We start from the raw sequence: 230,686 nt of genomic DNA, 5'->3' as shown, positions 1-230,686 counted from the left end.
CCTGGATTTTTATCACTATCGTGGTGCTCTTCGTATGCGGCATGGCGTTCACTTTTATTTACGATTTCCTCGGCTCAGCGCGACATGTCATTTCACAGTTTCGGCGCATCTCTTTCATTCCCGTCTTCCCTTTACTGATCATCCTGATCATCGTGGGGATTGGCTTGCGACGCGTGGCCATGAAAGTCAGTCGTTCTCGGCGTCTGCGCACTGCATGGCGCAACGGCTGGGTAGAATACCGTCCTGCTCTCATCGGTAAGTTGGTGTACCTACGCAGCAAAACCGTAGGCCCCGACGACCGTGAACGAACCTATTTTTATTACTCGGCGCCCCTTCTGCTCCTCCAGCCAGACGGCACACTAGCTAGAGCCATGTCCGGTGAGTTCCGCGCTGGCAATCCGAACTGGCTGAGATCGCGGGGCACTGCTATTGCCGAAGGATCCCGCTTAGCAACCGTGGACTCCACGAATAACAATGGATGGACCGTCGCTGCTTACCGTACCGACGGGACGAGTTCAGAAGCAGAACTTTCGTGTGGCCTCACCGGGCGCCAGGTAGAAGCCATTCTCTCCTTCGCCGAACAGCGCTGGGTGCGCTAAGGCCGCTCTTTCATTGGGGTCGGCCCGCCGCTCCACACGGGTCCTGCTCCCCGTTGGGTGTTGAAGCGACGAGAAAGGCGGCTCCAAGCCCTTTACACTGTGATCCATGACGCAATCTTCTATTCAATTGCCTCGGTCACCGCTGAAATTTGATGCAGCCAGCGCCGGCTCCCTCGCGCCTAAGGAGCTAAAGGAGCACGATCAGCAGCCCAACCCCAACGTAGATCGCAGCGGCATACGCGAAGCTATCGATAGCGTCGGGTCACCGATCGGCCAAACGAATCTCGGCATGACCATCGCTGGATTCATTGTCATCTCCATGGGAGTTATGTCCCTGTTCTTCTCAGTGACGCATGCGCTTTTCCTCTTCGTCCTTTTTCCCGGCGCAGATGGAACCATCGGCGGGATACCGATAGCCAGCATTATCATCGCGCTCACCGCACTGGTATTCATCCTTATCGGAGTTATGGTCATGCGAGGGCGCTGGGGATCCACGACGCGGCTGTGCACTGCGTGGGCGAATGGATGGATTGAGTACCGCCCCGCATTGATCGGTGAGCTGGTTTATAAGCGTCGCGTCGATTACAACGACACCACCGATTACTACTACACCGCCCCGATACTGATTTTGCAGCCGGACGGCTCATTGACAAAGAGCCGGACAGCGGAGTTCATTGCTCCGAATCCGAACTGGCTGAAGCTGCGTGGCCGGTTGCTCGCCGACGGTCCCCTCGTCGCCACCGTCGACTTCAACCACAATAACGGCTGGAGTGTGGTGGGATACCGCGCCGACTCGGATAATCCGCGACTAGAACTCCAGCATGGTCTGCGCAAGAAGAACATCGAGGCGGCGCTGTCTTTTGCCGAGCAAAACTGGATAAAAGGTTAATGCTCAAGGATTTACAGTCTAGACTGGCCGCCTTCTAGGAGCCGATAAGAATGCCTCAACACTACATAGCCCCTTTTGACTTTCCCGACCATGAATACAATGAAAGGCTGATTCTTCAAAGTCATCGGTCAGTTTCTTCTCCCAACCCCTCGCCAGCAACTAGCGCCATCACGTGTGCAATCGCAACAGCAGGTCCACTTCTTGGCGGGAAAACGCTTGAAACTAAAGAACTTCGCACGCGCATTGTGGTGGCAGTAATACTCTGCGCCATGGCGGTTCCAATCCTTATTTTTGAAGATCTGTCCTTCAGCTCCGGATGGCAGGGATTGGCCGCGGCATTCTTCGCTGTCTTGTTCGTGGTTACAGCAGCTAGAAATCTTTGGTCAATACGCAGCTCGACATGGGGTGCGCGCCGGATACGTACCGCCGCAGAAAATGGATGGATAGAGTATTATCCCGCATTGCTCAGCGAGATCTGGCAGACCGGCCAATACGTCCCAGAATATGAACCCACCCAGTACTATTACAAAGCGAAAGTGCGCCTTTTCCTTCCCGATGGCACTATTCACGACATCATCAGCGATGAGTTTGCGTCTCTCACTTCTCCACGTGCCTTCCGCGAACAGGGCATCGGCGTGGTGCGTTTTCAAAGCAAGGCCATCTTTGAGCGCACCACGGGGTGGTACATTGCCGCTCACTTATCCACAAAGCCACTACGCGTTGCAAGCCTGCGTCATGGACTCAGCCGCGAGCAAGTAATAGCCGGGCTTAACGCCGCCGCATCCTCTGCTTCCTAGATGTCCTTAACGCTGCCTTCACCATCGATGAATTCCAGAGGCGAGGCCGGGAAGCTATCGCGGCGAGCCACCTCAGCGACAACCTCGGCCACAAGCTCCCGGGAAGTCGTCATATCGCTCGTGCGCTCAGCATCGCTATCGAGCACGGTGATGCCATGAGAAGGCTCTTCCGTGAGTGCCGCGGGACCCAGAATAAGGTAATTGAGATCGGTCGAATTCAGCTTATTATCTACTGCCTTCTTGGACTCCACGTAGGCATACCACTTCTCGTCCGCGGGATCGGTGGTATTGGTCGTGGCACCCATGTAGGAAATCATGATGTAGGCCGGAGTGTTCTTACCGTCAGCAGCTAGCTTCTCCAGACCCGCAATCGATGCGAGCGCGGCATCGCGGTCCACCGCCCAGGTTACGTCAGCGCCAGCGCGGCCACCGTTTCCGGCACCCCACACGACGACGTCATAGTCAGCCAAAAGCTCTACCCAGTCTTCAACAGAAAGCTCGGTGAGATCGCGCACCACTGCAGTGGCGCCGAGGGCTTCAACATCAGCGACCTGGTCGGGGTTACGGATAAGGGAATGGACGGTAAGATTGGCGTCGACAAGCTTGGGCGCCGCTAAAAGCCCAACCTTGCCATGGCCGCCGATGTACAGAACCTTCTTGCGTGCAGTTGTTGTCGTATCAGTCATGAGCGCCACCGTACGCGCTGTCTGATATCTCTGCAGGACCCCAGGACAGCTGGAAAAACCTACAGGCTACAATCTAGTCATGATCGCCATCATGACTGTTACCGGTGTCGATAACACCGGCATTATCTCCGCCGTGTCCACCGCCCTCGCAGAGCTTAACGTCAATATCGTAGATGTCTCCCAGACCCTCATGTCTGAGTACTTCACCATGATCTTGCGCGTCGAATTCGATGAGAACGAGGTCAGCATCCAGCAGCTCCAGGAGCGGATGAACACCGTCGGTGAGTCCATCAAACAATCCATTCGCGTGCAGTCGGAAGCGCTGTTCACCGCAATGAACGAGATTTAGGGGCGATAACCAGTCATGCTTAACCGCTTCAATACCGCCAGCATTCTCGACACCATCGAGATGATCGAGAAATACCGTCTCGATATCCGCACCGTCACCATGGGCATTTCGCTGCTCGGCTGCACGCGCTCCACCATGGAAGCCACCGCTGAGGCTGTCTACGACCTCGTGACCACCCGCGCCGCACAGCTGGTTGAGGTGTGCGAGGGAATCGAGGCCGAGCTCGGCATCCCGATCGTCAACAAGCGCATCTCCGTCACCCCAATCGCGCTCATCGTGGCCGGCGTCGAAGGAAACCCCGTAGACGTCGCCCGCGCGCTCGACCGTGCAGCAGCCGCCACAGGCGTCGACTTCGTTGGCGGCTACTCCGCGCTCGTTGAAAAGGGCGCTACCACTGCTGAAAAGGCCCTGATCCGCTCCATCCCGGAGGCCCTCGCAGAAACGAACCTCGTCTGCTCCTCGGTCAACATCGCCTCCTCCCGCGCCGGCATCAACATGAATGCCGCGGCCCAGATGGGACGCATCATCAAGGAAGCAGCCGAGCTGACCAAGGACCGCAGCGCTATCGGTTGCGCCAAGCTCGTGATCTTCTCCAACTCCGTGGGCGATAACCCCTTCATGGCCGGCGCTTTCCACGGTATTGAGGAGCCGGACTGCGTGGTTTCTGTTGGCGTATCCGGACCCGGTGTCGTCGATCGCGCGCTCGGCTCCCTTGAGGGAGCCACCCTCAATGAGGTCGCCGAGGAAGTCAAGAAGGCAGCCTTCAAGGTAACACGCGCCGGCCAGCTCGTGGGTTCCATGGCTTCTCAGCGCCTCGGTGTCCCCTTTGGCATCATTGACCTCTCGCTTGCTCCCACCGCGGAACTGGGTGACTCCGTCGCACACATCCTGGAGCACATGGGGCTGGATCAGGTGGGCACGCACGGGACCACGGCAGCGCTCGCGTTGCTTAACGACGCCGTCAAGAAGGGCGGCATGATGGCCTGCTCCCGCGTGGGTGGTCTGTCCGGTTCCTTCATCCCGGTCTCTGAAGACAAGGGCATGATCGATGCGGTGCGCTCTGGCACTATCTCCATCGACAAGCTGGAGGCCATGACCTCGATCTGCTCTGTGGGCTTGGACATGATCGCCATTCCGGGCGATACCTCTGCGGAGACCATCGCCGGCATGATCGCGGACGAAGCCGCCATTGGCGTGATGAACCATAAGACAACCGCCGTGCGCGTCATCCCTGCTCCAGGCACCAAGGCTGGCGACGAGGTCAACTTTGGTGGCCTCCTGGGCTACGCCCCGGTCATCCCGGTTAATGACGTGGGCAACTCCACCTTCATCAACCGCGGTGGCTTCATCCCGGCGCCGGTACACGGTTTCCGCAACTAAGGCAAACGCCACACGGAGCAATGCGCACCGAGCACTCGACCCTCACACAATGTGAGGGTTTAGCTTTATCCTATGAAGATATCGGACGTCGCCGCGGTCGCTGGTTGCTCAGTGCGCTCCGTGCGCCATTTGCACGAAACGGGCGCGGTTCCTGAACCCGCACGCACCAGCGGAAACTATCGCGACTATTCTGTGTCTGACCTGGCTTCGGTGCTGCGAGCGCGTGTGCTTATCGACGCCGGCGTTCCCGTCGCTGATGTCTCATCTCCTGATGCGGTCGAGCGCTCGTTTAACATGCTGGATGAGCGCATTGCTCGGCTGCAACAGCAGCGAGAACGTTTGCGTGCCCTTTCTCAAGCCCCCAAAGGGACACCAGAGGATATCCGTGACTCCCTCAGCCAGGTCATCGAGGATCCGGCAATGCTTCAACTCGAACTGGATTCCTGGGATCTCATTGCACTTACCGGAGTCGCTACATCAGCCACCTGGAAACAGCTACGACAGAACCTCGCCGACGACCATTGCCTTGCAGCTCTCCGCGAGGCTGAAATGTTGTGGCGAGAGCTTGGCTCGCTGTCTCCGCATGATTGTGAGGTCGCGCGTATCATCGAGAAGATGCGCTACCTGGGGGAACACGGGTTGATGCGAGGAATCTATCCCACCTTGCGACCTGGTAACGCTCCGCTGACCGTGGCTGATGCTCCGACTACTGGTGCGCAAGGTGTAGCGCTCAAAGCTTTGGTAGGTGGCTCAGGTGGCTAGTATCTGGCGATTTGTGGAGAAACATCCTGGATTTCGCCTAGCCAAATATGAATTGGGCCTCTACCACGATCTGTGGCGCTGGATGCGGGGCCAGACGTTGGTCCCCGCCGGAGCGGTGGCACTTCCCCACCCTCCGGGCAGGCTACAGATGCTCGGCTTCGTCACTGCGGTGCTGGTGGTTGAAATGGTGGCCGTTCACTTTCTACTCCCTGTGGGCGTTCTACGAATTCTGGCGTTAGTGTTGTCGCTGTGGGCCATTATTTTTGTGTGGGGCTTGATCGCTGCCGAACGTATTCGACCTAGCTATGTCACCGACGAACTCACGGTTTTGCGGCGCGGAAAAACTGTCTTCGTTAAGGTACCGATGGTTCTTGTCCGTAGCAGGCGGGCAGACCGAACATTCGAATCAGCGGTTGTTATAAACAAAGGTGAACTAACTGTAGGTGGCCCAGCTGGTACCGATACCATCCTTGACCTCAGTGAACCCGTCCAGGCATCACCGGACCGCTACCCATGGCAGTGCGCTCACCCAAAGGAGGTAACGAAGGTGCGCTTTTATGGTGCTATTTCTTGCTAATTACTGGCGTTGCGAAGTTCTTCTTCAATCTCCGCAATCATCGGCAACACGAGATCCGCACGTTCAGCGTCAATTCCCCACTTCTCCGGTTCACTGCGGACCATGTCAGCTGTGGCCGTAAGAAAGTGGGCGAAATTTTCGACTACGGCACGGTTATTGTTGCGAATGCCTTCGGTGAGCACGGTAGTGCTCAGCCGTTCGGTCCAAATTTCGAGGATATGCGGCGAGGTACTCTTGGCAATCGTGGTGCAGGCCGCACGCGCTAAGCGGATGCTCTCATCGTCATGCCACACTCCTCCGGGCGCGCGAAGGCGGCACGAGATGATCGCCGCACCTTCGACAGCCGGGATCATTCCTATGCGAACACAGGTTTCTACGTAGTCAGCGCCGTAGCCGACGGCCATGATAGGACCAATGTCTTTGACGATGCCGCGTGTGTCCTCCTCTGTGACATACCACGCGCGGAAGGTGAGGTAGTCCTCGTAGTGGAAGTGGCCTGCTTCCGCGAGCACATTCAGCAACTGAGCGGACAAAGCCTTGGTCCACACCTTGCCTGTACGCAGGTAACCGGTGAGGCGCTCCCGAATCTGGCCGAGATGGCTGTTCCACTGGCCTGACTCAATGCCTTCTTTCAATTCGGTATAGGCCCAGTCCACTCGTACTTCAGGGCGCTTGCTCACCAATCCGGTGAGCAAAGGTTCGATGACGGAATCTAGGGTCGCGGCGGTGCTCATGGTCTCTTCCTCTCCAGCGGCGGCGCGAAGGGGTCTTACCACTTCTAGACCCTGTGCGTGGGAAGCGGAAGGACCCAAGAGAAGAGTCTTGAGCGGTGTGGTTGTGAGCCCGAGTCTAGCGCAGGAAGCAGAATCAGGACAGAGCTATATTTGGGAAATAGTCTTTAGGCTAGCTCCACGATTTCCATGTACTCGTCGTTCCACAAATCCTCATCGCCGTCCGGCATGATGATGACGCGTTCCGGGTTGAGCGCCTTGACCGCACCCGGGTCGTGGGTAACCAAGACCACGGCGCCGGTGTAGGTGCCTAGGGCATCGAGCACCTGCTCGCGGGACTGTGGGTCGAGGTTGTTTGTAGGCTCGTCGAGAAGCAGCACGTTGGCACGCGAGGACACCAGCGTTGCCAGCGACAGTCGGGTTTTCTCACCACCGGAGAGCGTTCCGGCGGGTTGCTCCAACTTGTCACCGGAGAACATGAAGGCACCCAGCAGTCCACGCAAATCCTGCTGGCCAGCATCAGGACAGGCCTCGATGGTATTTTCCCACACGGTCTTGTCTGGGTCGATGTTGTCATGCTCCTGCGCAAAGTAGCCGATGCGCAGGCCGTGGCCGGAGACGATGCCGCCCTCGCCATCGGTGCGCTCCACGCCCGCCAGAAGCTTAAGCAGAGTCGTCTTGCCGGCACCGTTATAGCCCAGCACAACCACGCGGGAGCCCTTGTCGATGGCCAAATCGACGCCGGCAAAAACCTCCAGCGAACCGTACATCTTGGTCAGGCCCTTGGCGTTCATCGGAGTCTTGCCGCAGGGAGCTGGTTCCGGGAACTTAATGTGGGCTACCTTATCGGCCACGCGAACATCATCCAGCTCGTTCATCATGCGCTCAGCACGGTGCAGCATCTGCTTGGCGGCGGCGGCCTTCGTGGCCTTCGCTCCCAACTTGGCGGCTTGCTTGTGTAGTGCTGCGGCTTTCTTCTCCGCGTTGGCGCGCTCGCGGCGGCGGCGTGCCTCATCGGTGGCGCGAGCATCAAGGTACTTCTTAAAGCCCATGTTGTAGACGTCTGCTTCGGCGCGCACGGCATCAAGGAACCAGACCTTGTTGCAGACGGCTTCCAGCAGGTCGACGTCGTGGGAAATCATCACGAGGCCACCCTCGTGCTTGGATAAGAAGCCGCGCAACCACGTAATCGAATCCGCGTCGAGGTGGTTCGTGGGCTCGTCGAGAAGCAGCGTGGTCTGGGACTTGCCTGACCCAGCCGAAGCTGCGAAGAGAATCTGCGCCAGCTCCACTCGGCGGCGCTGACCGCCGGACAGCGTCTTAAGCTGCTGGTCGAGCACGCGCTGCGGCAGGCCCAAGTTGTCGCAGATCTGGGCGCACTCGGAGTCTGCCTCGTAGCCACCTAACGTGTGGTACTCCTCCTCCAGACGGGAGAACTTACGAATGGCCTTGTCGCGGAACCTATCGTCCGTGGCGGTTTCCATCAGCTCTTGCTGCTTGGCCATGCGGCGCTTGATCTCATCTAAGCCGCGAGCAGAGAGCACGCGCTCACGAGCGGTCTGCTCGATATTGCCCTCACGGGAATCCTGCGGCAGGTAACCAATAGGACCTGAGCGCGTCACCGAGCCGCCATAGGGCTCGGTCTCCCCCGCCAGGATGCGCATCGTCGTCGTCTTGCCCGCGCCATTGCGGCCGACCAAGCCGATACGATCCCCCGGTTGCACTCGAAGGTGCTGGCCGGGGGCGTCGAGAAGCGTGCGTGCGCCCACGCGCACCTCGAAATCATTGGTCACAATCACGTCGAAACAGTCTAGCAACCAGGGCAGTTAAACCCGAACTGCACGGCGCCCAGGCACAGCATCGCTTGCGAACCACCACTGACGAATAGATCCCCAGACCTCGATCCCGCAACCTCCTGTTCGCCTCTACTGAGTGAGCCAGTGCTTGGCGACGCCCACCTGGGCGGAATCAAGCGGTGGATGCGCCACGCTTGAATAGTTCGTTAAGTATTTCACGTGGGGTTGCGCCGCCGAGGATTTGTCGGGGTGTTTCGTTGAGCTCATTTTGTACCCACGCGACATGTTCGGGTGTGACGGTGGCAAAGTCGGTGCCTTTTTTGTAGAACCGGCGCCTGATCTCGCCGTTGGTGTTCTCGTTGGTTGGTCTCTGCCACGGTGAGTGCGGGTCGCAGAAAAACACCTGGCAGCCGTCTTTGATCTGGACCTGTGCTGTGACAGCCATTTCTGCCCCTTGGTCCCATGTGATGGTTTTTAGCTGCTCGATGTTGAGGTCTTTGACCATGTCCTGCAAGGTTGCGACCACGGTTTGTGAACTGTGCTCATCGGGGAGGTGTCCAAGCAGGGTGTAGCGGCTGGTGCGCTCTACTAGGGTAATCAGTGCGCTTTTGCCGCCTTTACCAATGACAAGGTCGCCCTCCCAGTGCCCGGGGATAGCCCTGTCATCAGCTTCCGGGTTGCGGTGGGTGATCTCAGCACCTTTGATCCAAGGGCGACCGGTTAACACGCCAGCGTTTCGGGCACGACTCTTGCGTGTTGCGCCGCCGCGGATAAGTACGTCTTTAGTCTTCATGACTTCTTCAAGCTCGGCTCGCAGGCTGCCTTTACCTTGAATGTATAAGGCACTGTAGATCGCTTCGTGGGAAATACGCATGCTTTCATCATCGCTGAAAGCATGCTCAAGCCATGCACTAATGCGCCCAGGTGACCACCTGCGGGCAAGGCAATCGATCACTACACCCCGAAGCGTTGGGCTTTCATCGAGCTTGCGTAGTTTTGGCCGCACCATCCGACCAGCAGTAGAAACAGCAGCGTTGTGGGCGTTATACCGCAGCTGCTCTGTGCCGTCCTCATCGATAATCTTCCAACCATTACGGGTGATTTCACGGGCGACGACACTGTGGTGCCTATTTATTTTCTGTGCGATAGCACGTGCCGAATCACCGACACGACATCCCGCTTCAATAGCAACACGGTCTTCAACAGTAAGCCTGCGACCACGCCCTACTAAGGCGTGTTTGTCGAATACGCCGCTAGGAAATCCATCAATGGCTTGAGCTTTCATCGGTGCTGGCATAACAGTATCTTTACCCAGCTTCTTGCCGGTATCTGGCATAGACACCACCGCCTCATCAGGCGTTCGACGGTGTCGCTGCCGGCGTAATTCCGCATACCGTTGCTTCCTTATCCACTGATACACCGTGGAAGGATGCACACCGACCGCATCAGCCACCGTCTGACAGCTCTCACCAGCAAGCACTCGCTCCACGGCCTGGACACGTTCATCAGGTGACAAGCGGGCGCGTCTAGGCCGTACTTCGATTACACCAGCTTTCTTTAACCTACTGTGAAGCACGCCAGTCGATAATCCAACAGTCTGTGCTGCTTGATTGATCGACATACCTGCACACACCAACCCAACGGCCTCACGGACAAACGGATCACGCAGACGACTCGCACGCCTGCCAGGAGGTTCGACACCTCTTACCCTCAACCATCCGTAAACAGTTTCAGGGCCCACACCGACATCACGCGCGACCAGGCTAACTGCCTCGCCCGCAGCCACTCGCTCAACAGCAGCATCCTTAACATCCTTCGGAGTCCAACGCGTCACAACTACCTCCCGGTCGAAGTGGCGCATTCACCCCTTGACAGCACGCTGCGTCTTTCGGGATCGAGGTCTGGGGCTTTGCTTTTGGTTGAGGAGACCGCGTTGACAGTGGCGAGGGATGCTCACATATACGCAGAACACCGCCGGTTCGTGTGGACACAAGGAGAATGTGCACTCTCGAACCGGCGGTGGGACTAGCCGCGACGTCTCGCAGACTCTATACGGCGAAGCCGAGGGCCTGGAGCATCTCGCGGCCCTCCTCAGTAATCATGTTCGGGCCCCACGGTGGCATCCAGACCCAGTTGAGCTGGACTGCCTCGGCGAGCTTGTTGCCCACGATGACATCCTCGATCTGCTCGCCGATGACATCAGTGAGCGGACAAGCCGGGGAGGTCAGAGTCATGTTAATGACGCAGGTGTTCTTGCCGTCGATCTCGTCGAGCCAGACGTCATAAACCAAACCCAGATCAACGATGTTGATGCCAAGCTCCGGGTCGATGACATCGCGAAGATACTCGGTGATATCGAAGACCTTGGAAATCTGCTCTTCGGTTTGTTCAGGCTTGACAGCAGCGCCATCAAAGGAAGCATTCTGATCCTGGTAAGGATCAGTGCTGCCACCAGTGGTTTCAGTGTTATCAGCCATCTACTTCTCCAATTCATTCAGCGCTTCGACGGTGGCGGCTTGGAAAGCTTTCCAACCGAGGAGAGCGCACTTTACACGGGCTGGGAACTTAGCCACGCCGGCGAAGGCGATGCCATCCCCAATAATCTCGTCATCACCCTCAACCTCCCCGCGGGAGGTCACCATCCTCTCGAACTCGGCTAGCTTGGCGTTCGCCTCCTCGAGGGGAATGCCGACGATTTCCTCTGCCATGACAGAAGTCGAAGCCTGCGAGATGGAGCATCCCTCGGTGTCGTAGGACACGTCCTCGACGGTGGAACCATCAGGAGACAACTTCACGCGCAGGGTGAGCTCATCGCCGCAGGAAGGGTTGACGTGGTGAACCTCTGCTTGGCCTTCGCGCAGGCCAGAGAATTTCGGGTTCTTGTAGTGGTCCAGGATGACGTCCTGGTACATGGAATCTAGGTTCATGCGCTCACTCCAAAGAAGGTACGGGCTGCCCGCACTGCCTCTATGAGGGCGTCGACCTCGTCCTCAGTGTTGTACAGGTAAAAGCTAGCGCGTGCGGTCGAATTAGCCTGGCACGCGCGGTGCAGCGGCCACGCACAATGGTGGCCGGTGCGGATGGACACACCATGGGAATCAAGAACCTGGCCCAAATCATGTGGGTGGATCCCATCGACAATGAAGGAGACCGCTCCCCCACGATCCTCGGTGTTCTCAGGCCCGATGATGCGCACGCCGGGGATCTCAGCAAGCTTCTCCAAGGCCAATGCAGTGAGTTTTTGCTCATGAGCGTGGATGGCGTCCATGCCCACCTCGCTCAAGAACTTCACTGCTGCACCAAGGCCCACAACCTGGCTGGTCATCTGGGTACCAGCCTCAAAGCGGGTGGGTGGCTCGGCGAACGTCGAACCCTCCATCTTGACTACCTCGATCATGGAGCCGCCAGTGAGGAAAGGCGGCAGCTGCGCCAACAGCTGTTGCTTGCCGTAGAGAACGCCCACGCCGGTCGGCCCACACATCTTGTGCCCAGAGAACGCGGCGAAATCGACGTCGAGTTCGTGGAAATCCACGGGCATGTGGGGCACCGACTGGCAGGCGTCGAGGACGACCATGGCGCCCACGGCACGAGCACGACGCACCAACTCTGCGACGGGCGCCACGGCCCCGGTCACGTTGGATTGGTGGGTAAAAGCCACGACCTTGACAGAGTCATCGAGCTCGAGCGAATCGAGATCAATGCGGCCGTCCTCAGTCATGGAGTACCACTTCAGCGTCGCGCCGGTGCGCTGGCACAGCTCTTGCCACGGCACCAAGTTCGCGTGGTGCTCCAGTTCGGTGACCACGACGGTATCGCCCTCACCAACATAAAGCTCGCCCGCGCGCTCGTCACTGAGCACATAGGCAACTTCATTCAACGCCTCCGTGGCGTTCTTGGTGAAGGAAATCTCATCGCGATCAGCTCCAACGAAGGCGGCAATGGCCTGGCGAGCGGACTCATAGGCGTCATCAGCCTCCTCCGCCAGCTGGTAAGAGCCACGGTGTACCGGCGCGTTGGTGCCGAGCACGAACTCCTCCTCGGCCTTCCATACCGGCAGGGGACGTTGCGAGGTCGCTCCCGAATCCAGGTACACCAGTGGTTTACCGTCGCGCACGGTGCGCGAGAGGATAGGGAATTGTTCCCGAATCGCAGTAACGTCTAGTTCAGACATAGGTCCTTGTGCTCGGTTCTTCTTCTCTAGCGTGTCGTGGTGTGGTCGTGATCGGCGCTACTGCCTACTTGAGGAACTGCTCGTAGCCGTCTGCCTCAAGCTGGTCAGCCAGTTCAGCGCCGCCGGTCTTGATGATCTGTCCGTCGGCGAAGACGTGGACAAAGTCCGGGACAACGTAGTTGAGGATGCGCTTGTAGTGCGTGATGAGGAGGATGCCACCCTTGGTCTCCTCCTGGTAGCTGTTGATGCCATCGGAAACGACGCGCAGGGCGTCGACGTCCAGGCCGGAGTCGGTCTCATCCATGACGGCGAACTTCGGCTTGAGGATGTCCAGCTGCATAACCTCGTGGCGCTTCTTCTCACCACCGGAGAAGCCCTCGTTCACGGAGCGGTGTGCAAAGGACTTATCGATGGCCAGCTTCTCACGAGCCTCAGTGAGCTCCTTGTTCCACTCACGCAGCTTCGGAGCCTCACCGCGGATAGCGGTCACGGCGGAACGCATGAACTGCGACATCTTCACGCCCGGCACCTCAGTCGGGTACTGCATAGCCAGGAAGAGACCAGCGCGGGCGCGCTCATCGACTTCCATCTCGAGGATATTCTCGCCGTCGAGGAGCACCTCACCCTCGGTCACCTCGTACTTGGGGTGACCAGCGATAACGTAGGACAGAGTGGACTTGCCGGAGCCGTTCGGCCCCATGACAGCGTGGGTCTCACCGGAATTGATGGTGAGGTTTACGCCCTTGAGGATCGGCGTGGGCTCACCGTCCTCCTCATGTGGGAGCACCTGCGCGTGGAGATTCTTGATTTCCAGGGTAGACATTGAGTTGGTACCTGCTTTCGGAAAGATTTAAGCGTTGATCTTGGCGAGCTCGTCGACGACGCGGGATTCCAGATCCTCGCGCAGGGACTCGACCGGGATGCGGGAAATGACTTCAGAGAAGAAGCCGCGGATGATGAGGCGACGTGCCTCGGCGGCAGGGATACCGCGGGACATGAGGTAGAACAGCTCGAGGTCGTCGAAGCGGCCCACCGTTGCGGCGTGGCCAGCACCGACGATCTCACCGGTCTGGATCTCCAGGTTCGGGATGGCATCAGCGCGCGCACCCTCGGTGAGGATCAGGTTGTTGTTCGTCTCATAGGTGTCCGTGTTGTTCGCATTCTTGCGGATGAGCACGTCACCGACCCAGCAGGTGCGGGCCTCCGGGGTACGGGAAGCAGAGCCGGCTTCGGCCTTCTGCGCAGCCGTAGCTCCCTGTAGAGCGCCCTTGTAGAAGACGCGGGAGCGGCAGTTTGGCACGTCGTGGTCCACCAGCAGGCGGTTCTCAAAGTACTGGCCGGCATCAGCAAAGTAGACACCGAGCAGCTCGGCATCGCCACCGGGGCCATCGAAAATTACGCGTGGAACGAGGCGCACGATCTCGCCGCCAAAGATAGCGGTGTTGTGGCGCAGTACGGCGTCGCGGCCCACCTTCGCAATCTGGTGGGACAGGTGCACTGCGTCGTCCTCCCAGTCAGCGTCGACGACGACGGTGACCTGGGAGCCGTCGCCCAGCACGAACTCCACGTTGTCTGCGTGAGTGCCGGAACCGACGTACTTAAGAACGATGGTGACCTCCGCGTGATTGCCCACGTGAATGGAGGTCGCGCCAAAGGACGTCACGCCCTCACCTGCGCCGGTGATGGTGATCTCCACCGGCTTGTCGGGACGTGCATCAGCGGCAACACTGACAATCTGGGCCTCCGGCATGGAGCACCACGCCTGAGCTGCAACGCGGTCAGCAGGTGCGCCAGCGGTTCCCAGGCGGTCGTCGTCAGGCGCAACCGTCTCAGAGGTCACGCCTTCCGGAGCCACCACGTCGATCTGCTGCGCCGTAGCCGGTGCGAACTCACCATTATGCAGGCCACGCAGGTTACGCAAGGAAATGAAACGCCAGACCTCATCGCGGCCGTGCGGCACTGGGAAGTCCTCTACGTTGAAGGACGTGAATTGGTCTCCCTTAGTGACGTCAGCAGGATTAAATTCATTGGAAGCTACCACTTAGCCCACCGATCCTTCCATCTGCAGCTCGATAAGACGGTTGAGCTCCAGCGCGTATTCCATCGGGAGCTCCTTAGCAATCGGCTCGACGAAGCCGCGCACAATCATCGCCATGGCCTCTTCCTCAGCGATACCGCGGGACATGAGGTAGAACAGCTGCTCCTCAGAAACCTGGGAGACCGTTGCCTCGTGGCCAAGGGTGACGTGATCATTACGGATGTCATTGTACGGATACGTATCCGACCTCGAGTCATTGTCCACAAGCAAGGCATCACACTCAACGTTGGCAGCGGAGTTCGTAGCGTTAGCGTTGACCTGCACCAAGCCGCGGTAGGCCGCGCGGCCGCCGTTGCGGGCCACGGACTTCGAGACGATGTTGGAGGACGTGTTCGGCGCCATGTGGATCATCTTGGAGCCGGTGTCCTGGACCTGGTTATCGCCAGCAAAGGCCAGGGAGAGGACCTCACCCTTGGCGTGCTCGCCGGTCAGCCAGCAGGACGGGTACTTCATGGTCACCTTGGAGCCGATGTTGCCATCGACCCATTCCATGGTGCCGCCCTCCTCGACCTTGGCGCGCTGAGTCACCAGGTTGTAGACGTTGGTGGACCAGTTCTGAATGGTGGTGTAGCGGCAGCGGCCGCCCTTCTTCACGACGATCTCGATAACACCGGTGTGCAGCGAATCCGAGTTGTAGATCGGCGCGGTACAGCCCTCGATGTAGTGAACGTAGGCGCCCTCTTCCACGATGATGAGGGTGCGCTCGAACTGGCCCATGTTCTCGGTGTTAATGCGGAAGTAGGCCTGCAGCGGGATATCCACGTGGACGCCCTTCGGGACGTACACGAAGGAACCACCGGACCAGCACGCGTTATTCAGCGCGGAGAACTTGTTGTCGCCGGCCGGAATAACAGTGCCGAAGTATTCCTGGAGGATCTCCGGGTATTCGCGCACTGCGGTGTCGGTATCAACGAAGATAACGCCTTGGGCCTCAAGGTCCTCACGGATCTTGTGGTAAACCACCTCGGACTCATATTGCGCGGCAACACCAGAGACAAGTCGCTTCTTTTCGGCGTCCGGAATACCTAGCTTGTCGTAGGTTTCCTTAATGTCATCCGGCAGGTCATCCCAGGTCTGGGCCTGCTTCTCGGTGGAGCGGACAAAGTACTTAATGTTGTCGAAGTCGATTCCGGAAAGATCCGGGCCCCACGTCGGAACCGGCTTCTTGTTGAATACACGCAGCGCCTTAAGGCGGGACTCGAGCATCCATTCCGGCTCGTTCTTCTTCTTCGAGATATCGCGGACGACATCCTCGCTCAAACCGCGGTGTGCAGCCTGGCCGGCTTCGTCGGAATCACGCCAGCCGTACTCATAGCCACCGATGGAAGAGATGATCTCGTCATCGCTCATCTTGGTCTCAAGCCCTGGTGCTGGTTGTGCCTGTGTCAAAGCCCGCTCCTTTCTAGTTCGATTAGTTTTCTTCCCGCTCCGCCGAAGCTGGTGGAACGGGAGTTAAGGGGATATTCGTGGTGCAGATTCCATGGCCATCCGCGATGGAGGCTAAGGGCTGCACATGTTTGCCTAATAGCGCGGAGAAGACTTCCTGTTCAGCTTCACACAACTCCGGGTGCTCGGTGGCCACGTGGGCAACCGGGCAGTGGTGCTGGCAAATCTGTACTCCGTTGCCCACCGACGTCACCGTGGCCGCGTAGCCATGCGCATCGAGCACCTCAGCTAGCTGACGAGCCACCTCCGGAACAGATTCCTCATCCTGTACCAAAGGTGTCACGTCCTCTACGAGGCGTTCGAATCGCGCCTTGGCAAAGCGGCGGACTGCTTCCGGACCACCCGCTTCTCGCAGCGCTGTGAGTGCTTCCGCCGCCAACTGGTCATAGGCGTGACCAAATTGGGCGCGCCCTTGATCCGTAAGGCGGAAATGCTTGGCGGGGCGACCGCGGCCTACTGTTTGCCCGGGACGGGCTGGCGGGCGGCGGTGCACCACCTCGGTGAGTCCTTCCTCCACCAGAATGTCTAAGTGCCGACGGATGCCGGCCGCAGAGAGACCGAGACGTTCACCCAAATACGACGCCGTTACCGGACCGTCCTTGAGAAGCAACAGCATGACGTGTCGGCGGGTATCGCCCTCTGTAGAGCGAGTTTCCCTTGGCAACTCCTTCGTCACGGTGTACACCTCCTTGAATGAAACACTCTCCCTTTAGACAACACTAGTGTTCCTTAATTCATTCCCGATTTCCACTCTTTCATTCGTGTCGCGGGCACCTAGTCGCTTCTCCCCACCGAGCGACTAAGGTAAACAGGCATGAATATGGAGCGCGGCTACACCCAATCGGGGCGATTGCACCGAGTCATCTGGGGTGTGCGCGATGAACTCCCCCGCATGGGAGTCCCGGGATCCCGCTCTGCGCTCCTTCACCAGGATTTTCCCGACTCCCCCGAAGATGCAGATCACGCCGCGCTTGGCGACGTTCACCGCCGCACCATAGCCCAGCTGCGCACACTTTTTAGCCTGAGATGGCTCGGAACCATTGGAGCCTTACTCATTGCGCTTGGCGGCCTAGGTGCCGGTGCCCTGCCCGTCGTGGGTAACCCTTATGAGTCATTGCCCTTTGGCTCGCTCATGACGCGAATGCTGCAATCAGCATCCGCCCTTGTCTTCATTGGTGTCGGATTCATGGTGACGGCCTGGGTATGCATGGCCCCGTTGGTGGGTGCACCGCTGCGCTTGGGCAAGAACTCGGCGAGCGCAAGTACAGGCTCAACACCTAGCGCAGATCCGCGGTTTAGCCACTCCCCGCGAGTAGTCACGCAAAGTCAGATGTGGCGAACATGGTTGGGATGGGTTCTCCCCTTGCTCGTCACCGCGCCGCTGTTTACCCAAGACATCTACTCTTATCTCGCCAACGGCTCCATCGTGCTTCAAGGGCTCGATCCCTATTCCGCGGGCCCCGTGGAACTTTTGGGCGCAGATAATGATCTTGCCCGGTCCGTCCCCTTCATTTGGGCAAACTCCCCTTCCCCCTACGGCCCCGTAGCCTTGGGCTTGGCAGCTGTCGTGAGCTGGCTGACCAACGATTCCATCATTTGGGGTGTGGTGCTGCACCGCGTGTTTTCTCTTTTCGGCATCATCGCTGCCGGCTGGGCCAGTGCACGGCTTGCTACCCGATGCCGTGTATCCCCCGAGGCGGCGCTGTGGCTGGGCATCCTTAACCCCTTGACCATCCTTCACCTCGTCGGCGGAATCCACAATGAATCCTTCATGTTGGGGTTGGCTCTCGTCGGTGTAGAGCTGGGCCTGCGGGCGGTCAATGACGAGCACAACGCCCGATGGCGAGTGTCGGGGTTGTTTCTAGCCTCGGGTGTCCTTATTTCTTGCGCGGGCATGGTCAAGGTCACCGGCTTCATTGGCCTAGGCTTTGTTGGCATGGCGGCGGCTCGCGGGCTCGTCGACAAGCTCGGCATCCCCCCAGTGCGGGCGGTGCTTGGCGCTGGCGTGACCCAATTGCTGGTGCTCGCAGCGTCCATCGCCGCTGTCACTGTCATTACGGGGATCGACATAGGTTGGATTTTCGGTCAGGGCGGCGCAGCAACTATCCGTTCCTGGCTGTCTGCGACAACCTCCGTGGGTGTCGGCGCCGGCTCCCTGGGGATGCTGCTAGGTTTAGGCGATCACACCGAAGCCATCCTCAGCGTCACCCGTACCGTGGGCGTCATTATCGCCGCCGGTTTCATGATCCGCATGCTGTTTGCCACCTACCGCGGCGCAATCCACCCAGTGGGTGGTCTGGGAGTGTCCACCTTTGTGCTCGTGGTGTTTTTCCCCGTTGTCCAACCCTGGTACATCCTGTGGGCCGTGTTGCCGCTCGCCGCGTGGGCTAACCGCCGCTTTTTCCGCTTGGCCGTCATGATCTATTCCGGATTGATGAGCTTCATCGTCCTGCCCCGCGGACTCGGGCTTCCTCCCGGGACGGTATTCATCATCTACCTCGCCGCCCTGGTGACCTTCCTCGCGCTCGCCGCTGCGGGGTGGGTTGTATTGCGACGCTCAGGCGTCCGTGTCCTAGACTAAGGCTCCGTGACTACATCAGCTCTTGTATTGGATAACGTCATTAAGACCTATGGCGACGTCAACGCAGTTAACGGGCTGAGTTTCCGCGCCAAACATGGCGAGATCCTGTGTTTGCTGGGCCCTAACGGTGCCGGAAAGACAACCACCATCGAGATGTGTGAAGGCTTCAAAAAGCCCACTTCTGGCCACATTGAAGTCTTAGGCCTTGACCCCGCTCGCAACCCTGATGCAGTGCGCTCCCGCATCGGCATCATGCTCCAAGGCGGGGGCTCCTACTCCGGCATCAAGGTCAAGGAGATGCTGAAACTCAGCGCCTCCTATAACGAAAATCCTTTGGACCCGGAGTGGCTTCTGGATACCCTCGGGCTGCGCGGGGTGGCAAAGAATAGCTACCGCCGTTTGTCCGGTGGGCAACAACAACGTCTCTCTCTCGCTCTGGCCATCATTGGTCGCCCCGAATTGGTCTTCCTCGATGAGCCCACCGCAGGCATGGATGCCCAATCGCGTCTTGCCGTCTGGGACCTTATCCGCTCTTTGCGGGCCGACGGCGTCACCGTCATCTTGACTACTCATCTCATGGACGAGGCGGAAGCGCTCAGCGACCATGTCGTCATCATCGACCACGGCCGGCTCGTAGCCAGCGGCACCGCAGCTTCCCTCACGGAGACAACCGACATCCCGCAGCTGAACTTTGATACCGCAACCCCGGTGGATCTGGAGGCCTTGCGTGAGGTCGGGATCTCCGCCGAGGCCCTTCGCCCCTTGCACTACCGACTCACCTCTACGGTCAGCCCAGCCGTTATCGCGGATCTCGCCACGGGTTTGGCCGCACAAAACGTTGTCCTCCGCAACCTGCATACCTCGCACCGCAACCTCGAAGAGGTCTTCTTGGACCTCACCGGTCGCGAGATGCGCAGCTAGAACCGCTGCTGATTTCCTCTACTGTTTTTCACCACTTTCTTTGATCAAGGAGACGCTCCATGAGCACCTTCGCACCCGGCACTTTTAGCCCGCACCCGCAGCGCGTCGGCGTAGCGGCCATGGCGCGTGCCCAAGGGGCTATCGAATCCAAACTGATGCTGCGGCACGGCGAGCAACAGTTACTGAGCATCATTATCCCGCTCGCTATCCTGATCGGCGCCGCGAAGCTGAAGGACACTACCGGGCATGGTGTGGATGAGGTTTTCCCCATGGTGCTGGCCGTTGCAGCGACCTCCTCCGGTTTCACAGGTCAGGCCATCTCCTTGGCCTTCGACCGTCGCTATGGTGCACTGAAGCGCACCGGCGCATCGGGCGTTCCTGCCTGGGCCATCGTGGTGGGAAAGATTCTCGGCGTGCTCTCCATGGTGGTGCTCCAGGTCCTTGTGCTCGGCACTGTCGCAGCTATCCTCGGCTTGCGAGTTTCTGCTGGGGGCGCTGCCATCGGCGTGCTGACCTTGGCGTTAGGAGTGGCCACGTTTACAGCCTTGGGACTGCTGCTGGGCGGAACCTTTAGCTCTGAGGTAGTCCTGGCAGTGGCCAACCTGATTTGGTTTCTCCTTCTCGGGGCCGTCGGGTGGGCGATGTTTTCCCAGGGTCTCGGCGACAACGGGGTGCTCACGCTGGTGCCCACGGTGGCCATGGCTGCTGGTCTGGATACCGCCCTCAACGGTTCTTTCCCGGGCATTGAGCTCCTTGTCCTCGTGGTGTGGGCAGCAGTGGCGTCGTTTGCCGCGGTGCGTTGGTTCCGCTTCGAGGGCTAAAAGTGATTCTTCTCCCTTGCGTGGTGTGACCCACCCGTCGATATTGGTTCCGGGGCAGGGCCGAGCGGTAGGCTGAATAGCCGTGAGTACCGCAAATGTTTCTTCTCAACGTCCCCTCGCGCCTGCCGGCGTGGCCTCTGGCCCGTCGCTGAAGATGCAGCGCACTATCGCCCTCATCCTTCTGTTCTGTCAGGGCGGCATTACGGTATCGGGCTCCATTGTGCGCGTCACCGGCTCCGGCCTTGGTTGCGTTACCTGGCCCAACTGCCACCCCGGTTCCTTGGTGCCCATTGAGGGTGCGGCCCCCATGCTCCACCAAGCCATTGAGTTTGGAAACCGCCTGCTGACCTTCGTTGTCGCGGCGGCTGCCATCGCCAGCATCGTGGTCGTTCACAAGGCGCAGCGCCGCAAGGAGCTCAAGGTCTATGCCTGGGCGGGGCTCGCCGGCATCGTGGTGCAGGCACTCATTGGCGCTCTGTCAGTCGTGCTGAAGCTTTCTTGGTGGAGTGTGGCTGTGCATTTCCTCCCGTCGATGGTCTTGGTGTGGATCGCGGCCATGCTGTTCTCCCGCATTAATGAACCCGATGACGGCACTCCCACTCGCCTCTTCCCCGCCGCGGTGCGCACCCTCGCGGTGGTGGCCACTGTGGCCCTGTCCATCGTTCTGCTGACGGGCACCTTTGTCACTGGCTCGGGTACCCACTCCGGTGATGCCGGTGTGGGCATGGAGGGCCGCCTCGGCGTGGACACCTATGGCATGGCCATCATTCACGCGGTCTGCATGTACGTCTACTTAGCGCTGACGCTCATCGTGGTCTTCCTCTTGCACCGCACCGGCGCTCCCAAGGTGGCGAAGAAGGCCGGCTGGGTGCTCATTGCCTGCATCGTCATACAGTGGGCTATCGGTGTCACCCAGTTCTACCTCCACATCCCCCGCTGGACCGTTCCCTTCCACGTGGGCATGTCCTCAGTGGTCACGGCCTTCACCGCCTTGCTGTGGGCGCATGGCTTGCGCCGCGTCGGCAACGAGGATGGCACAACTGCCAGCACCTCCCAGCGCGGTGGCGAGAACGTCCCCGCCGCCCACAGCTAAGCAGAGCCAACGGAGCCGGTAAAACAGGTACTCGAAGCGCCGCCGTTCTCATCAGGAAGTGAGGATGGCGGCGCTTTTTGCTGCGCGGAGCCCTCGGCTTCGTTTAGCCTAGACACCATGCATGCTATTCAGGTGACCACGACCGGAGGGCCCGAGGTCCTCACCTACGCCGAGGTAGAATCCCCCACGCCGACGAAGGAGCAGCTGCTTGTCGACGTCTCCGTGGCCGGTGTCAACTACATCGACACCTACTACCGCGAAGGCATCTACAACGCCTCCGTGCCGTTCATCATCGGGCTCGAGGGAACCGGACGCGTTGTGCACGACCCCCAGGGGGAAATCGCCCCGGGCACGATGGTGGCCTGGGATCACGCTTTCGGCTCCTATGCGGAGCAAGTCTGCGTGCCGCGCGACCGCGTGGTGGCCGTCCCCGACGAGATTCCTTCCGCCGTCGCAGGTTCCATGCTCCTCCAGGGCATGACGGCGCACTACCTCACCCACGGTGTCTATCAGCTGGGGGAAGGTGCGTCCTGCCTCATTACCGCCGGTGCGGGCGGCGTGGGCTTAATCCTCACCCAGATGGCCAAGGCCCTGGGCGCCACCGTCTATTCCGTGGTTTCCACCGATGAGAAGGAAGAGCTGGCCTACGGCGCGGGTGCAGACCACGTGTTCCGCTACAGCAGTGGCTTGGCAGAGCAGGTACGTCGTCACAATGGCGGGCGCGGCGTCGACGTGGTCTACGATGGCGTCGGCAAAGCCACCTTCGGTGAATCCCTTGAGGTTGTGCGGCCGCGCGGCACGGTAGCGCTCTTCGGCGCCGCGTCGGGCCCCGTCCCGCCGATGGACCCGCAGCTGCTGAACAAGCACGGCTCCATCTTCCTCACCCGCCCCTCGCTCGGTGCTTGGACCTCCCAGGAAGGCGAGTTCCAGATGCGCGCCCAGGCAGTGGTGCAGGCGGTCATCGATGGCGACCTCGACTTCCGCATCTCGGCGGAATATCCGCTCGCCGAAGCCGCTCAGGCCCACCGCGACCTCCAAGAGCGCAAAACCACCGGCTCCATCGTTCTGCGCGTAAGAGAAGACTAGTCCAAGGAGTAGCTCCCTGGACTAGTTCGAGATAATTGGAGGTTCGCTGATCTGGTTGGCAGGCCGCCTCGTTAGAAGAGGGCGGCCGACCAGCCCAGCATGCGACCGATGGGTTCCCAGCCCACGACGGCGTCGATAGACAGCCCAATGAAGAGGACTGAGAGATAGTTATTGGAGTAGATGAATAGGCGCATGGGCTTGACCTTTGCGCCCTTCTTCACGCCTTGGTGGAGGCGGATTGCCATCCATAAGAAGACCGCACCGGAGGCCACCGCGGCCACCAAGTAGATCCAGGAGGCTGCCGGGATAATAAGGAAGGTCACGATAACCGTGCCGATGGTGTACCACACAATCTGGCGGGTAACTTCCACCTCCCCGGCAACGACGGGCAGCATCGGCACCCCGGCCTTGCGGTAGTCCTCCTTGTATTTCATCGCCAGCGCCCACGTATGAGGCGGGGTCCAGAAGAAGATGATGAGGAACAAGACTACGGCTTGCCACCAACGGTCAGGCTCCCCCGCCGGTGCGTTATCCCGGATCACCGCCCAGCCCACCATGGCGGGCATACAGCCTGCTAGGCCACCCCAGACAATGTTCTGGGAGTTTCGCATCTTAAGGAACTTCGTGTAGACGATGACATAGAAGAAGTTAGTCAGCAGCACGAAGAACGCCGCCAGCCAGGAATGCGCCAGCACGCCCAGCCAGAAGACGGATAGTGCGAGCATGACCCAAGCAAAAATGGCGGCATTGCGACGCGAAATAGTCTTGCGCACCAGCGGCCGAGCACGAGTGCGCTGCATCTTCTGGTCAATCTCATAGTCCACGACGTTGTTGAACGTGTGGGCCGCAGCGGCACCCATCCATCCGCCAAAGATGGTGGATACGATGAGCCAGAAGTTTGAGGACACCGCCTCGAATCCACGCTGGGCCTGGAGCATAGCCGGGATTGCTGCCACGAGGAGGAGTTCAATGATCCTCGGTTTCGTTAGCGCAAAATAGGCCTTGATGGTCTCCAAGGAATAGTCCTCCGTATATCCGGCACGTGGGTGTATGGCTTATAGGTCTGAAGTAGTGGTCGTCTGCTCGCGCTAAAAAGTTCCCGAGATATCCCGAGAGCTGTGTGGCACGGTCGAGGTTTCCTCTTCGAAGCACTCGCCAGCCAGATCCGAAAGCGGGGAGCAACGGCGTCAACCATGCCAGACTACCGCCCGAAACCTGGTTTATATAATCCCCCGCCGAAGATCGAAAAACCTTTACACTGATTAACGGTATATCTGTTTCCAGAAGCGAAGTGAGGTTTTCGCCGTGTCGCACGAAAAGTTGTCCCCGGAACTGCAGGCTATGGTTCAACGCCGTTATCCTTCGGACTGGAGTGACCTCGACACCCGCGCCGTGGATACCGTCCGCGTGCTCGCTGCCGATGCCGTTCAGAACTGCGGCTCCGGCCACCCCGGTACCGCCATGTCCTTGGCGCCTCTGGCCTACACGCTCTACCAGCGCGTGCTCAACCATGACCCAGCAGATGTTCACTGGGCGGGGCGCGACCGCTTTGTCCTCTCCGTGGGGCACTCTTCTCTGACGCAGTATATCCAGCTCTTCCTCGGCGGCTTCGGCCTCGAGATGGAGGATCTCAAGTCTTTGCGCACGTGGGGGTCTAAGACTCCCGGCCACCCGGAGGTTCACCACACCGACGGCGTAGAAATCACCACCGGCCCGCTGGGCCAGGGCCTGGCTTCCGCGGTTGGTATGGCCATGGCCGCGCGCAAGGAGCGTGGATTGTTCGACGCTTCCGCCCCGGCTGGCGAATCTCCTTTCGATCACTATGTCTATGTCATCGCCTCTGACGGTGACCTGCAGGAGGGCGTGACTGCTGAGGCCTCCTCCTTGGCAGGTACTCAGAAGCTGGGCAACCTTATCGTCTTCTGGGATGACAACCGCATCTCCATCGAGGATGACACCAACATTGCCTTCAACGAGGACGTCGCCAAGCGCTACGAGGCTTATGGCTGGCACGTGCAGACCGTGGAGTCCGGTGAGGACGTCGAAGCCATCGAAGCGGCCGCTGCTGCTGCCCGCGCCGAAACCTCCCGCCCTTCCTTCATCCGTGTAAAGACGGTCATCGGTTACCCAGCACCGAACAAGATGAACACCGGTGGCGTCCACGGCGCCGCCCTCGGTGAAGACGAGGTGGCCGCGACCAAGGAAGTCCTCGGCTTCGATCCTGCGCAGTCCTTCCACATCGACGAGAAAGTTCTCGCTCATACCCGCGAGCTGGCTGCCCGCGGTGCACAGAAACATGCTGAGTGGCAGGAGAAATTCGACGCGTGGGCCGCAGCCAACCCGGAAGAGAAGAAGCTCTTCGACCGCCTCCAGGCACGCGAACTTCCTGCTGACTTCGCCGCCGAGCTTCCCACGTGGGAAGCGGGCGAGTCTCTGGCTACCAGAAAGGCTTCTGAAGCCGCTATTCAAACACTTGCGGCCTCCCTGCCGGAGATGTGGGGCGGTTCCGCCGACCTGGCAGGCTCCAATAACACGGTGATCAAGGGCGCGGAGTCCTTTGGCCCCGAGTCCATCACTACGGATGCCTGGACTGCCACACCTTATGGCCGCAACCTGCACTTCGGTATTCGTGAACACGCCATGTCCGCCATCATGAACGGCATTGCGTTGCACGGCAATACCCGCGTCTATGGCGGTACCTTCCTTATCTTCTCTGAGTACCAGTACCCCGCCGTGCGCCTCGGTGCGCTCATGTCCACCGATACCTACTACGTGTGGACTCACGATTCCATTGGCTTGGGCGAAGACGGCCCCACCCACCAGCCGGTGGAAACGCTCGCTGCCCTGCGCGCCATCCCCAACCTTTCCGTCATCCGCCCGGCCGATGCTAACGAGACGGCCCAGGCGTGGGCGGCAGCACTCGAGTACAAGGCCGCGCCGAAGGGCCTAGCGCTGTCCCGTCAGAATCTTCCAGTGCTTGAGGGCACCAAGGAAAAGGCGACCGAAGGCGTCCGCCGCGGCGCCTACATCCTTGTTGAGGCATCGAAGGAAACTCCAGATGTCATCCTCCTTGCCACCGGCTCCGAGGTGCAGCTCGCTGTGGAAGCCGCCAAGCAGCTCGAGGCTGAAGGTACTGCCACCCGGGTCGTTTCCGCACCGTGCCTGGAGTGGTTCGATGAGCAGGATGCTTCCTACCGCGAATCCGTCCTTCCCTCCTCGGTCCGCGCGCGCGTCTCCGTCGAAGCTGGTATCTCTATGCCGTGGCACAAGTACACCGGTTCCTTCGGCCGCACCGTGTCTCTGGAGCACTTTGGTGCCTCTGCACCTGCCGCAGAGCTCTTTGAGAACTTCGGTTTCACCGCCGAGGCCGTTGCTGATGCCGCGCGCGAAGCACTGAGCGCGGCGCAGGCAGACTAGTCTCCCGTTCCGAGTTCCCCTCACGAAAGGACCTACACCACACCATGACGCATATTGATGATCTGGCTCACCTCGGGACGTCAACCTGGCTCGATGATCTTTCCCGCGAACGCCTAGACTCCGGCAACCTCCGTGAGCTCTTGGACACTAAGTCCATCGTGGGTGTCACCACGAACCCCGCGATCTTTGCTGCCGCAATGTCATCCGGCACCTCCTATGATTCCGATATCGCAGCACTGAAGGAAAAGTCCGCTAACGCGGACGAAGCTGTGTACGCACTGGCTATCGACGATGTCCGTAACGCGTGCGACGTCTTTACCGAGATCTACGAGAAGTCGGGTGGCCGGGATGGCCGCGTCTCCATCGAGGTAGATCCCCGCATCTCCGCAGATGCGGAAGCAACCCTGGAGCAGGCACGTGAGCTGTGGGCGAAGGTTGAGCGCCCCAACCTCATGATCAAGATCCCAGCTACCGATGGCTCCCTTCCTGCTATCTCCGACGCCCTCGCCGAGGGCATCTCCGTCAATGTCACCCTTATCTTCTCCGTCGAACGCTACGCCCAAGTCATTGCAGCTTATAAGGAAGGAATCAAGCGCGCGGCTGCGGCGGGCAAGGACGTTTCTAGGATTCACTCCGTAGCATCCTTCTTTGTCTCCCGTCTGGATACCGAAGTAGACAAGCGCTTGGAATTGAACGGCGCTGACGAGGCTCTTGCCTTGCGCGGAAAAGCTGGCGTGGCTAACGCTCAGCGGGCCTACGCCCTGTTCCGCAAAGAGTTCACGGCGGGCGGCGAAGACCTTCCAACTGGCGCTAACCCGCAACGCCCCTTGTGGGCGTCGACGGGAGTTAAGAACCCCGACTACCCTGCCACGCTCTATGTTTCTGAGCTAGCTGGACCGGATACCGTTAACACGATGCCGGAGAAGACCATCGATGCCGTACTCGAGCAGGGCAACCTGCACGGCGATACTCTCAGTGGCTCTGCGGAGCAGGCAGAGCGGGTGTGGTCACAGCTGGAGGCAGTTGGCATTGACTTCGCGGATGTCTTCGCAGTGCTGGAGAAGGAGGGCGTCGACAAGTTCGTCGATGCATGGGAAGCTTTGCTTGCTTCAATGACGGACCGCCTCGCTTAGACAACGGCGAACAGTGATTGCTCAACAGCGACTCACGCACCGTCTATGGCCACGCAACTATGGCCTACGCGGCGCGGGTCGCTATGCTGAGCAGTTGGACTTAACTCACACAGACCGAAAGGACACTTAGTGAGCACTACCAGCGCGTGGGTCAACCCGTTGCGCAACGCGAAGGACAAGCGCCTGCCACGCATCGCCGGCCCCTCTGGCATGGTGATTTTTGGCGTCACGGGTGACTTGGCGCGCAAGAAGCTCCTGCCTGCAATCTATGACCTGGCCAATCGCGGATTGCTTCCGGCAGGCTTCACTTTGGTCGGCTACGGCCGCCGCGACTGGGATAAACAGGCCTTCTGCGACTACGTACGCGAAGCCGCCGAGGCAGGAGCACGAACCACTTTCAGTGAGCATGTGTGGGAGCACCTCGCCAAGGGAATCGAGTTTGTACAAGGCAGCTTCGATGACGAAGGCTTTGACAAGCTGTCTGCCCGACTCGCTGAGCTCAACGCTTCCCGCGGCACGGGCGGTAACTGGGCCTACTACCTTTCCGTGCCCCCGGAGTTCTTCTCCGATATTTGCCATCAGTTGGAGCGCGTCGGCATGGCAGATAGCACGGATAATTCCTGGCGCCGCGTCATCATTGAGAAACCTTTCGGCCACGATCAGAATTCCGCACGCCAGCTCAACGAGATTGTCAACGCCGTTTTCCCAGAGTCCTCGGTCTTCCGCATCGACCACTACCTGGGTAAAGAAACGGTGCAGAACATCATGGCTTTGCGCTTTGCCAACCAGATCTTCGAACCCATGTGGAATGCGCACTATATCGACCATGTGCAAATCACCATGGCCGAAGACATCGGGCTCGGAGGCCGTGCTGGCTACTATGACGGCATCGGCGCTGCCCGCGATGTCATCCAAAACCATCTCCTGCAGCTGCTAGCCCTCGTCGCCATGGAGGAGCCTTCCTCCTTTGCCCCTGAGGCGCTCCAAGCCGAAAAGATCAAGGTGCTGCGTGCCACCAACGCGGTGCACCCGCTTAACAAGACCACAGCCCGCGGCCAGTACTCCGCTGGCTGGCAGGGCTCAGAGTATGTTAATGGCCTCCGGGAAGAAGAAGGCTTCGATCCCGAATCCACGACGGAAACCTATGCAGCCTGCACCCTTGAGGTCAATTCCCGTCGCTGGGCGGGCGTTCCTTTCTACCTGCGCACCGGCAAGCGCCTCGGCCGCCGCGTGACGGAGATTGCACTCGTCTTTAAGACCGCCCCACACCAGCCTTTTGACCAAGGTCAAGCTGATTCACTGGGCCAGAATGCCGTGGTGATCCGCGTCCAGCCAGATGAAGGCGTCACCATGCGCTTCGGATCCAAAGTTCCCGGCTCCACCATGGAGGTGCGCGACGTCAACATGGACTTCGCCTACGCCGAGGCCTTCACCGAGGAATCACCGGAAGCCTACGAGCGCCTGATTCTCGACGCCCTCTTAGACGAGTCCTCCCTCTTCCCCACCAACGAGGAAGTGGAGCTGTCCTGGTCCATCCTCGACCCCATCATTGAATACTGGTCCAACATCGGTCAGCCAGAGCAGTACCGCGCTGGCACATGGGGGCCGGAGTCTGCCGATAGAATGCTGCGCCGCCGGGGTCATTCCTGGCGCCGTCCGTAGGGCCCCTAGGAGGAATGGCTTTATGATTATCCCCTTGCCAGATACGACCACGCGCAAAATCTCTAAAAAGCTCGTGGAGATGCAGGAGCATTACACGCTCACGACCGGCCGCGTTCTTACGCTCATCGTTATGACCGAAGAAGGCGATGACCTTGACAACCTGCTCACTTCAGTACGCGATGCCTCCCACGAGCACCCCTCCCGCGTCATCGTGATCGCCTCGGGCTCCCTCGAAGAGGAAACCCGCCTCGATGCTGAGCTGCGCGTCGGCGGCGAGGCTGGTGCCTCGGAAATCGTCGTTATGCACCTCCATGGCGCCCTCGCCGACCAAGCAGAAGCAGTGGTTACTCCCCTTCTTCTTCCGGATACACCGATTGTTGCTTGGTGGCCTACTGCCTGCCCGCCTGCGCCCGCAGCCGTGCCCATCGGTGCTCTAGCCCAACGCCGCATCACTAACGTGGCTTTCGGCAGCGGTGTTGATCAATACGACCTTCACGTGCTGTCCTCCGGCTATAAGCCGGGTGATTCCGACATGTCCTGGGGCGCCATTACCCTGTGGCGTGGCATCATCGCCTCTGCTCTTGACCGCCATCCACACGAGCCTGTCAATTCGGTGGAGATTTCCGGAGCCGAGCACCATGCCGCCGTCGATTTTGCGGCCGGCTGGCTGCTCGACGCCCTTTCCGTCCCCGTCACCCGTAGAATCTCGGAATGCGAGGCAGGCGCCTTCCCGATTACCTCCTTAGTTTTCCGGCGCCCCACCGCGGATATCACTGTCACGGCCGTCGACGCCACGACGGTTAAGGTCAGCGTCCCCGGTTCGCCGGAATCGCTCGTGAGCCTCGCTGTGCGTTCCGAAGCGGAGGTGCTCTCGGAAGAGCTGCGCCACCTTGATTCGGATAGGACATACGCCCATGCTCTCCGCGCCTTAGCGCGCGTGCACTACAGTGTGTAGGCGTAACTATTCCATCGTTTCCCCAGTCCCATCATTCAGAAGGATCTTTCTTCACCATGGTCACGCTTCGCCGCGTTAGCGACATCGACGAGCTCATATCCTCCGCCGCACTCGCCTTTATTGAAACGATTGCAGCGATTCAAGCCCCGGGCGGTGGCCTGCACAAGGACGGAGTAGCACGCGTAGTCCTCACCGGTGGTGGTGCTGGAATCGGTGTCCTCCGCGAATTGGCGCGCCTCCACGAAGCTGCCGAGCAGCAAGGCGGCGACTATCCCGCATTGGCCGTGGACTGGACGCGGGTCCATGTCTTCTTCGGGGATGAGCGCAATGTTCCGGTCAGCGATTCGGATTCCAACGAGGGACAAGCTCGCGAGGCTCTTCTCAGCAAGGTCGGTATTCCAGAACCGCACATTCATGGCTATGACTTGGGTGCGGTATCCATGGAGCACGCCGCCCAAGCCTATGAAGGCGAGATTCGTGATTTTGCGCCGGAGGGCTTCGACATTCACCTCTTGGGCATGGGACATGAGGGCCACATCAACTCTCTTTTCCCGCGCTCGGAGGCAGTCTATGAGGATACGGACTATGCATTTGCTGTCCATGATTCCCCTAAGCCCCCGTCGGAGCGTGTCACGCTGACCTACCCCGCTATCAATCGCTCTCAACGTATTTGGTTCCTTGTCTCCGGTGAGGAGAAGGCCGAAGCTGCGTCCCATCTCGTAGCCGGGGCCGCGGCTGAGGATTGGCCTGCCGCAGGTGCGCGGGGCACCGAAGAGACTCTACTTTTCGTAAGTGAAGACGCCGCACAGCAGCTTTAGCGCCACGGTTCCCCGGTCGCTTGAAGCCTAGGAAAAAAGAACGCCGCGTTCCCTCCTCCATGAGAGGAAGCACGCGGCGTTCTGCGTTGTTGTGGCCGTAGACCAGCTGGCGGTTTTAGCTGCTATATGCCTGCAGCAGGTTTAGGGCTACGATGCAAGCGAGCCAGATGACCACCATGACCACGGTATAACGGTCGAGGTTCTTTTCAACCACGGTGGAACCAGACAAGTTGGACTGCACACCGCCACCAAAGAGACTGGAAAGACCGCCGCCCTTACCTTTGTGCAGCAGCACGAAGACAGACATCAGGATTGCGGCAATCACGAGGATGATTTCCAGTGCCAAGATCATGAAATAGTTCCTTGTTTTACGCGTTCGTTCATTTTATGTGGTGGTGACAGCCTATGCCGTCAGCCCACGGAGAAGAGGGCGCCAAAAGCGGGCGCAATAATCCCCGATAATACACCACGTGGCGGGCCAGCAACCATTCCGACCCGCCACGGCTCATGAGCGTGATGCTAGCTGGTATGAGGGCTATGCACCCTGGGCAGCGTTAGCCGCCAGCTTGGCAAACTCCTCGCCCTTGAGAGAAGCACCGCCAACCAGGCCGCCGTCGACGTCCGGCTTGCCTACGATCTCCGCGATGGAATCCACCTTGACGGAGCCACCGTAGAGAATGCGGATCCCCTCGGCCACCTCATCGCCGCCCAGTTCACGGACGAGCTCGCGAATGGCTGCGCACACTTCCTGCGCGTCCTCAGCGGAAGCAACCTTACCAGTACCGATTGCCCAGACCGGTTCATACGCGATGACGGTCTTGGAGAGGTCCTCGGCAGAAAGACCTTGCAGGGAGTTGCGGGTTTGGGTGACCACGTAATCCACGTGAGTGCCTGCCTCGCGCACGTTGAGCGGCTCGCCCACGCAGACAATAGGGCTGATGCCGTTAGTCAGAGCTGCAGCGGCCTTCTCAGCAACCAGCTGGTCGGTCTCACCGTGGTACTGACGGCGCTCGGAGTGGCCAACGACTGCCCAGGAGCATCCCAGGGCGGAGAGCATTTTGCCGGACACCTCACCGGTGTATGCGCCGGACTCATGCTTGGAGATGTCCTGTGCGCCGTAGGTGAACTGCAAGTCGTCGCCGTCGACCAGCGTTTGCACAGTGCGGATGTCGGTGAACGGGACCATGAAAGCCACGTCAACCTTCTCGTAGTATTCCTTCGGCAGAGAGAATGCGAACTTCTGCAAGGAACCAATAGCTTCCTTGTGGTCGAGGTTCATCTTCCAGTTACCTGCGATAAGCGGGGTACGTGCCATGATTAGCCTTTCTAAATCAGACTGAGTTGACGGTTTAAGTGCTTAGGCTTCCAGGACCTTGACGCCCGGCAGCTCCTTGCCTTCAAGGAACTCGAGGGAAGCGCCACCACCGGTAGAGATGTGAGAGAAGCCATCTTCATCGAGGCCGAGCAGGCGGACGGAAGCTGCGGAGTCACCGCCGCCAACGACGGTGAAGGAACCGTTCTTAGCGGTGGCGTCGATGATCGACTGTGCCACACCGGCGGTGCCCTTGGAGAAGGCCTCCATCTCAAAGACACCCATTGGGCCGTTCCAGAAGACGGTCTTGGAAGAAGCGATGACCTCGTCGAACTCCTTCACCGACTCCGGGCCGATGTCGAGAGACTGCCAACCCTCCGGAATACCGTCCAGGGCGACGACCTTGTTCTCTGCCTGAGCATCGAACTCGGTTGCAGCAACGAGGTCGACCGGCAGGACAATCTTTTCACCGAAGCGCTCGAGCAGCTCCTTGCAGTTGTCAATCTGGTCTTCTTGCAGCAAAGAGTTCTGGACGTTGTAGCCCTGCGCAGCCAAAAGGGTGTAGCACATGCCGCCGCCAATGATCACCTTGTCGGCCTTGCCGGCAAGCGCTTCGATCACACCGAGCTTGTCGGAAACCTTGGCGCCGCCCAGAACGACCACGTACGGGTGCTCTGGCTTCTCTGCTACCGCAGCCAGGGTTTCCACTTCCTTCTGCACCAGCTTGCCGGCGTATGCTGGCAGGCGCTTGGCGACGTCGTACACAGAGGCCTGTGCGCGGTGAACAACACCGAAACCATCGGAGACGAAGGCACCGTTGTCCGCAGCCAGGGCGACGAGTTCATCGGCGAAGGCGCCGCGCTCAGCCTCATCCTTGGAGGTCTCGCGCGGATCGAAGCGAACATTCTCCAGGAGGAGAACATCGCCATCGTTGAGGCCGTTGGCGCGCTCGTGAGCGTCTTCACCGCTGACGTCGCCGGCAAGGGCAACGTACTGATCCAGCGCCTCGGAGAGAGCCTCTGCGACTGGCGCGAGGGAGTACTTCGGGTTTACTTCGCCCTTCGGACGCCCCAAGTGTGCCGACAGAATGACCTTCGCTCCCCCCTCAATGAGCGCCTTGATAGTCGGCAGCGAGGCGGTGATGCGGCCAGAGTCGGTGATGTTTCCTTCATCATCAAGCGGGACATTGAAGTCAGAACGAACAAGGACGTGGCGGCCGGAAACGCCTTCTGCGAGCAGATCGTCCAAAGTCTTGAAAGCCATTGTGTTCTCCTTAAAGGTGGGTACTCAAGCTAAAGGTTAATGCTATTCAATTAGAAAGTGTGCCGGAACCTGATTCGCGATGTGCGTGAAAGCGCGTACTCGTTCCTTAAAGACGACTACCGGCCCAGCGCACGCCACATATTCAGAGATAGTAGGCGCGGCGCGTGGGCCGGTATCTAGCCCGCGGTGCTTCCGCAGGCAATCACAGCTTGCTTCACTGTGCTCATTTCAGAGGGCGAAGCTTTAGAGCTTAGAGGCAACCAGGGAGGTGGTGCGCACAAGCTGGCTGGTGTAGCCCCACTCGTTGTCGTACCAGCCGAGGACCTTGACGAAGTTTCCGTTGGAAACCTTGGTCATGCCAGCATCGAAGATGCAGCCGTGGGAATCGGTGATGATGTCGGTGGAGACGATCGGGTCCTCGGTGTAGCCCAGGGTCTCGCCGAACTCGCCAGTGGCGGCTTCCTTGATAGCAGCGTTGATTTCCTCAGCGGTGACGTCGCGGGATGCCTGGAAGGTCAGGTCGGTAGCGGAACCGGTGATGGTAGGAACGCGCATTGCGTAACCGTCCAGCTTGCCCTCCAGCTCCGGCAGAACCAGGGAGACAGCCTTTGCTGCACCAGTGGAAGTCGGAACCATGTTGACGGCTGCGGCGCGGGCGCGGCGCAGGTCGCGGTGCGGAGCATCCTGGATGCGCTGGTCACCGGTGTAGGCGTGGATGGTGGTCATCAGGCCCTTCTCGATGCCGAACTTCTCGTGCAGGACCTTGGCCATCGGTGCCAGGCAGTTGGTGGTGCAGGATGCGGCGGAGATGACATTGTGCTTCTCAGCGTCGTACTCATCGGAGTTAACGCCGTAGACGAAGGTTGCGTCAACGTTCTTGCCCGGTGCAGAGATGATGACCTTCTTGGCGCCGGCCTCGATGTGAGCCTTGGCAGCCTCACCATCGGTGAAGAAACCGGTGGACTCGATGACGATGTCGACGTTGTACTCGCCCCAGTTCAGGCTCTTCGGATCGCGCTCTGCGGAGACTGCAATCTTGTGACCGTTGACGGTGATGGACTCGTCGTCATGCTCGATCTCACCGTCGAAGCGGCCCAGAACCGAGTCGTACTTGAGCAGGTTGGCCAGGGTTGCGTTGTCCGTCAGGTCGTTAACTGCGACGACCTCGAGGTCATTGTTGCCCTGTGCGACTGCACGGAAGAAGTTGCGGCCGATGCGGCCAAATCCGTTGATACCTACGCGAATGGTCACTGTAATGTCTCCTCAAATAATCGAGTGAAGTTCAATTGTGGGGGCTTCCGAGACTTTGTCTTTATAGGCAGTGCGGTGGACCGTTCTTGCGGCACCGTTGCCCTGCCACTTCCGTGACGTGCTCGGTGGTTTTCCCAACACGGGCGATAGTACCCACGGATTTTGCATCCTGCAGTGCGCGTTCAGGTTCCCAACCAAGATGCTCGCACGAAAGGGAAAAGGGGCGTACACTAGATGGACCGCTAGTTACTTAATTCAATCCCCCAAACGCACACACCTGCAGATATGCCCGTTTATGTGGGATTGTGTTGGCCCTAAAGAGGGCAAGGTGGGATATCTCACTAAAGCAAAAAAGAGCGGGTGAATCCAAAAATAAACCGGTTATCGCCGGTCATAAATTCACCATCGATAGTCAAAAAATTGCCCCAGACGGTCGCGATGGTGCCCGAACGGGCACAACATTCGACTGCGTCTGGGGCTAAGACGAGAGACTAGGATTCCTCAAAAAGTTCCTCTGTCACTGCCTTCGTCGTATCCGGCACACCAAGTTCCTTCGCGCGCTTATCTGCCATAGAAAGCAGGCGGCGAATACGCCCAGCCACCGCGTCCTTGGTCATCGGCGGATCAGCCAAGCGTCCGAGCTCTTCCAAGGAAGCTTCGCGGTGCTGCACGCGTAGGCGGCCGGCGTCCGCGAGATGTTCCGGGACGTCATCGCCCAAGATAACCATGGCGCGTTCGACGCGAGCCGCAGCTGTAACTGCCGCACGGGCAGAACGGCGTAAGTTGGCGTCATCGAAGTTGTCTAGGCGGCGGGAGGTGTCATGGGCTTCGCGTTGGATACGTTTCTTCTCCCACGTCAGTCGAGTCTCTTGGGCCCCCATTCTGGTCAGCAACGCACCAATGGCATCGCCATCACGCACCACGACGCGATCGGCCCCGCGGGTCTCCTTAGTTTTCGCCGCTACACCCAAACGACGCGCGCAGCCTACGAGAGCGAGTGCTGCCTCCTGGCAAGGACAGGTCACCTCCAGCGCTGAAGACCGGCCCGGCTCGGTTAGCGAACCTTGCGCCAAAAACGCGCCGCGCCAAGCTGCTTCATTATCCGCAACAGAGCCGGAGATTACTTGCGGTGGCAGGCCCACGACTGGGTGACCCGAGCGGGTCACCAACCCCAGGCGCCTAGTCAACTCCTTGGCCCCGGTAGTGATTCGCACCTGCACTCTGCTCTTTTTAGAGGATGCGGCGAGGCCGGCTACGTGGGTGCTCGCAGAAATCGAATACAACTCGTCGAGTGCGGTGACCAAGCGAGTGGCTACGCTCTTCGATTCCAATTCGACCTCGTACATCACCCTATCTCCGGTGATGTGGAGCTCGCCGGCGAACCTGAGGATCGCGGCAACCTCCGCCGCACGAGCGGACTGGCGCGGTACGGACACCGCCGTAAGTTCCTCCTTGACCTGATCGGTCAATGACGCAGACACCTCGTGCCTCCCCTTTCAACTCTTGATGTAACTCACCGCAGAAAGCAGCAGTGGTGCAACTGGCCCTAGAAGGGCCTTGAGCTCGTGCATACACAGTACGCACCACCGCGCCTGTGAAGCGCAGCGACGCTGCGGTGAGCGATGAATGCCACTTAGTCTATCGTGCACTTAGCCGCGGTGAGTGCCCGGGGCACCCGCTGAAGAATCGCGCTGAGCGGCATAGTCGGTATAAAGCTCAGTCAGTACCTGCGCGAGCTTGTCTGGGCAATGCTTGTTGAGAGAATGTCCGTTCTCATCGCTCTGGCACACATCGCGGAAGACCGCCGTAGCACCGAGCACGCTGGCCGCACGCTGCACGAAAACTCGCTCCGACTCATTCGGAAGACCAGAACCATCGACGATTACTTTGTCTACCCGCAGGTTTGGCGCATGCTGCGCTAAGACGTGCAGGTGGCGCTCAGCTGAAAAGCCCTGGGTCTCCCCTGGTTCCGCGGAAAGGTTAAGTACCACAACGCGAAGCGCATCCGAGGACGTAATTGCGTTGACAATCTCCGGTACGAGGACGTGTGGAAGCACCGAGCTAAACCACGATCCCGGGCCCAAGGTGATGAGGTCCGCATCGCGCAGGGCCGCGATGGTTTCCGGATTGGCCTGTGGCTTCTCCGGGATGATCCGGACGCGGCGAACCTGCCCCACGGTGGACGCCACGGCGACTTGGCCGCGGACAGAGCGCATGATGCGGGGATCGTCGTCAAGCCCGGCCACGTCCGCTTCGATATCGAGCGGCAGATTCACAGCCGGCAGCACGCGGCCCGCAGACTGCGTTAGCCGTCCCACCGCGTCAAGCGCCGCTTGGAAGTCCCCCAAGACCTCAGTGAGTCCGGCAATGAGGAGATTACCCACCGCGTGGCCGGCCATGGCGCCGGTGCTTTGGAAGCGGTACTGCAGCGTTGAGGCCCACATCTGGCCCTCCTCTGAGTCACTCGACAACGCGGCGAGCGCCATGCGCAAATCACCCGGCGGAATAATGTCCATCTCGCGGCGCAGCCGTCCGGAAGAACCGCCGTCATCAGCCACAGTGACGATGGCAGAGATCGCCTCCGCGCCGGTGCGGCGCGCAGCCAAAAGGGTTTGATAAAGACCATGGCCACCGCCCAGGCTAGCCATGTGGGTAGGGAGAGACGTCACGGAAATATTAGCTTTCGGTCATCCAAGGGTAGGGAATGATTTTTTATCTTATCGCACCTAATCCCGGGCGATGTCACGGTGCAGTGTGCTCACATCCAGATCCCCGCGCTCCCTGAGACGGCGAGCAATCTCCTCCGTAACGGCCACAGATCGGTGATGCCCACCGGTGCACCCGATGCCTACGGTAATGAAGTTCTTGCCCTCGTGCCGGTAGCCGGAAAGCATCGAGTCAAGCATGGTGATGAAGTGATCAATGAAGGGTTCAGCGGCGTCCTGGGAGAGGACGTAGTCTGCGACCGGTTCATCAGTACCGCGGTATCCCCGCAATTCAGGCACCCAATAAGGATTGGGAAGGAAGCGGACATCGACGACAAGATCTGCGTCACGCGGGGAGCCATGCTTGAAGCCGAAGGACTCTAACGTGACGTGCTGTAGCTCATGACCCATCTCGCCGAAAGAGGCCTCGATCGCGCGGCGCAGGTCGTGGACAGACAGATTGGTCGTATCAATGATGATATCCGCGCGGTCACGGATGGACTGTACTGCTGCGCGCTCGCGCTGAATGCCCGCCTTGAGGGTTTCCCCGTCTTGCAGCGGGTGCGTACGACGAACTGAATCGAAGCGGCGAATGAGCACATCATCCCGCGCGTCGAGGAAAAGCAGTGTCGGTTTCATGTCTAACTGCTCGAGTTCATCAAGAGTTTCTGCCAAGGAACCCGGGAACAAGCGGGAGCGCACATCGGTCACCGCGGCAATTTTAGAAACCGGGGATTCCGGGCTCGCGCACAACTTGAGTAGGTCAACGATTGCCTTGGGGGGAATGTTGTGGGCTACGTAATAGCCTTTATCCTCCAGCACTTTAGCCGCCGACGTCAGGCCACCGCCTGACATGCCGGTGATCAAAATGGGTGGGGAATCAAACAGCGTCATGGCTTCCATTCTTACCACCTATTCAGAGTCCTCGGTGGGAACTATCTCGAGAGCCAAGCCTTCTTATGAGGCGTGAAGATGATCAAATACTGTTTGCGCTAACTTCGGGCCGAAACCCTTGACTTCAGCAATCTCTTTCACGCTGGCTTCTTTGAGCTTCTTCACCGAGCCGAAGTGCTTGACCAGGTCCGTACGACGCTGGGGCCCCAAGCCCGGAACGGCATCAAGAACCGATGAGCGCATACGCTTCGAGCGCTGCTGGCGGTGATAGGAAATGGCGACACGGTGGGCTTCATCACGGAGGTGCTGGAGCAAGAAGAGCGCTTGCGAGTTGCGCGGCAAAATCACCGGTTCATCATCACCCGGAACCCACACTTCTTCTAGGCGCTTCGCCAGACCGATGAGGGTTACGTCCACGATGCCGAGTTCGTCGAAAACCGCCTGCGCCGCAGCCACCTGCGGTGCGCCTCCATCCACAATGAAAAGCTGCGGTGGGTAGGAGCTACGTTTGGTCTGGCTCGCCGCCTCTTCGTGCACCATCTCTTCGGCGAAGGTAGTGTTCTCCAGTTCCTCGTCCGGAACCGCTCGCTTGTCATCGTGGTGATGCTTGAAGCGGCGGCGAGTCACCTCAGCGATGGAACCGACATCGTTGGAGCGTCCATCACCCGCAGCCTCCTTGATGCGGTATCGGCGGTAATCAGACTTGCGTGGCAGGCCATCTTCGAAGACCACCAAGGAAGCCACGACATCGGTACCTTGAATGTGCGAGATATCCGTACACTCAATGCGCAGCGGCGCGGAATCCATGCCTAGCGCCTCCTGCAGCTCCTGAAGTGCTGCGGACCGGGCAGTCAGATCGCCCACGCGCTTGAGCTTGTGCTGTTTCAGCTGCTCCTTGGCATTCCTCTCGACGGTCTCCATCAGTGCGCGCTTGTCGCCGCGCTGCGGGACGCGCAAGTCAATCTGGGCGCCTCGCAACTCCTCGAGAACAATCTTGACTTCGTCAGCTTCATCTGGAAGGGCTTGGACCAGAATCTCGCGAGGAATGGCGTTACCCTGCCGTGTGTCGGCATGGGATTCTTGGTCCACTCCCCTGCGCTCCAACTTGGCGTCCTCGGCAGCCTCTTGGCGCTGACGCTCGACGGCATCCGAATAGAACTGGATGAGGAAGTTCTGGATCAGTGCCGGCAGACCCGGATCTGCTTGGCCCTCCTCCACCACGTCTGTCGTTGCCTGATCACCAGAGCGCTCGACCACCCAACCACGCTGACCGCGGATGCGGCCCGAACGCACGTGGAAAATCTGCACCGCCGCTTCAAGTTCATCGGAGCTAAACGCGATGAGGTCTGCATCCGTTCCATCGGACAGAACCACGGCTTGCTGCTCCATCAATTTGTCTATCGCGCTGAGGTCATCGCGCAGGCGTGCTGCCAACTCGAACTCTAGGTTCTCCGCCGCCTCCTCCATGCGCTGAGTTATCCTCTTGCGCACCGGAGCGGTATTGCCATTCATGAAGCTGATGAGCTGGTTGACCGTCTCGCGGTGTTCCTCGGGGCTGACGCGGCCAATGCAGGGAGCATCGCACTTGCCGATGTAGCCCAAAAGACACGGCCGTCCTAAGCGCTCGTGACGGTTATACACACCCTTGGCGCACGTGCGCATGGGAAAGATTCGAGTCAGAAGATCGAGGGATTCGCGCACCGCCCAGGCATGGGAATAAGGGCCGAAATAACGCACTCCTTTGCGGCGTGGGCCGCGATAGAAGAACGCACGCGGGACGGTCTCCCCCACAGATACCGCGAGCATAGGGTAGGTTTTATCGTCGCGGTACATGACGTTGAAACGTGGATCGAAGCGCTTGATCCACGTGTACTCCAGCTGCAGTGCTTCCACCTCGCTGGCCACCACAGTCCATTCGACTGAGGCCGCAGTCAGAACCATCTGGCGGGTTCGCGGGTGCAGTTGGGTGATGTCCTGGAAGTAGTTTGATAGCCGCGCGCGCAGGTTCTTCGCCTTGCCCACATAGATGACGCGGCGGTTCTCATCGCGGAACTTATAAACGCCCGGATCCGTGGGGATGCTTCCGGGCGCGGGGCGGTACTCAGAGGGATCAGCCACTAGTCATCCTGCGGCATGTAGCGGGCTTCCAGGTCACGGAAAGAGCGGACCTTGGTGATGACGTTCTGCTTATCACCTGACTGCAGGGCCCACACCGGCACGTATTCGAAGTCAGGCAGCTCAATACGCGCCATGCGTGATCCCTCAGGGAAAGATAGGCCGTAGATGACCTGCCACGGGTAGAAGCGGGTTCCTAGAATGTTGCGGATCTCTACCCCATCAGAGTTCGCGCGGAGTCGCGGCCGAGTCAATGCCAACCACGACAGGATCGAAATCACCACGCCCACCCCGGGGAAAGCGAACTTATCAATAGTCGTCACCGTTGCGCCGGTAAAAGACAAGCCCACAGTGAAGCCCATAAATAAGTGCGCTGCCATGACGAGGATGATCCAGATGATCGCCACCTTGCGCAGGTAAGGCGACGTCGCTTCATATTCCCAAGGCTTGGATGAGGTCTGGGCAAAAGGATCAGCGCTGGTATAGGCCAACAACTGCTCCTCGCTCATGCGCGGTGCGCCCCCCGCAGAGCTCGATGCGGCTGGCCGCAAGGATTGCGAGGACGAATTGGCGTGAGCTGACTGTTCCCGCTCTTCATGGCCCAAGGGCACCTGTGGGTCCGTCATCGAGTTTTCCATCTCCTCATCACTCCGCTGAGGCAGGCCACGGCTCTGTGCTGATATGCAGGGCGCCGTGGTTGCGCGTGGCAGCCTACTTTAGGTTTGACTCGTCCAGTGTACGCAAGGTGTGCACGGTTTCTAAAGCTGCCTGCATGGCCTCTGCACCTTTATCTTCCGCGGAGTCTGCAAAGCCAGCGCGATCAACTGCTTGATCATAGTCGTTGACGGTGAGCACACCATTAGTCACCGGAGTGGATTCATCGAGCGCGATGCGGGTCAGCCCCTGGGTGACGGAATCACACACATAATCAAAGTGCGGAGTACCGCCACGGACAACACAGCCCAGTGCCACCACGGCGTCATGCGTGCGCGCCGCGGCCTGGACCACTACGGGGAGCTCCAAAGCGCCCACAACGCGCAGCGGGGTCACAACGGCACCGGCTGCTTCAGCGGTCTCCAGTGCGCGACGATGCAGCTGATCACAAATCTCGGCGTTCCACGTGGCGGTGACAACCGCGACGCGGAGTCCTTCACCCGAGACATTCTTCGGGGTTGGCAAGCCTTCCTTGCTCATTGGGTGCTCCTTTGTTTTAGTTTTCAGCTCGATTTTCCGGCTTAATGCCTTACGAGTGCTTCTGGTCCCATTCAGCGACCTGTGGCAGATCATGCCCCATCCGGTCGCGCTTCGTGCGCAGATAGCTGATGTTCTCCGCCGTCGCGGGGGTAGCCAACGCGGTGCGTGCGGTGGCATCAATGCCAAAGCCCTGTAGACCCTCGCCCTTGTGCGGGTTATTGGTCAAGAGGTTCACGGACTTCACGCCTACATCCCGCAGGATTTGGCCGGCCACGGAATACTCGCGGGCATCTTCGGGCAGGCCCTGTTCCACGTTGGCATCAACGGTGTCCATTCCCTTGTCCTGCAGGCGATAGGCTTTGAGTTTATTCACTAAACCGATGCCGCGGCCTTCCTGTCCGCGCAGGTAGATGACGATCCCGCGTCCTGCTTCTTGCACCGCACGAAGGGATTCCTGCAGCTGCGGCCCACAGTCACAGCGCTGAGAGGCAAAGACGTCCCCTGTAAGGCACTCAGAGTGGACACGAACGGGCACATCCTCCGCACCGCTATAACTCTCCACGTCACCGACGAAGAGGGCGATGTGCTCGCGCTTGTCGACGTCACTCGAATAGCCCACCGCGCGGAACTCGCCGTACTCGGTGGGCAGGCGGGTTTCTACCTCGCGGCGGACCTGTTGTTCGTTGTGACGACGCCACTCGATGAGCTGCTCGATGGAAATCATCGTCAGCCCGTGAGCGTCGGCAAAGCGACGCAGCTCCGGCGAGCGGGCCATGTCCGTGGGGTCCTCTTCGGAGACGATTTCACACAGCACGCCGGCAGGGCGCAGACCGGCCAGCCGGGCCAGGTCGATGGCAGCTTCCGTATGCCCATCGCGTTCGAGCACACCATTCGGGCGGGCAGCGAGCGGGACCACGTGGCCAGGGCGTGTGAACTCCGACGGTTCAGAGGAAGGATCAGCCAAGCGCCGAATGGTGTCGCAGCGCGAGGTGGCGGAGATACCCGTCGAGCCGTTAGCCAAGTCCACCGTCACGGTGTAGGCGGTCTGGCGCACGTCCTGGTTCACCGCCAGCATTGGAGGTAGGTTCAACCGCTCACAGTCTTCCGGGAGCAGCGGCGCGCAAATGTAGCCGGAGCTATAGCGCACCATAAAGGCCACAAGCTCCGGGGTGGCGAGCTCAGCGGCGAAGATGAGGTCGCCTTCGTTCTCACGGTCCTCATTATCTATGACGACGACTGCCTTGCCGGCCGCGATGTCGGCGATGGCTTGGTCGACGCTATCTAAACTAAAAGCTGAATCTGCAGCGCTCATAAGGACTAACTCTATCCCTCTGTTCCCGCGCCGTGGGCGTTAGGGTGAACCATTTTCTCCACATACTTGGCAACCACGTCTACCTCGAGATTTACTCGGGCGCCTGGCTTCATGGAACCAAAGACGGTATCGCGCAGGGTGGTGGGAATGAGTGAGACTTCAAAGAAGGCTTCCGCACCGGGCTCTTCCTGCCCATCTGACAAGGCCGATACCGTCAGGGAGGTCCCCTGCACCGCGATGGAGCCCTTTTCCACCACGTAGCGCGCCAGCTCAGCCGGCAGACTAAAGCGCAATACCTCCCAGTGCTCTGAAGGCGTGCGGGACAGCAAGGTCCCGGTGCCATCGACGTGCCCCTGCACAATATGGCCGCCCAAACGCGTCGTCGGGAGCACCGCACGCTCGAGGTTAACCGGCGAGCCCTCCGCGAGCTCGCCGAGAGAGCTACGGTTTAAGGATTCCTTCATGACATCGGCGATGAAGGTCCCTTCTCCTAACTCAGCCACGGTCAGGCACACGCCGTTGACCGCGATGGAATCACCTAGCTGCGCGTCACTCAATACTGTAGATGCCGCAATACCCAACCGCACGGCATCACCCTGCGGTTCGACGCTATCGACGTGACCGATCTCCTCAACGAGTCCGGTAAACATAGACCGCACTTCCCTTTCTTTTTAACACTCTAAATCTTCTAGTCCTTGAATCTTCTACCCATTGAAAGCTTGCCAGCTTTCAATGTTTCCCAGCTTTCAAAGCTTTTCATCCTTGCGATATTCCACAAGCAGGTCCTCGCCGAGCTCGGTAACCGCGCAACGCCGCCATCTTTGGGCGCGGGCCAAGTTCGACGACACAGCACTGGTGAGAACACCCCTGCCTTCACCGAGGATGACATTTCCTATATAAGCCTGGATCCGGTCGACACAACCTAGCTCCATGAAGCTTGTTGCGAGCCCCGCGCCGCCTTCGACGAGAATATCTCGGGCACCCGTGGCATATAGCTCATCTAGGGCCTCCTGTGGAGAGGCATAGTGCTCAAAACCTAGTCTCTCAAGGTTGGTTTGTCCTCCTTGAGACACATCCCGGGAGCCGATGACAACACGCCGCGGTTGCTGCGGGCGCAAGGAACCATCCGCACAGCGCGCCGTCAAAGACGGGTTATCCGCTAAGGCTGTGCCAGTTCCGATAAGGATGGCATCGCGCTGAGCTCGGTCACGGTGCACATGCTCGCGGGCCTGCTCCCCCGTGATCCACTGGCTGCTGCCATCCACTGCGGCGGTGAAACCATCCAGGCTCTGTGCGAACTTCAACGTGACGTGCGGGCGACCGAGTGCAACGGCGCACAGCCACGGCTCCAGCGCATCTGCTCCTTCTGCCGGTTCCGAGAGCTGTCCCACGGTGATGCCGGCGCGACGCAGAGTGGTTGACCCTCCCCCAGCTTGCGGGGTGGGGTCCGGGTGGAGGTAGTAGACAGCGGATACGGAGGCATCGATAAGCGCCTGCGCGCAGGGACCAGTACGGCCCGTGTGATTGCAGGGCTCCAAGGTGACCACCGCGGTTCCACCGCGTGCCTTGTCCCCCGCATCGCGCAGCGCCATGACTTCAGCATGCGGTCCGCCCGGGGGCTGGGTTGCGCCGACGCCAACCACCTGCCCAGCGGAATCAAGGATGACTGCTCCCACCGGTGGGTTTGGGCTCGTTGTACCGCGCACCTGCTCGCCGGCCTCCATGGCTAGGCGCAACGCTTGCGCAAGGACAGCAGAATCGTGACGTGGGTTCACAGCGTAGCCAGTCGGCGCAGCTCCTCGATGGCCGCCGCCTTATCCGCCTGCTTGTAAATGGCTGATCCCGCCACGAAGGCATCGCAGCCCGCCTCGGCGGCGGAGCGGATCGTCTCGGCAGAAATGCCGCCATCGATTTCGATGAGGACGTCGAGGCCGCGCTCGTCAATGGCCGCACGCAAGGTGCGAACCTTGTCCAACTGATCCGGCATGAAGCTCTGACCACCAAAGCCGGGCTCAACAGACATGACGAGAACCTCGTCGAAGTGCTCCAAGGCATCCAGCCAGGGCTCAATCGGGGTGCCTGGCTTGATGGAGAAGCCCGCGCGCACCCCTAGGTCACGGATCTTGCGGGCCAAGGCGATGGCCGCTTCCTTATCGGCCACGGCCTCGACGTGGAAGATGATGCAATCAGCCCCGGCCTTGGCGTAGGTTTCCACCCACTTCTCCGGCTCCTCGATCATGAGGTGAACGTCGAGGGTCTGCGAGGTAATCCCGTCCACCGTCGCCGTAATATCCGGGCCGAAGGACAAGTTGGGCACAAAGTGACCATCCATGATGTCAACGTGGATCCAATCCGCGTTGGCCACGGCCTGAACCTCCTCACCCAAGCGGGTGAAATCAGCGGCCAGAATGGATGGGGAAATGATGGGACCAGACGAGTGTGCAGACATGACACTCAGCCTAGTCCCTCACGGGGCGCTAGTCCGCTACTCGGCGGAGGACGGCGAAAAACATTGCATCTGTTCCGTGGCGGTGCGGCCACATTTGGGCGGAGAGCTCGCTGCCGAGGTCTCCCATTTCCGGCAGCACCTCCCGCGCATCCAGCTCCTCGATACGCGCCTCTGTCCCAGCTCCATGGCGCTCCAAGGCCGCATCCACAATGCCTCGGGTCTCTCGCAGATCGGGCGAGCAGGTGGAGTACACCACAACACCACCGGGACGAACGAGCTCTAATGCGGATTCGAGGAGCTCGCTCTGGAGTTTGTTGAGCTCCGCAATATCGGACTCGGCCTTGCGCCAGCGAGCCTCTGGGCGGCGACGGAGCGCACCCAGGCCGGAACAGGGGGCGTCGACAAGCACGCGGTCGAAGCCTGCACCGAGACCCGGCGCACGACCATCCGCCCGATGCACGCGGACAGGTAGGTCTCCCACGGTCTTTTCCACCAAGGTAGCGCGGTGCGGAGAGACTTCTACGGCATCGACTTCCGCCCCCTCAATGCGGGCGATGGCACCCATCAAGGCAGCCTTGCCACCGGGGCCCGCACACAGGTCCAACCAGCGTCCGGTGTCGTCGCCGATGAGTTCAGCTTCCGTCACTGCGCGTGCGATCAGCTGTGATCCTTCGTCCTGGACCGCTGCCAACTTCTGACGGACGGGCTCTAGCGAGCCCGGGTCACCCTGCTCAAGATACACCGCATAAGGCGAATAACGCCCTTCCTCACAACCGGTAATGAGCGCAAGCTCTTCCGCAGAGATTTCGCCGGGCCGCGCTACCAAATGCACCAGAGGCCGCTCAGAATCCGCTTCGAGTGCGCGTTCCAACTCCGCTGTCTGTTCGGCGTTGAGCTTGCTCTCACCAGCGGCGTCCAGCAGGCCCAAGGCGCGTCCGAAAGAGCGGGCAATCCACTCCGGGTGGGCATGGCGGAAGGCCACAGCCGCGACCTCTTCCTTTGGAGCAAGCTTGTCTAGCCACCCTTGCGCAGGTGTGCGGGTGATGGTGCGCATAATGCCGTTGGCAAAGCCCTTGGCCTTTTCGTGGCCAGCTGCCTCCACGAGGCGGACGGTGGTATCGACCGCAGCATGCGCTTCAACGCGGGTGTACAGCACTTGGTAGGTGCCCATTCGCAAGGCGGTGAGAACGTCAGGTGCAATGGCCTCTAGGCCGCGCGAAGCACACTCGGCAATAACCGCATCAAGCACGCCTTCGCTGCGCAGCGTGCCGTAGGTGAGTTCCGTAGAGAAGGCTGCATCACGGCCGCTAAGGTTGTTCGCACTTACTACCTTTGGCAGCGTGAGGTTGGCAAAAGCATCGTCGGCCTCCACACGCTGCAACACCTCGAAAGCCACCGCGCGTGGGACATCGACTCCGCAGCGCCGCGCTGCGGACATGAAGGACGCTGGCTGTCGGTCTCGGCGGCTGTGCTGGCGCTGTCCGCCTCGATTCTCTCGCTTTCCTTTAGTCTGGCGGTTAGTACCGCCACGTGCGGTTCTGCGTCCACCGCTGCGTTGCTGTTCGGCGCGCTCGGTGCGAGCTGCCGGATCACCGGACTTGCTGCGGGATCGGAAACCTCCACTCATGAAAACTTCACCTCATCCTGGCCGCCCTCTGCTGCTTGGGAAGCCTGGCTAGAAAGCCCGCGGCCCCAGTCGGCGGCATTCATCATCTTTTTGCCGGGCGGTTGGATCTGGCCTAGGCGCACCGGGGCGCTTCCGGTACCGACCATTACCTCCTTCTTCGCCACGTGTACTTCGCCCGGTTGCAGCGAAGTCAACGCGGTAGTGTCTGGCAACTCCTCTAGTTCTGCTGGCTCCACGACGCTGACCGGGCCTACCTTTAAGCGCGACTCCCCCAATAGGGTCCACGCGCCCGGCCCTGGAGTATGCGCACGGATATGGCGATCGACAACATCGGCCTGCGCGGTCCAATCGATTCGGGCGTCTTCCGTGGAAATCTTGTGCGCGTAGGTGACCTCACCCGCCTGCGGCTGCGGGGTGATGCTGCCATCTTCCAAACCATTCATCGTCTCGACGAGCAGATCACCGCCGGCATACGCCAAGCGCGTCAGCAGGTCATCCGCGGTATCAGTGGGCCGGATTGTCTCTTCCATGGTGGCCAAGATATCCCCGGTGTCCAGGCCTCGATCAATACGGAAAGTTGTAGCACCCGTTCGCTCATCTCCCGCAGCAATAGCAGCCTGCACTGGGGCAGCGCCACGCCACGCTGGGAGAAGGGAAAAGTGCAGGTTGACCCAGCCGTGCTTGGGAAGGCTCAAGAGGTCCTCGGTGATCAGGTTTCCGTAGGCGACCACTGGAATGGCCTCGGGGGCGATCTCTGCTAGCCGTGCACGCAATGCATCGCCGTCCTCGGTGCCCTGCTTGAGGGTGGTCGGCGTGAGCACCTCGATGCCGTGTTCCTCAGCTAGGACTTTCACGGGGCTCGGATGCACGCTGCGTCCGCGACCACGGCGGGCGTCGGGCCGAGTGATGACTGCAGCTACCTCATGATGGGACTCGATAAGCTTCTGCAAAGCCACAACAGCGGGCTCGGGGGTTCCGGCGAAAATAATGCGCACTGTGAAGGCAGGCCTTTCTTAGTTCACGTTGTTGGGGTTCTAATTTTTAATCGATGTGGGGCCGCGCTGGCGTCAGAGCGTGCGCGCGGCTATGAGTTAAACCACTCCGCTTGGCGGATGGTCTTCATAGATTCCTTGCGCAGTTCGTCGCTCAGGCGCTGGAGGAACAAGACACCATCCAGGTGATCTGTTTCGTGCTGTATGCAACGCGCCATAAGCCCCGAAGCCAGCATCGATACAGGTCGGCCCTGCGGGTCGTAGCCGCGCAGACGCACCGTGGAGAATCTTTCGGTGGGCTGCGAAATACCTGGGATGGACAGGCAGCCCTCAGTTCCTAACTGCATGTCCTCCCCTACCGCTTCCCACTCTGGGTTGATTACCGCACCGCGCAGGCCGCTTTGAAAGTGTGAGCAATCGAAGACGAAGATGCGCTTGGTCACACCAATCTGGTTGGCGGCTAATCCGACTCCCCCAGCATCTTCCATGGTTTCCAGCATGTCCTGGGCCAAGCGTTCCAGTGACGGCCCGAACTCGGTGATTTCCTCGGCACGGGTGGTCAGGACCGGATCGCCATAAAGGCGAACCTCGCGCACAGTCATAGTGGTACTCCTCGAGGGCTAAACAGTGTGTAGGCTACCGAGAATAGTTCACCTCCAGCAGCGCGCGCCCGCCAGGGGTGAAAAGAACGCAGCCCTTAACCGATGTTGATTGGGTCCACGGTGATGCGCAGTGGCAACACATCCTTGCGTGCACTGCGCACGGAATTAGCCTTTCTCAAAGCCTGACCGAGCTCTGAACGCGGACCTAGTGGGGTACGAATCAATAGCCGCTGCGGCTCACCGCCGCGCTCATGGTCATAGTCACCTGGCAGGCTCACTCCCGGCGGCAACGGGACGGGCCCGAGAAGCTCCGCATGTTCCGGCAGTTCCGCCAACTCCAAAAACGCATCGAGGGAAGCATCGGCGCCATCGACGGCCGCCATATGCACAGCAGGTGGAAAGCGTACCTCGCGGCGTGCCTGCAATTCCGCTGCTGCAGCTCCCACCATGTCCCAGCGGCTCAAGAAGCCCACGAGTGGCAGTTGCTCATCGGCGGCAACGATCACCGCACCGCCGTCGCGTGCCGGCGCGACGAGAGTCGCAGCAGCCGCCCACTTGGCCAAAGTGTCCTCCGTGGCTCGCAGATCCTGGCGGCCCAGCAGCGCCCCGGTTTCCACCAAGAGGGCGGCGCCGTAGTGCCCACCCTCCGCGATGCGCGGTTCCGCGCCCGGTGTAGCGATAACCAGCGAGGGACCCGTAGGGATCTCATCGAGGACTGTGGAGCCGCCCGACTGAATCACCCTGGTATTGGGAAAAGCGCGGCCCATCTCTTCCGCCGTGCGTTCGGAACCCAGCACGATGGCGCGCAGCCGCGGCGAGCCGCAGTCGGAGCACCGATAATGAGCGTCAACGCGCCCACACCACCGGCACGTCGGCAGCGCAGCCGAATCTGTCGATTCATCCCTCGAAGCACCAGCGGAAGGCAGACCCAAGGGGCCATTGCAATGACGGCAACGCGCCGGGGACGCGCAGTGCCCACAAGCCAAAATCGGCGCATAACCCTTACGCGGGACCTGTACGAGAACAGGCTCACCGCGGTCGAGCGCCGCACGTGTGGCCTGAAATGCCGGGCCGCTGACAGCCGTCGTCCCGCCCTGCATGTGGCGGGCCAGATTAATCCCGTACGCACCCACCGCAAGGATGTTGGGGCGTCTCTTCTCCAGCGCTGTGTCGCTAGGTAAAAGATCGTGGGCCCACCCCGATTCAACAAGCAACTGGGCTTCTGCGGTGCGCGCATGGCCGGCGAGGACAAGGCTGCAGCCTTCCTGTGCCGAGCGGGTGCTAAGCACCTCCCTCGAATGGGCATAGGGCTTGAGGTTATCCACCAAATTATCGTCGCCGTCATTGAGGACAACGGCCAGCTTGAGGCCCTTGACTGGGGCAAAGGCTGCGGAGCGAGTACCGATGACGATCCGTGCTTGACCAGTTAAGGCGGAAAGATAGCGACGATAACGGGCCTGGGGCCCAGTACTGTGCGCGAGGACAGTGATTTGTTTGGCAGAAACGTGACGGCGAAACGCCGCCTCTAGGCAATTCAAGTCACGCTGATCGGGGACGACCATGAGCACGCCCCCGCCCTGCAGGGCCACGCTGGTTCCAAGGGCTGCCAAAGCACCGGCCCAGTCTTCCCCGGGTGCTATCTGCCAGGCTGCCCGGGCAATGTGCCCGGACAAGATCGAATCTACGAAGGACTCCCCGTGCTGGTAGCCCGACCACGCGGAAAGATCCGGATACTCGGCAGTGCCAAGTTCCTCCCACGGCGTATCCACGTCTGCTTCTTCGGCCTTGGCGTGGCGCGCCGGGATCGCGGTGCGAATGATGTCGGAGCGCACGCCGCCATAACGAGCCGCGAGGGATTCGATGAGCGCTGACATTGTCGGGGTGTACACCGCATAAGGAGAAATGACGCGATCAATATAACGAAGCGAACCCGCATAGTCGGAATCGCTAGCCCGCGACAACAAGATGGCGTCAACCAGACGACCATTGAAGCGGATGCGCACCCGCACTCCGGGCTGAGCAGCCTGTGAATCCGATTCATCAATGAGGTAGTCGAATTCTCGGTCCAAGTGGGCCACCCCTAACAAAGGCAACACCCGCGCGACCGGTTGTTGGGCGGCGGGTGTCTTCTTGGGCATAGGGCCCGATTCTACAGGCCGGCGGCGCGACGCAGGCCGTCGGCTCGCGAGGTGTCCTCCCACGGCAGATCGACATCGGTACGCCCGAAGTGTCCATAGGCTGCAGTCTGACGATAGATTGGACGCTGCAGGTCGAGCTCGCGAATAATCGCGGCCGGGCGCAGGTCGAAGACCTTATTCACCGCTGCCTGAATGTCAGCGTCGCTCAAGCCCTCGTGGGCAGTGCCGAAGGTCTCCACATACAGACCGACCGGCTTTGCACGTCCAATGGCGTAGGCAACCTGCACCTCGGCACGGTCAGCCAGGCCAGCGGCCACGATATTCTTAGCCACCCAGCGCATAGCATAAGCCGCGGAACGGTCCACCTTGCTTGGGTCCTTACCGGAGAACGCACCGCCACCGTGGCGGGCCATGCCACCGTAGGTGTCCACGATGATCTTGCGGCCGGTCAAGCCCGCATCACCCATGGGCCCGCCCAGAATGAAGGAGCCGGATGGGTTGATGAGAAGCTCAGTATCTTCGGTGTAGTACTGGCCCAAGTCAGCATCGTTCACGACCCACTCAACGACATGGGTGCGAAGTTGCTCGGCCAACCACTCCTGGGTCACATCCGGATCATGCTGCGTGGAGATCACGACCGTCTCCAAGCGCGTCGGCACATCATTTTCGTCGTAAGCGAAGGTGACCTGAGTCTTTCCGTCGGGACGGAGCGAAGGCACGATACCTTCCTTGCGGACGTGGGTAAGACGGCGCGAAAGGTGGTGGGCCGTCGAAATCGGCAGCGGCATAAACTCTGGAGTTTCATTCGTTGCGTAGCCAAACATGAGGCCCTGATCACCAGCGCCATACTGGTCATCATCCTCAAACGTCCCCGAACGCACCTCTGTGGAGGCGTCGACGCCGGCCCCGATCTCCTGGGACTGTTCACCAATGGCCACGTTGACGCCACAGGTGTGGCCATCAAAGCCCACATCGGAAGAGGTAAAACCGATCTCTACAAGGGTCTTGCGGACGATCTGCGGGATTTCAACATAACCGGAGGTGCGCACCTCGCCCACGACGTGGACTTGGCCCGTCGTCACGAGAGTCTCCACAGCGACGTGGGCGTCAGGATCTTCCTCCAGGAGGGCGTCAAGAATGGCGTCTGAGATCGCGTCACAAATCTTATCCGGATGACCTTCTGTCACGGATTCGCTAGTAAAAAGGCGCACCGCCTGAGCAGCTTTATCAGTCACAAATCTTCCTTAAACTAATTCCGCGCGCCGTGGGCAGGACTTCGCCTCACCCACGCCTCGGCTGTTAACACCGCCCCATCGTAGACCAAGCGGTCTACAACTGCAAGAACGAGCGCTACTTTTCCAACATTTCATTCACCACATCAAGAATCTGTGCGGCCACAACTTGCTTTGAGCCCGGGGCAACCACCACTGGGTCGGAAGAGCGACGAAGGATCCACCCGGCACTCGTGGCTTGGCCAAAGACCTTGCCCTCTCCGACCTCATTAGCCATGAGCACATCGCAGCCCTTCTTCACAAACTTCTGGTGGGCATACTCGAGCACGCTAGTAGTCTCATCACCAGTCTCCGCAGCAAAGCCAACGATGATTGCCTCGCGCTTAACTTCACCATTCTCACGCCGCTGCACCAGACCCTTGAGTATGTCCGGGTTCTCCACGAGCTCAAGGCTGGCCAAGTCCTCGTCTGCTGCGCCCTTCTTCATCTTCGAATCCGCCACGGACGCGGGACGGTAGTCGGCAACAGCCGCGGCCATGATAATGATGTCGGCATCGGCAGCTTCGCTATTCATCGCCTCCTGCATATCCCGCGTCGATGTCACGCGCACCACGGAAGCGCCTGCAGGGATGGGAAGCGCTTCAGTGTTTCCAGCAACAATAGTGACATCCGCCCCGCGTTGCGCAGCGATCTCCGCCAAGGCAAAACCCTGGCGTCCAGAAGAACGGTTGCCAAGGTACCGCACTGGATCGAGGTTCTCTTGGGTACCTCCGGCAGAGATCACAACCTTCCGGCCCTGCCAATCATGCTTCACGCGATGCCCCGCGATAATCGTACGAGCAAACTCCGCTATCTGCTCTGGATCCGGCAGGCGGCCAGCACCCGTATCGGTGCCGGTGAGTCGGCCATGCGCCGGCTCCATCACGGTGATACCGCGCCGGCGGAGCGTTGCCACATTGTCCTGGGTTGCCGGGTTCAGCCACATCTCCGTGTGCATGGCGGGGGCAATGATGACGGGGCACGTAGCAACCAGCACGGAAGCGCTCAAAAGATCATCGGCGCGGCCACAGGCCAACCGGGCGATAAGATCCGCGGTGGCAGGAGCGATGACGACTGCATCAGCCTGCTGCCCCAAGGAAACGTGTTGGACCTCATCCACGGCATCAAAGACGGTTGTGGAGACCGGGTGTCCTGACAAAGCTTCGAAGGTGGCCGCCCCAACGAAGTTCAATGCGGCCTCCGTGGGAACGACGCGGACATCATCGCCCTGTTCTTTAAAATCCCGAATAAGGTGACACGCCTTATAGGCAGCAATGCCGCCTGCCACGCCGATAAGGATTCGGCGGCCCCCTGCGGGCTTGGTCGACGCAGGTCTCAACTCTGAACTATCTGGGGTTTTCTGTACGTCCTTCACTCGGCCGATAGTACCCAAGACACAGCAAACCCACCGAAGCGCCTAGAGAGACACTTGGGTGGGTTTAGATTCAGAATGGCGCTAAGGCACTTTAAGAAGCTGCCTTTTTGACTTCACGATGAGCAGGCTAGTTGCCTTCCTCGTGGTCCAGCAGGCCAGCGTCAATCTCGCGGAGGGCGATGGACAGCGGCTTCTCACCCGGTTCCGGGGTTACCAGTGGTCCGACGAACTCGAAGACGCCTTCATCCTGTTCCTGGTAATAGCTGTTGATCTGGCGTGCGCGCTTCGCAGCGAAAATCACCAGAGCGTACTTGGACGAGACCTTGCCCAGCAGTTCATCAATCGGCGGATCGGTAATACCCGTCGGCGGATCGAATACTGGCTCCGGCTTCACGGCCTCAGAATTGGCAGGTGTGGTCACGTTGGTCACATGCACCTTTACTGTTGGTAGATGGTCAAAATCGTGGTCTATCCACGCAGGATAGCACTAATTGCAGCAACGGCCTCATCGAGATCTTCATTCACAACGATGTGGTCGAATTCCTTTTGCGCGGCAAGTTCCGTCTCTGCAGTATGCAGTCTGCGGTCAATGACATCCTGCGGTTCGGTCCCGCGCCCAGTTAGGCGCTCAACCAGAACTTCCCAGGACGGTGGGGCGAGAAACACGGTTTCCGCCTCCGGCATCGCCGCCTTCACGTTGCGGGCGCCTGCAAGATCAACCTCCACCAACACCGGACGGCCGGCCACCATCGCTTCCTGCACCGGCTGAGCCGGCGTCCCGGAGCGCTGCAAACCACCGTGGATCTCAGCCCATTCGAGCATGTCACCGGCGTCAATGTGTTCTTGGAAAGCCTCCGGGGAGACAAAGAAGTAATCCACCCCATCAGTCTCGCCGGGGCGGGGTTGGCGCGTCGTCATTGAGACGCTGAAGTAGAGGTTGTCAACATCATCACGCAGGCGCGAAACCACAGTGGACTTACCCACAGCGGACGGCCCGGCCAGAACGACCAGGCGCCCGCGTGCAGTTTCGTCAGCCATTGTGCTAATTACTCGCCGTAGCCGAAACGCTCGAGCAGGGCGCGGCGCTGACGGTCACCCAGGCCGCGCAGGCGACGGGTCTGAGCAATCTCCAGGTCCTCCATGATTTCCTTGGCCTTGACCTTGCCAACCTTCGGCAGAGCCTCGAGGAGAGCGGAGACCTTGGTCTTGCCGATGATCTCGTCGGTCTCGGCCTTCTCCAGAACTTCCTGCAGGTTGGTCTCGCCGCGCTTCAACGCCGCCTTGAGCTCAGCGCGAGCCTTGCGGGCCTCAGCGGCCTTTGCGAGAGCTTCTTTGCGCTGCTCATCTGTCAACTTGGGAAGGGCCACGGGTTTCCTCCGATTTCATTAGTACGAACATTGTCATCTGATGGCTAGCACCAGAATCTCGGCTCACGGTGGGAAGATTTCCCCAGCGCGGGATAGCTTTTGCTACCTCCACGAACCGACTTCTGGCAATCCTAGCACTGGTCTGTACGCGGTGACGCAACGCGGCCCCTTTCACTTAAAGGTTCCTGCACGTCAACGCACATGCCTTAAACAAAATACCAGGTAAACGGCGCTCCTGTTAATCCAGCACGCCGCTACCTGGTCTGAGTATTAGTCCCGGAACTCCGCCGCCGTATCCACTACGGCTTTCCGCAGTTCAGAGGCATTAGGCCCCTGCGAAAGAATAGCCCTGGAGACGTTAGCAAAGCCCAGTTTAGGTGCCGCTGCGGTGAGTTGCCTTACATCCGCGGGCGTTGCGCCCTGGGCGCCGACTCCCGGAAGCAGCACTGGACCGTTTAATTGGTCTAATGCAGGCGGAGCCTCCAACGTCGCGCCCACGACCACGCCGAGAGCACCCACGGTGTTGTCTGGCCCAGCCGCAGACGCATTGCGCTGCGCAAGCTCATCGACGACTCGTTGCGCCACGCTGCGGCCGTCGACGCTCAACGACTGCAACGCCACGGCCTCCGGGTTGGAGGTCGCCGCAAGGACAAAGACCCCTCGTCCAGTGTCCTCCGCTAGGTCGAAGACTGGGCTCAAAGCGCCCACACCAAGGTAGGGCGAGACCGTCACAGCATCGGACCGCAGCGGCGAGTCCTCCCCCAGCCAGGCCTGTGCGTAGCCCGCCATGGTAGAACCGATGTCACCGCGCTTCGCGTCCGCTAGGCTCAAACAGCCCTGCTCTCGAAGGCCCGCCAGGGCCTCCTCGAGTACAGCGAAACCGCGAGAGCCGAAACGCTCAAAGAAGGCCACCTGCGGCTTCACCACCGCCGCGGTCTCCGCGAAAGCCTCTACACAGCGCAGCGTAAACGTGCGCAGACCATCCACATCAACCGACAGGCCCCAGGCCTCCAGCAAGTGCGGGTGGGGGTCGATGCCCACGCACAGGCGCCCGCGCTCCGCACCGGCTGCCACGAGGCGCTCGCCGAAAGACGGCGTCTTCCTAGTTGGCTGGGTCATGCTTAAGCTCCTGCAGCGCGCGTACCTTGAGGTCTCCGCGGCGCAGGGCTTCGATGCCCTGCACGGCTGCGGTCACGCCTTGGACGGTGGTCACCAGTGGAACACCCACGGATACCGCAGCGGCGCGGATGTCATAGCCATCGTGACGGGCGCCGGCGGAGCCTGCCGGGGTGTTGAGGATGAGGTCGACCTTGCCGCCGAGGATCTGGTCCACGATGGACTCCTCACCCTCCCCAGCTTCCGAGACCTTCCGGGCCACCTCGCACTCGACGCCGTTGCGGCGCAACATCTGCGCGGTACCGGCAGTGGCCACGATGGTGTAGCCCATGTAGGCCAGGCGCTGAATCGGGAAGATAAGGGTGCGCTTATCGCGGTTGGCCACGGAGACGAACACGGTGCCCTCGGTGGGCAGCTCACCGAAGGCGGCCATCTCACCCTTGGCATAGGCGGCACCGAAGTTATCAGCCAAGCCCATCACCTCGCCGGTGGACTTCATCTCTGGAGAAAGCAAGGTATCCAGCAGCTGGCCGTCGGGGCGACGGAAGCGGTTAAACGGCAGCACGGCTTCCTTGACCGCAATCGGGTGCTCCAGCGGCAGGGAACCACCGTCGTAAGTGGACGGAATGATGCCTTCCTCGCGCAGCTCCGCAATGGACGCACCCAGCATGACGCGTGCGGCAGCCTTAGCCAGCGGCACGCCGGTGGCCTTGGAGACGAAGGGCACGGTACGGGAGGCACGCGGGTTGGCCTCGATGACATAGAGAGTGTCATCCTTCAGGGCGTACTGAACGTTCATCAGGCCCTTGACGCCGATGCCGTGCGCTAGGCGACGCGTCGACTCCCGCACCTTCTCAATATCCTCCGGCCCCAGCGTCATCGGTGGCAGCGCACAGGAGGAGTCACCGGAGTGGATACCTGCTTCCTCGATGTGCTCCATGACTCCGCCGAGGTAGACCTCCTCGCCGTCACACAGCGCGTCGACGTCGATCTCAATGGCGTTATCTAGGAAACGGTCGACCAAGACTGGGTGATCCGAGGTGATCTCGGTAGCGCGCTCGATGTAATCGCGCAGCGAATCCTCGTCGTAGACGATCTCCATGCCGCGGCCACCCAGCACGTAGGACGGGCGGACCAGCACCGGATAGCCGATATTCGAAGCGACCTGGCGGGCCTCCTCAAAGGAGGTAGCGGTGCCGAAGGCCGGTGCAGGCAGCTCGGCTTCGGCAAGCACCTTGCCGAATTCACCGCGGTCCTCGGCCAAGTCGATGGCAGCGGCCGAGGTTCCCACGACCGGAACGCCGGCAGCCGTTAGGCGCTCAGCCAGGCCCAGCGGGGTTTGGCCACCCAGCTGAACGATGACGCCGGCAACTTCACCACAAGCGGCCTCCGCGTAGTAAACCTCCATGACATCCTCGAAGGTCAGCGGCTCGAAGTAGAGACGGTCGGCGGTGTCATAGTCAGTCGACACCGTCTCCGGGTTGCAGTTAACCATGACCGTCTCGTAGCCCTCACGGGAAAGCTCCAGGGCGGCGTGCACGCAGGAGTAATCAAACTCGATGCCCTGGCCAATACGGTTCGGGCCGGAGCCTAAGATGATGACCTTGCCCTTGGTCTTCTCGCTGCTCTCGCGCACCTCGGTCTCAGCGTTCGGGTCCATTTCATAAGAGCTGTAGTGGTACGGGGTCTGGGCTTCAAACTCACCCGCACAAGTATCAACGGTCTTGTACACCGGGCGAATGCCCAAAGACCAGCGCAAGGAGCGCACGCCATCCTCACCGGCGAACTCTGGGCGAAGAGCCGCGATCTGGGCGTCGGACAGGCCAAAGACCTTAGCGCGGCGCAGTAATTCAGCGTCCAGGACTGGCGCGCTCACGAGCTCCTCGCGGAACTCAACAAGCGCCTCAAGCTCGGCGAGGAACCACGGGTCGATGTGCGAGTGCTCGTGCAACTGCTCCACCGTGGCACCGAGGCGCAGAGCCAGCTCGACATCGTAGATGCGGCCCTCGGTCGGACGCTCCAGGTCCTTGAGAACGGCCTCCACGTCCGTTGCGCGCTCCCCAGCGAAGTACTCATCCGGCTTGGTCCAGAAACCAGAAGGCTTGCCCTCCAGCGAGCGCATGACCTTGTTCAGGCCGGAAATATAGTTGCGGCCGATACCCATGGCCTCGCCCACAGACTTCATCGTGGTGGTCAGAGTGTCATCGGCGCCCGGGAACTTCTCAAAAGCAAAGCGCGGGGCCTTGACGATGACGTAGTCCAGAGTCGGCTCGAAGGCCGCCGGGGTCACGCCAGTGATGTCGTTGCGTACCTCATCCAGGGTGTAGCCAATCGCCAGCTTGGCTGCCAGCTTGGCAATCGGGAAACCGGTGGCCTTAGAGGCCAGCGCGGAGGAGCGGGACACGCGCGGGTTCATCTCAATGGTGATGATGCGGCCGTCATCCGGGTTTACAGCGAACTGGATATTGCAGCCGCCGGTGTCGACGCCGACCTCGCGGATGATGGCGATACCCTGGTCGCGCATCTTCTGGTACTCGCGGTCCGTGAGGGTCAATGCCGGGGCCACGGTCACGGAGTCACCGGTGTGGACGCCGAGGGCGTCGACGTTCTCGATGGAAGCGATGACCACAACGTTATCGTCGCCGTCACGCATGAGCTCGAGCTCGAACTCCTTCCAGCCCAGGATGGACTCCTCGATGAGAACGTTCGCCTCCGGCGAGGCAGCCAAGCCGCCGCCGGCAATGCGCTCAAGGTCCTCTTCGTTAAAGGCCAAGCCGGAGCCCAGGCCGCCCATGGTAAACGATGGGCGTACAACGACTGGGAGGCCAAGCTCGGAAACGGTCTCGTGGACCTCCTCCATCGTGTGGCAAACACGGGAGCGCGCGGATTCGCCACCGATGGAGGCCACGATGTCCTTGAATTTCTGACGATCCTCGCCGCGCTCAATGGCGTCGATATCAGCACCGATGAGCTCGATATCGTACTTCTTGAGGATGCCCAGGCGGTCCAACTGTACCGCGGCGTTCAGAGCGGTCTGGCCGCCCAGGGTTGCCAGCACGGCGTCGATGGGGTTGCCCTCTTCCTTTTCCTTCTGGAAGATCTTCTCGATGAACTCGGGCTCGATGGGCTCCACATAGGTGTGGTCGGCGAACTCCGGGTCCGTCATGATCGTTGCCGGGTTGGAGTTAACCAGCGTGACGCGCAGGCCTTCCTCCTTGAGCACGCGGCAGGCTTGGGTGCCGGAGTAGTCGAACTCGCAGGCCTGACCAATAACAATCGGACCGGAGCCGATAACCAGGACGTGATTGATGTCGTTGCGCTTTGGCATGTGTTTCTTCTTCCTTTTCCTGGTTGCGTTCTACTTGTTCGGGGACTTTTCAGTCATGAGCTCGATGAACTGGTCAAAGAGCGGGTTGGCATCGTGTGGGCCGGCGGCGGACTCAGGGTGGTACTGCACGGAGTACGCCATGCCATCCTTGAGCGCAACACCTTCGATGGTGTTGTCGTTGAGGCAGGTGTGGGAGACCACTGCCGGGCCGAAGTCGGTATCGAATTCCTCGCCGGCCGGGTCTTCCTTGCCCGAGGGGCTGGCCAAAGCAAAGCCGTGGTTCTGGGAGGTGATATCGATCTTTCCGGTCAGCTGGTTGCGCACCGGAACGTTGATGCCGCGGTGGCCGAACTTCAGCTTGTAGGTGTCCATACCCAGCGCACGGCCGAGGATCTGGTTGCCAAAGCAGATGCCGAAGAAGGGGTACTTAGCAGCAAGGATGTCGCGCACGATGCCGACCATGGTGTCAGCGGTAGCCGGGTCGCCCGGACCGTTGGAGACAAACACGCCGTCTGGGTTGTACTGCTTGATCTTCTCGAACGGGGTGTTGGCGGGAACCACGATGGTCTCGATGCCGCGCTCGGCAAAGTGCTTCGGGGTGGCGGTCTTGACTCCCATGTCATAGGCCACGACGGTAAAGCGCTTCTCCCCTACGGCTGGGAAGGTATAGACCTCATCGGTCGAGACTTCTTCGGACAGGTCAAGGCCGGCCATCGAAGGTTGGTTCTTGACCTCAGAGACGAGCTCCTCGACGTCCCGCTCAGCGGCCTCTCCGGAAAAGATACCTGCCTTGATGGAGCCGTGATTGCGCAGGTGGCGCACCAAAGTGCGGGTATCGATTCCCCCAATACCAATGATTCCCTGCTTCTCCATCTCCTCCGGCAGGGAGCGGGCGGCACGCCAGTTGGAGACGCGGCGGGCCAGATCACGGATAACTAGACCGGCAACCCAGATCTTGTCGTCATGGGACTCGTTGTCCTCATCGTTCCAGCCCGTATTGCCAATCTGCGGCGCAGAGGCGACGACGATCTGGCGGTGGTAAGACGGGTCCGTCATAGTCTCCTGGTAACCCGTCATGGCGGTGGTGAAGACGGCCTCGCCCAGAGTCGTACCGGTGGCACCGAAGCCGAAGCCTCGGAAGGTGCGGCCATCAGCGAGGACCAGGATGGCGGGGGTGGTGGTAGTGGAAGTCACTGTGTGTTGAACCTTTCAGTGAATTTTCTCGGTGAAGGGTTGGTTGTGTTGGGGACGTGCGTTGGTTACTTAAGTGTCGAGCAACTCTGATTGTCGATTATCCCGATCACTCGGCCGCCTCGCTGGCGCTTTCAGCCGCTAGGTCGTAGGTCACCGCGCCACGCAGGATGGTGTAGGCCACGCGTGCACCGAATTCCTCCCCCTCATAGGGGTTGTTCTCCGACTTCGAAGCCAGACGCGTGGAATCCGATACCCACTTGTGCTTGGGATCGACGATGGTGAGGTTGGCTGGCTCGCCCACCGCAATCGGGCGGCCATGACCAGGCAGGCGAGTAATCTCTGCCGGACGCTCCGACATGACGCGGGCGACGAAGCGCCAGTCGGCCAGGCCGGTGGCGACGAAGAGCTTGGCGATGACCGCCAGGGAGGATTCCAGTCCCAGCATGCCCGGCTTAGCGTGCTCGAACTCGACACACTTGTCTTCGCTGCCGTGCGGAGCGTGGTCTGTGGCCACGACGTCGATAAGCCCGTCAAGCAAGGCCTGGCGTAGGGCCAGGGCGTCGGATTCCTCGCGCAACGGTGGGTTGACGCGGTAGACGCCGTCGTAGGTCACCAGCTTGTCATCGGTCAGCAGCAGGTGGTGCGGGGTCACCTCGGCGGTCAGCGGAATGCCCTGTTCCTTGGCCCACTTGAGCAGCTCCACGGTGCCCTTCGTCGAAGCGTGGCAGATGTGCATGCGGTTGCCGTAATCACGCGCGAGTAGGGCGTCGCGGGCGACGATGGATTCCTCAGCGACGCGCGGCCAGCCGCGCAAGCCCAGGCGGGCCGCAACCTCGCCCTCGTGGGCGCTAGCGCCTTCGGTCATGCGGTGGTCGTCTGCGTGCTGCGCCAGCAGGACGTCAAGTCCCTTCGCATATTCCAGGGCACGGCGCATGAGCTGTGGGTCCTGGACGCACTTGCCGTCGTCGGAGAACATACGCACCTTGGCGTCCGAGCGGGCCATCATGCCAAACTCGGTCAGGGTCTTGCCCTCGAGGCCCTTCGTGATGGAGCCGACCGGATGGACGTCGCACAGGCCACGTGCCTGGCCCTTGGCCCAGACGGACTCGGCGATGATGGGCTGGTCCGTCACCGGGGAGGTGTTGGCCATGGTGAACACGGCGGTAAAGCCGCCCTTGGCGGCAGCGCGCGAGCCGGTTTCGATGGTCTCGGTGTCCTCGCGGCCCGGCTCACGCAGGTGAACGTGCATGTCCACTAACCCCGGCAGCAGCACGTTGCCGCCACCGTCGATAGTGCGGTCCACCTCAACTGCCGGGGTCACGGCCCCGGCGTCCCTGGCGTCCCCGGCATCGGCGGCGGTGCCGATGGCCTCGATGACGCCATCCTTGATCAGGATGCTGGTGGGTTCGCCCTCGCCATAAGGGCGGACGTTGGTGATGAGCAAGGTGCCCGCCGCAGGAGCCGAGAGCACGCCGGTGTCTGGATAAATAGTCATGGTTTCTGAAAAGCTCTCCTCGTTGGTATGTGAGATAACTCGATTTAGATACCGGCGTTCTCGCCGTTCGTCAGCAGCGTAAAGAGGGTGGCCATGCGCACATGGACACCGTTGTTGACCTGCTGGAGCACTGCGGTGTTGTCAAAGTCGGCCACGGCATAGTTGATCTCCATGCCACGAACCATGGGGCCCGGGTGCATGATGATGGCATCCTTCTTCATGGCCGCGGCGCGGTCCTTGGACAGCCCGTAGAGGGAGGCGTATTCGCGGTGCGAGGGGAAAAAGCCACCATTCATGCGCTCTGCCTGAACGCGCAGCATCATGACGACGTCCGCCTCCGGCACCTCGGCGTCGAAGTCATGGGAGACCCGCACCGGCCAAGTGTCCACGCCGAAGGGCAACAGTGTCGGCGGAGCGACGAGCGTGACCTCGGCTCCCAGGGTGGACAACAGGTCCACGTTGGAGCGCACGACGCGGGAGTGCAGGCAATCACCAACGATGGTGACTTTCAGTCCCTCGAAGCCGGTGCCTGCGGCGGAGCGATCCGCTCCTAGGTGCAGGCGCTGGCGCATCGTGACGGCGTCGAGAAGCGCCTGCGTGGGGTGCTGGTGAGAGCCATCGCCGGCGTTGATGACGCTCGGCCCCTGCCCTTCAGGTGCCACCCAGCCGGCGAGCTGCTGCGCAGCACCCGAGGAAGGGTGGCGCATGATGATGGCATCTGCGCCGATCGACGTCAAAGTCAACCCGGTGTCCTTGAGGGACTCGCCCTTCTTGACCGAAGACGTCGACGCGGAGAGGTTGATGACATCAGCCGACATCCACTTACCCGCCGTTTCGAAAGAAGAACGGGTGCGGGTGGAGTTTTCATAGAACAAGGTGAAAACGGTGCGCCCGCGCAGCGTGGGCAGCTTCTTGACTTCGCGGCCTTCGAGGGCTTCCCGGAAACGGTCAGCCTCATCCATCAGCCCAAGGATCTCCTCGGCGCTGTGGTCGGCGATATTAATGAGGTGCTTCATTTATGCCTCCTTGCCGGGCTGTGCAGTGAAGCGGGTAAGAACGACGGCATCGCGGCCATCGATATCAGCGTTGTACACGGTGACGTCCTCGTCGCGCGCGGTGGGAATGTTCTTGCCCACGTAATCAGCACGGATGGGGACCTGGCGGTGTCCACGGTCCACGAGGACTGCGAGTTGGATGATGTCGGGACGGCCGATGTCCGCGAGGGCATCGAGTGCGGCACGGATAGTGCGGCCGGAGTATAAGACGTCGTCGACAAGAATGACGGTGGCGCCGTCGATGCCGCCGTCGGGCACCGTCGTAGGCTGCAATGCACGGTGCGGGCGGGCATAGAGATCATCGCGGTACAGCGTGATGTCTAGGGAGCCCCAAGGAACCTCCACCCCGGAGAATTCCTCAATTTTTTCGGCAAGGCGCTGCGCCAACGGCACGCCACCAGAGGGAATGCCTAAGAGCAGGACTCGAGCGGAATCACTCGAATCTAGCGCCGTCTTTTCAATGATCTGGTGCGCGATGCGTGCGACAGTGCGCGCGACGTCTTTCGAGCTCAACAGCTCGTTGGACTCCGCGTGGGTGCCGGTTTCACTCATCGTGACCTCCTTCCCCGCCTCACGGTGCGGTCTTTAAAGGATGTCGGACAATGGTTAAAAGGACTTGTCTATGCTTGAAAGCCAGCACTAACCATAGCACTCTTCAGGCGTGCTGTGTACGCCCTCGCACCCCGAATCTTTTGAGGCAGGTCCCTAGACAGTGAGTTTTACTACCCAGCACGTTGTTCCAGCCCCGCGCGAAGAGGTTTGGCAATGGCACACCCGCCCGGGAGCGCTCGCGCGCCTCACCGCGCCTTTCGGTTTCATGACTCCCCTGCAGCAGGCCGAGTCATTAGCTGATGGGACTTCTATCTTGGGGTTTCCTGGTGGTTTGAAATGGGTCGCCCGGCATGATTTGAGTAGGTACCAGCCGCGGCGTTCTTTCGCTGATGTCTGCATCAACGCCCCCTTCCGTTCGCTGGCCAATTGGCGCCACGAACACGTCTTTGAAGACCACCCAGAGGGCACACTCATCACCGACAAGGTGGACACCCGCATCCCCACGGGGGCAGTGGAATCGATTTTTGCCTACCGGCAGCAGCAGCTCATTGAGGACTTTCGCTTTGCTCAGCGGCTGGGTGCTCTCAACGCCGAGCCCCGCACAATAGCAATAACTGGTACGCACGGCACGGTAGGCACTGCTGTGGCCGCACAGCTCGGCACCTTGGGCCACACCGTCATTCCGCTCGTGCGCTCTAAACCAGGTGCCGGCGAGCGCCTGTGGCGGCCTACTGTGCCCGCCAAAGATTTGCTGGACGGCGTTGATATCCTCATCCACCTGGCCGGCGAGCCGATTTTCGGGCGCTTTAATACCGCGCACAAGGAAGCTATTCGGGATTCACGTGTAGGCCCTACTCACCTGCTGGCGCAGCTGGCGGCCGAGACTCCCTCCGTGACTGCGATGGTCTGTTCTTCCGCTATCGGTATCTACGGCCCGGACCGGGGCGATGAAGAACTAACCGAAGGCTCGGAGCGCGGTGAGGGCTTTCTGGCCGATGTCGTGACGGCGTGGGAGGATGCTTGCGCGCCGGCACGTGAGGCCGGGAAACGAGTGGTGAACCTGCGCACCGGCATCGTGCAATCTGCCAACGCGGGAATCCTGCCGCTGCTGCGGGCGCTGTTTTCTACTGGACTGGGCGGCTCATTTGGCAAGGGCAGCATGTGGAATAGCTGGGTTGCGCAGGATGATCTCTCAGATATGTTTGCCCGCGCCGCCCTCGACCCTGCCTGGAGCGGTGCCATCAACGCAGTCTCCCCCACCCCGGTGCTCAATCGCGACTATGTAGATACCCTCGGCTCACTCCTTCACCGGCCGACCGTCATCCCCATTCCCAGCGTCGGTCCGGCGCTACTGCTGGGTAAGGAAGGTGCGCGGGAGCTGGCACTGGCCAACCAAAAGGTCCTTCCCACGCGCGCGGAAGCGCTGGGCCACACCTTCCGCTACCCCGACATCGCTCCAGCGCTCGCCCACGAGCTCGGTGGCGAAAAACTCGTCGAGGCCCCCACCTGCGCACCCGGGGAAGACGGCTCCGGTAGTGTCGGGGCCGGAAAAGATTAAGAAAAATGTAGCGAAGTGAGTAGAAGAATTGACGGACACCACTAACCATGACCACGCGCAGCAGCGCCAGCTGCAGCCTGACACACCCATCGAAGAAGTCAGCCTCGAGCGCATAGCGGAAATCTTTGAGTCAGAAGGCTTGGAATACCGCATCGAAGAGCAGAAGACTCAAGACGGCCAAACGGTCAACCTCTTGCGCACCGGCTTCTCCAACGCCGCCATCGCCTTCCAGCTCGTTGGCTCCTCTCTCATCGTCGATTCCGTATGGCGCGGCTCTGTCCCCGCCTCCGAAGGCCCTGCGTTGCTCATGCACATCAACGCATGGAACCAGGACCACTTCACGCCGACGTTCCGCTTCTTCGAAGCGCCAGACAACGCTTTGGCGGTCTCCGGTGCACGCGATCTGGACGTGACCCATGGTGCATCCCGCAACCAGCTCGGCGCGTTCGTCATGTCCACCCTGGATGCTGTGTTGCAATCCTTCGAGTGGATGGAACAGCAGTACCCGCAGCTTGTCACCTGGAAGGAGCACAACCATGACTAATCCGACAACGCCTACCGCCGAGGATCCGCACGCACTGCCGGAGGTCACCCTTGACCGCATTATCGAGGCGATGAAGACCTTCGACATCGAACTCGAGCCGGTCACCGGTCGCGACGACGCCGCGACCGCTAATCTCAACGGTCTGCCGTGCATGTTCGCCGTCCTGGAGAGCGTTGCTATCGTGCGCTGCGATGTTCCGACGGACGTCAACTATGCCAAGGCAGACGCAGGTCTTTTCTTGGCCGCTAACCAGATCAACTCCGTGGCTATGGGGGCACGCGCCGTCATTGCTGACTTCGATGGCATGCTGCTCGTACGCACCGAGGCTGACATTCCTTGCGCGGCCGGAATGACCGATGAACAACTCGCGGCCGCACTGCGCGCCTCTGTGGACGGCGTCATCAACGCCCAGAACGCCATGGTCGCCGCTGCCGAAGAAATGGCCAAGCTCGGTTCCGAGTCAGCCGCGCAGGCGGGCGAGGGGGCCGAGGGTGCTCAGGGTGAGCAGCAGTGACCGATCTCCACGTGGTTGAGCCGGTCACCATCGACCGGTTGGCGCAGTTGTGCGAGCTTATCGCCGCCGACTATGCACTCATCGAGGCAACCCCAGAGCCAGAAGACGACGCTGACACTGGCGCCGACAGTGCCGATTCCGCGCGCCGCGTGCTGCAGACCGGTGTCCCCCATATCGCAGTGCACTGTGAGCTCGACGCTGAAGGCGAGGTACTCAGTGCCTTCGCCTCGTGGGAGGGCACTCTTCCAGCACACCTCGAACCGGAGGTAGCCGCCGTGGTGGCGGAGCTGAACTGGGCCAGCGTTGCGCCCACCCTGAACTTCCTCGTAGAAGAGGATGCGAAGGGTAACGCGGAGATCCACCTAGGCGCCAACCGCGCCATGGGCGTGGGCGAAGGCCTCTCCTTGGCTCAGCTCGGCCATTTCCTGCTGAGTTCACTGGCCAGCTTCGCTGAGATCTTCGACGTCGTGGCACAGCGCTTCCCGCAGGCTGTCACCTGGGATAAGGAGGAGCAAGCATGAGCCAGGACCCACATCAGAACCAGAATGCATCCGGCAGTTCCGATCCTTTCGACATTCTCTCCGGATCACCGCTGGCCGCCGTCGGCCGGGACCGCGTGTTGAGCGTGCTCAACGGCGCCGAGCTGGATATGGCAGCCACCGCGCACCCTGAAGATGCGACAACCGCAGTTGCCCGCCTCAACGACCTTGACTGGGTCATCACCGTGGAAGAGGGCCTCGTGCGCATCGAGAGCGTGCTGTCCACACAGCTCAATGCGGAGATGCTCCCCATCTTCCATGTGCTCTGCAACGAGTTCAATTCCGGTGCTTTCGATGGGCGCGCGCTCGTTGGTTTAGCTGAGGATGAGGTTGAGCTGCGCGGTGATGCGTGCTTCGTCACCACCGCTGGTCTGAACGAGGACCAGCTCTTTCACGCGCTCAACCTCGGCATCATCAATGCGCAAGAAGCGCTGCTGTCTGTTCTGGATGCGTTTAACGCCGCCGCCCGCGAGCTGGCCAGCGACGTCGATGGCACAGAAAGCGACTAGCTCTTAGTCAGCGTCCTTAATACGCTGGCGCTCGACTTCCGGATCAAAGTCGGGCGCCGGCCATTCCAGATCTAGGTGGCGCAGGAGATCCACGATGAGAAACTTCAGCGCCATCCGGGCATACTTCTTGTTATCGGTAGGAATGACGTACCAGGGCGCGTAGTTTTCATCCGTGCGCTGAATAGCATCCTCGTAGGCCGACATGTACTCATCCCAATAGGCGCGCTCCTCAACATCAGCCGGGTCGTATTTCCAGAACTTGTCTTCCCGCTCCGTGCGCTCCAGCAGATTCTCCTTCTGGGCTTCCTTGGACAAGTGAAGGAAGATTTTGATGACCTTGACTCCCCTGGCCGTTAATTCCAGCTCATAGTCACGGATGGCCTCGATGCGCCGATCCACCTCTTCTTCATCCACCCACTCGTGCACGCGCTGAATGAGGACATCCTCGTAGTGGGAGCGGTCGAAGGCCACGATTTGTCCCGGCTGCGGGTCGTGTTTGCGGATGCGCCACAGGAAGTCATGCTCTAGCTCCTCTTCGGTGGGTTTACCGAAGCCGACGGTCGTGGTTCCTTGCGGGTCGAAGGTGCTCAACACGTGGCGGATAGCACCGCCCTTGCCCGAGGTATCCATGCCCTGCAGGACGATGAGCACCGCCGGGGCGTCCTCACCGTAGCTGCGGCCGTTGGCAAAAAGCCGCTCCTGCAGCTCATAGAGCTCATCGTCATACTTGGAGAAGCGGGCGTCGAGCGCCGCTTTATCGCCGTCGAAGCCAGGCGTTGCCGAGGCATCAACCGAGTCAATCTGAAAATTTTTGCCAGCTCGCAGGGCGAGCGCGTCCTCAATCTTGAATTTCGCCATGGACTCCACCATACCGAGACGCTGTTTAAGCACCCAGAGTAAAAAGGCCTCGCAGCAATGCGCTGAGCGCTCCTAGGCTGGCCAGCCACAGTGATAGCTTATGGGCCTTGTCCCGAGAGACGCGCCCAGCAATCTTCTTTCCTAAGAGAATGCCAACGCACATTCCAATTACCCCGCAGGGCCACACCAGCCAGTGCAAACCGTCAAAGCCGCCGGAGCCCAAGAAGTACTTCGTCAGAACAGAGGACAATCCGCCGATGACAAAGCAGGGCTGCAGGGTCGGCGCGAGAACCTCCTTGGGCCACCGCGCGGCCTGGGCATAGACCGTGATGACCGGGCCAGCCACGCCGGCCAGGGTATTGGTGAACCCGCCCAAAATACCCGCGGAGATGGCCGGGCCCGTGCCACTCATCTCCGGGACGAACTTGCGCCCAAAGACCACCACGGCCAGCGCAATCAATAAGGCGGCACCAACCAGAACCAACAACGCCGCAGTATCAATACGGGCGATGAGCAGCGCCGCCGGAATTGAGCCGAGGACCATGAAAGGACCGATGCGCAGCCACTTTCCCCAGTCCACATTCTCACGCATCGAATAGGTCGTGAGGATGGCATTGAGGCAGGCCAAGACGTTGATGACCATGATGCCTTCGACGGGGCCGAGGAAAAGCGTCAGGATGGGCCCACCAATGAGGCCCAGGCCCATGCCGGAGACTCGCTGCAAGCACGAGCCAGCGATGACGGTAAGTAGGACAACGAGGGGTATTGCCAGTACAGACATATCCCTTTAGCCTCGGTAGCGTTCCATCACTGCGGCAGCCACATGATCCGGGAACATACCCGTAACATCACCGCCGTACTGCGCCACCTGCTTGCACAGCGAAGAAGAGATATATCCGTATTTCTCATCCGTGAGCAAAAAGACGGTATCGATTCCGGAAAGGCGCCGGTTCATCTGCGCCATCGGCAGCTCATACTCATAATCCAAGGAGGAGCGCAAGCCCTTCACAATCGTGTCTATGCCATGGGCGCTGGTGTAATCCACCAACAATCCGCCCCACCAGTCCACCTCGATCTCCGGGGAAACGGTACGGCGAATAAGGTCCACGCGCTCCTCCACGCTAAACAGCCCAGAAGGCTTGTCGGGGTTTCCCGTCACCAGCACCGTGACCTTGTCAAAAAGCTCGCTGGCACGATTAAAAACGTCGACGTGCCCCAGCGTGATGGGATCGAAAGAACCGGGGCATACGGCGTGAGTCGGCATGGCTAGTCCTCCTGGGTTCCGGTGGTATCGATCTTCGAGCTATCCGCACTGCGGTGATAGATCGCCATATCAAAACGCGCGATGCCAAAGGTCCGCTTCTTAAGCTTCTGACCGGTGGGCTCAAAGCCATCTGGCCACTGTGTGTGCGGCGAGTCCACGTGGCGCTCGATGACAACTATCGCGGCATCATCCAGCACCGGCTCGATGGCGGCGAGAAGACCATCAACATCATCGAAGTCATAGGGCGGATCCGCGAGCACCATGTCGAAGTAGCCGCGCGGTGCGGTGGCAAGGTATGACGAGGCTTTCATTTCTCGTACCTCCACGCGCGGGTGCTTCACCACCCCAATATTGTGGCGAATGACCTTCACGGCCGCGGCATTATTCTCCACGAGGACGACTTCCTCAGCGCCACGGCTAGCTGCCTCAAGGCCTAAGGCGCCGGAACCAGCAAAGAGATCCAACACGCGGGAATCAATGAACCCCCAGCGCACATTCAACGATGAGAAAAGGCCCTCGCGGGCACGGTCGGACGTGGGCCTCGTCCCAGCTTCGGGCACCTTGATGGTGCGCCCGCGGGCTTCTCCGGCGATGATTCTGGTCATGGCTTCTACCCTATCTCCCCTCAGTTTCCCGCGGTGACAAGCCTAGTTTTTCTCCAAAAATCCCTGTTCATCTGCGCTTAGGTTGTGCGTCAGTTCCTCCGCTAATTCAGGGTTACGCTCGACCAACGCGGCGGCATCAGCATGCGTGCGCTCGACGATGTCCCGGTCATTGATGAGGTTCAGCAACTTCAGCGTGCGCTTCGTACCGGATTGCAGTGTTCCTAAGATATCGCCTTCGTGGCGTTGCTGTAGGTCGAGCTCAGCTAGGTCAAAACCAGATGGCGTATCCGCGATAGCTTTGATACGCCGGAAAGACTTGCTATTAGGCTCAGCCGTCGTGTGCAGCAGGCACACCGATTCATTGCCGCCGCGTCCCACGCGCCCGCGCAACTGGTGCAGCTGCGAGACTCCAAAGTTCTCCGATTCCCGGATCAGCATGACGGTGGCATTGGGAACATCGACGCCGACTTCAATGACCGTGGTGGCCACGAGGACATCAATCTCCCCGCGCGCGAAGCTCTCCATTACTTGGTCCTTATCGGGCATTTTGCCGTGGAGCATCTCCACCCGCAGTCCGCGCAAGGGAAGGTTGCGCAGTTGAACCGACATGGTTTCCACACCGCCCTCTCCTTCAATCCGCGGGCAAACGATATAAGCCTGGTGACCCTTGCCTACCTCTTCACGGATGCGCTCGATGGCGCGGCGTACCCACTCCGGCTTCCATTCGGGAACCACCGCGGACAAGATAGGTTTGCGTCCACCGGGTAGCTCCTTGAGCGTCGATACCGCTAGATCACCGAACACCGTCATGGCAATCGTGCGCGGGATAGGTGTCGCAGTCATCACCAACAGGTGCGGGCTGGTTCCCTCCCGAGTTTTGGTGCGCAGGCTATCGCGCTGTTCGACGCCAAAGCGGTGCTGCTCATCCACGATGACGAGGCCCAAATCGAAGAATTCAACGCTGTCCTGGATGATGGCGTGGGTGCCAATCACGATATCGGCCTCGCCAGAGACAATCTCCAACAAAGCTTTGCGTTTCTGCGCCGTCTTCATCGAACCCGTTAGGACCGTGACGGTGACACCTTCGGGAACGCTGGCGCTAATCGACGCCCCATGCTGCGCCGCCAGTACCTCCGTCGGGGCAAGCAGTGCAGCTTGTTTTCCAGCATCAACCGCCTGCAGCATGGCACAGGTGGCAACGAGCGTTTTGCCTGAACCGACCTCACCTTGCAACAGCCGCATCATGGGCGCGGTGCCACACAGATCTGCGTCGATCTCGCCGATGACACGTCGTTGACCGTCAGTCAGCGCGAAGGGTAGCTCGCTGAGCAGCTCATCGCGGTAACCTTCCAGAATTGCCGGCATCGGGGTTGCCGTGCGCGCCTTGACATCGCGCTGACGCAAGGCCATAACTAGGCCCACCGATAGGGCCTCGTTGTACTTGAGGCGCTGGATAGCGCGCTCCGGGCCATTATCACCCGGTTCGTGGATCTCGCGCACGGCTTGATCCAGCGTCACCATCATCCGATAGTCCAGCGGCTCCGGGATCGGTGGGGTGTGCTCGAGCACTTTATGGATAGCGCCCATGATGTACCACGACGTCACCTTTCCGCTAGCCGGGTACACGGGAATCCATTCGCGCTGCAGGAAGGTCTCCAGCGAGCCGAACTGGGAGAGCTTCTTCAGCGAACCTGTCCCCTGCCCAGTAGTGCTATCCAGCAGGGACTCCTGATAGCGGCCGGGGTCGAGGATGAGAAAATCGGGGTGCTGCAAGCTGGGGTATCCCCGGAAGTATTTCAGCTTGCCGGAGAGCATGACGCGCATGCCGCGCCCCAGCACGCGCTGCACGTAGTGCGCATTGAAAAAGGAGGCCTGGACTCCGCTATCCATGTAGAGGATAAACACCACGGCTTTAGATGTGTGTTTAACGCGGAGTTCTTCGATAACGCCAGTGATGGTGACGTGATCACCATCCTCAGCACCGCCGAGGCCCACGTCCTTATTGTGGCGGATGTAGTCGCGCGGATAGTGGCTGAGCAGCTCCCCGCACGTGGTGTATCCGAAGGCGCGCTTGAAAGCCGCGGCATCCTTCTTTGCCAAGATATCCGTCAGTGCGCGGTCATCCTGCCAGCCCAGCATGGTCTACTCCACCCCAATCTCAGTGCGCAGTCCAGGCACGTGCAGAACCACGACATCAACCCCCAACTCTCGGGCTAACTCGTCTTCCTCTAGCTCAAGGCCAGTCAGCACCGTGATCTGCTCGCCGCCATAGCCCAGCTGAGTACGACATGCCGCTAGAATCCCAGCCACGTTTTCTCTATCTGGGTAGGCTACCCGCATGGAGCGGGCAGCGTCCTTCATCGCGGCGAGCACGTCGTCGGTGTGCGCGGAACTCGGCGCATAAACCGAGAGCGCCGCCAGCCCGACTACCAGGGAATCGGTCGGAATGACAGTAGCCTTGCCCGGGTCACCACCGCAGCCATTGGGCAAGAAAAGATCTCCCTCCCCGGCGCTTTGCAGTTCTTCGCCGGGCTTGACGACGTCCGCCCCCGCCTTCTCAAAAAGCTCCCGCGCTGCCTCTTCAGGCACCGCGGCAAAGATACGCCGCTGTGCTCCCCCGCCACCACCAGAATCTTGGCAGCTGGCCGCCTGACCCGTCTGCGGTAGCGCTTCGAGCCGCAGGTTGCTGACCTTTCCCAGGGAATAGGCCTTTTCGATCACGGCCCCCGCCTCAGCGCTATGGATGTGCACGCTGGCGGAGGTTTCCGTCGCCCGTGCAATGACGAGACTATTGCCCAGCGGAGCCAAGGTCTCTTCGATGTCGCCCAGGTTGCCCTCAAAGAAGAAGATGGCTTCGATCTCTGCGAGCTCTTCTCCTGCCTGTGGCTCCCGCACGGCAGGCTCCGCGGAGTAAAGTGGCACCGACTCCGTCAGGGGTTGGCTGGCAGGGTCGGGCCCTGTGACCTGAGTGAGCAAGCACTCGAGCAAAATTACGAAGCCGGTTCCACCGGCATCCACAACGCCGGCTTCGCGCAGGGCCGATAGCTGCGAGGGGGTCTCAGCAAGGGCCTTCCGTGCGGCCTCGACCGCTGCGAGCAAGATGCCGTGAAGCTCGGCCCCAGGCTGCTCGGCAGCCTGATTGGCGGCGATCGCCGCGGCTCGCAGCACGGTAATAATCGTTCCTTCCACCGGTGCGGCAAGCGCGCGGTCCACCAAAGTGACAGCCAAGGTCAAAGCATCGGCGAGTACCGCACCGTCCACGCGCGAATCCGTCGTGGCATCGGCAACCCCCCGCAGCACTTGGGAGAGCACCATCCCCGAATTGCCGCGGGCGCCGCGCACTGAGCCGATGGCCAGGGCTTCGGCCACGTCCACCTCGCCCTTATTGGCCTCCGCCAACGCGGACTCCATGGTGTGCGCCATGTTGGATCCCGTGTCGGAATCGGGCACTGGGAAAACGTTGAGGGCATTGATCTCGGCGCGGCGGCGCTGCAGCTCCTCCACGGTTCGGGAGGCCCACTCGTGGAGGCCACGAGCATCCAACTCAGCGGGATATGACATGCTGGCTAGTCTACAAGCGCCAGTCCACTGCGGGGACGCCACGGGCCTCTAAAGCCGCATTGGCCCGGGAAAAAGGACGCGATCCAAAGAATCCACGCCGCGCTGACAGCGGCGAAGGATGCGGGGAGGTAATGCACTCTGTACCGGGCAGGAAAGCTTGGCAGGCTTGGGCATCGCGGCCCCATAGAATGGCCACGATATCGCGCCCCGCCAGTGCCCTGATGGCGGCCTCGGTAATCGCTTCCCACCCGAGCCTGCGGTGTGAACCGGCCTGGCCCGGGGCCACGGTAAGCACTCGGTTGAGCAGCAGCACTCCTTGCTCAAACCAGGCCCGTAGATCACCATCAGCGCGGCCGGGGATGCCGAGGTCGTCGCCAAGCTCGGCGTAGATATTCTTCAACGAACGCGGGGCCGGCACGCCCGATCGCGTGGAGAAGGACAAACCCATGGCATGCCCCGGCGTGGGATAGGGGTCCTGGCCCACGATGAGCACCCGCACGTCCTCGAGCGGCATAGACAGGGCGGCGAATACATTCTCGGCGGGCGGCAGGAACTCTGCGCCAATCTCGCGCTCAATGCGTGGAAGGTTTTCCTCCAGTGCCTGCCGGATGTAAGGCATCCACGAGTAGTGAATGTGAGAGGTATCAATGTGGCTCACGCGAATCCCTCCCAGCCCTCGCTATAGCGCGGCTCCTCTCCGTCAATGGTCACGCCGCTACCGCGCATCACCCGACCAATTTCCCGGAAACCGGAGGGAGGGGCCTTGTACGTGGTAGCCAACAGCGTGTGGTCCTCGCCGCCGGTTAAGACCCATTCCCAAGGATCGATATCGAGCACCGCGCCGGCGCCAGCCAGCAGCGGGTCAGGGGCAATCGCTCCACGGTCAAGGTCGATGTGCACCCCGGAACGTCCAGCTAAGTGTCCTATATCGCGCACGAGGCCATCCGAGTTATCCGTCATCGAGGTCGAACCGGTTGCCCGCGCGATGACACCACGCCCCGGGGTGAGGGAGGGAGCGCAGTGGGCGTCGACCAAAGGCCAGAATTCTTCTAACTCCGGCGGCAATGCGCGGCCATAGCGTTGCAACAGCGCCAGGCCCGCCCCGGAATACCCAATCTTGCCGTGTGCTACCAACTTCTGGCCCGCCCGGGCACCATCCAGAGTCAGCGCTGCACCACTTCCACCCAGGGAGCCTAACGCCGTGACGTTGATGACCAAGCTCTCACTGCGGGTCAGATCTCCGCCTACGAGCTCCGCGTTATATACCGCGCAGCGCTCAGCGATACCCTGCGCAATCCCCCGCACGAAGTCCACCGAGGTATCTCCCGGGGCGGCAATCGCCAGCAATGCCGCTGTGGGGCGCGCCCCCATCGCCTCAATATCCGCGAAGTTGCGCACAATAGCTTTCTGTCCGATCTCCGCGGCGGTGGACCAGTCCCGCCGGAAGTGCCGACCTTCCACCATCATGTCTGTCGCGGCCACCGTGCGCGAATTGGGTGCTGCCGGGTACAGCACTGCCGCATCGTCGCCGTTGAGCGCGCTCGGGGCTGCAGTGACAATCTCATGGATAACGTGCCGTTCACCGGCTTGATCGAGGGTATGGGACAAACCCACCGTCACGGACTCCTTTTCCTTGCGCGGGCTACACGCCACTCGTGCGCGCCGTCCGCGTTCGTTCTTCTCGGGCTATCAGCGATAGGATAAGCCCCTATGGATACCCAATTTAACCGCACCGCTATTTACATCTCACTCGGGATCTCCATCGCGATGGTCTTCGCGGTGATTTTTGGTGCCAAATACGTATTCACCAGCGCCGCGCAACAGCCAGTGGCGCTGCCTCCCACTCCCTCTGAGGCAGCGGACTCCCCCGAGTGTGCCGCTGTCGTCGATGCGCTGCCGGACAAGCTCATGGGTTACCCGCGCGTCGACTTGGTCGATCCTGCCCCGGCGGGCGCCGCCGCGTGGGCAAAGAACTCGGAGGACAAAGTAACGCTGCGCTGTGGTGTTGACCTGCCGCAGCAGTTTACCGACTACTCCCACACCGTCGAGTCCGACGGCGAATCGTGGCTACAGGTCCTCGACGCCACCCCCGGCTCCACCCTCACGACGTGGTACAGCACCAAGCACACCCCCGCCATCGCGGTGACAACCTCCTCGGAGGAGGCCCACGATGACGCTCCAGAGGGGCTAGAAGCAGCCTTCCAGCAACTAGAAAAGAAGGCACAGAAGGCCAACCCAGCGCCGCTATCGCAGCTCAAGGCTGGACCGGATTCCATGTGTCCCGCTCTAGAAGAGGCCCTGCCGGAAACACTTGCAGAGGGCTATACGCGCCGCGCGGATGTGGGAGATAAGAACACCTGGGTTTATAGCGCACCGGGTCAGGAAGAGATTGTCGTGCGCTGCGGCGTGGCCTCTCCGGAGAACTACCGAGCAGGTGTTCAGCTCCAGCAGGTCAACGACGTCCCGTGGTTCGAAGACACCACGCTGGCGGAGGGCACCACGGCCGGCACATGGTTCGCGCTCGGCCGGGCGGAGGACCTCGCGTTGTCTGCCCCACAGGATGCTGCGAATTCCGCGCTGGTGCGGCTTAGCGACGCCCTCGTGGCAGCCACTCCCTCCCAGTAGGTGTGAGAGGCGCGGCCTACATCGTCACCCTAGGAACGCGCGAGGGCCGTCTGAATAAGGGTGTCGAGCAGCTCGGCATAACCTACCCCTTCCGCAGCAAAGACCTGCGGGTACATAGAAATCGGGGTGAAGCCGGGGAAGGTATTCACTTCGTTGATGCAGTAGGAATCATCACTGACGAAGAAATCCACGCGCGATAGGCCCGAGGCACCCAGCGCCCGGAAAGCCTCAATAGCGCGCTGTCGAAGTTCGGCGGTCAGCTCCTCACTCAACGGAGCAGGAATTGCTGCCGAGACGCCCTCGTCGATGTACTTGGCATCGAAATCATAAAAGCCTTCCTCAGACTCCGTGGTGCCCAAGAGCTTGGCGGGGACAGAGGCCTGGAGGCTGCCGTCGGGGCGTTCAAGAACTCCCACCTCCACCTCGGCGCCGCTGATTTCTGGTTCGATGAGAACCTTGTCATCGGATTCATAGGCCAGGGTTAGTGCTGCTTCAAGGTCTTCCCACGCGGAGACCTTGGACACACCGATGGAGGATCCACCCCGCGCCGGCTTCACAAAGACGGGCAGGCCAAGGCGTTCCTTTTGGGCGTCATTAAGCGTGGCTTCCCCTGTGAGTACTTCTTGCGGCGCTACCGGAAGGCCTTCCGCGACCAGAAGCTTCTTGGTGAACTCCTTGTCCATTCCGACAGCCGAAGCCAATACGCCTGCGCCGACGTAGGGAATCCCGGAAAGTTCAAAGAGGCCCTGCACTGTGCCGTCTTCCCCATAGGGGCCGTGCAGAACTGGGACAATGACATCGACCTCTGTGTAGTGCTCGTGGCGGGTGACATTGTGGATGCGCCCACGCGTGGCAGGGTTGAGGGATAACGCCAGCTCATCGTGCAGTTCTACTTCGGGCAGCCGCCCGTCGACAATGTCGAGTCCCGCGCGGTTGCCCTGCGTCCAGGTGCCTTCCCGCGTGATGCCAATGGGCACGACTTCATACTTTTCCGGATCAAGGTGCTCCATGATTGCGCCGGCGGAAATGCACGACACCGAATGCTCGGAGCTGCGACCGCCGTACACAACGGCAACGCGCACAGGTTTCGCTTCAGTCATACCGAGCAACTTTACTCGGCTTTACTCAGCTTTCTTGGTGCGACCCATCAGAGCAACAATCATGTCGTCGACAGTCACCCCGCGGTGGCACACACCGTAGACCGCTTGGGTAATCGGCATCTCTACGTCTGCGCGCTGCGCCAACCTAAAGATGGAATCAGATGAGATAACACCTTCCGCAACCTGCCCGTTGGTGGCGGCAGTTGCTTCCTCCAGCGTGCCACCCTGGCCGAGGCGATACCCAAAGGTGCGGTTACGCGACAACGTCGAACTGCACGTCGCCACGAGGTCTCCCATGCCTGCTAGACCAGAGAAGGTGAACGGGTCCGCTCCCAGCTTCACTCCTAGGCGAGTAATCTCCGCGAGCCCGCGCGTGATGATGGTGGCCATGGTGTTGTTTCCTAACCCCTTACCCGCCGCCATGCCGCAGGCAAGTGCAATCACGTTTTTGCAGGCGCCGCCGATCTCCGCGCCGATGACATCGGTGTTGGTATAGGGCCGAAAATACGGTGCTGCGGCGGCATGTTGCACGGCCTCGGCACGGGCAGCATCGCTGCAGGCAATCACCGTGGCTGCTGGTTGCTCCTGGGCCACCTCCTTGGCTAGGTTGGGCCCAGAGAGGACCGCGATACGGTCGGAGGAGACACCGGCGGCGTCTGCGATAACTTCGCTCATTAGGTTGAGTGTGGCCTTCTCCACGCCTTTAGAGATCGACACCAAGGTCGCGTCCTCAGGCAAGAGCGGCGCCCACTTTTCCAGGTTTCCGCGCAGCGTCTGGGAGGGAACGCCGAAGATCACAATATCCGCGGCCTGCAGCGTTGTTGCCGGCTCTGTGGAGGCCTTAATCGACTCAGGAAGCGGGAGTTCTGGGAGGTAATCCGGATTCTCGTGGCGCGTGTTGATGGCATTCGCCAATTCCTCGCGGCGCGCCCACAAGCGGACGTCGTTGCCGGCGTCAGCAAAGACTTTTGCCAGCGTGGTTCCCCACGAGCCTGCCCCCATTACTGCCACGTTTGCCATGTGCCACCTCACTCTAGATTCCTCTGCATTGGCTTTTCCCATTAAAGCACGCCTGGCATTCCTGCACGCTCGGCGCGTAAGGCTGCATCGCGACGGCGAGTGGAGGAAGATAGAGAAGGTTGAAAGCTACCGGCGCAAAAGGAGCAGCATGCCCAAGGCAAAGAACATGCACGAGACGGACAAAGACATTCGCTCGGAAGTCTTCATTTCCGGACGCCACCAGGAGATCCCCGTCGATCCGGCAGAAGAATTCAAGCGCACGACGCTTGCCGCCGGCGCGGTTCTCTGGCGTGGCGACCCGCACGATCCGGAGGTTGCACTTATCCACCGCCCCCACTATGACGATTGGTCGCTGCCCAAGGGCAAGGTCGATCCGGGCGAATCGCTCCCCGCGACCGCCGCGCGCGAGATCTTCGAGGAAACCGGTTACTCCGTGCGCCTAGGCAAGCTCATCGGCAAGGTGGCCTACCCGGTGCAAGGCCGCACGAAGGTGGTCTACTACTGGCTGGCCCGTGTACTCGACGGTGAGTACACCCCGAATGAAGAGACCGATGAGCTGCGTTGGATGAAGATCGCCGAGGCCAGCTCATTACTCTCCTACGACGTTGATGCCCAGGTGCTAGGCAAGGCACACAAGCGTCTGCGCCTTGCGCCTACGACCCGCGTTCTTTATGTGCGCCATGCACGCGCACACCAGCGCCGCTCGTGGGAAGGCGATGATGACCTGCGCCCGCTGGATAAAAAGGGGCGCCGCCAAGCGGAGATGCTCGTGCCGATGCTCACGCCATTTCATCCGACCGCCATTTATAGCGCTCCGCCGCAGCGTTGCCAGCACACCGCTGCCCGGCTGGCCGATGAACTCGGCATGGACATCGCCGTGAATAAAGCATTCGGCGATGATGTCTTTGCTGAATCGCCCGACGACGCACGCGCCGCCTTCCAGCGCGTGGTCGACGGCGGCGGTGTTCCGGTTATCGTCAGCCAAGGGCTGACCATCCCCGGCATCATCGAGTCCTACGCGCCGAAGTTCCTTAAAAAGTCGATCGATGAGCTCAAGTTCAAGAAGGCTTCGGTATGGGTTCTTTCCTTCAACGACGGTGAGCTTACCGGGGCGGACTACTTGGCTAGCCCGCTTCCTGTGCGCTAAGTACGGCATCGCCGCCGTCTCTCAGGAACTTCAGTGCTGCCCTGCTGTCTTATTCCCACCGCGCTGCAGGGCGGCGCTGCATAGCGCGAGTGAAAAGGACCATCCCGAGCGCCCAGATCGGATAGGCGGCAAGGAAGCCGACTATGGGAATAAAGACAAGCAAGCTCGCGATGAGGGAGCAGACCAAGATAAAGAGCAGCGACTGCCCTAGATTCTCCATGACCAGGTTGAGGGCCTCTCGGAAGCAGTCCATGAGAGGCTTATCAGGGTTATCCGCCTTAATCACGGGCGCTGGCCACAGGAGCGCAAAGAGAATCAGACCAGGGAAGCCGCCCGCAATAGATCCGAGCATTACCAAAGTAAAGAAGCAGGCATAGACGCCGGCGCAACCACTCAGCTGGGCAAACCTAAAGTAGTCGCGGAAGGTGACCTGCTCCCCATCAGCGATCTTCCGGGAACCATTAAAGAGGTTCGCCATTAGCCAGAAAAGATAAGCGAAGGCGACTAGCCCCATGACAACCATGAGAGGGATCCCGACGGTAGGCACCAAAGGCTCAATGTCCGTGCCGTTTTCTTCCATTACTGCGAAGATGCCGCCTACAGCGGTACTCGGAACAAGAAGAAGAGCAAAAGTGATGATGAAATGCACCAGCATGGCCAACATCCCTGGCACAGGCTGCTTCAGGTAGCCCTTGAATGATTGGCCCACAATATCCATGGCGTCGATGGGTTGGGCGGGCGCCCCGCCTGGTGGATTTCCAGCCCAGGCGCCAGGCTGGCGCTCACCGTAGCTGCTGGACTGCTGATAACCGTAGTTCCCTGGCTGTTGATAGCCATACCCCGAAGTGTTGTGATAGCCATACCCGCCATACCCGCCTGCGCCGCCGAACTGATTGCCTCTGTCTCCGCTAAAGCTTTGATAAGGATTGCTCATGCCGAGGATGTTAACGGCGCTATGTGCACCGCGCCACAGGAGGCGGGGAATGCTCCCACACCTTTATTGCTCACGTTAAGATGCTACGACGCGGGGCTTGAACGCGGGGCGCGTGGATTCGAAAGCCTCGATATCGGCCTCATTGCGCAGGGTCAGACCGATATCATCGAGCCCCTCCATAAGGCGCCAGCGAGTGTAATCATCGATCTCAAAGGTGTAGCTATTGCCGCCGACGGTAACCGTCCGCGATTCCAAATCGACGGTGGTTTCGGTCTCGCCGGCCTCCAACTGTTTCCAGATGAGCTCGATGTCTTCTTGTTCCATGAGCCCCGTCAGCAGGCCAGCCTTTCCGGAATTGCCGCGAAAAATATCGGCGAAGCGTGAAGAAAACACCGCCTTGAATCCATACTCGGCAAGCGCCCATACTGCGTGCTCACGAGAGGACCCGGTACCAAAGTCCGGCCCCGCGAAAAGCACAGAGCCTTCCCTGAACGGTTCCTGATTGAGAATAAAGTTGTGATCGCTGCGCCAGTTAGAAAACAGACCGTCGGCAAAGCCGGTGCGTTTAACGGACTTGAGGTAGCGCGCCGGAATAATCTGGTCAGTATCCACATTGGATACTCGCAGCGGAACGCCGATGCCAGTATGAGTTACGAACTTCTCCATTGTCTTCTCCCTTTCCTTAAGCGCCGGCCACGGCGGCATCGACGATATCTGCTGGTGCGGCCAGGTGGCCCAGGACTGCTGTCGCCGCGGCAACGGCCGGGGACACCAGGTGGGTGCGGCCGCCTGGCCCTTGGCGGCCCTCAAAGTTCCGGTTGCTTGTCGACGCCGACCTCTCCCCCGGCTTCAACTGGTCCGGGTTCATGCCCAGGCACATCGAGCAACCAGCGGTTCGCCATTCAGCACCAAAATCGGTGAAAATCTTATCCAAGCCTTCTTCCTCCGCTTGTGCCTTGACCACGGCCGATGACGGAACCACCATCATGCGGGTATCAGCCGCGATACTGCGCCCTTTGACTACCTCAGCGGCTGCGCGCAGGTCTTCGATGCGAGCGTTCGTGCAGGAACCCAGGAAGACAGTGTCGATCTGGATATCGCGAAGCGGCGTGCCAGGCTCCAGGTCCATGTACGCCAAGGCCTTCTCGACTGCAGCCTTCTCACCGTCGTCACCGCACTCCTCCGGGTCGGGCACCACAGCGCTCAGCGGCAAGCCCTGTCCCGGGTTCGTGCCCCAAGTGACAAACGGGGTGAGGGCGGAGCCGTCGATCTCCACGACGGTATCAAACTCGGCGCCTTCGTCAGTCGGCAGCGTCTTCCAGTAGTCAACCGCTGCGTCCCAGTCTTCGCCCTGCGGGGCGAACTCGCGGCCCTTGACGTACTCAAAGGTGGTTTCATCCGGAGCCACCATGCCAGCGCGGGCACCAGCCTCGATGGACATGTTACAGATCGTCATGCGCGCTTCCATCGACATTTTGCGAATGGCCTCGCCGCGGTACTCGATAATGTGGCCCTGGCCGCCGCCGGTGCCAATCTTGGCGATGATAGCCAGAATCAAGTCCTTGGCCGAAACGCCTTCCGCCAGCTCTCCGCTAACCTCGATAGCCATCGTCTTGAAAGGCTTGAGCGAAAGCGTCTGGGTGGCCATGACGTGCTCAACCTCGGAGGTACCGATGCCCATGGCAATGGAGCCGAAGGCGCCATGCGTCGAGGTGTGCGAGTCACCACACACAATGGTCATGCCGGGCTGGGTAATTCCCAGCTGGGGGCCTACGGTGTGAACGATGCCTTGCTTAGCATCACCCATCGAATGCAAGCGCACACCGAACTCTTCACAGTTCTTGCGCAGGGTAGATACCTGCGTGCGGGAGACCTCATCTTTAATTTCTAAAAGGTTGCCGGTCTTAATTCCGACGGTGGGCACGTTATGGTCTTCAGTGGCCAGGTGCAGCTCAGGGTGACGCATAGTGCGACCGGCCAAGCGAAGACCGTCGAAAGCCTGGGGGCTGGTAACTTCGTGCAGGAGCTGAAAGTCAATATAGATAAGATCGGGCTCGCCGCCCTCGCCCTTGCGCACAACGTGGTCGCGCCATACCTTCTCTGCGAGTGTCAGTTTCTCAGTCATGTATCTCTCCACTTGAAATCTCAATTAATGGGACGTAGATTTCATTATATGGGAGAGTATAGCGCAGTATCAGGAATTAAGGTATTGGATCGCGCAGTAGCCATCATGATGGCCGCGACCAACCGCCCCTCCACGCTCAATGAGCTGTGTGAGACCACCGGCCTACCCCGGGCAACCGCACACCGTCTCGCCACAGCGCTCGAGGCACACCGGATCCTTACCCGCACGCCCGACGGTAAGTGGGGTGCGGGTCCCGCCCTTCCCGGCAACCGGGATCGAATCATCGAGACCGCCGGCCCCATCATGGAGGAGCTTCTCGACGCCACAGGCGAATCCGTCCAGCTATACGAACTCTCGGGAACCACCCGCACCTGCATTGCCACACGCGAGCCAGAAATTGGACTACACAACGTGGTCCCTGTAGGCCGCCAGCTCCCGCTCACCTCCGGCTCCGCCGCTAGAATCTTCGCAGCTTTTGCCGATGTACACGTTGAAGATGCCATTTTCAGCGAGCACGATGTCGAGCTCGCACGCACCAACGGTTATTCCGAATCCATCGAGGAACGCGAGTCCAACCTCGCCTCCATCTCCGCACCAGTTTTCGACGGCGCCGGAAACTTCATCGCCGCGCTCTCCATTTCCGGTTCGGCCGAGCGCTTCCGCCCCTCCCCAGCGGAGAAATTTGCTGACGTACTAGTTAGCGCTTCTAACCGCTTGAGTGCAGCCCTTTCCAACAGCGCACCGAACAATGGCAACCGCTAAGAACGCCGACGGCTAGGCCTGCAAACTCCGGCCCCAGACACCCCAGATACCTCTAAATACTCAAACCAAAATACATCGCGAGGCCACGCAGTCCTTCTGGGCCCGCGCTGCTTGTCGAGGACAACGCCTCACCCTTTTCCTGCGCCACCCGGATTGGATTTCCCGGTTCCCGGTTGGGACGTCGCGGCACCCAACCTTGGTGCGGCAGGCGCGCCAGTTCATCCGCGTGTGGCATCCGTGCATAGTTTGAGAAAATTACCGTCCGGCCTTCTCGATTGGTCTGGGTAATCCCCTGGTAAATACCCACCACACCTGGCTGCCCAGGAACGGAGACTGCTCCACCGCTATCCCCTGGCACCAGCGACACGTCGACCGCATAGTTCATTCCAGGAAAGAGGCCTGGCCCCCGCACCGCAGTACCGCATTGACGCGACGTGGCCTGCCCGTCGAAGCACACAGTTGCTCCTTCGCCTGGGACCGGCGCCATGCCATCCCCTGTCAGGGGGTTTCCGGCCGAGTACGTTCCGCCGGCGAACTGAATATAGGCCAAGTCATGCCCTGCCGCCCCAGAAGGCTTGAACCAACGCAAGGTTCCTACGTGCTGGCCCGCTTCGTTATACATCTGCTCCCCGTTATACATCTGCTCCCCGTTGAGACCGCAGTGGGCCGAGGTCCACGCCCGGCTAGCCTCAACATAACCGACACTGCACAAGGTGCCATCAGCAGCAGCAACCTTTTGCCCCTGCCTCACCGGCACACCCTCGGCAGCCGTTGCGGGGGTAGCAAGAGCAATGGCTAGCGAGCATGCACCAACCACAGAACCAAGGCCGGAAGCAAAAAGCGAAAGGCGACGCTGAGGAGACTTATTCATCATACTTTCACTCTAGCCTGTTTCACCCCACATACACCTCACGCCCCGCACGTCACTCTACTAACACCCCCTAGCACCCCCACTATTGAAACTGAGTTGAAAACACGCTTTACTGACAGTGACAGCTACTGAAAACTGATTGAAAATCCCCAGCCTTTCAAGGAGGAGTCATGACCCACACCATTCACGACGAGCACACGCACACCCACGGCGAAGGCTGTGGCCACGTCGCATTCCCGCACGGCGATCACACTGACTACGTCCACGATGGCCACATCCACCGCGAGCATGAAGGCCACTGGGACGAGTGCGAGACATCCGAGCACACCGTTCACGAGGGCCACGACCACGAGCACGGCGAAGGCTGCGGCCACGTAGCCGTCCCGCACGGCGATCACGTGGACTACCTGCACGATGGCCACCGCCACGCAGCGCATGATGGCCACTGGGATTGCCACTAAGAGCACTCCGGATTCCGTTTTTCTGAGCTGCCTAGCCCGCGCCCACGATGCCGGGCTTGGGCAGCTCTCCCCGTTTTCTCCAGCGCATCTCGGCACATCCCGTTAGGGTGGAACTTATGACTTCCACGCGCACCCTCCGACCCGTCGCAGCTTTTGCAGCCATAGCCACCGCCGGTGTTTTAACGGTTGGATGCTCCACGTCATCCGACATGGCAGCATCGTCAGGCCCGGGCGAAGTATCGGGTGAGCCAACTTTCGAGAACACATACCCAGCCTTTCAGCCGCTCAATGATGACGCTGAACTTCACGTTCCCAACTCCGCCGACGAAGGAGCCCCATCCGGCCCCGAACCGACATTGCCCGGCACCGCAGCCGATCAGCCTGGGGGCCAGCCTCAACAGCCGGATACTCAAGCGCAGAGTGTGCAAGGGGCCCAACCAGGCGCAGGCCAGCACCAGACCGCTCAGGCTGCAAAGATGTCCACCTACAATAGCCTCTCCGGACAGCTTCCCCAAGGCGAAGCCAACGGCGCAGCAGTCAACGTTCACGGCACACCCGCCACGGTGTGCCAGATGGGCGATGGCTATAACATCGCCTTCGTCATGGCCGGCGCAAACACTAGTTGCGATTTTGCGCGCTCCACAGCCGGCCGCTTGATGACCTTAGCCCCAAGCTCCCAGGATGACCTCCGCGCCTATATCCCCGCACAGGTAACCGTCAACAGCTCGGTCACACAGCAGAACTACTCATTGACGTGCAACATTGATGAGCACGAGGTGATTCGCTGCACGGGCGGTAATAGCGCTGAAGTCCTCATTGTCTAGACTCCAGACCGCTAACCCATAACCCGATCAGGAAAGAGGGCGACAGCTATATAGCTTGTCGCCCTCTTTATTTGTACCCCGTACGGGATTTGAACCCGTGTTACCGGCGTGAGAGGCCGGCGTCCTAGGCCGCTAGACGAACGGGGCTCGCTTAGCTGTCCGTTTCGGACTTGCTAAACACTATAGGATCCCCGAAAGATTGCACAAATCGGCAGGTAACGGACCCTTTTTACACAGATAAAATCCCGAACCTCGTTGCCACTTATGGCTGCGATGTAAACTTCGACTCTCAAGGCCTAGGTGCGGATCGAATCAGTGGTTATTCCGCTGGCGTGCCGTTGGCTGCTGGGGCCGGAGCACTAGTTAGTCATCGCTGGAGGTTCGGGAGGACACGTGCGCTAACAGCATGCGATGCAAGGCTCCTACTTCGCTCGAGTGTTGGCTTTAAGAAGTTGTGGATTATGGCGATGCCGCCTTGTATTATCTGCTAGAGTCGCGTCGGCGATAGTGATGATTTTCAACTTCCGCCATCCGCTCTCCTTTCTGTCGGGAATGCGTTGTACCTGCAGTGTATGGCCAGAAAAGGCATACCGGTAGGACTTAGACCAATTGGCCACTGGTCCACCCCCTGGTACTCCACCGCCCCTCCCGTCCACCTCGCCGAAGATGCACACCGGTATGGGGTAAAACCAGACCACTCAGATGTCACGAGAAGCCACGCCCCTTTACTTGCATCTAGTGCAAGCGTTACACTTGCACTAGATGCAAGTAAAGGAGGCACATCATGAACAGCGACCTTAAAGTCATTGGAGAGGTTCAACAGCGCACAGCTTGGAAGCAGAGCGGGTGGGCGGTAGCACTTGTAGCGCTCGGCATCGGCAGTAGCCTCGCATTCTCTAAGCTGTCGTGGTGGTACACCCTCGCAATCCTCCTACCGACCTTCATTCTCGGCTACCTCCTCAAGGACAAACTCGCGAACCCTTTTGTTCGCCCCAATCCCAACATGGGGCCAAGGAACGATCGCGCCACGTGGTCACGCGTACTGCTTCCCGCCGCAATGATTTTCTCCACCACGCCGACACCTGATACATGGCCATGGATGATCACCAGCGGGGTCGTCGTTTCCGCAGCGATGGCTTGGATGCTCTACGAGAACCGCAACGCGGCCATAAAGGGATCAAATGCCTAAGGACGCACCCAACCAATCCCCTGAGCTGGATCCAGTTATCCACCCGATTAAACGACTCAAGATCTGCGCTACACTCTACTCCGCTGGCGCCACCGGAGACCGGCAAATGAAGTACAGTACGCTCGCCGAGTTGACCGAGCTCCCCGCCGATACGCTTTCCAAGCAGCTAAAGCACCTCGAAGGCTGCGGCTATATTAGCCGCGCCCGAGAGTACGGTTCTACCCGCGCCAAGGACACCGTGTGGGTCACGCTTACTGAGGCAGGCGCACAAGCTTACGTGCAGCACGTGAAGGCGCTCAAAGCCATGACTGAGGGCCTATAGGCTGCGCAGCCATTGCGCTATGCGATCCCCCAGCTGTGGAAACTCGGTATAGCCGTCACTCTCAAGGAAATGTCCAGCGCCGTGGATGGTGATGGGCGCGGCCGAGAGGGCGTCGGCAAGCTGCTGCGTGAGGGAAGGGTCCACCAGGACATCATTAGTGGACACGAAGACCTCTGCGTGAGCGATGTGGGGTTTGACAGCAGGTCCAACTACCCGGAACACGACAGTACCGAGTTCCCAGAACACCGGTACCAAAACTCGCATATGACACCAATCATCACGCAACATATACGAGGTACTGCCAAGCGCCGTCGAACACTTCAAAACTACTAATCTACCAGGGTTAATGAGATAAAATCTAAGTCGAAAATCCAGGCGGTGTCCGAGGGGAGATTACTCCACTTTGGAGACAGCTCCATCGTGAAGCGAGCAAAGCGGGCGCTATTTACACGACGAGACGGGTCGCACAGGTCTCAGATGGGACTTTAGCAGTTGGTCGATCGAGTCGCGTGCTGGAACAAGCGAGGGAGAGGCTCCGGACCCGATCACTATAGTTCGACAGAATCGCTATCAATCCGGAAGAGACCAGTCCTAAGACACCCTTGTCCCCAGTAAGTGAATCGTCTCCTCTCGGAGCTCGTCACTTAGATTCTGATCGAGAGTGATCGCCTCCACATTTAGATGCGCAATTTTTCCCTCTACAGACAACTGAAGGTGTTGAGGTCCTTTCCTCCAAAGTTCAGATGCAGAGTCTCTCGTGTATCCGATTTGCTGAAGCTCTATCCCTACCGGGCTAGTGGTGCCAAACTCAATCAAGACAGAAAGATCAAGTCCGGCATTCTCCTCGCCCAATAGACTGACACAAATGTCGTAGTAATTCTTCAAATATATAGGAATTCGAAATCCTACACCATACTCAAGATTGCTGAGGGTTTCGTCAATAATGTGATTGATATGAATTTTAGAATTCGGATCAAAAACAGATCTTTGGTAGGGATTCCCACCTCCCGCGCCATAAATTACGCCTGACTTCTCTGCGTAAGCAATTGACCGAGAAATCAATGCGCTTACCGGAAGACCTTTTATCCAATGGTGAGTTAAGCTTGCCCAGTACTTAAGCCGCCTGACACGTTCTGCGTCATCTGCATTCTTCCGAAATAGGTCGCGACTACCTGAAGACTCTTTGTCTTTCCAGTCGTACACTCTATTCAGAGTGTCAAGCATCCTTAAGATGCTATCAAAAGATATTTCCTCAACAGAACTTATAACGTACGGATCCCCAGAATTCTTTAAAAGTCGATATACGCGGTCCTGAGTTAGAGGTTCAATTTCGGGAGAACGTCGTACAGTATCTACACTCACTTCAAGTGAATCGTTGACCTCTTTGAGAAGTTTAGACCCATCTTTCACCTTTTCATTGAAGTTCTGCGAAAGAAGCGAGGCATGACTCTTTTGAGTTTGAGCCAGTAAAATCGTTGCATATTTCTCGGCGGATTGCCGATCGCTCCTGGTCCCACTGACCGATCTCCCCTGAAGGACTTTAGCGATATCGGTATAATTTTTTCTTCCCTTCGACTCCGGGGGAGGTACCATAAAGCTCGTTACCTCGATCGGGGATGTTATCGGAATCTGCAGGTCGGGATCCTTCCATGTCGCGTCATCTGCCCTGATGCAAATGACATTGCCTTGAAAGTCTTCAGTTAACCTACCTGCACGGCCTGCCAAGTTCTCGAAGTCTAGCTTTCCGAAAGAACTACGACCTCCCCCGTATTTATCAGTGAGGATAAATATGTTCTTTGCAGGAAGGTTCACTCCTTCAAGGAGCGTCGACGTGCAGAATAGAAAGTCGATCCCAGATGTTTCACTCTTAAATACGCTTTCAATGTCCTCTCGGATCGCAACCGGCATTTTCCCATGATGAAAAGCAACGCCTCGCTTAAGTACATCAATGAGGTAGTATTGTGGATGAATCTCTCTACCAATCCGTTCAATAAGTCGATGGACCTGTTGAGAGATTTCTACATTCTCTTCCCCAGCGAATGAGAGGGCATGATTGACCACTTTAGAGGGAGTATTTGCGTAAACGAGTGACTTAGCCCCATTCGCCCAAAACTTTACTGCCTCGTCAGGAGCCCAAGACATTTGATCTACTGACTCAACGAGTATCCGTTCAGATTCTAAGTCCGACGAGAAATACGACGCCTCTCTATCAATGAAATCTACATAGAATCTTTGCTGGGTGACTGTCCGCTCTCGCACAACCATGCTTCCGCCAGTAGATTTTCCGAAAAGCTCAAGAAAGAGCTCTGGGTTGCTCAAGCTCGGCGAAGAGAAGATTAGTTTAGTCGCAAAGCTTCGAACGGTTTCATCGATTGCATAGTAGAAGAGGGGGCTGCGCGAGTCATTCTCCGCTACGATTTTATGGGCCTCGTCAACAATAAGTAGCTTGATGGAGCGATTCGGCGCATTGAGGAAGCGAATCAGCCGTTCTGGAGTAAACACAAATACGGTGGTCGCAAAAAGCCTTTTCATTATCTCTGGCTGATCTGGATATATGGCTACGTTTACCGTAGGAAGAGCCTCCAGTAGTTTTCTCAAGTCGTTTGCCGTTTGGGCGACAAGCGCATTTGTGGGGACCAAGAAGATCACACAAGCATCTGCGAGCTGTGGTTTTTGCACCTCTACTTTCAAGAAATTCTTGATTACAAATGATTTTCCAAGCGACGTTGGCCCAGAGAAACTGTAGAAATCCACACACTCCATAGCGGTTGCAATTTCGTATTGAGCATCCGTTAGTACGCTCGACCTGTCAGAAGTTCTTTGGTGAAATTCTTTGAAGCCTCGAGCAAATAGCCGCTCAGCTGGAACTTGGTAACCGTCGCTCTCATCAGACTCCTCTAGCTTGCGAAGTCCTGGAAAATTTCCCAGAACCGAGAACACAGCAATGGAAAATGCTTCTAGCCGTTGGAGTGATTCAGCATCTAGTTGTTGCTGTTCTTTAAGTTCTTGAAACATTGCAATTAAGGCGTATGCACGTTCACGATGCTCGGCCTTGTCTGAATGCGAGAGGATATCCGCGAACCGTAGACCAGGTGCAATGAGGCGATGCAAAGGCTCATCAGTGATTTTATGAGTAAGAAAATACTCCGCAACGATGGCTTCTGCTCGTTGAACCAAGTCAACGTAGTCGGGCCTCGCAAGAATGATTCTACCAAGTCTCGTAGCGACAGTTTCAGTATCTTTCGACATCATCCCTTCCCCCACCGAAGTCGTTGCTGAAGATCTTTACGCACCTTGTCGACACCGTGCGTCTCTGCTCCGACTGTTCTTTTCAAGAAGGGCATAGCAAATATATGGAAATTTGTTGCACCAAGCTGATACTTCCGAATCTGCTTCTGAATATCATTGGTTTTTGCCTGTACCGCATTTTGCGCCCGGATTCTAAATTCGGTCTCGATTTGGTCATCGTCATGTAGAGAAAGATCGAAGTCGTCGACGTCAAGATCAAAGGTCACTAGAACACCAAAAGAATTGACGAGCTTAATACGCTGAGTCGCACCCGGTTCTGGAATAAGAATAGCTTCTAGCGCTTTGAGCTGTTCATCATTAACAGCCTCTTTCATTAGTTGACTGGATACCAGTGACGTATCGTCTCTAAATGAAGTATCCTTCACACTACTCATTGATTCAAAGGCTTTCGAAATTGCACCACCAAGATCTCCATGCATTTTTGACTCGCCAAACACTAGTTGGTATTCATCATCTCTCACTCTGAGTAGGTGTAATCCATCCGCGCCAAATACTGGCATTTTGTTATTGGTTTTGATTTCCATTTTACTTAGAATCTTTGGAGCACCGACAACCTCTTCAAGTAGTGCATACAGGATCATTTCGCCGCCTTCGCCATTTGTAGCGTTCGGCTCTTGAAACTTTGCTTTAATATCCTCCGCCCAGGCCATGGCGTTATTCGGATCGATGGCCAAATCAGCAAGATACCTTTCGTATTCTCTCCTTGATAGGACGTAGCCAATGCTAGCCTTCGACAGATAGTCGAACATTTCGTCTAGGATAAATTCGCCACTTTCTATCCGTAAAACGGATAGTTTGCATTCAGTTCTAGGGTTGATATCGATGTCGACCGAATCATAAAAGAGGTCGGAAAACCTAGTGTTCTGTTTTAATGTTGGACCTATAACATTCAAGATGGCATCGCCCCTCATTTGCTTTCTCCTCTCTTGATTTGTCGAAATTGACGAGGGTTCATTCCGACCATTCTTCTGCGGCTAGGGGTGCCCCATTGAGTTCGTCTCGCCGCGTAGGCCAGTCCGGGAGGTGTCGATCCATCACCCCCACAAATCTCGAGTTGTGACTCCGCTCTACCAGGTGCGCCAGCTCATGAACCACTAAGTACTCCAGACTCCGAGGATTTTTTTTGCTAGCTCCGGGTTGATCCAGATGTTCCGGCTATCAGGGTTACATGAACCCCACTTAGTCTTCATCCGCTTAACTGTGACCCGATTAGCTTTCACACCCATGACAGACTCCCACTTCTCGACCAGAGCCGGCAGTACTGCCTTAAGTTCCCGGCGGTACCAGCGATCAAGAATGCCAAACCTATCCTCTGGCGTCGACCCTTCCGGGGAATAGAGCCAGAGAATATCTCCTGAGAGAACAACCTTTGGGTTCCCGCTGTGCCTCGAAACATCCAGACGATATCGCTTACCCCAGACATAGTGGCTCTCCCCGGAGACCATCTGTCGCTTGGATTGCCGGTTAGCGTTCTGGAGACGATTTCGTTCCCGCCGAATCCATGGCAGGCGTTGTATGATAGCCCGACGAATGGTGTCCTCATCTAACCGAGCGGGCGCAGCTACCCGAACACGACCCATCGGCGGATACACCGACAAATGCATGTTCTTGATGTCTTTGTAGACCAGCTCAACATCAAAGCCGGAAACAGTGAGGTAAGAACTAGCGGAATTCATCATGCTTTTTCAGTTGATCGAGCAGACTTTCCATCTGCGTTTTATCTAAGAGCCCAGGGAAGTTGAGTGCAAGAGTACGCATCAAAGACTTCTGCTTTTCTTGTCTCCAGACCAGCCATGCTCCTTGTTGCGCTGAATCGTGGCGTAAATCCGCTCGACGTCGACCTCGATATTCTTCGGCCACGCGAAGTCGATCAGGGCCCGTCGAGCAGGCGTCTTGGCCCAGTCAGGGAATTTCCTATCAGATTCGCCCTTGGCGAGACGCTGGGTTAACTCAACCAGCTTAAGCAGATACTCCTCGTAGTCGATCACAGCCTCACGACGCTGCTCAATCAGTGCATCGAGCAAAGTAGACATAGTTTCGTAATACTTCGGGTTCATGGCCTGCTCGTCAACGATTGTCTTACGGACGTTATTGACGATGGTTTCAGCCGCAGCCTCCGGGGTCTTTCGGATGTTCTCCGGAAGTTTCTCTAAAGCCCCAACTCCATGTTCGACAATGAGCTGCACGAGCCCTTGGTCAAAAGTCGCAAGGTTTCGCGATGCGTCTGCCTGGATATAAGTATCCAGTAGAGAACGCATGCCGGCCTCAAACTGCTTGAGGTCAACATTCTCACCGGCTCCAAGCTTCACCTCGTCGCGCACATCAACAAAGTGTTTCACTTGAGACTTGATTGATGCAGCTTCACTTTCCGAGTATCCAGCCTCACTCATACGGTTGGCCAAGTTGGCATAGGCGTGTACCAGACTTGTCACGCCCTTGTACAGATCCCCTCTCTTAGGTTCGTTAGCCTTGAGTTGCTCTGCGCTGCCGCTTTCCATCGCGCAGAAATAGTGCTGGTACTGCAACGTGCCCTTAGGGGGAGCCACCGGCTCACACAGAGCACGCACCATTTCAAGAGCCTCGTCCAGGTCTTGACGCTCCTGCTCAATACGATCCTTGAGTAGGCCTTCCACATCTTCCTCGTCGTAGTCGGCGAAAGCTTCGGAGGTGTAGTCAGAAACCGCATCCTCCAGAGATTTGAACAGGTCGCGGTAGTCGACGATGTAGCCGTATTTCTTGTCATCACCGTCAAGCCGGTTCACGCGACAAATAGCCTGGAAAAGACCATGATCTTGCATGTTCTTATCGATGTAAAGATAAGTCGCACTCGGAGCATCAAAGCCGGTCAGCAGTTTGTCGACCACGATCATCAGCCTCATCTGACCCGGATGATTGATGAACTTCTCCTTGACGTCCTTCTCGAACTCGTCAATCCGCTTAACGGCATCATCAGCATTGGTCTGGAAGTAGTCAGCGAGCATCCGACGGTAGACGTCGTACTTGACGATCTCCTCGTTCTTGCCAGCCCCAGAGTCTTCCTTCGAGATCTGGGATGCGTTCGGCTCATAGATCGTGATGATCGCGACCTTACCGGCCAATTCACTACGGCTGAAGATGTCATAGAACTTGCAGGCCTGGTAGACACTCGAACACACCAACATGGCATTACCTCGACCATCCATCAGGCGAGGCATTCTAGCCATATCCATCAGGATGTCAGCGGCGATCTGCCGAGCTCGCGGCTCAGCCGACTCAACTTCCTTGATCGTCGCCCAGCGCTTCTTCAGCTGGTGCTTCGTTAGGTCGGTCATGCCCTGGGTGTGGATCTTGAACCACTCATCGACCCGCTCCGGGCTCATAAGCCGCTGGTCAATATCCCGAGCCTCATAACGCAGATCCAGCACCACGCCGTCATCAACGGCCTCATCGAACTTGTAGGTGTGGATGTACGACCCGAAGGTCTCGATACTTTTGGCCTTGTCCTTCTTGAGAAGCGGAGTGCCGGTAAAGCCGATGAACATCGCGTTCGGCAACAGCTCCTTCATCGCCTTATGGAGTTTGCCACTCTGGGTGCGGTGAGCTTCATCGACAAAGACGAAGAGATTGCCCTTGGGGCTGAACCCTTCAAGGAGAGGTTTCTTGAGCTGACGCACGAAATCCTCGGTGTCGCCCTGATCCTTCTCGTCATCGCCCCGGAACTTGTGCACCAGTGAGCACATCAGCCATGGCTGGTTCCGGCCCAGCATGCCGATCATGCCGGCGCCAGACGTCGATCGCTCGATGGTCTCGTCAACACCGGCAAAGACCTTCTCGATCTGCTCATCGAGCTCAGTCCGGTCGGTGATCACCAAGACACGCGCTTCGCGCTGGTTCTCCCGGATCCACTTCGCCAGCCACACCATCGTCAAGCTCTTGCCTGACCCCTGAGTGTGCCAAATAATGCCACCCTCGCGACGAGCAATACGCTCCTGAGCAGCCTTAACACCGAAGTACTGGTTATGTCGGGCCGTCTTCTTCACACCCGAGTCGAAGACGATGAAGTCATGAATCAGCTCCAAGAAGCGCTGTTTGTTCGCCATCTGGAGCAATCCACAGTCGAGATGGTTCTCAACCACGCTTGGCTCTTTCCACTCCAGCCAGTACTTCTCCGGAGTCTCAATCACGCCGTAACGTAGGCCCTCAACATCACTACCGGCAAAAAGCAGTTGAACAGTGGTAAAGAAGGGGCGAACGAAATCTGCCTTCTGGTTGCCGAGGTGCTGTCGGATGCCGTCACCGATGCTGACCTTGGAACGCTTGAGTTCGATGACGCCGAGAGCGATGCCGTTGACGTAGAGCACGACATCTGGACGCTTGGTGTTTCTGCCCTTGATCGAAACCTCTTCAGCCACCACGAAGTGGTTAGCCTCCGGGTTGTCCCAGTCGATAATCCAGATGGTCTCGAAGTTTTCAGAAGCGCTGCGCTTTACCTTCACGCCGTAGCGCAGCAAGCTGTAGACCTTGCGGTTGACGTCGTATAGCGATCCACCAGTCGGCAGCGAAGCAGCCTTGCGAAGCTGCTCGATGGCACGTCGAACCAAGTCCTCCTCGTAGCCACGTGCCAGCAGATTCTGGCGCAACAGCTCTTCTTCAACGTTGGAGTTGGCCCGATCCTTCCAATCCCCGGCATACTCATACCCGAGCTGACTCGACAGGATGTCCACGACGCGATTCTGCGTGACACGCTCACGCTGCCCGACCAGACTCATGATGATGCCTCCACGGTGGATTCGTCCACCCAGCGTGCCAAAACGCTAAGGGCGGCGAGATACTCTAGAGCTTCTTGCTCCGTAAGTTCTTGATCAGCTTCATGGCTAAGAGGGTTTCGAATACCAGCAAAGACCCCTTCAGCAAATGTCATAGCGCCACGCTGAACCGAGTTATAGGTGTCACTGCCGTCATCTTTCATTCGTCGTAGCCGAGACGCTCCTTTCTTTGCCTGATCGGTGGAGAAAGCCTGCTTGAAAAGATTTGTTTCGCTAACATCCCGACGACCGATCTTGTTCTGCGTCTCAGCATTCAGCTTGCGAATCGCACCACCGATGGCTTCACGGTAATGACCTGACTGCCAGAGCGACTGTGCTCCGTCCCAGATCCAAGGGTGCAGCTCCGCAGCAGAAAGCTCTGGAGCATTTTCTCCCAGATTCTGAGCGACTTCTTCAGCCCGTTGGAGCTGTGCTTGAGCTCTGATTGCAGCCTCGTAATGGCGATCCCAAGTGCCCGGCTTAATCCCAGTCAACTCAGAGCGCCAACCAGGAGTAGCCCGATCCATAATCTTCTCGGCTACTTGCGCCTGAGAAGCAATATCGGCTTTAGACCCCCGCGGAAAGCTACCTATGACGCTAGGACTTGGGTGAGGAACACGCTCAGTCAGATAGATGAAGGTGTGCAGCTCTTTTAGCGCCCAATCAATATTCATCTTGCTTGCCCCCTACGGGAAGGCGGATTCTCCCAGTGAGTAGCTCCTGCATCATACCCTGCTTTATATTGCGAGCTGATTCGAGGCGAGACTCCAAGGCTCTGATCTCTGAGTCAGCGTCATCCAGTACACTCGCAATCTCTCGCTGTTCAGAAAAGTCCTCTGGAAAATCTAAAGTAAGAGTATTTAGATCCTTTTGGTAAAGATGATTAATGGTTGACCCCGCACTTAGGGATGAAATGAAGTTCTCGAACACTGAAGAACGCAACAGCCAATACAAGAACCTCGATTCGTAGGTTCCCCGGATCGGTCGCACTACAAAAACTCCACTATTCAATGTGGCCGGAAAAGGAAGATTATCAACAATTGCAACTTTACCAATAGTTCCGTCCTTAGTTATAAGGACATCGTCAGGTTGAAGTTGAATATTGCGATCTTGATCGAATCGCCATTTACTCACAAAAGCGGCTGAATTCCAGTCTATTTTAGCATTCTTAAAATCAGTGCCACCGACTAGTTTATAGCTGCCCGACTGGAGATATTCACCGGTCGTGAGCCCGTGCCAGCCAATTCTTGCCTTCAAATGGGAGTGTCTCGCAATTGATATATTCTTCCAAGGTTTGGTAAATCCCGGCAAGCGTTTGCGACCAGTCAGCAGCTCCTGCATCATGCCCTGCTTGATTGCCTGCTTCTTTGAGATGAGGCGTTCAAGAGTTTCAATGAGTTGATCAGCCGAACTCAACCTACCTGCGACAATCTTCTGTTCATCAAGCGATGGCAAATCGACAGTCAAACTGCCGAGAATCTGCGTATTTAGAGAAGGCATGGTTTGGCCTACTGCTACGGACCGCACCTTATCTTTGAAATTTTCAGTATGAAAAACTTGACTGAGATATCCAGAGTTTACTTTTGCCTGGTCCACTCTCACACGTAAAAGACGCCCAGAAAACAACCAGCCATCTTCTTCTCCCTTGACGATCGCGTTTCTATCTATTGACCCGACCCTGCTGAAAAGGATGTCTCCTTCACGGCACTTATAAGTCGAAAGACGCTTCAAGTCTTCTGTTCCCACAAGAGGAAGATTTTGGTGAATAATGCCTCTATCTCCGAGGTGTTCCACTGTGACTATCGGGGTCCCTGTAGCTTTATAGTCTTTCTGATGAAGAGCAGAGCCAAAGGGCCCAGTCTTAACTTCTGCAAAATCCGAAATCCTCTGAACTTCATGACAAGAAACCATTACAAGACCCCCATGTTCCGCAAATGAACGCAAACTCGTCGATCAGCTTCTTCAGTTTTGCCGATAATTTGTTCAAGGGTTTCGGAGTAACGTTCACCAAGTGTATTGAGCCTTAATGCGAGAGACCGAATGGTCTTTACGACTTCAACATCTGACGATTCCCGGATTGAATCACCCCATTTATCCTCGATGACTAGCACCCGTATATCCGTATCTCGAAGACCTTCGTAGGCCTGAAAGCTCTGCTGATCGATTTCAAAGGCGGCGTTTTTCGCGGCCTTCTTTGCCACTGTCTCAGCAGCAAACAGTTTCACGGCATGATTGAGCGCGGAGACCTTCTCAGCCTCTGCGCCCTCAGCTTTAGCTTCCCTGAGGCGCTTCCTCGCGTCGCCCAACTTCACTCCGCCATCGTCGTTGACAGCCTCCCAAAGCAGACCTTCCTCGACCGCGTGCTCGTCGATGTACTCCTGTAACTCCAGACTGCTGCGCTCTTGCTCTGCAGTAAGACGATCAAGCTCGGCCTTCTCTTCGGCGAAATATCGATCGATGATCAGTGCCGTGAAATCAGGTCAGTTACCCAACGCTGGGCCTTGACACCCGTGCCGAAGACCAGGTCAGCAGCCTCGTACTTCGGCTTCTTCTTGTTGTCATAGCCAGTGATCCGAGCTTCACGCGGTTGAGCAGCATCAACCCAGCCGGACCCGACGATGAGTGTGACGTCATCGTGCATGGTGTCATTCCAGTAGCTCATCAGCTGCTCGTACATGCTGTACTCGCTGATCAGCGGACGGCCCCGGAACTTCTCCAGCAAGTCATCACCAAGATCCTCAATCAGCTGTTGCGGCCTGGTCTGCGAGTCAATCGTTTCCAGTTGAGATCCGTGAGAACCCCACCAATCCTCAACAGCCTTGGAAACAGTCGAGGTAAAAGCCTTAACATCCTCTGATTCCTCAATCACCTTGGCGACCTGATCAGGCTGCACTGTGAGCTCTGAATATCCCTCGCGGAGAGGTCGGAATAGCTCGTCACGTAGGTTCGGGAAAGCATCCCAGTATTCACCCAGAGCATCCAGATCTCGGTTCGGAATCCCGCCCTTAAGGTGAGCCTCCAGGTCCTGAATGTCTTCAGGTTCAGACGTGTCAATGTAGCGGGGGATGTTGAGGTTATAGTTGTTCTTAGCGTCAGAGATTTCCGACAACGACACCATCCGGGCAAAGCGCTCGACGTCGTTGCCGGCAAGATAGGTGTCGATGATCTTTCGCATATCCCGAGGACGCAGACGGTTCTTCGGCCCGTCTTTCTCGAAGCCCTTGGAGGCATCGATCATGAAGATGCCCGTCCGGTTGGTGGCTCTCTTCTTGTCGATGACAATGATGCAGGCCGGGATGCCGGTTCCATAAAACAGGTTGGCCGGCAGCCCAATAATCGCCTTAATTAGACCACGCCTGATCAGCTCCTCACGGATCTGCGCCTCGGTGTTGCCACGAAAAAGCACGCCGTGGGGAAGAATAACCGCTCCCCGACCATCAGACTTCAGGGATTTCACCATATGAAGCAAGAAGGCATAGTCACCGTTCTTCTCTGGTGGCTCGGAGAAGCCCTCGAACCGATCGTATTCCTTGTCGAAACCGTTCTTCCAGGTCTTCACTGAGAACGGCGGGTTGGCTACGAAGTAGTCAAAGGTCTGTAGCTGTTCGCCCTTGAGGAATTTCGGATCCGAGAGTGTGTCACCCTGACGGATGTCATGCGTCTCGTTGCCGTGCAAGATCATGTTCATCCGCGACAGTGCCCAGGTGGCGTTGTCTTTCTCCTGTCCGTAAATCGACAGGCCATTAGGCGCGGCGTCAGCCACCTTAATCAAAAGCGATCCAGACCCACACGTCGGGTCATAGACAGTCGTCGAGCGAGGGGCATCTTTTGGGATCTCCAGCACCTGAGCCATGATGCGAGAAACCTCCGCCGGAGTGTAGAATTGACCCTTGCTCTTGCCAGACTCAGTGGCGAAGTGGCGCATCAGATATTCGTAGGCATCACCGAGCAGGTCGTCGCCCTCGGCACGAGAACCGGTGAAATCGACGTCCTGAAAAATACTGACAAGGTTCGTCAGGCGATCCTGCATCGCCTTACCTTCGCCCAGCTTGTTCGGGTCATCGAAGTCGGCGTTGTTGATAACGCCCTGAAGATCATTGGCTTCAGCCAGTCGACGGATGGCGATGTTCATCTTCTCACCGATGTCCGTCGCGCCCTTTAGCGCAACCAGGTCATCAAATGATCCGCCTTCCGGAACTTCAATGAGGCTGTAAGGATCGCTCTTCGCCTTATCCGAGACATACTTCACGAACAGCAGTGTCAGGACGTAATCCTTGTACTGACTGGCATCCATGCCGCCACGCAGCTCATCGGCACTCTTCCAGAGGGAGCTATAAAGATCGGATTTCTTAAGAGCCACTACCACGCCACCACCTTCGGCAGCTTGACTGCTAACTTCTTACTTTGGGCTCTTAAAATCATATACTGTTCGTCTCCTCCACAGAGCGTGGCTTATCTTCTAGATGATACCGACATTACTGACCGCGCCAGACATTAATGTCGAGCAGTACCCGTTAACCATTCCGCTCATACTTCTCGACAAGTTCGCGAAACAGGGAGCGGGCAAATGCTAATGGTGCAATTATACCCTGACCAGCAGTTTTGTGAAACCTTGCAGCACTCCAGCTCATGCTGGCCATTTCATCTGCCGCTCGCTCAAATGTTCGCACCTCCCGCGACAGCCGCATGGCCTACCTACTCCGATAGACGCAGATTCTGCTCGCCCACATGGGGTCACGGATATATTCCACTGCATGCACGCAATTAATAACACCTCGGACATGGATGGTTACGTGGACTGGGTTGTTGATGTTCTCAAGTGGGGAACGCTGGTGGATGATATTGCCTCGGCAGAAGGGGCTCGCGAGCTACCATCTCGAACGGGCGCAGGGGCCATCTATCGGCGACAGCGGTCTAAGGTCCACTACTGATTTCGGACAACCAGAAATGGTGGTACACCCACCGCAACGCCCGCCGAGCATTAAAGCGGCTAGAAAACTCATCCACACAGGACAACTATTTACCTTCCTTGACCCGCCTGAAGGTTTCACCCAGGACTTAAAAGCCACCACAAACCTGCTGGAAGGCGGCATCAACAAACAGCTCAAAGACTTAGCGGGCAATCATCGTGGCATGTTCGATGAGCATCAGCGCATCACCATGGACTGGTGGCTTTTCACCCACACCGAAGACCCGGTAGCGCCACTGGAGTTAGCCAAGCAACAAGACTTCGGACGCCAAGGAGAAAAAGCCGCACGCGCAGCCTGGGCACAAGAAGAACGTAAACGACGCGGCCACCCAGACGGGCGACCTGCCACATTCGATACCCACATCGACAACGAATGGAACCCCAGCTTAGGCATAAGAAAAGGCGGCTTAAGGGACATTTCGTGTGGATAAACCGATACGGATTCCCGGGGCAGCCTGGGATAATGCGGTGATCTTGATTTTGGATCGGTTCCAACAGCCCGATCGATGAAATCAACACTGGATAGTCCTAGGTCTGTGATAGGGGGACTGCTGCTGCTGGTGCGGTTAGGTCAATTCCTATGGCGGCGTCCGCAGCAAAGCCCCTGTACATACACTGGAGCTAGCCAGGCATCAAGACTTCGGACGCGATGGGGAAAGCGGCATACGCGGCCTGGACGAAAGAAGAGCTCACACGACGCGGCCGCCCAGACGGGCGACCTGCCACATACGACACGCACATCGACAACGAATGGAACCCCAGCTTAGGCATAAGAAAAGGCTGGGCCGGACGCTCCTAAATCCACACGAAATGTCCCTTAAGCCAACCTGGTCACAGGAGTGGACTTACCCCCAGAAACAGAAAAGCCAGGCCCGAAGACCTGGCTACCTCTATTAAGTCACTAACTCGTATGTGTAAGAACACAATGGTACCCCGTACGGGATTTGAACCCGTGTTACCGGCGTGAGAGGCCGGCGTCCTAGGCCGCTAGACGAACGGGGCTTAGAACTGTGACGACGTACTGTAACGTGCAGTGCCACGTTACATCGCTATCACTGCTGGCCTACCAGGACTCGAACCTAGAATGACGGTACCAGAAACCGTTGTGTTGCCAATTACACCATAGGCCATTATTGCTATGAACTAGCTCGGGGCTTTAACCCCTCGCTGCTCGCTGCAACGGTTTATTACTATATCCAGCACTACCGATACACACAAATCGCCAGGTCAAGATATTTTTTCGGGGCGTTAGGAATGAACCCTAACGCCCCGAAATGACAGCCATGTGAGACTACTTAATGGATCTACTCAGCGCTCCACGGTGTGAGAGCACGCGCAGCCTTAAGGCGAGCCACCGTGGACTCCTTGCCCAGCAGCTCCATGGACTCAAACAGCGGCGGGGAGACCTGCTGACCTGAGATTGCTACACGCAGGGCGCCGTAAGCCTTGCGTGGTTTGAGGCCGAGGTCGTCGATAAGCGCGGCGGAGAGAACCTTCTCAATCTCCTCCGCCTTCCACTCCCCGAGCTCCTCCAGCTTGGCGATGGAAACCTCCAGCGGCTGCACTGCTTCTTCCTTGAGGTTCTTGCGTGCTGCCTTCTCATCCAGTTCCAGTTCGGCATCCGGCGTGGTGAGGAAGGACATGAGCCCATAGGCGTCAGACAGCGTCTTGATGCGGGTCTGCACCAGATCTGCAGCGAAAGCGAACTTCTCTTCCGGATAGTCGGCCGGGAAGTCGGTGTACTCAGTCAGGTAGTCGCGCAGGCGCTGCGCAAAGTCTGCTGGCTCCAGCAGACGGATGTGGTCGGCATTAATGGCCTCGAGCTTCTTCTGGTCGAAGCGAGCTGGGTTACCCAACACGTCGTGAACGTCGAAGTTGGCGATGAGCTCGTCAACGGAGAAGATGTCCTGGTCGGCAGACAGGGACCAACCCAAAAGCGACAGGTAGTTGAGCATGCCCTCCGGGATAATGCCGTTGTCGCGGTGGTTGAACAGGTTGGACTGTGGGTCACGCTTGGACAGTTTCTTATTGCCTTCACCCATCACGAAGGGCAGGTGCCCAAACTCGGGAGTCTGCTTGGCAATACCAAGCTCCACGAGCGCCTCATAGAGGGCGAGCTGACGCGGCGTGGAGGACAGTAGGTCTTCACCGCGCAGGACGTGGGTAACTCCCATGAGGGCATCGTCAACCGGGTTAACCAGCGTGTAGAGCGGCGCACCGTTCGAGCGCGCCACGACGTAATCCGGCTGGGTCTCCGATTTGAAGGTCATCTCGCCGCGTACCAAGTCGGTCCACGACCAATCCTTATCCGGCATGCGCAGGCGCCAGACCGGCTTGCGCCCCTCTGCCTCAAAGGCATCGATCTGCTCTTGAGTGAGGTCGCGGTCGAAATTGTCGTAGCCCAGCTGCGGGTCGCGGCCGGCCGCCTTATGGCGCTCCTGAACCTCTTCGTTGGTGGAATAGGCCGGATAGACATAGCCGCCATCCTTGAGCTTCTGCAGGACATCTGCGTAGATATCCATGCGCTGCGACTGACGGTAAGGCTCATCCGGGCCACCGACGTTAACACCTTCATCCCAGCCCAACCCGAGCCAGTTCAGGGAGTCGATGATGGCCTGGTAGGACTCCTCAGAGTCACGGGCAGCATCGGTGTCCTCGATGCGGAAGATGAGCGTACCGCCAGTGTGACGGGCATAGGCCCAGTTGAACAGAGCCGTGCGGACCATGCCCACGTGGGGCGTGCCGGTAGGCGAAGGGCAGAAACGGACGCGGACGTCGGATGTCGGTTTAGTCATGTCCCCCATCGTAGTTCAGCGCCTCCCCACTGCACTGGCCGCCCCACTTGGGGGTAATTGAACCCCTTTTCCACTAAGCGTGAACTGGGCTTTCTGCGCAAGCTTAACGGGACTGAATTCCATTACCTATAGTGAAATTCTCGCCAAAGAACTGAAGAAAGGTCCCAGACTGTGGCTCGAACTCGCTATGTGGCGCTTTTAACCTGCGCCACGCTTCTCTTCTCCCCCGCTACCGCCGTCGCTGGTCCCGACGACGGCAAACACGTAGCCACTCAGACACATATTGATTCTCCCAAGGCTTTCTGGGAGGGCAATGCTCTCAACCTCAAGAGCCATTCTGCACAGTCCAACCACGACCTAGCCGATACCGTCACCTGGGTAGGCAAAGGCTGGAACCAGAACGGCACCAACCAATACCAGTTCACCGTGCCTCAGGACCCTGCGCTCGCTTTTGTGGGAAAGCCGGGTGAAACGTATTACATGGCGCCTGCCAGTGTCCAAGGCAGCCTGGACCCGGTGTGGATGGGCTTCGGCGCCGACACAGAGCTGCCTGTTGACGACTTCCGCGACAACATTGCTTCCCTGGACCTCTTAAGCGTTGACGGACCCGGCGATGTCGAGATGTTTGGCTACTACCCCGGACCCGGCGGACTGCAGCGTTTCTTTGGAACCACCGATGGCGCTCCACATTCCGCATGGCTGACCAGCGGCACGCATACCCACAACTACACCGTATTTTCTAAACCTGGACGCTATGAGCTCACCTATCAAACGAGCGCGCGGGGCAAGGATGGTTCATTGATTACCTCCCAGCCCACGACCACGTCGATCCAAGTCGGCGGACAGCGGCCCGTTGATGAAAAAACGCCTTCCCTCAAAGAGCGCTTTGACCAGGCCTCCTCCGGCGATGCCAGCCAGAAGAACTACCACCTGAGCATCACGCCCAAGAAATCCGGGGACAAGGATGGGGATGAGCGCCTTTCCTCCATCGATTTCGCTGGCGGCAGCGACGGCACTCTGACACTGCTGATCGACGGCTACTTCCTCACCGATCTAGCCGTGAAAGATGGCAAGGCACACTTCGATGAATTCTTAGGGCCTGAGGCTTCAACAATCCAAGCTGTGTACACCCCGGAGGACGGCAGCCCGCGCTGGGTGAGCGAGGAGCTCGCCTACTCTGCAAACGCAGAGCTTTCCACCACCTCGAAGACGTCTGCGGACTCCTGGACCGAAACCACTAACCCCCGCCAGCTCTTCTCCGGAGAAGAGGTTTCGCTATCTGACACGGGGCTGTCCGCGCGCGCTGTTCCGGAGGGCGAAGACGCCACCCGCATCATCCTGGAGGCAGCCGATAAGAACCTGGAAGGCTACGTGCACGGCGGCTTCTTTAGCAAGGGAAGTTCGCTTCCCGACATCGATTTCGACGGCACGATCACCCGCGGCCGCGCGGAATTTGTCGTCGCCGCCGATGCAAACTTCAACGGCAATACCGTGCGCCTCGATATCCTTCCGCACCCGAGCATCACGCAAGAGTCCGGCAGCATCACGCTGACCGACAATTTCGCCTTCGGGCAAAAGTACGAGGGAGCGGGCAAACTCGGCGCTGGGGCTCAGGCTCCTGCGCCAGCCCCGGATAACAGCCCGAAACCGGACGCAGGAGAACACACTGGTACCTGTGCTGACAAGGTGGTACTTGACCGCGGCCACGTCGACATTGCGGTCACCCGTGAGGGTGATGAGTTCCTCACCCGCTTGAAGGATGAAACGGCCCTCGTGGACAAGAAGGCCGTCGAGCGTCCGCTCGATGACGTGGTCCTCGCGGTGCACGACAACGCCCTGCGCTCCCGCCCCGCCGCGCTGAAGGGCAAGGACTTCGATTACCTAGGCACGGAAAAGTTCTTCCTCCTCCCACAGACCCAGGAGCAGAGCATCATCTGGCCGGGATATAACACCCAGGCCCTCAACTACAAGGACTATAAAGACGGCAAAGTCACGCTCAACATCAAGCCCGTGGAGATGCCAGAGGGTGCGCAGGTAGGCCTTTTCACTGCCGAAGGCTTGGGCAAGGTTTTCACCCCGCTGATCAATTCCGCCGAGGGTGACTACTCCATCGAGACCACTTTTGCTTCGCACACCCACACCAATTGGGCGTTTACCAAGCCAGGCACGTACAAGCTTGAGGTCACCTATTCGGCCACCACCACAGAGGGCAAGGGCATCTCCTCTGCTCCCCAAACGCTCACCGTCGCAGCGGGCGATGCCGCAATCAAAGACTGTGCGAACTCGAAGGACGGAAACGAAGGCGAAGACACCCCGAATCCAGGTGACGAGAAGCCCGGAGATAAACCAGGCGATAAGAAGCCAGACGCTAACCAGCCTGGTGGCCAGAAAGACAAGACATCCTCTATGCCCAAGCTCGAGGGTCTGTGGGGCCTGGTACTCCCAGTTGTCTTGGCCATCATCTTCCAAGGCTTCCTCAACTTCTACAACGATCACCGTGACCAGATTGCGGCGCGGTTCAATGGCCTTCTTCCCCGCTAGAAAGGACACACTGGATTGCACTCCACACCACCCGCTGCTCAGCGCTTGAACTTGCGCCAGAGCAGTGCACTGCAGAAAACCAGCGCCGCCGTGTTCACGTTCACCGTTGCCGTGGCGATGCTTGTGGCCGTCCTTGGCTATCCTGCGCCAGCCCGCGCCGACAGCGAGCTCATCGATTCCGGACATGTCGATGCCTTTTATGTCTCCGCGCCGGGCGGTGAACTGACCTTGTCGATGAAGGAGGATGTCACCGGCAGTGGTGTTCTCCGGCCCGGCAACGATGTCATCCTCAAAGTCGCAGAAGAAGCATGGAGCGAGGCGACCGAGCGCATCGACGGCATTGGTATACCCACGTATTACCTCCCCCAAACCCAAGACAGCTCGCTGCTCTGGCCGGGTTGGGATACCCAAGCGGCACAATCTGCTGGCTACAAAGACGTTAACTTCGAATTCGTCGAGGTCACTGGGCCTGGTGACATCTTTATCTTCGAAACGGCTGGCTTCGGCGATATCCAACCGGTCACCGATGCCGGTGAGCTCGATCTCGTTTCTGGTGACGTCATCAACCAGGCGTACCCGGCGCATCGCCACGTTAACTGGGCTTTTAGTGAACCTGGTATCTACACCATGACTGTCCAAGCGGAATCCAACGGCGATACGAGTAATCAGGTCACCTATACCTGGGATGTCGGTGATGGTGACTCAGCACCCCAGGAGTCCGGGGACGGGGAAACCAGCACCGATCATGGGGATGACGGTACCGAAGACAACCACGAGGCAGAGCTGAGCGACGCCTCCCCTGAGCAACCGGCATCCTCTTCCTCCGGAACACACCCGGGAGGTGGAAACGCTGGAGGCGGTACCCGCCGTGCGGCATCCGCAGGCGGAACCAGGAACGCGAAGCAACAGGCAAGCAGCAAGGAGCGTAAAGAGCGCGGAGATAGGAAGGAGCGCAAGCCTTCTCACCGATCCGCCGAAGCCGCGGACGGGGAGAATGTGGACACCGTAGCTGCGGCCGGCTACTACGACAGCGGGCAAAACCTGCTGCCGTGGGGCATCGGAATCCTCGGCCTGGGCATGCTTGTGCTGGGGTTGGCGCTGGCGCGCCTCGCGCTCATGAAGGGCCGCGACTAATGCCACGGAAGGTTCGCACTCGGACGCAGTACACCGTGCTTCTTTCCGCCATCTTTCTCGGCGCGTCCATGGTGAGTGGCTGCGCGAGCTCCGCCAGCGGAGACGATGGGAAGGTGAAGGTGGTGGCGACGACGCCGATACTGGGGGACGTCGCCAAGCACGTAGCAGGTGAGGATGCCACAGTGACCACGCTGATTCCTGCGGGAAAGGATCCACATACCTTTGAGCCGAGCCTGCGCTCGGTGCGCGATATCGCTAACGCCGACGTATTGCTGTCCAATGGTTTTCTCCTCGAGCCGCAAAACCTGCTGAAGTCCTTGCGGGAGTCATCGGATGTGCCCGTCACTGAAGTGGCGGACCAAGCATCCACCCACGGCGCGAAGCTCGTCCCCTTGGTAGAAAACGTTGCCCTCGATGCGGTATGGCTGGGATTGCGTGTGCGCAACGCAGCCCCAGGTACCACGAGCGTCGACATGCGTCTGCTCGATGTGGAAGGCCCCGGCGATGTCGCGGCCTACGTAGTCTCTACATTCGGTACACCTGAGCCGCTCTTTAACAGCGCTGACGGGATTGACCAGCACAACGATTCCACGACGCTGCCGGCTAATGCTCACACGCACGTCTCCTGGGCTTTCAACAAGCCCGGAATTTACCGGCTGAGCTTCGGTGCAACAGATAGTTCGCCACAGGAGTTCACAGTGGCGGTGGGCGTAAGCGCACCTGAGGGGATGCACGCGCTCGATGCAGGTCACGTCGATATCACCGCGGACATGGCTACAGGAAAACTCGACTTGGAGGATCAAGGCGAGCGTTTTGATCCGAACACCACGGTGCTCAGCATCCCGAATTCCGCTCTCCAACAGATACCGCCGGATCCCTCCTACCGTTTCTTGGGCCGGCCCGGGGATGAGACCTATCTCCTGCCCCAAGCTGTCTTGGGCAAGCACATTCACGGCGAAGTAGACCCACATCTGTGGCATAACGCCGCCAATGTCATCAGCTTTACCGAGGTTATCGCTGAGCAACTTGCGCAAACGGATCCCTCGCACGGCACGGACTACCGTGCCCGCGCACAGGACTACATCGCACAACTGCGAGCCGTCGATGCAGAGGTTCGTCAGCTCATCTCTGCCATTCCTGAGCACAACCGCCACCTCGTCACACCCCACCACGGATACGCCTACCTGGAGCAAGGCTACGGCATTGATATCGCGGGTTTCGTTAGCCCCAACCCGGCCATCGAACCCTCGCCGCGCGATGTCATCGCGCTGCGCCGCACCTTGGAAAACCTCCAGCTTCCCGCGGTGTTCGTGGAACCGACCCAACAAGCCAGTGCAGACGTCATTAGGGAGGCCGCCGATTCCCTCGGGGTGGCGGTGTGCCCCATTTACGGTGACACCCTCGATGACGCCGTACCGACGTATCTCGATCTAATGCGTTTCAATGCACACTCACTCAACCGCTGCCTTGGCAGCACAACAAAGGAATCTCATGTCTAATCGCACCATCCGAACTTTCACTATGCCGCTTGCGGCAGCACTGAGCGCCGCAGCGCTGGCCTTCGCGCCCTCCGCCGCCTGGGCCGGGGATCTGGCTCAAGTTGTCAGCTCCGACGAAGAGGTCGCGTCACCAGGAACTGCTGCCGCCATCGATCACGGCCACGTCGACTTGGGCTTGCTGCTTAATGAAGGCCACGCAGAGTTCCTCGCCCGTGATGATTCGGCCGAAACACCCGTGTGGCGTCAACCCGACGATGTGGTCTTCCAGGTGGGCGACAACGCCCTGCTAACCCTGCCTGAGGACAAGGCTTTCTCCTTCGTCGGCGCCGAGCCTGGTTCGCAGGTTTGGGTCGTTCCACAAACGGAGCAGGCTGATGTGCCGTGGCTAGGTTGGAATACCCAGGCCCCCTCTCTAGAAGCGAACGTTGAGAGAGGAGTCACTATGGAGTTCCTCGGGCACCAAGGACCAGGTGAATTCTCCCTCTTCTTGCAGAACGGCGGCTTCGAGGAACCACAGTTGCTATGGTCCACCGCCACCGGGGACTCAGAAGGCTTCTGGGTCGACTTGGGCACGCATACCCACGCCAATTGGGTGTTCACTGAGCCCGGCATCCACCAGGTGCGGGTCCGCATGAGCGGCGAAGGCGCGGGCGAAAGCGCCGGCAGCGAGGTAGCCGCCGAGGCTACGTTGACCTTTGCTGTAGGTGATGAAACGGATGTCGCACAAGCTCAGGCAACAGAATGGGATCCGAACGCTGAATCCTCTACCGATCCAAGTTCTCCCTCGGCATCCGTGCCGGTATGGATCTGGGCGCTGGCCGGCGTGGGCGTCCTCGTTCTTATCGGTGCCATTATCGCCGTCGTGCGTGCGAAGGGCGGCCAGCGTGACTAGCCCCCTCATTGCAGCCAAGGACCTGTCCGTTTCGCTCTCCGGCCGCAGGGTCATCGACGCCGCTAACCTGTCCGTTCACCCCGGCGAGTTCATCGGGCTCCTCGGCCCCAACGGCGCGGGCAAAACCACGCTGATGCGCGCCATCTTGGGTCTCGTCCCCTTCACTGGGACCATCGACGTGGGCACCTCGCTGGGGTATGTCCCGCAGCGCCACGACGTGGAATGGGACTTCCCCATCAGCGTGTCCAACGCTGTGCTGAGCGGACGCACCGGACTTGTGGGTTGGTTCCGTCGTCCGGGACGTGCTGATAAACAGGCCGCCCGCCGGGCCATCGAGCTCACCAACTTGGAGGAATTCGCACGACGCCCCATCGCGCAGTTGTCCGGTGGCCAACGTCAGCGTGTACTCATCGCCCGGGCCTTAGCCTGCGAGCCTGAGGTACTGCTTCTCGACGAACCATTTACCGGCCTCGACGCCCCCAACACTGAAGAGCTCCTACTTCTCTTTGACAAACTCACCGCCGATGGCACCAGCGTTGTCATGTCCACGCACAACCTCTCGGAGGCCGCGCATTCTTGCTCGCGGCTCGTGCTGTTTAACCGGGGAATCATCGCGGATGGTCCAGCGGAAACGCTGCGCATGACCTCGCAGCCCTGGAGCGACACGTTCGGGGTCGCAGCTTCTTCTCCGCTGCTTTCTGCGATTGGGGTGGCAGCATGATCGACATTTCACTCATCGAATTCTTCCAGGATCTCACCAACCCACACTTGGACTTCCTGGCGCGTGCGGTGGGAATTTCTATCCTCGCTGCCATCGTGTGCGGCGTGGTGGGATGCTATGTCGTGCTGCGCGGCATGTCTTTCATCGGTGATGCTGTTTCCCACGCGGTCTTCCCGGGGCTGGCCATTGCCTTCGTGCTCCAAGGCTCAGTCTTGCTGGGCGGCGCCGTGGCGGGCTGCACCGTCGCGGTGCTCATCGCATGCTTCTCCCAGCGGCGCACCGTGCGCGAGGATTCCGTCATCGGAATCTTCTTTGCCGCCGCCTTCGCCCTCGGCATGGTGATCATCTCCCGAGTAGACGGCTATACAGCCTCGCTCACCAGCTTTCTCTTTGGCTCGCTCACGGGTGTCTCCCGCGCGGACCTCTACACCGCGTTCACCGTCACGGTGCTCATCGTGGCCACGGTTCTTCTCCTTGGCCCCCAGCTCACCGCCACCTGCTTGGACAAGGAAACCGCCCGCGCAATGGGTCTTCCTGTCTTTGCTCTGGACATCGTGCTCTACCTCTGTGTTACGGGCGCAGTGGTTATCTCCGTAGGCACCATCGGCAACGTCCTCGTCCTCGCGCTGCTTATCACCCCAGCCGCGACCGCCCGCCTGCTCTGTGACTCGCTGGGCTCGATGATGTTCGCAGCCGCGGCGATCGGCTCCTTGGGTAGCTTCTTCGGAATCTACCTGGCATGGGCCATTGACCTTCCCGCCGGTGCCACCATCGTTCTACTCCTTACCGCCTGTTTCCTCGTGGCATGGGTGCTCTCCCCTCTCATGCACTCCCGCCGCGCTTCCGCATCCGCCTCGACATCACACACCCCAAAGGAGACCTTGTCCGCATGAACATTCTCCCAATGACACGCATGATCTACCGTCCCCTCGCCTTGACCGCAACCGCTGCTCTAGCGCTGAGCTCCCCGATGCTCGTTCACGCTGCACCGCCCGCCCTCGCGGCCGAGCAAGCGAGCGACACTTCCTGTGATGCTGACTCCCTCCACGCCTTCAGCCGCGGACACCAAGACCTCGCTTTGGTCGGTGACTCCGGGGACCTGTCCTTTATAGCCCGCGATGATGAATCCGGTGAGGACTATGCCTCTGGGGAGTTCTACGTAGAAGTAGGCAGCAACGCCGCTTTCGATGAATCAGCGGGCAGCGATATTCCATCGAGTGGTTGGCAAATCCCCCAAACCCAAGATCCGAATATCCCCTGGGTGGGGTTCAACACCAGCTCCCTCGACGAGGCCACTGCGGCCGATGCCACTTTATCCTTAACGCTACACAGCGGCCCGGAAGGCGGACGTATGGTGGGCTTCCAGAACTCCGTGGGTGCTGACCCGACCGTGCTTTTTGACTCCGAGAACCCGGATATCACGTGGGACTATCCTGATCATTTCCACAGTCACACCGGGATCATCTTTAGCGAGCCGGGCGCCTATGCTGCCACTTTTACCTTCACCCTCAACGATGGCTCCGAGCACTCTATTGATGTGCCTTTCTTGGTAGGTGGCGCGGACACCTCTGAGCTTTGCCAGCTGGAGTGGGGCTCGGGCGAAGGTGGCAGCGGTGGCTCGGGAAGCCCGAAAAACCGCCCTCAGCAGCTGGCCAAGGACATTAATGACACTTCCAAGTCCATTGCGCAGTTAGATAAGACGATGGACAAGACCTTCAAAGAGGCCGATACCTTCTTCAACGGCGGGAAACCCTCCGATGCGAAGAATGCGAAGGAGGAAAAGAACTCAGAGCGCTCCACACGGGCCAGCGCGCGGAAGGACACGAAACCACAGAAAGAAACAGGGTCGAAAGAGCCAAGCGCTCCCAGCTCTGCGACCGCGCAAGGCCGCAACCCGGCCCCCAACGCTACAGCCCACACTGCACAAGAACCGAGAGATTCGGCACAGCGTGGGTCCTCGCGCAGCACGTCGTCCGCCGACGCCAAGGACTCGACGCGCAGCGCCGCGTCCAACCGCGAAAGGAATGCCAGGAAAGAAGCAGCGGCACAACGCCCGGCATCTGACGCGCCAGAACAGTATGCTGACGGCGGAAACATCCAGGCTACGAGCTATGGAGCCCCGATGGTGGGCTTCTGGGCGGGCTTTCTGGCGGGCATGGGTTCGCTGGCCCTGCTGCTAGGAATTGGGCTTTTCATTGCCGTGCAATTCTTCCGCCCGCGCAAGCGCGACTAGCACTACCGCCATGCGCACAGCCTGTAAGGAGGGGGATCTGGTTTCGGCACTAGCGCAGCAAACAACTAGAGTTATTCCTTATGTGTGAAAACAGACCCTCTACCGCCCCTGACTTCCTCCTGTCCCGCGCGACGGGGTCTGTGCGTACCCAAGGATCAGTGGCCACCTTCAGCGATGTTGACGCTGCCGTAGCTGCTCTGCGTGCCGGCACGGCACCCATGGTTGTCGGCGCGCTGCCCTTCCACAAGGGTGACCCAGCGGCACTGACCGTGCCGCGCAGCATCATCCGCGAGGACGGGCCACTCGAACCACACGCCTATTACCGCAGCGGTACGCTCAACGCGCGCGTGACTGGGTTTGACCCAGAGCCGGAGGAGCACCTGCGCCGCATCGAGGCGGCCATTGCCACGATCGAGGCCTCCAAACTGGATAAGGTGGTGCTTGCACGCGCCGTCGACATCGAGTTCAATGCCCCTGTGGATCCGCTCCTCGTCGCCGCGCGGCTCATTGATTTATCTTCCCACCGCGATGGCTTTATCGCCGACCTCACTCCGGCTGGACGCCCTGGCGCAATGTTCGTCGGATCCTCCCCAGAAGTACTGGTCAAGAAGCAGGGATCAACGGTTACAGCTTTCCCCCTAGCCGGATCCGCACCCCGCCAGGCTGATAAGGCACGCGATATCAAAGCGGGCCAAGACCTCCACAACTCGGCAAAGGACCTGCGCGAACACGCCTTCGTGGTGGACCATATCCGCCGGATTCTGCAGCCTCTGTGCGAGACTCTCGATGCCCCCACGTCTCCGCAGCTGACCTCCACCAATGAGATGTGGCATCTGGGAACGCCGATCGCGGGAACCCTTAAGGATTCGAGCATTACTGCCCTCGAGTTGGCCGAGCTGGTCTACCCCACCCCTGCTATTTGTGGCACCCCCACTGAGGCCGCACAAGCGCTGATCGAAACCGCTGAAACCGACCGCGGCTTCTACGCCGGCGCGGTCGGCTGGTGCGATGATTCCGGCGACGGCGAATACATGGTAGCCATCCGCTGCGCCGAGGTGGCCGGCGATGGCCTCTCCGCCCGCGCGTGGGCTGGCGGAGGAATCGTCGTGGATTCCGACCCGACGGCCGAGCTTCAGGAAACCACGGCTAAGCTGCGCACCATTTTGCGCGCGCTCAACCTCTAAAGCAGCTTTTAGGCTCGCTCGATCGGGTTCTTCAGGCTACCCACGCCGGGGATCTCAACTTCGATGGTATCGCCCGGCACCATCGGCGCCGTGCCAGCCGGGGAACCCGTCGTGATGACATCACCCGGCAGCAGCGTGTAGGACTGCGAGATCTCAGCGATGATGTCACCCATCTTCACAATCATCTGATCCGTATTGGAATCCTGCTTCTGCTCTCGCTTGCCCTCGTGGGTGAGGTAGGCGTTAATCTTCTGATTATCGAGATTGATGCAGTCCAAGTCCGTCTCAATCCACGGGCCCAGCGGGCAGAAGGTATCGATGCCCTTCGCACGTGCCCACTGGCCATCCTGGAACTGCAGGTCACGCGAAGAAACATCGTTACAGATCGTGTAGCCGACGACGTGATCGCGCCACTTCGCTGGATCAATATTCTTTGACACCTTGGAGATCACCACGGCGAGCTCGCCCTCGAACTCAACGTTGGTAGCGAACTCCGGAATCTTGATGGGTGCACCGGGGCCGATGACCGAGGTGGAGGGCTTGATAAAGATCGTCGGCGGCAGGTGCTCCGCGGATTCCTTGAAGACTTCCGCCACGTGGTCGGCGTAGTTGCGGCCCAGAGCTACGACCTTGGTGGGCAGGGTCGGCGCCAGCAGGCGTACTTCACTCAGCGGCCACTCACGGCCAGTCGGCTCCGGTGGGGTAAACGGTGTGCCGGAAATTTCCTTCGCCACCAGCTGGTCAAGCGGGGCGTCGGCGGGGCCATCAATGATGGCGAAACAGATACCTTCGGTGTGAGCAATTCGTCCTAAACGCATAACGGCCATACTACTCGCAAGGATTTTTAACTCGCGATCAGGGGTCTTGAGTAAAGGTTGCAAAGATTGCAATGCTTCTACTGGCATCAAGTTCCGCGGCGAGCACCTTCGCACAGGCCTAGCGCTGGGCGACGTCCCCTAAGGTCACCGCTCGTGTGTGTCCCCGCTGCGCAAGGTATAACTCAGCACAGGCCAAGGCATCACTGAGCGCATTGTGGCTTCCATAACGCGGTAGACCATAACGCGCGCGCACGCGGGGCAGGCGCAAATCTTCTCCGCGCGGGTAGGTTCCCATGCGCTCCATGTGGCGCCGCTCGAGCGCAAAGGTATCAACCACGCTCAGTCGCGGGCGCTCCCCAAAGACCTCACGGGAGGCAGCTTCAATAAACCCCACCTCCAAGGCCGCGAAATGCGCGAGTAGTGCGCGTCCCTGCAGAGCTTGGCGCAATTGCGTCACCGCGATACTTAGCTCCTCGCCGGCATCAATGACCTCCTGCGTCAGCAGGTGGACATGTGCATCCTCGGCCACCTGCGCGCCGCGCACCACGGTATAGCCGGCACCAGATAAGTCGATGACTCCCCCGTTAACCGGCACCCAGCCAATGGAGACAATCTTTCCTTTTCGCGGGTCTAGGCTCGTGGTCTCCATGTCTACGGCAAGCAAATCCAGTTCATCGAGCGGGGTGCCTCGTCCTGGCGCGCCCCAATCCGCACGCCGTCTCCAGGGGCTCCACATCTAGATATTCCTCACCGGATACTTCGTGGCCAACGCATTCTGCATCGACTTGATGGCACGGAAAGCATCGCGCAGGTGCTCTCGCTCCATGCGGCCGAGGCCCTTGGGGTCGATGTGATAATCCGGCTGCTGGCCCTCCCGCAGCTGGCGGGCTTGATGCTGGAAGGACAGGGAACGCAGGTAGTCGAAGGCGTCGAGAAGCTCCTGTGCGCCCTGTCGGCTCACCGTACTACCCGCTGCTTCCCTGAGCCGTTGGCGCGTGTCCACCACGGTGGAACCGGAGGCCAGGGCGAAGAGACGGGCCATCTGCACGATGCCCGCTGTTCCGCCCTTTTTGATATCGAGGGTGTTTGCGTAGTCGCCATCGCGCTCCACCACAAGCCCCCGGAAGAAGGTCAGCGGTGGCTCACGGCGCGCGGCCAAGCTAGCTAGGTGGGCGTGCAAGCGCGTTGCCCCTTGTCCCATTTCCACGGCCGCAGTGTGAACTTCCCGGCCCAGCGCCTCGCTTCCATAGAGAACCCGGAAGTCGAAGAAGATTTGCGCGTTGAGCAGCGCCTCCGGTTGAGGGTCTCGAATCCACCGACGGAAGGTATCGATCCATTGGGAGCGCGTCATCCGCCACTGATTGGTCATGGCCATCATGTCCCCAGGGCACAGGATCTGCCCGGCGTCGGCTAAGCCCTGGCACACAAAGGAACTAAGCCGCGCAAAGTACTCCCCATGCGCAGCGGCATCGAAATCATCCGCGAGGACAAGCGCATTATCCTGGTCCGAGGCCAGCGCCATCTCTCGCCTTCCCTGCGAGCCCACGGCCACGAAGGCATACTCCACAGGCGGAGGACCGAGCTCCTCCTCCGCCAGCGTGCACAAGCGTCGTGCCATAGCATCGGCGGCAAGCGTGACCAGGCTCGAGGCTTCCGCCGGTGTGGAGCCGCGTTCCACGAAGAGCCCGGCTAGGCGCGTGGCCTCATTGAAGGCACCATTCAGCTCTGCAACACTGGAGCGCCGTGAAAGATCCGCAGCGAGGTAGACCGGATCATTGTGCAGCAGCCGGGTAACGTCCGACTGTGTCACTATCCCCTGCAGGGTGCCTTCTTTGACCACCGGCAAATGGTGGATTCGGCGCTCGGCCATGTGCAGCAGGGCTTCCATGGCCGGGGCATCTGCCGATACTGTGAGGGGCTGCGGCGTCATGATCTCCCCTACCGGCTCGGCAGGGTCGCGCTGGGCGGCGAGCACCCGGGTTCGCAAATCGCGGTCGGTAAGGATTCCGGTGAGACGCTTGTCTGACTCCGGGCCCGCTTTCACGACGAGTAACGAAGAAACGCCATGCTCTGTCATCAGCAGAGCAGCTTCGCGGATGGTAGTTGCGGCTGGCGTCGTCAACACGTCAGTCCGAATGAGCTCCCTCAGCGGCGTGCGGAGCACGTCTGTTGGTGCGGATTCGGTGAGCTCCCGCGCTGCTGCTCGGATCTGGCGGGACTGCGCTGAAAAGAAACGCGCGATGTCAGGGTTGCGCTCCGCGAGTTGGCTAAAGGCCTCCTGCGGGAGGGTGAAGACAAGGCTGTCTTCCACCGCGACCATCTCATAGGCAGAGACCGGCTCTCCCTGCAGTGTGGAGTAGCCAAAGGTAAGGCCAGATTCGCGGCGGTCCAGTAACACGCCTTCCTCTCCCACCACATCAATCGCACCGGTGCGGATGATGTGGAGATGAGCATTCTCTTCCCCCATCTTTATGGGAATATCCCCGCGGCGCAGGTAGATCATGCTCAGCTGTGAGGACAGGGCGGTGAGCTCTTCCTCCGGCAGACGGGAGAAAGGCTCATGCTGGGCGAGGAAGCTAGTGACCTCGTCTATTTCGACGCTCATGCGCCAACCATACAGCGCTAGGCACTGAGCGCGGCGGCGATTCGATCACCAATTTCAGGGGTATGCGCCTGTGCTCCTCCGCGGGCGGAAACATCGGCCGCCACGGCCTCTTCGATGCGCACGGCGTTGTCCTCGTCTCCGAGGTGGCGCAGCAGCATCGCCGCGGACAAGATCGCCGCGGTGGGATCCGCAATCCCCTTGCCCGCAATGTCCGGTGCAGAACCGTGGACCGGCTCAAACATGGAGGGATTAGCCCCGGAGGCATCAATATTTCCGGAGGCGGCCAAGCCGATACCTCCGGTGACCGCGCCCGCCAAGTCAGTCAGGATGTCACCAAAGAGGTTGTCAGTAACGATGACGTCATAGCGCGCAGGGTCGGTGACCATGTAGATGGTTGCGGCATCGATGTGGTTGTAGTCCACGCTAACCTCAGGGAATTCCTGCGCCACCTCGTCCACCGTACGCTGCCAGAGTCCGCCGGCATTAACAAGGACATTGGTCTTGTGCACCAAAGTCACGTGCTTGCGGCGGCCCATTGCGCGCTGGAAGGCATCACGCACCACGCGTTCAACGCCGAAGCGCGTGTTCTGCGAAACCTCTGAGGCCACCTCGTGTTCGGTTCCCTCGCGCAGCGTGCCGCCGTTACCGCAGTACAGACCTTCGGTGCCTTCGCGCACGACGACGAAATCAATATCACCCGGGTTCGCCAGCGGCGAGGTGGACGTTGGGTACAGCTTGGAGGGGCGCAGGTTAACGTGATGGTCGAGGGCGAAACGCATCTTCAGCAGCAGGCCGCGCTCCAAGACACCAGGCGGAACCTCACCGGGTGCGCCAATCGCACCGAGCAGGATGGCGTCGTGCTCGCGCAGGGATGCCAGGTCGGCGTCGGTAAGCAGCTCCCCGTTGCGCAGGTAGCGCCTAGCACCGAGGTCATAGTCAGTGACCTCGATATCCTGGCGAACCGCGCGCAGGACCTTCAATGCCTCCGCGGTTACCTCAGGACCAATGCCGTCGCCACCAATCACTGCTAGTTTCATTTTGTGGGATTCCTTTCTCACATATTGGATACATGTGAGCGTACCACTCTCCACACTTCGGCGACGGAGAAACCCCCGTGAAGAACCACGTTGGTTCCTTCACGGGGCTGTTGCGAAAAGCTTAGCCTGTGCGCTATGCGTCCAAGTCGAGCTGGCGGCAGGTAGCACCCAGCGCCGCGTTGATGTCCTCGACCAGCTCCTCCGGCACCTCACGTTCGACGCGCAGGATGAGCACAGCATCGGAGGCTTCCTTGCCCTGGGTCAGGGCGGCAGCCACGATGTTGATTCCAGCAGCGCCCAGCTTGGTGCCCACGGTTCCCAGGGCACCCGGGGCATCCTTGTAGGAGAAGAAGAGGTTGCGGCCGGTAGCGCGCATGTCGACGCCACGGCCGTTGATGCGGACAATCTTCTCCACACCATCGATACCAGTCAAGGCACCGGTGAGCTGGGAAACCAGACCGTTCGGGCCGATGACCTTCACGCGCACCGAAGAGCGGTGGCCCTTCGACTCCACGTTGGTCTTAACGTCCACGGTCACGCCGCGGCTTTCGGCGATCTTCATGGCGTTGACAAAAGTAACGGTTTCCGAAACCACGCCGGAGAACACGCCGCGAACGGCAGACAAACCAAGCGCTGAGACTTCTTCATTGGCCAGCTCACCACACGCCTCCACCTCGATGGCGACGGGCGCTGCACCCAACAGGTTGCCGGCAACGAGACCAAGCTTGCGCGTCAGGTCAAGCCAGCCGGATACCTCTTCGCCGACCTTGCCGCCCTCAACATTGACGGCGTCGGCCACGAACTCACCGGCCAGAGCCTTCAACACGGATGCGGCGACGTCGGTACCCGCACGGTCCTGCGCCTCTACCGTGGAAGCACCAAGGTGCGGCGACACGGTTACCTGCGGCAGCTCGAAGAGCGGGGAGTCGGTGCAGGGCTCGGAAGCATACACGTCGAAGCCCGCGCCGCGGTGGTGGCCCGACTTGATGGACTCTGCCAGCGCTGCCTCATCAACCAAGCCACCGCGGGCGGCGTTGATAATAATCTGACCCTTCTTGGCCTTAGCCAAGAGCTCAGCATCAAACATGCCGGCGGTCTCCGGCGTCTTAGGCAGGTGAATGGTCACGAAATCAGAGCGGGACATGAGCTCTTCAAGGCTCACCAGATCTACACCCAGCGCTGCTGCGCGAGCCGGATTGGCATAAGGATCGTAGGCGATGACGGTGGTTTCAAAAGCCAGGAGGCGCTGCGCGAAGAGCTGGCCGATGTGGCCGAAGCCGACGATGCCGATGGTCTTGCCATAGATCTCGACGCCCTTGAAGGAGGAACGCTTCCACTCCCCCTGACGCAGAGACTGATCCGCTGCCGGCACCTGGCGGGCGGTGGCCAGAAGCAGCGCGATGGCCTGCTCACACGCGGAGTGAATGTTGGAGGTCGGCGCGTTGACAACCATGACGCCGCGCTCGGTGGCAGCGGGGATATCAACATTGTCCAAACCGACACCAGCGCGACCCACAATCTTGAGGTTCTCCGCAGCGGCGAGCACCTCCGCATCCACGGTCGTGGCAGAGCGGACGAGGAGGGCGTCAGCCTCCGGCACCGCGGCGAGCAGCTCCGCACGATTTGGACCATCTACCCAGCGGACCTCGACGGTGTCCCCGAGAGCATCGACGGTGGATTCTGCAAGCTTATCGGCGATAAGAACGACCGGCTTCGACATAACTTCCTTTACTAGTCAGAATTGGAGATGCCGAGAAGTGTAGTTTATTCTTTCCAGCCCTGAGTGATTTTATGCGTGAATTCTGTCACTGAACCGAATTCCGGACCAAGGGCCACGATCGGCCCGTCTGATAGTCCAGCTGTAATCGCCGCGCCGGCCTTCGTCGCCGTCGGATCCGGGTCCTCCATCACGAACACCGTACCGCCATATGCGGTGGCATTCACCACATTGGCTAAGGGGCTATCTTTCGTCGCCACTATTACCGGTGCCATCTGCGCATCACGGCGCGCTTGCGCGGGAATCGCCGGCATCTTCTCCTTGGTAAGCTGCTGCGGCAGCGGCTCCCACGCGGCCTTGAGCTCCGTTTTCGTAGAGGAATCCAAGCGCGCGATGTTATCAACCATGCGCTCACGGTTCATCACTACTTTGGAATCAAAACGAAAAGCGGTGTACTCCCCCAACGCCTTGGTGTTTCCTGGGTCGTGGATGACCTCGAGTTGCCCGCTCTGGCTAGCCCACGGGACGTTGCCGATAACCAGGATTCGGTCAACATCAAGGTCATTGAGCAGTTGTGAAATCTGCGGGCGAATCGAATCGTCGTAGGTCACCATGGGAACGCGCTGCGACACGCTCAACGTCGCTGCGCGCAAGGCCGCAGCATCCGTCTCCTCGGCGAGGATCAGCGAATTGCTCTCCTTGAAAAATAAACGTGCCGAATCGATTCCCCAACGGTCCCCAACAACGGTGACTTCATCGGCGAATTGCGGATCAATGAGCCGCAGGCGGTTTTCCTCGCTCGCGCGAGCCAGATCAATCTCAGACTCAGGGAGAGCGGTGATGTCTTGAGTCAAGAGGGGCTCACCGCGTCCCAGCGATGAGCACCCTACGGCTCCCAGAGCGGTCATGCCCAGCAGTAGCGCCGCGGAGACGGCCTTTAGCCCACGTAGAAATGGAACCTTAACGAGCAAAGGCCTGCGGCCCCTCCTCGCCACCAGAGAGATTCGCCTCGTCCACGTCAGACACTACCTTTTTGTTCAGCGCGTATTCAACGATGCCAACGAAGCGCTCGCGGCGGTCAGCAAAGAACTGGTGCACAGTCTTTGCGGTCAGCAGCTCTGGTTCCAGTTCGTGGGAGGCCAGCACGCTATCGAACTCAGCATCCTCCATGATCGATTTCGACTGCACGCGCGGCAGGTAGCGCTCGGGCGAATGCCCATCGATGACAACCTCGGTGCGTTTGCCCATCGGAGTGCGGTTCAGCACGGAGTTTGCCAGCACGCCGCTGACGCCGTGGCGCTCGCACCAGCGAAGTGGGAAGACGGGAAAGAAGCCCGGCTGCAGTTCCTCAAAGCTATGGCGACTAAACGGACGGCCCGTACGCCAGTCCTTTGCGCCACGAGCCATGAGCAGGGCGTACAGGCCGTGCCACACTCCGTCGTGCTCTCCTACCGACAACAGGCGGGACTCGCGGAAGGAGGCATCACGGACGGTCTTCGGAATATCCTCGGTGTCGCCTGCAACCCATGCGGTGACCTCGTCGACATCGCGTGCGGCACGTAGCTTCACGGCCGACGAGCCGTAGAGCTCACCAAAGACGCCGCTCCAGAACCACTGGTTGAGGCGGTCCCAGGATTCCTGGCTCGACAGCACGCCCTTCTTCTCCGCCAGACGTGCCAAGATCACCGCCAGCGGAATGATCTGCTCGGAATAGGGCACCTGCTCCAAAGATAGGATGCAGCGCTCAGCTAAGAATTCAGCCACCTCACGGAAAGTAATCACTAGGGTTTGCGAAGCCTTGCGGTACTCCGACAACGAGAGCTGCAGGATATCCTCGCGCTGGCCGCCAGCGTTGCCCTTCTCCCCCGACACCAGCAAAGACACCGCCGACAAGAACTCATTACGGCCAATTCCGTCGAGCGCCCGGAAGGCACGCAGCTGCCTCTCGACGTCCGCCCAATCCTCCGCCAAGTGAAAGTCCGGGTCTTCAGATGCAAAGACTGCTGTGAGGAGATCGAAGACATCCATCTGCAAACCAGCCGAGTTCACCTGCGCGAAGATGGAGCCAATGCCAGCGCTCGCAGTCTCACGAGAAAGACGGATCATCGGCACAGTGTATCCGGACAGGGGGCGCAGAATCCGGTTGTTGAAGGCAGCAACAACATCGCGATTGGCGCCGTCATTAGCTGCCGCGAGCTCGAAGAGCATGCTAGTGCCCTCCTCGCTCAGGAGCGCGGAGACGGGAATGCAGCATGCTTCCACGGCGGCCTCACGGCTGTTCAAAAAAGACTCGAGCTCTGGCGCGAAGTGGGAGCGCAGCTCGCCGTGTTGGTTGATAGCGAAGACGGCCTCATCCGGCATGATGTCCTCGGAGGTCGCCTTATGCAAGTCTACAAAGTACTTGCGGGAAACCTTCTTGGAACGAAAATCAGTGGTATCGACAAAACCCTCGCCACGGAAGCAGTGGTACAGAGTGGTCAACCTCTGCTGACCATCGAGCAGAAGCAGGCCGGGGTTTACCCCGGTATTGGGCGCACCTGCGAGCGGCCGCGGCCGAAAGCGCATAGCCTCGTTGCGGGTATCCAAGGCCATAAATGCGCCGAGCGGGTAGCCGCGCAGGACAGTGACGATCAACGATCGGATGCGGTCCTCGTCCCAGGAATAGGAGCGCTGAAAATCGGGAAGCTGAATATCACCGCGATCGATGCGGGCGAAGAGGTCATTAAGGTCATAGCTTGGCGTAGAGAAACCCATGGCCTCAACCCTACTCTCGGATGTGGGAATGTGCCCGTTTGTGCGAGAACATCACAAAACAAAAGATTCCCGTTGACCACTGCACACAGGCCAACGGGAATCTTCAGATAAAACGCGGTTTAGGCAGTTGCGTCCAGCGGATTCTTTACCCAGCTCATGAGATCGCGCAGCTGGGAGCCAGTCTGCTCGATCGGGTGGGAGTTCACCTTGGCGCGCAGATCCTCGAGCTCCTTGTTGCCACCCTCAACGTTGGCAACGAGGCGCTTGACAAAGGTGCCGTCCTGAATATCGGTCAGGACATCCTTCATACGCTCCTTCACGGAAGCGTCGATGACGCGCGGTCCAGAAAGGTAGCCGCCGAACTCCGCGGTGTCAGAACAGGAGTAGTTCATGTTCTTGATGCCACCCTCAACGATGAGATCAACAATGAGCTTCAGCTCGTGGCAGACCTCAAAGTAGGCCATCTCCGGCTCGTAGCCAGCCTCGGTAAGGACCTCGAAGCCGTTCATGATCAGGTACTCCACGCCGCCACACAGGACAGCCTGCTCACCGAAGAGGTCGGTCTCAGTCTCATCCTTGAAGGTGGTCGGGATAACGCCAGCGCGGGCACCGCCGATGGCTGCGGCGTAGGACAGGGTCAGTTCGCGTCCCTCGCCCTTCGGATCCTGCTCGGTAGCAATCAGGCAAGGAACGCCCTTTCCGTCAACGAACTGGCGGCGAACCAAGTGGCCCGGTCCCTTCGGAGCGACCATACCGATGGTGATGTTCTCTGCCGGCTTGATCAGACCGAAGTGGATGTTGAGGCCGTGGCCGAAGAACAGTGCGTTGCCGTCCTCCAGGTTCGGCTCGATGTCCTCGGTGAAGATAGCAGCCTGAGAGGTATCCGGCGCCAGCAGCATGATGACATCAGCCCACTTGGCAGCCTCAGCATTGGTGAGAACCTTGAAGCCAGCCTCCTCTGCCTTCTCGCGGGACTTGGAGCCTTCGCGCAGGCCGATGGCGACCTCAACGCCGGAGTCACGCAGGTTCATTGCGTGGGCGTGGCCCTGGGAGCCGTAGCCAATGATGGCAACCTTGCGGCCCTGGATGATGGTCAGGTCTGCATCGGAATCGTACAGAGTCTCAATAGCCATGTTTGATGTTCCTTTTCTCTTTGGGTTCGTGAGCACTACGCATCCAGTAGTAACTCTGCCTATTGAATTTGTATCACACTTTGGGACACTCTGCCCACATTGTGAGATTTTTTATTTGCTCGGTGCCATCGCCTTCGGGCCACGCCCCAGCGCGACATTTCCGGACTGCACCAGTTCGCGGATGCCGAAGGGCTCGAGGACATCGAGAAGCGCCTGCAGCTTGCCGGGCGTTCCGGTGGCCTCCACCACCACGGACTCCGGCGATACATCCACGATGCGGGCACGGAAGATGTTCACCGCATCGACCACCTGGGGGCGGTTCGAATTATCCGCAGCCACCTTGACCAGCATGATGGCGCGGGCAATGGTGTTTTCCTCTTCCAGCTCCACCACCTTGAGCACCGGAACAATCTTGTTGAGCTGCTTCGTCACCTGCTCGATGACAACCTCGGAGGCGTCCACAACGATGGTCAGGCGGTTGATTCCCTCGGTTTCAGTCCGCGCGGAGACCAGCGAGATGAGGTTATAACCACGGCGGGTGAACATACCGGTCACACGGGAAATGATGCCCTCAATATCCTGGACGCGCACGGACAGGATGTGGCGAGTGATATCGTCTTTAGCCATTGCTCTTAGGCCTCCTCGAGGGATTCGTGGATGTCGGCCGGTTCCTCGGCCGCGGACTCATTTTCATCAAACAGCGGGCGCAGGCCCAGGGCGTACTGGATCTCCTCGTTGGAGGCGCCGCCGCCAATCATCGGCCACACCTGGGCGTCTTGGCCCACAATGAAGTCGATGACCACTGGGCGGTCAGTGATTGAGCGCGCTCGTTCAATCGCCGGGCCAATCTCTTCCACGCTGGTGACGCGAATGGATTCGCAGCCCAGGGCCTCGCTGAGCTTGACGAAGTCCGGGACGTACTCATCGTGCTCACGCAGCTTGGTATGGGAGTACTTGTTCTCATAGAAGAGCGTCTGCCACTGGCGCACCATGCCCAAGTTTCCGTTATTAATGACAGCCACCTTGATGGGGAACCCTTCCACCGCAGCGGTGGTGAGCTCCTGGTTGGTCATCTGGAAGCAGCCATCACCGTCGATTGCCCAGACTTCACGCTCCGGGCAGGCAGCTTTGGCGCCGAGCGCTGCGGGCACTGCGTAGCCCATCGTGCCGGCGCCACCGGAGTTGATCCAGCTTCGTGGGTGCTCGAAATCAAGAAACTGGGCCGACCACATCTGGTGCTGGCCCACGCCCGCGCAGTAGATCGCCTCCGGGCCCACGATTGCGCTGAGTTGCTGAATAACCTCTTGCGGATTGAGCAGGCCGTCTCCTGTCGGCTCGAAACCGCGCGGGAAGCGGCTCTGCAGGTCTCCCAAATACTCCATCCACGGGCCAATTCGCGGGGCATCCAGTTCCGCATCATTGGCATAAGCCTTTGTCAGGCGCAGAAGCACCTCGCGCGCATCACCCACGATGGGGACAGCTACCTCACGGATCTTGCCAATCTCAGCCGGGTCGATATCTGCGTGAATAACCTCGGCATGGGGAGCGAAGGTGTCGGTATCACCGGTCACGCGGTCATCGAAGCGCGCGCCCACGGCGATGATGAGATCAGCGCGCTGGAGCGCGGCTACCGCCGGTACCGTGCCGTGCATGCCGGGCATCCCCATGTGTTGTGGGTGGGTATCCGGGAAAGCACCGAGCGCCATGAGGGTGGTCACCACCGGGATGCCGGTCAGCTCAGCAAACTCGCGCAGCTCGCGGGAGGCACCTGCCTTGATGACACCGCCGCCAACGTAGAGCACCGGACGCTCGGCGCGAGCAATGCGTTGGACAGCCTGGGTAATTTGGCGCGGATGCGGGGTCGTAGTGGGCTTGTAGCCGGGCAAATCCGGCATGACCGGACCCGAGTACTCCATAAGCGCGTTCTGCACGTCCTTCGGAATATCCACGAGGACAGGTCCTGGACGGCCACTGGAAGCCAAATGGAAAGCTGCTGCAATGGCACCAGGGATATCTTCGGCCTTGGTGACGATGAAGTTATGCTTTGTAATCGGCATCGTCACGCCGCGGATATCAGCCTCTTGGAAGGCGTCGGTGCCCAACAACGAACTGCCGACCTGTCCGGTAATAGCCACGACGGGCACGGAGTCCAGGTTTGCATCCGCCAGCGGGGTCACCAGGTTGGTGGCACCTGGACCGGAGGTAGCAATCATGACGCCGACCTTTCCGGATGCCTGCGCATAGCCTTCTGCTGCATGGCCAGCTCCCTGCTCGTGGCGGGTGAGCACGTGGCGCAGCTTCGTGGATTCAAACAGGGCGTCGTACAGCGGAAGCACGGCGCCGCCCGGAATGCCGAAGACCAGCTCGGTGCCCAAATCTTCGAGGGTACGGACAATGGCGTGTGCGCCCGTGATGCGCTCGGGCGCCCGCTGTGGCGGTGTGGAAGCTGTCACGGTTGGTGTGCTCCTTTAGTGGGGGTGGATATCGGAGAGATCATCCAACGAATAACGCCCCCGTCTTTCCTTCCTGGGTGTGAAGGTAACGGGGGCGCATGCTGGTCGACGTCACTAGCGGACTCGCTACGGCTCGCGCCGCCCGGGTACTACTACGAGGTGAAGTCGAATAATGATCATGGGATAAACTGTACACTGATAGAAACGCCACCGCAGGCCTTTACCCCCATTTTTGGGATCTATTTCTCATTTAGCGAGATTCCACAGGTGGGGCGGTTCGCCACCGCGCCATATTGTCAATTACGATGACCCACTATGACGTCCTCACACCCGCAGAACGCATCTTCTCGCGCCGAACACCCCACGGCCGAAACGTTCAAGCCCACTCGCGAACACCTCCTCGGCATCGGCATCCTCGCCGCCATCGCTTTCCTCAGCATTGGCTGGGCCCCGAAGTACCTCTTCTGGATTCTCATCTTCCCCGTGCTGGCCATCTGGTGGGTCCTGCGGGCCCGCACCACCGTGGACAGCACGGGCATCCACATCACCTATGGCTTCCGCGGACCCAAGGACATCGCGTGGAAGGACTTTAAAGGCATCGGTTTCCAACGCTCGAAGGCCTACGCTCGCACCAGCAGTGGCAACAACCTCAACCTGCCGGGAGTGACTTTCAACTCCCTCCCCCGTCTCGCTGCCGCTTCCAATGGGCGCATCCCCGACGCCCTGAGCGCTGGCCGTGACGCCGCCGATGACAAGGTGGTCATCGTCCACCGCGATGGCCAACAGATCCTCCTCACCAAGGAGGAATACGCCGAGTACCTCAAGAAACACCCCGAACTGAAGGATTAACCATGTACCCTCTCCGCTCTAAAGTCACCACCGTTGGCCGCCAGGCATCCGGTGCCCGCGCACTGTGGCGCGCTACCGGCTCCAAGGAGAGTGACTTTGGCAAGCCGATCGTCGCCATCGCCAATTCCTTTACCCAGTTCGTACCCGGTCACGTCCACCTCAAAAACGTCGGTGACATCGTGGCCGATGCCGTCCGCGAAGCCGGCGGCGTGCCGAAGGAGTTCAACACCATTGCTGTTGACGATGGCATCGCCATGGGCCACAGCGGCATGCTCTACTCTCTGCCTTCGCGAGAGATTATCTCCGATTCCATCGAGTACATGGTCAACGCGCACACTGCCGACGCCCTGGTGTGCATCTCGAACTGCGACAAGATCACCCCGGGTATGTTGAATGCTGCACTGCGCCTCAACATTCCCACCATCTTCGTCTCCGGCGGCCCGATGGAAGCCGGCAAGGCCGTCGTCGTTGACGGCGTGGCGCATGCACCGACGGATCTGATTACGGCGATCACGGCCTCGGCCAGCGATGCCGTCTCCGACGAGGGCTTGACCCGCGTGGAGGAATCCGCCTGCCCTACCTGTGGTTCCTGCTCCGGCATGTTCACCGCCAACTCCATGAACTGCCTCACCGAGGCGCTCGGCTTGGCCCTGCCGGGCAATGGCACCACGCTGGCTACCCACAGCGCCCGCCGAGATCTCTTCGAGCAAGCTGGCCGCACCATCGTGGAGATGTGCCGACGCTACTACGGCGAAGAAGACGACGCCGTTCTCCCGCGCTCCATCGCCACCAAGGAAGCCTTCAGCAATGCCATGGCTCTGGACATGGCTATGGGTGGTTCCACCAACACCATCCTCCACACGCTAGCCGCCGCACAGGAGGGCGAGGTGGACTTCACCCTCGAGGACATCAACGAGATCTCCTACCGCGTACCGTGCCTGTCCAAGGTGGCCCCCAACGGCACTTACCACATCGAAGACGTGCACCGCGCCGGCGGCATCCCCGCCATCTTGGGCGAGCTGCGCCGCGGCGGCCACTTGAACCTCAAGGTCCACACCGCGCTTTACGACAACGCCGAGGAGTGGCTCGACGATTGGGATATCCGCGGCGGCAAGGCCACGGAAGCCGCTCTCGAGCTTTTCCACGCCGCACCCGGCGGTGTACGCACCACCGAGCCATTTAGCCAGTCCAACCGTTGGGATGAGCTGGATACTGACGCTGCCAATGGCTGTATCCACGACGCCGAGCACGCTTTTTCCTCGGACGGTGGCCTGGTCGTCCTGCGCGGCAACCTCGCCCCCAACGGGGCCATCGTCAAGGCCGCCGGCATGGAGGAAGAGCTGTGGACCTTCACTGGCCCGGCCCGCGTGGTGGAGTCCCAGGAGGAGGCCGTGTCCATCATCCTCAAGAAAGAGGTCCAGCCGGGCGATGTCATCGTCATTCGCTACGAGGGGCCCGCAGGTGGTCCCGGCATGCAGGAGATGCTGCACCCGACTTCCTTCCTCAAGGGTTCCGGTTTGGGCAAGGCCTGCGCTTTGATTACAGATGGCCGTTTCTCCGGCGGCACTTCCGGCCTTTCCATCGGCCACATCTCTCCCGAGGCAGCCCACGGCGGCCTCATCGGCCTAGTGGAAAACGGTGACCCCATCACCATCAACATCCGCGAGCGCCAGCTCTCCCTCGACGTCGACGAGGACGTTCTCGAACGCCGCCGCGCCACTGAGGAGCAGCGCGAGAAGCCCTGGACCCCGAAGCACCGCAACCGCCCGGTCACCAAGGCCCTGCGCGCCTACGCCAACATGGCCACGTCCGCTGACCGTGGTGCGGTGCGCGTGGTGGATGGCCACGTCCAGTAGGCCATCCCGGCCATAATGAGCGGCAGTGCCACCCAGGCCAAGGACGAGCGCCAGCGGATAATAGCTTCCGCTGGTGCCCACAGGCCCTCGGGCGGCGCAGCGCTGGAAACTAGGCACCACCAGACCACTACGATGAGTAAGGTTCGCGCGGGACTGCCGGGGATCACCACCGTCGCAATCACTGGTAGCAGCCAGATGCAGTAGTAGCCCTGCATGAGACCAGTAGTCATTAGCACTCCGGCAAAAAGAACACCGAGTGAGCAGTACACCCACACCACCGGTTGCTCGCGCTTGTAGCGCCACAGTGCTACCAACGCTAGCCCCACCACTACGAGGAAAGCCACGGTTGCGCCCGTGATGGCTCCCTCCGACCAGTCGAGCTGCCGGCCCACGCCTTCGATGGAACCATTGTTATAGTCGCGGGCCTGCCCCAGGTAAGGCAGCAAACGGTCGACGTAATTCTGTGGTTGGGACATTGTGAACCACCCAGCGGCAAAAACCACGACCATGAATACCGCAGCCACGACGAGCACGGCGATATGGCCGGACAACAGTGATACCACGCCCAGAGCTAGAAACTGTGGCTTGATGGTCATGGCCACGCCAAGAATAATGCCCGCTGCGACGGCCTCCCGAGACTTCAGGGCCGCACGCCAGCCGCTTGCCAGCAGCTTGATAGTCAACAGCGCAAAAAGAACCTGTAGCAGGAAGAGGAAGCCGTTGATATTGGTAAGGCTCAGCGTGCTTTTCACCGGCTCGTTAAAGGCGCAGGCCACGATGACTAGCACAGCGAAGACAGGGCCCCGATAGCGCGCCGCAACCGAGGCAGCCAGCAGCCACAGCGCAGTGAAGATGGACACCGCGCCTAGCCACATCATGATAGTACGTGCGATGTCCCGGCCGGGCAGCCAGCCGATTGGTCCGAGAAGAAAAGTTGCCCCCGGTGAGTACAGGTAGTGGGGATCGAGCGTGGAGTAGTCCTCATCGTAGACCGGCTGACCATGGACATACTTGTCAACGGCGTTCCAAATGGGATCAAAATCAGATCCCGTGGTCCCGGCTGGGGACCACACTACGGCAGCAAATACCATAACGCCAGCAACGAAATAGAGCACCCGGACGGCCGGAACACGCCAATCAGGGTCAGAGGCCGGGGGAAGTAGGTTCTTCAACAAGTTCATCGCTAGGTAGCGTACCACCGTACATTTGGCGCTCTAGCCCGTCACTCAACATGGCGGCGAACGTGTTGGTGAGATGCGAAGAATCGCGGTAAACCATCACGTTGCCGATCACGCCAGGGCAACGCTCTGGACCACACATGGCGTTTGTCAGGTCAAGGTGAGTGACATCCAACCCAGCCAGTGCGCTCACGGCAGGGTTCTCAGCCAACAGTGAGTCGTCTCGCTCCACGCCGCAATCAAGCAGGGGATCGCCTGCAACGTATCCACCCGCAGCCACGCAGTCACGCACATCTAAGGGGCCTGCCGAGGTGTGCGGCCAGGGCGTGTCGCGCAAACCCCACACTCGCATGCCCGCACTGTTGAGGCGTTCGACCACCGTGCGGAGTCCCTCGGGAGTCTGCTCGGGCCCCATGGTTCCTGGCGCTGGCTGGGTAGAAATGAGAAAGGTGCCTTCCGTAGCTGGATTGGCCTCCATGTATTCCAAAGCAGCCTCGGTCCAGGCGGCGCACTCCGGGTAGTCGTGTCCGTCGGAGCGCTTAGGCTCACCGCCTGGGAAGCAGCCCATCTTCAGCAGCGGAACAATTCGAATCCCCTGGTCACGACCCACGATATCCAAGGTCGTCAATATATGGTCCGCATGTGAATTTCCAAACAGGTACATCGTACGAGCGGATTCCAGGTCACCGTATGCGCACGGTATATCCTCAGTGTTTCGCTGATGCGTCAGAATCGGCTCTTCATGTTCAAAAAGTGCCGTGCAGCCATCGGCGTGCGAGGCCGGGTAGAAAGACTCAATAGGGTTGAGAGCATTCGGCACCGGGTCACGCGGCGGCACCTCAACACCGTTTAGGAGAGCATCGGGGCCGGGATAGTCAATAGTGTCGCTCTCGCTAATGCTCGCGGTTGAATCCGAAACCGCAGGAGGCTGCGCCCACGCGGCCAGTGCTATAGCTGAGACGGTTAGCGCCGCGATACCTGCCGTCGCACCCTTTTCTACACCGACTAACCTCCCTGGCGCCCAAGAGCGCTCTCCGGGTTTAGTTTTCTGCCGAGTCGGCACCTCCACGTAGCTCAGCGTGAGCCAGGCAAGCACCACCGAGAGGGCAATGACGCCGGCACCCGCCGCAAGTCCACGGGTAGTGCCAACAGCAGCGAGAATGCCCATACCATCGCGGTTGGACTCTCCCCCACTGAGTAGATAGGTAACCAACACCAACAATGGCCAGTGCCACAAGTAAAGACTGTAAGAAATTCGACCTAAGAATTGGAATGGTGCGGTGGTCAGAAGCCGACCGAGACGCGAGGAAGGTCCCGCGACGATAATGAGAGCCGCGCCCGCAAGCGGCATCAGCGTCGCAGGGCCGGGGAACTGCTGGGCGCCGTCCATGACTACTCCGGTGGCCAGGATGAGCGCTAGGCCAACAAGACTCCAGTCAGTCTTCCGATGACCGGCCCCAGCAGTTCCAGACATGCGGTGGGTTCCCGGTTGTGTCAGCCACAGCCCCAGCAGCCCGCCGAGGCCAACCTCCCAGAAACGGCTGAGCGGCGAGTAATAATTTGTACCTTGGTCAACACCATGCAGATACATCGCGTAAAGGAAGCTGGCCAGCGTAGCAATGCCGAGCCCCCAAGGGGCCATGTTTATACCACTGACCTGGGCCTTACCTTCACGGCGTCCACAGAGCCGGTACACACCTGCACACAGGAAGATAACCAGTAGGGATCCTAGATAGATTTGCAGCTGGGCTGACATGGACCACAGGTGTTGATACGTACTCACATCTTGACCAATGGCAGCGTAGTCCTGTCCGGCAGCCGATAAAGCGAAGTTTTGGACATAGGCTAACGAGCTCAGCGCTTCTCGGCCTTCTCTTCCCCACCGCGTCGGGGGAAAGACTATTAGGGCTAGGGCCAGCGTGACAGTGACCGTAACCACGAGCGCCGGAAAGAGTCGACGCAGCATCCTGATAACCACTTGGACTGGGGTTAGCCCCCGAGGGTTGAGGGCGTTGCGAATTTGGGGCCCGAAAAAGAAGACTCCGCCGATAAGCAGGAAGACGTCGACGCCCGCTGAGACCTTGCCCACGAAGACGTGGAAGAACACGACCAGCGCGATGGCCAAGCCGCGCAGGCCGTCAATGTCTGTACGATACGTCGATGATTTCGCCATAGCCCCTAAATCCTAGGACATTCGGGCTCTAAAACCGTCATCGGCATGATGCGTGGGAACGCTGATGCCTTGTGAACTGTGCCCACGATCAATCTCCGGCCAAAGCCTTAAGCGCCGCCAAATGACCATCGAAAGCTGTTTTACCTTCCTCCGTCAGAGCGACCCATACCGAATCTTTAGCGCGGCTGGTGCCGTACTCGCGGAAGCGCGTGACGTAGCCAGCTTTCTCTAATGCACCAAGCTGCTTGGACAGGGAGGCGTCGGAAAGCTCCGTGCGGTCACGCAACATAGCGAACTTCATCTCACGGTTTACTTCCCCACCCTGCGTGGCACCGAAAGCATTGAGTGTGGCGCAAATCTTAAAGCGATTGAGCGGGTGAATTACCGGATCGAGCCCATTCATCGCGGCATCCTATCCAGCGCACCCGTGTGCAACGTCCAAAAGACCGCCAAGCTGCACAGCACACCTGCGATGCACGAGGCAATAACATGCCCTTCAACAAAAGGATTGAACAGTGCCGGCAGAATCATGAAACCCAAACCCGCAAAATACCGCCAGGTGACACTCCGTGACGCATGCGGATCCACCTTCTGGCGCATCGAATCCCTCACCCCCGTGCGATAAAAGAAGGCGAGACTCACCAAGAGCGCGAGTACAAGAAGCAGTCCACCAACAAGAACGAGAGGATGGACGTCATCCTTGATCCACATGTAGGCAAACCACGCACCGTACACCACCGCTGCGAGCAGGCTCAACCAGATGGGCGGCCGCTTGGCTGCGGCCAGCCGTTGTTGCTCCTCAAATGCAAGTGCGTCCCGAACATCCTGATCAGACAAAACTAAAGCTCCCTCCTGCAGCACCAAAGTAAGTTGTTTTCCATTACAGAAAACAACTTACTTTACGCAATGGAAAACAACAAGATCTTGTATATAGCTGCAGGCTGGGAGCGTAGAAACGCGCTAACAACGCCTAGTTTATCGGGTTAACGCCAGCGCCAAACCACCAGATAGCGACCAGCGCGGCCACGCCAATGACGACGAAAATCCAGGACGTTGCCAGCGGGCGGCGGGTCCAGGAGCGATTGAAGTCCAAGGAGATGAATCCCGGGCCGGTGAACTGCAGGGCCACCGCGATAACGAAGAGGACGAGCCCCAGCCAGACACTCTCATTCCACGCGAAGACATCCAACCCGGCACCGGAGGCGTTGAGGCCGTGGATAGCGGAGAAGCCCGTGACGATAAGGCCGAACATAGCGGCCAGCGGTGTCACCAGGCCGAGAAGCAGGAAGGCTCCGGCAATGAGCTGAACAGTCGGCACACCGATGGCCAAGGCTGCAGCCATGGTGTACTCGCCGAACTCCTTCTCCAAGCCGGACAGTCCCTCGTTACCGCCGAGCTTAAAGAAGGTCGAAGCACCCGCCACGAGCAGGTAAACGCTGAGCGCTAGGCGCACGAAGAGCAGACCGAAGTCGATGGTGCCGCGACGTGCCGGCTCCGGCTTCTCCTCCACCGCTGCTGCCTCGGAGTCCACGGCGGGGTCGGCAACAGCAACCGTGCTTGGTACCTCTTCATAGCTCTCAGTTGCCACAGGTTCAGTTGTGGTATCAGCGGCAGCGGTTGCCGATACCGGCATAGCAGTTGTCTCCGCTTCGGACTCTGTCGTCGCCTCCGCGCGCGGGAAGGCGGTGGTCTCGGTTTCTGCTGCAGCACTGTCGAAAGACAGGGAGCCACGGGAGGCACCCTCAAAAGTTTCGGTCTTGGCTTCAGACTCTGCTTCAACGGCAGGCTCCTCGGCCTTCTTGGGCTTAATCACTTGCGGCTCGGCACGTCCGGGACGCTGGAAGAGGCTGCTCTTCTTCGGCTTATCGGTAGCTTCTTCTTTAGACGTGCTGTCCTTCACGGAGTCTTTCCCCGTGTAGGTCGGAATATCGTCATCAAAGTCGGTGGCTTTATCAGGAGTTTTATCGCTCATACCTCCAACTTAAGGCAGTACAGCCCCCTTATGGTGCATCTTTATCGGCGCGGCGCGAAGCTAAAACTGCACGGCCTGCGTCTAAGACATCCGCCGTGAGGTCCGCAAGCAACTCCGACTCCAGGCGCCAGCGCTGCCAGTAGAGGTCAATGTCAAGCGGGAAGTCGTCGAGAAGCACCAGCTCCCCGGTCTCCAGCAAGGGCTGTGCCTGCAGGCGCGGCACTAAGCCCCACCCCAGGCCATAGCGCACTGCTTCGACATAACTCTCCGAAGAAGGAATCTGGGACACCCGCGCACGCAGAACATGGGAATCAATGAAGCGCTCGCGCATGGCGTCATCCAAGGTGGCGTCGTTCGGACCGAAGCCCACGATGGGCAGGGTCTCCCAGTCCTCGAAAGTCTCCGCCAGAGCGGGCGCGGCGACGGCAAAGTAGCGCATGGTACCGAGGTACGTGGATTCACAACCTGAGACCGGGTTTTGCTCGCGCGTAACCGCGCCCAGCACATCACCCCGGCGCAACATGGCGAGTGTACGGGCTTCATCTTCGATGCGGATGCGCAGCGCCGCCTCACCGCGCTCGGCGGTGCTCTGGATTACAGGGCGGAACCACGTGGCCAGGGAATCCGAGTTGATAGCAACGGTGAGTGGAACGCGGGACAGGCGCTCGGTCAGCCGCGCATCCGCCTCAGCTTGGACCAGCGCCATGCGCCGTGCTGCTTGGGCGACGATCTCCCCTGCTTCAGTCACGGTGACCGGAGTGCCGCGGCGCAGAAGGATGCGGCCGGTCGAAACTTCCAGCGCTTTGATGCGCTGACTGACGGCCGAAGGAGTGATTCCCAACACAGCCGCAGCCCCCTCGAAGGATCCTTCATCGATGATGGCCAGCAACGTTTCGGTATGGAGCGGATTCATGAAGCTATATTAAACCAGCTGTAGAACATTTAACTAGACTTCATATGGCGCTATGCGCAGACTAGAAGCCATGTCAGTATTGCTTGCAGGATTTGCGCTAGGTCTATCCCTCATCATCGCCATCGGACCGCAGAATGCCTACATCATCAAGATGGGCATTAAACGCGATCATGTCGGGCCCATCCTGTTGGCATGCTTGCTTTCCGACGTCATCCTGATCACCGGCGGCACCGCCGGCGTCGGCGTCCTCGTCGAACGCTTCCCCACCGCGCTCGTCGTGGTCAAGTACTTGGGCGCGGCCTACCTCATCTACTTCGGATGCACGTGCTTCCGCGATGCCTTCAAGAAGCAACAGGATGCACTGGTCATTGAGGAAACTGCACCGGTAGCGCAGGTCGTTGAAGACAACTCGGGCAATTCGGGAGCTTCAGGAACCTCCGTACTCACCAAAATTCGCCCCCGCATGCGCTCTAAGTCCTGGATCAAGCCCGTCCTTGGTGCGTTGGCGCTGACCTGGCTCAATCCCTTGGCCTACGTCGACGCGCTGGTCATGCTGGGCTCCATTGCGAACCAATATGGCGACCAGCGCTGGGTCTTCGCAGGCGGCGCGATTTTGGCCAGCTCCGTCTGGTTCCCCTCCCTGGGCTTTGGTGCCTGGAAACTTTCCCACGTGCTGGCCAAGCCGACGACGTGGCGCGTAGTCAACATCGTCATCGGCTGTGTCATGCTTGCGCTGACGGCAAAGCTCCTGCTCTTCTAATCTTTCTTTGATTCTTCTGGGAGCTCTTCGTCTTCGGCAGGGTCTCCCACCGCGCCGGTCTCCTCGACCCAGGCCTTAATTTCTTCGTCGCTGCGGTCCTGCTCCACGCCCTCGCGCTCAGTGTAGTAGGAGTGATCGTTGCGGTTTTCCTCCCAGCCTTCCCTGTCGAAGTCTAGGTCTTCATCCGAGTCTAATTCGTCAACCACATCGGAGACGAGGTCCTCGTAGAGGGCTTCATCATCCATGTTGGAATCAGCGATCTGCTGGCCGATCTCGTCGTCGTAACGAGCTGCGTCGTACTCCGAATCGGGGTGCAGCTTGAGGTGCAACAGGGCGCGGATGCGCTCACGGCGCAGCCCCTCGTCCTTGATCTTGCCCAGGGAGCGCAGCCAGCCAATAACCAGGATGGCCACGAGGACGATGCCCATGTAACCCAGTACTGGGTAGACATACTGCATCAGTGCCTTGAAACCGGCAAAGGACACGGCGAAGCCAGCGAGGCAGCCTACGATGAAGATGATGCGGTACTTCGATTCCTTGCCAGAGGACAAACGCTTACCCAGCGCGTAAAACATACCGATGGCCGTGTTGAAAATCATCAGGTAAATGATGATGGCCATAATGACGCCGAGTGTTGGGTGGATATTGTCTACCAGGGTCAGCATCGGAATATCGGAATCGCCCACGCTCTCTGCGTTCATGAGCAGCGAGAAACCGGCGATGGCCATGAGTACCGCGTAAACCGCGCCGCCCACGATGCCGCCGACGCCCGCCTCGCGCGGGCTGATATTATCGCCGCCGATCACCAGGGACATCGATACAGCCAGGATGAGGGCTAGGCCGTTGTAGTTCAGCGCGGAGATAAGCCAGTGCGGGATTGGGGATTCAATCGCTTCGGATGCAGTAATTGCAGCGTCGACACTGTCCGGCATATGCAGCAGTGTATAAGCGCCGGCGAAGAGCACCGCGATGATGATGGTCGGCGTAAGAAGGCCAATGACCTGGGAAACCTTATCAACATCGAACATGCCCGTGATCAGAACCAGGACGAGCATGAGCAAGGAACCAACCCAGGCAGGCCAGCCGAACTGTTGCTGCATGTTGGAACCGGCACCGGCCAGCATGACAAAGCCCACCGCAAAGAGCGTAAGGATCACTGCGACATCCAGAATGCGCGAAATGATCGGGTGGGTGATGTTCCGAAACACTTGGTTGTGCTCGCTGGCGTGGAAATAGCTTCCCAGCTGGAGGAAGACCGTGCCGGCAAGGGTCATGACCAAGCCGGCAACCAAGATTCCCCACATGCCAGGAATACCGAAGGACGTAAAGTACTGGACAACTTCCTGCCCCGTGGCAAAGCCCGCACCAACGAGCAAGCCAATAAAGGACAAAGCGAGGCCCATAACGTTTTTATAAGACACGTTTTCCTATCTGCTTTCTATTTTCTTCTTCTTATGCTTAATGACTAGTGCATAAAAACGCGCCATACTTTGACATAAGTATGACGGTACATAGTCTCTACCTTACGCCACGCTGATAGGAAAACATATGTGCGGCTGTAGAGAGCTTGCTCCAACAACCGCTAAAGCATGAGACGGCTCACCTCTTAGTGCTCAGCGAACGTCGCTGTGTCAATGACGAAACGGAACTTCACATCACCCGCCACGACTCGCTCGTAGGCGGCATCAACCTCGTCGACGCCCACCTTCTCGATCACCGCGCCCAAGCCGTGCTCAGCACAAAAGTCCAGCATCTCCTGGGTTTCCGCAATGCCGCCAATATTGTTACCCGTGAGCACCTTGCCGCCGCCGACTAAGCGGTTGAGGCGCAGTGGTAAGGCCTCTGGCGGCAGACCCACCACCGACATGATGCCGCGGGGTTTGAGCATCCGCAGATAGTCCTCGAGGCTGTACTCTGCGGAGATGGTCGAGAGAATAAAATCGAACTCCCCGCGATGCTTCCTGAAGAAGTCCTCTTCTTCGGTGGTGGCCAAGGTACGGCTCGCTCCAAGCTCTGCAGCTTCTTCAGCCTTGCGAGAAGTGCGCGAGATGACCGTGACATCCGCGCCCTTCGCGGCAGCGATCTGCACGCCCATGTGCCCCAGGCCGCCCAGGCCTACGACGGCCACCTTTTGACCTTCCTTCACATCCCAGCGCGCCAACGGAGAGTACGTGGTGATACCGGCGCAGAGCAGGGGTGCCGCTACGTCGAAGTCGAGTGCATCGGGGATACGCAAAACGAAGTCTTGGTTCACCACGATTTTTTCGGCGTAGCCGCCTTGGGTGATGGTGTCATCAACGTCGGTGGAATTATAGGTCCCCACGCCACCATTGAGGCAGTTTTGCTCCATTCCGGCCTGGCACTGCTCGCACTCGCCGCAGGAATTGACCAGGCAGCCCACGCCGAGGCGGTCCCCCACCTTGAACTTAGTGACCTCCTCCCCCACAGCGGAGACCACGCCGGCGATCTCATGGCCGACGGTCAACGGAAAGTGCGCCTCGCCCCACTCGTTGCGGATGGTGTGGATATCCGAGTGGCAGATTCCTGCGGCCTTAATGTCGATGACGACGTCATCGGCGCGCGGCTCGCGGCGCTGGATGGTCACGACCTCGAAGGGCTCGTTCGGGCCGGTCTTCTGCAGGGCTTTGGTAGAAATAGTCATGGCGACCACGGTACCCCGCAGCCGCCTGACCTCGCCTAATGGAAATCTCTACCGACTAGGAGAGCTTCTTCGCAATCAGCTTGTTGACCTGTCCCGGGTCAGCCTTACCTTGGGTGGCCTTCATGACCGCGCCCACGATAGCGCCGGTGACCTTCTTGTTGCCGGCCTTGTATTTCTCCACGATGTCCGGGTTAGCGGCCAGGGCATCGTCGACGGCCTTCTCAATCGCGCCGTCATCGCGCACGACCTCGAGCCCGCGCTTGGCGACGACCTCGTCGACGTCCCCCTCACCGGCCAGCACGCCGTCGACCGCCTGGCGAGCCAGCTTGGTGGTCAGCTTGCCTTCCTTAACCAACTCGACAACGCGAGCAACCTGCGCCGGGGTGATGTCGAGAGCACTCAGCTCAACGCCGGCCTCATTGGCCTTACCAGTCAGGTAAGAAACCCACCAGGAGCGCGCCTCATCCGGGGTGGTTCCGGCTTCCACGGTTTCGATGATGAGATCAAGCGCGCCAGCGTTGACCAAGTCACGCATCTCCTCATCCTTGAGGCCCCACTCCTCTTGGATACGGGCGCGGCGAATCCACGGCATCTCCGGCAGGGTCTGGCGGATTTCTTCGACCCACTCGCGGGAAACAATCACCGGAGGCAGATCCGGGTCATTGAAGTAGCGGTAGTCCTCCGCGGTCTCCTTCGGGCGGCCCTTCGAGGTGGAGCCATCCGTTTCCTGGTAGTGGCGGGTTTCCTGGATGATCTCGCCACCGTCGACAAGCACCTGCGCCTGGCGCTGCATCTCAAAGCGCACCGCCTGCTCAACCGAGCGCAAGGAGTTGATGTTCTTGGTTTCGGTACGGGTGCCGAACTCCTCCTGGCCCACCGGGCGCAGCGAGACGTTGGAGTCAACGCGCATCGAGCCCTGATCCATGCGGGCATCAGAAACGCCGAGAGCGGCGACAAGCTCACGCAGCGCCGTCACGTAGGCGCGCGCTACCTCGGGAGCACGCTCGCCGGCACCCATAATTGGCTTGGTCACAATCTCAATGAGGGGAATGCCCGCGCGGTTACAATCCACCAGCGAGGAGGTTGCGCCGTGGATACGGCCATCGGCGCCACCCAAGTGGGTGAGCTTGCCGGTGTCCTCCTCCATGTGGGCACGTTCAATCTCTACGCGCCACTCGGTGCCGTCGTCGAGGACGACGTCGATGTAGCCGTCGTAGGCAATCGGCTCATCGTACTGAGAGATCTGGTAGTTCTTCGGCTGGTCCGGGTAGAAGTAATTTTTGCGGGCAAAGCGCGAAGACTCCGCAATCTTGCAGTTCAGCGCCAGGCCAATCTTGATGGCGCCTTCCACGCCCTTGGAGTTCACCACGGGCAAGGCGCCTGGCAGGCCGAGAGACACCGGGTCCACGTTGGAGTTGGGGGCTGCGTTGAAGTTCGTGGGTGAGGTGGAGAACATCTTGGTCTCCGTATTGAGCTCCACGTGAACTTCCATGCCCATAACGGGATCGAACTTTTCAAGGACCTCGTCATAGTCCATCAGGTCATACATCGCAGCAGTCATGCGTGCCATCTTAGTATGTCAGCGCGACACCGTGCGCAACCGCCTAACCCAACAAGGTGATGCCGTGGGTAATGAGAATTTTGGCAATCATCGCCGCCGGATAGACCATGGCATAGCCCAAAGAAACTCGCTGGTCAGTATTGGTGCGGTTGTTAACGAAAGCCAACACCGCCGGCTGCGTTTGCGCACCAGCCATGGCCCCCGCGGTCTTTGTAGCACCAACGTGCAGGAAACGCCGCATCACAAAGGCGAACCCGGTGGCTACCAGCGTGGTGATGATTGCACCGAGCAGGAGAATTTTCCACCACGAACCACCCGTAAAGGCGCCGGCAATCTCCCCACCCGCATTCGTTCCGGCCTGCGCCAAGAAGAGCAGCAGGCCTAGCTCGGAAAGAATCGTGTTGGCCGAGTGCGGCAGTGCGGTGACCGTGTTGCCGATGCGCCCGATGCGCGCCATGATCAGCGCCACGATGAGGACGCCCGCGGCAGCGCCGAGGCTAAAGGAAGAACCTCCCGGTAGAGGGATCTCGAGGTGGCCCACGAAAACGCCGAGAGCCATGCCTAAGCCGAGGGAGACCGGGTTGATATCCGTCAGGCCTTGGGAGGAATCACCGAGAAAAGCAGAAATCTCCCGCAGAGACTTCTTTGAACCGACGACGCGCACGCGGTCCCCCAGCTCTACGATGTGTTCGGGGATTGCGACCTGGTCGTTATCGGCCCGGCGAACACGCGAGATTCGTGCGCCCCAACGATCCGCCAATTGGTTATTCAGCTCCGCGATGGTCAGACCGGCCAAGTTGTGCTCCGACACAGTGATGCGGCGAAAATCTAGCTCGTGGCGGTCATCGTTGAGAATCTGTGGCGACTCACGCCCAGCGTCCTCAATAATGTTGTCGAGGTCCTCGGGGGCGCCGACAAGCGTGACGACATCCCCTGGGTGTAGCACATCAAAAAACTTCGGCAGGACGATCACGTTGCTGCCTACCCGACGTAAACGGGTGACCTGCACTTCCCCATTGCCAATGTCCGCGAGCTCTGCAACGGAGGTCTCACGCAGAATCTGCATGTGCTGGCGCGTGACGGGTGACAGGGTGTCGTCGTCATTACCGGCGTCGCGAAGCACCAGCACAGTCGCCGCGAGCATACCGATGACGCCAAACAGATAAGACACCGCATAGCCCACCGTTGCTGAGCCCGGATCGCCCGTAGCCTCCGAGGCCGCCGCCAAAGCAGGGGTATTTGTCACCGCGCCAGCGAAGGTACCGGCGATGGTGGCACTCGACAACCCAAAGACATAGGTCCCCAGCCCCCAAGCAGCGAGGGCGGCGACGATAAAGACCGCGATCATGGAAAGCACGGGGCCAGTCGCAGTTTTCAGTGACTTGAAGAAGGACACGCCTGAGTTGTTGCCAATGCCAAAGGCAAAGAGCACCAAGCCAAACATTCCCAAAATGGGAGGAACGGAAGCTTCGACGCCGACGGCGGAGGCAGCGGCCGAGAAAGCGATGCCCAAGAAGAGCACGGCTGCCGCGCCCAAGCTGATGCCCCGTGTCTTAATACCGCCGAGGGCCATGCCGAGGCCAATCAGCAGGAACACCAAGAGAACCGGCTGATCAGCCAGGAAAGCTAATACGCTTGTCATAATTCCTTTATTAACTAAGGGTGAGTCCTAGTGGTGTTTAACCAAAGAGGGCTTGAGCGTTGGCATAACGCTTGGCAGGAACCACCTTCAGCTTGCCCACGGCCTCCTCGAGCGGCACGAGGTCGATGTTTTCGCCGTGCAAGGCCACGCACATTCCGGACTGTCCATTGTGCGCGGCGCGGGCAGCATGGGTGCCATAACGGGTTGCCAACACGCGGTCATAGGCAGTTGGCGTACCACCACGCTGGATGTGGCCGAGGACCGTAGTGCGCACGTCGTAGCCGGTGCGCTTCTTGATCTCATCACCGATGACCTGGCCAATTCCGTTGAAGGTCTGGTGGCCGAACTGGTCCACGCCGCCTTCTTCGAAGTCCATGGTGCCTTCCTTGGGCAGAGCGCCCTCAGCAACGCAGACGATGCCGTACTTCTCACCCATCTGGAAGCGGCGCTCCATTGCCTTGGTGATATCTGCGATATCGAATGGAACCTCAGGGATCACCGTGTAGTGCGCACCACCAGCCATGCCAGCATGCAGTGCGATCCAACCGACGTGGCGGCCCATGACCTCCACGATGAGGATGCGGTCGTGGGATTCAGCGGTGGTGTGGAGGCGATCGATCGCATCGGTTGCGACGGAGACTGCGGTGTCGAAACCGAAGGTGTAGTCCGTTGCATTGACGTCATTGTCAATGGTCTTCGGCACGCCGACGACTGGAATGCCATTATCAGACAGCCACTTGGCGCCCTTCAGCGTTCCCTCACCGCCAATGGCGATGAGCGCATCGACCTCCGCATCAGCCATGTTGGCCTTGATGGTGTCCAGCCCAGCCTTGAACTTATCTGGGTGGAGGCGGCCGGTGCCAAGGATGGTTCCGCCGCGCAGAAGGATGCGGTCGATCTCAGCGTCGTCATAAAGGTCTCGGCGACGGTCTTCCATGAGACCAACCCAGCCGTCCTCGTAGCCGACGACCGTATCGCCGAACTCGTTGGATGCGGTGCGAACGACCGCGCGGATAACAGCATTCAGACCGGGGCAATCACCACCGGATGTCAGTACAGCAAGACGCATGACATCCAATCTACTCGCTTCCCTATAGGCTCGCAGTTTCCGCTACCGCATGCAGGGTGTCGCGGAAGAAGAGCGAAGCCACACACCCCGCCGATAGCATCGCAACGATGACCACGAGGGAATCCGCGGCCCCCGCTACCTGCATAACCGCGGAAACAGCGGCCACGCCGATGACCGAACCAACCTGCCGAGAAGTGTTATAGACGCCGGATGCCGCGCCCATGAGATCTGCGTCAATATCGCGCATCGTCGTCGCGGCGTTGGAACCCCAGATGAAGGACTGCCCCGCCCCCAGCGCCGCGCAGGGCAGGCACAACCACCAGGCCGACACTTCGGCGTACATGAGGAACCACAGCGCGAGGAAGGTTGCAATCAGGATGCCGAATCCCGCGACCGCCAGACGCCGTGGGTGCAGCTTATCCGCCAGAATGCCCGCCAAGGGCGACACGCACAGAGAGACCAGCGCCATAGGTGTAACGATGAGCCCAGCATCCCGCGCCGACATGTCCTGCTCGACCTGCAGCCACATCATGATTGGAATCATCATCGACGCCGCCATAAAGCCCATGGACACGATGGCCACTGAACCTGCGGAGTAGTTGCGGTCATTAAACAGCACGAGGGGGACGAGCGCCGCCTTCCCCCGCGATGATTGCAAGCGCACGAAGATGTAGATGCCCACCACACCAGCAAGGAGCAGGGCCCAAATCCACCACGGCCAGCCCGTCTCTGGGCCCTGCTGCACTGCGAACACAAAGCACGTTAACGCGATAAACGACGCCCCCACCGACACAAAGTCAATCTTCCCCGTCGCCGTCGGCAAGGAAGGAACCCACAGACCGGATAAGACGATTGCAGCGACGACGAAAGGTATATGGATCCAAAACACCGCCTGCCACCCGAAGGCGGCGACAACGAAGCCACCCAAGAGCGGTCCGGCAAGCGTGGCCAAAGACCCAACCACTCCCCAAACGCCGAGCGCACGGCCGCGCCGCTCGCGGGCAAAGATACGGTTGATGACGGCCATAGTCTGCGGCATTTGAATCGACGCGCCGAAACCTTGCAGGGCTCTTGCTGCGATAAGAAACTCCACCGAGGGCGCGAGCGCGCACAGCAGCGCGCCGATACCAAAGAGCCCGACGCCCAACTGGAACATGTTCTTCTGACCGTAAATATCGCCGAGGCGGCCGGTAAACAACAGCGGCACGACCACGGCGAGCAGATAGATCGCGGAGACCCACAGCACCTGGTTGACGTCGGCGTTGAACTCGCGGCGGACGTCGGGAAGCGCAACGGCAATCATCGATTGGTCGAGCAAGGACATGAAGAAGCCCAGTGACAGCGCGGCCATGGCGAGCCAAGCCTGCTTTTCCGAGGTCGGGGTTGCTGCGAGTTTCATGGAGCGAAGTCTAGCCACAACGCGCTCACGCGGCCTAAACTGAGGCACATGGGAATGATTGATATCAAGAAACCGCAGGATGTATCAACGGCGGCGACCGTCACGCTAGGCCTTATCGGCGGGTGGCTCACCGCCCGGGAGACAGGCATTCGCCCGCTTGGCGGCGTGGTGCTTGCCGCCGCTGGCGTCTGGGCGGGCCGCAGCTGGTGGGCGAAAACGAACCCAGCCACTACCGCTGGCTTGGCAGCTCTATACACCGGCGCTTTCGGCCTCTCCCACCCGCTGGCTAAGAAGATGGGCTCCTGGCCGGCCGTGCTGACCGTCACCGCCGCAAGTGCCGGCGCTGCCTACGCGCTTTCCGACGCCCAGTAGACCCCCACCCACGCCCCTTCGCGCTGCCCTTGACGGCCGGAGGGGCGTTTCACGTTTCACAAAAGCGCCGCCACCCACATCCGTTAAGTATCGAATATCTAGGCGAAATGCTCAGCCGCTACCCCCGTTTATAGTAACGACTTGACATGAATTTAGCGCTAACTATGGCTATGTGGGGCGGTGGCCGCTAGAATCATGGCTAGAACACTTCTTCTAATACATGTTTATCTCGGGGGAGACCATGACCACTACTGCTACACGCCCGCCTACCTTTTTCTTTTCCACCACCAACCCTAATAACCCACACGCGATGGCCCGTGCTCAAGCCCGGAGAGCCACCTATAAAACCTGGGTCGGGGCCATGCCCAGCCTGCACGCCGATATCAACACCACCGCACTATCCCTAGTGGCTGCCTGGTCACTGCCGGAAGGCCACATCAAATCCGGCCTGCGTGCCATCCACCGCCTAGATAGCCTGCCGAAAGTCAAAGCCATACAAGACACCCACTGCCTGCTGGATATTGAATCCCTCATTGCTATCGATCAACCCATGTCAGCACTCACAGCCTTGACTGATGAAACCCTAGAGTTCATCGACACCCTCCTGGCTGACTTCTTTACCCCTTCTAAGCCGAACCAAGCCTTTCCTACACGTAGTCAAATCAGGCGCAAAGTCCGCGATATATGTAAAACACTGGATGATTCCATTGCCTATCGGGATACCCGCCCTAAAGATAGCTACCGGTTTTCCTCTAACGGTACCTCTGCCTGGTTGGAACTGCAGGTTGGGGAAGACACCGGCATGAAACTTGATGCTTTCATCCACCAGACCGCAACCAAGGAAGACATCACTGTCCCTGAGGCAGTCATCAAACTGCTTTCCGGTGAAATACAGCCACCAGCTACGGTGGTGCTCCACACCTACCAGGCCTGCGATATTGAGGATGCACCGACCTTTATTGAAGGCTTCGGCTGGCGGGCTGAGCCCATGCCACATGACAAGGTGCGAGATTTAACCGGTGAGGTCGCCGAAGCCGACGGCTACCAACCCGGCCTGATTATGCGCAAACTTGTCGAAGGCCGCGACGGTACCTGCCGGGTCGGCGGATGCGGCGAGCCTGCTTTTCTCAGCCAGTTGGATCACCGACACAACTGGGCTGAAGGCGGGCCAACCCACCCGAAGAACCTAGCGTGTTTATGCCAAAGCCATCACAACATGAAAACCGATGGCACCCTCAAATACCTGCTCGACCCCTACAGCGGGGATGTCATCTGGCTATATGAAGACGGCACCTGGACTATTACCGAAGCCGACGGGCCGCTAGCACCAAAACAGAAACGCTGGGCACAAACAGTCGCCCAACACATCACCGCCACCAGGAAACGCATCCGCGAGGAAGCCCAACATTTAAAACAAGAACTCGACGACTACGCACAACAACAAGCCCAAGCCCAAGCCGAGGACGCGGACACCACCGACACAGATGCCAGCACCGACGACATCCCCTTCTAAACCCCGCCGTCGAATAAAACGACGACACCACACCAACAGATAGGAAAGAACCCAAGAAACCAGGAACACAACCACCGTCGAATAAAACGACGAGGGCCGGTGGCCTCCCACGTTTCCGTGAAAAGTCACCGGCTCAGATTTACTACCGAATACGGTTCTGCGGGCTACTTGCGTCCTGCCTCGTAGGCGGCGCCGACCTTGTACAGGCGGTCGTCCTGGAATGCGGGGGCCATGATCTGCAGGCCGGTCGGCAAGTTGGTGTCGGATGCCATGCCGGAAGGGACAGACATGCCACACACGCCAGCGAGGTTCAGCGGCAGGGTGCACAGGTCAAAGTTGTACATCTCCATCGGATCCTCAACCTTCTCCCCCAGCTTGAAGGCCGTGGTCGGGGTGGTCGGGGATACGAGGACATCGACCTGCTCGAAAGCACGCTCAAAGTCCTGGGCGATGAGGGTACGCACGCGCTGTGCCTGCAAATAGTAGGCGTCGTAGTAGCCGACGGACAGCGCGTAGGTACCCAGCATGATGCGGCGTTTAACCTCGGGGCCGAAACCAGCCGCGCGGGACAGGGACATAACCTCTTCCGCAGAGTGGGTTCCATCATCGCCGACACGCAGACCGTAGCGCATGCCGTCGAAGCGGGCCAGGTTGGAGGAGACCTCACACGGCATGATGAGGTAGTACGCCGCGAGAGCATCGTCGAAGTGCGGGCAGTCAACCTCGACGATCTCTGCGCCCTGAGACTTCAGCTGCTCAACCGCGGCGTGGTAGGCCTCCATCACGCCCGGCTGCCAGCCGTCGCGCTCGAATTGCTTGATCAGGCCGACCTTGACGCCGGAAAGATCTCCATTGGCGCCTTCCTTGGCGGCCGCGACTACCGGCGCGACCGGCTTATCCACTGAGGTGGCGTCGAAGGAGTCGTGGCCGGCAATGATTTCGTGCAGCAACGCGGTATCTAGGACCGTGCGCGCGGTCGGGCCTGCCTGGTCCAAAGAGCTTGCAGCAGCGATGAGGCCATAGCGAGAAACGGTGCCGTACGTCGGCTTCACGCCCACGGTGTTGGTCAAAGCGGCAGGCTGGCGAATGGAGCCGCCGGTGTCAGTACCGATACCCAGCGGGGCTTGACCGGAGGCAAGAGCCGCAGCGGTACCACCACCGGAACCACCCGGGGTGCGCTCGGTGTCATACGGATTGTGAGCCGGACCGTAGGCAGAATTCTCGTTAGAGGAGCCCATCGCAAACTCATCGAGGTTCGTCTTACCCAAGATCGGAATGCCGGCCTCGCGCAGCTTGGTCACCAGCGTAGCGTCATAAGGTGACACCCAACCCTCCAGCATCTTGGAGGCGGCGGTCGTGGGGGCGTCGGTAGTCACCAGCAGATCCTTGAGGGCTAGCGGCACACCGGCCAACGCGGAAGCGGGCGCTTCGCCAGCGTCGAGGGACTTATCGACGGCGTCGGCAGCCGCCAGTGCTTCCTCAGCACCAACATGCAGGAAGGCGTTGAGTTCGCCGTTGGTCTCCGCGATGCGGTCCAGGAAGGCCTGAGTAACTTCGCGGGAGGTGAGCTCGCGAGAGTGAATCTTCTCAGCCAGCTCGGCGGCGGTCAGCGCGGTAATGCCCTCGGTGGGCGCAATGAATTGTGCCATTCTTATTCGTCTCCTCCACCCAGAATCTGCGGAACCATGAAGCGATCTTCATCAGCTGCGGGGGCCTGGTCCAAGGCCTGCTCAGCAGTGAGGGTTCGCACGACAACGTCCTCACGCATGGGGGCGTTAACGGAGTGCGGGTGCGACATCGGCTCCACACCTTCAGCCTCGACCTTGCCAACCGCGGACACGGAATCCACGATTTCGTCGATCTGCGCGGCGAACTGTTTCAGTTCTTCCTCGCTCAGGGCCAATCGCGACAGCTTTGCCAAGTGCGCGACCTCGTCACGCGAAATATCAGACACGCGAACTCCATCCTTTTATTCATTGAGACGGTTGATAGCTAAGCACCCATGGTACTGCACGGCTGATGCCACGCCACCACCGCTCCTCCCCTAAACGCAACACGAGCTATTGAATAGTATTCGATACGTTGGGTACCATCGATCAAGTTCTATAAACTTTTCATATCAAGAATTCCCTACCTAGTCATCTTCCCCAGAAAGAACGATATGTCGTACCTCGTCCGTGTCCTCCTCCCTGACACTCCCGGCAGCCTTGGCCTCCTCGCCAACGCGATGGGCAACATCGAGGCCGATATTCGCTCCGTCGACATCGTAGAAAACTTCCCTGACGGGACGGTCATGGATGACATCGTGCTCGATCTCCCCCAGTCCACCATGGCAGATGAGATCATCACGGCAGCCCAGGCCGTGGAAGGCGTAGAAATTGATTCCATCCGTCCGTTCAGCGGCCGCGTTGACCGCCGCGGGCAGATCCATGTACTGGCGAAGGTTGCCTCGCAGCGCAACGTAACCGCCGCGATGAAGGAAGTCTGCGCGGCAATTCCCAAGGCACTGACCTCCAATTGGGCCATCGTCATTGCGAACGATGAGAAGATCAGCCGCATTGCCGCCTCTGACGCCGCACCTGCCGACGACGGCTCGATCCCCACCGACCTCAACATCACCTCCGCCCGCGTGCTCAATCCGGAGAAGGACACGTGGATCCCGGAATCGTGGACCCTCATCGAATCCGCACTGGCGGCCGCTCCCCTCGTAGGCACGAACTATGTCGTGGTGATGGGCCGCGTTGGCGGGCCCGATTATCTCGCTTCCGAGGTCGAGCACCTGGGTGACTTGGGCGCCATCCTGGGCGCCTTCCTCACCTAGTTCGACCTAGCGGTCGAGCAATATGCTGAGGCCCGCGGCGACGTCAGGAACCACGTGGTCTACCTCGTCGGTGATGTGTGTTCCCGGGAACGTGAAGGACTCGGTGGCGATGGAATGCATCGAGAGATCGTTGAAGCTATCGCCGAAGGTGTAGAGTTCAGCCTCTTCGTGGCCGAGGTGACCAAGCAGTCGTGTCAAGCCCTCGCCCTTGTTGTGTCCGGGTGGCATGATGTCGTAGAAGTCGCAGTTGAACGAGGACTCAACATCGCAATTCGCACGCACCCACTCGTCGACTTCGCGGCGTAGCTCGGCGTCGCCCGGAATCCACAGGGACATGAGAACGGTGCTGCGCTTGGCGACGTCCCCCGGATCCACCACTTCCGTATTCGCCACCATCGAAGATTCACGGCCAGCCAGGCCGTCCCACGCCACTTGGTCAGCCCCAGTCAAGCCCGTCAGGTAGATATTTAATGGCAGCCCAGTGAAACGGTCGATGATGGCCTGCACGGTATCGCTGGGCAGGTGTTCCTCGTGGAGGATGGAGTAGTCACCATCCGTGATGACGGTGCCGTTGTAGAGCACGTGGTAATCCAACTCCACCCCGAATGGCTCGAGTGTGTTCCGGGCGTTGGCAATGGACTTGCCCGTCGCAGAGATAGCGAGGTTGCCAGCAGCCCGCCATGCGGCGATGGCTTCCTTTACGGCCTCAGTTATGTCTTCGTTGACGTAAACAGTGCCATCCATGTCCAAAGCCGCAATCTTCATGAGCCGTAGTCTATTAGGCCTTTCACGGCCGAGTCCACCACCGCGGTGCACGCCTCTTGGATTTCGGGTTGCGCCCAGGGGAAGGTAAGGGAGATATCGGCAAGCGCGTGCATGGGCAGGTCATTATGTCCGTCGCCTAAGGTGATCAGCTCAATCTCGGAACGCTCGCGGCCGAGACGTTGAAGCAGCCAAGTCAAGGCGAACCCCTTGTCGTGGCCAGGTGGAGTGATGTCGAAGAAGTTGCGGTTCATCGCGGTGCCGACGGGAAAGCGCTCAGTAACCCATTGCGCGATCTCTTTCTGCAGGCTTGGATCGTCCGGCGTCCAGGCGGCGACGAGAGGGAAGACTTCTTTCTCGATGCGCTCGGGCGCGACCGGTACAGGCTCGCTGATGATGGGGTTGTGCACCCCGGCCACGTTGCGGACGAGGTGCCCGTCCGGACCTTCCAGGCGCGTGCAATACAGGTCGAGCTTCGGGATATCACGAACCCGCTCATACACAGCGCGGACTACCTCGGGCGGCACATGGCTTTCATAGAGCAGCTCATAGGAACTATTCATGATGACGGTGCCGTTACAGAGCAGGTAATAGTCGAATTCGACGCCAAAGGGCTCAAGAGCACGCCGCGCCGAGTGCGGCGACTTACCGGTGGCCACAACGGCGAGGTTGCCCGCAGCACGCCACCGGGCAACCGCCTCCGGTACCTCGTCGGGCATATGCCCGTCAAAGTAGATGGTGCCGTCTAAGTCGAAAGCGGCTAGCTTCATGCCTCGCCCGTCTCGAGAAGGCGGTTGAAGCCATCTTCATCTAGGATGGTCAGACCCAAATCGCGGGCCTTCTGTTCCTTCGAGCCAGCATTCTCTCCAACCACGACGTAATTCGTTTTCTTCGATACAGAGCCGGATGCTTTTCCACCACGGGTGATGATGGCCTCCTTGGCGGAATCGCGGGTGAAGTTCTCCAAGGTGCCGGTCACCACGACGGTGATGCCTTCAAGCGTTTGCTCCGGTTTATCGCTGGCTTCTTCCTCCATCGTGACCCCAGCAGCGGCCCACTTCTGCACGATATTGTCGTGCCATTCCACCTCGAACCACTGCTTGAAGGATTCCGCGATGATGCTGCCCACACCATCGGTATCTGCCAGCTCCTCCACCGAGGCCGCGCGCAGCGTCTCCATGGAACCAAAGCGGGTGGCTAGCGCACGCGCCGCGATGGGGCCAACGTGGCGGATAGACAGCGCTACCAGCACTCGCCAGAATTCAGCCTGACGGGCCGTCTTGAGGTTCTCCAGCAGCTTCTTACCGGAGGCATTGAGCGCACCCTTCTGGGTAGTATAAACCGAGGACTTGAGGAGTGCTTCTTCATCTAGATCGAAGAGGTCCGCCTCATCCTTGAGCACTCCGGAGGAAATCAGATCTGCGGCTGCCTTCTCCCCCAGCTCGCCAATATCGAGCGCCTTGCGGGAGGCCAAGTACTCCAGGCGTGCAGCTAGCTGAGCTGGGCAGCTGCGGGTATTCGGGCAGCGCCAGTCTTGGTCGCCTTCCTTCTGCGGTGCCAGCTTCGTCCCACAGGCAGGGCAATTCTCCGGGAAGACCCAGTCGGTCTCGCTGCCATCGCGCTTGTCCAATACAGGGCCGAGAACCTCTGGGATGATCTCTCCGGCCTTGCGGATGATGATGGTATCCCCGATGAGGACATTCTTGTTCTTGACCTCGAATTGGTTGTGCAGGGTTGCCATGGACACCGTCGAACCAGAAACGAAGACCGGTTCCATAATGGCGAAAGGCGTCACGCGCCCGGTACGTCCCACGCCGACCTCGATGTTGAGCAGCTTGGTGGTCACCTCCTCCGGCGGGTACTTGTAGGCAATAGCCCAGCGCGGCGCGCGGGAGGTCGCGCCCAACGCGCGCTGGCTGGCCAGGTCATCGACCTTGATGACGAGCCCATCCATCTCAAAGTAGGCGTCGTGGCGGTGCTCCTCCCAATAGGTCACGCGCTCCTGAACCTCTTTAGCGGTGGTTACCCGCTGGGTATAGGGAGAAACCGGGAAGCCCCACGCCTCCAGGGCCTTGTAAGCATCGTGCTGCGAAGTGGGCTGGAAACCCTCGCGTGCGCCAATACCGTGGCAAACCATGTGGAGCCGACGCCTCTTGACGTCCTCTGGGTCCTTCATGCGTAGCCCGCCGGCAGCCGCATTGCGGGGGTTGGCAAAAGTGGGCTTGCCTTCCTCACGTCGCGCTGCGTTGATCTCCTCGAACTCATCCGGGCGCATGTACACCTCGCCGCGGACCTCCACCAGGGAGGGAACCGGATACTCATCCGTGCCAGTGAGCTCGTGCGGGATGTCCGGGATAACGCGCGCATTGGCTGTAATGTCTTCGCCAACGCGGCCATCACCACGCGTGGCGGCCGTAACGAGCTTGCCGTCGCGGTAGACCAAGTCAATGGACAGGCCATCAATCTTCAGCTCGGTCAAATAAGCCTCAGCCGGCGTGCGGTCCAGCCAGTCCTGCAGCTCATCCGCACTGAAGACGTTGTCCAGGCTGTACAGGCGCTCCAGGTGCTCTATATCTACAGCGCCCTCCGGAGCAGCACCTACCTGCTGGGTAGGTGAATCAGGAGTCTGAAGCTCGGGGTGCTCTGCTTCTAGCGACAGCAAACGCTGAAAGAGCGCGTCAAAGTCCGCATCCGGAATCGACGGCTCACCGTTGTAGTACAGCTCGCGGTGCTTGCGCACTTCCTGGGCAAGCTCGGACCATTCGCGTTGGATATCTACTGCATCACTCACGAGTCACTAGTGTAGCGGGACTGCCGGACATGCCTGTGACCTGCGGATGGTCATTCTGCAAAGGTTCGTCCGTCATTCTGCAGTACTTCCACAGTGCATGTCCGAGCCGGGCGCTAGAGTGTTGTCCATGAACTTCGACGCCACCCGCATGCTCTCCTTCGACCTCGAAACCACCTCCGTAAAGCCCAAAGAAGCCCGCATCGTCACCTCTGCCCTGGTGCGTATCGACGGGCGCGAAGTGGATAAGCGGGAAATGCTCGCTGACCCCGGCGTGGAAATCCCCGAGGAAGCCGCCAAGATCCACGGCATCACTACCGAGAAGGCCCGCGCGGAGGGTCGCCCGCACGAGGAGGTACTCAAGGAAACGGTCGATTCCATCTATCGGGCCTGGGATGAAGGGCTTACGCTCATTGTCTACAACGCCGCCTATGATCTCTCCGTACTGCGCGCACTGACCGGGGACTTCACGGTCGACGGTCCAGTGTTCGATCCTTTCGTCATCGACCGCGTTAAGGATAAGTGGCGCAAGGGCAAGCGCACCTTGGAGGAGGTCTCCGCCCATTACGGCGTGGAGTTGAGCAACGCGCATGAGGCGACTGCTGACGCCCTCGCGGCCGCCCGCGTGGCCTGGAAGCAGGTGCGCCAGCACTTCCCCGAGCTAGCACAGATGGATACCAACGAGCTCATGGAGTACCAGGCCGTGGAGTGGTACAAGGACCGCGAATCCTTCAAGAAGTATCTGGAAGGCCGCGGGCGCGATGCCTCCGATGTCTCCACCGCATGGCCGATGATTTCTTAAGCCTGCCCCCTTGCCAGTTTTCTAGAGTTCTGGAATTCTAGAAAACATGGAAACGACAGTCGAAGCACGCCTCGCCGAACTTGAAACGCGCGTCGCCGCGCTTGAGGGGCGCACCACACCCACTGACGCCGACCCCGCATCCGCCACTGGAGAAAGCTCGGCCTACTGGCTGGTCGACGCCCTCGCACCCAACGAGCAGCTTCCCGACGGCTCCGTCATCTTTGGCGGCAACATAAACGTCGGCAAGCGCACCTATGCCTATCAATGGCAGCGCCCCACCAACTTCATCACCGACGAGGACTGGACAGAAAACCTCGAGCGCCTATCCGCGCTCGCACATCCGGTCCGCGGTGAAATCCTGCGCCGCCTCCTCGCCGCGCCCGCGACAGCCGCTGAGCTCGTCGAAGAGGGCATCGTCTCCTCCACAGGCACCGCCTATCACCACTTGAGCGCACTGACCCATGCCAGTTGGACCACAAAGTCCGGTGGCGAATATGCCATCCGCCCCGCCCGAGTTATCCCCCTGCTGACCATCATCACGGCAAGCGAGGATCACTAATGCGTAGAATTTCCCTAGCCGTCATCGCTGCCATTGCCGTTGCAACCGTCCTGCTCATCACGGGGCCGCAAAGAATTGCTCTGGCGAAAGACAAGACTGGCGACGAAACCTTAGCTGCTCAGTTGGAAGAGCACTCCGAGCCCGGCTTCCACAATCTCACCGCCTTCACTCTCAAGGACGGCAAGGCCACCTTCGCGGGGCTGGGCAGCGACGAGCACACAGAGGTCGAAATCGGCTCCGTGACCAAGATGTTCACCGGCGAACTGACCCACCAGCTCGTCGAAGAAGGAAAGTTGAAACCTGACACCACTGTGGGCGAGGTCCTCGATGTCGGCAATGCACCAGTCGCTGACGCCACCGTGCGGGAACTGCTCGACCACACCTCTGGCCTACCACGACTGGCGAGCGCGAGCCTCCTCAGCAGTCTCGCCTTAGGTGTCACCGGTTCGAACCCCTATGAAGGCGAGACCGTAGAGGACATCATGGCCGCCGCCACGAAGGCCGAGCTAAAGGGCCGCGGCGAAGAATCCTATTCCAATCTTGGCTATGGGCTCCTAGGCCACATGCTCGAGACCGTTGCCGGGCAGCCTTATGAGCAGATGCTCAAAGAACGCATCTTCGAGCCAGCCGGTATGACGGAAACCTACCTCATGACGCCAGGCTCAGTGCCTGACGACGCCCCACGCGGCCTCACCCCCACCGGCCGCCACGCTGAGCCGTGGGAGATGGATGGCTCTGCGCCCGCGGGCGCTATCCGCTCCACGGCAAGTGACATGGCCAAGTTCGCCGAGTGGTTCATGGACAATGGCGATATCGCCTATGGCTGGCAGCCTCCCAGCGAGGATAAAGCTGGGTACTGGCACAACGGCGGCACCTACGGCTATTCCACGATGCTTATCATCGATCCGGCCACCAAACGCGCTACTTTCGCCAACAACGATTCCCTCGCCGGCACCGAAAACCTGGCCCAAGCTCTTTTCGACGAGCTCGCATCCTAAGGAGATACCGTGTTCCTCACCATCAGCATGATCATTATCATTGCATCTCTCCTTCAGTCGGCATGGAAGGCCTTCACCACCCCAGGAAAGACGGTCTATCGCGCTATTTCCGTAGCGATTACGGCCCTCGTCCTAGTGTTTATCGGAAATTCCCTGCGCTGGTATGACGGCCTCCACTTCTTCTGGTGGTATGGCCTCGTCGCCGCATGTGCTGTGTACGCCGGCGCGGTGGCTTGGCGGGCTATGACCTCGAAGCCCGCAAACACAATCTAAGTCCCCGTACACTGACGGTATGACTGCTCCCGCTCCCCGCACGGTCCACATCCATGGCGTCGCCCCCACCGTAATTGCCACCCTTCAGAAGCGTGCTGGCGGCGCGAACCGTCGTCCGACCCTGAAGTGTCCCCGCTGCAAACGGGAATCGAGTCAAGGCTGCGGATGAGGTAGATAAGATTGTTCGAGCCTTCCCAGTTCAAGACGATGAGGCCATCGAGTTTTGTCCCGTTCGGGTCATTGCTTGGGCCCTCAAAACGGATCTCGCGAACTACGCCAGGCTCGTGCGCAACTTGAATCTCGAGCTGGCGACGCTGCTTTCGCAACTTTGCCGGAATCTCTGCCATCTCGGCTACTTCCACTGCCTCTTGAGCAGCGCACACAGCTGCATCGCTATCCGGAACTTGACTAGTTCAGCGAACGCTGTATAGTTCAGCGCATGCTGACTATTGCTTCGCGTCTCGACGTGATGAACCGCCTGGGTCGTGCGCTGGCCGACCCCACTCGATCCCGGAACATCTTGACTCTGCTCGACCACCCCGCTTACCCGGCGGAACTGTCCCGAGATCTGGACCTGACACGCTCGAATGTGTCCAATCACCTCGCATGCTTGCGCGATTGTGGGATTGTCGTCTCCGAGCCCGAGGGGCGTCGGACGCAATACGAGATCGCCGATCCGCACCTGGCACAGGCGCTGACTACATTGGTCGATGCCACCTTGGCAGTAGACGAAGACGCCCCGTGCATCGATCCCGCCTGCTCGCTTCCCGGGTGCTACGCAGCTGGGGAGGACGCATGATCCTCACCTCGGCCTTGCAGGCGATAGGCCTGTTCGCAGCTACCAACATCGACGACATCATCGTGCTCTCCCTCTTCTTCGCGCGAGGGGCAGGCCAGCGCGGCACCACCGCCCGCATTCTGGCCGGCCAGTACCTCGGATTCGCGGGCATCCTCGGTGCCGCGGTTCTAGTGACCATGGGCGCCGGAGCATTCCTGCCCTCGACAGCCATCCCGTACTTCGGTCTCATCCCGCTGGGCCTCGGCCTCTGGGCCGCATGGCAGGCCTGGCGCGGAGACGACGACGATGACGACGAGGCCAAGGTTGCCGGCAAGAAGGTCGGCGTGGGGACAGTCGCAGGCGTCACCTTTGCCAACGGTGGCGACAACATCGGCGTCTACACCCCTGTATTCCTCAGCGTGGAACCTCTCGCAGTAGTCGCCTACTGCGTTATCTTCCTCGCGCTCGTTGCGGTCCTGGTAGCCCTGGCAAAGTACGTCGCTACTCGCCCCCCGATCGCGGAAGTGCTCGAACGCTGGGAGCACATCCTCTTTCCCATCGTTCTCATCGGCCTCGGCATAGCGATCCTCGTCAGCGGCGGAGCCTTCGGGCTCTGACGTAGCAACTGCGTTCCAAACGGCCCCGACCGGGCGCACCCCTCTCGGTTCAGACCCCAACAACTACCCGCAGCCAGTCCCGCGTGATCGCAGCAACAAGACCGCCATGGAGCGCTACAAGACCCCGCCACCCAGCGAACGAAGCCACCACCGGCTGGTCCTCAACAACGAAGACGAAGCCCGTGGCCTAGAGGTCGTGGGCGAGAGCCGAAATTGGGCCTAAAACGACGTTGAGACCAAGAAAAAATGACCCCTCCAAACGAAGGGAGTGGGTCATTTTTTCGTTCGCGGCTAATTTTTTGGCTGGCAGGAGGTTTCGTAAAAAGATTGAAGTGGTTTCGTGAAAGCCCCCAAACGCGCCGCCTTCGCCAACAACGATTCTCTCACCGACACTGAAGACCTAGCCCAAGCACTATTCGACGGGCTCGCGCACTAAGGAGAAACCGTGGTCCTCACTATCAACATGATCGTTATCATTGCTTCCCTTCTAGGGCCCGCATGGAAAGCAATCATTGTCCCCAAAAAGACGATCTCACGCGTTATTTCCGCCCTGATGAAGACCCTCGCCGTCGCCGTTATCGGACTTGCCATGCCCTGGAATAACGGCCTCCACTTCTTCTGGTGGTATGGCTTCATTGCCGCATGTGCTCTGTACGCCGGCGCGGTGACTTGGCGGGCGGGCGAGGTAATAAATTCCTAAGGTTATCCATTGTGCATGCATATTGCATGCACTATTATGGCGGGTATGACAAACCCGAAAACTATCAATGTTCAGATCCGTGATGTCAATGCTCACGTCGTCGACATTCTTAAAATGCGTGCTGACCGTAAGGGCGTTTCACTTTCTAGCTACCTGCGAGAGACCCTTGAAAAGGTCGCTTCTCGCCCAACCTTGGAAGAAAAGTTGGAAGAGCTTTCGCAGCGCGAACCCGTTCAGCTCAAGAAGGACTTTGACGTGGTGGCCGCAATACGTGAAGCACGGGACGCTTCATGCCGCTGTTAGTCATCGATGCCTCAGCAGCGATCGAGTTCCTCTTGAAACGCGATGCGCTTCAACGGCTTAGCACTGCTTATCCCGAGGCAGATTTCATTGCACCGAGCCACATGCCCTTGGAGTGCCTAAGCGTGCTGAAAAGGTTGGAGCGAGCAGAAGCAATCGACAGCGCTACGGCAAGCTTTCTCGCTAACGATGTCATGGAATTCAACATTGAGTTGATAAACGTAGGCGACATCGCCAACCACGTTTGGAGCCGTCGACACACCTTCTCCATCTATGATTCAGCTTATGTAGCAGTGTCCAACATCTTCGAAGCTCCTCTCGTTAGTCGAGACACTCGCCTCATGGCCGCGTGGCCCAACTCGATTGACTTGAACAGCTTGCCTTAACCGTCAAAAGTCTCCCAAATCTCCGGATTTTAAAAAGTCTCCCAAATCTCCCAATGCTCTAGGATGGGCCTATGTCCCAGCATGAGAATCCCTTCCGCCCCACGTTCGGCGTGCCACCACTCTTCTGGGTCGGCCGCACGGCAGTACTCGACACCTTCCGGGCTGCGCTTGACTCCCAGCCTGGAAGTCCGGGCCGCTCGCTCATCATCAGCGGCGCCCGCGGTATCGGTAAAACAGTTTTGCTCAATGAGCTCGAAGATATCGCCTCGAGCCGCGGGTGGATTACCCTCCGAGCCTCGGGACGCAGCTCCATGGTGGAGGAACTGGTGGACACCACCATCCCGCGCATCATAGACAAGCTAGCCCCAGCGGATAAGAGCAAGGTTAACCGAGTTGGCATTGGCGGAGTGGCAACCATCGGCATCCAACACAACACCGAGGAAGCCTATAAACCCACGCTCAACACCCGACTGCGCGAGCTCTTAGCACTACTGAAAGGCACGGGCGTGCTGCTGACTATCGACGAGGTACAGGACGCAGATGCCGAGGACCTCACCTCCCTGGCCGTGACCTACCAAGACTTGGTGCGCGATGAGCTCGTCGTCGCTATTGTCGCCGCGGGCCTTCCGCAGGGAGTCAACCGCCTGCTGGATCTGCCGGGGGTCACCTTCCTGCGCCGCGCGCAGAAGTTCGTTCTGGGGCCACTCTCCCCCGCGAACGCCGAGGTAGCGTTCACCGAGACCGCCGCGCAGTCGGGGCTCGAGTTCACCGACGATGCGGTAGCGGCCGCTGTGCGGCTATCGCGCGGCTACCCCTACATGGTGCAGCTCGTAGGCTCACTGGCTTGGGGAAAGGCTCATCGTGAGGGCGGAAGCAGCATCGAGGAACGCGACGTCGCGGCGGTGTCAGCCGAGGCGATCTCAGTTCTCGGCGCTCAGGTCCACCAGCCCGCTACCCTAGCGCTTCCGCCGGCGCAGCGTCTCTTCCTCGAAGCGATGAGCGCGGTCATGGAGGACGGCACAGCAGAGATCAAGAACATTGCCACACACCAGGACCGGACAGTCCGGTCGCTGTCTGCCACACGCCAAAGGCTTATCGACGCCGACCTGATCGAACCCACCGCCCATGGCAGGCTCCAGTTCGTCATCCCGTATATGGAGGCTTACTTCACCGCTACAGACAGCCTAGGACGAGTCGATTAACAACTGGGTTAAAGGTCACCGGCGTCGCGAACCAGGATATCGGCGGTCTCGGATACCGAGCGCAGTGAACGAGCGGAGGCCTTGACTGGGTAGACGTCGAAATGATCGATGAGCAGCTCGCGTGGCATGCCGATGCGGTCAAGGTGACGGGCCAGCGTGATGGCCTCCGCGCGGGAATCGGAACCTTCGATACCCAGAGCGATGCGGTGGCCGGCATTCAAGTGCTCACCCAGGCCGTCGAGGTGACGCGGGGTGTCTAGGCCGCGGAAAGTCGTGAGGAAGGTCTTTGCGGCACGCGCGAGGGACCACAGCGGCGGGGCGTGCAGGTAATCTGCGTCGAAGGACTGCAGGAGGTCAAACGCGACCTCGTCCGGGACAGCAGGGATGGTATCGAAGTCGGTGGTGCCAGGAATGCGCCCGGCCACAACGTCGGCAAGCAGGGGCTCGTCGAGCTGGACGACGACCTCCCCGTGGAAGCGGCGCGCGACATCCGCGGCGTGGGCGTGGACACCATGAAGCAGCGACTCGGAAAGCTCGGTGAAGGCGCCGCGGTCGGTGAGGACGCGGTGGCCGTCGGAAAGCTCAATGCTCGCCCCCAGCGACCAGGGGCCAAGTGCTTGCACCTTGACGCGCGGCACGCTCTCACCCCAGACCTCTTGGACCTCGTCGAGGTCACGCTCCAAGCGGTCCCCTGTGCGGCGGGTGAGCAACTGCGGGCGTGCCGTCATGCGCCAGGAACGCGGGCCACGGTCGATGGAGATAGCCTCCAGCATGCTGGCCGTGCGGCCCACCGCATCGGAGCCCAACCCACGCTCGGGCAGCTGCGGAATAGCGGGCAGCTCAGTCTCCCCCATGATGATGTCTGCGGCCTCCGCGATGGAGGTACCGGGCATAGGCCCCAGTGCGAATCCCGTCATCTACTCAGTCCCGCAGATGGTGCCGGAACCGAGCACAATATCTCCCAGCTCATCCGGGCTCGGCAAATAGAGCACAGCGGCCTGGCCGCGGGCTACACCAGAAAGGGGCTCGTTAAGCTCCAGCGTCATGCGGTCGGCCTCGCGGTCCACGTGAGCATGGCAGGGAACGACGGAGCCGTGGGCGCGAACTTGCACCTCGCAGTCGAAGTCACCTTCCATCGCCGGGTGCAGGTACTTCAGGCGGTCAGCCTCGATGTGGGTCACAGCCAAGTCGGCGCGCGATCCCACGGTGACAGTGCCGGTAGCCGCGTCGATGTCGGTGACGTAGCGTGGGGAGCCGTCGGCAGTCGGTGTCTTGATGTCTAGGCCCTTGCGCTGGCCGATGGTGTAGTTCCACGCGCCATCGTGTTCCTTGAGCTCATTGCCCTCGGTATCCACGATCATCCCCGGACGCAGTCCGATGGAACGGCCCAGGAAGGCCTGGGTATTGCCGTCCGGGATGAAGCAGATGTCATAAGAATCAGGCTTGGACGCAGTGGAGAATCCGTGGCGCTTGGCTTCCTCGCGGATCTGCGGCTTCGGGGTATCTCCAATCGGGAAGAAACAGTGGTCCAGCTCTTCCTTGGTGATCACCCCCAGCACGTAGGACTGGTCCTTGTTCTCATCCAGGGAGCGGCGCATGTAGCCATCAGAGTCGATGGTGGCATAGTGACCCGTGGCGACTGCATCAAAGCCCAGCGCCATGCCTTTGCGCAGCAAGGCTGCGAACTTGATCTTCTCATTACAGCGCAGGCACGGATTCGGGGTCTCACCGCGGGCGTAGGAGTCCACGAAATCCCCGATGACGGCTTCCTTGAACTCCTCGGAGAAGTCCCATACATAGAAGGGAATGCCGAGTTTGTCGCATATACGGCGGGCGTCGGCGGAATCCTCTAGGGAGCAGCATCCGCGTGCCTTCTCACGGGTCTGCTGTGCATCCTTGTGCAGGGCCAAGTGCACGCCAATGACGTCATGGCCTGCTTCCACTGCGCGTGCTGCAGCCACCGAGGAATCGACGCCGCCGGACATGGCTACCAATACTCGCATGCTCTCCCCTTCTCGTTGCTTTGTTGTCCACCAAGGCTAGTCGCGGTGTACCTCATACCCCAACACGCGAACCACGCAGCCTATTCCCTAAGCTAAGAGGCACTATGGGCAGAAAGCGCAACACCACCAACTCCATCGCGGGCACCTACGAGATTTCCACCGGCGAACTCGTCGTCGAGCCGGATCCTTTCCACGACGGCGCCTTCATCCTCAACGTCAACGGCGTACCTTCCTCACACCTCATCCCCGATGAGCCGCGCAGCCTAGAGTTCGAGTACATGCGCTGGATCGCCGCCGCGGTAGAGAATCTCGCACCTGGCAAACGCCTACTCCACCTGGGCGGCGGTGGTTGCTCGCTACCACGCTACTTGGCTGACCTGTGGCCGGATTCCCACAACACTGTGGTCGAACTCGACGCCAAGCTAGCGGAGCTCATCCGTGAGCTGGCCGATATTCCTTCCGCGCCCCGCGTCAAAATCCGCGCCGGCGAGGCGCGAGAGGTCACAGAAGGGTTCCCGCCGAACCGCTTCGACGTCATCATCCGAGACGTCTTCGCGGGTGATACAACCCCGAAGCCCCTCACCACCCAAGAATTTTTCCAGCACGCCCATGCAACACTATGCCCCGGTGGCCTCTACGTGGCCAACTGCGGTGACCATTCCGATCTCCAGGGCGCAAAGGCGGAGTTAGCCGGGATGGCAGAAGTCTTCGCACACGTCGCGGTTATCGCCGACCCTCCCATGCTTAAAGGCCGGCGCTACGGCAACATCATTCTCATTGGCTCAGATACCGAACTACCCGCGGACGGCTCCCCCGAAGCCGCTGCACTGGCCAAGCCGTTACTCTCCGGTGCCGTGCCTGCACACTTCCGCGACGAGTCCTGGACCCGCCGCTTTTTTAAGGGCGCGGCCCCGCGGCGCGATACCGTGGCAACCAACAACGATTAGCGCAGGCTATTGAGCAGGTCCGCTACCTGCTTGGAATTAAACGCTGGGATGGCTACACCTGCGGCGTGACCAGCGCTGCGTGCGGCGCGGTCTGCATTCTCTACATCCTGCTGGCTTACGTTATCCGCGTCGACGTCCTGCAGGTGCTGTGCGTTATCCAGGAAGATGGCCAGGTCACCGATGCTGGCGTCGTTATTGGACATGTCCTTGAGGTCATCGGTGCTAATAGCGCCAGTGTTGAGCAGCTTTTCTGCCTGCTTCACAAGCCCGGTCGGATCCACGTCCAAGCCCGCATCCTTCGCGGCATCCGCTACGGCAGGAACGGCTACTGCACCCGCTGCTAGGGCCAGGATACCCGCAATCAGCACACCGGCGTCATCACCAAGGTCCACACCCGGAATGACCAAGTCATCCAAGATGCCACCGAAGTCAATGTAGTTGCCACCGGAGAAGGAGTGCAGCTGGGCTTCAGTACCGTTAAAGAGGTTCATGTCCACATCGGTCTCGATGCCGGCCACGCGGCCGCTTCCCGAACGCTGCCAGAAGGCCAGCTTGTCCCAGCCTCCAACCGGTTCGGGCGCGGTATCCTGGTAGGCCGCCAACCACAGCGGGTACTCGGAGAAGCGCGTGGTGTTACCCATCTGACCCATCCAGAAGTACTTGTAGGTGTACAACATCGGGGTGCGGCCTGTCAGGGACTTTACCTCCGTCATGAAGGTATCAATCCACTCCTCCAACTGCTTAGCGCTCAGGCCCTCATCAACCTCAATGTCAAGCACCGGCGGCAGGGTCTGCGTCGGCACCAGCGCGATTTGGGAGGCAAAGCTGGCTGCCTGCTGCTTGGCGTCACCCGCCGGGCGTGCGTAGTGGTAGGCGCCAACCTTGAGCCCAGCAGCTGCTGCGGCATTGGCATCGCGCACGAAGTGGTTGTTGACAAACCCAACGCCCTCGGTGGCCTTGACAAAGGCATAGGACTGGCCGTCGGACTTCACGGCATTCCAGTCGATCCCACGCAGGGACATGTGGTTATTGCCGGAGACATCCACACCAGAAGGTGCGTAGGACGGGATGGCAACGGCGGTGGATACGGACAGTGCCACGGCCGCTACTGCGGTAACGGCGGCGGTAACAAGGCGACGTGCATGGCTCATGCGCGCCACACTACCTCTTTAACAACATTAGTCACAGATGCAACACGCGAAACTTTAAACTCGTTTGTCACAGATTTAACGCAGCTCCGGACGACTGCTCCCAGCAACAACCACTGCTACACTGCGCGAAAACAGACTTACCGCTCACTCAGCCGATGGCAGCGCCACAGACTGATACCGAAGAAGGACAGCTCCATGGATCAGAACGCCGAGCCCACCGCGCCCAAGGCCTTCGAAGAATCCCAGGAATCGGGTCTGCCTCCGCGCCGTGGCTTGGCAAGAGTCTTCAACGAGAAACTCGCCCTGTGGGGCTCCGTCATCATTCTGTGCGGCTGGGTGCTTGGGTTCCTCTCACTATTCGTCGCCGATGCCGTCGAGGAACCCGCCTCGGCCCTATTCGGTTTCTCCGGAATCTTCACCTTCATTGGGCTGTGCTTCGCCACCCCGGTTCTCGCACCGCTCTTTGCCTTTCTGGCCTGCCAGTCTCTCTCATCCGATGAGCCACCGTCGCGCCGGAAGACCGCCGTCCTCGCACTCGTGCTGGCAATACTGGCTGTTGTGCCCATCGTTGCGTACTTCGGGCCGAAGTTCATGTTCTAGGTGCCAACCCCCTCGGTGTCCGGCTCTAGGTGCCAAGTCAAAAACTCTGACTGTTACGCAGTGTTTGGCGACGCCCCACCCAAGCCGGCGGACTCCGGTCATCCAGGAATCCAGGGCGGAATGCGCTGTCGCCACGAATACCGTGGCTCAGCTTTTTGCAACGCTATTCAGAACCCAGCCCATCCACGATTCGTACAGTCTCCATCGCCACGCGCACGACTTTGCCAATCAGGTCCACGATGTAACGCGGGTTGCCCACCTCGTCGGCCCAATCATTCGGGTCATTAACAATGCCGGAGGCCTTATCTTTCTTGACTTGGTAGCGGTCAATCAGCCAGGCGACAGCTGAGCGCGAGCCCAGCATGTACTCATCCGCCTCGGCCGGAATGTCAGAAATGGTCACGCGCTTGTTGTAGATCAGCTTGGTCACGTCATTGACGTTCTTGCCCGTCTCCGGGTCCTTGCGCTTGGCCCACTTCATCTTGAGCACGCGCCATGTCTCACGGTCGGCCTCATCGCCCTTGACCTGAATGTCCAACGGCCACGGCTCCACGGACTCGTAGTTAACGTGAAGATCCATCAGCTCCTGGCCCGCAGCAGCAAACTTGTCGAACTCCGCACGCGAGCTCGGCGTCTCAATATGCGGCAACATCTTCTTTAAGTCAGCCGCGTACTTCGTGCGGTAGCCGGGGTCATGCAGCTTGCCGTAGACAAAGTGGAAGATGTCATCACCCGTGATGTCTGAACCCAGCGCTTCACGGTAGAGAGCCTTAATCTCATCAGTGATGTTGTCCACGCGCACGTAGCCATCGACGACCTCACCAATCGAACCATAGATGCTGGCTTCGCCCTGCTTAGCGACGCTCCCCTCACCAAACAGCCCACCATCGTCCGCCGAAACGGCGGCCCAGGTGAAGCGAGGGAAGAATTGGCCAGTGTAGGTAAAGAAAGACAAATCCGGCATAAGGTCCGTCGCAAGTACTGCGAAATTCGCTGCATCACGCGGAGCCATAACAACGAAGCCAATGTTCCGGTGTTCCGGGGTTGGGAACATTGATGGGAGTTGATAGGTCATATCGTTAAGTGACTGTTCGAAGTAGACCCGCTGCTTCAAAAATGGGCGATAGAGCGAACGATATACCCGATTACGGCGTACCGGAATCTCCGTGTCCTTAGCTGCAAGGTTCTTCAGCGTCCTATTCCAGGAAACTTTAGTAGTGTCTGCGAAATGAGGATGGGCCTGTAGGAATGCAGTCACGTCCCTTTCCCGAGGCTTTGAGATTCCTTGTTCAGTGAGCCAATTTTGTAGCGCTGCAGTTGCTTCAGTATAAGTACCGGCAAGAACTCCGAGTTTCGATAGCAACCTGTCTTCTGTCTGCGCGTAAGCCCACGTGTCTCTTGCAGTGGAGAGACCTCGAGAATGCAGGTCGAAAAACTTAGTCGACCCACCCTTTTTCTCACCGATGACCGGCCAGGTAACGAAGTCTTCCGAACGCTGATTCAGCCAGTCGCCCTCCTTGTTAGGAACAACTGACTGCCAATTCAAATTACTGATGGTTGCATTAACTACTTCTTCAATCTTCTCCGCCTTAGACGCATAATCAGGTGAAGCTACATAATGCAATTCAAAAGACTTCTCGTTTGCGTCCTTGACACCGATAGCGATAGAAATTCCTACTCGAATATCGAAAACATTCCCGCCTTCCCGTTTTGCAAGATCGCCGGCAGTGCGAGAATTACCCCTGAGATTGAATATGTAGAGGTCAGTGAAATCCTCTGCCATGGACAAACGAATACCGTCACCGGTGTTTCCATCAATCCAACCATTATTCGTGACAAAGACAACTACACCTTGATCTCCAATCCTGTCAGTTGCCCAACGGAAGGCACGAAGGTACGAATCATAAAGTGAGTTCTTATTCGTTGCGGTGGACCTAGCAGCATAAGTCTCCGAGATTCGCGCATCTAGACTTGGATACTTTTGATTCGCATTGAGGTCATTGGCGGACTTCTGCCCTGCTGAGTACGGCGGGTTACCAATCACCACGTTGATGGGCGCCTTCTTTTGGCGCTCGATGGTCTCGTTGTTCTCGCGGAAGATGTTGAGGTCTGGGATGTCGCCTTCCTCGTGGATTTGGAAGGTATCGGCCAGAGCGATGTTGGTGAATGGGACGTACTCGGGTTCGGGTTCGCCGTTGCGCAGCGCCGCTTCCTCGCGTAGGGCGTTGTAGGTGGTCTCAATGTTTACCGCGGAGACGTAGTACGCAAGCAGCATGATCTCGGTGGCAAAGAGTTCGTTGGCGTATTTGCGAGCGAGATCCTCCGGCTTGATAAGGCCGGACTGCAGGAGGCGAACCGTGAAAGTGGAGGTGCCAGCAAACGGGTCAAGGATGCACACGCCCTCGTCGGTAAGCCCCTTACCGAAGTGCTTCTTGGATACTTCATCGGCGGCGCGCAGGATGAAGTCGACGATTTCGACCGGGGTGTAGACGATGCCGAGGGCTTCTGATTGCTTCTTGAAGGCCTTGCGGAAGAAGCGCTCGTACAGTTCCTTGATGACCTGCTGCTTGCCGGAAGCAGAGTTCACCTCAGAGGCGCGGACGCGGACGGACTCGTAGAACTTCTCCAGGGACTCGGTTTCGGTATCGAGGTTTGCTTTAGACAACGCCTGGACCATCTTCTCCATGACCTGCGCCACGGGGTTGTGGGTGATGAAGTCATGGTTCTCAAAGAGCGCGTTGAAGACCGGCGCAGTAATGAGGTGCTGCGAGAGCATCGAGATGGCGTCTTCTTCACTGATGCCATCGTTGAGGTTATTGCGCAGGCCTTCGACGAAGCTGTCGAATTCGGTGCGCAGGGTTCCATCGGCGCCGTCGAGAAGAGCTTTGATGCGGGTGATTTGATTCTCCGCAATGGTGGCGACATCGTCGGCCCAGTCTTCCCAGTAGGTTCGGGTACCGACTTTGTCCACCAGCTTGGTGTAGATGGCTTCTTGCCACTGCTCCAGAGAGAACAAGGCAATCTGCTGGGTCACGGTTGAGTTATCAGCCAGCGGTTCTGGGGATTTAGTTTCATCCGCTTCCCTAAGCTTCTCAGCGTCGCTTTTCTCGTCGTCCCCTGGGACATGAACAACGTCGATGGGCAGGTCTTCCTGTCCAGCCGTGCCGTTAAGGGCGATGGAATTAATCTTCGCGTTGAAGCGATCATCGTGGGCACGCAGCGCGTTGAGGATCTGCCAGACCACCTTGAAGCGCTGGTTGTCATTGAGAGCTTCTGCTGGGGAGACGTTGCTGGCTACGGCGACGGGCAGGATGATGTAGCCGTAGTCCTTGCCCTCAGACTTGCGCATGACGCGTCCAACGGACTGGACCACGTCCACCATGGAGTTGCGGGGGTTGAAGAAGATGACGGCATCCAGCGCTGGGACGTCAACGCCCTCAGAAAGGCAGCGCGCGTTGGTGAGCATGCGCGACTGCTGCCCCCCCTGAAGGAGCTTCGAGCCAGGACAGCCTCGTGCCACGCTCCATGGCGTTCATGCCGCCGTCGACGTGCTGGGCAGCGACGTTAAGGTCGACGTTGGTCAGGGAGACGTCGTTAAGCACTGCCTTTTCCTTGAGCAGTTCTTGGTGGGTGCCGATGAGCGAGGGGTAAGTCTCCGCAATAAGTTGGGAAGTCTTGATGTCCTTGGCAAAGGCCACCGCGCGCTGCATGGGCTGGGCGTCCTCGTCGAAACCGCCCTTCTTGCCCTGCAATTCGCCGGAGCGCTTGGCCAGGCCGTTCCAGGCGCCAATCATGGCAGACGCCAGAGAAAGGTTGACCTGGTTGTTCTCACTGTGAGCCATAGCTTGGGCAGCCACGGATTCATCCACGGTCATGACAAGCACCTTGTAGTCCGTGAGCAGACCCTTGTCCACGGCCTCACCGAAGCCAAGTCGGTAGAACTCCGGGCCGTAGATGGCTTCATCATCCATGGAGGCCAGCTCCGCAGAGTGTTCTTCGGCTTTCCCTTTGACGGCTTCGTCGTAGAGGCGCGGGGTTGCCGTCATGTAAAGGCGCTTGGAAGCCTTGATGTAGTCGGCATCGTGGACGCGGACGAAGTTGCTGGCGTCCTCACCGGCCAAGGTGATGCCGGTGGTGCGGTGGGCCTCATCGCAAATGACGAGATCGAAATCATCGAGGCCTACCTGCTGGGCCTCATGCACCGCCTGGATGGACTGGTAGGTGGAGAAGACGATGTTGAGGCCCTTGGCACGCTTGCCGGATTCAAAGCGTGTAGTGATGTCCTTACCCTCGGTAGAAACGGGAACCTCAAGGTCATAGACAGCGATGTCCTCGGCCTTCTTGGAGACCTTGCTATCGGAGCACACCGCGAAGGCGCGCATGTCGAGGCGGCCCTGAGCGGTCCACTCCTTGAGGGTTTGGGAGAGCAAGGAAATAGACGGCACGAGGAAGAGAATGCGAGCCTTGCCGCCGTTGTCCTCAGCGACGCGTTCCGCAAGGCGCAGGGCGGTAAAGGTTTTGCCGGTACCACACGCCATGATGAGCTTGCCGCGGTCATGGGTCTTAAACCCTTCAATGGCTTTGTCGATCGCCGCCTGCTGGTGCGGGCGGGGCTCAAAAGTTTCACGTTGGGAGAGATTGATCTGGATGGTCTTATCGCGTACCTCCGACCCAGGGAAGGCCACATCCCAGTTGATGGGTGACTCCGCAATCGCGGAGATGCCAATGCGGCTGGTCGGAATAATCTGATTGGCTAGGGCATCCTCCGCATGGGAGGACCAGTGATCCGTCGTCGAAATGATGAGGCGGCTCCCGAAGTGCTGGCGGCCTTCTTCGGTGTCAAAGGAATGCCCGGAAGCCTCGAAGAAGGAATCCAGATGCGACTTCTGGATGCGCGCCTTGGAGTCATAGAACTTGCACTGGATGGCGGTCCACGTGCCGTCATCCACGCGGCGAGCTACCAGGTCAATGCCGGTATCCGCCTTACCACCGTTGTAGCGCCAATCCGTCCAGCGGCAGACCTCATCGAATTGGTTCTTCAAGGTCGGGTCGGTCTTGAAATAGTTGACCATCAGCTTCTCAAAGGCAATGCCATATTTAGCCTTTGGTTGGTTTTCACGCAGCTGTTCTAGGACCTCAGAGAACTTCGACATGACAACATTGTGCCTGATGGGCTATCGGCTCCGTGGCATAACACCGAAGATTGCGAAACGCGTTTGCTCGCCTTTGTCTTTGGGCGTCGGTACTGGCTGGGAGCTGTTGTGTCTACACCGACCGGGCGCGGCGGATAATCTCCGGAAGTTCTGCCAGGACCACGTCGATGTCTTCTTCAGTGGTCATTCGTCCCAGGCTGAAGCGCAGGCTGCCGCGGCCGTGTTCTTCGTCAATGCCCATCGCTTCGAGCACGTGGGACATGCGGTTAACTCCCGCGTGGCAGGCGGAGCCGGCGGAGGCTTCGATGCCGGCGGCGTCAAGAAGCATGATGAGGCTGTCGCCGTCCGTACCAGGGAAGGACACGTGCAGATGAGAAGCCAAGGTGGGCTCGGCCGAGTTGATGATGACGTTGTCGATGCTGGATTCGATGCCGGCCTTGAGCTTGTCGCGAAGTGCAGTCAGGCGGATTTCCTCCTGCTCCATTTCCGCGACAGACTCACGCAGAGCTGCGGCAAGCGCGCTCGCACTAGCCACGTCGACGGTGCCGGGGCGGATGCCGCGCTCTTGACCGCCGCCGAAGGCGATGGGTTGAGGGGCGGGGGTACGGCGTGCAAGCAGCAGGCCGATGCCGCGCGGGCCGCCGAACTTGTGGGCGCTGGCCGCCAATGTGGTGGCACCCAGCTCGTGGAAGTTGATGGGCAGCTTGCCGGCAACCTGCACTGCATCGATGTGCACCGGGGTGTTCTGCGCGGCGGCGCGCTGGGTAATGTCCGCGACCGGCTGAATGGCGCCGGTCTCGTTGTTGGCCCACATGCAGGTGGCCACCGCGGCCGGGGTATCCAGGGCGCTTAAATCGCTGACGTGGCCGGTGGAATCAACCGGGAGAAGCTCAACGGTCGCGCCGTGCTCAGTCTGGAGCTTCTCCACGGTTTCGAGCACGGCAGGGTGCTCGATGGGGGTCGAAACGATGCGCTGCGCGGCTTCGGGGGAAGCAGACTGCGCAGCGCGGAACAGGCCTTGAATGGCGATGTTGTCCGCCTCCGTGCCGGAGGAGGTGAAGATGACCTCGATAGGTTCGCAGCCGAGCAGCTCGGCAACGGTCTCGCGGGCGTCATCCAGCACGGAGCGTGCCTTGCGCCCGGAGGCATAGGACGCGCCCGGGTTGAGGGAACTGGCTGCCTGTGTCCATGCGTCGATAGCGCACTGGCGCATGGGCTGGGTGGCTGCGTAATCGAGGTAGAGCGGCATTAGTTGCCAGCCTCCTTGCGCTTGGTCAGCTCCGCGGCAAGTGCCGGGGCGATCTCATGGAGGTCACCCACCACGCCGAGATCGGCGATCTGGAAGAAGGGCTCGTCCTGGTCTTGATTGACCACGACGATGGTCTCCGAGGTCTGCATGCCGGAGGTGTGCTGAATAGCACCGGAAATACCCAGGCCGATGTAGAGCTTCGGGGACACGGTCGCACCGGTCTGACCGATCTGGTGGGCCGGGTCGTAGAAGCCCTCATCTACGGCGTCGCGGGTAGCGCCGACGGCGGCCCCGAGGGAATCGGCAAGCGGCTCCACCACGTCGGCGAACTTATCGCCCACGCCGCGGCCACCGGCCACGACGACCTTGGCGGAGGTCAGCTCCGGACGGGCGGTCTTCTCAGCCGGGGTGAAGGAGGTGACGGTGACGTCCTTCGCTGTAGCGGCAGGCAGCTCGAAGGGCGCGGGTGCTGCGGTGACCGGCTGCGGCTCGGCAACCACGGAGCCTGGGCGCAGGGTATAGACCACAGAACCGGTGGCTGTGGAGGAAGTCTCGTAGGAACCACCGAAGATGGTGTGGTGGGCGGTACCGTCGGCATTAATGCCGTCGACGTTGACCAAGGCACCCGAGCCCAGGCGGGCGGCGAGGCGACCGGCGATCTCATTGTTGGTCGGGGTGGAGGCCAGCACGATGGGCGCCGGGTTATTGGCGGCCAAGGCGTGGAGGGCGTCGACCTCCGGGGTGACGATGCGCTGCTCATAGTCCGCGGCGGTGGCCTGGACCACCTGGGCGGCACCGAAGTTGCCCAGCTCGGCATCGAAAGAGGCGGCGGTGGCGGCATCCTTGGCCACGACGACGGCGGAGACGGTGCCGAGCGCGCGGGCGGCGGTGATGAGCTCGCCGGTAACGGGGCTGAGCTGGTCTGCTTCGTGCTCAACTAGGACATAAACGTGAGACATATCTTTTCTCCTTTAACCCTCGATGAGATTCTTGGCGGCCAGGAAGTCCGCGACCTTGGCGGCAGCCACGGCCGGATCCGGGTCGGTGATGACCTCACCGGCGGTGCGGGCCGGGCGCTGCGCGGAGGCGGTGACCGTGGTGGTGGAAGGCACACCGTCAATGCCGAGGTCCGCCACGGCGAGGGTGGTGACCTCAGCCTTCTTGGCGGCCATCAGGCCCTTGAAGTTGGGGAAACGCGGCTTATCGGCCTTGTCGGTAAAGGACAGGATCGCCGGTAGGTTGGCGCTAAGCTCCCAGTGGCCGTGGGCATCCTCGCGAGTGCCGGTAGCGGTGGCACCGGCCAGGGAGGCGGCCTTGAGCTCCGTGAGTGCGGGCAGCTGGCGATACTCAGCCAGCAGGCCAGCGATAAGCCCGGTGGAGGCATCCGAAGAGTTGTTGCCCAGGGTGATGACCTGGACCTCACCGAACTTTTCTCCCACCTTGTTGATGGCGGCGTTGAGAACCCAGGCGGTAGCCAGGGCGTCGGCGCCGGCGAGGGCGTCGTCCGTCACGTGCACGGCGTGGTCTGCGCCCATGGCCAGTGCCTTGCGCAGAGCCTCATCGGCAGCGGCCGGGCCCATCGTAAGCGCCACGACCTCATAGCCGGCGTCGGCGTTATCGTCGCGCAAGCGCAGTGCCTGCTCGACGGAGTACTCGTTGACCTCATCGATGACGTTATCCACCGAGGTACGGTCCAACGTGTGGTCCGCCTCGAGGGTCTTGGTTGACCACGTATCCGGTACGTGCTTGACCAGAGCCACAATGACTGGCATGTGGGCACTTCCCCTTCCGTAAATTTTGAAACTATTAGGGTGCGTAATTACCTTCGGTCGATACTACTCGCGGTCCGCACAACACCGCGACTCCCTTCGTTCCAATGCGCGTGACCACGAGTGTCTTGGCAGTGGAGCCTTTGAGCTTGAGCTTCTTACGCAGCTGGTCCGGGTTCACGTCTTGCCCGCGTACCAGGATTTCCAGCGAGCCGACGTCGTGGGCCGCCATGGCCGCTTTTAGCTTCTTCATGGGGACCATCTCGATGAATTCAAATCCGGACATGCCTTGCGGAAGGCGGTCGCCGGTGAGGTAGGCAATGCGCGGGTCCAGCTGATGCAAGCCTTCCCGCGCGGCGTAGTGGCGCACCAGCCCGGCGCGCACGATGGCGCCGTCGGGGTCGATGAGGAAGCGCCCCATGGGCCCAGCCTCAGGCAGCTCGTTTTCGTCGAGGTCATCCTCGATGACGTCAGTGTGTATTCCTTCGGGCGTGGTGTTGAGGACCACTGCCCTCTTCCCCATTCCCAGGCCCGGGGTATACAGGCAGGCTTCCTTCACCCCGCCATCGAGGCTCACCACGCAAGCCAGGCCTTCCCATTCGGAATGATCAATGCCGGGGGCGCACTTGATGGCCATCTCGCCGTGGGTGGCCAGCAGATCTGCTGGCGGTGGTAGGAGTTGGTCTAGGCGCGTGATGCGATTGCCACCCTGTCGCCGCGCAGGGTCGGCGATGCAGACCTGGGCGGTCGTCGTGGTGGTTAGAGCATCGGCGCGAAAAACTGGGTGCTCAATGTTGTGGTGCGCCATGGCCACGCGTGAGGCGTCTAGGTCACTGCCCACATAAGCGCCGGGGCGATAGGCCTGGCCTTCGGTGCCGATGGAGCAGGTGAGGTCGTGGACGAAGTCCACGTTGCGTTCCTGAAGGAACTGCGCGCGATAAGCCGCCACTGCGGGTGGGGTGGCCTGTTGGGCGGAGTCGTGATCCATAAGCCACTGCCCCGGTAGCTTGCCGGAACTGCGGGCTTGGATCAGCTCGGCTACGGCGCGGCCATAATTACCGAATTGGGCCTGCAGCTTGGCGACGTCCCGCAGGTGCGCCTTCTTGGTCCCTTCCAGGTCTGCTGCGGCGGCATCGATCGTAGCGGCGTTCTCGCGTAGGAAGGCAACTTCGTCCAGGGTGTAGCTCATGCAGGTTTCTTCTGTATCGGTTGATGCCGGGCGAGGCCGACTTAAATGCGGTCGACAGGGAAAGTGGTGAAGTATTCACGGTAGCGCTCATCATCGCGCGGGTCGCCGATAATCGGACGCAGGTCGGAGAAGGAGGCATCATCTAAGACCTCTTTGACCGTGGCGTAGGAGGTCAAACGCTTGAGCTGCGCCCACGTCGGGATAGCTAGGCGCACCAACCCGGCGCGCCAGCCATCGAGGACCAGTTGTGGGTCGAACCAGCCGGCGTCGTCGGCTTCGCCTGTATCTCCATCGGGTTCTTGGCCTTCGGGTAGTACACCGATGAAGAAGAAGGTGTCGAACCAGTGGTTGTTGTCTTCCCCAGCCCAGCGGGACCAAGGCAGTAGCATGTCGGCGTCGACACGCATGCCGTTGTGCTCAAGGAACTCGGTGAAGGAAATCTCGTGGGTTTCTAACAGCTCGCGCTCACGGTGGTAGCGAGAGGCGTCGGAAACCAAGCCGTCCTCGCGGATGGCCAGCAGCGTGCCGGCCTCCTCGAAAAGCTCCCGGGCGGCCGCGAAGACAAGGGCGTGTGCCTTGTACTTGGTTACGCCCATGCGCCGTGCCATGGAGACCACCGAGCTGCCCGCCCATAGTTCGCCGGAGTCCCAAGAACGCGGTGGGAAGTCACGCGGGTCTACACCGCCGCCGGGAAAGACAACGTGGCCGGGGTAATTACGCATGGTGTGCACGCGTTCTTGGATCCACACGCGCAAGCCCTCCGCGGTATCGCGTAACAAGAGGACAGTAGCGGCCAGGCGTGCCCCGTTAAAGCCCGTGGTTTCGCCAGGGTCGATGGCATCAAGGCTGTCGTGGATGGACTGGCTCATGCAACTTTCCGTGTCTGCAAGCTAGGAGCAGAATTCGAGAGGTATACGTCGAGAAGGCGTACTGAGGTTATGTACTAGGGGTTATGTGCTAGGGGTTAGCGGACTCGTCGGGCGAAGTACCTCTCCCCAATGCGGTCCACCTGGATGGGTTGGTGGAAAGCCTTGGAGAGGTTTTCCGACGTCAGGACAGAGTTAATGAGTCCTTTGGCCACGACCTTACCCTCATCTAGGAGCATCGCATGGGTAAATCCATAAGGGATTTCCTCGACGTGGTGGGTAATCATGACAATTGCCGGGGCATCCGCATCGAGTGCTAGGTCCCCCAAGTAGCCCACGAGGTCCTCACGGCCACCCAAGTCCATACCGGCGGAAGGCTCATCCAGGATGAGCAGCTCCGGGTTGGCCATCAGCGCGCGGGCGAGGATGACGCGCTTCTTCTCGCCTTCAGAAAGCGTGCCCCAGGTCCGCTCTGCCAGGTGCGCTGCACCCACTTGTTCCAAGATGTCATCGGCACGGGAGAAGTCCATGTCTTGGTAGTCCTCACGCCAGCGGCCGAGGACCGCATAACCGGCAGACACAACGAGATCATCCACGCGTTCTCTATCCGGGATGCGGTGTTGGACGGCGGCGGAGGAAATACCGATGGCGGCGCGCAGATCGCGCATATCCGTCTTGCCCAGGCGCTCACCCATGAGGAAAGCCACACCAGCGGACGGGAACTCTTCGGCGGCAGCCATTCGGACCAAGGAGGTCTTGCCCGCGCCGTTGGGGCCGATGATGACCCAGCGTTCATCGAGCTCCACCTGCCAGTCGATGGGCCCCACCAGTGTGCGCCCACCGCGTCGCAGCTCGACGCCGCGGAAGTCAATCAACCAATCTTCGTCGGTTTCCATCAGTTCAGGGTCTTGCTGGCTCAATTGCTCTGGAGTGTTCACAGCCACCATTGTGGCTGAAATCCTTCTTCCCCGGTGAAACTGACACAGCTGCATTATTCTATGGGCATGACTCAACGCCTTGGTATCGACGATGTCCGCCCCTCCCTCTCCGGTAATGCCGCCTCGAAGGCTGTGGTCGGAGAGGTTATCCCTGTCACTGCGCTGGTGTGGCGCGAGGGCCACGATGCCGTCGCCGCAACGCTCTCGGTATGGAACACCGAATCCCCATCTACCTCCGCCGTTACTATGACGGTGGACCCGGAGAATCCAGACCGAGTCCACGGCGTATTTAGCCCAGCCACCACTGGGCGTTGGTTCTTCCGCATCGATGCCTGGTCGGATCCGATGTCCACCTGGCGCAACGCGGTGGTCAAGAAGATGGAGGCAGGACAATCCGCACAAGAGCTCAGCAATGACCTTCTACACGGCGCCGAGCTCTTCGAGGAGGCGGCGATTCAGTGCCCGAGTGACAAGGCGGAGCTGCTCTTTCAGGCGGCGAAGGAGCTGAAGGATGAGTCGGTGGACGTCGATAAGCGCGTGCGCACCGCACTGTCCGAGGAGGTCATGGAGATCCTCCACCGCCACCCACTGCGTCACCTGCTGGTGGAAGGTGACATCCACGAGGTCCTGGTAGAGCGTCCTGAAGCTCTCTACAACTCGTGGTACGAGCTCTTCCCGCGCTCGACCGGCGGCTGGGATGACGAGGGAAACCCCGTGCACGGCACGTTTAAGACCACGGCGCAGGCACTGGAGCGCGTGGCCGCCATGGGTTTCGATACCGTCTATTTCCCGCCCATCCACCCCATTGGCAAGGTGCACCGCAAGGGCCGCAACAACTCCGTGGTGGCGGAGCCTGGTGACGTGGGCTCTCCCTGGGCCATTCAGGACCACTCCACCACGCACCCGGAATTGGGCACCATGGAGGACTTCAAGCAGCTGGTCAAGAAGGCCGCTGGCTTGGGCCTGGAGGTAGCACTGGACCTAGCCCTACAGGCCTCCCCGGATCACCCGTGGGCCAAGACCAACCCAGAGTTTTTCACGGTGTTGGCCGATGGCACCATTGCCTACGCCGAGAACCCGCCGAAGAAGTACCAGGACATCTACCCGCTCAATTTCGATAACGACCCGGATGCCATCTATGCGGAGATCTACCGCATCGTCATGATCTGGGTGGAGGCTGGTGTCACCACCTTCCGCGTGGACAACCCGCACACCAAGCCCGCCAATTTCTGGAATTGGCTGATTTCCAAGGTGCACGTGACCCACCCGGAGGTCATCTTCCTCTCCGAGGCCTTCACCCGCGCCCCGCGCCTGTTCGGTTTGGCCAAGGCTGGATTTACGCAGTCTTATACCTACTTCACGTGGCAGACCTCCAAGCACGAGCTCACCGAGTTCGCGCAGATGCACGTGGAGCAGGCCGATATCTGCCGCCCCAACCTCTTTGTCAATACCCCGGATATCCTCCACGAATCTCTGCAGACCGGCGGGCGCGCCATGTTCGCCATCCGCGCCACTTTGGCTGCCACGCTCTCCCCGCTGTGGGGCGTGTACTCCGGCTTCGAACTCTACGAGCATCAAGCAGTCAAGCCGGGCAGCGAGGAATACCTCGATTCGGAGAAATACGAGCTGCGCCCGCGCGACTTCCGGGCCGCCGTTAAGTCTGGTGACTCCCTGGAGTCCTATATCCGCCTGCTCAACGTCATCCGCCGCGAGAACCCGGCCCTCCAGCAGCTGCGCACGCTGCGCTTCCACAACACTGATAACGAGGCCATCATTGCCTACTCCAAGGCTGATCCCACCACCGGCAACGTGGTGCTCGTGGTGGTCAACCTGGATCCGCGCAATGCACAGGAGGCCACAGTCTTCCTGGATCTTGCCGCCGTGGGCCGCCACCCGGGCGATCACTTCACGGTGCAGGACACCATCAGTGGAGCTGCCTACGAGTGGTCCGACCGTAACTTCGTGCGTCTGGAGCCGCTGCGTGACGTCGCCCACATCTTCGTCCTCCCGCCGGCCCACCATGACCTGCAGGAACGCATAGCGTGGCGCCGTGTGAACGACTACCGCCCCTAGGCTTTTAAAACCCTCACCACCCCGCGCTGATTCCGTCCCCCTTTCCGGGTAGCGCGGGGTTTCTTTTCTGCCCCGCGGGCGGGCGTTGTTCGGTAATTTGGTCAGTATGAACATCCCGGCCTCAGACCTCGAACGCCTTAACCACTGCCGCCACCACGCGCCCCATGATTTCTATGGGTGGCACGACGGTACCGTCCGCACTCGCCGCCCCGGTGCCGAAGCCGTCGAGCTCGTCACCGCAACCGACACGATTGCTATGCGCGCGGTTGGGGATGATATCTGGGAGGCCCCGCTCGCCGAAGAAGCAGACTACCGCCTGCGCATCACCTACCCGGGCCAGCCCGCTACCGAAGTAGCGGACGGCTATCACTTCCTGCCCACCCTGGGCACCCTGGATCAACACCTCATCGGTGAGGGCCGCCACGAGCGCCTGTGGGAAGTGCTCGGTGCCAACCTCAAGAGCTACACCACCGACTTGGGCACGGTCGAGGGCACGGCGTTTGCCGTGTGGGCGCCTAACGCGGAGGGTGTGGCCGTGGTCGGTGACTTCTGCGGCTGGAACCCAACCCAATACCCCATGCGATGCCTCGGTTCCACGGGCATTTGGGAGGTCTTCATCCCCGGAGTGGGCGAAGGCGAGCGCTATAAGTTTGCCGTCCACGGCAAGAACTCCCCGCGCATTGACAAGGCCGATCCCCTGGCCAAGCGCACCATTGCCCCGCCGGAAACCGCCTCCGTGGTGGCTCGCTCCAGCTTCGAATGGAGCGATGAGGAGTGGATGAACAACCGCAACGGCGACCTCGACGTCCCTATGAGTGTCTATGAGCTCCACGTCGGCTCGTGGAAGGTAGGCGCCAACTACAACAGCCTGCGTGAGGAGCTCATCCCCTATTTGGTGGAGCACGGCTTTACTCACGTGGAATTTCTGCCCGTGGCCGAGCACCCCTTCGGCGGTTCCTGGGGCTACCAGGTCTCCGGCTACTACGCACCTACCGCGCGCTGGGGCACCCCGGACGAGCTGCGCGCGCTCATCAACGATTTGCACGAGGCCGGCATCGGCGTCTTCGTCGACTGGGTACCAGCTCACTTCCCCAAGGATGAGTGGGCGCTGGGCCGGTTTGATGGCCAGGCACTCTACGAGCACCCGGATCCGCGCCGCGGCGAGCAGGCTGACTGGGGAACTTATGTCTTCGACTTCGGCCGCAACGAGGTGCGCAACTTCCTAGTAGCCAATGCCCTCTACTGGGCGGAGGAGTTCCACATCGACGGCCTGCGCGTCGACGCCGTAGCCTCCATGCTCTACTTGGACTACTCCCGCGATGAATGGCTGCCCAATATCTACGGCGGGCGCGAAAATCTTGAGGCCGTCCAATTCCTTCAGGAGACCAACGCCACGCTGAACCGCACCCACCCGGGCGTGCTGACCATCGCCGAAGAATCCACCTCCTGGCCAGGCGTGACCGCTCCGACGCATGAAGGCGGTTTGGGCTTTAGCCTGAAGTGGAACATGGGCTGGATGAACGACACCCTGGAGTACTTCAAGCACGAGCCGATTCACCGCCGGTACCACCACGGTGAGCTCACCTTCTCCATGGTCTACGCCTACTCGGAGCGCTATGTGCTGCCGTTTAGCCACGACGAAGTTGTGCACGGCAAGGGCTCCCTGTGGGAGCGCATGCCGGGCGATGACTGGAATAAGGCCGCGGGCCTGCGCGCTCTGTATGGCTACATGTTCTCCCACCCGGGCAAGCAGCTGATGTTCATGGGCCAGGAGTTTGGCCAGACCACCGAATGGGCCGAAGGCCACTCCGTGGATTGGTCCAACTTGGAGGGCTGGGGCAACGAGTGGCACCACGGCATCAAGCGCCTAGTGCGCGACCTCAACGCGGTGTACATGCAGCACCCGGCACTCTGGACACAGGACTTTACCCAGGACGGCTTCCAGTGGGTCAAGGCTGATGACTCGAACAACAACATGCTCGGCTACGTGCGCTACGGAAAGGATGGCTCCGCAGTGTTGGCGGTGTGCAACCTCTCCGGCAGCTCGGTGCCAAACTATGACCTCTGGGTGCCGCGCGACGGCGAATGGGAGCTAGTCATCAACACCGACGACGCCGTCTACCAGGGTGCTGGCAACGACCTTGCCCACCGCGTGCGCTCCGAAGGCAACCACGTACAGCTGCACCTGCCGGCCAACTCGGTGCAGTGGTACGCCTTCCGTGGCTAAGCTGCGCGGCCTAGCGCCGAGCCTGGCTCGGCGCGTGCTCACGCTCGTCGCAAGCAAGGCCTGAGAGACACAACTGCCCCAGTTGCCAAAGTTCTGGCCAGATCTTGAATCTCGGCGGGGAACTTTGGCAACTCGGGCAGTTTTAGTTTTCAGTCCTGCGCGTGAACATCAAGGAAAGCTCGTACGCGAGCATCGATGTCATCGCGAAGCGCATCCATTCGCTCATCTCCCTCTAGGCCGCGTACGGACGGGTCCTCGATCTCCCAACGCTCAGCCACTCCGTCATAGTCGGCATCACCGACGATGATGACGTGGTCGACCGACGATGCGAGGTCGGAATCAATCAAGGTCGGCGTACCTGCCGTGTCGGCGCCGACCTTTGCCAGAGAGGCCTGCGCCTCAGCATTAACGCCCTGCGCACGATGCTGTTCAGTGGTCTTTACTCCTGCAGAATGAATCTCCCAATCGGGCGCATGCTTCTTAGCTAGGGCAGCCGCCATCTGAGACTTGCCGCGGTTGGTATTGCAAAGAAATAGTACGGAGGTCATGCCACCCTACTGTAATCGTGTTGCGGTGTGCCAGTAGGAGACCAGAGCGCTAGTTCTTCTTCACCGCGTAATACACCGGCAGGGACTTCCAGTTGAAGGTCACGTCCTGGACGTTCTCCGACCACCCGCCGACCACGTTCGGGTAGAACAGCGGGATCGAAGGAAGGTCACGCAGCAGAAGCTCTTGCGCCTGGTTGTAGAGCTTCGCGGCTTCCTCCTCATTTGCGGCGCCGTTGGCCTTCACGATCAGCTCATCGAATTCCGGGTTGGAGTACTTCGAGTCGTTGGAAGCTACACCCGTGGTGAAGTTTGGCCCGAGGAAGTTGCCCATGGAGGGATAGTCGGCGAACCACGCCGTGCGGTAGGCACCGTCCATACGCTCGCTGCGGTAGGCATCGCGGAAGGACTTGAAGTCCGGGTAGGGGTTCCCCACGGCTTGAATTCCCAGCGTGTTGCTGATGTTGTTGGCTACGGCATCGGCCCAATCTTTGTTGTCGCCGTCGGTGTTGTAGTTAATGGGGAACGAGCCTTCAAAAGCACCGTACTTCTTATCGGCCTCCGCCCAGAGCTTCTTCGCCTCCTCCGGGTTATAGTTCAGGTTCTCCGAACCGGGCAGGCTGTCGTTGTAGCCATTCAGGACCGGGGAGGTGAACTCGCGGGCCGGTGTGCGGGTGCCGTGGAGGATGGTCTCCGCGATTTCCTCGCGGTTGATAGCCATCGAGATTGCCTTGCGGCGCAGCGCGCCTTCTTCCCCACTAAAGTGCGGGGTCTCCATGTGGATGGACATCTCCAGGTAGGTGGCAGCAGGCTTGGTTTCTTGGCGGTCCCCCAAGTCCTGTTCATAGCTTCCGAAGGCAGAGGACGGGATGGCTTCGAGGACATCGAGGTTATTCGCCAACAGGTCCATGTAGGCCGCGCTGGAATCAGCGTAGAAGGTGAACTCGATGCCGTCGTTCTGCGCGGCACGGTCACCCTTGTACTCTGGGTTCGGCTCGATGATCAGGTTCTGGTTGTGATTCCATTCCTTGATCTTGTAGGGACCGTTCGACACTGGGGATTCGCCAAAGCCCTGCGGGTCCTCCAGTGCGGCTGCGGGGACTGGGAAGTAAGCGTTGTAGCCCAAGCGGCTCGGAAAGTCGCTCTCCGGCTGGGTGAGCTCGATAGTGAAGGTGCGCTCATCGATGACCTTAAGGCCCTCCATCTCCTTGACGCCTTCCCCGTAGCCCTTGATGGAGGAGAAAAAGCTCTCGTTGAGCTGTTCGTTGGCCACCGCGTAATTCCACGTATCGACGAAGGTATCCGCAGTTACGGCAGAACCGTCGGAAAATTTCAGGTCGGGCTTGAGCGTGACCTTGTAGGTCTTCTCCCCTTCCTTGTCGATGGACTCCGCCATCTCGTTGTGCACGTTACCCTCGGCGTCGTAGTACACCAACCCGGAATACAGCATGTCGACGATGCGTCCGCCGCCGTTCTCATTCGTCATTGCGGGGATCAGGCCCTGCTGCGGCTCGGTGCCCAGAACTCGGACATAGTTGGAACCACCGGCGCTATCGGAGCTATCGCTTCCGCAGGCGGTCAGGGTAAAAGCAAGAGAGGCGGCGCCGATGACGCCGAGAAGCTTGCGCATGAGAGTCCTCCTGAAAGAGTCGACCAATTATTGTGTTACATAACACTAGAAGGAATTTAACATGAGGTGCTTCACATAATTGCTTGAACACAAAAAGAACCTCAGGAGAGGACTCATCTGAGCCATCCTGAGGGTTCAGCCCGCGATCGTCCGGAAAGGCCGCTCTAGGGCCCAGCACAAGCTGGGCCCTATTACGACGCCCTCCTTAGTACAACGCGCTGGCCAGCTTCGTGCGTGCGGCGAGCACGCGCGAATCACCGGAATCAAAGAGCCCAAAAAGCTCCAAGAGTCGGGTCTTAAGCTGTTCTTTCTCATCCCCGGCGGTACGCTTCATGGCCTCGATGAGGCGCTCGAAGGCGCGGTCGGGAGCACCGGCAACCACCTCCGCGTCGGCGGCATCGAGCTGCTTGGACACGTCCTCCGGGGCAGCATCCGCCGCAGCGATAGGATCCTCGCTGCGGTTAGCCGGGTCCAGGCGCTTGAGTAATAGCGTGGTGTCGCGGGCCTGCTTAATCTCCACGTTGTCTGGCTCGGCAGCCAGGATCTCCTCGTAGGTAGCAATAGCGGAATCGAAATCGCCGCGGTTGAGTGCGTCCTCAGCCAGGCTCAGGCGCGGATCCGCTGCTTCTTCCTCGGGGGTCTCCCCCGCCACATCTTGGTCAGGCAAGCCCTTGAGCTGGGGGCCGAGCTTGTCGACGATCGCCGCAACCCACTGCTCCAAGTTCTCACGTGGCTGCCCGCCCTCGAAATTGGTGACCGGCTGGCCTGCAGCGATGGCGACAGTGGTCGGCAGATTCTGCACGCCGAAGACCTGCGCCACCTGGGGAACGACATCGGCATTGATGTAGCCCACGATGAACTTCAGGCCACCGGCGGCCGCCATCTCCTCGAAGTCCTTCTTGAGCTGCTCGGAGGCAGGCGAGCGCGGCGAGCCGATCAAGGCGATAACAGGTACCTCGGCAGAGCGGCGCACCAGGTCATTCTCAAAGTTCTGCTCGGTGACCTCGAAGAAGGGCTGCACACCTGCCGAGGCACCAGTAGTGCCCTGTTCCTGTGCTTTCGCCTTGGCCTCCGCCTGCTGCTTGATGGCGCCCAGGTCGAGGGCTCCTCCTACGTACGGTCCAGTCACTTGTTCTCCTCCAGGTAACGGTTAACGGAATCTACTTTTTGGGTTATCTGCCCGCTCACGCCTTCGCGGATATCGGCCTTAATCACCAAGCTCGTGCGCGGCGACACGGCGCGTACGGCATCGGTGGCCTCCTTGATGACCGCGAAGACCTCGTCCCACTCACCTTCAATGATGGTGAACATGGAGTTGGTCTCATTAGGCAGGCCGGAGGCCCGGACAACACGCACGGCTTCGGCCACGGCCTCGGACATTTCAGCGCTTTCATCACCCACAACAGTGGGGGCTACGGAAAAGGCAACAATCATGCCCGCTATCCTACCGCCGGTCCCAGCAGTGCCGGTGCCAGTGGCGGCGGTCCTCACCGCGCCCACCGGTATCCCGTGGCCACGCCACGATATGCGCCACCCCGGGAGGGATGTTCTGATTGCAACCCGGGCACACGTAGTACTTCTGAGCAGCCGCGCTGCCGACGTGCCGCATAACGAAAGGCTCTCCATTAGTCCACCGCGGCCCGGGTACAGTCTGCGATCCGAGGAAAGCACGTCCATCGCGGGGCAATGAACGCGGCTCTTCGCGGATTCTACGATTGCGGCGTGGCACTAGAACAACCGCAGCTCGTTGGATTCGATGCCGCGCAGCTCCTGGTAATCCAGGACGACGCAACGGATGCCGCGGTCCTCCGCCAAGGTCCGTGCTTGGGGCTTGATTTCCTGCGCGGCGAAGACGCCATGCACGGGTGCTAGCAGGTCATCGCGATTCAGCAACTCGAGGTAGCGCGAAAGCTGCTCGACTCCATCAATGCCCCCGCGGCGCTTGACCTCAACGGCGACAAACTCGTTCTTGGCATTCTTGGCCATGATGTCCACCGGCCCGATAGCCGTGGGGTACTCGCGACGCACTAGCGAGTACTTCTCTCCCAACGTTTCAATATGCTCGGCCAAGAGCTCCTGCAGGTGCGCTTCCACGCCATCCTTGACTAGGCCGGGATCTTCCCCCAGCTCCATAGTGATGTCCTGGTGGATCTCAGCAATGGTGATGCGTAGCTGCTCACCCTTCGGGTTCTCCACCAGCCACAGCTTTTCTCCTGTGTCTTCGCCATCGATATCCTCAATCGCCGACTCTTCAAAGGTGCATGGTGGTGTCATCCAGTTCAAAGGCTTGTAGGCGCGGTCATCCGCATGGATGGACACCGAACCATCGGCCTTGATAAGGATGAGCCGATCCGCCATCGGAAGGTGGGCGTCGAGGCGGCCGACGTAGTCTACGGAGCATTGGGCGATGACAAGACGCATGTCCTCTACCCTATCGTTGAGCGCTACTTCTTAGGTAAACGGGTAGCTCGCTGGCGCATCTGGTGATAGTCCAACTTTTCTTGGCACTTCGAAGGGGCTGATTCGACCCACGCATTCAGGGCCATGATGCCCTGCGCATCCGAGGCAATCTCATAGTCCCTACCATCGATGCGAAGCTGGATGATTTGGTGATCCGAGGGCATAAAAGAAGCCTCGTCACCATCCATCGGGCGAGTCTTGCCCAATTCGATGTCGAGGCGATTGAAGCGCTTGTTGGCGCGCGGCATGACGGAGCGGAGCTTGAAGTAGTCCATATACTCGCCGTCATAGCGCACGAGACCATGACGCCAAGAATGAGAGTCCTTCGACGGTAGTTGGCGCAAAAGGATGCTCGTGCCGCGGGAGCGCACGGTGAAAAAGCGCACCGCCGCTAGGATGAGGAAAACCAGAACGACCAGTGCACACAGACCTAAAAGAATTGTTAGCCCCTGAAGCACCTGAGAATTCATGGAATGATGTCCTTCACAGCGAGTACGAAACGATGGATTGATTGTACCGCCGTTGACGGAAGCAACGCTAGTCCTTACCCAAGAACACGAAAGAACCCCACCCCCTCTTATCGAGGTTGTGGGGTTCCTAAGTGAGAGTGGGAAGGGCGGTCATTGCTGCCCGTCGTTTCCCTCTCCGCTCATCCGTTAGCTGTTGAGGCGGCGGGCGGCGCGCAACGCGGCGTCGCCACGAGACCTCGTCAGCTCGCGCTCAGACTTCAGGTCTTCCTGTGCCTGTGCTTCATCGACCTCAGAGGCCCAGATGGACCAATCAGCGAGGACGGTGATCTTGTTCTCGGACACGGAGAGGAAGCCACCCTGGACGGCAGCGACGAGACGATCGCCGTCCACCGGGTGGATGGTCACAACACCATTGTCGATCAACTGACCAACCATGGGCTCATGTCCAGGAAGCACGCCGATCTCACCCTCGGTGGTCTCAGCCGTCACCATGGTGGCCTTTCCGGTCCACAGCAGGCGCTCAACCGAAACCAATTCGGCGGTGATGTCAGCCATGTGCCTCTCCCTACTTCTTCTCGGTCAGCTTCTTGTACGCAGCCTCGACGTCGTCCAAGCCACCCAGGCCGTTGAAAGCCTGCTCCGGGTAGTGGTCGAATTCGCCGTTGCAGATGCGCTCGAAAGCGTCGATGGTATCGGCCAGCGGCACGTAGGAACCCGGCAGGCCGGTGAACTTCTCTGCGACGAAGAAGTTCTGGCCCAGGAAGCGCTCGATACGACGAGCACGCTGAACGGTGATCTTGTCTTCCTCAGACAGCTCGTCCATACCAAGGATGGCGATGATGTCCTGGAGCTCCTTGTTCTTCTGCAGAATACCGATGACACGCTGTGCCACCTCGTAGTGGCGCTCGCCCACGATGGACGGCTCCAGAATACGAGAGGTAGAGGTCAGCGGGTTCACTGCCGGGTAAATACCCTTCGAAGCAATACCACGGTCCAACTCGGTAGTGGCATCGAGGTGGGCGAAGGTGGTCGCCGGAGCCGGGTCGGTGTAGTCATCGGCCGGCACGTACACGGCCTGCAGGGAGGTAATGGACTTACCCTTGGTAGAGGTAATACGCTCCTGCAGCACACCCATCTCATCAGCCAGAGTCGGCTGGTAACCCACGGCGGAAGGCATGCGGCCCAGCAGGGTCGAGACCTCAGAACCGGCCTGGGTGAAACGGAAGATGTTGTCGATGAACAGCAGCACGTCCTGGTTCTGCACATCGCGGAAGTACTCCGCCATGGTCAGACCGGACAGAGCCACGCGCATACGGACTCCTGGCGGCTCGTCCATCTGGCCGAAGACAAGCGCGGTGTCCTGGAGAACGCCCATCTCTTCCATCTCGAGGAAGAGGTCGGTGCCCTCACGGGTGCGCTCGCCGACGCCGGCGAAGACGGAGGTACCGGAGAACTCGCGTGCGATACGAGTAATCATCTCCTGGATAAGAACGGTCTTACCCACACCTGCACCACCGAACAGGCCGATCTTGCCGCCCTTGACGTACGGGGTCAGCAGGTCGATAACCTTAATGCCGGTCTCCAGGATCTCGGTCTTACCCTCCAACTGGTCGAATGCCGGCGGCTCGCGGTGGATACCCCACTGCTCGCCGTCGCGGCCCAGACCCGGCTGGTCAAGGCAGTCACCGAGGGCGTTGAAGACGTGGCCCTTGACCACATCGCCCACCGGGACGGAAATCGGCTTGCCGGTGTCGGTCACTGCGGCACCGCGGACAAGGCCGTCGGTCGGAGCCATGGACACGGCACGGACGAGGTTGTCACCGAGGTGCTGAGCGACCTCAAGGGTGACGGTCTTTGCAACAGCCTCGAGGGTCACCTCGACGGTCAGTGCGTTGTACAGTGCCGGCAGCCCGCCACGCGGAAACTCCACGTCGACGACCGGACCGATGACACGCACCACACGGCCGGCGGTAGCCGACGACTGTGTGTTCTGCTCTTGCAGAGCTGTAGTCATAATCTAGTCACTTTCTGCGCTTTCGGCGAGCGCCCCAGCGCCACCGACGATCTCTGTGATTTCTTGGGTAATCTGCGCCTGACGGGCCTGGTTGGCCACGCGCGAGAGGTCCTTGACCAGCTCGGTAGCGTTGTCGGTTGCAGACTTCATTGCGGTACGGCGTGCGGCGGACTCGGAGGCCGAGGACTCCAAGAACATCGCAAACAGGAGGCGAGAAACGTACTGCGGAAGCAGCGCTTCCATCAGGGTGTCCGCATCCGGCTCGAAGTCGTAATCAGGAGTGATCTGATTATTCGGCTCGGCGTCGGAAAGCGCGGACTCACCCAGGTTGTAGTCCTCTTCCTCGATAACCGGTACCACCGGCAGCAGCTGCTGCACACGCGCGGTCTGGGTCAGCATGGACTCGAACTCGGTGTACACAACGTGTACTTGGTCGAAACCGCGAACGGTCTCGCCCTCCAGGTGGATACCCTCACGGGTCTTGGCCTGGCCATTCGAACCGGCAACGAAGCCGTCGATAATGTGGCGGCGCACGTCGTGCGTCTTTTCCCAGGTCGGATCCTGCGAGAATCCAGTCCAGCTGCCAGCGACCTCGGCCTCACGGAACTTGTAGAAGCCAACGCCCTTATTACCGGTGACGTAGCGGACGGTCTCGAAACCCTCGCTCTTCAGCAGGGCTTCCAGCTCGGCCGCCTTCTTGAAGATGTTGTTGTTGTAGCCACCGCACATACCGCGGTCAGAAGAGACCACGAGAATGGCGGCTACCTTGGCATCTTCGCGTTCCCGGAGCATCGGGTGATCCAGGGACGTGTGCGCCGCCAGCTTGTTGAGCACGCTGGACAGTTCACGTGCATAAGGCTGTGCCGCTTCTACCCTGGCCTGAGCCTTGGTAATGCGCGAGGTAGCAATGAGCTCCTGTGCCTTGGTGATCTTCTTGGTGGAATTGACGGACCGGATACGGTCACGCAGTTCACGAAGATTAGCCATGGTGTTCGCTCCTCCCTTCTTTTTCTAGACGGTTAATTCTTAGAGCGTGCGAAACTCTATTTGGCCGTCTTGCGGGAGACGTTGAGCTCGGTCTTGTTCACGTCATCCGCGGCGAGCGGGTCAACCGGCGCCTCGGTGCCGAGGTTGTGGCCCTCGGTCGTGCGGAAGGACGGAGTGAAGTCCTTAGCTGCTGCAACAAGTGCATCCTTGGACTCGTCGGTCAGAGCGGTGCCGCCCTGGATCTGCTCGAACACCTGCGGGGTTGCAGAGTTGAGGTGATCGTGCAGCTCCTTCTCGAAGCGGCGTACGTCCTCGACGGGAACGACGTCGAAGATGCCCTGGTCTGCGAGGAAGATGGATACCATCTGGTACTCGACAGGCTGCGGGGAGGACTCGGCCTGCTTGAGCAGCTCGACGAGGCGCTCACCGCGCTCCAGCTGAGCCTTGGAGGCCGGATCCAGGTCGGATGCGAAGGCCGCGAAGGCCTGCAGGTCACGGTAGGCAGCCAGCTCAAGACGCAGGTTACCGGCAACCTTCTTCATACCCTTGGTCTGTGCAGCACCACCAACACGGGAGACGGACACACCGACGTTAATTGCCGGACGGACGCCCTGGTTGAACAGGTCGGACTCCAGGAAGACCTGGCCGTCGGTAATAGAAATAACGTTGGTCGGAATGAAGGCGGAGACGTCGTTCGCCTTGGTCTCAATGATCGGCAGTGCGGTCATGGAACCTGCACCCATATCGTCGGAGAGCTTTGCAGCACGCTCCAGCAGACGGGAGTGGAGGTAGAAGACGTCGCCCGGGTAAGCCTCGCGGCCCGGCGGACGGCGCAGCAGAAGGGAAATCGCACGGTAGGCCTCAGCCTGCTTGGTCAGATCATCGTAAATGATCAGGACGTGGTTGCCCTGGTACATCCAGTGCTGACCCAGAGCTGCACCGGAGAACGGTGCCAGCCACTTGAAGCCGGCGGCGTCGGATGCCGGAGCAGCCACGATGGTGGTGTACTCCAGAGCGCCGTGCTGCTCCAGGGTGTGGCGCACACCAGCGATGGTGGAGCCCTTCTGGCCGATGGCGACGTAGATGCAGCGAACCTGCTTGTTCTTGTCGCCAGATTCCCAGTTAGCCTTCTGGTTTAGGATGGTGTCGATACAGACAGCCGTCTTACCCGTCTTACGGTCACCAATGATCAACTGACGCTGACCGCGACCAATCGGGGTCATCGCGTCAATAGCCTTGATGCCGGTCTGCATCGGCTCTTCCACCGGCTGACGCTGCAGCACGGACGGTGCCTGCAGCTCGAGGACGCGGTCCTCTTCAGCGGTGATCGGGCCCATGCCGTCAATCGGCTGGCCCAGGGGGTTAATTACGCGGCCGAGGAATTCCTCGCCCACAGGGATGGAGAGAACCTCGCCGGTCCTCTTGACCTCGTCGCCTTCTTTCAGCGACTCGAAGTTGCCCAGGACCACGACACCGATGGAGTTGGTGTCAAGGTTCTGTGCGACGCCAATCACGCCGCCCGGGAACTCGAGCAGCTCATTCGCCATGACGGACGGCAGGCCCGAAACCTGCGCAATACCGTCAGCTGCCGAAATGACCACGCCGACCTCCTCACGGGAGGCCTCCGCGGAGTAGCTCGAGGTGTAGTTCGCAATCGCGCTACGGATCTCGTCGGAGGAGATCGTCAGCTCCGCCATGTTCTTCCTGCTCTCGGTAGTATCTTCCAGCAATTACTTAATCGTTTCTGTCGTTTCGGCTTATGCCATCTGCGCGCGAAGGCGGGCGATCTTGCCTGCCGTCGAGCCATCGATGACTTCATCGCCGACGCGGATGGTCATACCACCGAGGAGGCTGGTGTCAACCTCAGAGTGGATGGACATCGCACGACCATAAATTTTGCCCAGCTTTTCAGCGAGTGCTGCCCGCTGGCTATCGTTCAGCTCACCCGCAGTGGTCACGCGCGCGATGGTACGGCCCTGCAGCTTGGCTGCGGTGTCCGCCAAACCGGCGAGATCATCAATCGGGTTCTGCTCCGGGCGGCCAATGGCCTGCAGCGCGAGCGCCTCAGTAACCATCGTGACCTTGCCGTAGAGCACGCTTGCCAGCAGCCCGACCTTACGATCGGACGTAGCAGTACGGTCTGAAAGCAGCTGGGTCAGTTCGCCTTCTCGGTCAAGCACGCGCGACAGGGAGAAGAGCTCGTCTTCTACCTGGCCCAGCTTGCCCTCAAACTCAGCGCCACGCAGCAGTGCGCGGCGGCCGAGGATGATGAGGCCACGGGCGATATCACGCGGGCTCGACCACTGTGCGGCGGCGGCCTCCTGCAGCACCTGGAGTGCTACCGGGGTGACCTTCCCGCCGAAAAGGGTCTGTACCAGGGACTTGCGCTCCTCTGCGGTGGCGGCGTCGTCGGTCAGAGCGACGCGCAGTTCGCGGTCGCCGTCGAGGACGCGGACTACCTCGAAGAGGTCCTGGCCTGCCTGGGTAGCAGTCGCTACCGAGCGGTCGCTGGAGAGGAACTCATCCAGCTTGGACTCAGTGGTAGCGAGTGCTTCGCGGCTAGCTGCCTTCATCGTTGCCTACTTTCCGGCCGGTGCCACAGTGTCGAGCTCGGACAGGAAGTTATCAATCGTGGAGGACTGCTTGGTGGCGTCCGAAAGTTCGCCGCCGAGCAGCTTCTCTGCCAGATTGATGGAGTTCTGCCCGATGTCGGAACGCAGCTCAGACACGACCTGTGCACGGGAAGCTTCAAGCTGCTTCTCGCCGGCGGTCAGGATGCGACGAGACTCTTCCTCTGCAGCTTCCTTAGCCTCTGCCTCGATCAGCTTGCCGCGCTCACGCGCCTGCTCACGAATCTCCGCAGCCTCTGCTCGAGCGTCAGCGAGCTGAGCATTGTACTTTTCCAGGGCGGCCTTTGCTTCGGCCTGCTGAGCCTCCGCACGCTTAAGGCCACCTTCGATCCGGTCTTCACGCTCCTGCAGCATCTTGTTGTATGCCGGAAGAACGAGCTTCCAGAACACAAGCAGGATGATGGCGAACGGAATGAGGGACCAGACCAAGTCGTACATCTTGGGCAGAAGGATGGAGTTACCGCTCTCCAGCGGCAGGTGCTCACTTCCCTCTGCTGCAAGGTAGTAAATGACGTTGTTCATGGGGCTCCGTTCTTAAAGTTCGATTTACTTTGTGTAAAGCGCTCTTTAGAACAGGAAGCCTGCAACGAGGCCAATCAGGGCGAGGGCCTCAACGAAGGCGATACCCAGGAACATGGTGGTACGCAGCTGACCAGCCATCTCCGGCTGGCGAGCCATGCCCTCGACGGTCTTGCCGACGAGGATACCGATGCCCAGACCCGGGCCGATGGTTGCGATGCCGTAGCCGATAGCACCGAGACCCTTGAGGGTGGACTCGTCAGCGGCCTGAGCAAGAATGATTTCGTTCATGATGAAAGTCGTTCCCTTTCAATGTTTTCCCACGGATTTGTCCGCGGGGGATGTGGTGGTTTTGGGGTATTTAGTTAACCGCGAGGTTCGCGTTGTTGTTAGTGCGAATCTGCATGCAGCGATAGTTCGATGTATACCGCCGTCAGCAGGGCAAAGATATATGCCTGCAGGAAAATGACGATAATTTCGTAAATCGTGAACAGAACCGCTGCGACCAGCGTCAGGCCACTCATGGCAGTCCAGCCGTTGAACTGGAAGAAGAAGAAGTTCGTTGCCGAGTACAACAGGACCAAAATGAGGTGGCCAGCCAGGAAGTTCGCCATCAGACGAAGAGCCAGCGTGACTGGACGCATGACAAACGTAGAGAAAGCCTCAATCGGCACAACAAGCACGTGCAGCAACGGCGGCAGGTTAGGAATAACCACCGAAGACTTGATGAACTTGCCGAAGCCAAAGCGCTTAGCACCGGCGTAGATCATGGCGATGTACGCGACGGCTGCCAGCACGATTGGCATACCAATACGAGCGTTCGGAGAGATGTTTAGAGCTGGAACAATAGTTGCTACGTTCCAGAACAAAACACCGAAGAAGATCGTGGCCAAGATCGGAAGGAATCGACGTCCTTCCTTACGGCCCAAGATGTCTTCTGCGATGTGAATTCGTACGAAGTCAATCGCATGCTCCGCTACGTTTTGCAATCCTTTAGGAACCAGCTTCGGGTTCCTAAAGGCGACAACAAAAAGGAGCACCAGAATGGCCGCCATGAACAGGCGAACCAGCATGATGCGATCCAAAGCGAACCAACCGTTGGCGAAATCGGCGAACAAGAGATCGACGACTTCACCATCATCGGTTACGTGCCCCGGGAAAAATTCTGGATCCAGTTCGGGTGCGTGAAACTCACCCTTCATGGCCAATGTCGTAACGCTCAGCGTTCTCTCCCGTGTTCGGGCCACACAGCTTGTCGAAGGCTATGTGGTGCGATGGACGTCTCAAGCTCTTTGCCCTGTCCACGGACTCCGTCGCACATCAGCGTAAACAGGGCAAGGATAAACCGTACTTTTTCGGGATAGCATGACGCTAACCCGCGGTAACCCGAAGAGAATGCTATCAGTTCGCCCTCAAGTTTTCGCACGTGGGGGCACCGTTGCGGACCTAAAGCCACAGCCCAGCACCAGAAAGCCTCATAAAAGGCCCGCATTCTGCCAAAACCCTGCTGAGTGTATTTGGTCACATACCCACGTTTTCCCACCTTGACGGGGGTAATGAGCAGGTTGAAAGACGTGTCTTACTACACAAAAAGCCACCCTCCCGGGGTCACCGGAAGCAGTGGCCTGTGATGGAGATCGAGGCACGCTAGGACACGTAGGTCACGTTGGAAGTAATCACACCCCAGACCTCGGTTCCCAGCGTCACCGCCAGCGCTAGCAACACAGTCACAAACAGCGCCATCGTGTCATAGAAGTCCAAGTCCTTAATCAGCAACAGCACCATGATGAGGATGACCACCTTGAGCAACCAGCCGCCGAGCACCACAGCCATCGTGGTCGAGGGAGTAGTCCGCGCGGTAAGGAGCACCGAAGCTGCGGTAAAGAGCACGAAGCCGCCTCCGATACCAGCGCCGACGAGCACTCCCCAGATGCCGGGCAACCCACGAACGCCACCCCAGAGGGCCAGGGATGCGATGGTCACTACGACGAGGCCAATGGCTCCGAGGCGCAGGGCGCGCTTGAGGGGACGACGATGATCGTCATAGGGCGATAGCTCTTCGGAAGTCGTTGAATCAGTCACAGCCCCATACCCTACCTCAGGAGGGATCCGTTTCCAGCACCACGCTAGTCGAGCGCGGCCGGCGTCCAATCTTGCCCTGGCGCAGCGGAATCAAGGTCACGCCAAAGGCTACGAGGAGCGCAAAAACAGCGAGCACCACCGCGACAGGGGCTGGAACGATGGAGAAGGAAACCGCCCCGAAAGCCACCGCGGAGACCCACAAGTAGAGCACCAGAACGGTGCGGCGGTGCGTATGCCCCAGCGACAGCAGCCGGTGGTGGATATGCGCCTTATCGGCAGCGAAGGGCGAGCGCCCCTGCGAAACACGCCGAATGACCGCCCAGACAAGGTCTAGGACTGGAATAAAGACCGCAGCAACAACGACGATGACGGGTGACATCAGCGCCACGATGTCCACGGTGCCGTAGAGGGACATGTTGATCTTGCCGGAGGCTGAGGTCGACGCCGCGGCGAGCAACAAACCAATCAGCATCGCTCCGCTATCCCCCATGAAAATGCGGGAGGGCTCAAAATTATGCGGAAGGAATCCGGCACACACACCAACGAGTGCCGCCGCGATAATCGCCGGCGGATAGGCCGATACGGTACCGCCTTGGTCATGCAGAACAGTCAAGGAGAAGACCAGGATGGCCCCGCCGGCAATCATGCCCAGCCCAGCCGCCAAGCCGTCGAGGCCGTCGACGAAGTTGATGGCATTAATGAGCAGTACGGTAAAGAATGTGGTCAAGAGTGTTCCCTGGACCTGGTCCAGAATGACCGTGGTTCCATCACCAAAAGGCAGAAAGAGAAGCGTCCAGGTCAAGCCCAATCCGCTCATAATGGCTGCGGCAACGAGCTGCCCGATGAGTTTGACCAAAGCACTCAGTTCCAACAGGTCATCCACCACACCGACAACCACGATGGCGGCAGCGGACCAGAGCACAGCGTTCATCTCTGGCGTGACGGGCATAAACCCGCGAGTCAAGGCTGGAAGCTGGCCGGCGAGGTACACTGCGGCGGCAAACCCCGTAAACATCGCCACTCCGCCAAGCTGCGGGGTGGGCTGGGAGTGACTATCGCGCAGGCGGATCTCCGCCACCTGGCCACTGCGCACCAGAAAGGTGCGCACCAGTCCGGTGGTGAGGTAGGTAAACGCCGCGGCGACGAAGATCACCAACGCCAGCTCACGCAGCGGCACTCCGGTTCCAGCCACTGATGTCTCCTTAAGAGGATTGGGAGCCCGGGCGTGTACGCAGGGACTCTGCAGACACTCCGATGACCTCGCCGATCTGCTCGGCGCTCAAAGCACCTTCGCGCAGCAGATACGGGTGTGAGCCGGACAGATCAATGATGGTGGAGGGCTTGCCCACCTCAGCTTCTCCCCCGTCGAGGTAGACCGTGACGGCCTTACCCAGCTGCTGCTTGGCAGCAATCGCAGTGGTCGGCGGAGTCTGTCCAGAGATATTCGCTGAGGACACCGCCATCGGGCCGACCTCGCGGAGGAGCTCGATTGCAATGGGGTGCAGGGGCATGCGCAGCATCACCGTGCCGCGGGTATCGCCCAGGTTCCACGGAAGCGAAGGCGCTTGCGGGACCACGATGGACAAACCACCAGGCCAGAAGGCCTCGATAAGCGTTTGTGCGGTGTCATCCAAAGTGGCGACAAGGCCTTTTACGGTGTCCCAGGATCCCACGAGCACCGGCACCGGCATGTCGGGGCCGCGGTGTTTGGTGGCCAGCAGGCTCGCAACGGCGTCATTATCGAAGGCGTCGCAGCCCAACCCGTAGAGCGTATCGGTGGGCATGACCACGAGCCGCCCTGACTTGGCAGCCTTGACGGCAAGGGCCATTCCTTCTTCGCGTTCTGCCGCGTCCGCACAGTTATAAATCTGTCCCTGCATTGGTCTCTCCTTTAATTCCGTTCCTATCGGCTTGTCGACCAATCTTCGACCAATCTACTGTACTCCCCGTTCGGCCGTGACAAAGCGGGCGGTGCCAGTCAGATCCTTAAGTACCTCGATGTGCGTGAACCCGCCATTCGCACGCAGGGCTTCCTGCACCAGTTCAGACGTGTCATCATCGTGTTCAATACCCACCTTTCCGCCGGGGCGAAGCAGTGCGGCGATGGTCGGAATCATCGCTGTGATGGTCTCCATGCCGTCTGCTCCCCCAAACACCGCCTCGTGGGGGTCTTGGTAGACCTCTGGATCCAGGTCCGGGGTCTCGGGGACATAGGGCGGGTTGGTCAGCACGAGGTCGACGGTGCCGTGCAGCTCCGAAAGCACATATGGATCCGTCACGTCGCCCTGGACCAGCTGCACATCACGGTCATGACGTGCAACGTTGCGGCGGGTGTAGGCCAAGGCGGCGTCGGCAAGCTCCACTGCCCACACCTCGGCCTGCGGCACGTAGTGGGCGACGTACAACGCCAGTGCACCGGATCCGGCGCACAAATCCACGACGCGGGGAGGGTGCGCGTTAGTCTTCGTCTCCCATGAGTTAAGTTTCTTCGTCTCCCATGAGTTAAGTTTCTTCGTCTCCCATGAGTTAAGTTTCTTCGTCTCCCACGAGTTAAGTTTCTTCAGAAACTTAACTCCCCAGTCGGCGAGCGCCTCCGTCTCTGGGCGCGGGATGAACACACCGGGGCCGACCTCGAGTTCGAGGGGGCCAAACCACGCCGCTCCTAGGATGTGCTGGAGAGGCTCGCGCGCTTCACGACGCCCCACCAACGCCCCATATGCCACGTCAAAGCCGGGGATCGGAGCTTCGTTTAGCGGGATATCCATGTGGCCGCAGTGAATGAGGTGGGCAGCCAACAGGCGCGCATCCCACTCGGGTGAGGGTACCCCGGCAGCGCGAAGGCGCTCCGTGGCATCACGAAGCGCCTCCTTATAGGTGTGAAAAGTCACCGTATCTAACCGTGCCTTAGCCTTCTAGCCTTCGGCCTCAAGGCGCTCCGCGCGCTCCTGGGCTTGCAGAGCTTCGATGAGATCCTGCATATCGCCGTCGAGCACGGAGTCAAGATTATTGGCCTTGTAACCAATGCGGTGATCGGTGATGCGGTTCTCCGGCCAGTTATAGGTGCGGATGCGCTCGGAGCGGTCCATGGTGCGCACCTGGGAGGCGCGCTGCTCGCCGGCCTCGGCCTCGCGGGCCTCGCGCTCCATCTGGTCCAGGCGAGCCTGCAGCACCTGCAGGGCACGCGCCTTGTTCTGAATCTGCGAGCGCTCCTTCTGACAGGTCACCACCAGGCCAGTGGGCAGGTGGGTAATACGCACAGCGGAGTCAGTGGTGTTCACGCCCTGACCACCCTTACCGGAGGAACGGTAAACGTCGACACGGATGTCCTTGTCATCGATATTGACGGAGTCGATCTCCTCCGGCTCCGGGTAGACCAGCACACCAGCAGCAGAGGTCTGGATGCGGCCCTGGGACTCGGTCACCGGCACGCGTTGTACACGGTGGACGCCGCCTTCAAACTTGAACACGCTCCACGCGCCATCGCGCGAGGGGGTCTTGGACTTGAAGGAGATGGACATATCCTTCACTCCGCCAAGGTCAGACTCGTTGAGGCCCAGGACCTCCCACTGGAAGCCTGCCTTGTCGGCGAAGCGCTCGTACATGCGGGCCAAGTCACCGGCGAAGAGCGCTGCCTCTTCGCCACCAGCACCGGCCTTGATCTCCATGATGATGTCCTCGGAGTCATGCTCATCGCGCGGGGCTAGGAGGTCCGCGAGTTGCTCCTCCAGCTGCACGACGAGCGGCTCGAGGCGGTCAACCTCAGACTGGAACTCGTGATCCTCGTAGGCCATCTCCTTGGCGTCGGCCAAATCCTGGCGGGCCTGCACCAGCTCTTCGTTGACGGCGACGATGGGGCGCAGCTCAGCGTAGCGCTTGGACAGCTTGCGGAATTGCGACTGATCCCCGGCTACGTCTGGGTCAGCCATCTGCATTTCGATGCCTTGGTACTCGGAGATGATGTCATCAACGAGGGAAACCTGGTTAGACATTACTTGTAGTCCTCCTCGTCCGTGTCTGCCGCCATGGGCGCGGACGAAGCGACCTGCATGAGGAACTCGCCATTAGAGCGGGTCTTCTTGAGCTGCTTGATGAGCAGGTCAATGGCGGCGAAGGAGTCCAAGCCGGAGAGGATGCGGCGCAGCTTGGTCATGATGCGTGCCTCCTCCGGAACGAGCAGGAGCTCGTCCTTGCGGGTACCGGAGGGGTTGACGTCCACGGCCGGGAAGATGCGGCGCTCGGAGATAGCGCGGTCAAGCTTGAGCTCGGCGTTGCCGGTGCCCTTGAACTCCTCGAAGATGACAGTGTCACCGGTGGAGCCGGTCTCCACCATCGCGGTGGCGATGATGGTCAGCGAGCCGCCATTTTCGATGTTGCGGGCAGCGCCCAAGAAGCGCTTCGGCGGGTACAGGGCGTTGGAGTCCACACCACCGGACAGGATGCGGCCCGACGCCGGGGAGGAGTTGTTGTACGCACGGCCTAGACGGGTGATGGAGTCGAGCAGAACGACGACGTCCTTGCCCTGCTCCACCAAGCGCTTGGCGCGCTCGATAGCCAGCTCTGCCACCGAGGTGTGCTCTGACGGAGGGCGGTCGAAGGTGGAGGCAATGACCTCACCGTTGACGCTGCGCTGCATGTCCGTGACCTCTTCGGGGCGCTCGTCCACGAGGACCACCATGAGGTAACACTCCGGGTTATTCGTGGCGATGGCGTTGGCGATGTTCTGCAGGATCGTCGTCTTACCAGCCTTCGGCGGGGAGACGATGAGCGCGCGCTGGCCCTTACCAATCGGCATGATGAGGTCGATGACGCGAGTGGTGAGGATCTTCGGGTCCGTCTCCAGGCGCAGGCGCTGGTTCGGGTACAGCGGGGTGAGCTTGGCGAAGTCCGGGCGCTCCTTCGCGGTGGACGGATCCAAGCCGTTGACGGTGTCGACCTCCACCAGCTGGTTGTACTTGCGGCGGTTGCGGCCGTTGCCGTGGGTGTGGGTCGGGCCGGAAACTTTGACCTTGCCGGTCAGGGCGTCGCCTGAGCGCAGGCCAAGGCGGCGCACGAGGTTGTTGTTGACAAAGACATCGGAGCTCGCCGCGCGGTAGCCGGTGGTGCGCAGGAAGGCCACGTTGTTGTCCACGACCTCGAGGATGCCGCCGACTACCTGCACTTCATCGCCCTCGCGGATCTGCAGGTCATTGCCACCGTTGCCGCCGCCATCGCGGTCACGCCCGCGGCGGTTGCGACGGTTACGGCGGTTGCGGCGGCCTCCGCCGCCGTTGTTGTCATCATCGTTGCGGTGGTTATCGCGGCGGTTGTTATTCTGGCCACCGCCGTTATTGCCGCCGTTATGACCGTTGCCACCGTTGCCGTGGTCACCGTTGTCGGAGTTCTTTCCGCCACGGGACTGGTTGTCCTCGGACTTGCCGTTGTTGTCCTCGGCGCCATTGTCATTCCCGTTGCCCTTGGACTCTCCGCGGGCCTCGCGCTCCTGACGGCGCGCACGGTTGCGGCGAGCACGGCGGGCCTGGGAGCGGGACTCGTAGCGCTGCTCGTCGTGGCCGTCCTTGTGCTCGGACTCCTGAGCACCGTCCTCACCCTTCTGGGCGTTCTCGGATTCCTGCTGTGGCTGGTCCTGTTTCTTCTTGTCCTGCTCCGGCTGCTCGGAGGCCTGGTCAGCAGCACCGGCGGGGCGCGAGGCCTTGCGGGCCGCGCGACGCGGCTGTGCGTCCTTAGCCTCGCCCTCGGCAGCAGCCTTTGCGCCGCGTGCCGGAACCTGGCCGGTGGTCAGTGCAGTGATGAGGTCCCCCTTGCGCAGTCCAGAAACGCCGCGAAGTCCGCGCTCCGCAGCCAGCTTGCGCAATTCCGGCAGCTTCAGGGATGCGAGATCCTGTGCTGCGGTCTTGTCCGTATCGCTCACGGATATCCTTTCGTCGCTTCACCAACGCGCGCTGTCTTATCTGCCGCACCTGCACTGTGTGTGGTGCTGTTCCAAGCGGGCGTTGGAAGCCAGTGTGTAATTGAGATGGTCCACCGCCACCAGCGAGTTCACGCGACCGCGATCCCCGTGGGCGGTGGTTTTCTTTGGCTCTCCCCCCTCTCCGGCCCTGCGGTACGGAACATGAAGAACTCCTTGCAGAACTCCTGAAAAGTTCTCAAGGAAGCGGCCGCGGGTCAATCGCGGGGAGATATTTTAAGAAGGCGACTGCGAGCGTGTCTCTCCCCTCTCACCGTCGCGCACACCGTTGGACTGCCATGAGTTTTCACCACAGGTGTGTGCGCCGTAGAGGGAGCTCGGAGGTGCGGGGAAGGCCTTCCCCGCCAGTCGCCGACAACTATACCGCATCCTTCCACCGCGCTCACACTGACACGGCTAAAGTAGTGCGCATGCTCTCCACAATGCAGGATATCCCGCTGTCCCTCACTCGCATCCTGGAGTACGGTTCCACTGTCCACGGCCAAACCCAGGTGGTTACGTGGCACAGCGCCAATCCCGGCAATGAACGCGAAGAAACCACCTTCGCCGATATCGGCGCGCGCGCCGCTGCCTTCGCCCACGCCCTGCATGACACGCTCGGCATCACTGGCGATGAACGTGTGGGCTCCCTAATGTGGAACTGCGCCGAACACCTCGAAGTGCTTTTTGGCACCGCTTGCAAGGGGGCAGTATTTACCCCGCTCAACAAGCAGCTCATGAATGATCAGATCCGGCACATCATCAACCACGCTGAGGTCCGCGTCATCGTCGCGGATTGTCGCCTCGCCGAGCAACTGGCCCAGGTTCTAGAAGGCGTGGACTGTGTGCGTGCGGTGGTATTCACGGGTGTCGACAAGCCCAGCACCGCTCTGCCGGGCAGCGTCGAGATTTATAGCTATGAGCAACTGCTGGATGGGCGCTCCACCGTGTATGACTGGCCGGTTCTGGATGAGCACACCGCCGCCGCACTGTGCTACTCCACCGGCACCACCGGTGCACCCAAGGGCGTGCTCTACTCCCACCGCGCCCTGTACTTGGAAGGTATGCAGCTGCGCTCCTCCGATTCCTTGTGCGTGACCCACGGGGAGACATTTTTGTGCTGCATCCCCATCTATCACGTGCTGAGCTGGGGAGTTCCCTTCGCAGCGTGGATGACGGGCACGCCGCTGGTGCTTCCCGACGCCGACGTCTCCCCCGCCACCCTGGCCAAGGTCATCGCCGCCACCTCCCCGCGCGTGGCGCACGGTGTGCCCACCATTTGGATTCAGCTCTTCGTGCACTACCTCAAGAATCCACCGGAGCGCATGACCCTGACGGAGATCTTCGCTGGCGGCTCTCCTGTGCCGCCGCAGCTCATCAAGAGCTGGGAAGAGCGCTACGGCGTGGACGTGGTCCACGTGTGGGGCATGGCGGAAACCACCACGGTGGGCACCGTGGCTCGCCCGCCTTCAGGCGCCTCGGGTGAGGCCCGCTGGGCCTACCGTATTTCCCAAGGGCGCTTCCCTGCCGCCCTGGAATACCGCGTGGTTAACGACGGCCACGTAGTCAACACGACGGACCGCAACGCCGGTGAGATTCAGGTCCGCGGCAACCTGGTTACTGGCGCCTACTACCACTCGCCCGCCTCGGAGGATGGCGGCGCTGCTCACGAGTTCCGCGGGAAAGACGTCGAGGACGCGGCTTCCAAGTTCACGGCGGACGGATGGCTACGCACCGGCGACGTCGGCTTCGTCACCGAGGATGGCTTCCTTACCGTGGAAGACCGAGCACGCGATGTCATTCGCTCCGGTGGTGAGTGGATTTATTCCGTGCAGTTGGAGAACCTCATCATGGCCAACCCGGTGGTACTCGAATGCGCCGTCATTGGCTATCCCGACAAACAGTGGGTCGAGCGCCCGCTGGCTGTCACCGTGCTCGCCGCAGATATCAGCCCCACAATTGAAACCGCCGAGCGCCTGCGCAACGGTATGCGCTCTGAGCTGCCCTCCTGGATGCTGCCGGAGTACTGGACCTTCGTGAAATCCATCGATAAAACCTCGGTGGGCAAGTTCGATAAGAAGGACCTGCGCGCCCACCTTGCGGAGGGCGAATACAACATCATCCGTCTCAAGGGCCCGGGTGAGGCGCAGCGCCTCGATGCCGAAGAAGGCGACGGGGAAGCTTAGTCCCCTCCTATTCATTTGGCGCGCTTCGATCTAGACTTGCCAGCAATGTCCGCCCAGCCATCCCAGCCTTCGCCACGCACCTCCGTCCCGCTGACTCTGCCATTGCCGCGTGTACGGGGAGCGGGGACGCTGCCCACGGACCTGCCGGCACCAGGAACCGAGGGCCGCCGTACACTCGTGGATCGCTACGGCCGCCAGGCCCGCGACCTGCGCGTTTCTCTGACGGATCGCTGCAACCTGCGCTGCACCTACTGCATGCCCGCCGAAGGTTATGAGTGGCTGCCCACCGAACACACGCTCAGCGATGAAGAGACCATCCGGCTGATCCGCCTCGCAGTGGACAAGCTCGGCATCCAGCAGGTGCGCTTCACCGGTGGCGAGCCCCTTCTTCGCGGCTCCTTAGAGAAAATCATCGCCGCCACAAAAGCGCTCACTACCGATGAGGGCCGCCCTCCTACTGTTGCTCTCACCACCAACGGGCTGGGCTTGGATAAACGCCTGCCGGGGCTGCAGCGCGCCCGGCTGGACCGCGTCAATATCTCCCTGGACACGCTCGATCCGGAGCTCTATGCCCAGCTCACCCGACGCGACCGCCTGGCAGATGCGCTCACATCCATCGATGCCGCGCTGGCCGCCGACATGGATCCGGTCAAGGTCAATGCTGTCATCATGCCAGGCGTCAACGAATCCGCCATCCTGCCGTTGGCCCGTTTTTGTTTAGAGCGCGGCGCGCAGCTTCGTTTCATTGAGCAGATGCCGCTGGGCCCACGGGAGAAGTGGACGCGTTCCCAGATGGTCACCGCGGAGGACATCTTGGCACGCTTGGCCGAAGACTTCGAGCTCACCCCGGCTAAGAAACCCCGCGGCTCCGCGCCGGCTGCACTGTGGTCCGCGGTCTCGCGCGATGGCTCCCTCCCCACAGGACACATCGGGGTGATCGCCTCCGTGACGCGGCCCTTCTGCGGGGATTGCGACCGCACGCGCCTGACCGCAGACGGCGCGGTGCGCAATTGCCTCTTCGGCAACTCGGAAACCTCCTTGCGCGACCTCATGCGGGCCGGTGCCAGCGATGCGGAGCTCGCCACCGCGTGGGCGGGTGAAATGTGGAGGAAATTACCGGGCCATGGGGTCGATGATGAAGGTTTCCTCCAACCAGATCGCCCGATGTCCGCCATCGGCGGCTAGATTGGGTGCAATGACAAGCACTGGGACTGACTTAAGTATCGAGGAGTATTTCGACCGCCTCCACGCGCTGGTCCGCGCACTGCCTGCGGAGCATGTCCCACTCTCGCAGGGTCACGTATTGGCTGAGCCCCTCGTCGCCCGCCTGCCCCTGCCAGCGCAAGATAATTCCGCGATGGATGGTTTCCTCATTCCTCAGCCCTCCTCACCCGACAGCCTCACCGTTCCTTTCACTCTGCCCATCGTGGGTGATGTGCCTGCCGGCGCGTCTGCCCAGGCCCCGCAGCCCGGCACTGCGCTGCGCATCATGACCGGTGGTGCAGTACCCGCGGGCTTTGATGGTCTGGTCATCCCTGTGGAGGACACCGATATTCCGCCAGGCCCCGGGCCGCTGCCCGAGACCGTTACGGTGCACCGACTTCCCGAGCGCAACCACATCCGGCGGCGCGGCTCCCACATCGAGGCCGGGCACCAACTAGCCGGTGCCGCCACGCTGGTCGACGCCTCCCTCATCGCCGCCGCCATTTCTGCCGGGGTCAGCACCGCCGTGGTCCACCGCATCCCGCGAGTGAGCATTATCGCCACGGGCGAGGAGCTGCGCAACGGCCAGCTCCCGGATTCCAATGGGCCGATGCTCGAAGCACTCATGAGTGCCACCGGGCCCGTTGACATCACCCGCACGGTATGTGGCGATTCACCCGTTGAGCTGCGCCGCCGCTTCGACAAGGCTGCCGCAGAATCCGATCTCATCGTCACCACCGGCGGGGTATCCGCAGGCGCTTTTGACGTGGTTCGCGCGGTCATTGAGGATACTGTGGAGCGCGGCTCTTATTGGTTCGGGCATGTCAACCAACGCCCCGGCGCGCCGCAGGGCCACGCGCTGTGGAACGGCGTTCCCGTGGTGTGTTTGCCGGGCAACCCGGTGGCGGCGTTCGTCTCCGTGCATCTCTACCTCACCCCGCTTCTGCGTTCCTTGCGCGGCCTTCCCCGCCCCACCGGAGTTTTAGACCGGCCGCATCTGACGGCTGTCGCCCGGGCCGACTTCCCGCATCCGCACCGCCCGCTGATTCAGCCGTGCTCAATTGCTCTGGAGGGAAGCATTACCGCCTCTCCGCCGCCTGGTCCACGCATGCGCAGCCACCACGTTGCAGCACTGCCGGGCACGCAAGGTTTCGCGCTGCTGACGAGCTCCGTCACCGCAGGGGAGCAACTTACCGTCTACCCCTACTAGATTCAGGGTCTCCCCTTCTACAGCCCCCACCCCTCCGTTGCTGCCAAAGATCGCGCCTCAGAAACGCGGATCGGCCCACTCTTCGTCAGCTAGGCTAGGTCCACCGGAGGAAAGGACCCGCTGCAACAATGAAGTTCACTCATCTTAATGAGGCCGGCTCCGCCTACATGGTGGACGTGACCGATAAGAAGCCCACTGTGCGCACCGCCACCGCCCAAGGCGAAGTGGCATGCTCGCCGGAGGTCCTCACCGCACTGCGGGAGGGAGCCGTGCCGAAGGGCGACGTGCTTGCGGTTGCTCGAGTGGCCGGTATTGCGGCGGCGAAGAAGGTCCCGGATCTCCTGCCGCTGGCCCACACCATTGGTGTGCATGGCTGCGCAGTGGACATAGACCTGCGCGAAGACCACGTCTTCATCGAAGCCACCGTGCGCACCGCCGACCGCACCGGCGTAGAAATGGAGGCGCTGACCGCGGTGAACGTCGCCGCCCTAGCGCTCATCGACATGGTCAAAGGTGTGGATCGCTCCGCTTATATCCGGCGCTGCGGCATCACCGCGAAGTCCGGCGGTCGCTCGGGTGATTGGTCCCGTGAGCTGCCCGGCGCGGAAGGATAGAGAACAATGCCAGGTGTCATTGTTTTGGCGGGCGGACGCGGCACACGCATGGGTGGTGTGGACAAGGCAAGTATCACTCTCGCCGGTGAGCGCCTTATCGACCGCCTCCTGCGCCAGTTGCCCTATGACGCGCCGGTGGCGGTTGTCTCGCCCTACCACTTAGGCATGCCTCAAGTATGTGAAAAGCCCCTCTTTGGCGGGCCTGCCGCGGGAATCGCCGCGGGCCATGCCGCGTTGGTCGGCTCCTCAGAGTCCACCACCGCCATCTTTGCCGTCGATGCCCCGGATTCCCCACAGATGCTCCCCGCACTCGAGGTGGCTTTGGCAAGCTCCGGCGCTGATGTCGCGGTAGCCACACTTGATGGGCTGTCGCAGCCGCTGTGTGCACTGTGGCGCACCGAGTCCCTCGCCCGCGCTCTGAATGAGCTCGGCAATCCCCGCAATAAGTCAGTCATGCGCTTACTCGGACTCGCGAAGAACATCACCGAGATCGAAGGCACCGCCGCAGTGCACGATATAGATACCCTGGACGAGCTTCGCGAACGGCGCGAGCGGCGAGCTATTCAACGATGATCTGACCGTGCTGGCCCTTCTCTGCGTTCGTCATGAGGTGGTTCACAAAGGAGTAGGTCCCCGGCTCGTTGAAGGTCATCTCCACGAATCCGCCCTGGGCGGGCAAGAGGTCCAGCGCCTGGGATCCGGAATCCTTCGCGTCCTTAATCAGGTAGGCGCCTTCCTTGTACACGGTGTCGAATTGCTCGCCCACAACGTGGAAGCTCAGAGGCAAATCCGGGCCGAGGTTAACCAGCCAGATACGCACGGTATCGCCCACCTTGGCGCGCAGCGGTGCTAAGCCCTCGTCGTATTGATTGGGATAGTAGTTGAAGGCGGCGAGGTCATAGTCGCCATTGCTGACTCGCTGCGCATCCGCACCTTCAGCTTCCCTGCCCGCGGTGGCGAGGAAAACCTCGCTTGCCGTCATGACGTACTCCGCGTCAACGTCCCCCAGTGCATCCTCACCACGCGGATCGATAATGACTGCTCCTGCCATGCCGTTGGCAATGTGTAGACTCATCGGCATCGTTGAGCAGTGATACATCCAGATGCCTGCCCGGTGCGCGACAAATTCGTATGTCAGCGACTCGCCCGGCTGAATCGTCTTCATGTTCTTATCTGGGTTGACTTCACCAGCGTGAAAATCCACCGAGTGCCCCATCGAGCCCTCGTTCTTGATGGTGATACGAAATCGGTCCCCGACCTTGCCGCGCAGGGTTGGTCCGGGTGCCTGCCCGTTGAAGAGCCACCGGGTTTGGCGCACTCCTGGGGCGACCTCAGCCTCCTCTTCTGTCATCACCCAGGTCTCCTCGTGAAGGTCGCCTTCCGCGGGAGCAAGGGAGGCATCGACGGCGTCGAAGCCCTCGCGTGCCGCCATGCGCTCGGCTGCTGAGGGCACCGTCGCCGGGGCACCAGCAGAGCCCGTGCTTGGCGACGCCCCCGCATGCTCATGGTCCCCAGATGCTGGCTCGTCGACGTTGACCATAAACGTCATCCCCTGCATTTTGTGCCCGGCGATCGTGCAATAGCCTTCCACGGATTCATCGATGATCCCAGCATCCAGCTGCACGGTCTCACCTGGTTCTACCCTTCCGGTTTCCTCACGTCCGATCTTCAAGTCATGGACCTGGTCGCCCGTGTTATGAAAATTCACCACCAGGTGGCTGCCCGCAGCCACGTTAATAGAGGACGGAACAAAGGCCATGCCGTCGACAGAGACATCCACAGTGACGGCATCGGCGGAAGCTACCAGCGCCGGATCTTGTTTCCCCATCCGCGAATTGGTCACTGCCAGTGCAATGACCGCCACCAAGGCAACAATGATGATGAGCCAGGATGCCCACTGCTTCTCAGATTGCTCCTTTTTAACGGGCACGCTTGACATGAACTTCTCCTTGAGATGACGAGACGGCCCACACTAGGGCCGCACAATTGGCGATGAGGCCTAGCCCCATCATGATAAGCCCGGCGAAGGACACGCTAGTAATGCCAGTGAGGCTCAGCACGCCGCCAAGGTTGATGAGCGCTACGCGCACGAACCCTGGAAGGTGGCCTCGCGCGGGATGAGCAGCCCCGGCCAGGATGGGCAGCATGTGGTGGAGTACCCCGGTCACGAGCTGCAGGAGGCCGGCGCCGACGAATGTGGGCATCAGGAGTAACGTCACCGCGCGCGGGTAGGCCCCGGCGAGAGTGGCCGCCGCGTCACCGGCACACAGTGCCAGCATCCATACCAGTCCCGCCATCGCGGACACGCTTGCCGTGGTCTTCACGCCACCAAGCGCACCGGCAAGTACTGGCTGAATGATGAACACAGCGGCAAGGACGGTGAGTAGCTGCGCCATGCCGGCGGCGCGGGTGAGCCCGGAGGCGTCGGCAAGCATGGCCACCCCCAGCCCCACGCAATGCACGGTCAATGCTCGACCACACCGGGCCCGGGCGGCTGATGAAATTGGCGTTCGGGTCAAGGTGGGAAGCAGCGTGACGACGGTGCCCACGATGGTCAGCAGTGCAAACCCCCACACCATGCCGCGTGAATGCGCCGCCACCAACAGCGAGTAATTACCCACCCCGTGCGCAGCCAGGATAACCAACAGCACAGAGACCACCATGAAGCACGCCGCGGCCAGATAAAAGGGCACGGTGACTGCAAAAGAGCCAGAAAGAGAGCCTCGAAGCTTAGACCACAACGCCCACAGGTGCCACGTGACTGCGACGATGACGAGTGAGGAGCCAATATCCGCGAGCATTCCCCAGTCGTAGCCTGCGCGGTCGACGAGCAACAGGACCAGACCTACCTGCACTAGGCCCACCCGTGTGCCCACCCCGCGGAACCCGACGGCTGGGGTGCGGGTCAGCGCCTCCGTGAAGTGGGTGCTGAATACGAGGATCGCGGTGGTCAGCGCTCCGAGGGTAAACGGATGGATGAGATCCCACCACACGACGGGTGCTCCCAGATAACTCGCCACGGTGATTCCCACGCCCACCGCGATCCACAAGGCCACGAGGCTAAAGGCAATGGTGTGCCAGCGCCGGCGAGCTGCCAAGGAGACGTCACGTAGAGGCACGTCTGACATTTTTATTTGCACGGATATAATCGTAGTAAATTGGTTGCACGGGCAGCAACGCCAGCTCTCCCTAGAAAATCGAAACGGAAAAGATCAATGAACTTGCCGCTTATCGACGCCTCCAAGGGCCACGACATCCCCACCCTCAACGCCTCCGAAATCCCTCACGCAGTGCGCCACGGCGCCATCCATGGGGCACTCGGCACCCTCAACGTGGGCGAAGCCATGATCCTCATTGCCCCGCACGACCCACTTCCGCTGCTCAAAGAGGTGGACCAGCGGGAGGAGGTTTTCGCTCGCGAGTATCTTAAGAAAGAACCACAAGACGTCCACATCAAATTCACGCGAACCGCCTAAAGCTTCCGTAAGCTGACTGACCATGCACCTCGCAAAGATTGCAATCCCCGTCATCGCCGCCGCGCTGACTGTTGCCGGTTGCGCCTCTGATTCCACAGAACCCTTGCAGGTGTTTGCTGCATCCTCGACAAGAGTGTTGAATGACGAGCTTGCTAGCGCCTCCGGGACTCCCCTGGCCTTCAACAACGGCGGCTCTTCTGCTTTGGTGCAGCAAGTCGATGAGGGAGCGCCCGCAGACCTTCTCCTCACTGCTTCTCGGGAGACCATGGAGAATGCACTCGCTCAGGGCAGCGTGGAGACGCCCGTGGCCTTAGCCAGCAACGTCATGGTTATGGTCGTGCCGAAAGGTAATCCTCAAGGTCTTCGCTCTGCAGCAGACCTGGAGCCCTCGGCACGCCTAGTTCTCTGTGACCCGAGCGTGCCTTGCGGAGCCATTTCCACGCGCATTATAGAGGCCAATGGCTGGCATCTGTACGCATCATCTTTGGAGAGCCAAGTCGCTGATGTCCTGGGAAAGGTTGCCTCCGGTGAAGCGGACGCCGGGTGGGTCTATTCCACCGACGCCGCCGCGAGCGAAGATGTCGAGGCCATCCCGCTCGCCCACGCGGAAGACTTCCGCAATGAGATCATGGGTGCTGTGGTGGCTTCTTCATCCCGGCATGAAGAAGCGCGCGCTGTCCTCTCGCTTCTTGAGTCGGATTTTGACAGCACTTGGGAACACTTCGGCTTCACTCCGGTGAACTAGGTGTCGCGCATGATTCTGCGCGAACAGCGCCCACGAGCCCCTTGGCCGGTCATCGCCGCCGGCGCATTGGCAGCTATCTACATTCTCGCCCCAGTCCTCGCCTTGGGAGTGCGGGTGCCCTGGAGGCAACTCTCGGACACGCTGAGCTCGCCGATGACCCAGGATCTTCTCCGCCTCAGCCTGTTCGCGGCGGCGTGGTCTACAGTGTTGTCCACGTTGCTGGGCACCTGCTTGGCGCTGTGGCTGCAGCAGCTACGCCACGCCTCCCACCTGGTGAGACTGGTGGTCTACCTCCCCTTGGCCATGCCTCCCGTCGTGGGCGGCTTGGCTCTTACTGCCCTGCTGGGGCGCCGCGGACTGCTTGGTCCTGTTCTGGAGCAGGCTGGATTGCACGTGTCTTTCGCCTTCCCGGGTGTCGTGGCAGCCCATGTCTTCGTCACGCTTCCCTTCGCGGTGGTGGCGGTGGACTCCGCGCTGCGGCAACTCGATCCTGAGGTCATCGCCAGCGCGCGCGGCATCGGCTTAGGAGCGGGAACCATCCTTCGGCGCATCATTCTCCCAGCCATCCGCCCCGCTGTGTTCACCGGTGGTGCGCTGGCTTTCGCCCGCTCACTGGGTGAATTCGGAACAACTATCACCTTCGCCGGTTCCCTGCCCGGCTCGACCCGAACCATGCCGAGCGGAATCTACCTAGAGCGCGAGGTCAGCGCGGACAATGCCTATGCCCTTTCCGCCGTGCTTATTGGAATAGCCATCCTTGCGCTCACCGCCGCCGGACTGCCCCTGTTGCTGCGGCGTCGCCGCGAGCCGAAGGTGCGCATGCTCAAGCCGATGGATCCTGCGGCACTTCGCACTGCCACCACCCCTGTGGACTCAGCCCACGATCTTTCCGTAACTATCGGCAACGCCACCACCACGTTCCGGGGCGGGCGCATGACCGCGGTGGTCGGGCCCAACGGTGCCGGAAAGACCACGCTTCTGCGTTTCATTAGCGGGCGACTCCAAGGGGCACACACCAACGCCGAACGCGTGATCATGCTTTCTCAAAACCCTGGGCTGCCGCCCACTGCCACCGTGGCTCAAGCGTTGACGATGGTGACCAAAGACCCGCAAAGGACCAAAGAGTTGATCAACGCCGCCGGACTGCAAGAGCTGGGCCATGTATCCGAGCTTTCCGGTGGTCAAGCCGCACAGGTTGCCCTCCTCCGCGCGCTGGCGGCGCGCCCGGCGGTATTGGTTGCGGATGAGCCCTTTGCCGCCATGGACGTAGAATCCGCCGCGCGTTGGCGCCACTTATTGCGCCTTTCAGCCGCTGACCGTACCACGGTCATCGTCACCCACAGCCGCGTGGACCTCGACACGCTGGCGGACGACATCCTGGTGATGGAAGCCGGCAACATCATCTCTCAAGGCTCCGCGGAGCGCCTACTGGAACGGCCCCCGTCCCGTTTTATGGCAGAGCTGGCGGGCGTCAATGTGCTTCGCGGCTACCACCAGAATGATGCATTTCAGCCAGCTCGCAACGGCGAGCACTGGGCGGCCTTTCCCCAGTCTGCGCTGCGCTTCGACCCCGCTGGCGCACTGAGCGCGACCATTGTGGCCGATCTGGGCAAAACCACCCTTATTGACATTGACGGCCAACGGCTCACAGTGGGCGAGCCAGCAGGCAACAATGCTCCCAGCGACGAGGTCTCCGTGGCCCTCGACGCCACCGCCCTCACGGTCTACACCCGTACTTAATCCATGGGATTTTACCCACGTCGTCACGCAGGTCGTGGTGCCTCTGAGCACCGCAGTGGAAGAAAATCAGGACCTCGGATGTAGAATCCTTCTAGAGTTTTTCAAGGAGTCACAGTTCATGTCCGCATTTGCTACGCCTAGCCCCCGCTCCTCCAGCGAGCTGTTTCCTGACACGATGAAGCTCTCCCCCAAGCAGCGCGACGTCCTCTCGGCCTTACAGAAATTCCCGCAAGGAGCACGGGCTGCAGAGATTGCGAAGAAGATGGGCATGCATGTCAACACCGCGCGCGGCCACCTAGATGAGCTCGTTCGCGCTGGCGCGGTGCGAGTAGTTACTGCTCCGGCGAAGGGGCGCGGACGCCCCTCACTGATCTTCCAAGTGCGGGTGCCGGACAACCGTTCAGTGGCGGAGGAATACGTCACGCTGATCAGCGTGCTCATCACAGCGCTGGCGGAAAAAGACCAGCTCAACGATTATTCCTCGGAGCAGGCGCGGGAGCTTGGCCGCGAATGGGCCAAAACTGCGGCCACCAGCCATGGTGCTGAGGCACTCGGCTCGCTTTATCTGATGATGCGCGATATGGGCTTTGACCCGGTAACCTCGTCCGATCACTTCGACGAGGAAGGCCGCGCCGATGTGGAGCTACACGCCTGCCCATTTGTCAGCGCCGGTGTGGAGCCCTCCCCCTTCGTCTGCGCCATCCACGATGGCTACTTGGAGCAGGCGGCTGCCGATTCCGGTGGGAGGTTAAGCCTGAAGCTGATCCCGAAGTCCGGAAACGGCGTGTGCCGAATCAACGTGGAAAAGGAGGCTAGCTAGCCTAACCGCACTCGACGGAAACCGGCCCGGCGACCTCCAGCTCCAGCACGCGCAGGTTCTGTCCGCGGGCATCCTCGAGGATCTCTTCCTCGATGGGCTCGGTGTGGAGGACCATGATGGTGGGGCCAGCACCGGACAGGTAGGCGGGATAGCCGCGGTTGCGCAGGCGGTTGACCCACTCCGCGGTCACCGGTAGGACATCAGCGCGATAAGGCTGGTGCAGGCGGTCGCGGGTGCCCTCCCACAGTAGGTCCGGGTAGGCGGTCAACGCCGCCACGTTCACCGCAGTGCGGGAGACGTTGAAGGCGGCATCGGCGTGCGTGACGTGGGAAGGCAGCACGCGGCGCACTGCCTGGGTCGACGCGTGGAAGTCCGGGACCAAGGCCGTGGCCTTGATAGTCGGGTGCACGTCTAAGGTGGCGGCGCGGTACTCCGGGAGCGATCGGCCGTCGACAGGCACGGTGGTCCACGAGACCACGGCGTTTCCTAGCACGGAGGCCGCGGCGTTATCCGGGTGGCCTTCGAAGGCTGAAGACAGCTGAACAACCTGCTCCTCGGAGAGCGGGAAGCCAGCCAGACCATTGCCCGCGGCCACGCCGGCCACTGCGGCTGAAGCCGAGGAGCCCAAGCCACGGGACTGCGGGATGTTATTCGTGCACACCACGCGCAGACCGGTAGCTTCCACGTCGGCAGCCTTCAGCGCAGAACGGATGGCCTTGACTACCAAGTGGGAACCGTCGCGAGGAAGCTCGTCGGCGCCCTCGCCGAAGATCTCTACCTCCAAGCCGGAGCGCGTGACTTCTACCTCTACGGTGTCGTAGAGGCTCAGCGCGATGCCAAGGGTGTCGTAGCCGGGGCCCAGGTTGGCCGAGGAGGCCGGGACCTGGACGGTGACCTTGGTGCCTACTTCGATATCGATACTCATTGTTTTTACCTAAGCCCCTTAGACGCCCAGGCGGATGACGGAGTGAACAGCCTTGACCTCATCGAGCTCGCCGAGGGCGGCGACGATATCCTCCAGCACCGCTTCCTTAGCCGCGTGGGTGACCACGATGAGGCGAGCGGTGGCATCGCCGTCTTCCTGGCGCACGGTGCGCAGGGAGACCCCGTGGCGGGCAAAGACACCGGAGATAGCGGAGAGCACGCCGGTGCGGTCTTCAACTTCCATGTCGACGTGATAACGAGTTTCCACTTCTCCGAACTCCGCAATAGGTAGGTTGGCATAGGTGTTCTCCCCCGGCGCACGGCCGCCGTGGACGATGTTGCGTGCCGCACCGATGACATCACCCAGCACAGCAGATGCCGTCGGGTTACCGCCGGCACCGTTGCCGTAGAACATCAGGGAACCAGCGGCCTCCGCCTCAACGAAGATGGCGTTATAGGACTGGCTGACCGAAGCCAACGGGTGCTCCTTCGGAACCAACGTCGGGTGCACGCGGGCGTTGACGGATTCCGCACCGGTCTCCTCATCCACGAGGCGCTCACAGATGGCCAGCAACTTGATGGAGTAGCCGGCCTGGTTGGCAGCCTTGATGTCATCGGCGGTGATCTTGGAAATACCCTCGCAGTAGACATCGTCGAAGGTCAGGCGGGTATAGAAGCCCAGGGATGCCAGGATGGCAGCCTTGGAGGCAGCGTCGTGGCCCTCCACGTCAGCGGTGGGATCGGCCTCGGCGTAGCCCAGGCGAGTGGCCTCAGCCAGCGCATCCTCATAGGAGGCACCGGTGGACTCCATGGCGTCCAGGATGAAGTTGGTGGTGCCGTTGACGATTCCGGAGATGCGCTGGATCTTGTCACCGGCCAGGGAGCGGCGCAGCATGCCGACGACCGGGATGGCGGCGGCTACAGCGGCCTCGAAGTAAAGGTCAACGTCGGCGCGGTCGGCAGCTTCAGCGAGCTCATCCGCGTGCGCGGCCACGAGAGCCTTGTTGGCGGTGACCACGGATTTACCGGCGTTGAGGGCGGCGAGGACAAGCTCGCGCGGGAAATCAATGCCGCCGATGACCTCGACGACAAGGTCGATATCATCGCGCAGGACAAGTGCCTTGGCGTCGTCGGTCAGCAGCTCCGCCGGAACGCCCGGGCGCAGCTTGTTCTTGTTGTGCACGGCAACGCCGCGGATCTCCACGGGGCCGCCGATGCGGTGTGCAAAAGCGTCAGCGTTCTCCTGCACGAGGCGGAAAACCTCAGCGCCCACAGTGCCAAATCCAAGCAGCGCGATCCCTACGGGTTCGCCTTCGGGCTTCTTGCTACGGTTCGTCGTCATGGTGTCCCCTTGTTGAAATTGCGAAAGATTCTTACGTGCTAGCCCATCACTATACAGAACGAGCTGTCTATTTCTATACGAAATGGCCGGCACAACGTGCGACCGGCCATGTCTTTGTGAATAAAATGCGGTGAGCTGTGCCAACGCCGCGCTAGTCGACGTCCAACGCCAGCAAGTCCTCCACCGTTTCCCGGCGCAGCATGAGCGAGGCTTTGCCGTCACGCACGGAAACTACTGCTGGGCGCAGAGCGCCGTTATAGCGCGAGGCCATCATGTACTGATAGGCGCCGGTGGTGGCGAAAGCGAGGAGATCCCCGGTAGTGATATCCGAGGGGAAACGGCGCTCGTTGACCAGAATGTCACCGGACTCACAGTGGAAGCCCACGATGCGCGAGTCCACCGGCTGGCCCTGGGTGCGGCGGTTGACCACGCGCACGTCATACTCAGAGCCATAGAGCGCCGGCCGGATGTTATCGGACATGCCACCGTCCACGGAGAGGTAGCGGCGCATCGGCAGATCCGCCTTGCCGGTCTCCACGTCCTTGACCGTGCCCACGCGGTAGACGGTGACCGCGGAGGCACCCACCAGCGAGCGGCCGGGCTCCACCAGCACGAAGGGCGGCTTGATGCCGAGTTCAGTGGCGGTTCGCTTCACGGCGTCGAGCAGGTCCTTGGCCAGCGTGGCGACGTCGAGTGCTTCCTCGTATTCCATGTAGGGAATGCCGAAGCCGCCGCCCAAGTCCAGCTCCTCAAGGGCAACGCCGAGCTCGGAGTGAATGCGCTTATATAGGCTCAGCACGCGCTCGGCAGCCAGCTTGAAGCCATCGGCATTAAACACCGAGGAGCCCACGTGGCAGTGCAAGCCCACGAGCTTTAGGTTCGCGGATTCCAGCACCGTGCGAGCGACATCGAAGGCGGCGCCGGTGGACAGGGAAATGCCGAACTTTTGATCCTCATGAGCCGTGGCGATGAATTCGTGTGTGTGGGCATCCACGCCAGGCTTGACGCGGATCATCACCGGCTGGACGCGGCCAGCGGCCGCAGCAATGCTGTTAAGCCGCGAGAGCTCCTCCGCGTTATCCAAGACCACATGGCCAATCCCCTCGTTTACGCACAGCTCAAGGTACTCATCTTCCTTGTTATTGCCGTGCGCGGTCATGCGCTCCGGCGGGAAGTCCGCGGCTAGCGCCAGCTTGGCCTCATTGAGGGAGGCCACGTCAAGGCACAGGCCCTCCTCATCCACCCAGCGCACGATGCGCTTGGTAATGAAAGCTTTAGAGGCATAGTGCACGTGGTCGGGGCCGCCGAAGGCCTGGGCCATGTCCCGGCAGCGTGAGCGGAAGTCTTGCTCATCGAAAACATAGAGCGGGGTGCCGTATTCTTCGGCCAGGTCGGTCAGGGAAACGCCGCCGATCGAGACCACACCATCGGAATCACGAGCAGCGTTGCGCGGCCACACGTGGGCCGGAAGAGAATTGAAATCAGTCATCGATACCTTGTCTTATATCTTCTCCGTCTTACATCTTCTCCGGTGCGCTGACCCCGACCATGGTCAAGGCATTGGCCATGACCTGGCGGGTGGCGCTGGCCAGGGCAAGGCGTGCGGAGTGAATCGACTCGGTCTCTTCACCAGCCTTCGGCAGCACCTGGCACTGGTCATAGAAGCGGTGGAACACGGCGGCAAGCTCCTCGGCATAGCGCGCGATGCGGTGCGGTTCGCGCAACGTGGCAGCGGTGGCCACAACTTCCGGGAACTCGCCCAGGGTGCGGATGAGGTCGCCCTCCTTATCGTGGGTGAGGAGGTCGAGAGGGGCGTCGGCAAGCTCGGCGGTGTCGAAGCCCAGCTCTGCTGCCTTGCGCAGGATGGAACAAATGCGGGCGTGGCCGTACTGCACGTAGTAGACCGGATTATCCGCAGACTGCGAAGCCCACAGGCCTAAGTCGATGTCCAGGCTGGAATCCACGGAGGAGCGCACCAGGGAGTAGCGCGCGCCGTCGACGCCGATGGCCTCGACGAGGTCATCAAGAGTGATGACGGTGCCGGCACGCTTGGACATCTTGACCGCCTGGCCATCGCGGACCAGGTTGACCATCTGGCCGATGAGGACCTCGACGGCCTCCGGGTCATAGCCCAAAGCCTGAGCGGAAGCGCGCAGGCGGGCAATGTAGCCGTGGTGGTCTGCGCCCAACATGTAGATGGCCAGGTCGTGGCCCCGGTCAAACTTATCAGCCACGTAGGCGATATCGCCGGCGATGTAGGCGGCGTTGCCATCGGACTTGATGACCACGCGGTCCTTATCATCGCCGTACTCGGTGGACTTCAGCCACCATGCGCCCTCAGACTCGTAGAGCTTGCCGTTGTCCTTGAGCTTTTGGATGGCCTTCTCCACGGCACCGGACTCGAAGAGGGAGTTCTCGTGGAAGTAGACATCGAAGTCCACGCCGAACTCGTGGAGGGACTCCTTAATCTGGGCGAACATCATCTCCACGCCCGCGGAGCGGAAGGCTTCCTGGACCTCGGCATCGCTGCCGTCAAGGGCGTCCGGGTTCTGCTCCAGCACACCCTGAGCGATCTCCTTGATGTAATCGCCGCCGTAACCGTCCTCCGGGGTCGGCTCGCCCTTGGCGGCAGCCACGAGGGAACGAGCGAAGCGGTCGATCTGGCCGCCGTGATCGTTGAAGTAGTACTCGCGGGTCACCTCCGCGCCGGAGGCTTCGAGCACGCGGCCCAGCGAATCACCCACGGCAGCCCAGCGGGTTCCGCCCAGGTGGATCGGGCCAGTCGGGTTCGCGGAGACGAACTCCAGGTTGATCTTCTTGCCCTGGTAGGTGGTGTTGCTGCCGAAGTCTGCACCGGCATTGAGCACCTGGGCCACGATGGCGCCCTGCGCTGCGGCAGCGAGGCGAATGTTAAGGAATCCCGGGCCCGCGATGGAGGCCTCATCGATGGCGTCGTTGCCGGCGAGGGCATCCGCCAACCACTGCGCCAGCTCGCGGGGCTGGGCACCAGCCTTCTTGGCTACCTGGAGTGCCAGGTTGGTGGCATAGTCACCGTGCTCCGGGTTGCGCGGGCGCTCCACGGTGACAGTCTCTGGCAGGACGGAGGCGTCCAGTTCATGCTCGGTGAGCACGGCAGCGGCAGTGTTCTTGATCAGGACGGAAAGATCTTCAGGATTCATAGGGCCAAAGTCTATCGTCTCCGCCGCTGGGAGGCGCTATCAGGTCGCAGAGGTTAGCAAGGTCACTCACCCCCATCAGGTGAACAATGCGGCACAGCGAAGCACCAAGTTCTACCCTAAAGGCGTTATCTGAATCGATCCAACCTTCCGCCTTCTCGCTTGGCCGACACATGCGGTGCCGCATCCTGGGGACCTCCACAAAGACGCCAGCGGGAGCCAACTGGAATTGAGTTTTATGTCAACCTTCAACATCACCACCGACGCCATCGCTGGCAACATCGGGCTCACCGCGCTGGTGTCCACGTTGCCGCTCATCGCGTTCTTCATCATGCTCCTAGGGCTCAAGGCCCGCGCTCACACCTCGGGTGCGGTAGCGCTTCTCGTCGCGGTTCTCATCGCCATTTTTGGCATGGGCATGCCAACCGGCATGGCTTTGTCCTCCGCGGTGCGCGGCGGGCTCTTCGGCCTCTTCCCCATCGTCTGGGTGATCATTACTGCCATCTGGTTCTACGAGGTCACCGTGGCCTCTGGCCGCTTCAATGACCTGCGCAAGACCTTTGACCTCTTGGGCGATGGCGATATTCGCATCCAGGCCATTCTCATCGCTTTCTGCTTCGGTGGCCTCTTGGAGGCGCTCGCCGGCTTCGGCGCTCCGGTAGCAATTACGGCCACCATGATCCTGGCGCTGGGCGTCAAACCCCTCAAGGCAGCCACCACCGTGCTCATCGCCAACACCGCACCCGTGGCCTTCGGCGCGGTAGGCATCCCGGTGACCACCGCAGGCTCCGTGGGCGGCCGTACCGCCGAACAGACCGCTGATATCGCCGGACTGATTTCGCTGCAGGTCCTGCTCATCGCCGCCGTCGTGCCTTTCTTTATCCTCTTCATCCTTGACGGCATGCGGGGTGTTAAAGAAGCAGGTCCCGCCGCCGCTGTCATCGGCATCTCCTTCGCCATTGCTCAGTGGGCCGCGGCCACCTTCTTTGCCTACCAGCTCACCAACGTCGTGGCTTGCATTGTCTCCCTCGGCGCTGGCTTCCTCTTCCTGCGTGTGTGGAAGCCCAAGGGTGTGGACAGCCTGCGTGAGCGCATGGAGTTGCCCGCCCAAGAGGAGGTCACGGACCTCAACGGCAGCCGCATCTGGATGGCACTGCTGCCCTATGCCGTGGTCACCGCTGTCTTCGCCATCGCCACCGCGTGGCCGTCCATCTTCGGCTTCCTGCAGCTCAACGTTGCCTGGCCGCTTCTCGAAGGCACCGTCTTCGACGCCGAAGGCCACGCCATGGATACCGCGTTTAAGTTCAACGTGTTGGGCAACCCGGGCACCCTGCTGTTGATTTCCGGCATCATCGTGGCTGTTATCTACATGTCCTTCAACGAGAACGGCCGCTACACGCTGGAGGCATCGGCACCGCTAGCTAAGTTTGGCGAGGTTATCTCCCGCATGAAGTTCTCTGCGCTGACCATCATCCTGGTCCTGGCGCTGGCCTACACTATGAACTACTCCGGCCAGACCATCTCCATCGGCCAGTTCGTGGCTTCTGTCGGAGGTATCTTCGCGCTCTTCTCCCCCGTCTTGGGTTGGATTGGTACCGCGGTTACCGGTTCGGATACCTCCGCTAACGCACTCTTTGCCAACCTCCAGGTCACCGCTGCTGAGCGCATCGGCGTTAACCCGGACCTCATGCTGGCTGCCAATACCTCGGGTGGCGTTGTGGGCAAGATGATCTCCCCGCAGTCGCTGGCCATTGCAGCCACTGCGGTTCAAATGGAGGGCGAGGAATCCCGCATCTTCAAGGCCGTTGTGGGCTACTCCGTGGCCTTCCTTGCCGTCGTGTGCATCATCGTTTTTCTCATGACCAACGTGCTGGGCTTCCTGGTTCCTTAAGTTCTCAGTCCTCAGCACCAACTACCCCCAGAATCGGGCACTTCACTCGCCACATCTGGGGGTTTTCGCTTGCCCGCTTTTTGTGACCGCTTCATCTCTGCACGTAAGGAATTTCACAACATTAATGTTGCGATAAAACGCCAGGTAGGAGGGCTAATTCCGCCTCGATAATGTGAGTTTTGGGCGGTAGGCTCATAGATACAAACTCGAAAAATGCCCACTGCGGCTGTCCTGGTAGCGCGCATCCGAGTACACCATCGCTGTGCCAAGCACAGGACAAGCTACAGAGAGGCAGACTAAGGAGCACACGCGAATGCGAATAGCATTGTTTTCCACCTGCATCGGTGATTCACTCTTCCCCGATGCTCATAAGGCCACGGCCCTCATTCTCTCTCGCTTGGGCTATGACGTCGTCTTCCCAGAGGAGCAGACCTGCTGCGGCCAGATGCACATCAACACCGGCTACCAGGAGCAGACCCTGGGCATGATCCGCACTTATGCGGACGCCTTTGCGGATCCCTCCATCGACTACGTGGTCTCCGCCTCCGGCTCCTGCGTGGGCGCCGTGCGTGAGCAGCACGAGATGATCGCTGATCGTTTCGGCACTTCCGCCGATGTGGACGGCGCCAAGAAGGCAGCCGGCAAGACCCTGGATCTGCCGGAGTTTCTGGTCGACGTCGCCGGAGTCACCAACGTCGGCGCTTTCTTCCCTCACCGCGTGACCTACCACCCCTCCTGCCACGGCCTGCGCTTCCTCAAGTTGGGTGACCGCCCCTACCAGCTGCTGAAGGAGGTCGAGGGAATCGACCTCGCCCCGCTGCCTAATGCAGAAGAATGCTGCGGTTTCGGCGGAACCTTCGCCCTCAAGAACGCTGAGGTCTCCGCAGCGATGGTCGGCGATAAGACCCGCCACATCCGCGAAACCGAGGCCGAATACGTCACCGGCGGTGACTCCTCCTGCCTGATGAATATCGGTGGTGCTCTGGCTCGCCAGCGCTCCGGTGTTCGCGCTATCCACTTGGCGGAAATCCTCGCCTCCACCAAGGAACACCCGTGGACTCCTACCTCTGCGGCCTACTCCAAGGAGAAGATGCTCTAATGACTTCCTTCCTCGACACCACTCCTCCGCGTGCTCCTGAAGGCTACGGCAACCTGCGCGGCTCGAAGGCCTTCGTGCCGCTGGCTCACGTGGGTCTTAACAACGCCACCCAGCGCCGCAACCTGCACCACGCCACCACCACGATTCGTGATAAGCGCCAGCACGCCGTTGAGGAGACCCCGGACTGGGAGCAGCTTCGCGACGCCGGCTCCGCACTCAAGGATGACGTCGCCGTACGCATGGGCGAACTGCTGGTCCAGTTCGAAGAGCAGGTGACCAAGCGCGGAGGCATCGTCCACTGGGCGCGCGACGCCAAGGAAGCCAACGAGATCATCGAGGGCCTTATCCGCGAAACCGGTGAGACCGACGTGGTCAAGATCAAGTCCATGGCCACCCAGGAAATCGCGCTCAACGAGCACCTGGAAGAAGCCGGGATCCACGCCCAAGAGACCGACCTGGCGGAGCTCATCGTCCAGCTGGGTGAGGACAAGCCTTCCCACATTCTGGTCCCAGCTATCCACCGCAACCGCGCGGAGATCCGTGACATCTTTGTCAACAAGATGCCGAATACCGATGACTCGCTCAAGGCCGAGCCGGCGGAACTGGCTGAAGCATCCCGTCAGTTCCTGCGCGAGCAGTTCATGAAGGCCAAGGTGGCCATCTCCGGCGCTAACTTCGGTGTGGCAGAAACCGGCACCATCAACATCGTGGAGTCTGAGGGCAATGGCCGCATGTGCCTGACCCTGCCGGAGACCCTCATTACCGTGATGGGTATTGAGAAGCTGGTCCCGACTTTCCAGGACCTCGAGGTCTTCCTCCAGCTGCTGCCGCGCTCCTCCACTGCGGAGCGCATGAACCCGTACACCTCCATGTGGTCTGGTGTGACCGAAGGTGACGGCCCGCAGAACTTCCACATCGTGCTGCTGGACAACGGCCGCACCGCTGCTCTGTCCTCCCCCAAGGGCCACGAGGCGCTCAAGTGCATCCGCTGCTCTGCCTGCCTGAACGTCTGCCCGGTCTACGAGCGCGCCGGCGGCCACGCCTATGGCTCCGTCTACCCGGGCCCGATTGGTATCTCCCTGACGCCACAGCTGACTGGCATGAAGGACCACAACGATCCGTCGGCAAGCTTGCCCTATGCCTGCTCCCTGTGCGGCCGTTGCGACGAGGTATGCCCGGTGCGCATCCCGCTCTCCCAGGTCATTCTGGAAAACCGCTACCAGAAGGTCACCCACGCCACCCCGCCGGTCGAAGAGAAGCTCTTCCAGGTAGTTGAGCTGGTGTGGAAGAACCCGAAGATCTGGAACCAGATCACCCACATGGTGGCGCTCGGCCGTGTCCTCGGTGGTTTCAACGGGGTCATCGACAAGCTACCGCTGTTTATGTCTGGTTGGTCCGAGGTACGCGATACCGCCGTTCCGCCGAAGAAGTCCTTCCGCCAATGGTTCGACACTGACGAAGCTCAAGAACTCCTCGCCCAAGCCAAGAAGGAGGGCATCAAGTGACCACCGCCAAAGAGGAAATCCTCAACCGCATTTCCGCCGCCCAGAAGCAGGCCGGCCTGCCGGACCACGTAGACATTCCGCGCGAGTACCAGAAGGAAGGCACGCTCAACGAGGATGAGCTGCGTGAGATGCTGGTGGACCGCCTCGAAGACTACAAGGCTGACGTGCACGTCACCGATGAGTCTGGGTTGAATTCCACCCTCGTGGGCATCCTGAAGGAGCGCGGCTGCTCGAACGTCGTCTACGCACCCGGCATGGACGCTGGGCTTCTGGACGGCTTCGAGGAAACCATCACTCCTGATGACAACGCCAAGGACCCGCGCGAGCTCGACGCTGTCGATGCCGTGGTGACCGAATCTCACGTCACCTCCGCGCAGACCGGCACCATCGTGCTCGAGTCCAATGAGACGTGCGGCCGCCGCGCGCTGACTTTGGTTCCGGACCGTCACGTGTGCATCGTTCGCAAGGAGCAGATCGTGTACGGCATCCCGGAGGTTGTCTCCCGTATGAACCCGGAGCGCCCAGCGACGTGGATCTCTGGCCCGTCTGCTACCTCGGATATTGAGCTCTCCCGCGTGGAGGGCGTCCACGGCCCGCGCGATCTCATTGTGGTGATTGTTAAGTAATGTGACGATCGGGTGCACCCACCCTTTTTGAGCACTCGGCTCACATCGCCCCCGGCGCATAGGATAAGGCCCGTACCAACTAACGATTTGAGGAGCCTTATTCTATGCGTCTTTCTCGTGTTTTAGGCTCGGTGCTGGGGCCCGTGGCTATCGCTGCTGGTCTGGTTGCCGCGCCCGCTGTCGCTCACGCAGACCAACCCACCATCAATTGGGGCCCGTGCCCGGAGGGGGTCACCGAAGAGCGCGCCGAGTGCGGTCACGTTACGGTTCCGACCTATCACGATGCGCCGGAAAAGGGCACCATCGATGTCGGCCTCATCCGCCTCAAGGCCACGGGCAACCGCCAGGGCGCCCTATTCACCAACCCTGGCGGTCCGGGCGGTGACGCATACAGCTGGGCTAACTTTGCGGCGTGGCCTGAGGAAATCAAGCAGGGCTACGACATCATTGGCGTCCAGCCCCGAGGTTTGCGCGAATCCGGAGAAGTGAACTGCACGTCCCGCGAAGTAGGCGGAAACCCGCTGGCGCAGCTGACACAGATCGGCGCGATTACCCGCGATGACTGTGAGAAGAACACCCCGGGCTACACCGACTCCCTAACCACGGAGAACACCGCTAAGGACTGGGAGGTTGTTCGCCAGGCGCTCGGTGAGGAGAGAATCAACATCGCCGGTCTTTCCTACGGCACTTTCCTAGGCTCCACCTACGCCACGCTTTACCCGCAGCACACCGACAAGGTCGTGCTGGACTCCGGCATGAATCCGAAGATGGCATGGAACCAGATCTTCGTCTCCCAGCAGGCAGGCTATGAGAATGCCCTCCATGACTTCTTTGCGTACGTGGCCAAGAACGACGCCACCTACCACGCCGGTACCACGCCGCTGAAGGCTTATGAGCGCTGGTCCCAGATCGTGGCCAAGGAAGCAGGCGTGCGCCCGACTGTGCTTCCCCCGAACGCCCAGATTGGTGACCTCCCGCCAGGACTGGAGTTCGCAGGCCAGCCGGGCGCCAACGTCATGACCGCCACGGGAGAGCTGCGTGTACAGGCAGAGCACCTTGCGGGCAAGGTACGCAACCCGCAGGCTGTTCAAGCTGCCTCGCCGACGCTGAGCGCGACCCGTGAGCTCCTTCCCCGCCCCGAGACGTGGGACGCACTGGCCAAGCACATCGGCGGTGTTGAGCCTATGAACTTTGAGGAGCAGGCGGCACAACAGCCTCAACAGGATCCAGAAAAAGCCCAGCAGCAGCTCGTCAATGCAATGAGCATGCAAAACATCATTATGTGCAATGAGAACACCGCGCCGACGGATCCGACTCTCATTCCGGCGTTCCTGTGGTCGAACTACGTGACGATTGACCCGTTCACTCTGTTTAATTCGATGTACGCCTCTGGCGCGGGTTGCGGCGGTCGCGCGCCGGTCAGCACCCCGATTGCCGTCTCCGGTGAGAAGCTGCAGACCAAGCCGCTGCAGCTGCAGGCTACCGGTGACCCGCAGACCCCGTACGCCTTCTACCGCGGCCTCTCCGATCCGATGCAGTCCCGCGTGGTGACTGTGCACGGCCCAGGCCACGGCCACTTCGCCATGGGCAACAAGGCCGTCGACCAGATTGTGGTTGATTACCTGCGCACCGGTGAGGTCCACACTGCGGATGCGCCGGGCTTCTTTGACCAGCCCGAGGCTCAGTAACAGCCCGCCTAGCCAGAAAGGCTGCGGGAACAATGAAGGCGCGGCTTACCTAGCCGCGCCTTTCCTCCCACCACACCCCCATCGGCGTGAGGCCAATTACTGCGCTTCAGTCTTTATAGGCTAGAATCGCATCGTTGGCATTTCGCCAGCGATGCCCTTGTAGCTCAGCGGATTAGAGCATCGGTTTCCGGTACCGAAGGTCGCAGGTTCGATCCCTGTCAGGGGCACTTTTTCATGCCCACATCTCTCTCATCAGGCCGCACCCCGGCCCTCATTTTCAACGATGCCACGAGTGCGGGAAAGCCTTTCGCTCTCTGCATTCCCCCAGACCTGAAACCCGCAACCTGCAGGTGGGCGTCGCCCAGCGCTGGGTGACACCCCACCTCCCACCAGGAGGTTGCGGAATCCAAGTCTGGGGATATAGAACTAGCGCAAGCGCGCCTCGATATCCGAGACCACTTCCTCCGGGTTCTTCGCCGAAGCGATAAGAGAGTCCGGGCCATGCTCTATATGAACCGTTGGCCCAGAAACGATATAAGCCGGTGCTCCGTCGACAACACGCGGGCCCGCACCTTCCTTGAGCCCAGTCTCGGGACCGATGCTTGCCCCGGTGATATCACTGAGTGGAATCCTCTTCGTGAATATACCCAGGATGGAAACAGCTACGTCGTCGTCACTCACGACGATCTTCACCCGCATCATGATGCAAGCCACGGTTGCAACGATCACCAAGGCACCGAAAAGGACTGCTGCCCACGTAGAGTCAATCATCGTGGGAACCACAGCTGCCACGACGGCAAGGCCAACGATGATTCCCAGCCACTGGAGCGGGCCGTTGAGATAGCGAACGTAGATGTGAGAGTCCATGGCGTTCACACTATCGGATGAATACACCCTTCGCGCTCACCGAAGTCGCGGACGGCGACTGATTGAGACCGACGGTGAGCGCGAAGGGCGAAGAATTGCTCAACCGAACACTAACTCTCAGGCTCAACACTGCCCTAGTTGCCAAAGTTCTGGCCAGATCTTGCGGCGAGCGCGATGGTTTTGGCAGCTAGGGCAGTTGCGCCGCCTGGGCATGGTTCTGCGCATGCATGAAACCCTCCCCAAACCACGGTGGCTTTCGGCTCAGGGGAACAAGGTTGAGGGGTGCGGCAGGTTGGAAGAACGAAGCCCCAGCAGACATTGCTGCTGGGGCTTTACGTCAAGCTGCTCTCCCCCGCCGGGCGGTGAAAAGAGAGCGAACCAGTTTACTGGGTGATGTACTGATTGACGATTGGCTGGGTGATGTCCAGGGTGCCGTGCTCGACGTAGTACATGCCGAACATCAAAGCACCAAGCAGCACCACGGAGAGAAGCATGGAGGGAATCCACTGAACGAAGACGGATACCCAGCCGTCAGCCTTGTCACGTGCAGCTGCTTCGCGCTGCTCCTGAGCCATATCGCGCTCGACGATCATGTTTAATCCTTTCACTTAGCTCCCCTAGCCAGACTGCATTCTCATGGAATGCCTTCTCTTCACTGCACGGGGGATGCTCGCCCTTTAACACAGAGTATCTTAGCAGTTTATGCAGAGCCGCCCGTAGTTAAACGCAGATCTTTCAGAACGCATCCGCCTTTAGTTTGACGCCGACTGTGGCCTAGACCCCAGGATCCTCATTGTTATTGAGCGCTTCGACGAAATCTTCACGGTCCTGGAGCATGCTCTCAATATCTTCTTCCGCGCCAATAATCCACAGCTGCGAGGCATCATCGAAGGTTAGTGCGCCCTCCGGATGCTGCTCAAGGGCTGCCTCAAGCGCGGTGGCTTGTTCCTCGGTGAGCTCTTCCAGATCCTCAACCGAACCCACCTGCACGCTGAGTTCCTTCAAGGGAGTGATGCCGTACGTAACGTATTGGCGCTGCGGATGCTCAAACAGTTCTTGTCCCATCATGGTGTGGGAAGGTCACCTCCTGGTGAATTAACGGACGGGCCCTACTCTACCCGCGCCAGGCACGGCTAGTCTGCGTGGAGGCCCAGGCGTTCGTCCGGAACGAAGCCGTCATAGCCCGGAAGATTATTCTCCGACAGGACGCCCTTGCAAAAGCGCAGAAGCGCCGGAACATCGGCAGGATCGAGGTGATCAAACACCATGCGACGCACCGACTCGACGTGCTCAGGAACTGCCGCCTCCAGGCGTTCCTGGCCGGCCTTAGTCATGACGACTTCAACGCCACGCGCATCGCCTGCGCACTTTTCCTTGCGCACCAAACCGCGCTTTTCCATGCGTGTGATCTGGTGGGAGGCGCGGGAGCGGTCCCACTCCAATTCCGAGCACAACTCGCGCAAACGCAGCATGTGATCGGGTGCCTCCGAAAGCGAGACGAGGACCGCAAACTCCGCCGCGGAGATATCGCTGCAGGCTAAGAGGGTTTCCTCCATGCCGCGATTAATCTTGCGAATGCTGGCGAGAATGTGCCGCCAGAGGTCCTGTTCGCTTTCCGTGAGCCATCGAGTGTCCGCAGTCATGGCTCACACCCTACACTCCATGACTTAAGCGCTTGTAAGTCTCTCCATATCTAGGTCCATGCGCCCCGGTACCCACGAGTAGCGCTGCGGCATACAGGTCAGCACGATGACCTGAGTGTTTTTCCCGGCCTTGCTGAACAACGCCGCCATAAGCTGAAGGCGCTGCGAGTCGGTAGACCCTAACGCGTCGTCGATGACGACGGGAACCGGTTCGCCGGACACTAGCTGAGCGATGGCAAAGCGTGTCAGGATGCTCAGCTGTTCTTTGGCACCGCCGGAGAGCGCGTCGAAGGACACGGTCTCACCGTTACGGCTGCGAGCTTGGACCTTGAGCTCTTCGGAGAGCTCGAAGTCCACGTCACCGCCAAAGACGGTGCGAGCCAAACCATTAAGAGCCGTGACAAAGGGCGCGGCATAGCGCTGGCGGGCGGCGTCGCGGTGGCGCAGCATGAGCGTGCGCAGGTAGCGCGCGGCATTCGCACGGCGCTCGACAGCGGCATGGCGCTCACGAGCCACTTCGAGCTCCGCGGCAGCTTTCTCTGCATCCTCAGCTGCACCAGAGTGCATAGTGATAAGCCCGTTAAACTCGCGCATATCGCCAACCGCCGCATTGACCGCTGTGTTCAGCGAATCAACGTGCGTGTGTGCTCCCCTAGCTAGCTGCTCTGCGGTGTCGACATCCACGGTGGACATCTCCTCCAAAGCCGCCTTCTCCTTCGCCAGCTCAGTCCGTGCTGTCTCAATCGCGGCGGTCACCTCGGCATCACTGAGCTGGGCGCGGGCGGCCTCTACGGCTGCGGCCTGAGCATCACGCTGCATCGTGGCCTCCTCCGCACGGACCATCGCCACCTCCAGTGCGGCGCCCGCCTTGTTCTCGCGGTAGGGTGCCAGGGCGCGGTCGAGCTCATCCAGCTTCCTGCGCAGCTCCTCTTCTTCCTGCTCCACGACGTCGAGCTCCCGCGGCTGTGCGGTGGAATCGGTAGAGCCGCCGGGCCCCTCGGTGTCCTCAGCATCGGCCGCGCCCGCCTCGAAGCGAGCATGCAACTCACCCAGGTCCTCCCCACCCAGCGCCGCAGTGAGTTCGCGGGCCGCGGTATCGGCAGCGGATACTAGCTCTACGTGTTTTTCGTGGGTGGCACGGGCGGCCTCCACGTCCTCGCACCCGGCGTCTTCCAGCAGGCGTGTGAGCTCCGCGCGGGCTTTCCCCACGCCTTCCTCACCGCTATCGCCCGCACCGGCTGCATAGCGGGCGGTGATGTCGCCGATTTTCAGCGTGGTGCCCTCGCGCAGTTCGACTGCCAGTTCTTGACCGCTCTCCAGCGCACGTTCTTCGCCATCGACGCTAAAGGAGCCCTCGCCAGAAAAGTAAAGCTTGGCCGCCGCAGCCGCGCGCAGGCGCTCCTGGACGGTGACCTCGCGTGCAGCGTCCTCCAAGGCCTGAAGGTTCGGAACGTCGGGAGTCGCGGCCAGTTCACGGCGGCGGGACGCCAAAGTCTCTTCCAGTTTGTTCAGTGCTTCGAGGCGGGTACCCAGGGCCTCGCGTTCAGCGCGTTGCTGGGCTCGGCGGGCGCGCTGGCGCTCCTCGCGCACGGCCTCATAGCGCTTATGAACCTCGGTGCGCTCTTCCTCTAGCGTCGTGCGGGCGGCGGCTTCTTCCTCGGCCCGCTCGCGGGCTTGAATAACCGCTGCGGCGGCACGCTCAGCAGCCGCGGCAGCTGCGGCATGCTCAGCAACCACAGCTTTACGGCGCTCCGCTTCCTTCTCCGCGCGCGTCACAGCCTCCGCCGCCCGAGTCACTGCAGCCTCCTGCGCGGTGACTTTCTCTTGGGCGGCCCGAGCGGCAAGCAGCTCACCGTCACGGCGCTCGCATTCTTCCGCGGCCGCCGGAAGAGCTGCTTCAGCCTCGGCTTTCTTCAGCTCGGCGGCTTCATAGCGCTCCACCACGCCGTCGAGTTCGCGCAGCGCGGCCTCGGCGGCAGCGTGCTTCTCCTCAGCATCCGCCAGCGCAGCAATGGCAGCCTTATAGTCTCCTGCTGGCTTGTCTGTCTTCGCGGTGAAGTACTCCTTGTATTCCGCTTCGATGCGCGTGAGCAGTTCAGAATCTTCCGCCGCGGCACTCGCCCCGGTTTTTTCTTCGAGTGCGGCAGTCAGGGAAGGAATGCCCACCGCGGCGATGCCTTGGTGGGGGTCGTCCTGGCGGACGAAGAGGGCGTCGAGAAGCGCGCGGTCCACGTGCTCACTAAGGATGCGCTCCAACTCCCCATCCGCCTCGGCACCGGTCCACTGGCCCGGGCGCGGGGAGAAAACATGCAGCTCCGAAGTGCGCTTCTTCACCCACCGCTTGCGAATGCGGAAGCGGTAAGGCCCCACGGTTGCCTCCAGTGTGACCTCAGGTCCCACATCACGGCCGGCAGGCTGCAGCGCCCTCACCGGTTTGGAATTTGCCGTGTGCTTTTCCGTGAGCACGAAATCGATGGCCTCCACCAGCGTGGACTTTCCAGCTTCGTTCGGCCCACCGATGACCACCACCCCGGTCTCCGGGAGGTCTTTGACCTCCAGGTGCTCCACGCCCCGGACGTTGTTCAGTTCAACAGAATGCAGCTGCATCATGGTTTAGGCTCCCTTCGCGCTGAGGCGGAACAGCAGGTTGGCGGCGTCGCGGGCAGTGGGATTATCTAGGTCCTCGAGCAGCTCCGCTAGCGCATCGGCGGCGTACCCGCTCAAACTCAGCTCGCCGAGTTCTTCTTCTGAGGGCGCCAGAGGCAGGTCCATGGTCCTCTTGCGCGGCTTGAGGGAGGCAAAGACCTCCTCCATCTCCGCCAGGCCCTGCTCCAGACGGGCCTGCGCGCTCAAGCCCACGGTGCCACGCAGGCTGTACTTCACCGCGGTACGAATCTTCTCCGGAACGGCATCGAGCTCCGCAAGAAAAGCCTCGACCTCCTCCAGTGAGTTAACGTCCGCATCAATCGCCCGGAAGTCCCAACGGCCAACGTGGTGCTTGGCCACGTCCACCCGCTCTCCCTCAACGGTCACCACCAAGGCGTTGCCCGAATCGCGCTCCCTATCGTCGAAGGCCGTGGTCTCCGGGCTGCCGGAGAACCATACCTTGCCGGTAGAACCGAGAGATTCGGTGGAGTGTGTATCCCCCAGCGCCAGGTAATCGATAACACCCTTATCCAGGCACTCTTCCACGAAGGCGAGGTCGATCGTATCGGCATCCGAGTCCTCGCCCTCGCCCGCGCGGGATTCCACCTGGCCGTGGCCCACCGCGATGCGAACCGCGCCCTCCTCGGCAGGCTCTAAAGGCTCCAGCGCACGGCGCACGAGGTCATAATTAGCCCGCTTAGACAGGTAAGGGGCACCAACGATCTCCAAGCCTGGGCGAACCTCAATCGGCTCCGAATCAGCGATCACGTGCACGTTATCCGCAAAGGAGTTGAAGAAGATGGAATCCGCCACGAGCGGATCATGGTTGCCGGGCAACAAGTAGACCGGAACCGGCAGGCGCTTGAACATATCCTTCGCGCGCAACAGCGTGGTTTTGCTCAAGGAGTTGTGCTCGAAGACGTCACCGGCCACAACGATGAACTCGGCACCCGTCTCGGTGGCCAACTCCCCCAGCCGCAAGACCGCTGCTTCGCGGTCATCATCAAAACGCGACTGCGCCGCGGGACTTAAAAACCAGCGGGTCATGCCCAGCTGGAAATCGGAGGTGTGGATGAACGTGACCGCGGCCATGCAAACTCCCTACAACGTTATCCAGGGCTGGTGCTCAAGCCGCTGCCCTGGGGTGGCAATGTCTAGTGCGTCAGATGATAGTAAAGGTCCTCGACATCGGAGACCGCCCGAAGCAAATCTATGTTCGTATGGCTGACAGAACGCATGGCCTTGCGCAGCAGTTCCGGGTCGGAATCATCCACGGCTGGAGCAGTTTTGGGCTCCGGCAAGGGCGGCAATTCTCGCCCCTCCCAGAACAAGGCATTGCGTTCCTCGGCAGAGATTTCAGAGGCCGCAGAAGCGGAAAAAGAGTCCTCCGAAGCCGCCTTGGCCTGTTCCATGACCGCTTGTTCCAGCCGCGCGAAGTCGAGGCCACGCAGGGCAAAAATCACGGAAGGATCGGCATCCATCCGGGCCGCGAGGCGGTCCGCCACCGCCACGACGTGTTTGCACACATATTCCGGGTCGGGGCAGGTGCAGGAAAAGCGAAGGTCGTCGGGGTACTCGGCGATGAGAATGTCGAGGGAGGCGTCGGCAAGCATGCCTTCCTTGGCCTTCGCCACGGAGTTGGGGGTACGTGCGAACATCTCCGACAGCCGCCCGATGTCCTCGTTATTGCGGTAGGGCACCTGGATGAGCACCGCGAAAGGCTCGTTCTGGGAGCCCGCAACCTTTCCGTGCACCGCGCCATTGCGCACATCGAGGCCCACGACATGGCCCTCGGTGGCGTACTGGCGCCCGCGGCGAATGCGACCGGAATCCGTTTGCTGGTTGACAAAGTTGAGCAGGCGCGTGGCCGCCGGCTGCATGGTGCGCACGCGGTCGACGCGGTTGACCTCCTCCGGCGTGCTCACGCGCTTGCGGGTGCCGAAGTTGGCGTAGATGACGTTGTTGTCCTCAGGACTCTTCGGTGCCATTTACTTCTCCTGTTCCCTATAGCTCATGAGATCCGCCAGCTGCTCGGGGCTCAGCTCCGTGAGCCAGCCCTCGCCTTCGCCCACAACGGCACCGGCCAGCTGCGTCTTGCCGTCGAGGATGTCCTGGATGGATTCCTCCAAGGTACCGGCGGTGATCATCTTGTACACCTGCACGTTGCGCTGCTGGCCAATGCGGAAGGCGCGGTCCGTGGCCTGGTTCTCCACCGCCGGATTCCACCAGCGATCCATGTGCACGACAATCGACGCCGCCGTGAGGTTCAAGCCGGTACCACCCGCCTTGAGCGAGAGCAGCATGACGGGCGCACCATCATCGGCCTGGAATTCCTCCACCATCTGGTCGCGCCGGTTCTTGCTCACCCCGCCGTGGAGGAAGGGAATCTCGCAGCCCAGCTGCTCAGACAGGTAGGGCTGGAGAACGTCACCGAAGGCCTTGTACTGGGTAAAGATCAGTACGCGCTCCGAGGATTCGATGGCCTGGTCGATGATCCGCATGAGTTCTTCCACCTTGCCGGAGCGATGCTTGCCTTTGATGGTGACGGCGCTGCCATCGGCCAGGAAGTGCGCCGGGTGGTTACAAATCTGCTTAATACGGGTCAGCGAAGCCAAGATGAGGCCGCGGCGCGAGATGCCCTCCTTCTTCTTTCCCAGAGCCTGCTCCACGTCATTGACCAGAGCCTTATAGAGGGCAGCCTGCTCATCAGCCATGCGCACGGTGATGATCTGCTCAGACTTCTCCGGCAGGTCATCGATGATATTCGGGTCCGTCTTGAGGCGGCGCAGGATGAACGGGCCGGTGAGCAGGCGCAGGCGCTCCGCCATGACATCGCTGCCCTCGCGCTCGATGGCCTTGGCAAAGTGGTTGCGGAAGAAGGAAGCTGAGCCCAGGATCCCGGGGTTGCAATAGTCCAGGATGGAGCGCATTTCCGACAGCCGGTTCTCAATCGGCGTACCGGTCAGCGCCACGCGGTGCCGCGAGGGGATGGCGCGCACGGCCTTGGAGGAGCGCGTGGAGGCGTTCTTGATCGCTTGGGCTTCATCGAGGACCACGCGGTCCCACTCCACCTTGCTCAAGGTCAGGAAGTCACGGCTGACCGTGCCATAGGAGGTGATGACGATATCGGCGTTCTGCGCCGCCGTGACCAGCTCCTCGCTCTTCAGGCGCCCGGTGCCATGTTGCACCATGACCTTAAAGTCCGGCACGAAGCGCTTGGCTTCCCTAGCCCAGTTGCCCACCACGGAGGTCGGGGCAACCACCAGGGTGGGCTTCCACGCCCCTGCTTCCCCCTCTGTCTCATGGGCGGCCTTTTCTACCGCCAGCAGGGACAACAGCTGCAGCGTCTTGCCCAAACCCATGTCATCTGCCAGCACCGCGCCGATATTGTTGCGGGACATCCAATACAGCCAGTCGACGCCCCGGCGCTGGTACTCGCGCAGCTCGGCATGGACCGTATCGGGGATCTCCACGCGGTCGGGCGCGGTACTATCCATCCCACCGAGCAAAGAGGTGTGCCACTCAGATCCGGTGAACGCTACTGGGTCCTCCGCCATGGATTTCAACGCCATCTCGCGTAGGTCCGCAAGCGTGACCGCTTCCTCTTGCTCGCCCTCGTTGAATTCCTTGCGGCGGCGCTCCACCTCCG

At 60.1% G+C, this 230,686-nt stretch carries 206 protein-coding genes, 4 tRNA genes and 6 pseudogenes (2 of these 216 only partly in view); 75 read left to right on the top strand and 141 right to left on the bottom strand.

Going from position 1 to position 230,686, the window contains the following annotated elements; all coding sequences use genetic code 11:
• The 3 genes from CAURIM_RS06420 to CAURIM_RS06410 form a co-directional block, all read left to right on the top strand.
• Positions 1-599, top strand: partial view of a hypothetical protein gene (locus CAURIM_RS06420; protein WP_236659273.1) — the 3' portion only. 193 nt of this gene lie to the left of the window's left edge; the window shows 599 of its 792 coding nt (coding positions 194-792); its start codon lies beyond the left edge, outside the window; it ends in the stop codon at positions 597-599.
• A 106-nt stretch (positions 600-705) separates the two neighbouring features.
• Complete coding sequence (locus tag CAURIM_RS06415) at positions 706-1,488, top strand: hypothetical protein (RefSeq protein WP_070643522.1); 783 nt, start codon at positions 706-708, stop codon at positions 1,486-1,488.
• 50 nt (positions 1,489-1,538) lie between these two features.
• The gene (locus CAURIM_RS06410; RefSeq protein WP_201828243.1) at positions 1,539-2,285 is read left to right on the top strand and encodes a hypothetical protein; all 747 of its coding nucleotides are present in this window, start codon (positions 1,539-1,541) and stop codon (positions 2,283-2,285) included.
• On the opposite strand, the gene CAURIM_RS06405 is transcribed toward CAURIM_RS06410, so the two are convergent.
• Positions 2,282-2,971: an SDR family oxidoreductase gene (locus CAURIM_RS06405; protein WP_070730271.1), complete on the bottom strand. Its 690-nt coding sequence runs from the start codon at positions 2,969-2,971 to the stop codon at positions 2,282-2,284. The two genes, CAURIM_RS06410 and CAURIM_RS06405, sit on opposite strands and share 4 nt — an antisense overlap.
• Before the next feature lie 79 nt (positions 2,972-3,050).
• On the opposite strand from CAURIM_RS06405, the gene CAURIM_RS06400 reads away from it, so the two are divergent.
• From CAURIM_RS06400 to CAURIM_RS06385, 4 genes are all read left to right on the top strand, one after another.
• On the top strand, positions 3,051-3,320 hold the full coding sequence (locus CAURIM_RS06400; protein WP_010186707.1) for an ACT domain-containing protein: 270 nt from the start codon (positions 3,051-3,053) through the stop codon (positions 3,318-3,320).
• Between the two features lie 15 nt (positions 3,321-3,335).
• Positions 3,336-4,700, top strand: a complete 1,365-nt coding sequence (locus tag CAURIM_RS06395) for a PFL family protein (RefSeq protein WP_070730273.1) — start codon at positions 3,336-3,338, stop codon at positions 4,698-4,700.
• A gap of 72 nt (positions 4,701-4,772) precedes the next feature.
• Positions 4,773-5,462 carry a MerR family transcriptional regulator gene (locus tag CAURIM_RS06390; protein WP_070730275.1) on the top strand — a complete coding sequence of 230 codons (690 nt, stop codon included), beginning with the start codon at positions 4,773-4,775 and terminating at the stop codon, positions 5,460-5,462.
• The gene (locus CAURIM_RS06385) at positions 5,455-6,039 is read left to right on the top strand and encodes a hypothetical protein (protein WP_070718646.1); all 585 of its coding nucleotides are present in this window, start codon (positions 5,455-5,457) and stop codon (positions 6,037-6,039) included. The genes CAURIM_RS06390 and CAURIM_RS06385 overlap by 8 nt, the downstream gene beginning before the upstream one ends.
• Here CAURIM_RS06385 and CAURIM_RS06380 read toward each other — a convergent pair.
• The 11 genes and pseudogenes from CAURIM_RS06380 to CAURIM_RS06330 all read right to left on the bottom strand — a co-directional run bounded on the left by CAURIM_RS06380 (position 6,036) and on the right by CAURIM_RS06330 (position 16,957).
• Complete coding sequence (locus tag CAURIM_RS06380; RefSeq protein ID WP_201828245.1) at positions 6,036-6,773, bottom strand: hypothetical protein; 738 nt, start codon at positions 6,771-6,773, stop codon at positions 6,036-6,038. The genes CAURIM_RS06385 and CAURIM_RS06380 overlap by 4 nt on opposite strands.
• A gap of 164 nt (positions 6,774-6,937) precedes the next feature.
• Complete coding sequence (locus CAURIM_RS06375) at positions 6,938-8,569, bottom strand: ABC-F family ATP-binding cassette domain-containing protein (RefSeq protein ID WP_070444825.1); 1,632 nt, start codon at positions 8,567-8,569, stop codon at positions 6,938-6,940.
• Between the two features lie 169 nt (positions 8,570-8,738).
• Positions 8,739-9,958: pseudogene (locus tag CAURIM_RS06370) on the bottom strand (IS30 family transposase).
• Positions 9,959-9,977: 19 nt separating this feature from the next.
• Positions 9,978-10,187: pseudogene (locus CAURIM_RS06365) on the bottom strand (helix-turn-helix domain-containing protein); the annotation flags it as partial.
• Between the two features lie 427 nt (positions 10,188-10,614).
• Positions 10,615-11,043, bottom strand: a complete 429-nt coding sequence (locus CAURIM_RS06360) for a metal-sulfur cluster assembly factor (RefSeq protein ID WP_070444828.1) — start codon at positions 11,041-11,043, stop codon at positions 10,615-10,617.
• A complete protein-coding gene (sufU, locus tag CAURIM_RS06355; protein ID WP_201828247.1) occupies positions 11,044-11,493 on the bottom strand; it encodes a Fe-S cluster assembly sulfur transfer protein SufU in 450 nt (149 codons plus the stop codon).
• A complete protein-coding gene (locus CAURIM_RS06350) occupies positions 11,490-12,737 on the bottom strand; it encodes a cysteine desulfurase (protein ID WP_201828249.1) in 1,248 nt (415 codons plus the stop codon). The genes sufU and CAURIM_RS06350 overlap by 4 nt, the downstream gene beginning before the upstream one ends.
• 64 nt (positions 12,738-12,801) lie before the next feature.
• Positions 12,802-13,560 (bottom strand): Fe-S cluster assembly ATPase SufC, encoded by a 759-nt coding sequence (sufC, locus tag CAURIM_RS06345; protein WP_070444843.1) that lies wholly within the window; start codon positions 13,558-13,560, stop codon positions 12,802-12,804.
• A gap of 27 nt (positions 13,561-13,587) precedes the next feature.
• Positions 13,588-14,778, bottom strand: a complete 1,191-nt coding sequence (gene sufD, locus CAURIM_RS06340; protein ID WP_070444846.1) for a Fe-S cluster assembly protein SufD — start codon at positions 14,776-14,778, stop codon at positions 13,588-13,590.
• Positions 14,779-16,185 (bottom strand): Fe-S cluster assembly protein SufB, encoded by a 1,407-nt coding sequence (gene sufB, locus CAURIM_RS06335; RefSeq protein ID WP_201829579.1) that lies wholly within the window; start codon positions 16,183-16,185, stop codon positions 14,779-14,781. It abuts the gene before it with no gap.
• Between the two features lie 61 nt (positions 16,186-16,246).
• Positions 16,247-16,957, bottom strand: a complete 711-nt coding sequence (locus CAURIM_RS06330) for a helix-turn-helix transcriptional regulator (protein WP_070444851.1) — start codon at positions 16,955-16,957, stop codon at positions 16,247-16,249.
• A gap of 138 nt (positions 16,958-17,095) precedes the next feature.
• On the opposite strand from CAURIM_RS06330, the gene mptB reads away from it, so the two are divergent.
• From mptB to CAURIM_RS06305, 5 genes are all read left to right on the top strand, one after another.
• Positions 17,096-18,862: a polyprenol phosphomannose-dependent alpha 1,6 mannosyltransferase MptB gene (mptB, locus tag CAURIM_RS06325; RefSeq protein WP_070710610.1), complete on the top strand. Its 1,767-nt coding sequence runs from the start codon at positions 17,096-17,098 to the stop codon at positions 18,860-18,862.
• Between the two features lie 6 nt (positions 18,863-18,868).
• Positions 18,869-19,783 carry an ABC transporter ATP-binding protein gene (locus CAURIM_RS06320; RefSeq protein ID WP_070444857.1) on the top strand — a complete coding sequence of 305 codons (915 nt, stop codon included), beginning with the start codon at positions 18,869-18,871 and terminating at the stop codon, positions 19,781-19,783.
• A 59-nt stretch (positions 19,784-19,842) separates the two neighbouring features.
• Positions 19,843-20,604 carry an ABC transporter permease gene (locus CAURIM_RS06315; RefSeq protein ID WP_201828251.1) on the top strand — a complete coding sequence of 254 codons (762 nt, stop codon included), beginning with the start codon at positions 19,843-19,845 and terminating at the stop codon, positions 20,602-20,604.
• A gap of 82 nt (positions 20,605-20,686) precedes the next feature.
• Entirely contained in the window at positions 20,687-21,697 is a 1,011-nt protein-coding gene (locus tag CAURIM_RS06310) for a COX15/CtaA family protein (RefSeq protein ID WP_144656380.1), read from the top strand.
• 117 nt (positions 21,698-21,814) lie between these two features.
• Positions 21,815-22,783, top strand: coding sequence for a quinone oxidoreductase family protein (locus CAURIM_RS06305; protein ID WP_070444867.1), 969 nt, complete (start codon positions 21,815-21,817; stop codon positions 22,781-22,783).
• A 71-nt stretch (positions 22,784-22,854) separates the two neighbouring features.
• On the opposite strand, the gene CAURIM_RS06300 is transcribed toward CAURIM_RS06305, so the two are convergent.
• On the bottom strand, positions 22,855-23,799 hold the full coding sequence (locus CAURIM_RS06300) for a heme o synthase (protein ID WP_010186753.1): 945 nt from the start codon (positions 23,797-23,799) through the stop codon (positions 22,855-22,857).
• Positions 23,800-24,124: 325 nt separating this feature from the next.
• Between CAURIM_RS06300 and tkt the strand changes: the two genes are divergently transcribed.
• From tkt to pgl, 5 genes are all read left to right on the top strand, one after another.
• Complete coding sequence (gene tkt / locus CAURIM_RS06295) at positions 24,125-26,200, top strand: transketolase (RefSeq protein ID WP_201829581.1); 2,076 nt, start codon at positions 24,125-24,127, stop codon at positions 26,198-26,200.
• A 44-nt stretch (positions 26,201-26,244) separates the two neighbouring features.
• Positions 26,245-27,333: a transaldolase gene (tal, locus tag CAURIM_RS06290; RefSeq protein WP_070730285.1), complete on the top strand. Its 1,089-nt coding sequence runs from the start codon at positions 26,245-26,247 to the stop codon at positions 27,331-27,333.
• 129 nt (positions 27,334-27,462) lie between these two features.
• Positions 27,463-28,995 carry a glucose-6-phosphate dehydrogenase gene (gene zwf / locus CAURIM_RS06285; RefSeq protein ID WP_083276434.1) on the top strand — a complete coding sequence of 511 codons (1,533 nt, stop codon included), beginning with the start codon at positions 27,463-27,465 and terminating at the stop codon, positions 28,993-28,995.
• Positions 28,996-29,017: 22 nt separating this feature from the next.
• The gene (locus CAURIM_RS06280) at positions 29,018-29,950 is read left to right on the top strand and encodes a glucose-6-phosphate dehydrogenase assembly protein OpcA (RefSeq protein ID WP_070444875.1); all 933 of its coding nucleotides are present in this window, start codon (positions 29,018-29,020) and stop codon (positions 29,948-29,950) included.
• A gap of 56 nt (positions 29,951-30,006) precedes the next feature.
• Complete coding sequence (pgl, locus tag CAURIM_RS06275; RefSeq protein WP_070643473.1) at positions 30,007-30,768, top strand: 6-phosphogluconolactonase; 762 nt, start codon at positions 30,007-30,009, stop codon at positions 30,766-30,768.
• A 115-nt stretch (positions 30,769-30,883) separates the two neighbouring features.
• Here the strand turns inward: pgl and secG are convergent, their stop codons facing one another.
• The 29 genes from secG to pyrR form a co-directional block, all read right to left on the bottom strand.
• On the bottom strand, positions 30,884-31,120 hold the full coding sequence (gene secG / locus CAURIM_RS06270) for a preprotein translocase subunit SecG (RefSeq protein ID WP_070643470.1): 237 nt from the start codon (positions 31,118-31,120) through the stop codon (positions 30,884-30,886).
• A gap of 183 nt (positions 31,121-31,303) precedes the next feature.
• Positions 31,304-32,083, bottom strand: coding sequence for a triose-phosphate isomerase (tpiA, locus tag CAURIM_RS06265; protein WP_070444881.1), 780 nt, complete (start codon positions 32,081-32,083; stop codon positions 31,304-31,306).
• Between the two features lie 42 nt (positions 32,084-32,125).
• The gene (locus CAURIM_RS06260; RefSeq protein ID WP_070643464.1) at positions 32,126-33,343 is read right to left on the bottom strand and encodes a phosphoglycerate kinase; all 1,218 of its coding nucleotides are present in this window, start codon (positions 33,341-33,343) and stop codon (positions 32,126-32,128) included.
• A gap of 243 nt (positions 33,344-33,586) precedes the next feature.
• Entirely contained in the window at positions 33,587-34,594 is a 1,008-nt protein-coding gene (gene gap, locus CAURIM_RS06255; RefSeq protein WP_201828253.1) for a type I glyceraldehyde-3-phosphate dehydrogenase, read from the bottom strand.
• A 491-nt stretch (positions 34,595-35,085) separates the two neighbouring features.
• On the bottom strand, positions 35,086-36,075 hold the full coding sequence (gene whiA / locus CAURIM_RS06250; RefSeq protein WP_070730287.1) for a DNA-binding protein WhiA: 990 nt from the start codon (positions 36,073-36,075) through the stop codon (positions 35,086-35,088).
• 168 nt (positions 36,076-36,243) lie between these two features.
• Entirely contained in the window at positions 36,244-37,242 is a 999-nt protein-coding gene (locus tag CAURIM_RS06245) for a gluconeogenesis factor YvcK family protein (protein WP_201829583.1), read from the bottom strand.
• 78 nt (positions 37,243-37,320) lie between these two features.
• Positions 37,321-38,202: an RNase adapter RapZ gene (gene rapZ / locus CAURIM_RS06240; protein ID WP_070643459.1), complete on the bottom strand. Its 882-nt coding sequence runs from the start codon at positions 38,200-38,202 to the stop codon at positions 37,321-37,323.
• Positions 38,203-38,256: 54 nt separating this feature from the next.
• Complete coding sequence (gene uvrC, locus CAURIM_RS06235) at positions 38,257-40,311, bottom strand: excinuclease ABC subunit UvrC (protein ID WP_201828255.1); 2,055 nt, start codon at positions 40,309-40,311, stop codon at positions 38,257-38,259.
• The gene (locus CAURIM_RS06230; RefSeq protein ID WP_236659274.1) at positions 40,311-40,817 is read right to left on the bottom strand and encodes a PH domain-containing protein; all 507 of its coding nucleotides are present in this window, start codon (positions 40,815-40,817) and stop codon (positions 40,311-40,313) included. The genes uvrC and CAURIM_RS06230 overlap by 1 nt, the downstream gene beginning before the upstream one ends.
• Before the next feature lie 202 nt (positions 40,818-41,019).
• A complete protein-coding gene (gene ribH, locus CAURIM_RS06225; RefSeq protein ID WP_201828257.1) occupies positions 41,020-41,502 on the bottom strand; it encodes a 6,7-dimethyl-8-ribityllumazine synthase in 483 nt (160 codons plus the stop codon).
• Positions 41,503-41,551: 49 nt separating this feature from the next.
• Positions 41,552-42,814, bottom strand: coding sequence for a bifunctional 3,4-dihydroxy-2-butanone-4-phosphate synthase/GTP cyclohydrolase II (locus tag CAURIM_RS06220; RefSeq protein WP_070444907.1), 1,263 nt, complete (start codon positions 42,812-42,814; stop codon positions 41,552-41,554).
• An 11-nt stretch (positions 42,815-42,825) separates the two neighbouring features.
• Entirely contained in the window at positions 42,826-43,464 is a 639-nt protein-coding gene (locus CAURIM_RS06215) for a riboflavin synthase (protein WP_201828259.1), read from the bottom strand.
• Between the two features lie 96 nt (positions 43,465-43,560).
• On the bottom strand, positions 43,561-44,589 hold the full coding sequence (gene ribD / locus CAURIM_RS06210; RefSeq protein ID WP_201828260.1) for a bifunctional diaminohydroxyphosphoribosylaminopyrimidine deaminase/5-amino-6-(5-phosphoribosylamino)uracil reductase RibD: 1,029 nt from the start codon (positions 44,587-44,589) through the stop codon (positions 43,561-43,563).
• The gene (gene rpe / locus CAURIM_RS06205; protein WP_070444913.1) at positions 44,586-45,263 is read right to left on the bottom strand and encodes a ribulose-phosphate 3-epimerase; all 678 of its coding nucleotides are present in this window, start codon (positions 45,261-45,263) and stop codon (positions 44,586-44,588) included. Before rpe ends, ribD begins: the two co-directional genes overlap by 4 nt.
• A gap of 28 nt (positions 45,264-45,291) precedes the next feature.
• Positions 45,292-46,890 carry an RsmB/NOP family class I SAM-dependent RNA methyltransferase gene (locus tag CAURIM_RS06200; protein ID WP_201828262.1) on the bottom strand — a complete coding sequence of 533 codons (1,599 nt, stop codon included), beginning with the start codon at positions 46,888-46,890 and terminating at the stop codon, positions 45,292-45,294.
• The gene (gene fmt / locus CAURIM_RS06195) at positions 46,887-47,885 is read right to left on the bottom strand and encodes a methionyl-tRNA formyltransferase (RefSeq protein ID WP_201828264.1); all 999 of its coding nucleotides are present in this window, start codon (positions 47,883-47,885) and stop codon (positions 46,887-46,889) included. The genes CAURIM_RS06200 and fmt overlap by 4 nt, the downstream gene beginning before the upstream one ends.
• 89 nt (positions 47,886-47,974) lie before the next feature.
• Positions 47,975-48,484, bottom strand: a complete 510-nt coding sequence (gene def, locus CAURIM_RS06190) for a peptide deformylase (protein WP_070643449.1) — start codon at positions 48,482-48,484, stop codon at positions 47,975-47,977.
• A 95-nt stretch (positions 48,485-48,579) separates the two neighbouring features.
• Positions 48,580-50,622, bottom strand: coding sequence for a primosomal protein N' (locus CAURIM_RS06185; RefSeq protein ID WP_070643446.1), 2,043 nt, complete (start codon positions 50,620-50,622; stop codon positions 48,580-48,582).
• Between the two features lie 11 nt (positions 50,623-50,633).
• Complete coding sequence (gene metK, locus CAURIM_RS06180) at positions 50,634-51,857, bottom strand: methionine adenosyltransferase (protein WP_070643443.1); 1,224 nt, start codon at positions 51,855-51,857, stop codon at positions 50,634-50,636.
• A 115-nt stretch (positions 51,858-51,972) separates the two neighbouring features.
• The gene (gene coaBC, locus CAURIM_RS06175) at positions 51,973-53,232 is read right to left on the bottom strand and encodes a bifunctional phosphopantothenoylcysteine decarboxylase/phosphopantothenate--cysteine ligase CoaBC (protein WP_201829585.1); all 1,260 of its coding nucleotides are present in this window, start codon (positions 53,230-53,232) and stop codon (positions 51,973-51,975) included.
• A 163-nt stretch (positions 53,233-53,395) separates the two neighbouring features.
• The gene (gene rpoZ, locus CAURIM_RS06170) at positions 53,396-53,698 is read right to left on the bottom strand and encodes a DNA-directed RNA polymerase subunit omega (protein ID WP_010186799.1); all 303 of its coding nucleotides are present in this window, start codon (positions 53,696-53,698) and stop codon (positions 53,396-53,398) included.
• A gap of 38 nt (positions 53,699-53,736) precedes the next feature.
• Complete coding sequence (gmk, locus tag CAURIM_RS06165; RefSeq protein ID WP_070444933.1) at positions 53,737-54,306, bottom strand: guanylate kinase; 570 nt, start codon at positions 54,304-54,306, stop codon at positions 53,737-53,739.
• A gap of 8 nt (positions 54,307-54,314) precedes the next feature.
• Positions 54,315-54,635 carry an integration host factor, actinobacterial type gene (mihF, locus tag CAURIM_RS06160; protein WP_010186801.1) on the bottom strand — a complete coding sequence of 107 codons (321 nt, stop codon included), beginning with the start codon at positions 54,633-54,635 and terminating at the stop codon, positions 54,315-54,317.
• A gap of 270 nt (positions 54,636-54,905) precedes the next feature.
• Complete coding sequence (pyrF, locus tag CAURIM_RS06155) at positions 54,906-55,754, bottom strand: orotidine-5'-phosphate decarboxylase (protein WP_201828266.1); 849 nt, start codon at positions 55,752-55,754, stop codon at positions 54,906-54,908.
• Positions 55,738-59,079 carry a carbamoyl-phosphate synthase large subunit gene (carB, locus tag CAURIM_RS06150; RefSeq protein ID WP_201828268.1) on the bottom strand — a complete coding sequence of 1,114 codons (3,342 nt, stop codon included), beginning with the start codon at positions 59,077-59,079 and terminating at the stop codon, positions 55,738-55,740. Before carB ends, pyrF begins: the two co-directional genes overlap by 17 nt.
• 30 nt (positions 59,080-59,109) lie before the next feature.
• Positions 59,110-60,273: a glutamine-hydrolyzing carbamoyl-phosphate synthase small subunit gene (carA, locus tag CAURIM_RS06145; RefSeq protein WP_201828270.1), complete on the bottom strand. Its 1,164-nt coding sequence runs from the start codon at positions 60,271-60,273 to the stop codon at positions 59,110-59,112.
• A 106-nt stretch (positions 60,274-60,379) separates the two neighbouring features.
• The gene (locus CAURIM_RS06140; RefSeq protein WP_201828272.1) at positions 60,380-61,768 is read right to left on the bottom strand and encodes a dihydroorotase; all 1,389 of its coding nucleotides are present in this window, start codon (positions 61,766-61,768) and stop codon (positions 60,380-60,382) included.
• 44 nt (positions 61,769-61,812) lie between these two features.
• Positions 61,813-62,784, bottom strand: a complete 972-nt coding sequence (locus CAURIM_RS06135; RefSeq protein WP_201828274.1) for an aspartate carbamoyltransferase catalytic subunit — start codon at positions 62,782-62,784, stop codon at positions 61,813-61,815.
• Positions 62,785-63,375 (bottom strand): bifunctional pyr operon transcriptional regulator/uracil phosphoribosyltransferase PyrR, encoded by a 591-nt coding sequence (gene pyrR, locus CAURIM_RS06130; RefSeq protein WP_201828275.1) that lies wholly within the window; start codon positions 63,373-63,375, stop codon positions 62,785-62,787.
• Positions 63,376-63,535: 160 nt separating this feature from the next.
• On the opposite strand from pyrR, the gene CAURIM_RS06125 reads away from it, so the two are divergent.
• The 5 genes from CAURIM_RS06125 to CAURIM_RS06105 are packed head-to-tail and all read left to right on the top strand — an operon-like array spanning position 63,536 to position 67,039.
• Positions 63,536-64,933 (top strand): TIGR01777 family oxidoreductase, encoded by a 1,398-nt coding sequence (locus CAURIM_RS06125; RefSeq protein WP_201828277.1) that lies wholly within the window; start codon positions 63,536-63,538, stop codon positions 64,931-64,933.
• Positions 64,934-64,961: 28 nt separating this feature from the next.
• On the top strand, positions 64,962-65,477 hold the full coding sequence (locus CAURIM_RS06120) for a YbjN domain-containing protein (protein ID WP_070444958.1): 516 nt from the start codon (positions 64,962-64,964) through the stop codon (positions 65,475-65,477).
• On the top strand, positions 65,470-65,991 hold the full coding sequence (locus CAURIM_RS06115) for a YbjN domain-containing protein (protein WP_070444961.1): 522 nt from the start codon (positions 65,470-65,472) through the stop codon (positions 65,989-65,991). Before CAURIM_RS06120 ends, CAURIM_RS06115 begins: the two co-directional genes overlap by 8 nt.
• On the top strand, positions 65,988-66,512 hold the full coding sequence (locus tag CAURIM_RS06110; protein WP_070444964.1) for a hypothetical protein: 525 nt from the start codon (positions 65,988-65,990) through the stop codon (positions 66,510-66,512). The genes CAURIM_RS06115 and CAURIM_RS06110 overlap by 4 nt, the downstream gene beginning before the upstream one ends.
• Positions 66,509-67,039 carry a hypothetical protein gene (locus tag CAURIM_RS06105; RefSeq protein ID WP_070444967.1) on the top strand — a complete coding sequence of 177 codons (531 nt, stop codon included), beginning with the start codon at positions 66,509-66,511 and terminating at the stop codon, positions 67,037-67,039. Before CAURIM_RS06110 ends, CAURIM_RS06105 begins: the two co-directional genes overlap by 4 nt.
• A 3-nt stretch (positions 67,040-67,042) precedes the next feature.
• On the opposite strand, the gene CAURIM_RS06100 is transcribed toward CAURIM_RS06105, so the two are convergent.
• Genes CAURIM_RS06100 through CAURIM_RS06065 form a run of 8 tightly spaced genes read right to left on the bottom strand, consistent with a single transcriptional unit; the run spans position 67,043 to position 74,947 of the window.
• The gene (locus CAURIM_RS06100; protein ID WP_201828279.1) at positions 67,043-67,897 is read right to left on the bottom strand and encodes a PPK2 family polyphosphate kinase; all 855 of its coding nucleotides are present in this window, start codon (positions 67,895-67,897) and stop codon (positions 67,043-67,045) included.
• A 25-nt stretch (positions 67,898-67,922) separates the two neighbouring features.
• Entirely contained in the window at positions 67,923-68,678 is a 756-nt protein-coding gene (locus CAURIM_RS06095) for a sulfite exporter TauE/SafE family protein (RefSeq protein ID WP_070444973.1), read from the bottom strand.
• Positions 68,679-68,684: 6 nt separating this feature from the next.
• The gene (gene coaD / locus CAURIM_RS06090; RefSeq protein WP_070444976.1) at positions 68,685-69,161 is read right to left on the bottom strand and encodes a pantetheine-phosphate adenylyltransferase; all 477 of its coding nucleotides are present in this window, start codon (positions 69,159-69,161) and stop codon (positions 68,685-68,687) included.
• Positions 69,162-69,163: 2 nt separating this feature from the next.
• Positions 69,164-69,766, bottom strand: coding sequence for a 16S rRNA (guanine(966)-N(2))-methyltransferase RsmD (gene rsmD / locus CAURIM_RS06085; protein ID WP_201828281.1), 603 nt, complete (start codon positions 69,764-69,766; stop codon positions 69,164-69,166).
• 42 nt (positions 69,767-69,808) lie between these two features.
• Positions 69,809-71,905, bottom strand: coding sequence for an ATP-dependent DNA helicase RecG (locus CAURIM_RS06080; protein WP_201828283.1), 2,097 nt, complete (start codon positions 71,903-71,905; stop codon positions 69,809-69,811).
• Between the two features lie 3 nt (positions 71,906-71,908).
• Positions 71,909-73,327, bottom strand: a complete 1,419-nt coding sequence (locus CAURIM_RS06075; RefSeq protein ID WP_201828285.1) for a DAK2 domain-containing protein — start codon at positions 73,325-73,327, stop codon at positions 71,909-71,911.
• Between the two features lie 10 nt (positions 73,328-73,337).
• Positions 73,338-73,946 (bottom strand): uracil-DNA glycosylase, encoded by a 609-nt coding sequence (locus CAURIM_RS06070; RefSeq protein ID WP_201829587.1) that lies wholly within the window; start codon positions 73,944-73,946, stop codon positions 73,338-73,340.
• Positions 73,947-73,981: 35 nt separating this feature from the next.
• Positions 73,982-74,947 (bottom strand): thiamine-phosphate kinase, encoded by a 966-nt coding sequence (locus tag CAURIM_RS06065; RefSeq protein WP_201828296.1) that lies wholly within the window; start codon positions 74,945-74,947, stop codon positions 73,982-73,984.
• Positions 74,948-75,037: 90 nt separating this feature from the next.
• On the opposite strand from CAURIM_RS06065, the gene CAURIM_RS06060 reads away from it, so the two are divergent.
• Complete coding sequence (locus tag CAURIM_RS06060; protein WP_201828298.1) at positions 75,038-75,952, top strand: DUF3515 domain-containing protein; 915 nt, start codon at positions 75,038-75,040, stop codon at positions 75,950-75,952.
• 29 nt (positions 75,953-75,981) lie between these two features.
• Here CAURIM_RS06060 and CAURIM_RS06055 read toward each other — a convergent pair whose 3' ends face one another.
• Positions 75,982-77,052: a D-alanine--D-alanine ligase family protein gene (locus tag CAURIM_RS06055; RefSeq protein WP_070718575.1), complete on the bottom strand. Its 1,071-nt coding sequence runs from the start codon at positions 77,050-77,052 to the stop codon at positions 75,982-75,984.
• Between the two features lie 21 nt (positions 77,053-77,073).
• A complete protein-coding gene (locus CAURIM_RS06050) occupies positions 77,074-78,072 on the bottom strand; it encodes an NAD(P)H-dependent glycerol-3-phosphate dehydrogenase (RefSeq protein ID WP_070643396.1) in 999 nt (332 codons plus the stop codon).
• A gap of 148 nt (positions 78,073-78,220) precedes the next feature.
• Here CAURIM_RS06050 and CAURIM_RS06045 point away from each other — a divergent pair, with 148 nt between their 5' ends.
• Entirely contained in the window at positions 78,221-79,219 is a 999-nt protein-coding gene (locus CAURIM_RS06045; protein WP_070730312.1) for an NUDIX hydrolase, read from the top strand.
• Positions 79,220-79,268: 49 nt separating this feature from the next.
• On the opposite strand, the gene CAURIM_RS06040 is transcribed toward CAURIM_RS06045, so the two are convergent.
• The 3 genes from CAURIM_RS06040 to leuC all read right to left on the bottom strand — a co-directional run bounded on the left by CAURIM_RS06040 (position 79,269) and on the right by leuC (position 82,278).
• Positions 79,269-80,153, bottom strand: coding sequence for an EI24 domain-containing protein (locus CAURIM_RS06040; protein ID WP_201828300.1), 885 nt, complete (start codon positions 80,151-80,153; stop codon positions 79,269-79,271).
• Between the two features lie 75 nt (positions 80,154-80,228).
• Entirely contained in the window at positions 80,229-80,819 is a 591-nt protein-coding gene (gene leuD / locus CAURIM_RS06035) for a 3-isopropylmalate dehydratase small subunit (RefSeq protein WP_070718583.1), read from the bottom strand.
• Between the two features lie 16 nt (positions 80,820-80,835).
• The gene (gene leuC / locus CAURIM_RS06030; RefSeq protein ID WP_201828302.1) at positions 80,836-82,278 is read right to left on the bottom strand and encodes a 3-isopropylmalate dehydratase large subunit; all 1,443 of its coding nucleotides are present in this window, start codon (positions 82,276-82,278) and stop codon (positions 80,836-80,838) included.
• A 48-nt stretch (positions 82,279-82,326) separates the two neighbouring features.
• Here leuC and CAURIM_RS06025 point away from each other — a divergent pair, with 48 nt between their 5' ends.
• Entirely contained in the window at positions 82,327-83,040 is a 714-nt protein-coding gene (locus CAURIM_RS06025; protein WP_070445015.1) for an IclR family transcriptional regulator, read from the top strand.
• Between the two features lie 52 nt (positions 83,041-83,092).
• On the opposite strand, the gene CAURIM_RS06020 is transcribed toward CAURIM_RS06025, so the two are convergent.
• Positions 83,093-83,914: a chymotrypsin family serine protease gene (locus CAURIM_RS06020; protein ID WP_201828304.1), complete on the bottom strand. Its 822-nt coding sequence runs from the start codon at positions 83,912-83,914 to the stop codon at positions 83,093-83,095.
• 167 nt (positions 83,915-84,081) lie between these two features.
• On the opposite strand from CAURIM_RS06020, the gene CAURIM_RS06015 reads away from it, so the two are divergent.
• Positions 84,082-84,372, top strand: a complete 291-nt coding sequence (locus CAURIM_RS06015) for a hypothetical protein (protein ID WP_083313780.1) — start codon at positions 84,082-84,084, stop codon at positions 84,370-84,372.
• A 116-nt stretch (positions 84,373-84,488) separates the two neighbouring features.
• Complete coding sequence (locus CAURIM_RS06010; RefSeq protein WP_236659275.1) at positions 84,489-85,196, top strand: hypothetical protein; 708 nt, start codon at positions 84,489-84,491, stop codon at positions 85,194-85,196.
• A 74-nt stretch (positions 85,197-85,270) separates the two neighbouring features.
• On the opposite strand, the gene CAURIM_RS06005 is transcribed toward CAURIM_RS06010, so the two are convergent.
• Positions 85,271-85,343, bottom strand: a tRNA-Glu gene (locus CAURIM_RS06005).
• Positions 85,344-85,980: 637 nt separating this feature from the next.
• Between CAURIM_RS06005 and CAURIM_RS06000 the strand changes: the two genes are divergently transcribed.
• Both CAURIM_RS06000 and CAURIM_RS05995 read left to right on the top strand, forming a co-directional pair.
• Positions 85,981-86,385: a hypothetical protein gene (locus CAURIM_RS06000; protein ID WP_070730319.1), complete on the top strand. Its 405-nt coding sequence runs from the start codon at positions 85,981-85,983 to the stop codon at positions 86,383-86,385.
• Positions 86,378-86,707 (top strand): transcriptional regulator, encoded by a 330-nt coding sequence (locus CAURIM_RS05995; RefSeq protein ID WP_070730320.1) that lies wholly within the window; start codon positions 86,378-86,380, stop codon positions 86,705-86,707. The genes CAURIM_RS06000 and CAURIM_RS05995 overlap by 8 nt, the downstream gene beginning before the upstream one ends.
• Here the strand turns inward: CAURIM_RS05995 and CAURIM_RS05990 are convergent.
• The 8 genes and pseudogenes from CAURIM_RS05990 to CAURIM_RS05955 form a co-directional block, all read right to left on the bottom strand.
• A complete protein-coding gene (locus CAURIM_RS05990; RefSeq protein ID WP_070730322.1) occupies positions 86,702-86,971 on the bottom strand; it encodes an alpha/beta hydrolase in 270 nt (89 codons plus the stop codon). The genes CAURIM_RS05995 and CAURIM_RS05990 overlap by 6 nt on opposite strands.
• A 327-nt stretch (positions 86,972-87,298) precedes the next feature.
• A complete protein-coding gene (locus tag CAURIM_RS05985; RefSeq protein WP_201828313.1) occupies positions 87,299-89,959 on the bottom strand; it encodes a DEAD/DEAH box helicase in 2,661 nt (886 codons plus the stop codon).
• A complete protein-coding gene (locus tag CAURIM_RS05980; RefSeq protein ID WP_070730327.1) occupies positions 89,956-90,927 on the bottom strand; it encodes a HamA C-terminal domain-containing protein in 972 nt (323 codons plus the stop codon). The genes CAURIM_RS05985 and CAURIM_RS05980 overlap by 4 nt, the downstream gene beginning before the upstream one ends.
• Before the next feature lie 40 nt (positions 90,928-90,967).
• Positions 90,968-91,695, bottom strand: a pseudogene (locus CAURIM_RS05975) (M48 family metallopeptidase).
• A gap of 78 nt (positions 91,696-91,773) precedes the next feature.
• Positions 91,774-94,764: a type I restriction endonuclease subunit R gene (locus CAURIM_RS05970; RefSeq protein WP_236659278.1), complete on the bottom strand. Its 2,991-nt coding sequence runs from the start codon at positions 94,762-94,764 to the stop codon at positions 91,774-91,776.
• Positions 94,761-95,474: a TIGR02391 family protein gene (locus tag CAURIM_RS05965; protein WP_201828314.1), complete on the bottom strand. Its 714-nt coding sequence runs from the start codon at positions 95,472-95,474 to the stop codon at positions 94,761-94,763. The genes CAURIM_RS05970 and CAURIM_RS05965 overlap by 4 nt, the downstream gene beginning before the upstream one ends.
• Positions 95,464-96,711: a restriction endonuclease subunit S gene (locus tag CAURIM_RS05960; protein ID WP_083313782.1), complete on the bottom strand. Its 1,248-nt coding sequence runs from the start codon at positions 96,709-96,711 to the stop codon at positions 95,464-95,466. Before CAURIM_RS05960 ends, CAURIM_RS05965 begins: the two co-directional genes overlap by 11 nt.
• Complete coding sequence (locus CAURIM_RS05955) at positions 96,711-97,025, bottom strand: hypothetical protein (RefSeq protein WP_236659279.1); 315 nt, start codon at positions 97,023-97,025, stop codon at positions 96,711-96,713. Before CAURIM_RS05955 ends, CAURIM_RS05960 begins: the two co-directional genes overlap by 1 nt.
• A 3-nt stretch (positions 97,026-97,028) precedes the next feature.
• Here CAURIM_RS05955 and CAURIM_RS05950 point away from each other — a divergent pair, with 3 nt between their 5' ends.
• Complete coding sequence (locus tag CAURIM_RS05950; RefSeq protein WP_236659280.1) at positions 97,029-97,184, top strand: hypothetical protein; 156 nt, start codon at positions 97,029-97,031, stop codon at positions 97,182-97,184.
• Between the two features lie 77 nt (positions 97,185-97,261).
• Here the strand turns inward: CAURIM_RS05950 and CAURIM_RS05945 are convergent, their stop codons facing one another.
• The gene (locus CAURIM_RS05945; RefSeq protein WP_236659281.1) at positions 97,262-99,160 is read right to left on the bottom strand and encodes a type I restriction-modification system subunit M; all 1,899 of its coding nucleotides are present in this window, start codon (positions 99,158-99,160) and stop codon (positions 97,262-97,264) included.
• Between the two features lie 561 nt (positions 99,161-99,721).
• Between CAURIM_RS05945 and CAURIM_RS05940 the strand changes: the two are divergent.
• Positions 99,722-100,200: pseudogene (locus CAURIM_RS05940) on the top strand (transposase family protein); the annotation flags it as partial.
• Positions 100,201-100,372: 172 nt separating this feature from the next.
• Positions 100,373-100,568 (top strand): annotated as a pseudogene (locus CAURIM_RS05935) (IS256-like element ISCau1 family transposase); the annotation flags it as partial.
• 127 nt (positions 100,569-100,695) lie between these two features.
• Here the strand turns inward: CAURIM_RS05935 and CAURIM_RS05930 are convergent.
• The 3 genes from CAURIM_RS05930 to gltX form a co-directional block, all read right to left on the bottom strand.
• Positions 100,696-100,771: transfer RNA gene (locus CAURIM_RS05930), tRNA-Glu, on the bottom strand.
• Positions 100,772-100,827: 56 nt separating this feature from the next.
• Positions 100,828-100,899: transfer RNA gene (locus tag CAURIM_RS05925), tRNA-Gln, on the bottom strand.
• A gap of 174 nt (positions 100,900-101,073) precedes the next feature.
• On the bottom strand, positions 101,074-102,573 hold the full coding sequence (gltX, locus tag CAURIM_RS05920; protein ID WP_201828316.1) for a glutamate--tRNA ligase: 1,500 nt from the start codon (positions 102,571-102,573) through the stop codon (positions 101,074-101,076).
• A 162-nt stretch (positions 102,574-102,735) separates the two neighbouring features.
• Between gltX and CAURIM_RS05915 the strand changes: the two genes are divergently transcribed.
• From CAURIM_RS05915 to CAURIM_RS05880, 8 genes are all read left to right on the top strand, one after another.
• Complete coding sequence (locus CAURIM_RS05915; RefSeq protein ID WP_201828317.1) at positions 102,736-105,105, top strand: choice-of-anchor M domain-containing protein; 2,370 nt, start codon at positions 102,736-102,738, stop codon at positions 105,103-105,105.
• Between the two features lie 15 nt (positions 105,106-105,120).
• On the top strand, positions 105,121-106,239 hold the full coding sequence (locus CAURIM_RS05910; protein WP_201828318.1) for a choice-of-anchor M domain-containing protein: 1,119 nt from the start codon (positions 105,121-105,123) through the stop codon (positions 106,237-106,239).
• Entirely contained in the window at positions 106,239-107,738 is a 1,500-nt protein-coding gene (locus CAURIM_RS05905; RefSeq protein WP_201828319.1) for an anchored repeat ABC transporter, substrate-binding protein, read from the top strand. Before CAURIM_RS05910 ends, CAURIM_RS05905 begins: the two co-directional genes overlap by 1 nt.
• Positions 107,731-108,630: a choice-of-anchor M domain-containing protein gene (locus CAURIM_RS05900; RefSeq protein ID WP_201828320.1), complete on the top strand. Its 900-nt coding sequence runs from the start codon at positions 107,731-107,733 to the stop codon at positions 108,628-108,630. Before CAURIM_RS05905 ends, CAURIM_RS05900 begins: the two co-directional genes overlap by 8 nt.
• A complete protein-coding gene (locus CAURIM_RS05895; RefSeq protein ID WP_070643350.1) occupies positions 108,623-109,351 on the top strand; it encodes an anchored repeat-type ABC transporter ATP-binding subunit in 729 nt (242 codons plus the stop codon). The genes CAURIM_RS05900 and CAURIM_RS05895 overlap by 8 nt, the downstream gene beginning before the upstream one ends.
• The gene (locus tag CAURIM_RS05890) at positions 109,348-110,244 is read left to right on the top strand and encodes an anchored repeat-type ABC transporter permease subunit (protein WP_070643347.1); all 897 of its coding nucleotides are present in this window, start codon (positions 109,348-109,350) and stop codon (positions 110,242-110,244) included. Before CAURIM_RS05895 ends, CAURIM_RS05890 begins: the two co-directional genes overlap by 4 nt.
• Positions 110,241-111,584: a choice-of-anchor M domain-containing protein gene (locus CAURIM_RS05885; protein WP_201828321.1), complete on the top strand. Its 1,344-nt coding sequence runs from the start codon at positions 110,241-110,243 to the stop codon at positions 111,582-111,584. The genes CAURIM_RS05890 and CAURIM_RS05885 overlap by 4 nt, the downstream gene beginning before the upstream one ends.
• Positions 111,585-111,664: 80 nt before the next feature.
• The gene (locus tag CAURIM_RS05880) at positions 111,665-112,768 is read left to right on the top strand and encodes an isochorismate synthase (RefSeq protein WP_070447609.1); all 1,104 of its coding nucleotides are present in this window, start codon (positions 111,665-111,667) and stop codon (positions 112,766-112,768) included.
• 8 nt (positions 112,769-112,776) lie between these two features.
• On the opposite strand, the gene CAURIM_RS05875 is transcribed toward CAURIM_RS05880, so the two are convergent.
• From CAURIM_RS05875 to CAURIM_RS05830, 10 genes are all read right to left on the bottom strand, one after another.
• The gene (locus tag CAURIM_RS05875) at positions 112,777-113,586 is read right to left on the bottom strand and encodes a fumarylacetoacetate hydrolase family protein (protein ID WP_201828322.1); all 810 of its coding nucleotides are present in this window, start codon (positions 113,584-113,586) and stop codon (positions 112,777-112,779) included.
• Positions 113,587-113,704: 118 nt separating this feature from the next.
• Positions 113,705-114,322, bottom strand: a complete 618-nt coding sequence (locus tag CAURIM_RS05870; protein ID WP_070447617.1) for an exonuclease domain-containing protein — start codon at positions 114,320-114,322, stop codon at positions 113,705-113,707.
• On the bottom strand, positions 114,323-116,191 hold the full coding sequence (locus CAURIM_RS05865) for a DUF294 nucleotidyltransferase-like domain-containing protein (protein ID WP_201828323.1): 1,869 nt from the start codon (positions 116,189-116,191) through the stop codon (positions 114,323-114,325).
• A gap of 17 nt (positions 116,192-116,208) precedes the next feature.
• A complete protein-coding gene (locus CAURIM_RS05860) occupies positions 116,209-117,228 on the bottom strand; it encodes a 3-isopropylmalate dehydrogenase (RefSeq protein WP_070718629.1) in 1,020 nt (339 codons plus the stop codon).
• A 133-nt stretch (positions 117,229-117,361) separates the two neighbouring features.
• A complete protein-coding gene (gene serA / locus CAURIM_RS05855; protein ID WP_201828324.1) occupies positions 117,362-118,948 on the bottom strand; it encodes a phosphoglycerate dehydrogenase in 1,587 nt (528 codons plus the stop codon).
• Positions 118,949-118,992: 44 nt separating this feature from the next.
• Positions 118,993-119,853 carry a hypothetical protein gene (locus CAURIM_RS05850; RefSeq protein ID WP_201828325.1) on the bottom strand — a complete coding sequence of 287 codons (861 nt, stop codon included), beginning with the start codon at positions 119,851-119,853 and terminating at the stop codon, positions 118,993-118,995.
• Positions 119,854-119,905: 52 nt separating this feature from the next.
• Positions 119,906-121,699, bottom strand: coding sequence for a GmrSD restriction endonuclease domain-containing protein (locus CAURIM_RS05845; RefSeq protein ID WP_201828326.1), 1,794 nt, complete (start codon positions 121,697-121,699; stop codon positions 119,906-119,908).
• A 119-nt stretch (positions 121,700-121,818) separates the two neighbouring features.
• Positions 121,819-122,832, bottom strand: a complete 1,014-nt coding sequence (gene ilvC, locus CAURIM_RS05840; protein ID WP_010186905.1) for a ketol-acid reductoisomerase — start codon at positions 122,830-122,832, stop codon at positions 121,819-121,821.
• A gap of 111 nt (positions 122,833-122,943) precedes the next feature.
• Positions 122,944-123,459, bottom strand: a complete 516-nt coding sequence (gene ilvN, locus CAURIM_RS05835) for an acetolactate synthase small subunit (protein ID WP_010186907.1) — start codon at positions 123,457-123,459, stop codon at positions 122,944-122,946.
• Between the two features lie 5 nt (positions 123,460-123,464).
• The gene (locus CAURIM_RS05830) at positions 123,465-125,285 is read right to left on the bottom strand and encodes an acetolactate synthase large subunit (protein ID WP_201828327.1); all 1,821 of its coding nucleotides are present in this window, start codon (positions 125,283-125,285) and stop codon (positions 123,465-123,467) included.
• Between the two features lie 315 nt (positions 125,286-125,600).
• Here CAURIM_RS05830 and CAURIM_RS05825 point away from each other — a divergent pair, with 315 nt between their 5' ends.
• Together CAURIM_RS05825 and ilvD are read left to right on the top strand one after the other, a co-directional pair.
• Positions 125,601-126,134, top strand: a complete 534-nt coding sequence (locus CAURIM_RS05825) for a PH domain-containing protein (RefSeq protein WP_201828328.1) — start codon at positions 125,601-125,603, stop codon at positions 126,132-126,134.
• A gap of 2 nt (positions 126,135-126,136) precedes the next feature.
• Positions 126,137-127,990: a dihydroxy-acid dehydratase gene (gene ilvD, locus CAURIM_RS05820; RefSeq protein WP_201828329.1), complete on the top strand. Its 1,854-nt coding sequence runs from the start codon at positions 126,137-126,139 to the stop codon at positions 127,988-127,990.
• Here the strand turns inward: ilvD and CAURIM_RS05815 are convergent.
• From CAURIM_RS05815 to CAURIM_RS05790, 6 genes are all read right to left on the bottom strand, one after another.
• Positions 127,924-129,171 carry a glycosyltransferase family 87 protein gene (locus tag CAURIM_RS05815; RefSeq protein WP_201828330.1) on the bottom strand — a complete coding sequence of 416 codons (1,248 nt, stop codon included), beginning with the start codon at positions 129,169-129,171 and terminating at the stop codon, positions 127,924-127,926. The genes ilvD and CAURIM_RS05815 overlap by 67 nt on opposite strands.
• A complete protein-coding gene (locus CAURIM_RS05810) occupies positions 129,134-131,341 on the bottom strand; it encodes an acyltransferase family protein (protein WP_201828331.1) in 2,208 nt (735 codons plus the stop codon). Before CAURIM_RS05810 ends, CAURIM_RS05815 begins: the two co-directional genes overlap by 38 nt.
• Positions 131,342-131,429: 88 nt before the next feature.
• Positions 131,430-131,744 carry a transcriptional regulator gene (locus tag CAURIM_RS05805; protein WP_070447642.1) on the bottom strand — a complete coding sequence of 105 codons (315 nt, stop codon included), beginning with the start codon at positions 131,742-131,744 and terminating at the stop codon, positions 131,430-131,432.
• A complete protein-coding gene (locus CAURIM_RS05800; protein ID WP_070447645.1) occupies positions 131,741-132,178 on the bottom strand; it encodes a hypothetical protein in 438 nt (145 codons plus the stop codon). Before CAURIM_RS05800 ends, CAURIM_RS05805 begins: the two co-directional genes overlap by 4 nt.
• 133 nt (positions 132,179-132,311) lie before the next feature.
• Positions 132,312-133,313, bottom strand: a complete 1,002-nt coding sequence (locus CAURIM_RS05795) for a DoxX family membrane protein (RefSeq protein WP_201828332.1) — start codon at positions 133,311-133,313, stop codon at positions 132,312-132,314.
• 28 nt (positions 133,314-133,341) lie between these two features.
• Entirely contained in the window at positions 133,342-134,226 is an 885-nt protein-coding gene (locus CAURIM_RS05790) for a LysR family transcriptional regulator ArgP (protein WP_144657209.1), read from the bottom strand.
• Positions 134,227-134,296: 70 nt separating this feature from the next.
• On the opposite strand from CAURIM_RS05790, the gene CAURIM_RS05785 reads away from it, so the two are divergent.
• Positions 134,297-134,986 (top strand): LysE/ArgO family amino acid transporter, encoded by a 690-nt coding sequence (locus CAURIM_RS05785; RefSeq protein ID WP_201828333.1) that lies wholly within the window; start codon positions 134,297-134,299, stop codon positions 134,984-134,986.
• Here CAURIM_RS05785 and CAURIM_RS05780 read toward each other — a convergent pair.
• From CAURIM_RS05780 to CAURIM_RS05755, 6 genes are all read right to left on the bottom strand, one after another.
• Entirely contained in the window at positions 134,983-136,407 is a 1,425-nt protein-coding gene (locus tag CAURIM_RS05780) for a YkvI family membrane protein (protein WP_070710564.1), read from the bottom strand. The genes CAURIM_RS05785 and CAURIM_RS05780 overlap by 4 nt on opposite strands.
• A gap of 185 nt (positions 136,408-136,592) precedes the next feature.
• Positions 136,593-137,648: an NAD(P)-dependent alcohol dehydrogenase gene (locus CAURIM_RS05775; protein ID WP_201828334.1), complete on the bottom strand. Its 1,056-nt coding sequence runs from the start codon at positions 137,646-137,648 to the stop codon at positions 136,593-136,595.
• 55 nt (positions 137,649-137,703) lie between these two features.
• Positions 137,704-139,209: an Asp-tRNA(Asn)/Glu-tRNA(Gln) amidotransferase subunit GatB gene (gatB, locus tag CAURIM_RS05770; RefSeq protein ID WP_201828335.1), complete on the bottom strand. Its 1,506-nt coding sequence runs from the start codon at positions 139,207-139,209 to the stop codon at positions 137,704-137,706.
• 43 nt (positions 139,210-139,252) lie between these two features.
• Positions 139,253-140,851 (bottom strand): aspartate:alanine exchanger family transporter, encoded by a 1,599-nt coding sequence (locus tag CAURIM_RS05765; RefSeq protein ID WP_070447667.1) that lies wholly within the window; start codon positions 140,849-140,851, stop codon positions 139,253-139,255.
• Between the two features lie 37 nt (positions 140,852-140,888).
• Positions 140,889-141,920 (bottom strand): ATP-dependent 6-phosphofructokinase, encoded by a 1,032-nt coding sequence (locus tag CAURIM_RS05760; protein ID WP_070447671.1) that lies wholly within the window; start codon positions 141,918-141,920, stop codon positions 140,889-140,891.
• A gap of 22 nt (positions 141,921-141,942) precedes the next feature.
• A complete protein-coding gene (locus CAURIM_RS05755) occupies positions 141,943-143,319 on the bottom strand; it encodes an MFS transporter (protein WP_070447674.1) in 1,377 nt (458 codons plus the stop codon).
• A 48-nt stretch (positions 143,320-143,367) separates the two neighbouring features.
• On the opposite strand from CAURIM_RS05755, the gene CAURIM_RS05750 reads away from it, so the two are divergent.
• On the top strand, positions 143,368-143,691 hold the full coding sequence (locus CAURIM_RS05750) for a hypothetical protein (protein WP_070447677.1): 324 nt from the start codon (positions 143,368-143,370) through the stop codon (positions 143,689-143,691).
• Between the two features lie 241 nt (positions 143,692-143,932).
• The gene (locus CAURIM_RS05745; protein ID WP_201828336.1) at positions 143,933-145,204 is read left to right on the top strand and encodes an HNH endonuclease signature motif containing protein; all 1,272 of its coding nucleotides are present in this window, start codon (positions 143,933-143,935) and stop codon (positions 145,202-145,204) included.
• Between the two features lie 164 nt (positions 145,205-145,368).
• Here CAURIM_RS05745 and gatA read toward each other — a convergent pair whose 3' ends face one another.
• Together gatA and gatC are read right to left on the bottom strand one after the other, a co-directional pair.
• On the bottom strand, positions 145,369-146,853 hold the full coding sequence (gene gatA / locus CAURIM_RS05740; protein ID WP_070447757.1) for an Asp-tRNA(Asn)/Glu-tRNA(Gln) amidotransferase subunit GatA: 1,485 nt from the start codon (positions 146,851-146,853) through the stop codon (positions 145,369-145,371).
• Positions 146,854-146,855: 2 nt separating this feature from the next.
• Positions 146,856-147,158 carry an Asp-tRNA(Asn)/Glu-tRNA(Gln) amidotransferase subunit GatC gene (gene gatC, locus CAURIM_RS05735; protein WP_070447754.1) on the bottom strand — a complete coding sequence of 101 codons (303 nt, stop codon included), beginning with the start codon at positions 147,156-147,158 and terminating at the stop codon, positions 146,856-146,858.
• 207 nt (positions 147,159-147,365) lie between these two features.
• Here gatC and CAURIM_RS05730 point away from each other — a divergent pair, with 207 nt between their 5' ends.
• The gene (locus tag CAURIM_RS05730; RefSeq protein WP_070447752.1) at positions 147,366-148,025 is read left to right on the top strand and encodes an ACT domain-containing protein; all 660 of its coding nucleotides are present in this window, start codon (positions 147,366-147,368) and stop codon (positions 148,023-148,025) included.
• Positions 148,026-148,031: 6 nt separating this feature from the next.
• Here CAURIM_RS05730 and CAURIM_RS05725 read toward each other — a convergent pair whose 3' ends face one another.
• Genes CAURIM_RS05725 through ligA form a run of 3 tightly spaced genes read right to left on the bottom strand, consistent with a single transcriptional unit; the run spans position 148,032 to position 151,578 of the window.
• On the bottom strand, positions 148,032-148,790 hold the full coding sequence (locus tag CAURIM_RS05725; RefSeq protein ID WP_070711000.1) for an HAD family hydrolase: 759 nt from the start codon (positions 148,788-148,790) through the stop codon (positions 148,032-148,034).
• A complete protein-coding gene (locus tag CAURIM_RS05720; RefSeq protein ID WP_201828337.1) occupies positions 148,787-149,557 on the bottom strand; it encodes an HAD family hydrolase in 771 nt (256 codons plus the stop codon). The genes CAURIM_RS05725 and CAURIM_RS05720 overlap by 4 nt, the downstream gene beginning before the upstream one ends.
• Positions 149,554-151,578 carry an NAD-dependent DNA ligase LigA gene (gene ligA, locus CAURIM_RS05715; protein ID WP_201828338.1) on the bottom strand — a complete coding sequence of 675 codons (2,025 nt, stop codon included), beginning with the start codon at positions 151,576-151,578 and terminating at the stop codon, positions 149,554-149,556. Before ligA ends, CAURIM_RS05720 begins: the two co-directional genes overlap by 4 nt.
• A 127-nt stretch (positions 151,579-151,705) precedes the next feature.
• Here ligA and CAURIM_RS05710 point away from each other — a divergent pair, with 127 nt between their 5' ends.
• From CAURIM_RS05710 to CAURIM_RS05665, 10 genes are all read left to right on the top strand, one after another.
• On the top strand, positions 151,706-152,377 hold the full coding sequence (locus tag CAURIM_RS05710) for a 3'-5' exonuclease (RefSeq protein ID WP_070644614.1): 672 nt from the start codon (positions 151,706-151,708) through the stop codon (positions 152,375-152,377).
• 46 nt (positions 152,378-152,423) lie between these two features.
• A complete protein-coding gene (locus tag CAURIM_RS05705) occupies positions 152,424-152,936 on the top strand; it encodes an ArsR/SmtB family transcription factor (RefSeq protein ID WP_201828339.1) in 513 nt (170 codons plus the stop codon).
• Positions 152,936-153,934: a serine hydrolase domain-containing protein gene (locus tag CAURIM_RS05700; protein WP_201828340.1), complete on the top strand. Its 999-nt coding sequence runs from the start codon at positions 152,936-152,938 to the stop codon at positions 153,932-153,934. Before CAURIM_RS05705 ends, CAURIM_RS05700 begins: the two co-directional genes overlap by 1 nt.
• 9 nt (positions 153,935-153,943) lie before the next feature.
• Positions 153,944-154,207 carry a hypothetical protein gene (locus CAURIM_RS05695; protein WP_201828341.1) on the top strand — a complete coding sequence of 88 codons (264 nt, stop codon included), beginning with the start codon at positions 153,944-153,946 and terminating at the stop codon, positions 154,205-154,207.
• A gap of 439 nt (positions 154,208-154,646) precedes the next feature.
• On the top strand, positions 154,647-155,006 hold the full coding sequence (gene cmtR, locus CAURIM_RS05690) for a Cd(II)/Pb(II)-sensing metalloregulatory transcriptional regulator CmtR (RefSeq protein WP_201828342.1): 360 nt from the start codon (positions 154,647-154,649) through the stop codon (positions 155,004-155,006).
• Positions 155,003-155,602: a cadmium resistance transporter gene (locus CAURIM_RS05685; protein ID WP_201828343.1), complete on the top strand. Its 600-nt coding sequence runs from the start codon at positions 155,003-155,005 to the stop codon at positions 155,600-155,602. Before cmtR ends, CAURIM_RS05685 begins: the two co-directional genes overlap by 4 nt.
• A gap of 445 nt (positions 155,603-156,047) precedes the next feature.
• On the top strand, positions 156,048-156,302 hold the full coding sequence (locus CAURIM_RS05680) for a hypothetical protein (protein ID WP_201828344.1): 255 nt from the start codon (positions 156,048-156,050) through the stop codon (positions 156,300-156,302).
• 45 nt (positions 156,303-156,347) lie between these two features.
• Positions 156,348-156,605, top strand: coding sequence for a hypothetical protein (locus CAURIM_RS05675; protein ID WP_236659283.1), 258 nt, complete (start codon positions 156,348-156,350; stop codon positions 156,603-156,605).
• On the top strand, positions 156,593-156,988 hold the full coding sequence (locus CAURIM_RS05670; RefSeq protein ID WP_201828346.1) for a type II toxin-antitoxin system VapC family toxin: 396 nt from the start codon (positions 156,593-156,595) through the stop codon (positions 156,986-156,988). Before CAURIM_RS05675 ends, CAURIM_RS05670 begins: the two co-directional genes overlap by 13 nt.
• A gap of 71 nt (positions 156,989-157,059) precedes the next feature.
• The gene (locus tag CAURIM_RS05665) at positions 157,060-158,190 is read left to right on the top strand and encodes an ATP-binding protein (protein WP_201828347.1); all 1,131 of its coding nucleotides are present in this window, start codon (positions 157,060-157,062) and stop codon (positions 158,188-158,190) included.
• An 8-nt stretch (positions 158,191-158,198) separates the two neighbouring features.
• Here CAURIM_RS05665 and CAURIM_RS05660 read toward each other — a convergent pair whose 3' ends face one another.
• Positions 158,199-159,107, bottom strand: a complete 909-nt coding sequence (locus CAURIM_RS05660) for a uroporphyrinogen decarboxylase/cobalamine-independent methonine synthase family protein (protein ID WP_201828348.1) — start codon at positions 159,105-159,107, stop codon at positions 158,199-158,201.
• Positions 159,108-160,193: a tRNA 2-thiouridine(34) synthase MnmA gene (gene mnmA, locus CAURIM_RS05655; protein WP_201828349.1), complete on the bottom strand. Its 1,086-nt coding sequence runs from the start codon at positions 160,191-160,193 to the stop codon at positions 159,108-159,110.
• 104 nt (positions 160,194-160,297) lie between these two features.
• On the opposite strand from mnmA, the gene CAURIM_RS05650 reads away from it, so the two are divergent.
• The gene (locus CAURIM_RS05650; RefSeq protein ID WP_070644607.1) at positions 160,298-161,140 is read left to right on the top strand and encodes a spermidine synthase; all 843 of its coding nucleotides are present in this window, start codon (positions 160,298-160,300) and stop codon (positions 161,138-161,140) included.
• Here CAURIM_RS05650 and CAURIM_RS05645 read toward each other — a convergent pair.
• The gene (locus CAURIM_RS05645; protein WP_201828350.1) at positions 161,137-162,291 is read right to left on the bottom strand and encodes a glycoside hydrolase family 25 protein; all 1,155 of its coding nucleotides are present in this window, start codon (positions 162,289-162,291) and stop codon (positions 161,137-161,139) included. The genes CAURIM_RS05650 and CAURIM_RS05645 overlap by 4 nt on opposite strands.
• Positions 162,292-162,486: 195 nt before the next feature.
• Between CAURIM_RS05645 and CAURIM_RS05640 the strand changes: the two genes are divergently transcribed.
• Positions 162,487-162,891, top strand: coding sequence for a hypothetical protein (locus tag CAURIM_RS05640; RefSeq protein ID WP_201828351.1), 405 nt, complete (start codon positions 162,487-162,489; stop codon positions 162,889-162,891).
• Between the two features lie 163 nt (positions 162,892-163,054).
• On the opposite strand, the pseudogene CAURIM_RS05635 reads toward CAURIM_RS05640, so the two are convergent.
• From CAURIM_RS05635 to CAURIM_RS05605, 7 genes and pseudogenes are all read right to left on the bottom strand, one after another.
• A pseudogene (locus tag CAURIM_RS05635) lies at positions 163,055-168,044 on the bottom strand (DEAD/DEAH box helicase).
• A 112-nt stretch (positions 168,045-168,156) separates the two neighbouring features.
• Positions 168,157-169,293, bottom strand: a complete 1,137-nt coding sequence (locus tag CAURIM_RS05630; protein WP_201828352.1) for a cysteine desulfurase family protein — start codon at positions 169,291-169,293, stop codon at positions 168,157-168,159.
• On the bottom strand, positions 169,293-170,252 hold the full coding sequence (locus CAURIM_RS05625) for an electron transfer flavoprotein subunit alpha/FixB family protein (protein WP_070447710.1): 960 nt from the start codon (positions 170,250-170,252) through the stop codon (positions 169,293-169,295). Before CAURIM_RS05625 ends, CAURIM_RS05630 begins: the two co-directional genes overlap by 1 nt.
• A 12-nt stretch (positions 170,253-170,264) precedes the next feature.
• Positions 170,265-171,065 (bottom strand): electron transfer flavoprotein subunit beta/FixA family protein, encoded by an 801-nt coding sequence (locus CAURIM_RS05620; RefSeq protein ID WP_070644611.1) that lies wholly within the window; start codon positions 171,063-171,065, stop codon positions 170,265-170,267.
• A gap of 34 nt (positions 171,066-171,099) precedes the next feature.
• A complete protein-coding gene (locus CAURIM_RS05615; protein WP_070447705.1) occupies positions 171,100-172,251 on the bottom strand; it encodes a THUMP-like domain-containing protein in 1,152 nt (383 codons plus the stop codon).
• A 41-nt stretch (positions 172,252-172,292) separates the two neighbouring features.
• A complete protein-coding gene (locus tag CAURIM_RS05610) occupies positions 172,293-173,120 on the bottom strand; it encodes an NUDIX hydrolase (RefSeq protein ID WP_070447702.1) in 828 nt (275 codons plus the stop codon).
• Between the two features lie 95 nt (positions 173,121-173,215).
• Entirely contained in the window at positions 173,216-174,064 is an 849-nt protein-coding gene (locus tag CAURIM_RS05605; RefSeq protein ID WP_070447698.1) for an ABC transporter ATP-binding protein, read from the bottom strand.
• A 57-nt stretch (positions 174,065-174,121) separates the two neighbouring features.
• Between CAURIM_RS05605 and CAURIM_RS05600 the strand changes: the two genes are divergently transcribed.
• Positions 174,122-176,128 carry a maltotransferase domain-containing protein gene (locus tag CAURIM_RS05600; protein WP_201828353.1) on the top strand — a complete coding sequence of 669 codons (2,007 nt, stop codon included), beginning with the start codon at positions 174,122-174,124 and terminating at the stop codon, positions 176,126-176,128.
• Positions 176,129-176,234: 106 nt separating this feature from the next.
• Complete coding sequence (gene glgB / locus CAURIM_RS05595) at positions 176,235-178,355, top strand: 1,4-alpha-glucan branching protein GlgB (protein WP_201828354.1); 2,121 nt, start codon at positions 176,235-176,237, stop codon at positions 178,353-178,355.
• Between the two features lie 149 nt (positions 178,356-178,504).
• Here glgB and CAURIM_RS05590 read toward each other — a convergent pair whose 3' ends face one another.
• The 21 genes from CAURIM_RS05590 to rho form a co-directional block, all read right to left on the bottom strand.
• Positions 178,505-178,903 carry an arsenate-mycothiol transferase ArsC gene (locus CAURIM_RS05590; RefSeq protein WP_070710986.1) on the bottom strand — a complete coding sequence of 133 codons (399 nt, stop codon included), beginning with the start codon at positions 178,901-178,903 and terminating at the stop codon, positions 178,505-178,507.
• A gap of 49 nt (positions 178,904-178,952) precedes the next feature.
• Positions 178,953-180,530, bottom strand: coding sequence for a peptide ABC transporter substrate-binding protein (locus tag CAURIM_RS05585; RefSeq protein WP_201828355.1), 1,578 nt, complete (start codon positions 180,528-180,530; stop codon positions 178,953-178,955).
• A gap of 205 nt (positions 180,531-180,735) precedes the next feature.
• Complete coding sequence (locus CAURIM_RS05580) at positions 180,736-181,659, bottom strand: tetratricopeptide repeat protein (RefSeq protein ID WP_070443829.1); 924 nt, start codon at positions 181,657-181,659, stop codon at positions 180,736-180,738.
• Positions 181,656-181,964 carry an MTH1187 family thiamine-binding protein gene (locus tag CAURIM_RS05575; RefSeq protein WP_070443826.1) on the bottom strand — a complete coding sequence of 103 codons (309 nt, stop codon included), beginning with the start codon at positions 181,962-181,964 and terminating at the stop codon, positions 181,656-181,658. Before CAURIM_RS05575 ends, CAURIM_RS05580 begins: the two co-directional genes overlap by 4 nt.
• 10 nt (positions 181,965-181,974) lie before the next feature.
• Positions 181,975-182,259, bottom strand: coding sequence for an Rv1322 family protein (locus CAURIM_RS05570; protein WP_083313787.1), 285 nt, complete (start codon positions 182,257-182,259; stop codon positions 181,975-181,977).
• Entirely contained in the window at positions 182,259-182,951 is a 693-nt protein-coding gene (nucS, locus tag CAURIM_RS05565; protein WP_070443823.1) for an endonuclease NucS, read from the bottom strand. Before nucS ends, CAURIM_RS05570 begins: the two co-directional genes overlap by 1 nt.
• Positions 182,952-182,974: 23 nt before the next feature.
• Entirely contained in the window at positions 182,975-183,460 is a 486-nt protein-coding gene (locus tag CAURIM_RS05560; protein ID WP_201828356.1) for a DUF2550 domain-containing protein, read from the bottom strand.
• A 186-nt stretch (positions 183,461-183,646) separates the two neighbouring features.
• Complete coding sequence (locus CAURIM_RS05555; RefSeq protein WP_070443818.1) at positions 183,647-184,015, bottom strand: F0F1 ATP synthase subunit epsilon; 369 nt, start codon at positions 184,013-184,015, stop codon at positions 183,647-183,649.
• A 10-nt stretch (positions 184,016-184,025) separates the two neighbouring features.
• The gene (atpD, locus tag CAURIM_RS05550) at positions 184,026-185,474 is read right to left on the bottom strand and encodes a F0F1 ATP synthase subunit beta (RefSeq protein WP_010187062.1); all 1,449 of its coding nucleotides are present in this window, start codon (positions 185,472-185,474) and stop codon (positions 184,026-184,028) included.
• A 3-nt stretch (positions 185,475-185,477) separates the two neighbouring features.
• On the bottom strand, positions 185,478-186,461 hold the full coding sequence (locus CAURIM_RS05545; protein ID WP_070525185.1) for a F0F1 ATP synthase subunit gamma: 984 nt from the start codon (positions 186,459-186,461) through the stop codon (positions 185,478-185,480).
• Positions 186,462-186,517: 56 nt separating this feature from the next.
• Positions 186,518-188,158, bottom strand: a complete 1,641-nt coding sequence (gene atpA / locus CAURIM_RS05540; RefSeq protein ID WP_070443812.1) for a F0F1 ATP synthase subunit alpha — start codon at positions 188,156-188,158, stop codon at positions 186,518-186,520.
• 60 nt (positions 188,159-188,218) lie between these two features.
• A complete protein-coding gene (locus CAURIM_RS05535; RefSeq protein ID WP_070443809.1) occupies positions 188,219-189,034 on the bottom strand; it encodes a F0F1 ATP synthase subunit delta in 816 nt (271 codons plus the stop codon).
• A 6-nt stretch (positions 189,035-189,040) separates the two neighbouring features.
• Complete coding sequence (locus CAURIM_RS05530) at positions 189,041-189,613, bottom strand: F0F1 ATP synthase subunit B (protein ID WP_070645975.1); 573 nt, start codon at positions 189,611-189,613, stop codon at positions 189,041-189,043.
• Positions 189,614-189,658: 45 nt separating this feature from the next.
• Positions 189,659-189,901 (bottom strand): ATP synthase F0 subunit C, encoded by a 243-nt coding sequence (locus CAURIM_RS05525; RefSeq protein ID WP_010187073.1) that lies wholly within the window; start codon positions 189,899-189,901, stop codon positions 189,659-189,661.
• Positions 189,902-189,999: 98 nt separating this feature from the next.
• Complete coding sequence (atpB, locus tag CAURIM_RS05520) at positions 190,000-190,812, bottom strand: F0F1 ATP synthase subunit A (RefSeq protein WP_070645977.1); 813 nt, start codon at positions 190,810-190,812, stop codon at positions 190,000-190,002.
• 445 nt (positions 190,813-191,257) lie between these two features.
• Positions 191,258-191,692, bottom strand: coding sequence for a Cg1360 family ATP-synthase-associated protein (locus tag CAURIM_RS05515; RefSeq protein ID WP_201828357.1), 435 nt, complete (start codon positions 191,690-191,692; stop codon positions 191,258-191,260).
• Positions 191,693-191,708: 16 nt separating this feature from the next.
• On the bottom strand, positions 191,709-192,884 hold the full coding sequence (locus CAURIM_RS05510) for an MraY family glycosyltransferase (RefSeq protein ID WP_070443800.1): 1,176 nt from the start codon (positions 192,882-192,884) through the stop codon (positions 191,709-191,711).
• A gap of 10 nt (positions 192,885-192,894) precedes the next feature.
• A complete protein-coding gene (locus tag CAURIM_RS05505) occupies positions 192,895-193,572 on the bottom strand; it encodes an L-threonylcarbamoyladenylate synthase (RefSeq protein WP_070443797.1) in 678 nt (225 codons plus the stop codon).
• 54 nt (positions 193,573-193,626) lie between these two features.
• On the bottom strand, positions 193,627-194,580 hold the full coding sequence (gene prmC / locus CAURIM_RS05500) for a peptide chain release factor N(5)-glutamine methyltransferase (protein ID WP_201828358.1): 954 nt from the start codon (positions 194,578-194,580) through the stop codon (positions 193,627-193,629).
• A gap of 24 nt (positions 194,581-194,604) precedes the next feature.
• Positions 194,605-195,681, bottom strand: coding sequence for a peptide chain release factor 1 (gene prfA, locus CAURIM_RS05495; protein WP_070443792.1), 1,077 nt, complete (start codon positions 195,679-195,681; stop codon positions 194,605-194,607).
• On the bottom strand, positions 195,681-197,600 hold the full coding sequence (gene rho / locus CAURIM_RS05490) for a transcription termination factor Rho (protein ID WP_070443789.1): 1,920 nt from the start codon (positions 197,598-197,600) through the stop codon (positions 195,681-195,683). Before rho ends, prfA begins: the two co-directional genes overlap by 1 nt.
• Positions 197,601-198,067: 467 nt before the next feature.
• Between rho and CAURIM_RS05485 the strand changes: the two genes are divergently transcribed.
• The 5 genes from CAURIM_RS05485 to mobA all read left to right on the top strand — a co-directional run bounded on the left by CAURIM_RS05485 (position 198,068) and on the right by mobA (position 203,422).
• The gene (locus tag CAURIM_RS05485; RefSeq protein WP_201828359.1) at positions 198,068-199,822 is read left to right on the top strand and encodes a long-chain fatty-acid--CoA ligase; all 1,755 of its coding nucleotides are present in this window, start codon (positions 198,068-198,070) and stop codon (positions 199,820-199,822) included.
• A 45-nt stretch (positions 199,823-199,867) separates the two neighbouring features.
• Complete coding sequence (gene moaA / locus CAURIM_RS05480) at positions 199,868-201,007, top strand: GTP 3',8-cyclase MoaA (RefSeq protein ID WP_201828360.1); 1,140 nt, start codon at positions 199,868-199,870, stop codon at positions 201,005-201,007.
• 10 nt (positions 201,008-201,017) lie between these two features.
• A complete protein-coding gene (locus CAURIM_RS05475; protein WP_201828361.1) occupies positions 201,018-202,235 on the top strand; it encodes a molybdopterin molybdotransferase MoeA in 1,218 nt (405 codons plus the stop codon).
• 128 nt (positions 202,236-202,363) lie between these two features.
• Entirely contained in the window at positions 202,364-202,849 is a 486-nt protein-coding gene (gene moaC, locus CAURIM_RS05470) for a cyclic pyranopterin monophosphate synthase MoaC (RefSeq protein ID WP_070710978.1), read from the top strand.
• A 6-nt stretch (positions 202,850-202,855) separates the two neighbouring features.
• A complete protein-coding gene (gene mobA, locus CAURIM_RS05465) occupies positions 202,856-203,422 on the top strand; it encodes a molybdenum cofactor guanylyltransferase (RefSeq protein WP_070710977.1) in 567 nt (188 codons plus the stop codon).
• Here the strand turns inward: mobA and CAURIM_RS05460 are convergent.
• Both CAURIM_RS05460 and CAURIM_RS05455 read right to left on the bottom strand, forming a co-directional pair.
• Complete coding sequence (locus CAURIM_RS05460) at positions 203,409-204,788, bottom strand: multicopper oxidase domain-containing protein (RefSeq protein WP_201828362.1); 1,380 nt, start codon at positions 204,786-204,788, stop codon at positions 203,409-203,411. The genes mobA and CAURIM_RS05460 overlap by 14 nt on opposite strands.
• Positions 204,769-205,968 carry a beta-carotene 15,15'-monooxygenase gene (locus CAURIM_RS05455; RefSeq protein WP_201828363.1) on the bottom strand — a complete coding sequence of 400 codons (1,200 nt, stop codon included), beginning with the start codon at positions 205,966-205,968 and terminating at the stop codon, positions 204,769-204,771. Before CAURIM_RS05455 ends, CAURIM_RS05460 begins: the two co-directional genes overlap by 20 nt.
• Positions 205,969-206,064: 96 nt before the next feature.
• Between CAURIM_RS05455 and CAURIM_RS05450 the strand changes: the two genes are divergently transcribed.
• From CAURIM_RS05450 to CAURIM_RS05435, 4 genes are all read left to right on the top strand, one after another.
• Positions 206,065-206,325 carry a DUF2249 domain-containing protein gene (locus CAURIM_RS05450; protein ID WP_201828364.1) on the top strand — a complete coding sequence of 87 codons (261 nt, stop codon included), beginning with the start codon at positions 206,065-206,067 and terminating at the stop codon, positions 206,323-206,325.
• Between the two features lie 22 nt (positions 206,326-206,347).
• Positions 206,348-207,070: a molybdate ABC transporter substrate-binding protein gene (gene modA / locus CAURIM_RS05445; RefSeq protein ID WP_201828365.1), complete on the top strand. Its 723-nt coding sequence runs from the start codon at positions 206,348-206,350 to the stop codon at positions 207,068-207,070.
• 9 nt (positions 207,071-207,079) lie between these two features.
• Entirely contained in the window at positions 207,080-208,810 is a 1,731-nt protein-coding gene (locus CAURIM_RS05440; RefSeq protein ID WP_236659284.1) for an ATP-binding cassette domain-containing protein, read from the top strand.
• Positions 208,811-208,928: 118 nt separating this feature from the next.
• Positions 208,929-209,630: a helix-turn-helix transcriptional regulator gene (locus CAURIM_RS05435; RefSeq protein ID WP_070710972.1), complete on the top strand. Its 702-nt coding sequence runs from the start codon at positions 208,929-208,931 to the stop codon at positions 209,628-209,630.
• A gap of 1 nt (position 209,631) precedes the next feature.
• On the opposite strand, the gene thrB is transcribed toward CAURIM_RS05435, so the two are convergent.
• The 4 genes from thrB to argS form a co-directional block, all read right to left on the bottom strand.
• Entirely contained in the window at positions 209,632-210,555 is a 924-nt protein-coding gene (gene thrB, locus CAURIM_RS05430) for a homoserine kinase (protein ID WP_201828367.1), read from the bottom strand.
• 18 nt (positions 210,556-210,573) lie between these two features.
• On the bottom strand, positions 210,574-211,896 hold the full coding sequence (locus tag CAURIM_RS05425) for a homoserine dehydrogenase (protein WP_201828368.1): 1,323 nt from the start codon (positions 211,894-211,896) through the stop codon (positions 210,574-210,576).
• Between the two features lie 151 nt (positions 211,897-212,047).
• Positions 212,048-213,385, bottom strand: a complete 1,338-nt coding sequence (lysA, locus tag CAURIM_RS05420) for a diaminopimelate decarboxylase (protein WP_201828369.1) — start codon at positions 213,383-213,385, stop codon at positions 212,048-212,050.
• Positions 213,386-213,413: 28 nt separating this feature from the next.
• A complete protein-coding gene (argS, locus tag CAURIM_RS05415; RefSeq protein ID WP_201828370.1) occupies positions 213,414-215,075 on the bottom strand; it encodes an arginine--tRNA ligase in 1,662 nt (553 codons plus the stop codon).
• A gap of 235 nt (positions 215,076-215,310) precedes the next feature.
• Between argS and CAURIM_RS05410 the strand changes: the two genes are divergently transcribed.
• The 6 genes from CAURIM_RS05410 (at position 215,311) to CAURIM_RS05385 (ending at position 222,108) form a co-directional block, all read left to right on the top strand.
• On the top strand, positions 215,311-216,963 hold the full coding sequence (locus CAURIM_RS05410) for an L-lactate permease (RefSeq protein ID WP_070646020.1): 1,653 nt from the start codon (positions 215,311-215,313) through the stop codon (positions 216,961-216,963).
• A gap of 313 nt (positions 216,964-217,276) precedes the next feature.
• Positions 217,277-218,062 (top strand): (Fe-S)-binding protein, encoded by a 786-nt coding sequence (locus CAURIM_RS05405; protein WP_010187137.1) that lies wholly within the window; start codon positions 217,277-217,279, stop codon positions 218,060-218,062.
• Complete coding sequence (locus CAURIM_RS05400) at positions 218,062-219,567, top strand: LutB/LldF family L-lactate oxidation iron-sulfur protein (RefSeq protein ID WP_201828371.1); 1,506 nt, start codon at positions 218,062-218,064, stop codon at positions 219,565-219,567. The genes CAURIM_RS05405 and CAURIM_RS05400 overlap by 1 nt, the downstream gene beginning before the upstream one ends.
• A complete protein-coding gene (locus tag CAURIM_RS05395) occupies positions 219,564-220,193 on the top strand; it encodes a LutC/YkgG family protein (protein ID WP_201828372.1) in 630 nt (209 codons plus the stop codon). The genes CAURIM_RS05400 and CAURIM_RS05395 overlap by 4 nt, the downstream gene beginning before the upstream one ends.
• Before the next feature lie 104 nt (positions 220,194-220,297).
• A complete protein-coding gene (locus CAURIM_RS05390) occupies positions 220,298-221,881 on the top strand; it encodes an alpha/beta fold hydrolase (protein WP_201828373.1) in 1,584 nt (527 codons plus the stop codon).
• A 153-nt stretch (positions 221,882-222,034) separates the two neighbouring features.
• Positions 222,035-222,108 (top strand) — tRNA-Arg (locus CAURIM_RS05385).
• A gap of 199 nt (positions 222,109-222,307) precedes the next feature.
• Here the strand turns inward: CAURIM_RS05385 and CAURIM_RS05380 are convergent.
• The 8 genes from CAURIM_RS05380 to CAURIM_RS05345 form a co-directional block, all read right to left on the bottom strand.
• A complete protein-coding gene (locus CAURIM_RS05380; protein WP_201828374.1) occupies positions 222,308-222,748 on the bottom strand; it encodes a hypothetical protein in 441 nt (146 codons plus the stop codon).
• Between the two features lie 383 nt (positions 222,749-223,131).
• Positions 223,132-223,341, bottom strand: coding sequence for a hypothetical protein (locus tag CAURIM_RS05375; protein WP_070710964.1), 210 nt, complete (start codon positions 223,339-223,341; stop codon positions 223,132-223,134).
• 181 nt (positions 223,342-223,522) lie between these two features.
• Positions 223,523-223,816 (bottom strand): molecular chaperone GrpE, encoded by a 294-nt coding sequence (locus CAURIM_RS05370; RefSeq protein ID WP_070644741.1) that lies wholly within the window; start codon positions 223,814-223,816, stop codon positions 223,523-223,525.
• 65 nt (positions 223,817-223,881) lie between these two features.
• Positions 223,882-224,391, bottom strand: coding sequence for a MarR family winged helix-turn-helix transcriptional regulator (locus tag CAURIM_RS05365; protein ID WP_201828375.1), 510 nt, complete (start codon positions 224,389-224,391; stop codon positions 223,882-223,884).
• Between the two features lie 24 nt (positions 224,392-224,415).
• Complete coding sequence (locus CAURIM_RS05360; protein ID WP_201828376.1) at positions 224,416-227,001, bottom strand: AAA family ATPase; 2,586 nt, start codon at positions 226,999-227,001, stop codon at positions 224,416-224,418.
• Between the two features lie 3 nt (positions 227,002-227,004).
• Positions 227,005-228,129 (bottom strand): metallophosphoesterase family protein, encoded by a 1,125-nt coding sequence (locus CAURIM_RS05355; RefSeq protein ID WP_201828377.1) that lies wholly within the window; start codon positions 228,127-228,129, stop codon positions 227,005-227,007.
• A gap of 62 nt (positions 228,130-228,191) precedes the next feature.
• A complete protein-coding gene (locus CAURIM_RS05350) occupies positions 228,192-229,025 on the bottom strand; it encodes an SWIM zinc finger family protein (RefSeq protein ID WP_070644745.1) in 834 nt (277 codons plus the stop codon).
• On the bottom strand, positions 229,026-230,686 hold the 3' portion of the coding sequence (locus CAURIM_RS05345; RefSeq protein WP_201828378.1) for a DEAD/DEAH box helicase. It continues 1,411 nt past the right edge of the window; the window shows 1,661 of its 3,072 coding nt (coding positions 1,412-3,072); its start codon lies beyond the right edge, outside the window; the stop codon is at positions 229,026-229,028.

The sequence above is a fragment of the Corynebacterium aurimucosum genome (genome assembly GCF_030408555.1).
In the GTDB taxonomy this organism is placed as follows: Bacteria; Actinomycetota; Actinomycetes; order Mycobacteriales; family Mycobacteriaceae; genus Corynebacterium; species Corynebacterium aurimucosum.
This window is presented reverse-complemented; position numbering and strand designations above follow the sequence as displayed.

Excerpts from the sequence above, each read along its gene's own strand:
- CAURIM_RS05970 (WP_236659278.1), bottom strand. The coding sequence starts at position 94,764 with ATGAGTCTGGTCGGGCAGCGTGAGCGTGTCACGCAGAATCGCGTCGTG.
- CAURIM_RS05400 (WP_201828371.1), top strand. The coding sequence starts at position 218,062 with ATGACTTCCTTCCTCGACACCACTCCTCCGCGTGCTCCTGAAGGCTAC.
- CAURIM_RS06070 (WP_201829587.1), bottom strand. The coding sequence starts at position 73,946 with ATGCCTTACATCCGGCAGGCACTGGAGGAAAACCTTCCACGCATTGAG.
- CAURIM_RS05750 (WP_070447677.1), top strand. The coding sequence starts at position 143,368 with ATGGGAATGATTGATATCAAGAAACCGCAGGATGTATCAACGGCGGCG.
- CAURIM_RS06135 (WP_201828274.1), bottom strand. The coding sequence starts at position 62,784 with ATGAAGCACCTCATTAATATCGCCGACCACAGCGCCGAGGAGATCCTT.
- CAURIM_RS06360 (WP_070444828.1), bottom strand. The coding sequence starts at position 11,043 with ATGGCTGATAACACTGAAACCACTGGTGGCAGCACTGATCCTTACCAG.
- CAURIM_RS05640 (WP_201828351.1), top strand. The coding sequence starts at position 162,487 with ATGGATCAGAACGCCGAGCCCACCGCGCCCAAGGCCTTCGAAGAATCC.
- leuC (WP_201828302.1), bottom strand. The coding sequence starts at position 82,278 with ATGACTGAGAAACTGACACTCGCAGAGAAGGTATGGCGCGACCACGTT.
- gatA (WP_070447757.1), bottom strand. The coding sequence starts at position 146,853 with ATGGCACAATTCATTGCGCCCACCGAGGGCATTACCGCGCTGACCGCC.
- CAURIM_RS06015 (WP_083313780.1), top strand. The coding sequence starts at position 84,082 with ATGACCCACACCATTCACGACGAGCACACGCACACCCACGGCGAAGGC.
- CAURIM_RS06350 (WP_201828249.1), bottom strand. The coding sequence starts at position 12,737 with ATGTCTGAACTAGACGTTACTGCGATTCGGGAACAATTCCCTATCCTC.
- CAURIM_RS05745 (WP_201828336.1), top strand. The coding sequence starts at position 143,933 with ATGACCACTACTGCTACACGCCCGCCTACCTTTTTCTTTTCCACCACC.
- thrB (WP_201828367.1), bottom strand. The coding sequence starts at position 210,555 with ATGAGTATCGATATCGAAGTAGGCACCAAGGTCACCGTCCAGGTCCCG.
- CAURIM_RS05505 (WP_070443797.1), bottom strand. The coding sequence starts at position 193,572 with ATGCAGGGACAGATTTATAACTGTGCGGACGCGGCAGAACGCGAAGAA.
- CAURIM_RS05980 (WP_070730327.1), bottom strand. The coding sequence starts at position 90,927 with ATGAGGGGCGATGCCATCTTGAATGTTATAGGTCCAACATTAAAACAG.
- CAURIM_RS05375 (WP_070710964.1), bottom strand. The coding sequence starts at position 223,341 with ATGATCGTCGAGCGCGATATGGCTCAGGAGCAGCGCGAAGCAGCTGCA.
- CAURIM_RS06010 (WP_236659275.1), top strand. The coding sequence starts at position 84,489 with ATGACTTCCACGCGCACCCTCCGACCCGTCGCAGCTTTTGCAGCCATA.
- CAURIM_RS05435 (WP_070710972.1), top strand. The coding sequence starts at position 208,929 with ATGTCCGCATTTGCTACGCCTAGCCCCCGCTCCTCCAGCGAGCTGTTT.
- CAURIM_RS06215 (WP_201828259.1), bottom strand. The coding sequence starts at position 43,464 with ATGTTTACCGGACTCGTTGAGGAGATCGGTCACGTCGATAGCGTCGAA.
- argS (WP_201828370.1), bottom strand. The coding sequence starts at position 215,075 with ATGAATCCTGAAGATCTTTCCGTCCTGATCAAGAACACTGCCGCTGCC.
- CAURIM_RS05530 (WP_070645975.1), bottom strand. The coding sequence starts at position 189,613 with ATGAACAACGTCATTTACTACCTTGCAGCAGAGGGAAGTGAGCACCTG.
- CAURIM_RS06060 (WP_201828298.1), top strand. The coding sequence starts at position 75,038 with ATGGATACCCAATTTAACCGCACCGCTATTTACATCTCACTCGGGATC.
- moaA (WP_201828360.1), top strand. The coding sequence starts at position 199,868 with ATGTCCGCCCAGCCATCCCAGCCTTCGCCACGCACCTCCGTCCCGCTG.
- CAURIM_RS05850 (WP_201828325.1), bottom strand. The coding sequence starts at position 119,853 with ATGACCGCTCTGGGAGCCGTAGGGTGCTCATCGCTGGGACGCGGTGAG.
- CAURIM_RS06040 (WP_201828300.1), bottom strand. The coding sequence starts at position 80,153 with ATGAGCAATCCTTATCAAAGCTTTAGCGGAGACAGAGGCAATCAGTTC.
- def (WP_070643449.1), bottom strand. The coding sequence starts at position 48,484 with ATGACTGTGCGCGAGGTTCGCCTTTATGGCGATCCGGTCCTGACCACC.
- pgl (WP_070643473.1), top strand. The coding sequence starts at position 30,007 with ATGGTCACGCTTCGCCGCGTTAGCGACATCGACGAGCTCATATCCTCC.
- CAURIM_RS06185 (WP_070643446.1), bottom strand. The coding sequence starts at position 50,622 with ATGCCCAAGAAGACACCCGCCGCCCAACAACCGGTCGCGCGGGTGTTG.
- CAURIM_RS05615 (WP_070447705.1), bottom strand. The coding sequence starts at position 172,251 with ATGAGCTACACCCTGGACGAAGTTGCCTTCCTACGCGAGAACGCCGCT.
- CAURIM_RS05475 (WP_201828361.1), top strand. The coding sequence starts at position 201,018 with ATGACAAGCACTGGGACTGACTTAAGTATCGAGGAGTATTTCGACCGC.
- CAURIM_RS06025 (WP_070445015.1), top strand. The coding sequence starts at position 82,327 with ATGGGAGAGTATAGCGCAGTATCAGGAATTAAGGTATTGGATCGCGCA.
- CAURIM_RS05795 (WP_201828332.1), bottom strand. The coding sequence starts at position 133,313 with ATGAGCGATAAAACTCCTGATAAAGCCACCGACTTTGATGACGATATT.
- ribH (WP_201828257.1), bottom strand. The coding sequence starts at position 41,502 with ATGAGCAAGGAAGGCTTGCCAACCCCGAAGAATGTCTCGGGTGAAGGA.
- CAURIM_RS06115 (WP_070444961.1), top strand. The coding sequence starts at position 65,470 with ATGACTAATCCGACAACGCCTACCGCCGAGGATCCGCACGCACTGCCG.
- pyrF (WP_201828266.1), bottom strand. The coding sequence starts at position 55,754 with ATGACCCAGCCAACTAGGAAGACGCCGTCTTTCGGCGAGCGCCTCGTG.
- CAURIM_RS05685 (WP_201828343.1), top strand. The coding sequence starts at position 155,003 with ATGATCCTCACCTCGGCCTTGCAGGCGATAGGCCTGTTCGCAGCTACC.
- ilvN (WP_010186907.1), bottom strand. The coding sequence starts at position 123,459 with ATGGCTAAAGACGATATCACTCGCCACATCCTGTCCGTGCGCGTCCAG.
- atpD (WP_010187062.1), bottom strand. The coding sequence starts at position 185,474 with ATGACTACAGCTCTGCAAGAGCAGAACACACAGTCGTCGGCTACCGCC.
- gmk (WP_070444933.1), bottom strand. The coding sequence starts at position 54,306 with ATGGCTGACGAAACTGCACGCGGGCGCCTGGTCGTTCTGGCCGGGCCG.
- mobA (WP_070710977.1), top strand. The coding sequence starts at position 202,856 with ATGCCAGGTGTCATTGTTTTGGCGGGCGGACGCGGCACACGCATGGGT.
- CAURIM_RS06280 (WP_070444875.1), top strand. The coding sequence starts at position 29,018 with ATGATTATCCCCTTGCCAGATACGACCACGCGCAAAATCTCTAAAAAG.
- CAURIM_RS05425 (WP_201828368.1), bottom strand. The coding sequence starts at position 211,896 with ATGACGACGAACCGTAGCAAGAAGCCCGAAGGCGAACCCGTAGGGATC.
- CAURIM_RS05790 (WP_144657209.1), bottom strand. The coding sequence starts at position 134,226 with ATGAATCCGCTCCATACCGAAACGTTGCTGGCCATCATCGATGAAGGA.
- CAURIM_RS05720 (WP_201828337.1), bottom strand. The coding sequence starts at position 149,557 with ATGAAGCTAGCCGCTTTCGACTTAGACGGCACCATCTACTTTGACGGG.
- ilvD (WP_201828329.1), top strand. The coding sequence starts at position 126,137 with ATGTACCCTCTCCGCTCTAAAGTCACCACCGTTGGCCGCCAGGCATCC.
- CAURIM_RS05880 (WP_070447609.1), top strand. The coding sequence starts at position 111,665 with ATGTGTGAAAACAGACCCTCTACCGCCCCTGACTTCCTCCTGTCCCGC.
- CAURIM_RS06095 (WP_070444973.1), bottom strand. The coding sequence starts at position 68,678 with ATGTCTGTACTGGCAATACCCCTCGTTGTCCTACTTACCGTCATCGCT.
- sufC (WP_070444843.1), bottom strand. The coding sequence starts at position 13,560 with ATGTCTACCCTGGAAATCAAGAATCTCCACGCGCAGGTGCTCCCACAT.
- CAURIM_RS05410 (WP_070646020.1), top strand. The coding sequence starts at position 215,311 with ATGTCAACCTTCAACATCACCACCGACGCCATCGCTGGCAACATCGGG.
- CAURIM_RS05985 (WP_201828313.1), bottom strand. The coding sequence starts at position 89,959 with ATGATGTCGAAAGATACTGAAACTGTCGCTACGAGACTTGGTAGAATC.
- CAURIM_RS05990 (WP_070730322.1), bottom strand. The coding sequence starts at position 86,971 with ATGCGAGTTTTGGTACCGGTGTTCTGGGAACTCGGTACTGTCGTGTTC.
- CAURIM_RS05665 (WP_201828347.1), top strand. The coding sequence starts at position 157,060 with ATGTCCCAGCATGAGAATCCCTTCCGCCCCACGTTCGGCGTGCCACCA.
- CAURIM_RS05365 (WP_201828375.1), bottom strand. The coding sequence starts at position 224,391 with ATGACTGCGGACACTCGATGGCTCACGGAAAGCGAACAGGACCTCTGG.
- CAURIM_RS06220 (WP_070444907.1), bottom strand. The coding sequence starts at position 42,814 with ATGAGCGCTGCAGATTCAGCTTTTAGTTTAGATAGCGTCGACCAAGCC.
- CAURIM_RS06315 (WP_201828251.1), top strand. The coding sequence starts at position 19,843 with ATGAGCACCTTCGCACCCGGCACTTTTAGCCCGCACCCGCAGCGCGTC.
- CAURIM_RS06045 (WP_070730312.1), top strand. The coding sequence starts at position 78,221 with ATGCCCAAGGCAAAGAACATGCACGAGACGGACAAAGACATTCGCTCG.
- CAURIM_RS05890 (WP_070643347.1), top strand. The coding sequence starts at position 109,348 with ATGATCGACATTTCACTCATCGAATTCTTCCAGGATCTCACCAACCCA.
- serA (WP_201828324.1), bottom strand. The coding sequence starts at position 118,948 with ATGTCGAAGCCGGTCGTTCTTATCGCCGATAAGCTTGCAGAATCCACC.
- CAURIM_RS05625 (WP_070447710.1), bottom strand. The coding sequence starts at position 170,252 with ATGTCTCACGTTTATGTCCTAGTTGAGCACGAAGCAGACCAGCTCAGC.
- pyrR (WP_201828275.1), bottom strand. The coding sequence starts at position 63,375 with ATGAGTGAAACCGGCACCCACGCGGAGTCCAACGAGCTGTTGAGCTCG.
- CAURIM_RS05760 (WP_070447671.1), bottom strand. The coding sequence starts at position 141,920 with ATGCGTCTTGCTGTACTGACATCCGGTGGTGATTGCCCCGGTCTGAAT.
- CAURIM_RS06020 (WP_201828304.1), bottom strand. The coding sequence starts at position 83,914 with ATGATGAATAAGTCTCCTCAGCGTCGCCTTTCGCTTTTTGCTTCCGGC.
- CAURIM_RS05535 (WP_070443809.1), bottom strand. The coding sequence starts at position 189,034 with ATGAAGGCAGCTAGCCGCGAAGCACTCGCTACCACTGAGTCCAAGCTG.
- CAURIM_RS06410 (WP_201828243.1), top strand. The coding sequence starts at position 1,539 with ATGCCTCAACACTACATAGCCCCTTTTGACTTTCCCGACCATGAATAC.
- CAURIM_RS05730 (WP_070447752.1), top strand. The coding sequence starts at position 147,366 with ATGTCGTACCTCGTCCGTGTCCTCCTCCCTGACACTCCCGGCAGCCTT.
- CAURIM_RS06390 (WP_070730275.1), top strand. The coding sequence starts at position 4,773 with ATGAAGATATCGGACGTCGCCGCGGTCGCTGGTTGCTCAGTGCGCTCC.
- CAURIM_RS05810 (WP_201828331.1), bottom strand. The coding sequence starts at position 131,341 with ATGGCGAAATCATCGACGTATCGTACAGACATTGACGGCCTGCGCGGC.
- CAURIM_RS05585 (WP_201828355.1), bottom strand. The coding sequence starts at position 180,530 with ATGCGCAAGCTTCTCGGCGTCATCGGCGCCGCCTCTCTTGCTTTTACC.
- CAURIM_RS05660 (WP_201828348.1), bottom strand. The coding sequence starts at position 159,107 with ATGACGGGATTCGCACTGGGGCCTATGCCCGGTACCTCCATCGCGGAG.
- coaD (WP_070444976.1), bottom strand. The coding sequence starts at position 69,161 with ATGCCGACTCACGCCGTATGCCCCGGTTCTTTCGATCCCATCACGCTG.
- CAURIM_RS05825 (WP_201828328.1), top strand. The coding sequence starts at position 125,601 with ATGACGTCCTCACACCCGCAGAACGCATCTTCTCGCGCCGAACACCCC.
- CAURIM_RS05705 (WP_201828339.1), top strand. The coding sequence starts at position 152,424 with ATGGAAACGACAGTCGAAGCACGCCTCGCCGAACTTGAAACGCGCGTC.
- rsmD (WP_201828281.1), bottom strand. The coding sequence starts at position 69,766 with ATGACCAGAATCATCGCCGGAGAAGCCCGCGGGCGCACCATCAAGGTG.
- CAURIM_RS05440 (WP_236659284.1), top strand. The coding sequence starts at position 207,080 with ATGATTCTGCGCGAACAGCGCCCACGAGCCCCTTGGCCGGTCATCGCC.
- ilvC (WP_010186905.1), bottom strand. The coding sequence starts at position 122,832 with ATGGCTATTGAGACTCTGTACGATTCCGATGCAGACCTGACCATCATC.
- CAURIM_RS06380 (WP_201828245.1), bottom strand. The coding sequence starts at position 6,773 with ATGAGCACCGCCGCGACCCTAGATTCCGTCATCGAACCTTTGCTCACC.
- CAURIM_RS05355 (WP_201828377.1), bottom strand. The coding sequence starts at position 228,129 with ATGGCCGCGGTCACGTTCATCCACACCTCCGATTTCCAGCTGGGCATG.
- prfA (WP_070443792.1), bottom strand. The coding sequence starts at position 195,681 with ATGTCTAACCAGGTTTCCCTCGTTGATGACATCATCTCCGAGTACCAA.
- CAURIM_RS05700 (WP_201828340.1), top strand. The coding sequence starts at position 152,936 with ATGCGTAGAATTTCCCTAGCCGTCATCGCTGCCATTGCCGTTGCAACC.
- CAURIM_RS05765 (WP_070447667.1), bottom strand. The coding sequence starts at position 140,851 with ATGACAAGCGTATTAGCTTTCCTGGCTGATCAGCCGGTTCTCTTGGTG.
- CAURIM_RS05900 (WP_201828320.1), top strand. The coding sequence starts at position 107,731 with ATGTCTAATCGCACCATCCGAACTTTCACTATGCCGCTTGCGGCAGCA.
- CAURIM_RS05995 (WP_070730320.1), top strand. The coding sequence starts at position 86,378 with ATGCCTAAGGACGCACCCAACCAATCCCCTGAGCTGGATCCAGTTATC.
- CAURIM_RS05805 (WP_070447642.1), bottom strand. The coding sequence starts at position 131,744 with ATGAATGGGCTCGATCCGGTAATTCACCCGCTCAATCGCTTTAAGATT.
- CAURIM_RS05610 (WP_070447702.1), bottom strand. The coding sequence starts at position 173,120 with ATGAGCCAGTCCATCCACGACAGCCTTGATGCCATCGACCCTGGCGAA.
- CAURIM_RS06055 (WP_070718575.1), bottom strand. The coding sequence starts at position 77,052 with ATGACTGAAGCGAAACCTGTGCGCGTTGCCGTTGTGTACGGCGGTCGC.
- CAURIM_RS05875 (WP_201828322.1), bottom strand. The coding sequence starts at position 113,586 with ATGCGTTTAGGACGAATTGCTCACACCGAAGGTATCTGTTTCGCCATC.
- gatB (WP_201828335.1), bottom strand. The coding sequence starts at position 139,209 with ATGACTGCTGCGATGTATGACCTGATGGACTATGACGAGGTCCTTGAA.
- CAURIM_RS05755 (WP_070447674.1), bottom strand. The coding sequence starts at position 143,319 with ATGAAACTCGCAGCAACCCCGACCTCGGAAAAGCAGGCTTGGCTCGCC.
- CAURIM_RS06260 (WP_070643464.1), bottom strand. The coding sequence starts at position 33,343 with ATGGCTTTCAAGACTTTGGACGATCTGCTCGCAGAAGGCGTTTCCGGC.
- CAURIM_RS05965 (WP_201828314.1), bottom strand. The coding sequence starts at position 95,474 with ATGAATATTGATTGGGCGCTAAAAGAGCTGCACACCTTCATCTATCTG.
- CAURIM_RS05360 (WP_201828376.1), bottom strand. The coding sequence starts at position 227,001 with ATGATGCAGCTGCATTCTGTTGAACTGAACAACGTCCGGGGCGTGGAG.
- atpA (WP_070443812.1), bottom strand. The coding sequence starts at position 188,158 with ATGGCGGAGCTGACGATCTCCTCCGACGAGATCCGTAGCGCGATTGCG.
- CAURIM_RS06140 (WP_201828272.1), bottom strand. The coding sequence starts at position 61,768 with ATGACTATTTATCCAGACACCGGCGTGCTCTCGGCTCCTGCGGCGGGC.
- CAURIM_RS05645 (WP_201828350.1), bottom strand. The coding sequence starts at position 162,291 with ATGAGCCATGCACGTCGCCTTGTTACCGCCGCCGTTACCGCAGTAGCG.
- CAURIM_RS05885 (WP_201828321.1), top strand. The coding sequence starts at position 110,241 with ATGAACATTCTCCCAATGACACGCATGATCTACCGTCCCCTCGCCTTG.
- CAURIM_RS05450 (WP_201828364.1), top strand. The coding sequence starts at position 206,065 with ATGAACTTGCCGCTTATCGACGCCTCCAAGGGCCACGACATCCCCACC.
- CAURIM_RS05545 (WP_070525185.1), bottom strand. The coding sequence starts at position 186,461 with ATGGCTAATCTTCGTGAACTGCGTGACCGTATCCGGTCCGTCAATTCC.
- cmtR (WP_201828342.1), top strand. The coding sequence starts at position 154,647 with ATGCTGACTATTGCTTCGCGTCTCGACGTGATGAACCGCCTGGGTCGT.
- sufB (WP_201829579.1), bottom strand. The coding sequence starts at position 16,185 with ATGAGCGATGACGAGATCATCTCTTCCATCGGTGGCTATGAGTACGGC.
- CAURIM_RS05485 (WP_201828359.1), top strand. The coding sequence starts at position 198,068 with ATGCTCTCCACAATGCAGGATATCCCGCTGTCCCTCACTCGCATCCTG.
- CAURIM_RS05860 (WP_070718629.1), bottom strand. The coding sequence starts at position 117,228 with ATGAAACTAGCAGTGATTGGTGGCGACGGCATTGGTCCTGAGGTAACC.
- CAURIM_RS05775 (WP_201828334.1), bottom strand. The coding sequence starts at position 137,648 with ATGACTATTTCTACCAAAGCCCTGCAGAAGACCGGCCCGAACGAGCCC.
- CAURIM_RS05870 (WP_070447617.1), bottom strand. The coding sequence starts at position 114,322 with ATGTGGAGCCCCTGGAGACGGCGTGCGGATTGGGGCGCGCCAGGACGA.
- CAURIM_RS05560 (WP_201828356.1), bottom strand. The coding sequence starts at position 183,460 with ATGAATTCTCAGGTGCTTCAGGGGCTAACAATTCTTTTAGGTCTGTGT.
- CAURIM_RS05905 (WP_201828319.1), top strand. The coding sequence starts at position 106,239 with ATGCCACGGAAGGTTCGCACTCGGACGCAGTACACCGTGCTTCTTTCC.
- CAURIM_RS05785 (WP_201828333.1), top strand. The coding sequence starts at position 134,297 with ATGTCAGTATTGCTTGCAGGATTTGCGCTAGGTCTATCCCTCATCATC.
- CAURIM_RS05725 (WP_070711000.1), bottom strand. The coding sequence starts at position 148,790 with ATGAAGATTGCGGCTTTGGACATGGATGGCACTGTTTACGTCAACGAA.
- CAURIM_RS05605 (WP_070447698.1), bottom strand. The coding sequence starts at position 174,064 with ATGGTGGCTGTGAACACTCCAGAGCAATTGAGCCAGCAAGACCCTGAA.
- mptB (WP_070710610.1), top strand. The coding sequence starts at position 17,096 with ATGAATATGGAGCGCGGCTACACCCAATCGGGGCGATTGCACCGAGTC.
- atpB (WP_070645977.1), bottom strand. The coding sequence starts at position 190,812 with ATGAAGGGTGAGTTTCACGCACCCGAACTGGATCCAGAATTTTTCCCG.
- CAURIM_RS05575 (WP_070443826.1), bottom strand. The coding sequence starts at position 181,964 with ATGATTGTTGCCTTTTCCGTAGCCCCCACTGTTGTGGGTGATGAAAGC.
- CAURIM_RS06000 (WP_070730319.1), top strand. The coding sequence starts at position 85,981 with ATGAACAGCGACCTTAAAGTCATTGGAGAGGTTCAACAGCGCACAGCT.
- secG (WP_070643470.1), bottom strand. The coding sequence starts at position 31,120 with ATGATCTTGGCACTGGAAATCATCCTCGTGATTGCCGCAATCCTGATG.
- nucS (WP_070443823.1), bottom strand. The coding sequence starts at position 182,951 with ATGCGTCTTGTCATCGCCCAATGCTCCGTAGACTACGTCGGCCGCCTC.
- CAURIM_RS05460 (WP_201828362.1), bottom strand. The coding sequence starts at position 204,788 with ATGTCAAGCGTGCCCGTTAAAAAGGAGCAATCTGAGAAGCAGTGGGCA.
- CAURIM_RS06075 (WP_201828285.1), bottom strand. The coding sequence starts at position 73,327 with ATGTCATATCCCGCTGAGTTGGATGCTCGTGGCCTCCACGAGTGGGCC.
- CAURIM_RS05390 (WP_201828373.1), top strand. The coding sequence starts at position 220,298 with ATGCGTCTTTCTCGTGTTTTAGGCTCGGTGCTGGGGCCCGTGGCTATC.
- mnmA (WP_201828349.1), bottom strand. The coding sequence starts at position 160,193 with ATGCGAGTATTGGTAGCCATGTCCGGCGGCGTCGATTCCTCGGTGGCT.
- CAURIM_RS05650 (WP_070644607.1), top strand. The coding sequence starts at position 160,298 with ATGGGCAGAAAGCGCAACACCACCAACTCCATCGCGGGCACCTACGAG.
- glgB (WP_201828354.1), top strand. The coding sequence starts at position 176,235 with ATGAACATCCCGGCCTCAGACCTCGAACGCCTTAACCACTGCCGCCAC.
- CAURIM_RS05670 (WP_201828346.1), top strand. The coding sequence starts at position 156,593 with ATGCCGCTGTTAGTCATCGATGCCTCAGCAGCGATCGAGTTCCTCTTG.
- gltX (WP_201828316.1), bottom strand. The coding sequence starts at position 102,573 with ATGGGGGACATGACTAAACCGACATCCGACGTCCGCGTCCGTTTCTGC.
- CAURIM_RS06400 (WP_010186707.1), top strand. The coding sequence starts at position 3,051 with ATGATCGCCATCATGACTGTTACCGGTGTCGATAACACCGGCATTATC.
- CAURIM_RS05630 (WP_201828352.1), bottom strand. The coding sequence starts at position 169,293 with ATGCCGCTCTACCTCGATTACGCAGCCACCCAGCCCATGCGCCAGTGC.
- CAURIM_RS06245 (WP_201829583.1), bottom strand. The coding sequence starts at position 37,242 with ATGGCTAGCCTGGGCGGTGGCCATGGTCTTTATCAAACCCTTTTGGCT.
- CAURIM_RS05845 (WP_201828326.1), bottom strand. The coding sequence starts at position 121,699 with ATGGGTTTCTCTACGCCAAGCTATGACCTTAATGACCTCTTCGCCCGC.
- CAURIM_RS05620 (WP_070644611.1), bottom strand. The coding sequence starts at position 171,065 with ATGCCAGTCATTGTGGCTCTGGTCAAGCACGTACCGGATACGTGGTCA.
- CAURIM_RS06050 (WP_070643396.1), bottom strand. The coding sequence starts at position 78,072 with ATGGCAAACGTGGCAGTAATGGGGGCAGGCTCGTGGGGAACCACGCTG.
- CAURIM_RS06105 (WP_070444967.1), top strand. The coding sequence starts at position 66,509 with ATGAGCCAGGACCCACATCAGAACCAGAATGCATCCGGCAGTTCCGAT.
- CAURIM_RS06395 (WP_070730273.1), top strand. The coding sequence starts at position 3,336 with ATGCTTAACCGCTTCAATACCGCCAGCATTCTCGACACCATCGAGATG.
- tpiA (WP_070444881.1), bottom strand. The coding sequence starts at position 32,083 with ATGGCACGTACCCCGCTTATCGCAGGTAACTGGAAGATGAACCTCGAC.
- CAURIM_RS05370 (WP_070644741.1), bottom strand. The coding sequence starts at position 223,816 with ATGATGGGACAAGAACTGTTTGAGCATCCGCAGCGCCAATACGTTACG.
- tal (WP_070730285.1), top strand. The coding sequence starts at position 26,245 with ATGACGCATATTGATGATCTGGCTCACCTCGGGACGTCAACCTGGCTC.
- CAURIM_RS06305 (WP_070444867.1), top strand. The coding sequence starts at position 21,815 with ATGCATGCTATTCAGGTGACCACGACCGGAGGGCCCGAGGTCCTCACC.
- CAURIM_RS05525 (WP_010187073.1), bottom strand. The coding sequence starts at position 189,901 with ATGAACGAAATCATTCTTGCTCAGGCCGCTGACGAGTCCACCCTCAAG.
- CAURIM_RS05675 (WP_236659283.1), top strand. The coding sequence starts at position 156,348 with ATGACAAACCCGAAAACTATCAATGTTCAGATCCGTGATGTCAATGCT.
- lysA (WP_201828369.1), bottom strand. The coding sequence starts at position 213,385 with ATGACTGATTTCAATTCTCTTCCGGCCCACGTGTGGCCGCGCAACGCT.
- rpe (WP_070444913.1), bottom strand. The coding sequence starts at position 45,263 with ATGTCTGCACACTCGTCTGGTCCCATCATTTCCCCATCCATTCTGGCC.
- modA (WP_201828365.1), top strand. The coding sequence starts at position 206,348 with ATGCACCTCGCAAAGATTGCAATCCCCGTCATCGCCGCCGCGCTGACT.
- CAURIM_RS05960 (WP_083313782.1), bottom strand. The coding sequence starts at position 96,711 with ATGGTTTCTTGTCATGAAGTTCAGAGGATTTCGGATTTTGCAGAAGTT.
- CAURIM_RS06405 (WP_070730271.1), bottom strand. The coding sequence starts at position 2,971 with ATGACTGATACGACAACAACTGCACGCAAGAAGGTTCTGTACATCGGC.
- leuD (WP_070718583.1), bottom strand. The coding sequence starts at position 80,819 with ATGGAGAAGTTCGTAACTCATACTGGCATCGGCGTTCCGCTGCGAGTA.
- CAURIM_RS05350 (WP_070644745.1), bottom strand. The coding sequence starts at position 229,025 with ATGGCACCGAAGAGTCCTGAGGACAACAACGTCATCTACGCCAACTTC.
- CAURIM_RS05710 (WP_070644614.1), top strand. The coding sequence starts at position 151,706 with ATGAACTTCGACGCCACCCGCATGCTCTCCTTCGACCTCGAAACCACC.
- CAURIM_RS05865 (WP_201828323.1), bottom strand. The coding sequence starts at position 116,191 with ATGAGCGTCGAAATAGACGAGGTCACTAGCTTCCTCGCCCAGCATGAG.
- rapZ (WP_070643459.1), bottom strand. The coding sequence starts at position 38,202 with ATGGAAGCCATGACGCTGTTTGATTCCCCACCCATTTTGATCACCGGC.
- CAURIM_RS06200 (WP_201828262.1), bottom strand. The coding sequence starts at position 46,890 with ATGAGTGGAGGTTTCCGATCCCGCAGCAAGTCCGGTGATCCGGCAGCT.
- tkt (WP_201829581.1), top strand. The coding sequence starts at position 24,125 with ATGGTTCAACGCCGTTATCCTTCGGACTGGAGTGACCTCGACACCCGC.
- moaC (WP_070710978.1), top strand. The coding sequence starts at position 202,364 with ATGAAGTTCACTCATCTTAATGAGGCCGGCTCCGCCTACATGGTGGAC.
- CAURIM_RS05555 (WP_070443818.1), bottom strand. The coding sequence starts at position 184,015 with ATGGCTGACATCACCGCCGAATTGGTTTCGGTTGAGCGCCTGCTGTGG.
- CAURIM_RS05815 (WP_201828330.1), bottom strand. The coding sequence starts at position 129,171 with ATGAACTTGTTGAAGAACCTACTTCCCCCGGCCTCTGACCCTGATTGG.
- CAURIM_RS05600 (WP_201828353.1), top strand. The coding sequence starts at position 174,122 with ATGACTCAACGCCTTGGTATCGACGATGTCCGCCCCTCCCTCTCCGGT.
- CAURIM_RS05405 (WP_010187137.1), top strand. The coding sequence starts at position 217,277 with ATGCGAATAGCATTGTTTTCCACCTGCATCGGTGATTCACTCTTCCCC.
- CAURIM_RS05950 (WP_236659280.1), top strand. The coding sequence starts at position 97,029 with ATGATTGAGCGCGGAGACCTTCTCAGCCTCTGCGCCCTCAGCTTTAGC.
- carB (WP_201828268.1), bottom strand. The coding sequence starts at position 59,079 with ATGCCAAAGCGCAACGACATCAATCACGTCCTGGTTATCGGCTCCGGT.
- sufU (WP_201828247.1), bottom strand. The coding sequence starts at position 11,493 with ATGAACCTAGATTCCATGTACCAGGACGTCATCCTGGACCACTACAAG.
- CAURIM_RS06080 (WP_201828283.1), bottom strand. The coding sequence starts at position 71,905 with ATGCTGGGCTGGCAGGATGACCGCGCACTGACGGATATCTTGGCAAAG.
- CAURIM_RS06100 (WP_201828279.1), bottom strand. The coding sequence starts at position 67,897 with ATGGCGAAATTCAAGATTGAGGACGCGCTCGCCCTGCGAGCTGGCAAA.
- CAURIM_RS06230 (WP_236659274.1), bottom strand. The coding sequence starts at position 40,817 with ATGAGCGAGGAGCAGTTGTTGGCCTATACCAGCGCTGATCCTTTTGCC.
- CAURIM_RS06415 (WP_070643522.1), top strand. The coding sequence starts at position 706 with ATGACGCAATCTTCTATTCAATTGCCTCGGTCACCGCTGAAATTTGAT.
- CAURIM_RS05380 (WP_201828374.1), bottom strand. The coding sequence starts at position 222,748 with ATGGACTCTCACATCTACGTTCGCTATCTCAACGGCCCGCTCCAGTGG.
- CAURIM_RS05590 (WP_070710986.1), bottom strand. The coding sequence starts at position 178,903 with ATGACCTCCGTACTATTTCTTTGCAATACCAACCGCGGCAAGTCTCAG.